We start from the raw sequence: 172,508 nt of genomic DNA, 5'->3' as shown, positions 1-172,508 counted from the left end.
GCTCATAGGTTAAATGGCTCATAATTGGCAACTTTGGTCGGTAGTCAATTTAAGCTTTTTATCTCGGGGAAAGAGAATCACTTCTCTTTCCCTTGATTTAACTTAACAACTACCGTAGTTGCATTTATCAATTGAATCTAAGTATCGCTGTTTTGTTATTCCTTGATTTCGGATTCCGTGCATTCGGATTCAGTCACTTATCTCCCTTGAAATTCATTGCTCAAAAAACGGTCACTCATTTTCAATTGGGATACAAGGCAACAAATGAAGCTCCGAAGAAATTCGCAGCTACTGTCGGCTTCTTCGTGGTAGGGATCTTTGTTCTTTCATTATTCCTGGAATATTTCCTTTTCGCAAGCATTATGGGTGGATTTTTGCTGCTTTTTGCAAGTTTGGAGTCCTTTTTCGGTATTTGCGTCGGTTGTGTGATCTATCAGCAACTAACGCGATTTCGTTGGTTCAATTCATTTTGAACAGCAGTTCGGTTATAAATTAGTTACGTAGGAAAAGGTTCACCCTTAAGTGAGCCTTTTTTTGTGCGTGATTTACCAGCTGGGTCAGGTAAGATTTGTGGTGATCGAATAAAAACGGAACGGAAACACTATAAAACACGTAGAGCCGCGATTAATCGCGGCTCTACGTGTTTATCAATATAAATCAAATTACAATTTTCTTGCAACTTCCACTTCTTCGTAAGCTTCAACTAAGTCTCCGATTTTGATGTCATTGAATTTATCAATGTTCAAACCACATTCGTAGTTGTTTTTCACTTCTTTCACATCGTCCTTGAAACGTTTCAATGATCCAAGAAGTCCGGTGTGGATTACAATTCCATCACGGATAACACGGATTTTAGATGTACGTTTGATCAAACCATCCGTTACATAACATCCTGCAATTGTACCCACTTTGGTAATTTCGAATGTTTCGCGAATTTCCGCAGTACCCAATACTTTCTCTTCGATATCCGGAGATAACATTCCCTCCATCGCAGCTTTCAACTCGTCGATTGCTTTGTAGATTACTGAGTAAAGACGGATATCAATCTGTTCCTGTTCTGCCAATTTACGCGCAGCTACCGATGGTCTTACCTGGAATCCGATAACGATCGCATCAGACGCAGAAGCTAAATTCACATCGGCTTCAGTAATCGCTCCAACTCCTTTGTGTACGATATTCACTTGAATTTCTTCCGTAGAAAGTCTCAACAATGAATCGGATAATGCTTCGATAGATCCATCCACGTCACCTTTTACAATCAAGTTCAATTCCTTGAAATCACCAATCGCCAAACGACGACCGATCTCATCCAATGTAATGTGTTTGTTTGTACGAAGACCTTGTTCACGATACAATTGCTCACGTTTCGTAGCAATGGTTTTCGCTTCACGCTCATCATCCATAATATGGAAGGTATCTCCTGCAGATGGCGCACCATTGATCCCCAGAACAGATACCGGTTGTGCCGGACCTGCTTCTTTCAAAGCAACACCATGCTCATCGTGCATTGCACGAACACGACCGTAGTTACGTCCTACCAATACCACATCACCAATTTTCATTGTTCCGGCGTGTACCAGCATGTTTGTAACGTATCCTTTTCCTTTATCCAAGGAAGATTCAATTACGGTACCAACTGCATTTTTATTCGGATTTGCGCGTAGATTCAAGATTTCTGCCTCTAACAACACTTTATCCAATAAGGAGTCTATATTCAAATTCTGTTTTGCAGAAATTTCCTGACATTGGTATTTTCCACCCCACTCTTCTACCAGAATATTCATAGCAGAAAGTTGTTCGCGGATCTTATCCGGGTTTGCACCTGGTTTATCAATTTTATTGATCGCAAATACCATTGGTACGTTTGCTGCCTGAGCGTGAGAGATTGCTTCTTTTGTTTGAGGCATCACGTCATCATCCGCTGCTACAATGATAATTGCAACGTCCGTTACCTGAGCACCACGTGCACGCATCGCTGTAAAGGCTTCGTGACCTGGTGTATCCAGGAAAGTCATCTTACGACCATCTTTCAAAGTAACCGAGTATGCACCGATATGCTGTGTAATTCCTCCGGCCTCACCAGCGGTTACGTTTGCATTACGGATTTTATCCAGTAAGGAAGTCTTACCGTGGTCAACGTGTCCCATCACCGTAATGATTGGCGGACGGTCGATCAAATCTTCTTCTTTATCTTCTACTTCCTGAATCGCTTCCTGAACATCGGCAGAAACAAATTCTGTCTCGAATCCGAATTCTTCAGCTACTATCTGAATGGTTTCAGCATCCAAACGCTGGTTGATGGAAACAAAGATTCCCAAAGACATACAAGCCGAAATAACCTGAGTTGGAGAAATGCTCATCATCGATGCCAATTCCGACACGGTAACGAACTCCGTCAACTTCAAGATTTTTTCTTGTAGTTCTGCTTCTAATTGTTCGATTTCACGACGTTGTGCACGGTCATCCCGTTTCGCACGACGGTTTTTGGAACCTTTTGATTTACCTCCCTGAGAAGATAAACGAGCCAATGTATCCTTAATTTCTTTTTGGATATCCTGTTCAGAAACTGCCGGTTTATCAACCGGACCTCCTTTTCGGAAGTTACTTCCTCCTCCGCGGTTAAAGTTTCCTGGTCCACCAGGACGATTTCCACCCGGTCCACTATGTTGACCCGGAGGGCGATTTCCGCCTGGTGCGCCTGGTCCTCCCTGACCTCCACCTTGTGGATTTGTACCAGGAGTTTTAGGAACCTCTTTCTTAATGCGTTTGCGTTTCTTGCGATCATCACCCGGACGAGAAGAACCAACGGATTTCGGTCTTTCAACAGGTAATTCAATTTTACCCAATACCGTAGGTCCGGATAATTTGGTGCGTTCTACGCGAATTGTTTCTATTTCTTTCGGAGCATCAGGAGCCGGAGTTGGCGTTTCCTTTGCTTTTACTTCTTCTTTTTCAGGCGCTAATGCAGATTTAGGATAATCGCTTTTGTCGATTGGTCCATCTTCCTTTTTGCGCTTGTCCGGTCTTGTTTTCGTATTCAACTTATCCAAGTCGATTCTACCAATAACCTGAATTCCACCATCAACTGATTGAGCTGCCGGTTCTTCTTCTATTTTTGGTTTTGGCTCTTCAGCCACTTTCTCAACAACAGGTTCAGGAGCTTCTATTTTCTCCTCCACTTTCGGAGTTTCAACAGGTGGGGCAACAACGGGTGCAGGAGCAGCTTTTACTGGTTCTGCAGGTTTGTTATCATTACGATAATCATCCGAATCATCCTCGTCATCTTGAGCTTTTGGTTCGTCTTTGATATCTCGTAAGGTAATTGTCTCACGCTTTTCTCTCTTAACCGCCGTCATTTTGGATTGCTCCTTTAAATTTTGGTCTGCGGCAAATTGAGTACGCAACATGTCATACTGCTCCGGATCCAACTTCGTATTTGGATTGGAGTCAATAGCTTGTCCCTTCGACGCCAAAAACTCGACAATCGTAGTGACTCCTACATTCAACTCTCCTGCTGCTTTTCCTAAACGCTGTGTTTTACCAGACATATATTATTTGCTTCTTTTTAATTAATGCTCACCCGATAGTTATCGGAATGAACAGTTTTGCTGTGTAAAGATAGTTAGTGTTAATCAGATTTAGGTGAAAATCGGTCAGGTATTTTTTACCTGACCGAAATCTCAACCTGTTTTATTCTTGTGAAACTCTGTTTTTTGCAACCCGCTTTCGCTTGTTACATTTTAAAAATTTCGCCTTTTTTACTATTCGAATTCTGAGCGAAGGATACGCAATACCTCTTGGATTGTTTCCTCTTCCAGGTCTGTACGTTGAACTAAATCAGCAACCGTCAATTCCAATACAGATTTCGCTGTATCACAACCAACCGCTTTCAATTCATCCAAGATCCAGCTATCGATTTCATCTGCAAATTCTTCCAAATCAACATCTTCGTTGTCAGACTCACCATCACGGAACACATCAATTTCGTATCCTGATAATTTTCCTGCCAAACGGATATTGTATCCTCCTTTTCCAATTGCCAAAGAAACCTGATCCGGTTTCAAATAAACACTTGCACGTTTTTCTTCCTCGTCAATTTCGATATTGGTGATTTTTGCCGGAGACAATGCACGTTGAATAAACAATTTCGGATTGTTCGTGAAATTGATTACGTCGATATTCTCATTGCGCAACTCACGAACGATTCCGTGAATACGTGACCCTTTCATACCAACACAAGCTCCAACCGGATCAATACGGTCATCGTATGACTCAACTGCCACTTTTGCTCTTTCTCCCGGTTCACGAACGATTCGTTTGATGGTAATCAATCCATCAAATACCTCAGGAACTTCCAATTCGAACAAACGCTCCAGGAATTCCGGTGCGATACGGGAAAGGATAATTACCGGTGAACTGTTTCGCATATCCACTTTCGATACAACTGCGCGGATAGATTCACCTTTCTTGAAGTAATCAGAAGGAATTTGTTCTGATTTCGGAAGAATCAACTCATTGTTCTCATCATCCAAAACCATAATCTCTTTCTTCCAAACCTGGTAAACCTCACCAGTGATGATTTCACCGATACGTTCTTTGTATTTCTTGTACAAATGGTCTTTCTCCAATTCCAAAATACGGGAAATCAAATTCTGACGAAGAGACAAGATATTTCTACGACCGAAGTCATTGAAACGGAATTCCTCAGAAACTTCCTCACCGATTTCGAAATCCGGTTCGATTTTGATTGCATCCGAATAAGCGATCTCGGTATTCTGATCTTCTACTTCACCGTCTGCAACAATTTCCTTGTTCACGAAAATCTGAACGTCTCCTTTATCAATGTTTACAATCACATCGATGTGCTCATCAGTGTTGAATTTTTTCTTCAACATCGCACGAAACACGTCTTCCAATACGTGTTGCATCGTTTGTTTATCGATACTTTTGAGTTCTTTGAACTCTGAAAACGATTCTACTAATTCCAAGCTGTTCATAGCTTCTTATTTAAATGAAATAACAATTTTTGCTTCGTTTATATCTGAAAATGCGATCTTGTTCTCGATCACAACCAGTTCTTTTTTCTTTTTACCTTCAATCGCTTGCTTTTCTTCGCGTTGCAATACAAATCCGGCTTCATCAACAGAAATCAACGTTCCCGTCACTTTCTCTTTTGTTTTCAGTTTTACATCCAGATCACGACCAATATTTTTCACATACTGGGCATGAACACGTAAAGGCTTGTCTAAGCCAGCGGAAGAAACACTCAACTCAAAATCAGCATCTTCGCGATCCAGATTGTGTTCAATGTTTCTCGAAACCGACATGCAGTCTTCGATGGAAACATTTCCTTCCGTTTTATCCAACTCCAAGCGAATTACATTCGTTGAACTAATCGTCAATTCCACAATAAACAAACGTTCATCGCGGTCCTTGATTCGCTCTTCTGCCAGTTCTTTTACTTTTTGTTTTGAAATCATATGAGATAAAAAGAGGGGACTTGCGTCCCCTCATTTGCGTTTTTAACCTTAAATGTGATGCAAATATACGTATTTTTTATTGAAAACCAAGTAATAGGAATGAATTTCTTTCTCAAGCTAGTTTGCATTTTTAAATTTAATTAACTTTCAAGTCTCATGGAAACACGTATCAAACTTCAAAATCAATCGCTGGTTGCTGAAATAGATTTATTAGGCGCCGAACTCCTATTTCTTGGAAACGAAAGCAGTGGAAATATCCTTTGGTCGAAACAAACCGATCACTGGAATCGGGTGGCTCCAAACCTGTTTCCGATAGTAGGTAAATTGATGAATGATTCGTTTACTGTTCAGGAGAGATCTTATTCAATGACTCAACACGGCTTCGCTCGTGACAAGGAATTCGAAGTGATTGAACAAACAGAAAGCAGTGTCCGCTTGCGCCTGGTTTCAACACCTGAATCGATGGATGTTTATCCGTATTCTTTTGTTTTCGATGTGTGCTTTTCACTTTCGGAATCCGGGATCACCATTGCCTACGAAACAACGAATAAAGGGAAAGAACCCATGTATTATTCCGTAGGTGGACATCCGGCTTTTCAATTGGATGAACCTTTGGAAAACTACTTCCTGGAATTTGATGAAGCAATCCAACTCGAACGCGAAGATCTGGCGGGAGGTTATTTTACGGGGGAAACTCAGTATTATGGTGTTTCAACTCACTTGAATCTAAGCGACGAATTGTTTGAATCGGATGCATTCGTATTGAAAAGTCCTCATTTCAGATCTGTCTGTCTGAAACACGTGGACGGAAAAACACTCGTGCAAATGAACTGCGATTCCTGGACTGCGATTGGTTTCTGGACAAAAAAAGATGCCCCATTTATCTGTATTGAGCCTTGGTGGGGTTGGGCAGATGATGTGAATTCGACCGGAAAACTGGAAGAAAAAGCAGGAATCAGAATATTAGAGCCGGAATCAAAAGAACTTCTTACCTATTCCATTCACTTGAGGGGTTCTCAAAATTAGAATTCTTCGATTCTCCGAACTGAGCCTCACACCTTACTCCTGCTAGCCAAATAGACACATGTCTATCTGTCTTTTGTAAGGGGTCTAGCAATGGCTGGGCAGATCAAGTATATTCGACCGGAAAACTGAATAGAAAGCAGGAATCAGAGGTTTAAATCCGGGAGAAAGTGAACGGCTGGTGTATGAATTGATTTTGTGACTTCGACTCCGCTCAGTCACCAGCTCTAGAAAAGAACAATTGAACTTCGGATTGAAAAGGTCATTGAGCGCAGTCGAAGTCAGTCTTTTGTCAGTCGAATAACCTCAATTCGTCTGTCGGTCACTTCCTCGACCTCCAATGTCCATTTTCCGATTTCTATTTCTTCACCTCCGAGCGGAATGGCTTCCAAATAACTAATCACTAAGCCACCGATGGTTTCATACGAATCGGATTCAGGTAATTTCAACCCATAAGTCCTGTTCAGGTATGAGATCTCGGCTCTTCCGGAAAACCGGTAAGTTGTTTCGTCAATCTGTTCTTCCAGCCAGGTTTCATCGTCGTGCTCGTCTTCAATTTCTCCGAAGATCTGTTCAATGACATCTTCAATCGTCACCACACCGGAAGTTCCACCGTATTCGTCCACCACCACGGCAATGGATTGGTTTTTCTTTGTAAACACCTCCAATAATTCCTTCCCCGGCATCGCCTCCGGAACAAAAGAAATGGGTCTCAGAATCTGAGTAATTGTAGCCGGTTTTTTGAATAACTCATAGGAATGCGCATACCCGATGATGTTGTCGACGGTATCCCGATATAACAGCAATTTAGACAAGCGTGTTTCAACAAATTTAGCCAGTAAATTTTCAATGCTTTCTTCCACATCAATGGCTTGAATCTCCATTCTCGGAACCATACAATCACGCGCCCGTATTTTGGAAAAATCCAATGCGTTCTGAAGTATTTGAATTTCATTTCCCAAATCAGCTTCGTCTTCCATCCGCTCATTCACGTCCTGAACAAAGTGCTGTAAATCGGTCTTTGAAAACACTTTTTCCGATTGTTCAATGCGAATTCCAAAAAGACGCAACAAGCCATTACTCATCCAGACTATGAGTTTTGTAGGGATGTACAAAACCCAATAAACCAGCCACATAGGAGCAGATCCCAAGCGGAAAATTCCATTCGGATTGATCTGAAAAAGCACTTTGGGGAAAAATTCCGCGAAAGTCAAGACAATCAAGGTGGAAATAACCGTTTGCAACAAAACGACCAGGTATTCCTTTTCGATTCCCCACGAGGAGATCAATGGGTCGAGGGTTTCAGCCATGTACATTCCGAAGATGACAATCCCCACATTATTGGCTATCAGAAGTGTTGCTAAAAAGTGCCCGTCATTCCCATAGAAAACATTCAACAGTTTGCTATACCAGGAGTTTTTTCCGCGATCCAGCTCCACTTTTAACCGGTTGGAAGACACAAAGGCAATCTCCATTCCTGAAGAATATGCAGAAAATAGTAGTGATGCAAGAATAATAATGACGGAAGAATCCATTCAACTACTTAAAGTAGAAAATTAGTAAATTTTACTCAGACCACATCAAATCCGATGTCCTTTCTAAAATATGCGTTGTCGTAAGAAATTTTCTCAATACTTGAATAAGAGCGTTCCAATGCTGCTTCCAGGTTTCGTCCATAAGAAGTCACTGCTAAAACGCGACCTCCGTTGGATAAGACTACCGGTCCGTCGCTTGAAGTTCCTGCATGGAAAACCAAACTATCGGTCACGCTATTGATTCCATTGATGACTTTTCCCTTTTCATAAGCATCCGGATAACCTCCGGAAACCATCATTACGGTACAAGCACTTCTCTCTTCAAATTGAATATCACATTCAGAAAGTGTATTCGTAGCAACACCTTCCAACAGATCAATCAAATCTGATCTCAAACGCGGCATAACCACTTCTGTTTCAGGATCTCCCATTCGGCAATTGTATTCAATCACATACGGTTCACCTTTCACGTTGATGATTCCAAAGAAGATAAATCCTTTGTAGACGATTCCGTCAGCTTTCAAGCCTTTTACGGTTGGAATGATGATCTGATTCTCAATTTTATCCATGAACGTTTTGTCACAGAAAGGAACCGGTGAAACAGCACCCATTCCTCCGGTATTCAAGCCGGTATCACCTTCGCCAATGCGTTTGTAATCCTTTGCTTCCGGAAGTATTTTATACGAATCCCCGTCTGTCAAAACAAAAACGGAACATTCGATTCCTTTTAAAAATTGTTCGATAACCACTCTTGAAGATGCATCCCCGAATTTTGCATCGGCAAGCATACTTTTCAATTCAGCTTTGGCTTCAGTAAGTGTTTCAGGAATCAAAACTCCTTTTCCTGCAGCCAATCCATCCGCTTTCAATACGTAAGGAGCTTTCATTCCGTCCAGGAATTTATATCCCTGTTCCAAAGTATCTTTCGTGAATGTCGCGTATTTGGCCGTAGGAATATTGTGGCGCATCATGAATGCTTTCGCAAAATCTTTACTTCCTTCCAGTTGGGCAGCTTCTTTGTTTGGCCCGATAACCGGAACACTTTTCAATTGAGCATCTGCCAGGAAGAAATCATGGATTCCTTTCACCAATGGATCTTCAGGCCCAACGATTACCATATTAATATTTTCAGCAAGAACAAAGGCCTTGATTGCCGGAAAGTCTATTGCAGACATATCCACATTTGTTCCATGTAGTCGAGTTCCAGCATTCCCTGGAGCGATAAACAACTGCTCTAAATGGGAGCTTTGTGCAATTTTCCAAGCGATTGCATGCTCTCTTCCACCTGAACCCAACAATAATATGCGCATATTAACAGAATTTCAATATTGATTCAAAGAAACGTTTTCCATCTTCATTTGCCAAAGCTGCATCCGCAGCTCTTTCCGGATGTGGCATCATTCCAAACACGTTTCTTCCCGGGTTGCAAATTCCCGCGATGTGGTGCAGTGATCCGTTCGGATTACTTACATCTGAAACTTGTGCTTCTTCATTCACATAATGAAACAATACCTGATCATTATCCAAAATGGATTTCATTGTGTCATCTGCCGCGTAGAATCTTCCCTCTCCATGTGCAATCGGAATCTTATATGCTTTTGCTGCATCCAATCCTTTTGTAATGGCACTGTTGGAAGTTGCCGGTTTCAGATATACGTTCTTGCAAATGAACTTTTGATTGTTGTTGTGCAATAAAGCTCCTTGTAATAACCCGCTTTCCGTTAAGATCTGGAATCCATTACAAATACCCATCACGTAACCACCTTTGTCTGCATGGTTCATAATCTCACCCATAATCGGAGAAAGTTTTGCAATTGCTCCTGAACGCAGATAATCTCCGTAAGAGAATCCACCGGGAAGAACTACAAAATCCACCCCTTTCAAGCTGGTATCTTTATGCCATAAACGTTCTACTTGTTGGCCCATGATTGTTTCAAGGACATATACCATGTCTTCATCACAATTGGAACCTGGAAAGGTAACAACACCAAATTTCATTGATCTATTTTTGCGACGGAAGCCCGCCAATTCATGAATGGCAACAAAGTTAGTCAATCTAGTTAGACAACCATGTATGAAATGAGGAAAAATTTAGCAACAGCTATAATTAGAGTCAGGTAGAAAAAGATACTCGCCACCTTTTGCCAGATCCGATGAATAAAGGCGAAAGTGAAGAAGAAGCTCAAGGGGATAAAGAGCATGCTCACCCATTCGGACTGTTGATAAATAATGATTTCTGCAACTCCTAAAAGCAGGGTTCCAACCAAAATCCACACCAATGCACGATTCAATTTCTTAAAGCGGATATTACTTACACGCACCCGGATCTGAATCCCGATAATACTCAGTAAGAATAGAATGACGATGGTCGCCGTCGTTCCATAGAAAAATACATCTTCATATTTGATGAGGGAAGAATGGCGCAAAATCCGGGTGGAAATAGTGTGTCCAGAAATCCACCAATAGGTCAGACCATTTCCGATGGGAATCAAAAATCCGATGATCATCAGAAGCCACTGTCTGAAACTGAATGGATGCAAAGCCCAGGCTGAAAACCAAAACGGGATGATCAATGCCGCACTCGGCGGAAGGAATGAAGCCGATAACCCAATGAAAAATGCACTATTGAAAGCTGAAGTGAAATTTGTCTCATTGCTTTTTAATTGGAACAGCAAACGCACCGATTGAAGCAAAAACAAATGACAAATCAACACCGCATCGACTTGGTAAAAGGAATGGGAAAAACTCATCAGGACCACATAGAATAAGGAAGGTCCGTAATTGTTCTTGTCCAGAAATTCGTGTTGATTGAATAGAAAGTTCAACTGGATCGCGTTGATCATCACAATTGCAGAAGCGAAGATGGACGTCCACCAGGAACTAAGAAAATCTGTTTTCCCCCAAAGACCCAGGTCGACATGTTCGATCAGGGTATGGAAATGAAACTGTGCATTCAGGAGTTGAAATCCAACAATGATTGGAACCAATAGTAACAAGACTAATGGGCGATTACTCAAAAAAGGGCGCAATATCATGTGGCGAATTTAATTCTAAAATTTAGAATCAAAAAAATAAACGACCATTCACCCATTCAGGATCTAAAATAGCTTGGTGTTTTCTGTAAAACTCGATGGCCGGTTCATTCCAATCCAGGACTTGCCAATCCATTCGTTTTGCATCCCATTTTTTCGCAATTTCAACAACTTGAGTAAACAATCTGGAACCTATTCCACCCCTGCGAAACTCCGGTTTCACATAGAAGTCTTCCAGGTAAAGGCATCTTCCTTTCCAAGTGGAATAGGATTGATAATACAAAGCAAATCCAACCACTTCCTGTGAATCGTTTTCCACAACCAAAGCCTCACATACCCGGTCAACAAATAAATCAACCCTTAATCTTTCAACCGTATTTGTGACCTCGTCGGGAGCTTTCTCATAAAGTGCCAGTTCGGAAATCAACCCATGAATCGCTTCTTCGTCGCCTATTTTCGCCGCACGGATGTTCATCTTACAAACCTCCAAGGTTAAAGCGGAATCGAATACCCGTACTCATGTTACCAGTTGGATAAGATGTCGCGATTTTAGGATTCGTAATTACCTGATCGTAATAGAACTGAACCATCAGATTCGCTCCGATGTTGTAATCAATCGATGACTTGATTGAAATCACTTTCTGCCCGGCAGTTGCTTGTTCTGTAGATTCAACAATCTTACGGATCACAGTCAGGTTATCGCGGAATGTAAAGTCGAAGCGGATGTTTAATGGATTCTCAGGTTTGTTCTTACCGATTCTGAATGGCAATCTTACCTTAGGGAATTTGTACCCTGCACCAATGACAATCTCATTTCCTAATACTTCAGTCACCTGGTTATTGTTCAATGAAAGTGTCGACGAACGGTCTTTCTTAATCTCGAACTTCGTGATCAATCCTTGTTTCTTGATGTTCCATGTCGCATCAAACCCAATCAATGGAGAGAAACGTTCTGAAATCGTCACTGTTTGAATATTTCTTTCCGCAATAAAGTTGTTGTTCAAATCACGTGCAGTTGCCCCGCCGTTTTGGTCGAATGTCGCATTCAGATTTGACTGTACCTGTCCTAATGTCACAGTGGAAGAATAAGCATGGCGAATGACAAAGTTTTTCGTCAACTTCTTCATTTTTTCAAATTTAGCCAAGCCATTGTAATTCACTGTCCAGTTTGGTAAAGGCATGGAGTTAAAAGGATTAACAGAACGCTTGTTCACTTTTCCATTTGTATAAGATGATAGGAAAGCGCCAATCACGACCTCTTGCTGAGAAATATTATATCCATCCCGGTAACCACCTGTAGTTCCGGAAGAATTTGCATTCCCGCTAGCCAACAATTCGGAAACCTGCTTAGTGGTTTCTCTCATCTGCTTGAAGTTCGCCGATTCATAACCTGCTGACAATTTCTCAAATGAACTTCCAATGGAAATCGTAGAGTACGAAAGCGTGGATGTTTGGAAACGGCTTTGTGATTCAAATTGAAAAGTTTGATCATTGTAACGGAAGAAGTCATTGGTGTTCTCTGACATCGTTCTGTTCATTGACAAATCGATAGTAAAATCTTTCATCGGTTCAAGCGTCGCACGACCGGTAAACGTTTGATTGTGCGTCAGTGTGTGTTGGCGGTTCAATGCCGGATTCTCCACTAACCAATTTCTGTCTGCAGCTGACTGAGCAAAATTATAACCTGTTTCCTTACCTGTAACCGAATACGACTGTTGCCCGAAAATGAAGCCGGCCATTCCGGAACTGAACGCAGGATTAAATCCTAGCATTCTGGCTTGCTGGTTGTATCCAGGCAACAATGTACCATCCGTTTGATTATAAGTTGCTGAAACGTTTCGGACACTCATCAACAAACGGGCTCCAAATCCTACTACCGGATTCACCTTGTTTTCTTTTTTGCGCTTCTGCTGACGTTCGTGTTTGCGTTTCTTGCGTTCCCATTGGCGACGTTCCTTTTTGGTCATCTCTTCCAACGGTTTTGGCGGTTTTAATTCCACCACAGGTTCCTTGCCTTTATCCTCAGGTTTTGCATTTTCATCCGCACCACCTGCTTTTTGTCGCGTTATAGTTCTTGGAGCACCATTGCCACCGGTATTCACTTTCTTAAAGAATGGGATCTTGTTATATAAATTGGTCATGTTTGCCTGAAGCGTTGCATTGACCGTTCTACTGTTCTGAACAATATTTCCGTAATTCTCCTGTCCTAATGGTGAACGTTGCCAGTTATATGTTCCTGTATACTTCATATTACCTGTCAACCAATCCAAAGCAGGAATCAGGTTGAATGGCACGTTGTAGGAGAAGGTATAATCATGGGTGTAATCCATGGTTTTTCCAAATGTTCCCAACTGCTTGCGGATCGTGTCTTTGAACTGACGGTACAAGGTGTCATTTCCTTTGCGATTCACTTCTCCATCCTGCTCATCGAAAATTGCACGGTTGTTTGCATTGAATGTAAGCTTCAGGTTTTTAGTCAAATCCCAACCTAAACGATACCCTCTATTCCATTGGAAATTCTTGACATAAACCGGTTTATACTGGAATGCGGTCGCAGAGGTGTCAATCGTATTACGGATCTGGCGTTCATTGTAATTTCGTTGGATATCGTTTGTAAATCCAAGTGTTTTTGGCAAATACCCGATACTGGTCTCTTTCAACAATCCCCACCACTTGGACTTTTGCATGAACTTGGTTTTCTTGAACGGTTCAAACGGCTTGTTTTCAAACGAATAAGCGTAAGCTAAGCTCCCTTTCCATTGTTTCGTTCGATCATAATTGGTATTGAAATCCCGGTGGAAACTTTCACTGTATCCATATCCAAGCGTCCAGTTGGAAACATCGTAGAAATGTGCTGTTTTACCTGCAGCTCTTTCCTTACGGACACCCTGGAAGTTATATGATTTGCGTTCGGTAAAATCCTGCGCAACTTTAGCAATACTTTTTCTTTGCCCTGCTTCATAAGAACTCAATTTGATATCCGGATTGAACGGATCGTATTCCGGGTTGATAATTCCTAATGAATACCCATAGAAAAACGGAACAGAAAGTTTGATTCTATTTCCAAGGAATTGACCCAACTGCATGTTTGTCTGGAAATCCATTCCGATCTTTTGATTTCTTTGTCTTTCCTGAACACGTGAATCAACTGCTCCCCAATTGACACCGGAGTAATTACCGGATAAGGAGAAACTACCGAAATCTGCTGCCTGAACAGTCATTTGGGCAATTGCTGCCGATCCGCCATCATCCACGAAATCCGTTAAGCGTAACTCGTTGACCCAAACCTGGACACACTTGGCAAGTCCATCATCCGACCAAGGAGACGGTTGATTTTTAGCCGGATTGCGAACACCGATCATGATGGTCTTGATCCCTTGTAAGTTCGGACTTCCTTTTACTTTAATTCGTCGATCACCATTCTGTGGATCCTGAATTATATATTCCACATTGGCCGCAACTCCTCCGCCTCCAAGTAAATCATTTCTGCGTTTTTTCAAGTCCAATAGATCCTGGAACACAATTTCCATATTGTTGGATTCCGGCCAAATATCATCTGCATTATTCGTATACCAGGCAGTCAGGTTCAATGGAAGTTCGTATTCGTAATAGTTGTCCACGAAATCGGTTCCTAAACGAACAAATAAGGTTACATCCTTATCGTGCAATGAATTCGCAGTAATTTCTTCGGCGTGAACATACATTTTCAATTTCTTGTATGTACGAACGTCAAACTGAACATTCTTATAAGCAGCTCTTGCATCACCGTCTTGCAGATTACAAACATCCAATGTTAGGGCTTGTTCGTTCATCTGGCGTTGTTGTGGCTGAGACGGGTCAATTTCACGCTGAATTCCCGGAGGAATCTGATATCCGATTGGAGATTTCTCATTGTTCTCCTCAAAGTTCAATGCTCCGATGTTGAATGTTGTAAGGTTTGGATCGACCTGGATGATTTCTCCCGGTTGCATCAGATCCAACAGGTATTTTCTCCATTCCCCACGAACCAATTCCAATTTTGCAAAACGAACAATCACTTCATCGTCAAAATCCTTCATGAACATGCGGAAAAAACGAATCGATCTGAAATCACGGATCCCGTTAATGATTTTCTCCGGCTCCTTGATTGGAACTTTGAATTGGTACCATCTTTCTACTTTATTCGGGTTTGAAGCCGGTGTGTAAGTAACGACACTTGTGATGTGATTCTTACCAACAACCATATCAGCTGGTCGCAAGCTCACCTTATATTGAAAATATGCTTCCGATTCAGATAAGTTATTATCCTGATTGATATCTTCCAGATCCGGTGTGTTTCTCGCCTGAGTCGGATAACCTCCTCCGTTAGGATTCATTCCACTCGACATCTCTGTAGTAGCGGAATTCCCTTCCATTCCGTTATACTTTTTATAACGTTGAAGTATGTTCAATTGCTGCTGGTCATAAAGATCATCTCTGTAGAAGTTATAATCATCCGTCGACGGGTCGGCAATCATTCTGGCTTGTACATCCGGATCCAATCCTGAGTTTTGAACCCAATTCACATATCCTGAATAGGATGCAACCTCTTCCGTTGATTTGTATCCATCAATTCCGACATCCTGATTGACTCTTGAATTCGGATCGTTGTCAAATGCATTCACAACAACTTGTTGGGTGGACACTTTTGCCCAAGGAGTGATAACAACCGGGTAATTCGCACCGGCATATGGTGGGATTCCGTTCTCGAAACTTTTTCTGGAATCCGCCAATACATCTTCTGAAACATTTCCTAAGTTGAAATACAAGTCCCCACCCGTTAAATTAGGCGTTGCCAGCATTGCATCGTCATTGAACGGATCCAAAATCCAAAACTGGATGTATTCCACATTTGCCTGCTCAAAATCGTTGGTAGTCAGCGAACGCATAATTCCTCCCCAATGATCTTCCGGATTTGTAAAGGTTCCATCCGGGTTAATTGGCTGCAAGGTATCGTAATTATACATTCCACGTTCTTTCGGATAGTAACCCAATTCCAAAATCTGGATTGTTGGAATGGATCCGTAAGTTAACTGTTGATTCGGGAAAATATCGGTTTGAAGGACCTGACGCATACGACTGTCAAAAAGTGAACTTGGGTCGTCTTTTAAGTGCTGAGGAGTCAAATTATTTGAAGCATAAAAAAGCGGATCGATCAGGTACCAGGCAATTTTTGATCTCTTAAATCCATTGGACAGGTTTTTTGAAGAACCTTCCGGGAACAAATTATTCTGTCCTTGCGGAGTCGATGCAATTCTCCATGCACTTTGTGTTCTAAGGTCAATCGTACTCTGGCTGCCTTCGAAGTCGTCCACGTATGAAATCCCGGCTTTTGAAATCGCTTTAGGCGTTCCCGGAATCAAGTGGGCAAATTCTCCCTTGAAAGTCATGAATGATTTCTCCTTTGTGGACAGAACGGGCAACAAATCAATGAACTTGGTCAGGAATGGTAATTCTGTTCTATAGTTGATATCAAAACCAATCACGTTATTCTTGTACGGCTCACTTCCAAAATCCACTTTCTGAGTTACCGGACGCTCCATCATCCTCAACCAGGTCGCTCCGATATTGAAATCCTTATTGAACCGGTAATTGAGATGGGTCCCGACCATCGACTTGGATTGGAAGCCAAAGACCGAATTACTTTCGATTGAAATCTTGATGGGCGTATTTGACTCCAAAACACCTGTGTTCAGAATTTTTACACGACCTAAGTTGTAGTCCACCGTATAATCTTGTCCTTCCACCATCGGAATTCCACCGGCAGTTACTTTAACTGCTCCTTCCGGAACGTTCAATGCATTCAGTGAAATGTCTGATGTAACAGAAGATTGGTATTCTCCCTTAAATGTGAAGCGGTTTTTACTTGGAATCTGCTGTGCCGCGGTTTTTGTCGAATCATACAATTCGGTATAAGCAATGGTATTTGCAATCGCTTCAGACATTGGAGGATTGCTGCTCATCAGCTTTTGCTTCAACACCTGACCAAAAGGTTCATTAGTGGAGAACATCACCCGTCCATTCTTGGTATTGATCGTACCACCCGTTTCCGCTTTCTGACCATTGTACATGATTGGTACAAAGTCGAATAATCCATCCGAGAATTGTTGATTATTGACGTTCAAACGATCCATCTCAACCAAGGTGATGATTTGTTTGTCATTCAATCCAGGATAAGGTAAAATAGGCGCCAAAACGGATGTTTCCGGATTATTATAGAAGATATTCAACTTGAAACCTGTCTGATCCACTTGGTAGGCACCGATTGAATAGATGTTTTTCATCATCAAGTCCCAAATCTTCAATGTCGGGTTAGTAATGGTTGGCTTCAACAATTTCAATATCAAGGCATTCTGACCAGCAACACCGTCTGTGGAGAATTCCCCTACCTGTTTTGTTTCTCCTCGGTAGGTATATTCGTAAGCAACAGCCAATACCTCATCGTTATTCAACGGTTGGCTCAAGGAAATGAATCCCAATAATGCATTATAGGTATATTCCGATTCGCTTAGTTTTCTTGCATTTTCTACTTTTTCATATTCAACCGCTTGTTGGAATGGTCCGGGAGTAGAAGTCTGAGATGACAATTCTGCAACAGCCCCGTTGAATCCACGGATAGCTTGATTCCCTGAAACGTAGGCATACAAATTACTTGATCCATTGCTCGGCATCGGAGATCCGGATATGATAGTAGGACCCGGACCAGGCGTAGCGCCCACCAAATTCTGCGTTTGAGATTCCCCCAAATCCGAGAACGCCAAAATGTTTCTCGAGTTTTCCGTATTGTTTATCTTGTTGGTTACCCAAACCTCCATTCTAGTAACATACGTTTCAGAAGCCACGTTCGGCATCTGAGCCATCGCAGCATCGTATTGGTCATGGAAAAATAAATTCAGGAAATAGTGTCGGTTTGCTTCGTAATTATCAGCAGTTACTTCAAAAGGTTGAATTTGTGCTTTCCCGGTGATATTGATTTCTGTTCTCTTCCCTTTTGAAGATGCACCGATTGCATCAACAGTCAAATCCCCAAAGCGCAATTTTGCATACGCCCCAAATAAAGTTTGTGATCCCGGGATCAATGCACCGAACGAAGGAAAACTGACATTCCCCAACTCGATTCGCTGAATGATCTGATCCTCATCCCCTGAGTAACCCAATTTCGTTACGTTATCAAAGTCAAAAGCCGCTTGGGTATTATAGCTTGCGCTCAATTTCAATTTCGTTCCAATTTGTCCAACCAAGTTCATCTGAATCTGTTGCTGGAAATCGAAGCGGGTAATTTTTCGTTGCTTTACAGGTAAAATCGGGTTGTCGTAACGCGATGTATTGACACCGAATGCCAATTCGATCGATCCTTGCGGACGAATCGTGATTTCATCGGATCCGAAGAAACTGGTAAATACTTTTGATGGAATCTTGATTGGAAACTCAAGTGCTCTGTCTTCCTCTGTTTGCTGATCGATCTTATCTTTCCAATTTTCTTTCAATGATTTTTGACGCTCGTATTCGAGATACTCTTCAAGTGTCATCATGGATGGATTCCGATAATTCAGATTGGAATTACCCATCGTTTCAGAAAAGATGTATTTCCCTGTGACCGGATCAAAAACGATACTTTTCTTTACTCCGGTCGGATCACCCAAATCAAAGGTTTGAGTATTGTTTTGAGTCGGATCCAATGGGTTATTGATAGGAAATGGCAATTGATTCGAAGTATCCGGTTGGGCCCAGAATACAAGCGATACAAAACAGAAAACAACCGTAGAAAACAGTTGCATCACTCTTGTGTAGTTAGCGTTCAAAATTTTTTCCAAGTGTTTATAATATTTTCAGTGCCCCTTTAATTAATTCTTCCACAGATTCATCTCCGGTGGCAATTTTTTCAATTGCTTTTTCAGCAGATTTTTTATCAAAACCTAAAGAAATCAATGCAGTTAACGCATCAAATCGATTTGTATTGTTTCCAACAAAAATATTTGTTGCATCACTCCATTCCACCTTCAACATCTTATCTTTCAAATCGATAATAACTCGTTGGGCTGTTTTTGCCCCAATTCCTTTTATCGCTTGTATAGAACGTACATCTTCCGTTTGTATTGCATTCGCAATCTCATTTGGTGACATGGAAGAAAGCATCAGAATGGCAGTGTTCGGTCCGATTCCGGAAACCGATAGCAAGAAATTGAACACATCCCGTTCTTCAGGAGTGGCAAATCCGAACAGCAAATGTGCATCTTCCCTGATAATTTGTTGTGTCAATACCTTTACATTTTCGGTACTTCCGATCGCTGAAAAAGTATTCAAAGATATTTTCACAAAATACCCGACACCACCACACTCAATAATCAAGTTGGTAGGATTTTTCTCTATTAAACGTCCGTTAAGGTGTGCTATCATGAATTACTTTGTTTGTGCATCAACGACTGCAACTTTTACCATATTTACGATTTCGCGAACCGAGGATCCCATCTGCAACACATGAATGGATTTTTTCAGTCCAACCAATACTGGTCCGATTGCATCTCCTTCTGTGATTTCCTGCAACAATTTGTATGCAATATTTCCGGAAGAAAGATTTGGGAAAATCAAGGTGTTCACCTCTTTATTAGCCAATTGGGAAAAAGAAAACTTCTCATTCATCAATTCGTTATTCAAGGCGAAGTTTGCCTGAACTTCTCCATCAACAATCAATGTCGGATGATTTTCATGCAAAATTTTCACTGCTTCAGCCATTTTTTCGGAATCGTCGCCAGGTGCAGAACCAAAATTGGAATAACTCAACAAGGCAATTTTCGGTGTCACTTTCAGTTTTCGCAGTGTTCGTGCAACATTGAATGTGATTTCCGCAATCTGTTCTGCAGTTGGGTTCATATTGATGGTCGTATCTGCAAGGAACATCGGACCTCTTTTGGTGTTTAGGATATAAACTCCGGCAACGGTCTTCACATCTTTTTGCAAACCGATGACCTGAATAGCAGGACGAACAACATCTCTGTAATTTCTTGTCAAACCGGAAATCATTGCATCTGCGTCACCCATTTCCACCATCATGGCGCCAAAATGATTTCGCTCACGCATCAATTGAATGGCTTCGTATTCCGTTACTCCTTTGCGTTTGCGTTTTTCGAAGAATGCTTTTCCATAGATCTGTCGGCGCATTTTCTCCGTATCGGATTTCGGGTCGATGATGATCATATCCGGAATTTCGATCGAATATTCCGCAACCAGCGATTCGATCAATTTTCTTCTTCCCAATAAGATCGGAATACATATTCCTTCTTCAGAAGTATTCTGAGCAGCTTTTAAGATCTTTACATTATCCGCTTCAGCAAAAACAACACGTTTCGGATTGCTTTGTGCTTTTGTCGTGAGGTTACGGACCAATTTATTATCGAGTCCCAATCTCTTTTTGAGAATCATTTCATACTCATTCCAATCCGTGATCGGATTTTTTGCAATTCCGGATTCCATTGCTGCACGCGCAACCGCTGGTGCAACATGATAAATCAAACGGGGATCCAATGGTTTTGGAATGATTTGATCGCGTCCGAAGGAAATGTGTTTTTCGCCGTAAGCTTCAATGACTTCTTCCGGGATTGTCTCCTTTGCAAGGTTAGCAATTGCCTTTACCGCAGCCAATTTCATCTCTTCGTTGATTCCCGTAGCTCGAACATCCAAAGCTCCTCTAAAAATGAACGGGAATCCAAGTACATTATTCACCTGATTAGGATGATCGGAACGCCCGGTCGCCATGATAATATCATTGCGTGTTGCCATGGCATCCTTGTAGGAAATTTCCGGATCAGGATTAGCCAAGGCAAAAACAATCGGGTTCTTAGCCATTGCCGCAATCATTTCTTTCGAAACGATATTTCCCTTTGATAAACCTATAAATACATCCGCTCCTTTGAAGGATTCTTCTAAAGTTTCGTCTTTTTTGTGTGTAGCAAATAACTGCTTCATCTCATCCAAATCAGATCTTTCAGCATGGATCAATCCCTTGCTGTCGAACATGAAGATATTGTTCACCGATGCACCCAAAGCCATGTACAATTTGGCACATGAAATTGCAGCAGCTCCGGCTCCTGAGATAACAATCTTAACTTTTCCTATTCTCTTTTTGGCAAGCTCCAGGGCATTCAATAAAGCTGCAGCAGAAATAATTGCAGTTCCGTGTTGATCGTCATGCATCAAAGGAATATCCAATTCTTCCTTTAATCGGCGTTCTATTTCAAAAGCCTCCGGGGCTTTGATGTCTTCCAGGTTAATTCCTCCAAAAGTGGGAGCAATTGCTTTTACCGTTTGAATGAACAATTCCGGATCCTTTGCATCAATTTCAATATCAAACACATCGATATCTGCAAAAATCTTGAAGAGTAACCCTTTCCCTTCCATTACGGGTTTTGAAGCCAATGGACCAATGTCTCCCAATCCAAGAACAGCTGTTCCATTAGAGATTACGGCAACAAGGTTTGCCTTACTGGTGTACTTATAAACGTCTGCCGGATTTTCAGCAATCTTCAGGCATGGCTCAGCCACTCCGGGAGAATATGCCAAAGACAGGTCACGTTGGGACGCGTAAGGTTTTGTTGGGACAACCTCAATTTTTCCCGGTCTACCGGAAGCATGATAATCTAACGCGTCTTGTTTGCGAACTTTTGCCATATAAATAAGATTGTAAGGGGCGATAAAGTTAATAAATCTTACTACAAGAGCACCAAAAGTTCGGATAAAAAGAAAGCCCGGACAATAAATGCCCGGGCTTTCCCAAATTATTATCTGTGAATTACTTCACCATCAATTTTTGAGTGTAAGATGAACCTCCGTTAGCAACAGAAACAAAGTAGTTTCCAGCTTGTAGGTTATTGATCGGCATCTCAACAGTAGTTGAACCAGATGCAGTAACAACTTGTGTTGCAACAGTACGTCCGGATACATCCAAGATTGAGATTGAATAATCACCTTTTCCTTCGAAGCTAACATTTACCAATCCTGAAGCAGGGTTAGGGTAAACAGCCATCGCGATTTCAGCAGAAGCTTCGCTAATAGATGCCGTAGCGCTTACTTTCATTGCATCTTCGATAGAAGCACCAGAAGAGAATGTCGGGATAGTAGCAACAGAAACTCCATTTACCTGGATTTTAAAGTCCCCGTTTCCAGTTCCAGCATCAAATCCATCTCCATAAGAATCGTAAACAACCGCTTTATAACACTCATTAGAGACCAATGTTACATTAACATCCGGTTGAGGAAAAGTTCCACTTGCAGTTGCATTTGTATAAGGTCCACCTTGTGCTACAACTACGTTAGAAGAATTGAATAATTTCCATGTACTTTCAGCTCCATAACGATCCGTTGTCATTTTAACAACTGCATTCAATCCATCTGCAACAGATGCAATTGTGATTGGTTTTGTCACAACAGAAACTGAACCAATGTTACCAGCTCCACCATTTACAGAAGTGATTGTTACTTGAACGTTGTTTGTTCCAATAGCGTTCACAACCATTGCAGGCAATGTGATTTCTTGAGAACCAAATGCAGGAATGTTTCCGTTGTATGTGAAAGGTACAGCTGTACCACCATTAACAGAAGTTGAGAAGTTGATAGATGTAATTGCAGAACCAGAGTTGTCTACTTTTACAATTGGAGTGATTGATTGTCCGTCACATACATTGAATGTGTTCACGATGCTGTTAGCACTTGCTGTAGCATTTGGAACATTCGTATATGTTGGAGAAATCTCAGCAGCTGTAACAACTGTACTTGTATTGTAAGCATTGTGTCCTGTATGCAAGATTGCAAAGAACTGCAATTTTCCGATGTTCAAATCAACTGCATTGATGCTTGCAGGCAAAGTATACGTAACTGTTTTAGTGATTACACCTGTTTGAGAAGCATCGATTGTTTCTCCCCAAGTTCCACCTACGTTAAGGTATCCACGGAACATGTGTTGGTGCAAGTACTTACCATTTGGCAAAATTGCCGTTGGGTTGTAGTTACCGTAATTCGTTTGAATTGCTTCAAAGTCATTTTGCAACATCCCGATATTCAGGTAATGGTTTGTCCCCGAAGCTTGCGGAGTTGTGTAGTAAATCTCTACATGCAATGTCAATTGACGAGTTGTAGCATCAATTGTAGCATCCATAGCAACATTCGCTGGAGAAGCTTCTGCTAATGTAGAGTTTACTTGAGTTTGCCAGTTTGCACGGCTAGTCGCTAAAAAAGTTTCTGCACCAAACGGTTTTCTTTGAACCGTTCCTGCAGGATATCCTTCAGGATTAAAAAATCCGTCCAAAGCTGTTCCATCCGTAGTTCTTAGATCCGGCTCACCTGCACCTGGAGTAGCATAGCCACCAGCATGTACGTTAACCAAAACTACACGTCCCGGGTTAGCAGTAGCGATATCATTCGCACGTTTGTGTCCATCCGGACAATATCCACAATGGATACCAGTTAGTTCTTCAAGAACTGCATTTTTGTTCAAAGGTGTTTGGGAAACCGGAGTTTGTTGTGCAAACATTGTTAAAGAGCTTGCAAACACTCCTCCCATTAAAAGTAATGACTGTTTCATGTTTTATTGATTTATTACGAAACCAAATATAATTTTTTTCGCGACTTTAATCCAATGATAAAATGATGTAAATGAATCATTAAATTGGAATGCTAAAAGAAGGCTTTTTTTGTAATTTAGGATGATGAAAAAGAAAATTGTGGTCTTAAGCGGAGCGGGAATTTCTGCAGAAAGTGGTATTTCAACTTTTAGGGATTCGAATGGTCTTTGGGAGAATTACCGCATAGAAGAGGTCGCAACGCCTGAGGCTTGGAACACCAATCCGGAACTAGTTCAACGTTTTTACAATCAACGCAGAAAACAAGTAATCGAGTCTCTTCCAAATCCGGCACACCAGTTTTTTCACGAACTTGAATCGGGCTATGAAGTGGTCATAGTGACCCAAAACATTGACGATCTACATGAACGGGGTGGCTCCAAACATGTGATTCATTTACATGGAAATATCCGTTATTCAAAAAGTTCCGGACCAAACCAGGAGCGAAAATACTATCCGATAAACGGTTGGGAGTTGAGTTTGAATGACTTGTGTGATGAGGGTTACACCTTGCGCCCCCATGTGGTTTGGTTTGGGGAAGCTGTTCCGGAAATGGACAAGGCTATTAATCACTTGATTGATGCAGATTACTTAATCGTTATAGGTACATCATTGAACGTCTACCCCGCAGCTGGATTAATCCATTATGTGTCAAATTCTTGCAAAAAAATTATTGTTGATCCCAAAGCTTCGGAGTTGAAAGTCGATTCCAGTTTTATTGTCCTTTCAAAAAGTGCTGTTGAAAGTGTTTCGGAGTTGAAAAAGATCTTTGGTTTAGAATAATTAAGGCTCGGCGAGCTTTTATTATTATCGTTTTATTTAAAAAACAACAAGGTATTACAAACAAAAAAGACCGGAACGATTCCAGCCTTTTAAATATCTATTAAGGTTAATCCTAATGCTTGACTACTATTCTTCGTGTTTGGATAGCTGTCCCTTTTTCAGTGATTGTAACCAAGTAAACTCCATTTTTAAAATCACTTACATCTACTTTCTTAGATGAACCAACAACCGTTTCATTGTAAACCACTTTACCTAATACGTCTGTCATTTTCATATCGTAATTCCCATCCAATCCTTGAGCAGAAATGTTCAACACAGAAGTTGCAGGGTTTGGATAGATCGACATGGAAATCTCTTCTGACTTTTTATCTTTAAGTCCCAACGTTGTTGTTAAGTAAACGTCCACCGAATCTATTTTTGTAGATGCTTCCATCACATAAAAACGGTAATGGATTGTTCCAGGACCAGTTGTGTGAATATCAAATTTCAAGTTAGCCAATCCATTAGCATACAAAATAAAATCATTTGGAGTTGTCCACGGATCAGAATCCGGATTCATGCAAATCCCCTCAAACAGCGTGTCTGGAGTTGGTCCCCAGCAAATTTGTTCAGCAGGAATTCCTTGAGATATATTTCCATTCGACCATACTGGAACATCAATTATCTTATCTCGCATAACAGACAATGTTTTATCAGAACCAAATTTATTGATTATGCCTAAGTCAACGATTACTAACTCATCATCGCTAACTACTCTTGAGATTATGGTCCCATTCAAATTATTTCCGATTGCACTGCCTTGGCTATATTCTTTAATGTCAACTTGTGCAGTCGAAACTGAAGCTGTTAATAAGGCAATACTTAATAGAGAGTATATTTTTTTCATAACAATTAGGAATTTATATGATCCGATTTAGGATGGATGTGATTAAATAAAAAAGACTGGAATTAAATTATTCCAGCCTTCCTATTACAATTCAGTAATAATATTAATGTTTAACTACGATTCTTCGTGTCTGGATAGCTGTTCCTTTCTCAGTGATTGTAACCAGGTAAACTCCGTTTTTGAAATCACTTACGTCTACTTTCTTAGATGTACCAACAACTGATTCGTTGTAAACTACTTTTCCCAGTACGTCTGTCATTCTCACATCGTAGTTTCCGTCCAATCCTTGAGCAGAAATGTTCAATACAGAACTTGCAGGGTTAGGATAAATCGACATGGAAATTTCTTCATTCTTTTTCGTATCCTTAATACCCAATGTTGTTGTAACCATAACATCCACTGAATCCACTTTAGTTGATCCATCCATTACATAAAAACGGTAGTGGATTGATCCTGCACTATTTGTATGGATATCGAATTTTAAATAAGTCAACCCATTATTAGGAACAGTAAAGTCGTTTGGTGTAGTCCAAGGATTACTATTCGGAATCAAACAAACTCCATCAAAATTCGGATCTGGAGTTGGAGCCCAACAAATTTGTTCAGGAGGACTTCCAGCAGACCAAGCAGGCATATCTACGATTTTCAATCGGGTGATGTCCAAATTCTTGTCAGAACCGGATTTATTCGTAATTCCTATATCCAATACAACTAATTCGTCCTCACTTACTGTTTTCGTAATGGTTGTTCCATTCAAATTAGGGCCAGTCGGAGCCCCACCGTTATAGTCTTGGATATCAACCTGTGCAGTGGAGACTGTTGCAGTTAATAAGGCAATGCTTAATAGAGAGTATATTTTTTTCATATTATGAGTTTCTAGTTTTCACAAATATATAACAGCTATACGATACAAACAAGGTGCACCATCAAGCTATTAATTCGTAAGAATACAATTTATTTCCTAAAAAAGCAATACGAAAGGAGTGAATAAGGGTTGATTTTTGAGTTAAGTGCACCTTTTCGGAAGTAAACGGTTCTATTCTAACAAATTTGGAGATCGTTAGGAATACAATTTTTTGGCTCAGCTTAACATTTTTTAGGAATACAAGAGTATCCGATAACACATGTTTAAAATTGTGTTAAGGAAAAGGTATCTTTGGGATTCGGCACGAAACTTGAACTGTGCATGCTAAAATTTAAACTATGAAAAAAATTGCGTTCTTATTATTAGGACTTGTTGTTTCTACTTTATCAATGGCTCAAGACCACGAACCTTTAATCGTTAAACAACTTCCTTCTGTAAAGTTGGTGGATATGAATGGTAAAGCGGTTAATACTGCTGAATTGGGCTTCAAAGGTCCGGTTGTCATTTCTTTCTGGGCAACGTGGTGCTCACCGTGCAAGCGTGAGCTGAATACCATTCACGAATTATATCCGGATTGGCAAGAAGAAACTGGAGTTAATCTGGTTGCCGTTACAATCGATGACGAAAAAACAAAGGCTCAGGTTCCGGTATATGTAGACGGAAAAGGATGGGAATACCTGGTATTGATGGATCCGAACGGAGATTTCAAACGTGCAATGGGTGTGAACAATGTTCCACATACATTCCTGGTGGATCAAAAAGGTAATATCGTTTATTCTCATAACAACTACGCTCCCGGAGACGAAGAGAAGTTGTATGAAGAAATCAAAAAATTAGTCAATAAATAAGTCACTACTTTATAGATGAAAAACTGGATTTTAGGAATCTGCGCATTGTCCGGGTCGCTTACTGCACTCGGACAATCGAATTTATTAGGGAACATCACCGGAAACATGGAAGCCACCTTCCAATACTTAAATGCCGACCCGTTAATTGGAGCAACGCAACCTGCAGAAAGAGGTTTGTTGAATTCATACATGAATGTCTTCTATTCCGGGTCTCATTTTAAAGCCGGTGCCCGATTTGAATCTTACTTGCCAAGAATCAACGGATATCCGAATCGTTTCGATGGAACTGGTATCGGAATGCGCTATGTTGGTTGGTCCAATAATTACATCGATGTAACCCTTGGTAACTTTTATGAGCAATTCGGTTCCGGAACGATTTTCAGAGCTTATGAAGATCGGAATTTAGGTTACGACAATGCCATGGATGGTGCCCGGGTGATCCTAAGACCTTATAAGGGAGTTCAGTTAAAAGGAGTATACGGGAATCAACGCTATGCTTTCCAAGGTGGAAGGGTAGAAAAATCAAGTGGTGTAACTCGTGGTGTTGATTTACAATTGCATATCAATGAATTGATCCCACGATTGGATTCAAGTGGCTTGGATGTGACCATTGGTGGTGCATTCATGAGTAAATACCAAAAGGACGATAATGACCTGTATATCCTTCCTGAAAATGTAGCTGCATACAGCGGACGAATCGGTTTGCGTTACAAGAAGTTCACTCTGAATGGAGAATATACGCACAAAGACAATGACCCTAGTGAGGACAACGGATACATTTACAATCCGGGACATTCTGCTTTAATCAATTTGGGTTATTCCCGCAAAGGATTGGGGATCTCATTGGCAGCAAAATCGGTTGATAACATGAGTTATCGTTCGGATAGAACAAAAGGATTGGCGGATTTGTTCATCAATTACCTTCCTGCAATGAATAAAACGCATACCTATAACCTGGTTGCAACGCTTTATCCTTATGCTACACAACCTTTAGGAGAAGTTGCATTTCAGGCAGAAGTTCTTTATACCATTCCTAAAGGAAAAGGTGGAGGAAAATATGGAATTCCAATCAATGTGAATTATTCCACTGCCTACTTACCAATGAGACACTATTCGGGGTATGGACTACCCGGTGATTCAACACGCGTCATGTATAAAGGAAATCCTTACGACCTATCTGATAGCTTGTTATGGCAGGACATCAATGCGAATGTTACTTTCAAGCTGAACAAAAATTTCTATTTAATTGCCTCTTATTTCAATATTATCATCAACAATGATGTCTCCAAAATCACGGAGGATGCAAATGGTATGATTAGCTCTCACATCGGGGTTTTGGAAGCAGGATGGAAAATCAATAAAAAACACAGTATTCGTGCTGAAGTGCAAGCTTTGTTTACTGCCAACAAAAAAATGGCAGGTTTCAACTACCGTACTTCAGAGGACAAAGGAGATTGGGTGACAGTTGTTTTAGAATACAACATTTCACCTAATTGGTTCCTGGGATTCATGGATCAATACAATTATGGAAATCCACATAAAGACTTGCGCGTACATTATGCTATCGGATCATTTGGTTGGATAAAAGATGCTACTCGCATAACGGTGAATTATGGTAGACAACGAGCAGGGTTATTCTGTGTAGGTGGTGTGTGTCGTTTTGTACCGGCATCGAATGGTTTGACCGTTTCGTTAACTCAAAGTTTCTAATTAACAACTTTAGAACATGAAAAAGATTTTAATTCTTACAGCAGTCCTGGCAACCGTAATTGCTTCTTGCGACAAGGTCAAAAATGCCTATCCAAGCAATCCCGTTTCAAGTACTTTGGACTGGAGTTTATATCCGGATGGAGATTCCGCTTATTATGTTGCTCAAGGTTTGTGGCCGACATTTGCGGCTAACACCAACACTCAGCGCAATGTGTTGATTGAGGATTTCACCGGTCACCAATGTGTGAATTGTCCAGCTTCAACGGCAAATATGGAACAATTGATTGCAACGAATCCGGATCATATTTACGGTTTGGCTATTCATGCCGGTCCAACAGGTCTTACCGGATTTCAAGTAACTTCTAATGAATACCCAACAGTACTTTATTGTGATGCAGGAATCGAAATCGGGAAGCACTTCGGGCAGGATATTCCCGGATCTACCTTTTTAGGGAACCCGGCATTTTGTGTGAACAGAACGAAAGCAAGTAATCAATTTACATCGAATGCAGGTACTGCCATTGCAAATAAGACGGCTACTTGTCTTGCAAGCCCAATTCGCATCAATATTCAAGCGGTAACAAATTATTTCCCTTCTACACGTGGATTGTTCCTGCATACTGAAGTGGATAAGGTGGACGCTTCCATTACTTCCGATTTGGCTGTTATTGTTTGCTTAGTAGAAGATTCTTTGGTCGCTCCTCAATTGGTTCCAACGAGCATGGATCCCGATGGAAAAGATGATGTCTATGTGCACCGTGATATCTTAAGAGGATGTATCGATGGGAGAACTTTTGGAAGGGTTTTAACCGCAAGTGACCTGGGAACAAATGGAAAATACTTTGTGAGTTATTCTTACAAATTACCAGCCCAGTACAGTGCAGATAACATGAAATTGTACATTTATGTGATTGACAAAACCACAGAGGAAATCTACCAGGTAATCGAAAAACACCTCCTGTAAAAATTTAATATTGGCTAATACCGGTTAGAAGATGAAAAAGCTTTTAATTCTTACAGCAGTCTTAGCAACCGTAATTGCTTCTTGTGATAAGGTGAAAAATACTGTTCCAGCAAGTCCTATGTCAGGTACATTGGATTGGAGTCTATACCCTGATGGTGATTCTGCTCACTACGTTGCTCAAGGATTATGGCCAACATTTACAGCTAATACGAACACTCAACGCAATGTGTTGATTGAGGATTTTACAGGTCACCGATGTCCGAATTCTCCTTCCCCAACGAGTTTAATGCAGCAATTGATTGCAACAAACCCAACTCGTATATACGGTATAGGGATTCATACGGGGCCAAGTGGATTGACCGCGTTTCAAGAAACTTCAGCAGCATTCCCAACTATTCTTTACTGCGATGCCGGCTTAGAAATGGGGAAACATTTCGGACAAGATATTCCTAATTCCACCTTTGTGGGAAATTCTGCCTTTTGTGTGAACCGCACGTTAGCAAACGGTCAGTTTACTTCCAATGCAGGTTCTGCCATTACAAATAAGACAAATACATGTCTTGCAAGCACCTTAAAAATCAACATTCAAGCAGTAACCAATTATTTTCCTTCTACACGTGGATTATTCTTACATACCGAAGTCGATAAGATTGATGCTTCCGTCACTTTAGATTTAGCTCTTGTTGTTTGCCTAGTCGAAGATTCATTGATTGCCCGACAAACGGTTCCGTCGAATCCAACTTGGGATCCGGATGGAACCCCCGGAGATCCGGATTTGTCTCACAGTGATGGAATAAATGAAACATATACTCACCGTAATATCTTAAGAGGATGTATCGATGGAAATGCTTTCGGACGAGATTTAACAGCTGCTTATTTGGGAACGAATGGAAAATACTATATCAATTACACCTATCAATTACCTGCTCAATACGATGCAGCTAACATGCACCTCGTAATCTATGTATACGACAAAATTACACAGGAAATCTATCAAGTAATCGAAAAACACCTCCTCTGAAAATTTAACATTGGCTATAAAGTAGCGTGTGTCTGATTGTTACGGACACACGTTTTTTTTGTAAATAACTTTTAACATTTCCGACATACCAAATAAGAAAAGGGTTCGTTATATTAGTTGAAATTATTAAACAAAGCCCCATGTTTGAACTGACGAAAAAAATCCTGGTTCGGGTAAGTTTTGACCCACTGTTGTTCCAAAAAGAATTGTCTAAAGCAATTAAATGGATGTCCGACTCCGAGGAAATCCAACGTTTGAGGGAATGGTGTATGAAAGAATTTGGAGCGGTTTATCCTTCCATTATTCAAAAGGCATTTACACCACAAAGAAATTAAAAAGACATATATCAATACGACTAACGGCTCCTCTCGGAGCCGTTTTTACTTTAGTCAAATTATTTTCGTAAAAGGTTTACGGACTACTCGAATTCAATCAACAATCCTCCTTTGTCTACTACATCTTGTGCATTGATGGCAATGGCCTTAACAACTCCAACACCTTCTGCTTTGAGAACGTTTTCCATTTTCATAGCTTCTAAAGTGAGCAATGGATCACCCACCTCGATGGATTGACCGATTGTAACGGCAACACTGACAACTCTTCCCGGCATCGGAGCTTTCAATTGCTTCAACTTGCGCAATTTCGGCTTATCCATTCCAAGAGAAGCGATCAGTTCATCCAATGGACCACCCTTCTTCACTTCAAAGACACGGTGATTCAATTTCAGGGTCAACAAGCCTTCTTCCATTCGGTTTGACATGACTTCTCCCCGAAACTTTTTCCCTTTATATGTAATTGTAAAAAACTGCTGGTCTTCCCAACGAATATGAACTCCATCTCTGTTAGCATGAAGGACTTCTCCGTCCGATGTCCAATTTGCTGTTTCCATCTGTAAGAATTTTGCGACAATAATACGAACTATTTGTCCATTCATCTAGAAAAACATTGCAAAAAAAGCATAGTTTCCTATATTTGCTCTTCTAAATATTTACGAATCATATTCGCCCCAGAAATGAAGAAAATATACTACGCGGTTGCTCTTGTCTTGGTAGCATGTCAACCTAAACATTCTGACACTGAACACGCAGCAAGCCAAAGTAACGACTCAAAGTCAACTACAACTGCTGTAATTGACGAGTCAAAACAGGATGAACCTACCGTTTATCATGCTTCCAGAACCGTATTGACGGATTTGATCAATACAAAGCTGGAGGTTTCTTTCGATTGGACGAAATCATGGTTGATCGGTAAAGAGACACTTCAGGCAAAGCCGCATTACTATGCATCCAATGAACTAATCCTTGATGCTAAGGGAATGGAGATCAAAAGTGTTTCCATGACCGGTAAAACAGTTCAGTATGTCTACAAAGACGATGTATTGAAGATCCAACTGGATAAAAAATATACCCGTGATGAAACCTTTACGGTGGTCATTGATTACATCGCGAAACCGGATGAGCGCAAAACGGGTGGTTCAAATGCAATCACAAGTGATAAAGGTCTTTACTTCATTAATCCACGTGGAGAAGAACCGAATAAAATGCCTCAGATTTGGACACAAGGTGAAACGGAATCCAATTCTGTTTGGTTCCCAACCATCGATTCACCAAATTCCAAAACAAAAGAAGAAATCTACATTACTGTTGAAGACAAGTATGCAACACTTTCAAATGGTAAATTGATCAGTTCCACCAAAAATTCCAACGGTACAAGAACCGACTACTGGAAACAGGAATTGCCTCATGCTCCTTATCTATTCATGATGGGCGTAGGTGAATTCAAAGTAGTGAAAGACACTTACAAGCGACCGGATGGTGCAAACATGGAGGTGAATTACTATGTGGAGCCACAATGGGAAAAAGATGCAAAAGCTATTTTTGGCGAAACACCGGCTATGATCGGTTTCTTCTCCCAATTACTTGGAGTTGAGTATCCTTGGGACAAATACTCTCAAATCATTGTACGGGATTATGTTTCCGGAGCAATGGAAAATACAGGAGCCGTTATTTTTGGGGAATATGCTTACAAAACTGAACGGGAGTTATTGGACGAGAATGACAATTCAACGATTGCACATGAGTTATTCCACCACTGGTTTGGTGATTTGGTGACGTGCGAATCCTGGTCAAACTTAACGTTGAACGAATCTTTCGCAAATTATTCTCAATTCCTATGGGATGAACACCGTCACGGTCTGGACGAAGCGGAATACCAAGCCTTGCAAGAAGCCTCAGGTTATTTTGCATCTGCAGATCAAGGTGGTTACCACGACTTGGTTTGGTTCGATTACAAATCTCGGGAAGACATGTTTGACGGACACTCTTACAACAAAGGAGGTCGTATCTTACACATGCTTCGCAAATACATCGGGGATGATGCATTCTTCCTGGGTTTGAAGAACTACTTGAAACAAAATCAATTCAAGGCGGCAGAATTCCATCAATTAAGACTTGCTTTTGAAGAAGTGAGTGGAGAAGATCTGAACTGGTTCTTCAATCAGTGGTATCAAGGAAAAGGACACCCTATATTGGATGTTTCTTACACTACAGATGCAACAGCAAACACCGTTTCTATTACCGTTAACCAAAAACAAAAGAAAGAGTTCGGCTTATTCAAATTGCCTGTTGATGTGACTGTTTACGATGACCGCGGAGCAACAACTTCCCGTCAGTGGTTCAACGATGAATCAACAACAGTAACTATTCCGACACAAGGAACGGTGAAGAATGTGATCTTTGATGCTGAAGCAGCTTTATTATGCAAGTTGGAAGAGAAAAAAGAGGCATCCTGGTATGCTTTCCAATGGAATAACTCGAAGCATTTCATTCATCGGAAAAACGCATTGCAAAAAATTCCATCCTCTTCTCCTGAAGCGAGTAGAATCGCACAAGAAGCATTGAAAGATTCGTTCTGGGATATCCGTTCAACTGCAATTGAGAAAATTGGAAAAATGAGTGGTGACAGCAAAACTGCGTCTATCAGTCGTTTGAAACAACTAGCAAGTTCCGATTCGGTATCTGCTGTTCGTGTTGCTGCGATCACTGCATTGGCCGGAATGATTTCAGGACCTGAATTGGAGCAATTGTGTACTGAAAGTATCCAAAAGGATCAATCGTATTCTGTAATAAATGCTGCTTTACTTCAACTTTCGAAAGTGAACAGCAAGGCTGCATTGGAAGCTTCTAAAAAATTAGAGGATGAGCCTTCTGGTAAAATACAAGCCGGTATTTCCATGATCTACGCAAAATATGGAGATGCAGATCAAATTGCTTATTATGAGCGAATCTTTAAATCGAATTCATTACAAGGATTTGACAAAATAGGAGTGATGAATTCCATGACGTTCTTTGCTTCCCGTCAGGAAACAAAAATTCAAAGACGCGCACTGCCGATCTTCGAAAGTGAATACAAAAAAGGTGGAATGTACACAGAAATGTTTATGCCTCAATACATCAAATACTTGAAAGATAATTTGCAGAATTCAATTGAGAAGTATAAAGCAGAGGAAGAGAAAGCAAAGAAAGACGGAAATACAAATGCGGCTGATATTGCACATGGAAAACTCACGGATGCAGAAGCATTAATGGGTGACTATGATAAAATGATTGCTGGTTTCCCGAAAGAGGAAGAAGGAGGACATTAATATTGATTATTATAAAATCTGGTGGGGACGTGAAGTATCGCGTCCCCACTCTTTTTTTAAAAGAATGCCTTCACCTCCATTCCACCGGCATGAATGACTTTATTCCCTTCACTCTTGCGCCCGTTGTATTGAATGGAAATCTGAAGGTTTTTAGATAAGGAGCGCTGATAACCCAGATTCCAAACATAGTTTACACCGGGTTTCAATGCTTCCAATAACTCAAACCCTAAGGGAGTGTTTGAGTCTCCCCGGAATGCAATCCGAATGACATTGAACTGACCTTGTAAACTTCCCTTTTGCGTTTGGTTAAACTTTCCGGTCATCCCGATATCATAAATATCCGCTTGCTCACCTCCCAGGTTTGCCTCATTTCTTTTCTGGATGACACGTCCATCCAAACTGAAACGGAAAGAAGTTGTCGGTTGATAAATCAAAGATGGTTTCACTTGCCAATAATGCAGACGGTAATTGCGTCCTGTAGTATAATCTACGGAAGATGTCTTTAATCCTGTCTCAAACTGCGATTGGATGCTGAATTTCTTCAGGATGGTGATTCGACCGTTAAATTCATGAGATTCCTTTGTTCTTCCATCAAATCCGGTTGCAAGTAAGGTTTTGGTCTTTGAACTTTCATAACTGTAGTCACCACCACCCACATTGTTTGTCCGATTGAAGTACAAGGTGTTTTTAATGACATTTGCCGTACTGATCAATGAATTATCGTTGATGCTCCCTACGAAAGGATTATAGGCTCTGGCTCCATCAAACACATTGGTTTTTCGTTGTAACCTAAAGCGGGTCTGGGTGGAAAACCGAGCCAATAATTTTCTCACTCCTGTGCTATTCGACCAGACACGTTCCGGACGCAAAGTCAACGATTGATTGTATTCATTGGAATAAGTCTTGATGTAATCATTGGATGGTGTGAATACACGGATATAACTTGCCTGATCGGCGTATGCAGCAATCTCAAACTCATTCAGATCCTTGATCCCATCTGCATTGTAATCATTCCAGGTGTACACTCCTTGTCCGTCATTCACTTTGATGTAAATGAATTCCTTCTTCTGTTCCAATCCGGCACCGACTTCATAAAAGGTGGTCAGATTCACAGCACCTTTCCAAAATTTGATATCGTGATCGATTCGTCCGTTCGTTGTGTTTTCAGGTGCTTGTGTAATCAAGGTGGTATCCAAAATTTTTAATTCACGGTAGTTTGCAACAATATATAAACGCTGATTCTTCCAATTATTCTTGGTCCATTCAGCACGAAGAGTTCGGGCCTTTGCTGCATTGCGCAATCGTGTGCTATCCGATCTTCCATCAACACGTTCCCGATAACTCAGCAATAATTCTCCGGAAGAAGTGTCTCCTAAAGCAATATAACCTTGATAGTCGAAAAAACTATAAGATTGAAGGCTCAACAAGGAATCACCCTGCACAAAACGGTTCAACTCCTGATCATCCTTAAAACCAATCCGAACCTTCTTGATCTGCTTGGAGATGTCTGCCCTATGACGCAAGAATTGATTGGTATTCTCATTCTTTGCATTCAAAAAACTGGCATCGATGTTGATATTGAATCCGCGTTGTTTCCAGGAAGTGATCAGTTGCGTTCTTAGCCCGGAAAAGTCCGATCCGATTTTATACTGCTGGGCATTGATCCCGATTTTTCCGTAATTCTTGTTTTCTATGCTTGTTCCCAAGGAAGTCAATACCTGATTTCCGGTGTAACCCCTGCTTCTTGTATTCCAATCACGATCAAATTCCACAGTCCTATATTGTTCTATCGGTTTGAAATAAGGATCCAGCATCTCGATTTCGGCTTGTTTTTTCCAACTCCAAACGGGAATTGAATCTTTTCCAAAAGGATTCGTATGCTCCACTTTTGTACGCATGGAATAGCCTCGGTCATCAAATCTGTCCTCTGAAGAAAAGGTGTTCAAATCATAGCCGCTCATCCCGAGTTCGGAGGTGACTTTGAGCTTCTCATTGAAACGGTAAGTTGCTCCAGCTGTAAACAATTGTTGTTTTTTCGGAGTGATCAAGAGGGAAACCGGGGCGTAATCACCAACAGAAACACCACCAACCGGTTGCACCCATTTGTATACCCGACCAATCGCATTGAATTTTTCAAATACATAATCTCCCTTTCCCGGTCCGACATAGGAAAATTGTGCTTTGTAATAAGCCAAACTTTGATTTACCGACGCCACCAAAACACTGTCATAACCTAATGAATCGACCATTTGGTACATCACCAGGTTTTCAGAGTACCCTACAGAATCTATGACTGAATAACGTGCCAATTCGAGGCTGTCACCAATTTTCGACAAGAGCAATTTTTGTGGGTTTGTGAGGTTTTGCTGCAAGGGCTGATTCTTTGCATCCTGTTCGGAATAGGCATTGACCCACCAATCCAATTTCTTGCTTTGGGCTGTGGTTGAAAATTGAAAGAGCGATCGCGCATAGTTTTGGTCGGAATACTGAAATTCTACCACGATACGTATATCTTTCGTAATCAGGTTTTTAGCCGTGAACGTCAGCTCTGAAGTATTGTAGTCGATGACATAATCGTATTCCTGACCACGACTCAATTGTCTTCCATCAACATATACCCTTTCCGTACCGGAAAGAATGATAATATAAGGTTCATTTTCATTCCCTCTCAGACGATACGGTCCTTGATTTCCTTCCACTCCCTGAATAATTTGCCGGTTGAATTTCCCTTTTGACAATGCTCCGCTGGCCTGGGTCTTGATTGTTCCCGTTTTATCTTTCTTCCAGAAATATTCTCCCGTAAGACCTTGACCTCTCTTCTTATAAGTTAGAAAGTATCCATCCGGTTTACTGATCCAAAAATCTCCTGCTGTGAGCTTGAATTGATCGTTAAAAAGCTGAATAAACACCTGATCGAATTCCTGCAGCTTATTCGTGTTTCCTTCGGGTTGAATTGGCAAATTATCATCTGTCACGGAAGCAAGCACTTGCAGGTTGGGGGCAATGTATCCGGACAATTCCAAATTCAGGGACGAGTTTACGGACAAATCCTGTCGGTTTCCAAAAGTGATTCCTCTTGAAATACTTCCGGATTTTCGAAGACCGTTTGCCCCCATCAGATCCAAAGGTTCCACCGTTGGTGTGATCAGGTATTTTTCCCGGTCTCCTTTATTTTGGGTGTAAATGATATTTGTATCTCTTAACTGATAGCTTTTACCAAAGGAAAACGGCAAAACACGGTAGGAAACGGTTAACTCATCTGAGCACGGTTGAAACAACTTGAATGTTCCTTTTGCATAGTCAATGATGTATTGATACGGCAAAATGATCTGACCTCCACAGCGCACTATGAGCGAGTTTGGTGCGATACTTAAGGAATCCAGCTGGATTTCATTCGTGGTTGCGGCAAAGGTCTTTTGACGGTACGCGTTTTCCTGTGTCCAACCATGAACCCAACAAAATATACTGCTTAGCAATAGAAGTCCAACCCGTACAGCGTGCATCATGCTAAAGTACTAACGTTTTAAGTGCTACGCTAGTATATAAAGTCGAATTTTACTTCATGAAAAAACAGAATGAGAGGGAGAATGAGGATCAGGACATCATTATGATTCTTTTTACACCACCGATTTGCGTTCCAGGAAAGATTTTCCCGCCGTTGGAAGTTCTTCGAGTTTTTTGGCAATTTCCACTCTTCCTTCACTCCCATTTGCATTGATATAATCCAATTCCTCCTTGGTCAATAGGGTCACATTTACCAAACGAATGGTTTCCAATGTCAACTCTAACTGAGCTGGGATTTGTTTCGAACTCAATCCTAACAATACACCCACTCGTTCGTGTTCATTCAAAAAGGAAGCTGGAACGGTGCAATGGTATAATTCTGTAGAAACATACATATTCTCTTCGATGATAGAAGCTATATTCGGGTTCCCAGCAGCCAATTGAGCAGCCTGATACACCACCGTAAATTGCCAGGAAGATTTGATTTGATCAAACGAACCCAAGTTTTCGTTGCATTCGATGTAGAATTCACATCCTACGCCATTATAGGCTTGGTTATCGGGATTCTCATCGAAATCATTGTATGGATCGCTCAATCCATCGGAAGCTATGATTGTTCCGGAAGGTGTATCCACAATCACAAAAGCTTGTCGGGTAGACGGCCATTCTGGCCCTCCCATGAAAACAGGATTGATCAGATGAGTGATAACATCCTGGTGTAGATTTCCAATCGAATTCCAATGATTGGAACGAATTTGAGCGGATTGATCAAAGTGTTCTTCGTAGTTCATTTTGGGTTGTCAATTTAAGTTTCCTAAAAATACCCATTTTATTAAATTAAGTCGTACTCGAGCCAGTCGGTCAAAAACAAAAAATCCCGCAAAATTTGCGGGATTCTGTGTGTGATATCATAAAACGGCACAATTATTAACATCACAACACGTTCGTAAACAAGTCGGGGCGAAAAATTTTTCGCCCCGACTTGTTTATTTCTTTCAAGTTCTATCCTGAACACATTTCACAGTTGTCCGGATTGTCCAAAGAACATGCGATTGCAGCTTGTTGTTCTTCCAATTCAGCGGCAGATATTGCTGCCGGTTCTTCTGTTACTGCTTTATCTACTGTAAACTTAATTGCATCTGTTGCAGCTTTCGTTCTCAAGTAGTACATTCCTGTTTTTAATCCTTTTTTCCAACCATAGAAGTGCATGGAAGTCAGTTTCCCGAAGTTTGCATTTTCCATGAAAATGTTCAACGATTGAGATTGACAAATATATGCTCCACGATCAGCAGCTTGCTCGATAATTGCTTTTTGAGAAATTTCCCAAGCTGTTTTGTAAAGATCCTTGATGTATTGAGGAATCTCATGGATGTTTTGAACAGAACCATTTGCTGCCATCAATTTCTGACGCATATCTTTCGTCCATAAACCTTCTTTCACCAAGTCTTTCAACAAGTGCTTATTCACGATGATAAACTCACCGGACAACACACGACGTGTATAAATATTGGATGTGTAAGGCTCAAAACATTCGTTGTTTCCAAGAATTTGTGCTGTTGAAGCTGTTGGCATCGGAGCAACTAACAAGGAGTTACGCACACCATGTTTCATCACTTCTTCTTTCAACAAATCCCATTCCCAACGGTTTGTCGGAGTAACACCCCACATATCGTATTGGAAAACACCTTTTGAAACAGGAGAACCAGCGTATGTTTCGTAAGGACCTTCAGCAATAGCCAAGTCTTTAGAAGCTGTCATTGCCGCGTAATAGATTGTTTCAAAAATCTCACGGTTCAATGCTTTTGCTTCTTCCGATTCGAATGGATAACGCATTAGGATGAATGCATCTGCCAATCCTTGAACTCCCAATCCGATTGGACGGTGACGCATATTTGACTTGCGAGCCTCTTCTACCGGGTAAAAGTTTCCATCAATGATACGGTTCAAGTTCACTGTTGCCTGGTAAGTTACCTCGAACAATTTATCGTGATCGAATTTCCCGTCTTCCGTAACATATTTTGGTAATGCCAAAGAAGCCAGGTTACATACAGCGATTTCATCCGGTGCAGTATATTCGATAATCTCCGTACACAAGTTAGAAGATTTGATCACTCCTAAATTCTGTTGATTCGATTTCGAGTTAGCTGCATCCTTGTACAACATGTATGGCGTACCAGTCTCAATTTGAGATTCCAATACTTTGAACCACAAATCTTGTGCTTTGATTGTCTTACGACCTTTTCCTTCTGCTTCGTATTGTGTATACAATGCTTCGAATTCAGCACCAAACGTATCGGAAAGTCCCGGACACTCGTGAGGACACATCAATGTCCAATCTCCGTTTTCTTCCACACGTTTCATGAATAAATCCGGAATCCACAAAGCATAGAACAAATCACGAGCACGCATTTCCTCTTTTCCTGTATTCTTTTTCAAGTCCAGGAAATCGAACACATCTGCATGCCAAGGCTCGATATACATTGCGAAAGAACCTTTACGTTTTCCTCCACCTTGATCTACGTAGCGAGCTGTATCATTGAATACACGTAACATCGGAACGATTCCGTTAGATGTACCGTTTGTTCCTTTGATGTATGATCCTGTTGCACGAATATCATGAAGAGCCAATCCGATACCACCAGCCGATTGAGAAATCTGAGCGCAAGATTTCAATGTCTCGTAAATACCTTCAATACTGTCTTCTTTCATGGTTAACAAGAAACAAGAAGACATTTGAGGTTTTGGTGTACCTGAATTAAATAATGTCGGCGTAGCATGTGTAAACCATCCTTCGGACATCAAGTTGTACGTCTTGATAGCCTGTGCCAAATCATGTTTGTGAATACCGACAGCAACACGCATCAACATTTGTTGTGGTCTTTCTGCGATTTCACCATTTGTTCTCAACAAGTAACTTCTTGTCAATGTTTTGAATCCAAAGTAATCATAGCGGAAGTCACGATCGTAAATAATACTTGAATCCAATACTTCTCTATTACTTTGAATCACTTCAAACACATCATCAGCGATCAATGATGCGCGTTGACCTGTTTTAGGATCTACATATTTGTATAGATCTTCCATTACTTCAGAGAACGATTTTTTCGTCTCCTTATGTAAGTTAGACACCGCGATTCGTGATGCCAACAAAGCATAGTCCGGGTGATCAATTGTCTTAGCTGCTGCAACCTCAGCGGCCAGATTATCTAAAACTGTTGTTGTCACACCATCGTAGATTCCTTCGATGACCTTCATGGCAACAGCCTCGGGGGAAACTAGTGGGTCAAGCCCGTAACACATCTTGATGATGCGCGCAGTGATTTTGTCAAATTTCACCGCCTCTTTTCTTCCGTCTCTTTTAATTACGTACATATAGCGCTCTATTTTGGGTTGTTGTTATTGGTATTATTAATATAATCAATTAAAATTCTTCGTCCAAACTAAATGTTTGGTCTTCCTTGTTCGACATAACACCTGACTTTTGATACTCAGCCACACGTTTTTCGAAGAAATTGGTTTTCCCTTGGATCGAAATCATATCCATGAAATCGAACGGATTTGTTGTGTTGAACACTTTTGGATTCCCCAATTCTGTCAATAAACGGTCTGCAACAAACTCGATGTACTGAGCCATCAATTCTGCGTTCATACCTATTAACTTCACCGGTAATGCATCCGTTACAAACTCTTTCTCAATCTCAACAGCATCCAGGATGATTTCCTGTACCTGCTCCTTTGAAAGCTGGTGAATCAAGTGTTTCGTGTACAACAAACAAGCGAAATCACAGTGTAGACCTTCATCGCGAGAGATCAACTCATTGGAGAACGACAATCCTGGCATCAAGCCGCGTTTTTTCAACCAGAAAATCGAACAAAATGAACCGGAGAAAAAGATTCCTTCCACAGCAGCGAATGCAACTAAGCGCTCTGCAAAAGAACCGTTATCGATCCAACGCAATGCCCAATCTGCTTTCTTGCGAACGCAATCGATCGTATCCAATGCATTGAATAAATGATTTTTCTCTTTTTGATCCTTGATGTAAGTATCAATTAACAACGAATAAGTCTCTGAATGGATGTTTTCCATTGCGACCTGGAAACCGTAAAAGAACTTTGCCTCGGTATATTGCACTTCAGCCAAAAAGTGCTCTGCCAGGTTTTCGTTTACAATTCCATCGGACGCTGCAAAAAACGCCAAAACGTGTTTTACAAAATGGCGCTCATCGTCATTCAATTTTGTTTCCCAATCAATTAAATCCGGCGATAAATCAATTTCTTCTGCAGTCCAAAAACTTGCTTCTGCTTTCTTATAAAAAGACCAAATGTCTTCATGCTGGATTGGGAACAACACGAATCTGTTTTTGTTTTCCGATAAGATTGGTTCTGCGTTTGCCATTTTTAATTGTGTTTTTTTTAGTCAATAATTCCTATGCCATGATTAGTGAAAATCATAGATTTTTTGTTTTTGGTATTCAAATTTCAGTTAGTTTCCCCTTCAATTTTGTTGCGTGTGCCCAACAAATTTTTTCGCTCAAAGGGGATTACAAAAATTGTCATAATTCTTTCCTTTCGCAATTAAAGAAATCCACAATTGTTTGAGGTTTTCAACACCGCTACTTTGAAAGCCTTTAACATGAACACTTAGCGAGTTTATCAACATGACTACTAAAGATATTCACAGTACAGAATCTGCAATTCATCGAAGAATTAGACAGATTCATCCAACTTCAAGTGTATTAAGACTTTCGGTCCTCTTTCCTATAAAATTAGGTGAAAGTTGAATATGTTTTTTTGCTATATTTAGTATGCTATTAACACCTGGTTGTTCATAGATAAGCAAAGCCAAATAAACACTGCTATGTTACTGAATTTCTCATCGAATTTTAACAAATGGATGCGCGATTTGCTCCATGTTCTTTACCCTCAAAATTGCCTCATCTGCAAAAATGAATTCAATCAATCCAAATTGGCAATTTGTCCGATTTGTTCGAGCGAGTTGGCTTACACTCATTTTGAAGATTATAGCCAAGCGACCAACCTGGACAGGTTGTTTTGGGGAAGAATCCAATTGGAAGGGACTTATGCTCTTTTGCGATTCAAGCAGCAAAATTCAACCCAACAGATTCTTCACGAACTCAAATACAGGAACAATCCGGAAATCGGAAAACATTTCGGGAAAGAAATGGGACTGAAAATAAAGGTACTTAGCCGGTTTTCGGATGCAGATGCTTTGATCCCCGTACCTCTTCACCCGAAAAAGGAGTTTATCCGGGGTTATAACCAAGCTGAAATAATCTGTAAGGGAATTGCTGAAAGTAGCGGCATCGCCCTTCGAAAAGATTTGCTCAAACGGGTTTCCTTTACGGAAAGTCAAACTAAAAAAGGAAGGTCATCCCGCTGGGACAATATGCAAAACCGATTCAAGTTACAAGGGGCAAGAAACACCAAGCTGAAGCATCTGGTAGTCGTAGACGATGTCGTAACAACAGGCTCTACCCTTGAAACCTGCGTCCGGATCCTTAGACAGGAGTTTCCAAAAGCAAAAATCAGTATAGCGGTTCTGGCGGTTGCGGAATGACTTCGACTACGCTCAGTCACCCCAAATTAGTTTCATCCGATTTATTCGGAAAGAGTAATTGAATGCTTGCGCTGGAGTTACAACATTGGCGCAGTGGTGTCAAAATTCCTTTTCACTTTCAAAATTTTACATTTTTCGGCTTTCATTTTGAATTTCGAATTCATCATTTTGAATTAAATGCTAACTTTCGGTCATGTTGATTACTATACTTATTCTAATATTGACCTTGGTGGTCGTTCCGCTGGTGTCGTTTTATTTTGGAACTCCTTTGAATGTACTTCAATCGGAAGTGCTTACCGACATGGGAATTGTTCTTGCAATTGTAACAGGAGTTTGCTTTTTGCTCGGAGAGATTACCAGAAATAATTCACAAATCGATAAGATCTGGAGCATTATTCCAATCTACTATGTCTGGCATATTGCCTATGTAGGGGATTTTGCACCACGTTTGGTTTTAATGGCCGTAGTTGTAACCATTTGGGGAGTACGGCTCACTTACAACTTTGCCAGAAGAGGAGCTTATCAATGGAAGTTCTGGACTGGAGAGGAAGATTATCGTTGGGAGGTACTGCGCAAAAGACCGGGCTTCAACAACCGGTTTGTTTGGATGCTGTTCAACTTATTCTTCATCTGCTCTTACCAAAATACCCTTATTTTCTTGTTTACACTTCCGGCGTTGACTGGATTGGGAGATTCCGTACCGGATACCATTCAAATTTGGGATTGGGTCATTGCCCTTGCAATCATTGCTGCAATTGTCATCGAGTATATTGCGGATCAGCAACAATACGATTTTCAAACTGAAAAATACCGCCGAATCAATAATGGCGAAGAATTAGGTCCTTATTCAAAAGGATTCGTTGATACCGGTTTATGGAAATTGGTCCGCCACCCGAATTATGCCATGGAACAAACTATCTGGTTGTTATTCTATGGTTTCAGTGTGGTTTCAACAGGAGAATGGATCAACTGGTCAATGGCTGGATGTCTGTTATTAGTGGTCTTGTTTAAAGGAAGCTCTGACTTCTCGGAAGAACTTACGGCTGCAAAATACCCGGATTACACGAATTATCAGCGAAAAACTCCGCGATTCATTCCATTTACGAAGTTTGGAAAGTGACTTCGACTGCGCTCAGTCACCTTCCCCCCACTAAATTTAAGTACACTGAGCGTAGTCGAAGTGTGAACTTTTTCAACACCTTTGTATCATGAAAATTTTGGTTGTAGGATGTGGGGTTGCAGGAATTTGCCTGACGCATGAATTTCTTCAAGCTGATTGCGAAGTGTACGTTATTGACAACGGAAAAAATGTTTCTTCTGCTGTTGCCGCCGGAATAATCAATCCGTTAGTCTTCAGGAGAATGACTTTGAGTTGGCGGGTTTCCGAATTCATTCCTTTTGCTTACGGTAAATACCGTGAAATAGAGCAAACAATTGGCGTTTCCTTTTTCCGACCTTTGGTGATTCGTCGCTTATTCCCTTCCGAACAGGAACTGGAATTTTGGAAAAAAAAGCAACTGCTTCCGGAGTATTCCGATTATATGGAGGAGTTGACGAAAGAAGATCTGGAATTTCCTTTGGAACAAAACACATTTGGTACCGGTCGCGTAAAACAAGCTTCATACATTGAGGCGAAAAGTTTCATTGAGGCAAATCAGAAGCATTTCCGTTCGCGGGGAATCCTTTTGGAAGAAACCTTCAATCACGACGAACTGGATGCTGAAAATTCCATTTATAAAGGAACGGAGTACGAATTCATTGTTTTCGCAGAAGGAAAAGATTCAACCTACAATCCGCTTTTCGGGTATTTACCTTTGCAGCAGACAAAAGGCGAAGTATTGACCATTCAATCTGAGACAATGTATTCCAATGAATCATTGAATCGCAAATGTTTCCTGCTTCCATTGGGGAACCATCAGTTTAAAGTCGGTTCCACCTATGTTTGGGATACGGACAACACGATACCTACCGAAGAAGGATTGAATACAATTACTGAAAATTTGAAATCACTTACCAGCGAACCGTACACTGTTTTGGAACACCATGCCGGCGTTCGTCCAACCGTTTTGGACCGAAGACCTTTGTTGGGAAGGCATCCGAATTTTCCGAAAATGGTTATTGCAAATGGGTTAGGTGCAAAAGGGTACATGCTTGCTCCGCTTCTGATGAATGAATTGGTAAACCACCTGCTTCACGGTCAGGAAATTCCGAAGGATTCACATATCAGCCGCTTTGGAGACCCTACTCATTCTTGAGAAGATCCCGCAAATAAATCTGGATTCGTTTATTCGACCCGACAATCCAGATCACATCATCCGCCTCAAAAGTGATATCCGGATCCGGATTTACCATTCGGTTATCGTCTCGTTCCAATCCAACAACGATTCCTTTACACATTTCACGCATCCTGGAATGACGCATCGTTTGTCCGATCAGATTCGAATCTTCCGGAATGGAGAATGAATGTAATCCAACCTGAGAGGAATCTGCTTTCGATTCAATTTGTGTTTCCGAAACGGTAATGTAATTCGTGAATAAAGTCAATTGTTCGTCTGTTCCAATGACTGAAATCACATCATTCGGGTAAAGGACGCTTTCTTGTCTTGGGATGTTGATCGTGGTATCTCCGCGCTCTATGATCACGATGTTGATTCCAAAATTCTCGCGCAATTTCATCGTACTTAAAGGCAACCCGATGATGGGCGAGCGCGCATCCAATGTGAAAGTTGTAAGATGAGAATCCCAAGGAGCAAGGTAATTCTTTTCCTTTTGAGCCCGTTCTCGTTCGTGCAGGTTCAATAGGAACCTGGATTCAATCCGACCATAGAATCGCTTGATCCGATGTCTTAGTGTGATGAAGAACAATGCGCTTACAAGAACCCCGATAAGTGCCACCAGCGGGGAATAGTATTTCGCAAATACAAATCCGACAAAGAAGATAGCCAATGCAATGCGCGAGATAATCAATCCTAAAAGCGGACCGCGGTAAAGTGGTTTCAACCAAATACTTGCATAAATATGGGAAGGACCGCGTCTGAATGCCAGGGCATACAAAAACGGTGCGATCATCAATAAGGTGATGACGACGACCAGTAAATCTTTCCATTCACTCTCATCGAAAAAGGGAGCAAGGAAACGATCAGACAACAAGATGATGCTGATGATTACCACTGAAAAAACGAGGGTATTTATCAGGTAAAAGCGAATGAGTTTTTTCCAATCACTTGCTTCGTTCACCTGTTGTGTTCCCAAACTATACTTGTACAGACGATTCTTCCATTTCAACGGCATTTTCAAGGTCACCCAATCCGACATGCTTCCTGAGAACTTGATCATGTATGGTGTCGTAAATGTCGTTATTACTGAAACGGCTACTGCAACCGGATACAAAAAATCGCTTGTCACTTTCAATGTGACACCCAATGTCGCGATGATAAATGAGAACTCTCCGATTTGGGACAAACTCATTCCGGTTTGGACAGCCACTTTAATCGGTTGGCCGGCAAGAAGTGCCCCAATTGTAGCAAAGATGGGTTTCCCAATTAAAAGCACCACGGTTGAAATTGCAATGGGTAAAGCATAGTCTACCAACATTTTTGGGTCGAGTAACATGCCAACTGAAACGAAGAAAATGGCTCCGAACAAATTTTTTACTGACTGCACCAAATGCTCAATTCTCTCCACTTTTGGTGTTTCCGCCAAGATCGAACCCATGATGAATGCGCCCAATGCAGGTGAAAATCCGGCTTGAGAAGACAGGACCACCATTAAAAAACACAAGGCCAGTGAAAGTACAAGAAGCGTTTCATCGTTCAGGTATTTTTTCAATTGTTTGAAAATGGTTGGCAGAAAGAAAATTCCGGAAACGAACCACAATACCAGGAAGAAGATGAGTTTTATAATGGAGTAGATCATTTCTATCCCTTGAAACGAGCGACTAATGGAGACGGTAGACAGAATTACCATCAGGACAACTGCCACCAAGTCTTCGATAATCAGCGCACCCAATACAATTCCCGCAAATTTTTGACTTTTCACTCCCAATTCATCGAACGCGCGGAAAATGATAGTGGTGGAAGCAATACTGAGAATCCCCCCCATAAATAAGCTATCCATCATGTTCCAGCCGAGGATGATCCCCACGTTGTATCCGATCAGAAAAGTCATCCCGACACCCATGAGTGAAGTGATAACCGCCACGTTCCCGACTTTCAACAATTTTTTGAAACTGAACTCAAGTCCCAACCCGAATAAGAGGAAGATCACCCCGATTTCTGCCCAGGTTTTAATCCCATCGGATTCAACGACCGTCGGGAAAAAGTTGAAATACGGTCCGACAAGTACTCCCGCAATGATATATCCTAGGACAACCGGCTGACGTAACATCTTAAAAATGATCGTCATTATAGCAGCTGCACCTAAGATTAATGCCAAATCGATAATTAACTCCGGAACATGTCCCATGAAAATGGATTTGCGGTTCTAACTAAAAAACCTATTTGTGATGATTCTTAAAATTAGGAAAAATGGGCTGATTTTGTATTAAAACGAGATTAAAATGCCCAAAACAAGTTAAAATTGAGGGAATAATGTGGGAATAATTGCGAATTTCTATCATTCGACTTTTTCACTTTTCGCCTGATAGGTTCTCGTGGTAACCTTCGGTTTTATAATTCCAACTTTTGATCAGATACCAGGTAATTATTTTACGATTATCCATTACCTCCTCTTTTCCGCGAATAAGTTCAAATCTTTTCCGGTTTCCTAATAATGTTACTTGCAACATCTTTTCCCAGCTAAAGTTTTTCACATCGGTAAATACGGTGTAATGAATTTTCTTTTTAGAATTGATTGTCAATACCGTATCATTTCCGGGAAACGCATAATCTAACAATACATCATGTTCCAATCTGGTTTTGTTTACAATCAGGAAATCAATTCGCTCTTCTTTTGGTTGGTCCAACACTTGATTGATCTCCACAACAGGTCTGCGGGGTTTAGCCGTATCCCGAACAGGAACCAAAATCTCTAATTCATAGGGATACTTATCTTCATCGAAAGATAGTTGATTTCCAACCTCATCAAATCGAGTTGTAGAATTGTAATATTGAATTCCACCATCCGGTGCATCGCTGTAGTAGATGCTGTTAACCTGTCCGTTCGGAAAGTAAGTTATTTGAGCCGAAGCATGACCTCCAATTGTTCTCAAACCATGAGAAAACAATTCTTTGCCTTGATTATTGAAGCTTTTGAGATTCCCGAAGCGCTTGTCTTTGTCCCACGTTTCAATGGTGGAAATTGTTCCGTTCTTATGAAAGCACTTTTTCACTGTCGAGCCATCGCTTTGTGCCACCATTTTACAATCCAACTGAGCGAAAAGAGCCGGGGTTTGAACAAGCAGGAATAAAAGAAGGTAGATTGTTTTCATAAATCGGGAAAGACAATTTTAATGCCAAAATTAAAAAAACGCGTGCACCCACTTCACCATTTTCAGCGTCCTATTATCACATGAATCACACATTTCTTCTCTTTTTCAAAAAAAGTTTCACTTTCCGTGCAGCGAAAAGAGGTTTTTGTTCTCTACTAAGAAGAACACCTTAAAATACGCATTATGAAAAGAAAACTTTTAATCCCGATTTTTACCTCTGCTGCGGTAATCTTCTTAGCTATTGCCTGTAAAAAGCAAAATCCAACAGAACCCGTTAATAAGTGCGCAGAAGAAACACCTTGCTCCTTCTGTTTCGGAGAAACACTTGAAATGGGGACAGACAACCTCATCATTGCGACTCCTTACTCACAACAGGTTCCCTTCCTTATAGACGGTCAACAAGTGGGGCCGAGTCCCATTCTAGGCGAAACTCCAACCGGTTTTTACGGGTATCAGGGGGGCGTTTCAATAGCATTCAACAGTGAAAATACACTTGCCTGTGTTTCCAACAAAATCACTTTTGCACACGCCCGTTTTGCAAGCAATACTAACCCTTTCCCATCGTTGGTGAATGTACAGTTTCCCGGAACACCACTGATCTCTACGACTCCCGATTCCTTGAGTTACTTCTTAAGTCCTTACGGGTACACCGTGGAGCACTACTTCCAACCGGGCACGGTCTTCATGTCTCAAATCCCCGGGGAAAGTTTTGCAGGAGTAGTCGATTCGATTATCATCCGCGGACCTGAATTTGAAACCGTAACGATCGGAGCAAACTTGTTTGAATCCGAATTGCGCAGTATGTGTGTTGCACACGAATAAACACCCTAAAAACCCTTAAAGGAAGGGGAATTCACCCTTTCCTTTTTTACCATTCCTTTTGAAATTCAGTTCTATCCATAAGGCCATTGATGTGTTTCGGGATTCTCGTGATCCTGAAGCATTCAATGCTATTTATAAAGCTTTTTCACCTAAACTATATTATGTCTGTCTGCGCTATCTAAAAAACGATGCCGATGCCCAGGATGTGTTACAGGAAACTTTTGTAACTGCTTATCGGAAAATAGAATCATTCAACGGGCAAGGAAGTTTTGAGGGCTGGGTTCGGAGAATTGCAGTGAATAACTGCCTGGCCAAACTTCGAATCGATCAAAAACAATTTGAATCGGAAATATCAGTGGACCAAACACAGATCATTTCCGAAGAGTCTGATTATTTGCAAAAGGAAGAAACAGAAGCCAACCTGTTGCGCGCATTAAAAGAACTTCCGGACGGATACCGCACTATTATCAACCTTTCTATTCTAGAGGATTATTCTCATCGCGAGATAAGTGAACTATTGAATATTACAGAGAGTACTTCCCGATCTCAGCTTGCCAGAGCAAAAGCAGCATTGAAACTTAAACTGGAACAATGATGAAAAACAACGAACATAAACAGTTGAACCAAGTTCTGAAAGATCAATTGTCAGAGGGAACGGCACATGTTCCGGATTTTGTTTGGGACAGAATTGAGGAAGAACTTTTTCCTGAAAAGAAACGCCGCGGATTCTTCTGGTGGCTTTTTGGTGGAATCTGTATGCTATTAATTGCTCTTTTGCTTGGTCTTGCGTTCTCAGGAGAAAAAGCACATTCACAAAATTCCTCTTTTTCGCAACATGCTGCTATAAGTGCGTCAAGAAAAGAAGTGACGATAAAGGTTGAAAACGATGGAGTTGTGGCACTAAAATTCTTTAAAACAAAGGAGGATTCGCAATATAACGTTCCAATAACCAACGGGATTGGAGCTGAAAGGATCGAAAATGGCCGTTTCGTCATCTCAAATCAACCATTTAATCCCAATAACACGCATCGAAAAAACAGAAAATACAATCACACTATACCTCCGAATTCCAACCCTTTAATCCTTCTTTCTACCGGGAATTTGCCTTCTGAAAAAGCAGCGATTGAACATGCGATCACTGGTGCGAATCAACCGATTTTGCCAGTAACTGAAGACCCGATCATTCAGTTAACTCCGGAAAAACAGCAGCAACTGTCGAATAGTGAAGTTGAAACAAAGATGGATCCGATTCTGAAAAAAGATCTGAGCTACGACGAAATTCTGGCAATCATCCAAAGGGACTTTCCGGAAAGTTCACACGAATTGAACGAATCCAAACGGAATTCTCCATTCTCGCTTGGGATTTATGGCGGTCCTTCTTTATATAACGCTGCGGTTTTGAAGGATTATTTCACTTCCGGACAATTAAGTAACCGTTCGTTTGCTTCTTCCGGGTTTGAGCTTGGATTGCAAGGTCGTTTTAAAATTGGCAACCGATTCCAAATTTATGCCGGATTTGCTTTCAACCAAAAGCAAACACAATTCAATTACAACCTGGCGATTACGGAGATGGATTATTTCACCTATGTGGCAAATGGTGAAAAGGTTCCTTTTGAACATATTCGTGACGACGGTGCCAATAGTTGTTTCCTGGCAAAAGATGTACATGTCCACTATCAAACACGATCCATGCTGATCTCGCTGGGAACCAATTTCGAATTCCTGAAAATCGGAAAATTTTCTGCCGCGGCGGATCTTCGTTTGTCCTGCAACGTTTATTCGTCCCTTAGTCTTAAAGAGATTCGTGTGCTCGATATCCAACAGCCCAAATCGGAGAACTTCAGTTATTTCCAACCCGGTGCAGGACTCATTTTTAATTACAAATTAAACGACCGGATTTCTGTAGGATTATCCCCTTTCTTCAGTAAACAATTCTACACAAAAAAATCATTTTTACATCGAATGGATGAATTGGTAATCCCTATAACTTGTTCTTTCCGATTATGAATTGAAGATTAGGGCACTCACGAATGATTTTCAATTCATTGAAAAAATTTTCATTTGTTTTTTGTATCTGCTTTTAATTATCTTTATTCTGCATCGAATAGAACAAATTCGGTGCACCCATTATTCACTGTAAAATAAACCCTATGAATTTCACTGAACGTCTGAGCAGTCTGGCGAAACCGGACATTATTTTGATCATTACCGATCAAGAACGAGCAACCCAACATTTCCCGATAGGTTGGGAACAAGAACATTTAAAAAGTTTAACCTTCTTAAAACAACGCGGATTTAGTTTTGATCGCGCATATTGCAATAGCTGTATGTGTTCTCCAAGTCGTGCTACTTTGTTTACCGGAACTTATCCCGCTCAACACCAAGTCACACAAACATTAACTTTTGGAGGAAACCTTTCTCCTGCAGAAGTGCAATTGGACAATTCGTTACCCAACATGGCTCGCATGCTGATTTCCGATGGATACGATGTGCAATACCGTGGAAAATGGCACATGAGCAAAGGAGAGGGAGAAAATGGATTAACAGCATCCGATGTTGCTCTTTACGGCTTCAAAGGCTGGTTACCCCCTGATGCAGGAGAAGATACAAAACCGGAGAATTTCGGTGGTGGATTTGCGAATCATGACAAGGAATATGTCCAGCAAAGCATTGAGTTTTTGGAACAAGTCAGATACCGACGCTCGAAGGGAGATAATCAACCTTATTGTTTGGTTGTTTCGCTGGTAAATCCGCACGATGTATTGTGTTATCCAAGTGGTTTTGACTACGGTTACAACGACTACTTTCTGGAGGGAGATATTGGGCTACCCAAATCTGTTAGCGAAGATTTATTACTCAATAAAAAACCGATGGCACAAGCCCAAACGGTAGTAACTGCCGCAAGTTTACTTGGACCTTTGCCAACCGATTCGGACAAGACAAAATACATCAATTTCTACGGTAACATGTTAAAATGGGTAGACAAAGAAATTGGTTTTTTCCTGAAAGCACTTTATCTGGAAGACGAACAAGGTTATTCTCTTGCGAATCAAGCCATTGTTATTCGCACTGCAGATCACGGAGAAATGGGAATGGCTCATGGAGGTATGCGTCAAAAAGCCTTTGTTGCTTATGAAGAAGCTTTGCGCGTCCCACTGATCATTTCCAATCCTATCTTATTTCCTGCTGACGAATCGGAATCCCATAAAAACACCTTTCATCTGGCTTCATTGATTGATCTTATGCCTACCATTGCACAATTGACAGGAGCTACTCCACCTTCCGGATTAAAAGGAGTTGATCTCACGCCATTACTTCAGGAAAATGCGCCGGTACAAGAAGCGATTCTCTTTACATACGATGATACCAAAGCGGGATCCAATAGTATTCCTTCCGCTGTAAAGGCAGCAAATCGCCTACGAAGTATCCGAACCGAAGAGTGGAAGTTCAATCACTATTTTGATGCTTTGGGTGCTTATCCCGACGAATACGAATTGTACAATATGAAAACCGATTTAGAGGAAATCACCAATTTGGCTTACGATTCGGAATATGCAGGTATTCGGGCTCAACTGGAAGCTGAACTAAAAGCTTTGGAATATCAAAAATTACTGATCAATCCGAAACAAGCAGCTTTTGGAAAAGTTTATGATCACTTGGGAAACAAGTAAAGAAGAAATATTCATAATGAAAGCAGAAAACCGAGCTCTTTCTAAGGGCCCGGTTTGAATAAATACAAACATTAAATATTTCCTACTACAAATGATTTACAGAAAATCCAAATCTATCAATGCATGGGGGACACAAATGTGAACGATTAGCATGTTTCCCATAAAAATCTCCACCACCGCCCATTTTAGGAGGAGATGATAAGAACATGGAGTGTTTGAAGAAAACACTGGGATTTTTTCTAAACTCGGACATACAATTTGTAAAAACAATCTCATCATTATTATTGTCTCGCATTAATGCATAAATTAATTGAAATGGAAAGAGTTGACTTTCCGAGTCTATACTAGAAATAAACGGCGAAAATGGTTGTGTTATGTCAATAGCACGCTTTATAGTTGTATGATTACTTCTATAATTGTTTCTCCATTCCATTTCTTCATCATGTTCATCCTCTTTTCTGCATTCTACAAATCGTGCACCTGAAAAATAATAAACTTTTCCTTGATCTTTCAATGAATAAATATCAGTTAAAGATATTGGATCATAATCATAAAACTGTAATAAAATCGGTTGAAACAAAGGAATAAACTCAAAAACTCCTGCATTATTCTTACAGGCAAAATGAACCAATAATCCTGCAACACATTCGATATTGGCTAAATGGTTTACTTTACTATATAGAACATCAATTTCTGATTTTGGTATTCTGGCAGCTTCTGGAGGTACTACACTCCCGTCTATTAAAAGCCTGTCTTTAAAAGAAACCTGTCTTCTTTTAGATTCTGGACTACTAACATCATCAGCCTCAAGATTTAAAGAATCTTCATTCAATGCCAGATCTTCTAAATTAATTTGGATATAATTTGCCATACTTAAAAATTTAATTATTTCTTCAAATCTACAAAAACAAAGTTTTGATTATCAGAGTTTTAAATATGGATTAACCCCGTTTATCCCCCCCTGAAAAATCACCCCTTACTTCGTGAAAAATCACCTTTTCTATCTCCCCAATAAAAAAGATGTTTGTGCTATGGGAAGAAGCTGAAAATCCAATAAAAGAGTAGGCATTTATAACAAAAAAGTCATTATCATGTATTCAATTTTAATTATTGAGAAAAACCATTCTAATTGGTTTACAGCAACTGTAGATGGTAAACAAATCTATGATGCGGGAGGGTACGCCCCATGTACTAATGTTTTCGCAGCATTACCCTTACCAAATCCACTAAAAAATGAAATCAACTTTCGGATGGGACCGAATGCAGGTGCGGGTTTTGGACATTGGAAAATTAGTTTCAAACTAGTTGGAGAGCATGGCGATATTTCTCCAATTTTTGATCATTCTGGGATTGATTACCAAATTGGAGCCATGTTGTTTGTTGTTGACAAATCAGCTCCGGATTGGAAAAATTACTGTACCAATCATTTCCTTCTATGGAAATACGAAAACCCAACGCTTTCAGATATTGATTATCCTGGTTGCAATATTTCCAGTAATGAAGATTTAAAGGGATTGATTTAATTCTCCAGAAAAATGAAGAGTATAAATCCTCCTGATTTATACTCTTTTATTCAAGTTTTAGTTAAAACCAAGTAAAAATACCTGCATCCCAGTTCAAATTTTATTCTAACTTAGTTCCAACTTAAAACAACACTATTCATGAAAAAGAACACTTTAACCCTAAGCTTGGGAGGGCTAGCTATTATTGGTTTAGCCATTCTCACCAATTGCACTTCCGGAACGGATGAAAAGGTCGAGAATATCGGCTATTCGAACGGAAGTGACTCGCCAGATTCTCTTTGCTTGGTAAATCCAAGTTGGTTCCCACATGCTCAAACACCTGCTCCTGAAGAAGGAATCGGAAGTCCATTTGACGCCTCCAGTACAACGAATCAAATTTTTCACCAATGGTCCTGGAACAAATTCTTGTGGCTCACCAAACCGGATAAAGGTGGAAATCCCTTATTCCTGAATCAAGGGAAGGTGAGACAAGTCACTTCTCACATGGGATCGATTTCCGTTCCTGGTGGAACATCTGTTGTGCTCCAGGATACGGCACAAGCAGGATTTGCAAGCGCCGTACTACAGACCAATCCGAATTACAACAATGGAACGGGTGCAATGGTTTACTATTCGATTCACATGAATCAAACCATGTATGCTGCGGGACTCCGTTTTGCTTCAAAGCTTAAAAGCGGGAAACTACCGGCAAAGAATGTTGCTTCATTCCCGGTTGGTTCGTTTGAATTGAAAGTAGCCTGGGTTCCCCTTTCAGCAATCCCGGCTTCCAAGCAATCGGATTATTACACGACCACTGCATCGCTTTCCACGAACAACGGAGTTTCTTTTACAAACACGGAAGTTGCCTTAATTGGAATGCATGTGGTTGGAGTAGTTCAAAATCATCCTGAATTCATTTGGGCAACGTTTGAGCACGATGATCTGTCACCTGATTATGATTGGAAGGCCAATTCCGCAAGTTCGGATTCGGAACAACTCTTGTTCAAAAAAGGTACTGTCAGCGGAATTAACGGGGTTGTTTACAATTCTTCCACGATGTTGGGACAAACTCCAAATCAAGTGTTCGACCTTTTCCAATACGGAATTCCCCGCAATCCGAATGGTTCGTTTATGAACACTTCGCAACAGGAACCGGCTGATTTCCAAAATGTCGATGGAATCAACCAATGTGTGAAATCACAATTAAAAGATGTGTGGGCAAATTACTTCTACAACGGATCTATTTGGTTGAACACAGACGGGAAGACTCCATTGCAACAAGCTCAGCTGATCGATAGTTTGTCGGGAGGTATCGGAAACGCATCGCCCGGCAGTTATGCACGCGGTAGTTTGAATTGTGCCAATGTCACGATGGAAACCTTCACTCAGACCTTTGAAACTAATATCAGTCAAATCAATGTAGGAACCCTGGCGAATTGTTTCTCCTGTCACAGTTCCCAGTCGTTCACTGATACGAACAATGTTTCTCCGATTTATCTGAGTCACAGTTTCCAGGGATATCTGCTTGATTCGCAAGGAAACACCTTCAAGAAAACTGAAGCGATCAAATCCAAAGCAGAACAACGTTTGTTGAAAGTCATGCAGAAGAAATAGCTAGACAAAAACAGTAGAGGTGAAAAATTTTTCACCTCTACTGTTTCTAGATTAATCCGTTTTTAAATCACTTAACAATTCCGTTTCCGGGAGCTACTTTCTTGAAGCTCACTTTCTGCACTCCGGAAGTATTACTCACTTTCTCGAAACGGAATACCTCATTGCTCACAACACGTTGGATACAAATATCGATCATGGTTGTTGAATTGGGTTGTAATGCCTTTTCAAAAAGCTCTTTTGAAGCGATTATTTCACACGGAAGGTATCGGATAAATCCATCATCCGGTCTTGGCCGAATAATCAATCCAAGCTTGCTGATCCCCTTCAATTCATCCAGTTTGTATCCATTTACGGTCATCGATTTTCTTCCATGAAGTACATCGTAGTTGAAGAAATAAGTAACGGTGGATTTATTGACCCCATTGCACTGTCTGTCTGCGAAAAAACCGGAGGGTAATCCATTCGGATCGTGGTTTTCTCCAGTGAGGATCAGGTCGAAATCGGTTACTGCATGTCCTTCAGAATCCACCAATCGGAATAAGATCATGGAGTAACGGTCGTGCACAAAGTATTTCTTCCCGAAAAGTCGTTTGTCTTCTTCTACCAACCCTTTTTCCTGAACATTACTGGTCTCTTTTGCAAAATCTGCCGTCACTTTTTTATAATCTGTATCCGTCGCGACTGCTATACAACGGAAGATCGCATTGACAACTTCAGTGCCTAATGGATCTTTTGGATCCTTTTTTGGACTTCGCATAATTCCCATTTCTTCTCCTGAATGCGATTTGTAAGTCACGACTCTGAAAGGAGTTGATGGCGCTTCGGTGAATTCTGAGATTTCCAAATTAGCAGCTTGCCACTTCCCGCCTACCAATTTGGGTGTTTCCTGGGTCAATTTAACATACCGGCTATTCTGATTCGCTGCTGCGACACGCACAACTCCATCGCTTCCAAGTTCTCCTGTGTAGGAATTCAGGTGATCGTACAATTTGCGGTCGATATCTTGCCCGATCAATGAAAATGGGAAAATCCCATTCGGACCGATGTATTTTTGGCCGTTCTGGATCCAATCCTTGTTCAATTTCCATGCTTCACCACTTCCCAGTTCCAGCCAATTGAGCACACGTTGTCCGGGTTCTACCCCATCAAACCACGATTTGATGCGACTCAAACGACTTTTCCCTAATTGAGCAAGTGCCGATCCATGATTTGCAGGAGCAAGCATCACCAAGTGGCTCATCGGACAAGTCTTCTTTTGATCTTTGTAGTAATTATTCCACCAAGTTCTTACAAGCGGTCCACCGGTAGAATGCGTGATACAAGCAAAGCGCTCTCCAGCCGCCAAAGTCGGGATCATTTGTTCCTGTACGGCTTGTTCCATCGCACGGGCGATATCTTCCAAACGCACTTCGTCATTGAAACTGATGTAACGCCCCAGGAAAATGTGTTCGATTTTGAGTTGGTAGCCATAAGTGCCGGCTTCCTGCATGAGACGTAAAGGCATTTCTCCGTAAGTGTCCAGATTCGTGACACTGTATCCATGCACAAATGCAAGAGTTAATGTTTTCATTGTAAATAGTTTAAGGTACTGGTTGAAATTAATGGTTTTTTTTGATTCATTTTATTTGAATACAAAAATAGTGATGGGGGTCGTAAGGGATTTACGATGAAGTGAGATGGCTTCGAAAGGAAAATTCAAGTTTATAAAAACAAATAATCTACTAGAATGCAAATGCCCACTCATTTCTTCACGCAGATTTCGCGGATAACATGAAACATCTTCGAATGTTTAGTTAAGAATCAATCTGACCTGACTTCAAAATCGCTACAACTCATCAAACAACTGATGCTTTAAGACAAATAACACCAATCCTGTTTTTGATTTGATGGCAAACTTATCAAAGATTGTTTCGCGGTAACCATCAACCGTCCGTTCACTTACTTGCATTTGTTCAGCAATCTGTTTGTAGGCATATTCTTCTTCATGACAAACCCATTTGAGGAATTCGCGCTCGCGTGGCGTTAATTGCATCAGGATTTGATCTCGTTCTGAAGGTTTAGCTGCTTGTGTATCCAGTCTCAAGGAAAGGGCTAAAAATTCATTGTGGTAGTAACCGGTTGCCATGATGGAATCCAATGCGCTCTTTAAGCTTTCAGCACTGCAATTTTTCTTTAAAAATCCACGGACTCCATTTCTGAATAGGCGAATAATGGTCTGTTCGTCGCTATCCAAAGTTAAAATGAGAATTACTTGCTCATTTTCCGAATTTTTGATTTTTTCAACCAGTTCGAATCCGCTCATTCCCGGCATGTTCAAATCCACAATTACCAAATCCGGTTTTGGTTGGATGGGTAAGGCATCTAGAAATGCATTTCCTGAATCAAATTGCGCTGTTACAGAGTAAGGACCTAATTTCTCAATGAGTTCTTTCAGTCCATTCCGGACAATTACGTGGTCGTCAATTAGAACAATGTTTCGGTTTTCCATGAATAGTAGCTCGCTATAATGACTACTAATTTGGTGATTTTTTTAGAATATAACTTGTCCCCTCTCCTACTTTTGTTTGAATTTTACATTCCAGTTGAGCCAGGGAAGCTCGTTTTAATATATTCCGAAGTCCGGAAGCTTTATTTTGCTTGAAAACTTCCACATAATCAAATCCTTTCCCATCGTCTTTTACTCGCAATTCAAATCCTTCTGAATTCGATCTCAATCGGATAAATACATTTTTTGCTGCGGAGTGCTTCATCACATTTTGAAGGATTTCCTGAAAGATCCGAAACACCATCAATTCTTCCTCTTTCTTTAGAACAGAAATGGTAGAATCAGCATCCAGATGAACAATAAATGAGTCCCTTCCTCTGTGATTCATACGATTGACTTCCACTTGAATCGAAGAATGCAAACCACTATAAGCCACAAATTCATTGTTTAGCGTTTTACTCAACAATTTCAGTTGCTGAGTCGCCTCATCGAGATAAATTTCCAATGGTTTGTATTCGTCCTTATTATGCGGTCGATCCAATTTTAGACTTTCAATCTCAAAATGAATGGCCGTGAGCTTTTGACCGATGTTATCATGCAATTCATTTGCAAACTGACCCATTACGTGTTCACTGACCTCGGTTTCTACCTGGCGCAATTCCCGCTCAAAAGCCAACTTTGTTTCTATCAGGATTTGTTCCTGGCGCATCCGTTGTCGGCTTGATATGAAAAAAGTGATTGCAATTCCGGCAATCAAGAGCAAAATGAGCAGTGTAGCAGCAACAATACTTAAAATAATATCGTTCATGAGTTTGATTTTTGTTTTTTAGCATTTCGATAAATCATCCCATACGCAAGAGCCAATAAAAGGTATCTGACATTTGCCAGCACACCACTGATTAAGTAGTACAAAAAGGTATTTACCTCCGGGTTTTTTATTTCCAGATAGTGCATCATGGAAACATAGGGTACACTGCAGGCAAAATAAAGCAGGATGCCTAAACATGCCCATTTTTCAGGGGAAGTCCAAAATGGAACATTTCCTCGTTGACCAAATGTGAACAACACCATGGAGAAAACCAAGGTAATGGCTATGCATGCAGCAACATCTGCATAATTGAGATAATCCTCAAATCCCTGATTCCAAACCTGAATTCCAAAAACAATCAAAAAAAAAGAAAATGCTCCGATTGGTAGAACCGTTCGGAGCATTTTCGGGAGTATGAACCATGCTGCAATGAGCAATAATCCTGTTTCAACCATCAAATGTATGTTCATCAGCCACTGATTGTCTATGGGCAACTGATGTGCTTGCTGGTAACTTGTAATCACATGGGAAAATGTATAAAACAAACTCCAGACAATTACTTGAAGCAAGAGAATCTGAAAAAAGCGATCCAACCTGCGAAAGGCAAGAAGTCCAAAAAAAATGGCCAATGAGATACATGAGATTTCCGTAAATAGTGTAAGCATGTCGGTTTCAATGTGATGTGGTGACATGCTAAAGGTAAATTAATTATTGAATCGATCTGAGACTTATATCAATGTAAAACCAAATCTTCCACATGGTGGACATAAGTGAGAACGATTCGCATATTTATTGAAGAAAGGTCCGTTGTTGTTAATTGCAGGTGAAGACATCAACAAGGAGTGCTTCAGCTCGATAGAAGGATCATGCACAAATTCGGTCATGCAATTCTTAAATATAACTTGATCTGCTTGGTTATCATCCATAAGCGTATAGATCAACTGGAACGGAAACAACTGGCTTTCCGTATCAACATTTGTAATAACCGATGAGAATGGTTTGCTCGTATCTTTATTATGGTTAATTGTCGTATACTTTCCATAATCCAATAACCACTGTTGCTCCTCACCATCTATACAAAGTACCAACTCCGATCCCGAAAAGTGATAGTATTTATCACTATGTGTTGTTTCGTATACATACGTCATAGAACATGCATCATATTGTTTCAATGAAAGAAAGACCGGTTGAAACACTGGATGAAAAGTGTGAACTCCGCCATTAATCTTATCGGCAAAGTGGACCAATACACCAGTTATACATTTCTTATTAGTAGCGAGCGGACCTACTTTATCATATAAAAAATCTACATTATCACGTGATAAAATAGCAGCTGTATCCATAACTGTTTTTTTGTTCAGTAATAAATTGGTCTGGAAGTAATTTAATCTGCGAATAGCTTCGACACTATCAACATCATCTGTTTCCAGATTTAATGCATCTTCCTTCATAAAATTCGGACTAACTCGTTTCATTAACGTTTCTAAATCAATTGGTAATACTTTGTACATAATATAAAGTTTAAAGTTTCGAATCAAAACTCCATATTAAATCACTGAAAAACAATTTTTTAAGTCGTGATTTCACACAAAACGGGCACGGGAAAAATCCCCGGGTTATTTGGGGAAAGGGCTCTTTTATTAGAACAAATAAACCAAGAGATTTGAAACGGAGGAACCCAAAAATCCATGAAAAGAGTCGGGAGAATTAATAGCTACTATTTATGAAAAAACCAATGACCCCTCGTAGGGAACACGAATTGATCATTAATTACATGTCATTTCGGAAAATGCTCGGATTTATGGGAATCGGGCTTCCAATCGTATTAATTATATGTTCCATTGTATGGAATAACGGACATATTGAATCATCCATCAGCAACTATTATTACACCCGTTTAAGAGATGTGTTTGTTGTGACACTCTGTGCAATGTCCTTGTTCCTCTTAACTTACAAAGGAAGCGACGAAACAGATCGGTGGATCACTAATTTGGCAGGAATTTTCGGTTTGATCACGGCCTTTATTCCAACAAGCTTTAAACACGATATTGTTTTACCCAATTATCAAATTGTGTCAAAAACACCTCCGTATCCGGGTTTGACTATGGAAGCGCTTGATAAGTTTGAACTCCTAAAAGGAACCTCCCCACACAAAATTATTCCCGGTGACAGCACAGATTTAATGGGTATGGTTCATTTGGTAAGCGCCGCTTTATTTTTCCTGTTTCTTGGTTACATGTCTTATTTTCAATTTTCCAAACCCAAAACAACTCCCCGAAAATTGAAACAGAACTTGTTTAAAGCATGCGGTCTTATCATTTTTATCACAATCCTCGCTTTAATTCCTTGTTCCCTGAACCGATTTGAACCTTTTTACGCTAAATACAAACTCATATTTATAGGTGAAACTATTTGCTTATTTGCTTTCGGATTATCCTGGTTAATCAAGGGTCAATTGATTTTGAAAGATCGGCCTATAAACCAATTAGTAGATCAATCTGGTAATTAGATTAGCATAACTCGGTTAAATTTAGTAACTTATTTTCATGGAATACATTTTGAAAAACATTCTAAATCCGGCATTCCGGGCAAAATTGAAACGCGTGATCACACGGCTGGGAATTGCTCTCTTACTCCTTCTAATACTAGGAGGAGCTTAGAGAAGCAGAATCCGATTTAATGAAAGACCGCCAAATCTTGACGGTCTTTCTGATACTCTCCCATTCAAAAAAGGTGCTGGTTGTACTTTTTTTGAAAAAACTGACAAAATATACGGTGTTTTCTTTTTAAAAATTAAATTTAGTCGTTACTGGAAAACAAACTATTCACTAAACTAAAACGTTATGTCACAATCAATTAAAGATTTGTGTTTGAAAATCGCTACCACTTATAAGTTGGATGGTCATCAAAACCTGGAAATGTATTTCGATTTTATACCGGATGACATTCGATCAATTGATGAACTTGAAGCATTTAAAGGGTATAATGAGTTCAGCAGTTCCGATGTAAAAAACATTGTAGAATCATTTGCTTTACTGCTAGGATCGATCACTACTTTTTTCACACTAAAACAAGCATTGAAAAAAAAGGAAACAAATGTTCATTCTGATATGATAAAAAGTTCATGGAAAAACAGGTTATTAGCGGAAGGAATGAGTGCTGATAAAGCAGAAGCGATTGTTTCATCATTTTCAGAAGACTTACAAAAATTGCTTGGCCATGATTGATGAAAAGAAGTACCTGGCTTCTATTCTGAAACATCAAAGACAAGCCAAAGCACCAAAAAGATGGCTATGGGTCATTTTCCTTTTTTATTTTGTATCGATCGCATTATCTGGCATTAGCATTTTCTTTTTGCATATGGCAATGAGTGAGCTTACATATTCTCCCGAGCCCTTAGATCCATATTACAATCAATTATCTGCGTTATATTTCAATCTTTTTCTATTGATCGGGCTTGGTCTGTTCGTAATCGTCAGATATAGACAAATTGTGGATTATGCGCGATATTTCATTTCGAGACATGAACATCTTCTTAAAGAAGCTAAAAATGTACTCTCTATATATCCGATTTTAGTTGAATTAGCTTCAAAATTAAATGTGTCGCCGGATATTTTAATCTTACCAACCCCCAGCAAGACTATTTTTCCAAGTCTTGAGAGGTATCGTCAAAAGGAAGTATTGATTCTGCCTGTAGGTTTTGTATATTTCCAATTTAAGAATCCGGAGCAGGGACGTTTTATTTTGGCACATGAATTATCACACATCCGCCAAAAGGATCTTCAGCTATTTCGGCAGGCTGAAGCTTATGGAAAGATTCTTCTGCCTTTGATCTTAGCCATCCAGGTTTTGTCTCTTATTCTTAAGGCCTTTTTTCTTGGCAATGATCTTATGATAATACACAAAGCTTCCGATCTATTAATTTCTTTTGGCAGTGAAGCGCTAACAATTATATGTGTTCTTGTAGCCGCTATAGAAGTCCGTAGAGTAAGATTAAATTCTGAAGAACTGGCAGATCGGGGTGCAGCTCTTGCTGTTGGTGCGGAACCAGGAATATCTTTGTTTGAGTATCTGGGGGAAAGTAATCCCTCTGATGACAAAACACATCCCTCGCCTGATGAAAGAATAAAACTACTTTCTAAATTTTTGATAGGTAATTGAATGTAATACCTAGTGTGTTACCAAGCATTACATTCAATGAAAAGTAAATGTGACTAATTACTACAACGACTGAACAGTTTCCACCGCTTCACACATAGGCGTCACCTGCTCAATAGTCAAAGGACTAACACGCTTGTCGTAAAAACGGTAAAGCTGTCCGCCGATCTCAATATATGTTTCGAAATGCACCATCTCACGACCCATCATTGTTTCCTTGAAAATTACGGAATGAGCTTTCGTTGAAAGAAGCTTTTTATCCGGATTTGCAGCAATCTCTGCTTTGGCTTTTTCCAGGGTCATGTCGTATGCCGACTCTACAGAGATGACGAAATTGGTTCCGTTGGAAATGTAGTAACTGTACGTTTCTTCGATGGCTTTCACACCTGTTGGAACGATCATCGTGGCGTTGATCTCAATAGCAGCAAGGCTAATACGTTCCTTTCCGGCAGGAACAGCCGTTGTTGAAGTTGTTGTTCCGTTCTGTGCCGAAACGAAGGTGGTGCAACCCAAAGTTGCAACGATTGCTAATGCAATGGCATTGTTCATGGTTCTGTGATTTTAGTATACAAAGATAAGCTCTGGGAGTTAATACCGTGTTAAGCCGGAAAATAGTTTTGTTTTAAAGGAGGAATATCCGATATAGATTTTGTTGCAAGTGGCAGAGTATAAAATGTAAATGACAAAAACGAATAGGGATTTCCATAAAAGCAAAATCATTTTGAACTCAAACTTACTTGCTATTTTCTGATCCGGCAAACTCCCGAAAAATAAAACGGCACAGAGGCGGGAACCCAACCTCTATGCCATTTTCCACTACATTTTCACCACTTAAAAATCCATGTCATATCTCATAATTAATGAATTTCACACTACACAGGGGGGTGATTTTCCCTGTTCTACGCAAGAGCTGTAGTAGATTATAAAAACGAATATCATTAATCATTATTTGCTCTCAAATATATAAATTAAACCATTAGGTTGCAAACCCAATGGTTGTTTACTTAATGGTTGTTTGCTTTTTGGTTGGTTTACTGTTGCTTTGTAACTATATGGACAAAATAAAAGTGATAACTAATAGTCAATTAATTATTGATCAGGAACTTACAGAGCTAGGTCGGAGAATAAGAGCTCTTCGGATTTCCAAGGGTTATAAGAGCGCGGAGAAGTTTGCCTTGGACCATAACTTGTCACGTGTTCATTACGGTCGATGGGAAGCAGGAAAAAAAAACATTACATACAAAAGCTTACTAATATTGGCTCGGGCACACGGAATGACTTTATCGGAATTTTTAGCTGCTGAAATCTAAACGAATTTACGGAATATTTTATTCTGAAAAAAAGTATTTGTTTCACTAACCTGCTAAAAACCATTTGGATAAACCTAGTTTTTTGATAAAGCTTCTTAATCCGGAATGCTTTACTGGTTTTCCACGTCCAAACGTTTGAATAGCAATTTCTAAAAAAGGTTGCCAAAACACGCTATCGTTCTCCATTCTCGCTCTGAGAAAAAGCGTTGCAGGAATGCCTGTGAGAGCGAGACTAGCCGGAAAGAAAAAAGCGTAACCACTTTCGTAATGACGCTTTTTTCTTTGTAGTGGGGAAATGACCGTTATCGAACAATCAACTAGCCGAAGACACCAATATAAATTTACTTTAGCATCGCAATCAGCATGTCTCAACCAGAAATTACGTTACTATCATGATCTATAGAGTTTATACGAATGAATCCCCGGGAGTCTCTGTGCTCGAATAAGTGTGCTGAGTATTGCAGAGAATGTGCTATAGAATACTTCCCTCTGCTGCTGATTTATTTTACAACATTGATAAGGCTTGTTTTTGTTATTTTTCCTGAGGTGATCTTAAAGGTATAGATACCCTCACTCATGTCTGTTGTTGATACCTGTATCATATGCTCACCTTTAGATATAAGCTCGTTAGTACAAAATGTTTTAATTAGTTTACCTGCTGCATCAAAAACAGTGATCGTATAGGTATTATCACTCGCACTGATAAGTTTTATATTTACTTCCGTATTAGCTGGGTTAGGATACAGTACGACAAAATCTTCTTCAAGCTGTTCCGTAATAGAAACATCTTGAGATGGTCTTTGATTAATCGCGTCTACATATAAATACGTCCAATTACTCGAACTGCTGCATGGATTGCTTAAAGTTACGGTTAGTTTGTAGTATTTTCCAGATGAGAACATCGCATTGGTGTACGAGAAATATCCGCTATAACCAATGTAAGAAAGTGGATTGGAAACGCTACAACTTCCAAATCCAGGATTTATACCCCATACAGAAGAAGGCACACAATAATTATTCAGATTTTCGTAAGTAAAAGTAGAGATGTTGTTCACTGTTTTGGTTTGCTCAAATACCGTGCTCACGGGGCTGCCACTACTGGTGTATTCTTCCACTTTAACTTTCATTTCCGTAATGTTCCCACTGCTACCGCTTACCCTGAATCCTAGGGAAGATGAACCAACGTTGCGGGGCGAAGATATGTTTTGAGATGTAGATAAATATGTTTGAGGATTTGTGTAATCATATACCTGTAGGTTAATAGCCGGTGAAACTCCCTGTAGCACATTAAAAATTCCATAGGTCGATGTAATCGTGCCGCACGCATTTTTTACGTAAACAAATACCTTGTAAACCCCGGTAGTATTACCCAAATTCTTCCCGGCCGCATCGGTCAATGTTCTTAAATCGAGATTCGCGGGCACCGATCCCGCAGTCCAGGCACCATAATAGAGAACATAGTCAGAGTAAGGATAATTGTTTATATAATAAGCGTCACAATCGCTATCCACATACAAAATATCGATCTTATATTGCGTTGGATTGCTATTATTATAAGTTGCGTTAAGAGAAATGGGAAGGCAATTGTAATAACTGTTTGGTATTCCTGATTCGTTACAAAACTGCATGGTATTCCCATTTACCGTTATTTGATTAATGGTAGCATAGGCCTCAATATTGAGATTACTATAATCCTGTCCGTCCAGTTGATCTGGTAAAGTGTAAACGCCTAAATAAGTATGTCTGGAATCAAAATTAACGGTTTGTGATGTGATCACACCTGAACCAAGGTCCAACTCGGCCAATTTATGTGTATTCGAGGACCCCGGAACCATTCCATAAATCTTGCCGTTTTTTGCATATTCCAAAAAGGTCGAGCTCCAATCCAAGGTACTTGAAATGGATGTTTGGATTGGGCTAGTACTGGCAATATCAATTTTCTTAAATACATTTGAAACACTTGTGCCACCGGCAACATATAATACTGGATTAGATATGGAATTATCAAATTCAAGACCTTTAACAGCTGTCAGTGAATAGGTTTGTAACGAGGAAGAAACATAGGTTTGAAAATTGGAGCCTGTAAGTTTTAACACAAATACTTTGTTACTGGATGGTCTGCTCCATGCTAAATAATCTCCTCCGTGGGACAATTCCAATTCAGTAGCTTCAGTATCATAGCTGCTCAAGGGTAAACTTCCAATTGATGTTCCAGCTGAAATCCCCGATGAGCTAATGACATAGTGGTTTATAATACTATTTCCTGATACCGGATCATAGCCTGCTGCATATAAATAGTAAGTCGCTGTTGCACCGCTTCCATTCATTTTTCCACAGGCCAGTGTCATGATATCCGATGCGGAGATACCGCCAAGATTAAAAGGTGAACCTGCATTATAAATTACTACCGGATTTGTTCCGCTGCAATCTACCTTTACGTATGCTCCTATTGCATTACCAATTGGGTTATCTATACTATAAATAACATAGTATTTTTTGCACTCGCCCGGAATAGGAACTATGACAACTTCACCTCCAATATGACCATAGTAACTTGTGAAAAGATCGCCAATACTCGTTCCGTTTTTTTTGTATACCCGTTCATCTTGTACATAAAACAATAGATTCCCTATTGGATCATAAGCACCATTGGCAACCTTGAATGTTCCGCTTGAGGGAGCCCCTGAATACAATGCAGATCCAAAGGGTGTCCCAGACATACTGTATTTGTAAGGAGGAGTTGTCCAATAATTCATTTGCGAAAAGGCCTGTATTGTCATAAACACAGATGCAATTAATAGAAATGTTAGGTTTTTGGTTTTCATAACTTTTTAAGTTTTAAGTTGTATTTAAGTTGAATTTTAATTCTGGGTTGGAGGTCTTTCGATCATTTTATCTTTTTAATTTCCAATGAACAGGTGATGCTTCCCACTTTGAATCATAAATTCCGGATGCTTTACTCATCTAAACTTAAAGTATTTAATTTATCAACATATTATGCTATAATTAAGTTTGTGTACACGATGTTTTGCTACGTATAAACTCCTTCTTCAATAGGCCTTTAATCGGTTATCGGAATGAAATCTATCGATTAAATCGGAGGTATATCCGATATAGATTTTGTTGTAAGTGGCAGAGTATAAAACGTAGGTAACAAACATGAAAAGCTATTTTCTACAAAACAAAAAAGGTTGCCAAAACACGCTCTCATTCTCTTCTCTCGCTCTGAGAAAAAGCGTTGCAGAATGCCTGTGAGAGCGAGACTAGCCGGAAAGAAAAAAGCGTAACCACTTTCGTAATGACGCTTTTTTCTTTGTAGCGGGTACACGTTCCGATTTCTATCGGGACGAACATCCGTCCGGCAGCTAACGGTTATGAGCCCACGAATAAAAATGTATTTATCTGTTTTTCAAAGGCTTGTGTTTTGAAATTGACGGCATTTGAGCGCAAAATGAGGCATTTTGGTACAAGGGGTTTTGATCTATCTTCGTAATAGTCAAATTACCTGACAATTCATTTGGATATAATATAACCAGATGAAAAAGAGTCTTGTTTCCCCAGATTCTTTAATAATCGTATGTTTTTAACACTTTACGAAATTTCGTAGTGCTTTTCTAAGAAAGTTTTAGACCTAGCTGGGCTGGATTACATTTTGTTTATTGTCCAAATCAAACAACGGAACTCAAAAGATTCTGATTCAGCTGAGAAATGGTTTAAAACAAGGTTCTCAATAAAGCTGTAAAACAAGTTAAGAGTACTCACAGTTATTTGGGCTGAACTTGCAACAAAAAACCGGACAAAAAGTTAAGCTACATTTTTGAATTGCCAATCAACTGCATTTCCATAAGTTAGATTTAGTTGAGAACTAATTATTCAAACTTTTTTATTTAACAATAATAAACTCTGTACGTCGATTTAATTGATGCAACTTCTCTTTTTCTTCCCAAGAAACTTTTGCTTCTATCTCCTTATTTGATATTTTCAATTTAGTCTCACCAAAACCTCTTCCAGTTATACGGCTTCTATCAATCCCCTGAGAAATGATATAGTTAACCGATGATTGCGCTCTTTTTTCTGAAAGTGATAAATTTTCAGCATTCTTTCCTCGCGCATCTGTGTGTGAACCTAAAGCAATCTTAATCTCTGGATTATCCTTCATGATTTTGACTATTTTATCTAATTCAATTGCTGCATCTGGACGAATGTTCCACCTTCTATAATCAAAATAAATTGGATTGATTTGTTTCCCCAAATCTGTTACTCCAATCACAATTTTTTCCAAACCAATTTCAACAGGAATTACACTTAACTTATCCAACGTATCCTCTCTTATATATGTTTGAGCTATGTATCCGTTTTTTCTTATTCTAAAAGAATAGGATATTACATCCTTGAATTTATTAGGAACAACATCACTCAGATAGGTCGTATTCATTGAATTAAAATTCACATTTAAAACAGATTTACTTTTCATTTCTATGAGATTAATATCTACTTCAGATATCAATTCATCTGTTTTTTGGTCTTTTACTTTAATTAGATAACGGTAATCTAATATTGGCATTAGAGCAAAGTTTTTTGTATACTCTTTGACATCTTCCGTTATTGATAAAGAATCTAATGTTTCGTAAAAACCATTTCTTTGCACTCTATAATAAATCTTATTCAAAGTAGTTGGTACTTGAAATTCATAGGTGCCATCAAACCTTGTAATTATCGAGTCTAATTCCTCGTTTTCAGAATTCAAAATATAAACAGTTGCACTATCCAACTCTTTTAATGTTACTAAATCAGTAATTAGACCTTTCAACACAATATGATCCAGCAATGGTTCATCCATACGAAAACCGTAAAAATCATCTCCACCTTTTCCATTTAATCGATTAGAAGAAAAAAATCCATAATTGAGCATTTCATCCATCACTACTGAAAAATCATCTCTTTCACTATTTATTGAGTTACCAACATTCTTTATTCCCGAAATACTATAATTTTCATCAAACTGACAATAGTAAATATCCAAACCTCCAAAGCCTCCTAAACCTTCTGATGAAAAAAATAACAACTTATTTTTTTCATCAAAATAAGGAAATACTTCATCTTTTGTAGTATTAATAGACTTACCTAAATTCTCTGGTTCCCCGATTGGATTTCCATTCTGATCCATTCTTACAAAATACAAATCCATCCCTCCAAATCCGCCTGAACGATCTGAACTAAAATACAAACGAGAACCGTCTCGTGAGATGGTAGGATGGGCATTTGAATAATCATTTGAGTTAAACGATAATTCCTCTATTTCCTGAAATTTATTATCAATGACTTTAGCCTTATATATCTTAAGTCTCATCGTTTTATTCGTATCATATCCCTTTTTACCATTTATATAATTGTTTCTTGTAAAATAGATATAATTGGTAGTAGAATTGTATGAAACAGGACCATCGTGGTATTTACTCTGGATTCGGTTTTTCATACGTTTATCCGGTGATAAAAATAAATTGCTGGTATCAATCGTTGAATAATAAATATCATAAAAATACTCGTTCGTTCGAGCGTCTACCTTATTTGCCAACAATTTGCTTCGTTTTGAACTGGAATAAAAGGCATTACCGGCATCTATAAACGACAAACCTATTTCAGAATACTCAGAATTGATGCTTTGTTGTGTTTGAATCGTTGCTTTTTTATTGATTGCTTTATTATCAAAATTCAAAATATTTTCTACAACATCGCAGCTACCATGCTTATTAATATATTCTTGAGCTAGTAACTTAGAAAGGTCATACCTACCAAATTTCCTTTCCAGGAGCATCAATTCTATCAGGTCCTTCTGACTAATCTTTGAATGATAATAAAGCGACCGATACCAATCTAAGGCCTTCGAATCATTTGATGACTTTAAATATGAATGAGCAATTTTCTCCGCAATATCCATGGAATCAACTCCCCTTGCCAATACATCTTCATATGCTTCAAATGCATCAAAATAGGCACCTTGCTCATATAACTTATCGGCATATTCCAATCTCCTTGATTGTCCTAGCGCTTTGCTAAAATTAATAACTAAAACTAGTACAATTAGCAATTTTAAAATTTTCATATTTGGGTTCTTAAATATCTGTTTGATTAAAAAATTGAGAGGTTAGGATCTAAATAATCAGCAACATCTATTTCAATATTGAATTATGGGATGTCTAAAAATATCTAGGGTTCGAAATAGTTGCCTTTCTTAGGTTCAAATCGTAACTTAACATTAGTTCATGTGTCCCTGCACTGTGTTTTCTTATAATTGACGTAGAAAGATCAAAAGAATATCCAAATTTAAGTTGGTTCGATAGCTGATATTGGAAAAGTAATCCGGCACTCTCTTCCAAACGGTAATTAGCCCCCAACCACAACTTGTCATAAAAAATAACCGCCAATGAGACTTCCAAGGCCATTGGTGCTCCTTCGGTAATTTTCAACATGGTGGAAGGTCTCAATTTTAGCATTCTACTCAGTGTTGCATAACCTCCTGCACACAAATAATAGTGTCTTTGATTTTGAAAATAAATTAATCCGTTTGAAAGATTCGTTTCCAGTATTTTTGGACTTGCAGCTCCAACGAACCATTTTTCAGAATAATAATATATGCCAAATCCAACATTAGGATCTAATCTATTTTCATAAACACCTGTAAGTTCTTCATCGGTTATGTCTTGCTTCGTTAAAGCCGCTAAATCATAATTTAATAAATTAATCCCAGCCTTAACACCAAATGAAAGCTTTGCCTTATTTTTTTTAAATTTTAATGAATAAGATAAATCAGCATTGATCCAATTTGATCTTACGGGTCCGACAACGTCATTTAAAACACTTACCCCAATACCTAAGCTTTTGTATATCAAAGGTGTGTTGAAGCTAAAACTGGAAGTCATTGGAGCATTGCTCATTCCAAACCACTGTTGTCTATGTAGACCCACCATATTTAGCATTCCACGACTACCGGCATAAGCAGGATTGTAATACTGCATATTATCCATATACTGGGTAAATTGCGCCTCTTGTTGAGACCATATAACTTTACTCTGAAGTAAAATAATAAGTATAATATATTTTCTCATATTGGTAGGAATTAACGTTTTAAGTATACAAATCCATTATAGGTATTATCAATTGAAGCGTTGCTATTACCTAATTCCAAAATGTAATAATAGACTCCGTCAGGTAAAAGATCTCCTCCAACATTATAGCTGCTTTGACTTCTTCCATCCCATTCATTCAAATAATTATCTGACTCAAACACCGCCTCTCCCCAGCGATTGAAAATAATCAACTTAGAATTCGGGAATCGCTCTATTCCTTCGATTACGAAATAATCGTTCTTGCCATCCTTGTCTCCAGGAGAGAATGATTCATAAAAAATCAGTTCACAATCGATCGGATTAACTGTAAAAGAACAAGAATCAACATTCCCCCAATTATCGGCTGCTATTAACCAAACAACGATCTGCTTTGAAAGCAGTGTTCCCGGTGCCGGCTTTTGACTAATTGTTATATTCGACCCTGTCGTAGAGCAATTGTCGGTTACAACAATCCCAAACGAAGTATAATCAGGAAGTGCAAATTCACAATGATCATCAACAGCTATTTCCTGGTCACCTATACAATTAATTTGAGGTGCAATCGTGTCTAAAACAATTACATTAAATGAGCATGAATCAACGTTTCCAGCGGCATCACTTGCATAAATCCAAATAACAGTGTTGGCTGTTATTAAAGTTCCGGCTGATATTGATTGTGTAATTGTGATATCAATGCCTTGTTGCGAGCAATTGTCTGTGACTATTAATTGTGAGCTTCCTGTGAAATCTGGTAAGATCACATCACAATTCTGACCCAAAAACAACGTAGTGTCCGAAATACAATTCACAATGATTGGATTTGTTTGATCTTCAATGGACATCAAAAAGGAACAGGAATCAACATTACCTGAACCATCCGCAGCATAGATCCACACAATAGTGTTAGCAGTTACCACCGATCCGGCTAAAGGAACCTGAGAAATGGTGATATCAACATTCTGCGTTGAACAATTATCCGTTACAACCAATTGGGAATTCGAAGTAAAATCCGGTACAATTGCATCACACAATCCACCTATGGTAGCCACCGTAGTATCACTAATACAATTTATTATTTGTGGATTCAGGTTGTCTTCAACAGTGACAGTTGATGTACAAGTAGCTATATTTCCATTCACATCTATCACCGTCATTGTTACGGTGTTTGCTCCTAAGTTGGAGCAATTGAAGCTGTTTGGTGAAACCGTAATAGTTGATACCCCGCAAATATCTGTCGATCCATTGTTGATGTTGGAGGGGGTTATGGAAGCATTACCGGATGCATCTAATGCAACGGTAAAGTTTTGACAAATTGCAATTGGCGGAATGTTATCTACGACAGTTACCATAGCATTACACGTTGATACATTCCCGCTACCATCGGTAACCGTTAATGTCACTGTATTGGCACCAACATTGGAGCAATCAAAAGTGTTTGGAGATACAGATATTGACGCTATAGCACAATTGTCTGTTGAACCATTATCAATGTCCGCGGTTGTTATGGAAGCATTGCCCGAAGCATCTAAGTTCACAGTAAAATTTTGACAAACCGCCGTTGGGGGAACAACATCAATTACAGTTACTGTAGATGTACAGGTGGATACATTTCCACTACCATCGGTGACTGTTAATGTTACGGTGTTGTTCCCCAGGTTGGCGCACGTAAATAAATTTGGTGAGACAGTCATGGAAGCAATGGTGCAGTTATCCATAGATCCGTTATTGATAGTTGCTCCTGTTATGGATGCTGTACCTGCAGCATTTAAATTCGCAGTATAGTTTTGGCAAAGCACAGTTGGTGCAATAGTATCAATGACTGTTACAGTCGACGTACAACTGGATGAATTTCCATTCACATCTGTTACAGTCAACGTTACCGTGTTTGCTCCTAAGTTTGAACAATTGAAATTATTAGGGAAAACCGTCATTGACGCTATTCCACATGCATCATTAGATCCGTTATGGATAGTTGCTGGAGTTATTGTAAGTGTTCCTGATGTATTTAACGCACCTGTAAAGTTTTGACAAATCACCGTAGGAGGTAAATTATCTAACAAACTCATATTGAAACTGCACGAGTCAATATTTCCATAGGCATCCTCCGCATACAGCTTTACAATGGTATTACCCTGTCCTGTTAGAATAGTACCTGCAGCAGGAATTTGCGAATAATCTATATTCATAGAAGCACTGCAGTCATCTGTAATTGAAACCGTGCTTTTAAAATCAGGGACAACATACTGACAGCTGTTGTTTAAGTAAAAGGTTGTGTCGTTGCAACCGCTTATGGTTGGCGCCACCGTATCTAATACGATTGCTGTTATGGTGTTATTAATAGTACATCCCGATTCGAACGTTGTACTTAAGGTGTATGTACCGGATTGGAAAACAGGAAAAGTTGTTCCGGTTGAACCATCAGACCATAAATAAGAGGCGTTTGAGGTTCCTAAATTGCCGGTTGTCAGTACATATGGTGCTCCGGTACAATAAAAGGTAGTATCCGATCCTAATCCTGAGATAGAAGCATATGGAAGAAATGTCCAGTTACTGTTTCCACCGTTATCACTACCATAAACTAAATAATCTGAAGCATTACAACCTGATGCTAAATTGGCATTTATATCTTTAATCGCACCATATTTGATTTCTGTATTACAACCATTGTTGGTAAAAGAAACAGGTGTTCCTGCAACACTTGATTCAATTCTAAGTGGATTACACGGCGAGCCGAACGCTATCAATGTATCGTTTACAATGTAAGAATATCCGGCAGAGAGTATATTGACAGATGATGGGGCATAAATTAAGGTATCTATTGTATAATTGCTGTTTAACACACTATTTGTACCTTGCATCTCGACTTTATTGAATCTTACCAGGTTAGAGCCATTAAATTGTGTTATTCTGCAATTAGAAGTCGCTGTACAAATAACATTGTGAAAGTCAACAGGTGTTGATGTATAATTTGAAAGGATTAGATTCCCTGTAGTACAAATAATGGTACTATTCGTAGCAACAAAACCAGCAGAATTAAGATGTGAAGAAGACCAACTTCCTGATCCTACACTGTTTTGTGAATATCCGGCTACATAAACTTCAATAATAGAATTCGAGATATCTGCAAAGTTTGTTCCCAAAGAACCTAAATTAACCGCTCCAATTCTAATATCGTATCCATTTGTATATAAACTACCGGCAGTTAAGTCTAATCTTGAACTCGTTCCGGTTGACGAGATTTTATGTCTTATATCATATCTCCCACCACCCAGCAGTCGAATTGCTGTTTGTATCAGTACGTCATCCGTATTGATAATTTGTCCGTTTACGGAGGTTGATACACCATAAAAAAGTGTTTTTCCAGTATGATTATGCACCATACCTGTACTTAACAGATATGATCCGTAAACGGATAAATCAAGGGTTCCTGAAAATACCGGTGCGAATGCTGTAGCAGAAGCATCCCATGTCATATTCTTACAATCACCGTTAACGTTTAAAGTTACCGTTTGCCCCATTCCGGAAAAAGATCCGCCATCAAAAAACACATTGTCATTGGATGTGGGAATACATCCACCCGGATTAGTTATTGAAGGATTCCCGCCTGAGACGCCTATACTCCAATGACCTATCCCATCACTCCAGTTGCCCGTACCATTCACCCAATAAAAATTTCTTGTAACTCCGGGATTGACGATTACATTCATCAAATTCCCCAAACTGACACCATTATTGACGGTTAAAGTAGCTCCTGTGGCTCTAACATCTTTTATAACAGCATTCGTTATGGTAAAAGGTAAACTCGCTTTAAAGAATCTGGTTTGCGTACCGCTTAAAACTGATTTAATCAACATCAATTCACCACAAACTCCTCCTATTGTGTTTATACCGTTTAAAATGGTATACAAACCTTGATGACTGAAATTATACGTTTTTCCTGAAGTTAAATTCAAGTTATTTACAGTAAACCCCCATATCCCTAAAAAATCAGTGTTATCATTACAAGTAATGTTATTAAAACGAAAATCTATAATGTAAGATGGACCACTAAACGTTGGAGTTGCTAGAGTCCTCATTGTCATTAAACCATTAAAAACAACATCGTTAAATTGTACAATTGGAAGAATGGTATTCGGTGCAGGAATAGTAGTAGGTCCACCCAGAAAAGTTGCAGTTACTGTGGGTCCACCGGTATAAGTAACCAATGAATTAATGGCAGAAAAACCGGTTAAATTAACATTACTAATGATTGAACTGTTTAGTACATTAATATTGGAATTATCAATATTGACAGATCGATTTAAAATACCATCAACATACCAATTAAATGTAGTTATCACTTTTCCATTGGCATTAAAGTTTCCACTCAAAACACTAAAATTGAGTCCGCATGTAAGATTATCTACCAACGAAAAATTACCAGAACCTTGAAAAGTTACACTCCCCGAATAGGTCGTTGTTCCAGATTGCAAAGTATGTACTCCCTTTCCTATCATCATAATTGAATTTACTGCATTCGCACCTGCGAAATTGGCATTTCCCGCTATGGTAATTGTCCCATTAAAATTTCCTTCTTTGGCAGGATCAGTTACTGTTATATTTCGACACAAAGCAAAACCTGAACCTAGTCCAACCAAGGTGTTTACGGTTTGACCCACAGCAGTAAATGAATTTGCGTCAAACACAACATCATCCAAAATCGAAGGAACGCAACCCGTTGCTGCTTGAGGCGCCCCACCGGAACCACTAACCGACCATTGAGTGGGATCGAGCCAATCACCAACGCCACCGACCCACCAAAAGGTTTGACTTGCAGGGCTTGGCAATGTCCAGGAAACGGCTGTCCCTGTATTTCCAACTATGTTATTCTCAATAGTACCGGTATAACCAACTCCTGTAAAATTAACTGCATTAAAATTGATGGTAGAATTACTTACCGCGGATAAGGTATTAACGGTACTCGCGTTTATTGTCGAAAATCCTAAGCAGTTTGTTGGGGTAATGAGATTTGAAAAGCTGATGGTACCATTTAAACTCAAATTACTTGTTCTTGCAAATTTCAGGGTGTTGACAATCCAATTTCCACCGCTATTTTGAAAATTATTGACTTCCTTCGAATCAATGATCAAGGTATCAAGGTTCATATTATATAATCCTCCAAACCCGGTCGCACCTCGCTCAATTTCTTGTGTTGAATTTCCTCCTGCGAAGGTTATTGATTGCATGCTTACAGCCGGACCGGTACCTCTCAATACGAAAACATCAGGATTTCCACCCCCACCTACAGTACCAACCCCCCATACACTTAATCGAGTACCAGTGTAGATACCGGTAAAACCAGTTGTGTTATTGTAAACAAAGATGCGTGTACTAATAAAAGAGTTGCTCAAATTGATGGTATTACCAGAGGATGCATTTAGTGTAATACTCCCGAAACCAGATGAAATTAGTTTGCGACCATTTGAATTAAAATTCGCACTCATCGACAAGACCAACACATTCAAATCGTGGGTTAAATTCACGGTTCCTTGGTTACAATTCAATGTCCCAAAATAGGTTGCTGTCGTATTGACGTTCGGGTCGCAATTGATGGTTTTCGTGGTAGAGCCAACCAAGTTAACTGTTGCACCGGTAAAAAAAGCATTTGTATTTGCAGTAATATTGCCACTGAAGCTACCTGTACCTGTGAAATTGTATGATCCGGGAGAGGAAACGGTTATGCTCCCTGCTGAAATACCGCCTAAATCCACAGTCATTATAGTTGAATTTACCGGAAAGAATAGATCATTACTTGCGGAAAGGGCAGAACCCGGCGCTGTCGCATTTCCGGGAGCGGTCTCCCAGTTCCCGATATTACTTGCCAGATTATTGGATGCATTGGCCCTCCAGTACAAATTTTGAGAAAAACTGTTCAATTTCACCAAGAAAGTTAGAAGGACCAATACTAATCCCCGATTAAAACCTCTAAATCGTAAAATCCGTTCAATAGTTTCCATAGCTAAATTCGTTATAAGGTTTGAATGATTTGCACAAAAAATGGTACAAAATCACCACAACATTACAACGAACAACGCTTTTAGCGGATCTCAGTAAACAAACGGTTAAATAAAGGAATAGATGGTGTTTTTAAGGAATAATCAGCTAGGCATGTTGCTGAAAAAGTCCAATCTTTGTTCCCTGATTTTAGTTACGAATTCAAATGGGCTTGTGTATTCTCAATAAAAACTACAAATTGAAGCGCTGTTGTAATTCATTCTTTTTCCTTCTCGAGATCGGAATTTTAATTCCCTTATTCATTTCAAAAAAGAACCCATTGACTTTATCGATGGATTTTACGAAATTTAGATTAACGATAAATGAATTGTGGCACCTAAAAAAAATGGAAGAATCAAGGTAGGATTCGTATTCTCCAAGATTACGCGAAGAAACAATAAAACTGTTATTGATCGTGTGAAACTCAGAATACTTACCGTCAGATTTAATAAATAGTATATCCTTACTTTTTATAAACTCAATTTTATCGCCAGTAGGTATCGCAATCAATTCAGTATTGCTACTGGCATGTAATTTTTGTAGAGCATTTATTCTGGAGTAATAACTCTCATCAACAATTCTTTTACGCACTCGTTCAATAGCATCTAGCAGCGCGTCAATCTGGATTGGCTTTAACAAATAGTCTATAGCATTGTACTTGAAAGCTTTTATAGCAAAGTCATCATGGGCTGTTGTAAAAACGACCTGATAATCGGATATCGTAAGTTTATCCAGCACGTCGAAAGCTGTGCCATTTTCAAGCATAATATCTAAAATCAAAAGATCAGGAGAGTGTTTATTAATAAAGTCAATAGCATCATTAACGTTTTCCAAAATAGTGAGAATCTCTATATCCGGGCAATATTTTAATAGGAAGTGTTTTAATAAAAAAACATTATCTGCCTCGTCTTCCAAAATTACAGTTTTAAGTTTCATTTGACACAGGTATAATTAATTTGGCTCTTGTACCGATTGAACTATTTTCATTTTTTATTTCTTCAATAGATAACACTATTTTCTTCGAATACAGTTGATTATAAGTTTCTATTCTTTCTTTTAATATTGTTGAACCCCAAGACTTATGATTCGCTTTTTTTCTGATCATATATGAAGCCTCAATGCCTATTCCATTGTCTTCAATTAGGATAATGACTGAATCGTTATTCTCACTAAATCGAACTAATAATGTTCGTTCACTTTTTAAAGGAACCAACCCATGTAAAATAGCATTTTCAACAAGCGGCTGTACTAGCATCGTTGGTATCAAAAGTCCTTTGATGTTATCATTAAATTCAACATTATAATTAAGCAATCCATTTAATCGTTGCTTTTCCAATTCAATGTAAGAGATTAAATACTCAATTTCATCTGCCAATTTTATTTTTTCATACCTACTGTTATCAAGAGTTTTTCGTATGAACGAAGAAAAATTTGTCACAAATCGATTGGCTTCTTTTTCACCTTTTAAAATCATCGCACTTTGCATGGAATTCAAAGCATTAAAAACCAAATGAGGATTCATCTGAGAACGCAAAGCTTGTAACCTTAAAATTGAATTTTTACTTTCAAGCTTCATGCGAATGGACCTTTTTTTAATGATCCAATGAGACATAAAACCGATAATACTTGAAAACAGCAAAAAGACTAAAATTTTAAATAAAATTCCATCAGTAAATTTTGCTTTAATTTGAAAAGAGTATTTTATGTAATTCGTATTGTTCTTGGCACCACCATCTTGCGCATAGACCATTAAGGTGTACTTTCCTGCGTTCAACCCATCATATCGAATCTTCCCATCTGTTGTATAATGGAATTTATAATCATGCCCAACTAGTTTATATTTATATTGGACATTACCAAAGCTTTCATACAACAAACCACAAAAAGAAAATTCAAAATTATTTTCTTCACTATTAAATGAATGTTTATTAATTACCTTTTTCTCGTTACATTCAATATCAGTAAAAAATAAATTTATTTTCCTCGGTTTCGCTTTCAACGCAAGTTTCTTGTCTAAAACAAAAAAATCACGCACACCGCATAAAAATATTTTTTTTTCATCACACGAAACAAATAACAACTCTTTATTCGTATGAAATCCACCAATGTAGAGTTTCTGCATTTTGCTGAAGGTGTTATTTCTTATTTGAGTAGTATACACACCTTTGTTAGTAGCAATAAAAACAACATTCTTATCTACAAAGATGGAATTGATGGAAAGTCCCATTAACGATGAATCTAAAACAGTTAATTTCTGATCCATTAATCTCATCCCGTTTCCACTTGTCCCGAATAGTATTTTGTTTTCAAATTGCGCAACTGTGCTAATAGGACCAATTTTCCTTTGATTTATGATTCTCTTTGATATCCTGTTAATCTCATAACTCATATCGTTAGAAAATAAAAACACTTTATTTCCCAGAATCAAACTATTTCGGACTCTTATAGGATTATTGATCGAATCAGCCTTTATTATTTTTTTAGGATGGATCAATTTGTAGGTTTCAAATCCAGAAATAAATGATAAGCTATCAAACCAGGAAAAGCTATAAAAAGAATTTAAATGATTTTGAGCTCCTTTCCGTGTATTGGCTAATGTCCATTTTCTATTGTTCTTGTCAAGAACCAGTACACTATCCAATTTTAAAACATAAATGTAACTTCCTACGGAATTGATGGATTGAATATTTGTTACACCGGGGACAAAAAAAACAGAATTGCTGTAATCCGATTTTGAATACTTAATCAGAGTTGAATTTCTATTTGCAACAAAAATATTCTGGTTATCAAAGGTGAAAAATTTTGCCACCAAATCTGAGTTTGGGAAATTATACTGTTGCACATTTAAAACATGTTTAAATCGTGGAATTATTGTTACCGAACCAGAACGATTGATCACCCATAAATTTTGTTTCGAATCAATATAAATCCATTTGATCGACTTAGTGTGTTTTAAATAACTATCCAGTTTCGATTCAATCCACTTTACTCTTTTACTTAAATCAAAACCTCTATATACTCTTGACTTACCATTTTTTATTATTACAAAATCACTTGTCGGATTAATAAAAAACACGTTTTGATTGATGAAAGTCTTACCTCCTATTTCTTTTTTTAAAATTTGTTTAAATGCTTTTAAATTCTGTAGAATTATTTCATCTAAGTTTCGAGTCGTTTTTACATCGTATATAGAAAATAAGTCATTTTTATCTTGCTTCAGTTTTACTAACTTTTGCCCGTCATAAGTAACTTTGAATTTTCCATCAGCACTGATAAACGAGAGTGTTTTTCCCTTTTCACTTTTAAAAAGCATCGTAAAATCTTTACACACTGTTTCTGATGATTTGATTTTTTTAACACGATCGTTTTCTATGTAATAGATCCCAGAAAAATAGCCTCCGAGCCAGATTCGATTTTTACTATCAACATTGATATGCCATATATCGTTTATTGGCAGCCCATCTTCCGTATTAAAAACTTTGAACTTTTTGCCATCAAATTTCGCTACCCCGTTCAATGTGGCAAACCACATTAAACCTTGTTTATCCTCTATACAACGATAAATTTCATAGCTTGGTAAGCCATTATTTTGGTTATAGGTTTTTGAAAGATATCCCTGCGAAAAACCGATGAATGAGAACGAAAGTAAAATCTGAATTAGAAGATATTTAATCATAAAAGTTTAGAATAACAACTCAAAAAAAAGATTTTCACAATAAAACAATTGGCACAAACCAAGGATTCAGATGTTCTTATCAAGATCACTCGGTATTCAAAGCTAATAATAGCTAATGAAATCATACACTTCAAATGACCTATTTTAATTAAGGCATTTTAACTTAGAATAAGAATGAAAACAAAAAAAGGTTGCCAAAACTTGACAACCTTTTTCTTTGTAGCGGGAAGGCTACCGGTATCGAACAATGAACTCGCTGAAGATGCAGACATTATTACCTGCTTTTAACAGGAGACCCTATGTTTAATCACACTAGTCCTATTCTTTTATCAGTTTCAAAACGGTCTGCTGACTGTCGGTTTTCACTTCCAGGAAATAAATTCCGGCTTCGCCTGCAATCGAGCAATCTGTTTTTCCGGATGAACCAATTGATTGGGAGCAAACAACCTGACCGATCGCATTTTTAATCACAACCGTTGCATCAGCGTACGCAGCTCCAAGGTCAATGGTAACAGAACCCTTCGTTGGATTCGGGTAAGCCCGGAAGTTGGAATTAGCAGTAAGGTCAGTTAAACCAACCGTTGTAATGTTCACGCAGGCAGAAGTATCGCTACAGTTGCCATTGGAAACAATAACAGCATAAGATCCGTTGGCTGTTGCTGTAAAACTTTGAGCTGTTTCTCCTGAAATAGCAGCGTTAGTAGCACAATTGATCCATTGGTAAGTTCCGGTTCCCAGAGCAGAAATCGTCAAACTGTCCACTGTTACTCCGGTATTCACATCCGGATGAATGGTCAGAGTTGTAATGATGGTACTATCGCATGAATGGGCATCTGTAAAAACATCCGTATAAACTCCGGTAGTGGTGTAGGTATTGGTTCCTACAGTAACAGATCCGCTTCCACAGAACTCAAACGTTTGATTGGTAATGTTTTCAGGTCGAACCACAACTGTAAATGCTAAACGAAACGGATTGATACATGTTCCGTTATCTGCCTGAGCGTAGTAAATTGTTGTATCTGTTAGATTTGGTGTAGTGAACGGACTACTGGATGATACTAAATTACCGGCAGTAATACTGTCATGCCAAGTGACATTGTACCAGGACATTGCATGTATATTAGCAGACTCATTGTAACAAATAGTTGTTGAATCCAAAACATTCCCGTTAATTGAGCCAAATGTTAGATCCGGATATACTTCACTGGCCTGCCAGCTAAAAACCGGGTAACCGTTGTTTTTACATTCCCCCATTTTCCAGATGTCGTCGGTTCCGTTGGCAGATTCATTGATGAAATCCCAGGTAGCAGTTGTAAACGTGCTTTGTGATCTCATTTCCAGGGTGGATTTCGGAGTTCCGCCGCTGCTGACCAATTGTCCGGTTGTTTCCACATCCCAAAAAGAATTATTAACCGTATTACCGCTGGTTAAAGTACCAATTAAACCGCCCACAAATGAAGTACCACTTACTGCTCCTGCGGCGTAGCAATTGGTAATGACTATTGAACCCAAACCAAAATTACCCACCAAACCACCCACATAATTAGTTCCGCTAACGGCTGCAAGGGAATAGCAATTGGTAATGAAGGAGTCATGTATAGTAGCAACAAGTCCTCCTACTTGTTCCTGACCGGTTAAATTTCCGGAAGTCGAACAATTGCTGATGGTTACCTCAGAAGCATAAGCAATCAATCCGGCAACGAGATCGCCTCCGTTCACGTTTACACGGGTGAAGCAGTTGTTAACGGTGGCTAAGTCAACCTCTCCGATCAACCCACCAATGGTTGTTTGTCCTGAAATGGTTCCGGTAACCGAACAATTTAAAATAGAAGCCCCAGAACTTACTATTCCTGAAATCACCCCAATATAACTCTGTCCGGTAATCGTTACGTTTCTTAAATCCACAGCACGTACTTCAGCATTGGGATGATTAACAGATGCGAAAAATCCGATACCGTCCTCGTTTGGTCTGTTGATATACAAGCTATCAATAAAGAAATGGTTACCGTCATACGTCCCGATAAAGTACTGGTTGATGTTTCCTCCGATCGGATCAAACCCGGATCCACCATTGTAAAAGTCACCACCCGGAGCAAAATCAGCGGATGTGAATACGATATTTGCTGTTTGTTTGAAGTGGTAACCTACTTCACTCACATTTTCGCTTAAGTATTTTAAATCGGCTTTGTTGGCAATCAAATACGGGTCAGCTACCGTACCGGAACCACCGGAATAGCTTTGTGCAATACCTGCACTGCTGATAACCAAAAAGAGGAGTGTAAAGAATTGTTTCATTTTTTAAATAACTGATTATGTGATTGAAACAGGAAGAGGATGCGTCTAGACACATCCTCTTTGTTTGTTAATTATTGTTTGATGATTCGGTCGGTGATGATCTGACCTCTTTCGTTGCTCATACGAATCAGGTAAATCCCCGCATCGAATTCCGATAGGTTACACGAAGTAATTCCGGAATCTGTTCGTTTTTCAAAGACTTTCACACCCAGTGCATTGTAAATTTCAATGTTCAGCTGATTGAAACTGGAACTGATCTGTACCAAACCGTTGGTTGGGTTCGGTGAAATCTTATAGTTAAAGATGTTTCCATTCGGATCAATTCCGGTGGTTCCACCAATCTCCTGAATGTACGCACAAACCGAAGTGTCTGCACAAACGGTGTTTGTAATGATACAAGCATAGCTTCCGGTATCCGCTGCGAAGAAAAGACTGTCAGTTGCTCCTGGAATAATTGCATAGTTGTTATCACAATTTACCCACTGGTAAGTTGTTCCGCTGGCCGTATTCAATGCTTTCAGGGTGTCTGAGCCGATCATGGTAATTTCGGAGTTGTTATCCAGGAACACGATTAAGTGCACAATACTGTCACAACCGTATTGGTTTTGGTAATTCAGCGTATACTCTCCGTCTACGGTGTAGCTAACTCCGTTGTATTCGGCAGAGGTACAGCCGAAAGCAAATTCCGTGGATTCGGTGCTTTCACATTCAAACGTAGTCAAAGCATCCGGTGTGGTGGCCATGAAGGTACTGAACTTGGTTACCGGGAAATTCGCTGCCCACACTTGTTTGGAAGTGTTCCACGTTGCGGTTGTATTATGTGTAATAGGTTGGGTATTTCCGCTTGAAGCCGTATGCAATTGCAGGATACTCATTGCCATGGTGCCTGCAGTGGTGTCGTTCGAGAAATCGGTTTGAGTTCCGTTGTTGGCATTGTAATGCACAATATCCGCGTGTGTGAAATACAACTCGATGCGTACGTTCGCGGAATCCATTTTCTGAGAATTGACTTCCGTTGTACGACGTACAAATTTGGTATCTCCTGCGCTGGTAGTGAAGAACGGAAGGTTGGTTGCTACTGTTTGCTTCACTTGCGTGCTTCCTGTTGGATTTCCGTCCGTGATGTCCGTGATGGTAGCCAAAGGCTCACAACCGGAATTGTCGTAGAAATTCACTGCCAATCCATCACCCGTGTTGATGATTGCAGAGGTTTTATTCCCGATATTGTTGGAAACCAGGCTCGAAGGGTCTACAGAGAATGCAAGATTTGTCATCGTGCTATCTGTTGGTCCATACGCAGTAATGGTGTAAGTGGTGTATGGCGCAACCTGTAGTGGAGTTCCGTGAATGGTTCCGGTGTTAGGATCGAAGAATAAGCCTTTCGGCAATCTCGGAGCAATTTTCATCATAAAGTAGGCGAGTTTTCTCATCTCACCGCTTGCTTTATTGGGAATTAGGAGTACACCCGCATTATTCGAACTCATAGCGATGACGTTGATCGGTTCATCCAGAGAGAAACCCGTACTGAATTCGGTCGTATTCGAAAATTTTCTTCCGACAACTGTGGTATCATAGGCTGCATTCGCACCCAATTCATACACCACATTTCGGGCAGAGGAAGACAAGTACATGTATCCGGATTCGGAGTGTGCAATGCTGATTCCGTCGATCTTCAGCGTATCGTTCTCCAATCCCGGGAATACCGGGTAGTAATTGTTGTCTGCTTTGCTGCGTTTCAGGATTTGGTTTCCGCCGATATCTGCCAGGTACATGTCCCCGAAGACGTCAAAGGCCATGCTCACCGGTTTGAAATAACTCAATTGCAGGTTCCCGGGAGCAGGTAAGTTGGTGATGGCAGCAGTTACCGGATTAATGGATGAAATATAGCTCGTTGAGGTATCGGCCACATAAATCAATCCGTCGTCACTACCCATGGCAATGGCAGATACATTGTTCAGAACTCCTGACGTCGTGGGACCCCATGAAAGATCGATGTTACCGCTAGGCTGTAGGCGATAAACAGCAGTTAAGGAAGGAAGTGAATTATCCTGTGCAACGGCATAAATCTGGTTAACGGAATCTGCAGCTATACCGGTAATATTCGTCAGCATGGCAGGCAGGGTTTCGACCAGATTCCCGTTAAAATCGTATTTTTTGATTTCATCATTTGACGTTGCTACAAATGCAAAATTCTGGTTGCGGCAAGCGGCCTTAATCCCACTGGAAACAGGAACAGTTTCATTCGTTATTTGAAGACTCATCTCAGCCCCTGTGATGGTTGCCGGTTGGTCTACCGTACTTCCCAAACAAATAGAAGGAGTAGCATTTACATAAGTAGGTGTGGGAGCTGGAGCTGGAGGTACAAATGTGATCTTGCGGATCAAGTTCTTCATATCATCCAAGATAAATAAATCTCCGGAAGAGTTCTTTACCATTCCGCATGGACCATAGAAACGGGCATTTAATCCTACACCATTTGCATCACCTATTTCTCCTCCTGCAATATCGGTAACCACATTCGTATTGGAAATTTTCGTGATATAACAATAGTTTTTAGCATATTTATAATCATTCGAAAACGCACTCGAAAAGCTCCTGATTACCCTGGGAACACACTCCAAGACGTAGATATCGTTGTTTACCACTTTAATATCAGCGATAGAGCGAAAACGAGCAGCAGTGCCGGGGCCGCTAATATGATTACTTTCTGTTGGATGTCCGGCAACTACCGTTTTTACCATTGTTTGTGGATTTAGTTTCACAACCGAAAACCCTTCTCCAAAAACAAAATTTCCGTTTGCATCGAAACATAAACCGTAAATCGGTTTTTGGCTCGTAAACAGTGTTTCAACTTTTTGATTAAACGGATTGATCCGTCTGATTCTAAAACGTTCAGTTGAAGCTATTTCTCCTATTTCAGAAATATACAGATTCCCAAAGATATCCGATGTCATGGAGTTTAGGAACGAAAAGCGTGCATTTTGACCTTGACCGGCGATGTTGTTGTTTGTATACCCTACTTCTGTAAGAGAACCTGCAATGATCTGGAATGTGTGCTGACCGGTTATTTTTGCAATTGTGTACCCTCTGGACACATAGATATTGGAGAATGCATCCACGTGGATTGCGGCGGATAGTCCACCTGAACCGAAAAAGTTTTGATTCAGATCGCTATAAATAGTTGTGACGATTCCCGATGGGGTAATTTTTCGGATCTTACCATTAACTATCTCAAGTACATACAAGTTGTTATTTCCATCGCTACAAATACTGGTTACGTCTTTAAATCCCGCCTGTGTTAAAGTTCCATCCTGGCTTTCATTCAACCCACTTCCCACATAGTCACTTACCTGAGCAATCAGTTGAGCAGAGGCATTCTGGAAGGTTAAGAGAAAAATAAGAGCGGCGATGATCCGTGAAAAGAATCCTTTCCGGTTCCATTGTACGGAGTTTAGCGACCAATGGCCAGTGCGTAGTTTTTTCATTATTGAATAAGTTGTAATCCGGTTCGAAATTAAGGTGGAATCGGAAAGGGAGCATGCTCCAAAAAGACATTTGTTTTTTCAAAAAGGAGAACGGAAGTCTTCGAAAAACGAAATCCTTGAAGTATCTTTCGCCCATGGAAGGAACGTTTTCGAACATCTTGGCCGCCTGGTATAAAAAGTTTCAGCGTTATAAAGTCGGTTATAAGGATGGAAGTTATCAGTTGAATAATTTGTTTCAGTCGCCTGAAACCATGATTGAGAGTTTTGATCAAATGCCTTTCACCAAGCATGATCCGATCCGAAAATCACTGTCATCTGCCAGTATTTTCCTGAAATCGATGATGTACTATTGCAACCCGGAAACCGAACTCTGGGTCATGATTTCTAACCTGCATTTCCAAAAAAACCTCCTCATGCGCAACTTGTATGACGAGAAACTTCCTCTGGAATATCACTTTATCAATTTACACGTCAAAACAACCACACTCGTCAATAAATCCATGGTCAACGGATTGGTGACCAAAGGAAATACCTGGTCCCTGTTTAAAGCCGGATGTTCACAAACCGAGTACCACTTTAAGAATTCGGAAGAAAAGAATATCACCGTTTTTTTTACCAGCAGGTGGTTGGAGCAACAAAAAGAGGCGAACCAGGTGTCCCGGAACAGCAAGCTAGCTGATTTCTTTGAATCACCGAATACCTTTTTGATTTTAGACGAAACAGACCCGGTCTATGAATCCATCTGGCATGAAATGATGGAGTTGGCACAGAAGGGTGTCGATCAAAATAAGGAAGTCATTCAGCAGTTGACCTATCGGATCTTGTTTGAGTTCATCGAAAAGCTCAATACAGAGATCATTTCGGAGAATCACTTCAAACTCAACGATAATGACCGCAAGAACATTCAGCGTGCAGAACAGTTCTTAAATGATCACTTGTTCGGTGATTTCCCCGGGATTGAAAAAATAGCCCGGAAAGTAGGTGTTTCTCCAACCAAACTCAAAAATGATTTTAAGGGAATGCATGGTACAAGTGTGTATCAGTTTTTTAGTAAAAAACAAATGATGGCTGCCAGAGAGCTCCTTTTACAGAGGAAATACGCTATCAAAGAGGTTGCCGGCTTATTCGGTTACGAAAATGCGAGTAAGTTTTCGGCGGTTTTTAAGAAGGTCTTCGACACAAATCCTTCGGATATCTAATGCATGAAATAACGAAGGGCATCTTTCTGATACCCTGTCGTTCGGTGTAGAGGGGACATACGCCACCGCGAAAACGTGCGACCTTCAAAAATCTTAGACATAAAAAAACGGTAACCAAAAATTGATTACCGTTTCACTAGTCGCGGATAAACGACCGGTATCGAACAAGGAAGTGGCTGAGGACATAAACAATATAAGTTTACTTTAGCGAGATAACTTTTAATAAAAAGAGGGAAACCATTCACTGCATTGAATCCTTTCGGACCTTCTTCCAAATCGAAGTTTACCTGGTCATTTTCCTTTTGATTTGAATTTTAACAATTCGTAGATTCAAAAAGTTCAACATAATAACTAATAATAGCTTTGAAGCCGGAAATTGAATTAATTAACTGATTTATATCATTGTAAACTTGATTTATTCTGGATATCCTTGTTTATTAAATCCCTTTTCCTAATTTAAAACTTCATGTTAGGAATCAGCTAAATATAGCTAAGGAAGATATCGAGTAACCCCATCACTGATGAATTTGTAGAAACTATGAAAAAGAAATCTGAATTACTGACAATTGACAACTATTTGGATAATCACTTTATTCATCGCAGTAATTGGTTAAGAGCAACTGTTTTGGGTGCAAATGATGGGATTATTTCATTATCCAGTCTTGCAATAGGAATTGCAACAGCAAGTGATTCAAGAGAACCTATAGTTTTGGCGACTGTAGCCGGTTTGGTAGCCGGAGCTTTATCTATGGCTGCCGGCGAATATGTTTCTGTAAGTTCTCAAACCGATACCGAAAAGGCAGATATTGAACGGGAAATTGAAGAACTGAAGGAAATGCCTGAACAGGAATTGAATATTTTAGCTCAGATTTATGAAAAGAGAGGGTTGAAAAAGGAAACTGCTATGCAGGTTGCTATGGAGTTGACGGAGCACAATGCGCTGGATGCTCATGTAAGAGATGAATTAGGAATAAATGAGGTAAGTCAAGCGAAACCAATACAGGCAGCTATGGCATCGTGTGGAGCATTTACAATCGGAGGAGCTTTACCGTTATTGGTTGTTTTGTTTGCTCCAGTTCAAGTTATGGAATATTGGCTATATGGTTTTACCATCTTGTTCCTGGCTACCTTGGGAATAATTTCGGCAAGAACAGGTGGTTCAAAAGTACCAAAGGCCGTTTTGAGAATTACTATTTGGGGAACGCTGGCAATGGGCTTATCCGCATTGGTCGGTTATCTCTTTGGAGTGAATGTTTAATAAAATAAAATTGTATTATTATGAATGATGCTCATTTTCATTTGGTGGTAAATCATCTGCCGCTGATCTTTCCGCTGGTCGGAGCAATTGTGTTGGTAACAGATTAGTCGCATATACACTCGCTAATCCTAAATTCATTGAACCGATGAAGGCTATCCTGTTAGAATCTTTCGACGAATTGAGCGAAGAAAGTAAAAAGCGAATTCAAAAAATGCTATTTCCTGAGGGTTTGGTGTATGACTTCAAAAAAGGCGAGTATCGAACATTGAGAGTGAATGTCTTTTTTTAGAGAATCTCAGCAATGGCAAGGGTTTCGGAAGATGCAAAAATAACGAAGGGCATCAGAAATGATGCCCTTCGTTCGGTGTAGCGGGGACATCCGCCGCGGCGGAAACGTGCATCCTTCGGGTTATGCGTTCCCGCCGCAAAACGTATATATTGGTTTTTCAAAGGGCAAGCTTTTTCAAACGACTGCATTTGGGCGCAAAATGATATATTTAGACTCTTAAACTATTCACATGAACCAACAAAGCAATACAAAAGGTTTTTCCAAATACCCTATCTCAGCAACAGACCCAAGATTTCCCAGTTTTTTACAAGGTTTTAACCAACGTTGGCAGGCAGGTTTCTGCGAAGTCGTTTATGTATGCTATTCTCCTCAAGGAGTAGCTGTTGCTTTGGAAGAAGCGATTTCCCTGTATGGGAAAAACGTTAAAATCAAAAGCGGAGGGCATTGTTATGAAAACTTTGTTTTCAGTGCTAAAACCAAGGCGATTATTGATGTTTCCGCAATGAGTGATTGCGGATATGATCCGGAAAAAGGATATTATCTGGATTCGGGCGGAACAAATTGGAGTGCTTTCAATAGCCTTTTCCGGGATTACGGAAAAGTACTTCCTGCCGGATCATGTTATTCTGTCGGTTTGGGTGGACATATTTGCGGTGGTGGTTACGGATTGCTATCGCGCCTGAACGGATTAACTGTTGATTGGTTGACGGGAGTAGAAGTGGTGGTTAAGCCAAATCCGGAAGAACCCGCGTCTGTGATCTATGTTTCAAAGGAATCTGAAGATCCCGATGAACAAAACCTTTTTTGGGGACATCAAGGCGGTGGAGGTGGAAATTTCGGAGTTATTACCCGATATTATTTCAAAGACTTACCAGACAGTCCCGTTTCTGCTTTTATCACGCAACTAAGTATCGATTGGAGTGAGCTCACACCAGAAATTTTAGATGCAGTTTTGACTCGTTTTACTGCAATTGCAGAAGGGTCTGATAACTGGAGGCAATTTGGAATTTTAGCACTGCATCATCAGGCTCAAGGAGCAATTGTCATGACGATTCAAACGGCAGTTTTAAAATCCGAAAACCCGGAAATAATCAGGCAACGTTACATCAACAATATACTTGAGGACTTAAGCGGATTGGTAACCTACCAACTCAACACAAGGCCTTCTGCAACTCACCTGGGCGGATTTGCTCAGCCGGTAGCTCATACCTTGAGTTATACATTTTATGAGGCAGTTCAAACGTTAAACGGTTCAGGAGCCAATCAACGCGGAAAATACAAATCCGCTTATATGCGGAAAGGATTCCCGATGTATCAGATCGAAGCAATTTACAAATATCTTACGCTTGTTCCTCAATCGCTCACACCGCAAGACATGACGCAGTGTTTGCTGCAAGTGGATACTTACGGAGGGGAAATAAATACGGTTTCTCCTACAGAAACAGCAATTCCTCAACGCTCATCAATCCTCAAATTGCAATATCAGGCTTATTGGACAGAAGAAAAAGATGATCATGCTTTTCTGGATTGGATGAATGAATTCTATACGACTGTTTACATAGAGACAGGCGGAACCCCCAATCCTCAACTCGATCCGACAGATAACGTGGATGGCTGCTATTACAATTATCCCGATTCTGATCTGAATGCCTTCGGTGGATTGGAAGGTGCTCTACAACTGTATTTTGGCGAAAATCTTCCGCGTCTGAAAGAGGTTAAAAAATGTTGGGACCCGACCGATTACTTCAATAGTTTTCAATCGATTCCGGCAGTGTGATTCGGATGTCTTAGTCCTATTCTTTTTGTGTATCGCTATTTTAGGACTAGACACCTTCCGCGTTCCCTGAAAATCATGTCGGCATAAACTTCTCGTCGTTTCAAAAAATTGCGCATAAAAAAAGGCTAATCTTGCGATTAACCTTTTTTCCTTGTAGCGGGGACATCCGCCGCGGCGGAAACGTGCGTCCGTCAGCTGACGGATATGAGCCCGACGAGCTATTCTAAAATCTTATTTTTTATAAAATCCCTTCCTCTGGAAGATTTTAGTTCTTTCTCACGCTTCATGGCTTCTTCCTTTGAGTCAAAAAATTCAACATAGATTACTTCCCACGGGCGAAATTTAACCGTGTAACCTTTTGATGCAAATTGGTTGTGAGAATGAAAGCGGTCAATCAGATCCGATGTATAACCAACATAGATTTTGTTGTAAGTGGCAGAGTATAAAACATAGGTGACAAACATGAATAGTGATTTCTATAAAAACAAAAAAGGTTGCCAAAACTTGACAACCTTTTCTTTGTAGCGGGGACACGACTCGAACGTGCGACCTTCGGGTTATGAGCCCGACGAGCTACCAACTGCTCCACCCCGCAATATATCGTTATAACTATTGCTATTTCTTCTTTATTCCTAACAGACGTTTCCGCTATTGGACTGCAAAGATACACGCTTTTTATTGAAATGCAAGCATCCACTCAAAAAATAATGTATTGTCGCTTTTGTTTCAGATTTAACCTTTTCGTTTTCAACTTATTTTTTCACTTTTTTCAATGAAAAAACAGGAGAAACTAACATCATCCATCCGAAAGTTTCATACCTTCGTTGTGCTTTAGAAAAAGCGCGGAACACATATGAATTCAAGGTTTATGAACGTCTTTTCATTTTATTAAATGTACTCGAAAGGACTGATATTAATTGTTGAAGATGAGCTGCTTATAGCAGAGCATATTTCCAGGGTCTTAACGAGTGTTGGTTATACATCTACGATCTGCGTCACCAATGTAGAAGATGCCATTTCCGTTATCGAAAACGAAAACCCTCAAATGGTATTAACCGACATCATGCTGTTAGGGAAGCAAACGGGAATCGATTTGGGAAACTTATTGCACCAAAAGTATCAGATCCCTTTTATTTACATCACTTCTCATTCTGGTATCGATGTGATCACGAAGGCAAAATTCACGCATCCGAATGCTTACTTGGTAAAACCTTTTAAAAGGGAAGATTTGCTGATAGCCATGGAATTGGCTCTGTTCAATTCAAGCACTGAATCGAGGCTTGCAGATCAATACTTACTGGTGAAAGACGGACGAGCTACGGCTCAAGTTCCGTATGAAGAAATTTTATGGCTAGAGGCCGATGGAAATTACACCCTGTTACATACCGAAACACAAAAAAAACGTCTGCTGAGATTCGTAATCACTGATTTACACCAACAATTACCCGAAAACGATTTTATCCGCATTCATCGGTCATTTGTTGTGAATCGAAAAAAAATAATGGAATTTGCTTCCGGGCATGTTGTAATCAAAAACATCAAATTACCAGTCGGAAGAACCTACCGGGAAAACCTGATGGAACTCATCAAATAAAGAACAGCAATGGTTAAATCTGGTAGGATACATACAAAATCAAGCAGTTCATCCCATTCTTTTGTACAAATGCATTAAAATTTGTTGCTTGCACCCCAAATACAAAAATAACGTACGCTTCTACACCAGAAACAGAATGAACAATCGATCATTAGCTTCTTTTCTTCTTACTTCATTGATTGTTGTAATCTCCTGTTTATCTGCTTGTTTCGGGCAAAATGCCAAGCAACAAAAGCTGTTGAGCGAGTTGAAAGTCGCTAAATTAGACAGCAATCAAGTTAATTTGTTGAATCATTTGTGCACAGATCTTGTAGATGAAGGCGATGTTTACAATTCTCTAAAATACGGTTGGAAAGCACTGACTTTATCAAAAAAAATTGATGATAAAAATGGCATTATCATCTCTTATTCAAATCTGGGGTTTACCTATGGATACGACGGGAAATATGATAAAGCTCTAAAAATGTATCGCCGTTCTCTGGAATATAGCAGAAAGTATAAGCAAGAACTTTCTTTTGTGAATGCTTTGGTGAATATTGGAACAATCTATGATATCAACAGCGATTATAAAAATTCATTGCGCTGCTACTTTTACGCACTTAAATATGGTAAACGCACAAAAAACACGGATCTACTTGCGGATGTCTATCAGAATTTGGGCGTTACCTACTATGCCTTAGGGAATCTTCCGGAATCGCTGAAAATGCATTTCAAATCCTTAAGAAACTATGACAAGTTGAGGGACGATAGCGGAAAGGTGGACGAATACAATTCGATTGGCAATGTTTATGCTGATCTGGGCAACGAAGAATCAGCTCTAGGAATGTACCAAAAATCCTTGAAACTCGCTCTTCGCTTACAAGATAAAGATGGAATAGGAAATGCCTATGTAAACATCGGAATCGTTTACAAGGATCTGAAAAGGTATCCGGAAGCCCTGAAAATGTATGATAAGGCAATTCGTGTTTATTCATCCATCGATGATCGACTTGGTTTATCCATCGCTTACAACGACAAAGCAAAATTGTATTACAACACCGGTAAATATCAGGAAGCGATTGCGATTTGTGAGACCTCTTTGAAAAACAGCGTGTATGTTAACGAGGTTAGTGAAACAACGAATTCCTATTTGACTATGTCCAAAGTTTACATCAAACTTGGAGAATTGAAAAAAGCAAAATCACTGATTGATTTATCACTCCGGCAAAGTTTTGATATCCGTGAGAAGCAAAATATTAGAGACTCATACGCGGCATTGATACAATTGGATAGTGCATCAAACGATTTTAAATCTGCCTTCCAACATCAAAAACAGTGGCTTTCTTATAGAGACAGTATTATTAATCAGGAGGCAGAAGAAAAAAGTTACCAGACGGTTCTCCAATATTCATTTGACAAGAAAGCTGATCTGGAGCAACGCAAACACGATAAAGCAATCTCCCAACTCAATCAGCAAAACAAACTGAGCAGCCAGCAAAAAAGGTACCTCATCCTTATTTTGATTGTTTTTTCACTATCGGGACTTGTTATTTGGTACTTTGCCCGACGTTCGATTAACAACCGAAAGAAATTAGCCGCCTTCCTTGCCAATGAAAACCAACACAAAGAAATGTTGCTTCAAGAAGTCCATCATCGGGTCAATAATAGTCTACAGATGATTTCCTCTTTATTGTCTATTCAGGCCGATTCAACGGAAAATAATGAGATCCGTGATTACCTGTTGAAAAGTGAAAATCGCATCCAATCTATGTCCGTAATGCACCAGCTGCTGCATCTTGGAGAGTCGAAACTGGAAGTCAATATGCAAGATTATTTCAACGGAGTGATCGATTTTTACTCATCGTTGTTGGAGTCCAAACCTCAAGTAAAATTGAAGGTCTTCGTTCCATCTGTCTCTTTTCACACGAAACTAGCCATGCCTTTGGCCATCATCCTGAATGAATTAATTACCAACTCCTTGAAATATGCCTTCCCCAATGGAGAAGGTGAAATACAAGTTTCACTGTCTCCCGAAACCGATTCGGGCAGCTGGATTTTCAGCGTGAAAGACAACGGAGTAGGATTGCAAACAAAAAACACCCCTGTGGATCAATCCAGCCTCGGACTTACCTTGGTTCAATTGATGGTGAAACAAATTGCAGGTACCATAACTATCCATAGCGATCAGCAAATGGCCGTTATCATCGTCTTTAAGGACAAGGTTTAACCTTCGCATTCCGCACCTCATCAACACCGTTCTTTTCCCCAACAGGAAGTTCATGTACAGCACTTGGTCGTTCGTACCATATTTTTTATCGCGGCAAATCCTTTCAATACTTTCGTGAACAAGTATGATTTATAACATTTTCATGAAACGATTTTCCTTTTTAGTTGCGTTAGCAGTGAGCAGTCAACTGACAGCTCAAAATAATTTTCAAAAGATCGGACCTCCGCCTCCGGCAATTCAAACCATTGATGAATTGGAAGGATTGAACGGTAGTACTCATGCATCTGCGGATGTTGATAATGACGGGGATGCCGATTTACTCATTGCCGGTCAAAATGCGCAAGGCGCGATGAAATGTAACCTGTATTTGAATAACGGTTCGGGTGCATTCCAATTAGATCCTACGACTCCATTTACAGGCGTTTTCGACGGATCTATTGTCTTTTTAGATGTGGAAGATGATGGCGATCAGGATGCAATTGTTAGTGGACAAAGCAGTTCGAACTGGACAGCCGTTTTATATACGAATGACGGTTCGGGAGGATTTACTGTTGCCAGCACTCCTTTTGATGGTGTCGGATACAGTTCAATTTCTACAGCTGATGTAGATGGCGATACCGATATGGATGTGCTGATTTGCGGACAAGCAAGCAGTGGTGTAAAAGCAAATTTGTACCTGAATGATGGATCCGGGAACTTCACTTTGGATCCGATCGCAAGCGCTACTTTTACAGGAATATACCTTGGTACCTCAGAATTCGGTGATGTGGACGGTGACGGTGATGCGGATTTAGTCTTGATGGGTTATGCGGATTCAGGTACTTTTTCCGGGATGTACCTCAATGACGGAAATGGTGTTTTCACCGTTACGGCGAGTAGTTTCCCTCAACTAAACGGTTCAGACATTGCATTTTCGGATATTGATGATGATACCGATATGGATATGGTAATTGCAGGTAACGATCCGAATACAGGTGGAACAACAAAATTGTATTTCAATGACGGTACTGGTGCATTTACATTGGATAATACGAGTTCTTTTTCTGATTTCGGAAGTGCCTGGCTCGATTTTAATGATGTAGATAGCGACGGTGACGAAGACCTTGTTATTTGCGGAAGTGTACCAGGGTTAGGGAATAATACGATCTTGTATTCCAACGATGGAAGTGGATTGTTTACACCAGTTACAGGAACGCCATTTACAGGCGTTTATAATGGCTGTGTTTCGTTTGAAGACATAGATGGTGATGCAGATGACGACCTGGTTGTTACCGGTTCTTCAACAGCAAAATTGTATCAAAATGACGGAAACGGCGTTTTTGCAGCAATCAGCACATCTCCGTTTACAGGACTTAGTTATGGTGCAGTAGAATTGGCAGATGTGGATAACGACGGTGATTTGGATGCGTTTATGAATGGTCAGGGTGCATCAGGTTTCCACTCGCTTATTTACCTCAACGATGGTAACGGGGGATTCACAGTTGATCCGGCGAATATATTCCCGGGTCTTGCCAATGCTGCAGCCGATTTTGCCGATATTGATAATGATGGAGATGATGATTTAATGATGTCAGGATATGGTACTGGTCAGGTGGTCAAGTTGTTTACAAATGATGGAACCGGATTGTTTACAGAAGTTGCCAATACTCCATTCCCACCCGTTTCTTCCGGAGCGATCCAGTTTAACGATGTGGACAGTGATGGAGATCAAGATGTCTTTATTAACGGATTTACCATTTTCGTTGGAAATGTTGGTCAACTTTGGTTAAACGATGGTTCAGGATCATTTACTTTATCCGCTTCCAATACATTTGAGGGTTCAAATAACGGAAATATTGCTTTTGCAGATATCGACGGTGATAATGACGATGATTTGTTGTTGACAGGTTATGGTGATCTTGGTCGCATCGCACATTTATACACCAATGACGGATCCGGAACATTCACCTTGATTCCTTCTCCATTTCCAGGGATACAGCAAGGTTCGATTGCCTTTGCAGATATTGATAATGATCAGGACATGGATTTAGCCATTGCCGGTGAAATCGGATCTCCAAGCACCTATGCAGCACAATTGTATACAAACGATGGAACAGGAACCTTCACACTAGTTGCAGGAACGCCTTTCGAACCGACCATTACAAGCGGGCTTTTGTTTGCAGATATCGATAATGATTTAGATTCGGATTTATTGACCATCGGACACAGTAGTTTAGGTGGATCGATTGCGAAAATGTTTGCCAATGATGGCTCAGGTATATTCACTGAGATTACCGGGACACCTTTCATTGGAGCTTCTTATGGGATGGCTGCCTTCGGAGATATTGACGGCGACATTGATCCGGATGTAATTATTTGCGGAAATGATGAAGTAACAGGTCTTCAATCAAATGTCTACAGAAACAACAACTGCCAGCAATCGAATGTTATCGATGTACAGTATGCTTGTGGACCATATACTTGGATTGATGGAAATATATATACTCAAAGCACTTCTACAGCTACGATGGTTTACCCCATGCCAAATAGTGAAGGATGTGATTCAGTAGCAATTCTTCACCTAACGATCGGTGATGCGATTGCTGTACCTACGGTTGCAAATCTTGCGAATGTTCTATCAGAATGTGAAGTTGTAAGTCTTACAGCACCAACAGCCACGATGAATTGTACGGGTTTAACAACAGGTACGACTACTCAGGTATTCCCAATAACACTGCAGGATACTACGGAAGTAGTTTGGACATACACAAGTCCTAATGGATTTGTAACCACCCAAACACAATTGGTGATTATCCAAGATATTACTGCACCAACTCCAAGTGCAAGCTTGCCAACTATTACAGATAATTGCCCGATTATTTCGGTGAGTGTCATTCCGACAGCACTAGATAATTGTAGTGGTGTAATAACCGGAACTACTTCAGATTTGCCAATCACAACTCCTGGTACAACCAACATCACCTGGACTTTTACGGACGCATCCGGAAACAGTTCTACACAAACGCAAACGGTCATTTATACTCCACTGAGCGACCAAATCACCTTTGATGGTACTACGTTCATGGCTACCCAAGCAAATGCTACTTACGAATGGTTTGATTGCGATTCGGAAAATACAATCCCCGGAGCGACAAGTCAAACGTATGTTCCTACTGCAAATGGAAATTATGGTGTTACTATCAGCAATGGATCTTGTTCGGTTTCTTCGAGTTGTTTTCTATTGACAAATCTTGCTGTCAACGAATTGGAAGCAAATGCATTCAGCGTCTATCCCAACCCAACTGCCGGTACAATCTACATTGAAACTGTTAATCCGCTTTCAGTTGTTATCACCAATGCAGCGGGTCAATTGATTCACACCGAAGCATTACAATCAGGAAAAACAATGCTGGAACTTGACGGTATTGAAAGTGGGGTCTATTTTGCAACTTTTACGGATAGTAACGGGAAGCAATCTGCGCAAAAAATAATTCTTACGAGATAATTCCCAATACTGCTACTTTACTTAAGACCGTCAGAAACTGCTGGCGGTCTTTTTTTATTGTATTTATCGCAAGCTTCGCTGTTTGGTAACCGCACTAACGTTTGTTACATTATCGCCAGCCGCGGCTGGCTCTTGTACGGAAAATCGCAACTCACTCTTCTCAAGTATTACTAAACCGTTTTACTAAATAATTAGCAAGATGCATCTTTGTCAAAACTTTTAAACTTAAAGGGATGACTCAGAAACCTTCATTTGCATTTATTGCTGCCAGTTGGGTAGCATTTGGAACAGGAATAATCGGATACTTCTCCGGTATTTTCGGAAACCAGGAACTTCAATTATCCGATAAGGGATATTATTTCACTGTGATCATGTTCGCGTTGTTTTCTGTAATCAGTGTTCAAAAAAGTGTGCGCGACCGATTGGAAGGAATTCCGGTGACCGATCTGTATTATGGGATCAGCTGGTTTTGTACCATCTTATCTATCGCGCTACTGGTTGTTGGTTTGTGGAATGCCAACATGTGGGGAAGCGAGAAAGGATTCTTCGCCTTTTCATTTGTACTTGCCCTGTTTGGAGCAATAGCCGTCCAGAAAAATACCCGCGACTCGATTTCCAAAGAGAAACCATTCTAGCCTAAATCAACAATAGAATGAAAAGAAACCTGTTTGTTGGAGGCGACTGCATGCTTACGCTGAAGCTTTAGCATAAGAGTAGCTAAGTCGAAGTCTGATAAACAGGTTTTTATGTTTTATTGAAATCCGAATTAAAAGTCTCGAAATTTGGGATTATTAACGCAGGAATTCACCCGTTTCGGCTATTTTTTAGAATAAGAAGCGTACCTTTGCACCAAATTTCTAGTATATGTCTCACAAATCAGCTTTCGTAAATATTGTTGGTAGCCCAAATGTTGGTAAATCGACCCTTATGAATGGATTGGTTGGTGAAAAGCTTTCCATCGTCACTTCCAAGGCACAAACGACACGTCACCGTATTCACGGATTAGTGAATGGGGATGATCATCAAATCGTTTTTTCAGATACTCCCGGAGTTGTCAACGCTTCTTACAAGTTACATGAAGCCATGATGAGTTACGTGGAAAATTCGTTCAAGGATGCCGATATTTTGTTGTTCATCACAGATATGACCGAAAACGAAATGAATCACAAGGAAACGCTTGAGCGAATTGTGAAATTGAAAATTCCGGTTTTATTAATCTTGAATAAGATTGATTTGGCTGACCAAACGAAATTGGAAGAGCGTGTGCAATATTGGAAAGAAAAAGTTCCCAATGCGGAAATCATTCCAACTTCTGCCTTGCATAAATTCAATATCGATGTAATTTGGGATCGAATTCTACAATTGGCTCCTGAAGGTCCTGCTTACTTTGACAAGGATGAATTGTCAGATCGTCCGGTTCGTTTCTTTATTTCTGAAATGATCCGTGAAAAGATCTTCTTGCATTGTGATAAAGAAGTTCCATATGCTTGTCAGGTGGAAATCGAATCCTATCAGGAAGCAGAGAACATCACGCACATTCGCGCATTGATTATCGTGGAACGGGATTCCCAAAAAGGAATTCTAATCGGTAAGGGAGGAGATATGTTGAAACGCATTGGTCGCGAATCCCGCCTGGATATGGAAGCTTTCCTGGGTCAAAAAGTATTTTTGGAAACCTTTGTGAAAGTGGACAAAGACTGGAGAGCCAGTGAACAAAAATTGAAAAAGTACGGGTATTAGTACCCGGGATTATCTATAACGCAGTGCTGTGAAGTACGTCTAAAAAACAAAAAATGGGAAATATTATTGCCATCGTAGGACGCCCAAATGTAGGAAAGTCCACCCTATTCAACCGCTTAACTGAAAGTAATCATGCCATCGTAAAGGAAATCAGTGGGGTGACACGCGATCGCATCTATGGTCGTGGTGAATGGAACGGAATTCCATTTTCAGTGATTGACACTGGGGGTTACGTAAAAGGTTCAGAAGATATTTTTGAAGGAGAAATCCGCAAACAAGTTGAAATTGCGATCGAAGAAGCAAACGTCATTTTATTTGTAGTGGATGCTACAACAGGAATCGTCGATTTGGATGAAACTGTTGCTAGAATTCTACGCAAATCCAAAAAGAAAGTATTGGTAATTGCCAATAAAGTGGACAACAACGACCGTGTCGGAATGTCTGCTGAATTCTGGTCTTTCGGATTGGGAGAAGTCTTCGATCTATCTGCTGCAAATGGTTCCGGTACGGGAGAAATTCTGGACGAAGTGGTCAAATACTTTGACAAGGAAGACCCTCGTGGAGAAGAAGAAGCGAATTTACCGCGCATTGCTGTCGTTGGAAAACCAAATGTTGGGAAATCCTCCATGATCAATGCCTTTACCGGTGAAGAAAGAAATATTGTAACAGATATCTCCGGAACAACCAGAGATTCTATCGATACACGCTACAAAGCTTTTGGTTTTGATTTCATGTTGATTGATACGGCAGGAATCAGAAAGAAAGCGAAAGTAACGGAAGACATTGAGTACTATTCGGTCTTGCGTTCGGTTCGTACTATTGAAGATTCAGATATCTGTATCTTTATGATCGATGCTACTGAAGGAATCCAAAAACAGGATCTGACTATCTATTATATGATTGAGAAGAATCACAAAGGAGTGGTTGTTTTGGTCAATAAATGGGATTTGGTAGAGAAAGATACGATGACTGCTGTTGAATATGAAAAGAATTTGAGAAATGATTTGGCTCCATACAACGATGTTCCGATCATCTTTACTTCTGCGCTTACCAAACAACGGATCCATAAAGCTTTGGAAAAAGCAATGGATGTTTTCGCAAATCGTACACGCAAAATCTCAACTTCCGAATTGAATGACCGGTTACTTCCGATTATCGATAGCAATCCACCGCCATCATTAAAAGGAAAATACGTGAAGATCAAATACGTGCAACAGTTGCCAACACATGCTCCTGCATTTGCATTCTTCTGTAATTTACCACAGTATATTCCGGATTCTTATAAGCGTTTCCTAGAGAATCGTTTACGTGAAATGTACGATTTTGAAGGGGTTCCTGTTCGGATCTACTTCCGTAAGAAATAATTACGATACCAATAAACAACAAGTCGGGGCGAAAAAATTTTCGCCCCGACTTGTTTCCTACTCTCACTGTTTAACAATCAGCTGCTGCTCATCACCAATGACTAATAGATAAGATCCTTTAGCCAAATTGCTCAAATCAATCGTGTTAGCATCTGTTATCATTAACCTATTTCCCAATAGATCAAAAATTTCTTTGCTGTGCGAAGCATCGGCTACCTCCACATTCAAAACATCTGAAACTGGATTTGGAAACACCTTAATTTGCGATTGAGCAACTTCTTGCACGTTCAATGTTCCAACAATTCCACTTCTTGGATAATTGGTTACAACATCCCAAACCATATTTTGGATGTAAGTTGCCAAATTCGGATCGATCGTCACACTAGCGTGAAGATTATTTGAAATCCCAACGGGTGATTGTCCAAAAATACAGGCATAATGTATCATTGAAATCATGTAAGCTCCAATATCATTTGTATGAACACCATCCGTGAAAATTTGATTCACATGGGTAATGGTAGGTACCAAATTTGCCTGTACATCATCATAAAAACGCGCCATCATTCGATTACCCGGAATAATATAAACAGGCGGGCAACCACTCGTTCTATTATCATTCGCATAGTCCTGCATTGCTTGCCAACCGTTTGTTCCTCCCATGCCACCAACTTCTAGAAAATCGAGCATTTGTCTCCATCCGGCAGCACTTCCATCTGTTGATTCAGGTATTCCATAACCGTCAAAAAAGTAAGCAGAACCATCTATTCCTGGCCAATTGGTCCAAAGCATCGTTGGTGCTCCTGCTCCACTAGCTCCATTCTGCCAAGAATTATTTACAAAGTTCAGTAAGTTCTCTCTTGAAAGGTTCAAACTGTTATTCGCTGGACCTTCAAAATTCTCTGTGACCACCAATAACTCCCAATTGGAAATTTCCGCTGCGGGATTACTATTCGGTTCGTAACAATTTGGCCAACAGGGTGAGGTGGTATAATTCCAATGCATCGTTAACCAAGCACCTGGCAAATCTGCCTTTCCAACCATCGACCCCAAAATCTGCCAACCTGCCAATCCATTTTCATCAGCAACTAACTCGGTATACTGACCGGGCCAGGGTCCAAACAGCGGAGAGGTTAAACTATGACCACAATGCAGCTGTTTTACATTAAAAGCACTCGGTACTCTCGGAGGAAGACTTTGCGCTCCAGCAAGAATGCTTATCACTAAAAAACAAGTGAGCGTCAGTGTGTTTTTCATCGTAACTTTCATAACGGTATCATTTAATAAAATTTAAAAGACTTACTTTTCAAGCTGTCGCTTCTATTCTTTCACAACCTTGATTACCTCCTGGAACGTATCCGAAACAATCGTTATCAAATAAACCCCACTCGCTGTGTTTTCCAAATCAATTTTAAAATTTGGATTGTCTAAACCGGTTGTTGTTTGAATCACTTCACCTCTCAAATTTGTAATAGTCATTTGGGCATTTTCTAGCTGAACATCTGAATTAAGGCTAAAAAGTCCTGTACTTGGATTTGGACTTACCGATAAGTGAGAAAGCGATTGATAATCATTCAAACTAGTTGTTCCCAATCCCAATTTTTGACACCAACTATCTGAACCAGCAACTGCTGTAATGCTGTTAGTACTTGGAGAAGCGTTAAAATCAACAGTGCCTGTAAAGGATCCGGTGATGTAAACATTGCTTGACTCGTCTGCATAAATTCCATATCCTCTTGTATATGCAGCAACGTCTGCAGTTCCATAACTTGTTGCCCAATCAAACGTTCCATCTGAATTTAACGCAATGATATAAGCGTCCTCAGCACCAAGTTTTGTTAATGTAGTAGTAGTCGCTAAATCCGGATTTGCATCCATATTATTGGCCATTTCGCCGGTGATGTAAATATCCCCCGAATTGGTGACATCCATGTCCATAAAATCTTCTGTTCCTATACTTCCAACCGTTTTTACCCAATTCAAAGATCCATTTGGTGCTAACTGCACCACAAAAACATCATCACTTCCATTGGATGTTACATTGGTCGTTCCACCATTCGGGTCAAAATTACAGGTTGAGATAAATGAGCCGTGTATATAAATAAACCCATTGTTATCGATATCAATACTTCTGCCCTCATCCACGGCAATGCCACCCATTTTTTTGGCAAATACAAAGTCATTAGACGAATCCAATTTTAAGACAAAAATATCATTGGCACCGGTTAACTCAACAACCGGAATGCCCGGATTAAAATCAGTATCTCCGCCAAACATTCCTGTCATAAATTGATCTCCGGATGAAGCATCAACTACAATATCTCTACCCCGGTCTGCACTAATACTTCCAACCGTTTTGGAAGTAACATAATTGCCCGCTGCAGATAGTTTTAACATGAAAATATCTGAACTTCCGTTACTTGTTCCATTTTGAATACCTGCTCCCGGATCAAAATCTACGGTCGCTCTAAAAGTCCCAAAAACAAAAACAGATCCGTCAAAATCATCAATGTCAATCGCATTACCTTCGTCGCTATCTGTTCCTCCAACACTTTTCGCCCAATCCAATTGACCAGATGAATTTACCTTTATCACAAAAACATCCTCCATACCTGCCGATGTCAAGTTGGTTACGCCAGCATCCGGATTAAAATCAGCAGTTCCAGCAAAAATTCCTGTGATGTATACATTTCCTGCCTGGTCCAACACCATTTCTGAGGGAATATCAGCATCAGAACCGCCAAAATTTTTCGCCCACAAAAAGTTTCCTTCCGGACTCATTTTTACCAAAAAAACATCATTCCCGCCATTCGATGTGAGGTTGCTAACTGCTGGAGAATTGTCAAAATCTGACGTAGATCCGAATACACCTGCCGTGTAAACATTTCCGGCAGCATCAACTGCCATGCATTTTCCCATTGCCGAAGCGCCTCCGTCTACAGTCCTGGTCCAATGATGGTTTTGCATTTGTGCGATAAGTGACTGTGATGCACAAATCAGTGCTAGTGATGAGATTATTTTCTTCATTTTTTAAAGTTTATTCGTTGACAACTATGCTAACTCAATCGTGCATTTTAATGATCGTTGAATAATGAGCTATTATTCATTTTCCGACCAAAAAATCAGAACCTACTACTCGATTCTAAAGATTGAAGTATCATGCAAAGCTACACCTACTTAAGAAAATGATTCAGGGGGGAATTCTCCTTTTTCAAACTAGGGAATACCCTTGTTTACTCGTGTAACAAGCCCAATAAAAGAGTCTTTTTCACCAAGCCAGTTAAATTAGTTACCTCTAATTTTAACATCAAACTTGACCGGTAATTTTCAATTGTTTTTTCTGAAAGAAATAATTCTTCTGCAATTTTTTTGGTAGTGTATTCCGCCATTATTAACGTCAACACCTGTTTTTCGCGCGAAGTAAGCTGAATATGAGCCTTCCTTTTTGCATCATTAAAAAGAGCTTGATTAGTATACGATGCTTTCGTTTGTTGACTCAAATAAAAGGTATCAAACGACATTTTTTCGATCCAATCCACCAATTCAGTGATGTCATCCGATTTTAAGAAAAATGCTTTAAATCCTGCGTTAACAGTAGTTTGAATGGTTTCTGGATCATCAAAACTAGTCAGTGCAGCAAGTATCAGATGAGCTTGTGTCTTCAACAATTGGGACGCAATTTCCCTTCCATCGGCATTGCCAAAATGAATGTCCAAAAAAACGATGTCATAGTTGCTTTGTTTTGCGGCTTCTAACAAGTCTGCTCCGTTATTAGCGCAATCCACATTTGAAACAGCTGGAACTTTAAGCAGTGCTTCTTTCAACCCATTAAGAATCAACTGATGATCGTCTCCCAATAAAATGTTCAATTGCTTCATGCTTCTAGTTGAATTTTAACCGTTGTACCCCTGTTTTCTGAAGATTGAACGGTGACTTTACCTCGTAAGTCTGAGATACGTTCCTTCACGCTCTTCAAGCCTGATTCAATTTGAGATTTGGTCATTCCTAAACCGTCGTCTTCAACTTGAATGATCAACTCATTATTTAGCAATTCAAATTTCACAAAAATAGAATTACAGCGAGCATGCTTAAGCGCATTTCCTATTAGTTCTTGCAATACCCTATAAATCAAATGACTTTTGGTAGTGCTAAATTTCAAATTCATTGGATGACTTAGAATGATGATTTCAGTAAGTGGCGTAGACATTTTTTTTGAAAAGAGCTCAACGGCTTCTATTAAACCAACCTTATCAAAATCAATTGGCATCAAATTATGGGCGATTTTGCGACTATCTTCTTGTAATCCCTTCAACAATTCAATGACCTCTTTTTTATCCCCATCAGCACCTAGTTTATAACTGATTCCAGCAACTGTTGCCGCAATTCCATCATGAATTTCAAAAGCAATTCGGGTACGTTCCTTCTCTTCACCTTGAATCATGGATTCTGCTATCTTTTGATTCGCTTGCAATACTAAAATAGCTTGTTTATTTCGTGCTAATTTGCGTACAAAAAACAGTACCAATAAAGCAATCAGCAAAAGCAGTAGTAACATTCCAATGAATGTTTGTTTTTCACCAATTTCCTTTTGTTGTTTCGCTAATTGGTAACGTTGTTTCAAGATCTTTTTCGCCTTTTTTTCTGACTCATATTTTAAACGCAGCTCATTGATGTTTTTTTGGTTTTCAACCCCAGCGGTTTCGCTGTACAAATTATATGATTCATTCAAGAATATGAACCCCTTTTTATAATCCCCTTTTTCTGCATATGCCCGCCCAATAATTCGCTTGGAAGTATGTGCTACATCCAGATTGTTTAATTCCTTTGCAAGTAGGAGAATGGTATCACTATTTGCAATAATTTTCTGAAAGTCATTTTGCTCATCATAAATACTCAATAAGCCCATTTGTCCCATCAGCTCAAAATGCTTCACTCCGGACTTCCTGCTTAATCGAATGCATTGATTGTAGTACAACTTGGCACTGTCAAATTGTTTGTCTGTTTTATAAATCTCCGCATATCCGATTGTTGCCGCTAATTTGGCCAATACGTCATCTGTTGAATTTGCAATGCTATCTGCCTTGGCTTCAATGACCAATGCTTTTTTTGGTTGTTTGGTCTTATTAAGCGTGATGGCGTAGGTTGACAAAATATTAGCTTTTATTCGATCTTCCTGAACATTACCGAGCAATTGGTATGCTTTGGACGCATATTCTAATGCTGTATTATAATCCTTCAGACTGAAATAGTTATTTGCAATGTTGTTATAAATCCCCGCAAGAGAACTCAAATCATTCACCGATCTAAAAATCCGTTCAGCTTTCACATAATATTCTAATGAAGCATAAAGATTCCGTCTATAACCATTTGTATTTCCTTTCAGATTGTAAAATTTACCCCGAAATCCTTTTTCATTTGCCTGATAATGAAGATTTAAACCCTCATTTGCAATGGAATCAACAGAATCCAATTTTCCTACGTACAAATAGGCTTTTCCCTCCAAAAACAACCTGGTTGCTTTGCAATTGGTAGATCCATTTTTAATTGCAAGCTCCAATGCCTTCTCTCTGTAATATTGATTGGAATCTGCAAATAACGTGGCACGAGTATAATATTCGACTATTTGAGCAGAATCGATACTATTTCGTGATGAAATTGGTTTTTCATTCACGTGATTTGTCGTACAAGAAGTTAGCACAATTAATACCGCGAATAGTGCCTGAATTTTCATGTATTCATTGGATTAAATTAAGCGAAATTCAACAAGCTGAAAATTCAACATTTTTATTTGTTATTCACTACTAAATGTAAGCAAGATTATGAATTTCTCACAATATTGAAGCGAAATATATCAAATAACTAGATTCTAAGTTAAACTATAAAACATGGTTTGGGTGTTTTTACAGGTGTGATTGTAAAAGGGGTTAAAAACAAAAGTCGGGGCGAAAAATTTTTCGCCCCGACTTGTTTCAATTAATTATATATTTTCTAAAACTGCAATATATAATTCGTTCGCTTTTCCTCTCCAACAGTAGTCGTTGGTCCATGTCCCGGATAAACAACCGTATTGTCCGGCAAAGTGAATATGCGCTCCAGAATCGTCTTCTTCAATACTTCCATCGATCCTCCCGGTAAATCAACCCTGCCAAAACTTCCTTTGAACAGGATATCGCCACCGATAAGCAACTGATCCGCTTCACTGTAAAAAGCGACATGTCCAACTGCATGTCCGGGTCCGAAAATTACTTTCAATTCCAGATCACCGAACTTCAAAACCTGATTATCCGTTAAATAATCTGTTGGTTCAGGAGATGGAACATAAGCAGATAATCCGTACATCTGTGCCGAACGATCCGCAAAACTCAATGTAAACAACTCTTCTTTGTGCGCCATCAAAGGAATCCCAAAATGATTTACAAAAAAGGCATTCCCGGTAATGTGATCAATGTGACAATGCGTATTCAACACGGCGTGAACCTTCAGGTTGTTTTCCTGAATGAAATCAATCCATTCCTGCTGCTCATATCGCTCATAACAACTCGGATCGATGATTACCGCGTCACCTTGTCCGTTATAAACAATCGAACCGTTTTGCTGAATGGGATTACCTGTAAAAATCTCAACTTTCATTTAGCGAATTACATTGATATGTCCATTAAAGGTATACTTTTTATCGCTTGTAAGCTCTCTTGTTTCCAAAGTCCAGGTATATCCACCATAAGGAACGATTTTCCCTTGGTAAGTTCCGTCCCATGAACCTTTCGGATCGTTACTTTCCCAAACCACTTCTCCCCAACGGTTAAATACTTTCAGGTTAAATTGGAAAATATCAATTCCATCAATGTGTAAGAACCAGGTTTGGTTAAACTCATCCCCATCCGGAGTAAATGTGTTCGGTGCATATAAAATCACATCACTCACTACCTGTGCAATCTTAGTCACGGAATCAATACATCCGTTCGCATTGGTAACGATCAAGGTGACATTGTAATTTCCAACAACTCCTTCCGGAAAATCAACACTTACATCCTCAAAGAACGATTGATTTGGAGTAGCACCGGGTATTGACCAACTATACCCCACCACATCTGTCGAACTATTATTGTTCAGCATAACCTGGGTTTCAAAAATCGTTGTCGGATTAGGGGAAATATTGAAATCAGCAAGCGGTTTGTCAAATACCGTAATCATATTTGTAAATGTGTTCGAATAGGTACATCCTGTATCCGAAACAGACACCATGCTTACGGTATAAACTCCCGGATGCTCGTAGGTATGTGAACACGTATCCAATGCATTTGTTGTGATAGTTGGTGTTCCATCACCAAAATCAATGGTACTAAGCAAAGGTGCTCCGGGACCTGGAGTATTATTGGAAAAAATCACATGATGAGGATAACAGCCATCCGCATCATCCGGTGTAAGCACCAAATCGAGTGGTTGAGGAACTGTTACAATCATACAAGCACTATCAGGCATTGACCCGCACGCTTCTGTCAATACCACACAATATTGCGTTGTTGAAACGGTATTAACTGTTATCGTGGAACCGACACCTTGAATTCCGGTATTGGTGATCCATGTAAAAGTATAAGCTGTTGAACCTCCTGTTCCCGCAGTGGTCAATGTTGCAGCATCACCTGAACAAGTTACCAAATCCGGAGTAATCGATGCAATGGATAAAGCGGGTGGTTCATTGATTACGAAATCTACCGTATCCGTACATCCTCCAACATTGTAAACAATAGCTTGGTAATTTCCGGCCGCAAGTCCGTTCACTACATCTGGTGACAGAATTGGTGTATTCGGTCCTCCGTTCAAAGAGTATTCGGAAGCATTGGTACTTGTTAAAACTGCTGATCCATTTGGCATTCCATGACAGTTGGAAGCAGTTGGAACCGCTGTAACCGTAGGATTGATTTCAGTAACTGTAATCGTTGCAGAAGAAACACATCCATTCGAATCCACAGTATAGGTATAAATCCCCGGGTTCATTGTAATCGGATCATAAGGCATGGTAACTGCAGCTCCGGCAGGATTTTGCCAAGTTCCGTTTGGAGAAGCTCCTGGTCCCAAAAGCGGGAATAAATCCGTCGGTGTTCCTTGCGCACAAGTTGTCAAGGTATTATTTGTTCCCGGATTTGCAGAAGCTGAAATATTTACGTTCACCTGGTCTGTAGTTACACACAAAGGATGTCCAGTCGGATAAACGGACAAAGTCAATGTGGTGTTTCCGTTTACAGTAGCTATCGGATCTAAAATAGCCGGATTTGAAACCGACCCGGCAGGAGTCCATGCATAAGTCAAGTTACCCAGGCAATTTCCGGTCAAATTGTGCACTGTTGTTGAAGCATTTCCATTGGTTCCATCAGACAATACCACTGCCCCTGCAGCATCCAACACTTCATATGAACACTCATTGATAAATGATCCTGCACCATCAAACTGAACAGTAAACGCAGCGCCATTTGGAATAGATAAGGTGAATGTTGAAGTCAGACCTCCCGGAATTGTGAATGTTGAAGTTACGCCATTGACAACCACAATCAAACTATTCCCATTCCATCCATCACCCCAGGAATCCTCCAAATTGAAGGTGTAATCACAACTATTATTTCCTCCGATGATATTTCCGTCCAATTGAATCGGTGTTCCGTTACAAATGGTGGCATCCGGTCCTGCATCTGCTTGCGGATTTGCATTTACCGTAACCGTTACACTGGAATCATTCTGACAACCGTAGTTGTCCATAACCACATACGTATAAGTAAACGTTCCTGCAGCTGTCGGATTAACTGACAACACATCACCGTCAGCAGAAACCGTTGCAAAGGTTGCGGGCATCACCCAATAAGATGAATCACTTCCCAATCCAATTTGTGGCTCGAAAACCGTTACAGGCGGGTATAATGAAGGATCTAAATTGATATCAAAAGAAAATAAAGTACCGTCATCAGCAGCCCAGTTATCAATAACTGTAAGTGTCCAGATTCCATTCAAAGGACAACCTATCAAATTCGTAAATGGTTGAATTGGTTCATAATTTCCCGCTGGAATTGTTCCTCCAAAACCATTATTATTGGCCCATTCTACCCAGGTTTCTGTTGCTGTTGGCGTGAAACAATAAGTATATGGAATACCTTGAGTTGCTGGGTCACTGCAATCCACATCATCTGCAGGATTCGGTTCTCCGATTTGGGTACCACCTCCACCTTGTTGGTGTAAAATCTGATTTTGACCATTCGGACATTCGACAATGAGTACTAAATCTCCCATGAATGAATGCTCTAAGTCCAGACACAAACTTTGAATATCGCTCAACTGAGTAATTGTCGACCCGGCTGCAAATCCTGTTTGCATGATTTCGATATCTTGTGATACTCCAAGTAAGGTATCAGGTAAACACCCGTCATCAATGGTTTGAGAACCCGGGAATCCATTCCACAGTACTTCATAAAAATCAGGATCTGCTGTCAATGTTGCATTTTCACCTAAACAAAGGGTAGTATCTCCGGGGAATCCAATAAATGTTGGAATTGTAGCCACGAAAACCTGAAGGTCAATCAAATTGGTGTTTCCACAGCCATTATTATCTGTAAGGAATAACTGCACCAGATATTGTCCGGGAGTATCAAAGGCATGAGAAACCGTTGCTCCGGTTGCCGTACCTCCGTCCATAAAATCCCATTCGTAATTTGTTATCGTAAATCCAGGTGCTGCAAATGAAGCAATCCCTGAAAAATCAACCAAATCTCCAACGCAAACACGGGTACTATCCACTGTTTCACCACCGACAATTATACCTGCAGCAGTTGGTGTCGCACAAGGTGTCGTACAAGTAGCACTTGCTGTGAACATTCCTGTCCCCACGGTATTTGATCTGAATCTTAGAGTGATACAACCTGTCGGATTCAATGCTGTTGCCATTATGATGACACCTTGCAATTGAGTACCTGAATAAGTTCCCAAAGTTGGTGCCGCAGTAGAGTTTCCATCATATACATCCATGTAATCTACATTGGTGATGTTGGGTGCAGGATTGTCATCCGTATTACTCAACTGGAACAAATTAAACACGATGGAAATAATATCTCCGGGAGTATCCGGGCAAATCGTTACAACAACTGTTTCATTATTTCCATATCCAGGACCACCTTGTCCTCCTGAATCGATAACAAATCCATTACACGTATTAAACGTCTGGTTATTGCTTGCCGCCGAAATCGGAATGGTTGTCTGCTGGGAGAATGCGTTATTAGCTACTAATGCTAGTAGCACAAAAAGAAAATTCTTCATAAGGATCAGGTCTATTTAGTATTGGAAGGGCTTGCGATAAAAGCCTTGGTGATTTCAGGAATGGCGTAAAAAACCAATACGCGTTCTTTATCAAGCTGGACGTATTGTCTTTCCGATTTGGATAATTTAATACCGAAATCATAAAAGTTAAAATTGGAAGTTCCAATATTAACCAACGCTGCATCCGTAAAATGAATGTCTTTCTTTATCGAAATCCGTTGTTCCTTTGAAAGTCCGTTTTTGGAGACAATCTCATAAGAATGATCCAATTCGAATAAGAGATAATTGTATGAATTCTTGTTGTATTCATACATCTTTTCGGCTTCTTTGCCTTTGTTCTTGAGGATCCTTGGATCAATCTCTTGGGAGAAAGAGAAAGTTGCGGAAATAAGGAATCCCGTTAGGATAACTAGTTTTTTCAACACGGTTTGTTTTAAGTTCTGTACATGCTAGACAACAAAATGTTGGAGAGGTTGTCATCAAGTGAAACAAATTTAACAAAAAAGACTATTTTTTGTCATCGAACTTAACAACAATAGCAAAGATTCTTTAAATCCTAATAATAAGCAAAGAAGAATTTGATTCCCAAGACAAGACCTGTAAATCCGATTGCAAAACCCACTACCAGTTGAGTTAAGGTATGGAGTTTCAGATACATTCTGGCAGACATGACTATTCCACTGGCGATGAATGCAAGAATCAGGATCCACAATGGGAAAATGAGCATTTTGCTATAGTACATGTATAGGAATCCGGTCAAAATACCCATTCCTGTGGCGTGAAGGGAAACTTTCCAACGAAAGGTAAGAATGGTACAAACAATGACTGAAATCAATGATCCCAGGGATAATCCGAATATGAATCGCGCTCCGGGAAGAAACTCCGGAACCTTAAAAAGGAGAATCGTCAATAACGAAATTCCGAATAGCACGACCATGATTGATGGAACAATGCGTTCTGTTCTTTTTTCCATCATAACGGAACTCACAGAACCCCTGGTTTGAAGAAAGAGAACAGTTAATGCCGGAGCAAGAAATGAAAAGGAAGTGAAGAGATACATGAAAAATTCCTTCGCCCTCGGATCCAGTGAAAACAGACTTTCACCTTGGTAAAAATCAGCTTCCCAACTTTCAACATACATGGCTATAGCCACCGCATAAACCGGAGTAAGAAGTGGTAAGAAAATCCATGAAAGAACCTTGGAGAAAATCTTCATTACAATTCTTTTCGTAAGCGTGCAACCGGTACATTCAATTGCTCCCTGTATTTTGCAATGGTTCTTCTGGCAATATTGTATCCCTTATCGTTGAGCAGCTTTGCCAAATGTTCATCCGTTAAGGGTTTCTTTTTGTTTTCTGCTTCAATGGCATCTGTTAAGATCTTCTTTACTTCTCTTGTAGAAACCTCTTCACCTGAATCGGTTGAAAGGGACTCGGAGAAAAAGTATTTCAATGAATACACCCCAAAAGCCGTTTGAACATATTTTGAATTTGCAACGCGGGAAACAGTAGAAATATCAAGACCTACGATTTCTGCAATGTCTTTCAAAATCATTGGTTTCATATTCGTTTCATCTCCTGTTAAGAAGAATTGATACTGATACATCATGATCGCATGCATGGTCGTAAACAAGGTCTGCTGACGTTGACGAATTGCATCAATGAACCATTTTGCACCTTCCAACTTCGTTTTCACGAACAAGAGTGCATCTTTATCTGATTTGGATGTTTTTGCACCTTCTCCGTAACTTCTGAGTAATTGTTCATATTCCTTCGAAACTTTCAAGTCCGGAGTATTTCTGCCATTGATTGACAACTCTAATTTCCCATCAAATTCCGCAATCATAAAATCCGGAATGACTTGTTGGATACTTTTTGAATTGTCTTTCAACGAACCTCCTGGTTTGGGATTCAATCGAATGATCGCATCAATTGCTTCTTTCAGATCTTCATCCTCAATTTCCAATTTCTTCTGAATCTTGTCGTAGTGCTTTTTCGTAAACTCTTCGAAATGATCTTCCAAGATTTTTCGCGCAGTAAACAACGTGATGTTTCCTTCCTGAATCCGCTCAATCTGTAGCAACAAACATTCTCTCAAATCACGCGCACCAATTCCAGCCGGATCTAATTCCTGAACAATTTTAAGCACATGCTCTATCTCGGATTCGGTGACCATTAGATTCGAAGAGAATGCTAAATCATCCACAATCGCATCCAATTCGCGATTCAAATACCCTGATTCATCCAAATTCCCAATAATGGTATCTGCAATTTGAAATTGGGTATCATCCAAATCCAATAAGTGCAATTGTTCCGTCAATTTATCCTGAAAAGATGAGTCTACAGAAAGTGGAACTCCTCGCTCTTCATCATCCTTACTCTTATTGTTTACCTGTGTTTTGTAATCCGGAGTATCGTCGTCGAAGTAATCACTGATATCGAAATCGGTATCAAATTCGTTTTCATCATCCTTGTAATCGTCTTCCGGATCGTTATCATATTCATCGACTTCTTCAGCTCCTTCATCCAACGCAGGATTTTCCTCCAACTCTTGTTTGATGCGTTGATCCAATTCCATAGTCGGAACCTGCAACAACTTCATCAATTGAATTTGCTGAGGAGAAAGTCTTTGTTCCAGTTTCTGGGTGAGCTGCTGTCGTAATGCCATAGTTGCCCTAAATATTTATCCAAATATAAGCTAAATAGGCGGATTTAATTTTTAAAACACAGGAAAGTTAACGGATTATTTATCGAATTCAACTCATTAACTCTTCTGCAAGAAAGAGGAAGCTTTGCATTGAAATCCACCAAAACATCTAGTAAAATAGTTTACTTTTGTCGAATACATTTGATTTTAAACTGCCATGAAAATCGTTCTTCTCCTTTGTTCAGCAATCTTTTCATTCAGCAATCTATTTAGTCAGATTTCGACGTTTCCTTATTCGAATCAATTTGAAACCGCCTCAGAAATGACTTCGTGGAGTGCAGTTGCTGTTTCGGGAGCAAATCAGTGGCAGATTGGACAACCGAATTTCGGTGCTTTTTCAAGTGCGCATTCTCCGATAAACGCTTGGGTAACGAACCTAACAGGTGATATGGCGCCCAATACTACCTGCTATATTCAAACTCCTGAATTTGATTTGTCGGATGTAACACACCCTAAAATTCTTAGTTTTTACCATGCTATGCAAGGAGGGAATATCATGCGCAAACTGGAATATTCTTTAGACGGAGGGACGACATGGAATTTATTGATCAATGCCGGATCACCATCCTATAATTGGCAAACAGCTGCAGCCGGTTTTTATTCTTCTAGTTCCGCTTTTCAATATTCGGTCATCTCACTGGCATTTTTACAAGGATCTCCTTCCGTAACATTCCGTTTTCTGGCACAAAACAATATGGCAAGCCTTCGCGGATGGATGATCGATGATTTTGTTATCCGTGACCAGCAAATCGATCTAACTGCTACTCCGGATCTACCCATATTGGGTCTAAGTCCGAATTTTACAGAATTCACGGTAAAATACAACCGCATTTATACTGGTGAATACAATCAGGGCATCAACTTCCAGACTGCTTATTATTGGTCGAATGACACCATTTTAGATGCCGGAGATATTTCACTTGGACATGAAGGACAATTTGTGCTCACTACGAATACGATTTTATTGACAAAGATTTTGCCTTTACCACAAGGATTAAATCCCGGAACTTATTACGTGTTTTATGTGCTCGATACTTCCAACGTCGTTCAGGAATACAATGAATTGAACAATGCTAATTTTACCCGGGTGGAGGTTGATCCCATTTTCCAGGTTTTGGATGATGATTTCGAAGGAGGCAGTTTTTGGAAAATTCAATCAGTCGGCTCACCCGAACCATGGCACTTAGGCGATCCGAATGGAAGTTATAGCGAAAATGCACATTCAGGAGATAGTTGCTGGTTTCAGGATTTGAATCCGAATCTGGCAATAAATGCATTGACCATAGAAAGTCCATATGTGGATCTCACAGGAAGCCCTTCCAATTCGATCTGTTTTTGGTATAAATCTTATCATTACAACCTTGCAGTTGTCATGCCCGGAATTCAAGGCCCAACAGTGAGTTATCCTATTTTCGGAAGTAGTATCTCTACTACTCCATTGCCACGTCTTGATGGTTGGGAATGTCATTGTACGGATCTGGCTGCTTATTCTACACAAGCCAGTACTAAAATCCGGATACAGGGATTGAATGCCCAATCTTGGTATAACACAGCCATGATAGACCGTTCGGCAATTGATGATATTTATATAGGCCCTACAAAATGTGATGCTTCAATTGAAAAGGAACTACTGCATCGTTTTATGCCTAATTCATTGACCATTGACACTTTGCATTATCACCTATTCAACTCTGGGTTGGCTGACCTGCCACCGACAGAAACACATTTTTACTGGTCTAATGATTCTATTTTGGATTCGGGCGATACCGATTTGGGATCCAATTTCGAACCACAAGTCGGAGATACGACATTTGTTTCAAGAACATTCACCTTTACGAAACCGACAACAGTACCGGGTAATTATTACATTTTTTTTAAAACGGATGCAAACCAGGTAGCAGATGAGATGCGCGAATGGAATAACGAAGGTTATTTTGAATTTGCAATGGATTCGCTTAGAAGTTTACCCTATGAGAACGATTTTGAAAATAACATCTCCGGTTGGAGCAGTACCTCATCTTTGTTTGAAAATGATTGGAATTGGGGAGCTGCTAATGGAAATGGAAACACTTTGGACACCTGTTTTTCCGGAAATAAGGCTTTTATCACCAACTCGAACGGAAACAAATTAAGCAGTTTCTCCAGATCGCATTTATTTTCGCCTGTTTACAACTTGGCAGAATTGGCTAATCCCGTTCTGGAGTTTGATCTTTTAGCTGATATGCACAATAGTACATCCAACCAATCCCTAGCAACAATTCTCTATTCAGTTGATGGCGGAATGAATTGGAAAGCGTTATTACCTCTGAATGAATCCTATAAAGAAATGATGCGCCAGACTACTTATGACCCATTAGTTGGAGTGGATGGGAATAATCTAACTTATTCAATCATTCAATCTGCTCCCGGTTATATCGGGTTTACGAATCATGAAATGGCATTCATTGCTGATAATGATGAATACCAGTCGCGTTTATATGACGATCACACTCATTATGCGATGGATTTAAAACCTCTTGGAGATCAATTTATTCAGTTCATGTTCGCCACGAATGTATTGGTCAATACAGATTCTCTGGAACTTGAAGGATTACTGCTTGATAACTTTAAGATTACGGAGAAGAAAATTGATTTAATGATCCCCACACAGAAAAAAATAATGGCATCCGGAACCGATAAATACTTAGGTTTCTATTTCCATGTAAAGAATAATGAAAATTACATCAGTAACCCATCCCAATTAAAAGTTTACCTGAGTGTTGACACCATACTAAATGCGGCAGATAATTTGGTAGCCACCAAGAGCCTTAACGCAATTAAGCCTTTCGAAAAGAAGATTGTCGGTATTAGAAAACAGATGCCTGCCAGTTATTCCAGTTATAATTATGTGATTTGTCAGATTGACCCATTGAATGCCAACACAGAATCTAATGAGACAAATAATTTCCATGTATTTGATCTCGCAATGGACTCAAACGTGAATTATCACTATCCGCTCCATTATCAATTTGAGGAAACTTATATTGATGGGTGGAATCAGTACAACGATTCAACGGGTTATTCAGATGGAACATTCAGAACACAGCTTGTAACCGGTGATTATGTCACTGATGCTGCATCCGGCGAATGGTTTATGGATTATATGAACGTTTGGGGAAGCGGATGGCAAAATCTGTATTCCATTTATTACTTAGAATCTCCTTCTTATAATTTCAGTCATGTCGATCAGTTGAAGATTGAATTCGACTTCCGAAGTTTTGGAACTCAAGCCAATTCTCCAAGCGAAAACGGATCGAACTTATCTTATTCGATTGATGGTGGAAACACTTGGAGTGTACTTACTGCTAACCAACTTACTCAGGCTCTGAATTGGTACAATTCTCCCAATATTCCAAATCTGGACCAACAGCCAGGTTGGGGACTCATTCCTAATTGGACACATGCTTCCGCAGAAATGAGTTTTCTAGAAGGGCAGCAAAATGTGAAATTTCGCTTTGCACAACGCGCAAATTATAATAATGGAGGTATGCTAACCGGCTTTAGAATGGACAACTTTAAAATTAACGGAAGAACCTTTGACCTGGAAGCATACAATGAGCCTGAGATCTACATTCCTATGATTCCATCTTCGTTCAATACACAATACTCCATTGCAAATTTGGGGAATTCGAATCTTCCGTCCGCCGTTACAACATTCTTCTGGTCGACAGATTCCATTTTTGATACCGGAGATTCTTATGCGAATCAATTTACAGACGGACCTTTACCGGTTGGAGATACAGCCACATTTTCCCGGTTCGTAAGCTTGCCAAATCCGATTCAACAGGCTACCTATTACCTTTTTCACCGAGTTGACGGGGTTTGGGCATATAATGAAACCAATGAGTTAAATAATGAAGGTAGAATGAAAGTGATCATTGATACAACCGGTTTGGGTTTAAAAAATCCTGAAAACTCCTTTGTGAAAATATATCCGAATCCGGCGGAAAACCTCTTGTTTGTCGAAACCAATAAAGAATCATCGGTCGAATTAATCGGGTTGGACGGAACTCTCATTTATCAGGATGAAATTTCCGCTCATCATCAGATTGATGTATCGCATTTGCAGAGTGGAATCTATTTTGTGCGAATAGGAGGTTCGAATTACAAATGGACAAAACTATAATAAACTAAAAAGGCTCAGAAATTCTGAGCCTTTTTCACTAATATATTTCCTGCTTAAAATTCCGCATTTTGTGGCGTTCTTGGGAATGGAATTACATCGCGGATATTTGTCATACCCGTAACGAACATCACCATGCGTTCAAAACCTAATCCGAAGCCTGCATGTGGAACCGATCCGAAGCGACGTGTATCCAAATACCACCACAAATCTTCTTCGTGAATTCCGAAATCGGCACATTTTTTCTTCAACACATCTAAACGTTCTTCGCGTTGGGATCCGCCAACCATTTCACCGATTCCCGGGAATAAAATATCCATTGCGGCAACAGTTTCCTTACCTGGTTCACATCCGTCGTTTGCACGCATGTAGAATGCTTTGAATGATGCAGGATAATCCGTAATGATCACCGGGCGTTTGAACTCTTTTTCTACCAAATAACGTTCATGCTCCGATTGCAAATCAGTTCCCCAATTCACATCGTATTTAAATTTTTTCTTTTTGTAATGGTTCGAGTTCATCAAAACATCAATCGCTTCCGTATACGTGATTCGTTTGAAATCATTCGTGGTAACAAACTGAAGTCGCTCGATCAATCCCAATTCATTGCGTTCGTTTTGCGGTTTGGATTGTTGCTCCTGCGCTTCACGCTCATTCAGGAATTTCAAATCATCCGCACAATGCTTCATCACGTAATCACAAATGTATTTCAGCATGTTTTCTGCCAAATCCATGTTGTCGTGAATATCATTGAAAGCTACTTCCGGCTCAATCATCCAAAACTCAGCCAAGTGACGAGACGTATTTGAATTCTCTGCACGGAAAGTTGGTCCGAATGTATAGATCTGACCCAAAGCCAAAGCTGCCAATTCGCCTTCCAACTGACCGGAAACGGTTAAATTCACCTGTTTACCAAAAAAGTCTTCTGTATAATTTACCGACCCGTCTTCATTCAACGGCGGATTCTTTGCATCCAGGTTTGTTACACGGAACATTTCTCCTGCTCCTTCCGCATCCGAACCTGTGATGATCGGCGTGTGGATGTAATAGAATCCCTGGTCGTTAAAGAATTGGTGAATGGCATAACTTACCGCATGGCGCACTCTGAAAACCGCTCCGAACAAGTTTGTTCTGAAACGCAAATGTGCTTGCTCACGCAAAACTTCCAAACTGTGTTTTTTCGGCTGTAAAATGGTTTTCTGAACATCGTCCGGATGAGCTTCACCGATGATCTCAATTTCAGTAACCTGCAATTCAACAGCTTGTCCACTTCCTTGCGACTCAATTACAACACCCGTCAATCCAACAGACGCAGCCGTTGTGATTTTCTTTAAAATTGCCTCGTCAAAATTCTCAAAGTCAACTACCGCTTGTAAATTATTGATGGTAGAACCGTCATTCAATTGAATAAATCGGTTGCTGCGAAATGCACGCACCCAACCTTTCACAAGATACTTTTCCCCGACTTTCGGTTGACTTAATAAATCAGCAATTTTTGTTCGTTTCATGTTGTTTTTCTATGAATGCAAAAATAGGAAGAAATTTGAAAGAGGAAAGGATTGATTTTGGTGACGATTTGGGCTTCTTCAGTTCACGCAGATTTCGCTGAAAACGCAGATTTAATAGCTTATTACTTAGACAAGTATATCATGAATCTGCAAAAAGAAGCTAATGTCCGTTTTATTAAACAATTGTTTCCAGAACCAAATACCAAACTCCACTCGTAATAAACGAAAGCAGAATCGTCATAAACACAATCAAGTTACTCAATCGTGGATTCAATCCGAATTGATCATTCAGAATTCCGGCGCTGATCATCGTTCCCATTGAAGCCTCAAAAACAGAAATTTTTGTATTCATTTCACCGGTTTGAAAAGCGAAAGCCAATCCAAGAATAATCAACGGTGAAAGAATCAGTTTATAGATTGAAGCGGCCAAAATGGGTTTCAGTACGTCGCGCATTTTACCCAATTCAAACTGCAATCCAACTGAGAAAATAGCCAAGGGAGAAAGTGTTGCCGCCAAAGTGGTCACCAATGGATTAATGGGTTCAAAAGAAACAAAATGAGGTAAGATCAATGCAACAATAATAACTAAGAAAGGCGGAAATTTAAGTAGTTTCAAACTGATTGTCCTGAAATCCGCTTTTGCTGTTCCTGAAGCCCGCATGGCAACAATAGATGCAAATACTGCTAACACGAAAAAAGACATTTGATCCGTTACTGCAGCTATCGACAGGTATTTTTCGCCATAATAAGCTGAAATTAACGGAAAACCTATGAAGGAAGTGTTTCCCAACCCGGTTACAATCCAAAAAGCCGCTTTTGTTTTACGGTCGAAATGAAAGCGTTTGGAAAGCAATTCAGTAAGTAACCAGGCTCCAAACCAGCAAATCAAAGGTGTTAGAAGTGGAATCAACAGATCGCTCGACCAGGTGATATTCGGAAGGTACTTGAGGGTAGCAGCCGGTAGAGCTACATAAATAATCCAAACATTGATTCCCTGATGACTTCCTTTTGCAAGGATGCTTGTTTTACGAAGTAAAAAACCGGCAAGAAAACAGACAGCTATCAGGACAAAATTTGACATATTACCCCAAAATTAGGGCTTATCAGCGAATTGAAAGAGAAATAAATTGCTAAAAAGCTATAGCTGGTTTCTAACCCACCTCACTCTTAGGAGTTTGCTCTTCAGAAGAAGATATCTGGAGGATTTCTTTCACTTTCAGGGCAATTGCATTCGCATCAAAACCACAATCCGCATGCAGTTCTTCAGGAGTTCCATGATGAACGTATTTATCCGGAATCCCTAAGCGAACCACTTTTGAGTGATAGTTGTGATCGACCATAAACTCAATGATTGCCGAACCAAATCCACCCATGACACAACCATCTTCAATGGTGATCACTTTATCAAATTTGGAGAATACTTCATGCAATAAGGTTTCATCCAATGGTTTTACGAAACGCATGTCGTAATGCGCAACAGAAGCTCCGGTTTCCTTCAATGATTGAATCGCATCCTGGGCAAAATTCCCTACATGACCAATTGTAACTAATGCAATATCTTCGCCATTGGTCACTTTTCGACCCTGTCCGATCGGAATGGCTTTCATCGGAGTTTTCCATTCCGTCATCACCCCATTTCCACGTGGATAACGAATAGAGAACGGTCCATGGTTTTCTGCCTGAGCCGTAAACATCAAATTACGCAACTCTGCTTCATTCATCGGTGCAGAAACGATCATATTCGGAATGCTGCGCATATAGGCAATGTCATAAGCTCCATGATGTGTTGCTCCGTCAGCTCCAACCAATCCACCGCGATCCAAACAGAAAACAACGGGAAGGTTTTGCAAAGCCACATCATGCAATACTTGATCATAAGCACGCTGCATGAATGAAGAGTAAATATTACAAAACGGAATCAATCCCTGCGTGGCTAAACCTGCTGAAAAAGTGACGGCATGTTGCTCCGCAATTCCCACATCAAATGCGCGATCCGGCATTGCTTCCATCATGAAAGTCAATGAACAACCCGTTGGCATTGCAGGAGTTACTCCCATTACATTCTCATTTTGCTCGGCCAATTCCACAATCGTATGTCCGAATACATCCTGGTATTTCGGAGGTTGTGGTGATTTTGGAACAATCTTCACAATTTCTCCTGTTTCCTTATTGAAAACACCGGGTGCATGCCATTTGGTCGGATTTCCTTCTTCGGAAAACTTATATCCGGCACCTTTTCTAGTGATACAATGCAAAATTTTAGGTCCCGGAATATCTTTCAAATCTTCCAATACTTTCGCCAAACTGATAACGTCGTGCCCATCTACCGGTCCAAAATAACGGAATTTGAGTGATTCAAATAAATTACTTTGTTTCAGGATGGATCCTTTTAAAGCTGTTGAGATCTTTGAAACGACAGATTGTGCATCGGGTCCGAATTTGCTCACTTTTCCAAGCAATTTCCACACCTCATCTTTTACCTTATTGTAAGTATGTGAAGTGGTGATATCTGTCAGGTATTCTTTCAATGCTCCCACATTCGGGTCGATGGACATGCAATTGTCATTCAGAATAACCAATAGATTGGCATCCTTTTCAAATCCTGCATGATTCATTCCTTCGAATGCCATTCCTGCTGTCATCGCCCCATCCCCGATTACGGCAATGTGCTGCCGATTTTTTTCTCCTTTGTAACGACTTGCAACAGCCATTCCCAAAGCAGCAGAAATAGAGGTGGACGAGTGACCGACACCAAAGGTATCGTATTCGCTCTCGGAACGTTTTGGAAATCCGGAGATTCCTCCTTTTGTTCTATTTGTATGAAAAACTTCTCTGCGACCGGTCAGGATCTTATGTCCGTAAGCCTGATGACCGACATCCCAAACCAACTGGTCATCCGGTGTATTGAACACATAATGCAAAGCAACCGTCAATTCCACAACCCCCAAACTTGCGCCAAAGTGAGAATTTCCAATTTCAGAAATAACGTCTATGATGTATTGGCGCAATTCATCGGCAACTTGTGGCAATTGTTCCACACTCATTTTATCCCTTAAATCCTGAGGGATAACGATTTGTTCCAACAAGGGTCCTGCTTTATATGGATGCATAAAATCAGAGTTCAATATTCAAAGTTACGTCTTCGTTCTTTGGTTAACAAACAAACGAGGGCTTTATTTTGTCCGGATTTGAATTTAACTATTTTTCGGAAATAATAGCGTAGAAAGTATAAACCAAAACAAATGTCATTTACCGCAAATGCACAAATTATTGGCTCGGCTAATGCTTACGCTGAAGCTTCAGCATAGGCGCACCGCACTCGCTTTTGAGCATAAGGATTAAATAATAAATCCATACATAAAGTAAGGAGGTGACTGGTAAGTGCCTCAAATATTTGGCATTTGTGGTGAAACAAAAATGAATGTAAATTGCAGTTTTCTTGCCTACACCATATCCCAACCAGCCACAAAAATTGGCTTCGATCGCAATTCATCCATCTTCAAGGGGTTCTTTCGTAAAACAACCACATCCACAATAGGTTGCGGTGTCATTTTATGAAACAATCCCCAATCAACGTATTGGCGACTTTCTCTCCAAAGTGACTCCCGTCTGTCAACAAACCACAGCATCATATTCACTTTTTCCGCAGCTAAGATTCCTTCCAGTAAAGCTGATAGTACGCCCGGATCATTGTCCTTGATCCAAAGTGATTCCGGAACCAGAAAACTGTGACTTTTGGGTTTTACGATACGACGTATTCCCGGGGTGATAGTGATCAACTTGGTGAAAATTCCACCTAAAAGACCTGGTAAACGTTCAATCACCCAATTGGCTTTGGTCACTTTAACAAATCCTGTTATTTCACCTGCATGGTTAAAATACCCGTAGAACGGACCTTTCTTTGCATGATGTTCCACGAAATAAGCGTGTGAATGCGATACTTTAGCCAAACATTCATTGATCTCATCTTCCGATTCAATTTGTTTGACATGTGCAACGCTGCGTGGTTTGGTACGACTGAATGACTGCGAGATCAATTGTGCTTCTGTGTGGAAACCGAATTGTTCAGACATCCATTTACTGCGGTCATTTGCCGGGTCGATATAGGCGTAAAAAGCATCTGGTGCTTCGCCTAGTTTTCCATCGAAAATTTCATCAAAAAAACTCGCCATTTCCATTTTCAGGCGGGAATTGCTTTTAGGAACACGATTCACATTCTTGGATGCCTGTTTCTGATTGGCAAATGCAAAATAACGCACATACCATTGTTTCCCGCGATCACATAAGGTCAGATTTCCTTGCACTTTTCCATCCCTTTCCAAAGAGATAAACAGGGGATTATCCGCATCATGTATGCGTGTTGGTGTGTCCAGATGCTTATAACGCGCACCATTTGTACCCAAAGTTGTTTGAGTCAATAAATCCAACAAAGCAGGAGTTGCTTCCCTACGAATGGTGTATCTGTCTGAAAGTCCCATCAAATAGCTTGATTAACAATGTATTCTGCTTCCTTCGGGGTTAAATCCTTATTCTCCCCAAGTCCTAACCAGCCTCGCTGAACAAATCGGTCATGCACCATTTTAGCCGTGTCATGATAATCGTTCGTATATTCCGAAATACGTGTCTTCACACTCAACTTATGAAAAAACGCTTCCGTTTTTGCAATTGCTTTTCTGGCAATCTGATCATCCGAACCTTCCAGGTTCCAAACGCGTTTTCCGTATTGTGTCAGTTTTGCTTTTTTGCTTTCAAATTTCACCTCATACAACCTCGGAGCAATGATCGCTAATGATTGTGCGTGGTCGATTCCATGTAAAGCAGTCAGTTCGTGACCGATCATGTGCGTAGCCCAATCCGTGGTGACCCCACAGCGCAAAACACCATTCAATGCCTGATTGGCGCACCACATCAGGTTTGCAGCCAAATCATAATCAGCCGGGTTTTCCAAAACCTTTTCCCCGATTTCAATCAAAGTGGAAAGAATTCCTTCCGCATACCGTTCCTGCAAGAGATTCTCTCCTTTAAAAGTCAGGTATTGCTCCATCGTATGTGTATATGCATCAATTACTCCGTTGGCAATCTGGCGTTTTGGCAAGGTCGCAACGAAAGTCGGGTCCAATAATGCAAACTTCGGGAAGAACAATGGTCCGCCCATCGTTCGTTTCTCTTTCAATTCGGAACGACTGATCACCGCCCCTGAATTCGATTCGGATCCTGTTGCCGGGATAGTCAGAATGCATCCGAAAGGAACGGCAGATGTAAAAACAGATCCTGGAACTTGAGTTAATACTTCCCATGGATCACCGGCATAATTTACCGCTCCGGAAATAAATTTCGCACCATCAATTACAGATCCGCCACCAACAGCCAGCATATAACCAATCTGATGCTCACGGATATATTCCACCGCTTTCATTAAGGTGGTGAATTCTGGATTTGCTTCAATTCCTTTAAAAAAGTGCAATTCCAAATCGCTCAATTCAGCTTTCAACTTGTCTAAAAAGCCCGATTTTTCAATGGATCCTCCACCCGTTAAAACAATCACTTTTCCATCAACCGCCTGTGTTTTGAGCAACTGAGAAATACGTGGTAATTGATCTTTACCAAAAACGACCGTCGTTGGAGTTGTTATTTCAAAATTGTTCATACACTTCTTTGATTTCTAAAATTAAAAGGATTGTAAAGATACAAAAACAAGCTGTTATTTTAAATGAAAATGACATTTTAGCATGTTTCATTTTAGCTCGATTTTAAAATTGATACTTCGAATAACACGTTTTCTGTTTCAACTAACTATTTATTTTCAATTGTTTTGATTATCAATCATATAGAATTAAAAATTTACAAAAAAATAATTTAAAAATCGAACTCACGTTATCGATTATTTTATATTTTTGGTTCAACTTATTTATGGAATTTAATTTTCAAACCACTCACTTGGTTCTAACCTTCAATTATTCACTGCTATGGATTTTGCCAATAACAACATTCTCCTCATTTTAATTTCGCTGGCATTTATTTATGCCGTTTTGAGTATTCTCGTATCCATTTTGACAGAATGGTGGAATTCTTATTCAAAAGAACGCGGAATTTTCCTAAAGGACGCTATTTATAAATTATTGAAAGATCCCCTAAATAAAGATTACGGCTATCTGTTCTATAATCATGTCACCATTGCCGGATTAAAAAGTGCGAAAGATAAAAATCCTCAATACATTTCTTCCCGCATGTTTGCTGAGGTTTTGATTGATGTTATTGCTCAGCAGGCTATTCATGAACGAAAAGTTCAAGTTGTAATCGGTCCGGAGGGAGCAAAACAATATCAAATAGACAGCACTGAAATTCCTGCTGATATACTTAAACGCTTTCAACTGGGAATCAACAACATGAACACCAGCCAGTTTTCCGATTTAATGCAATCGTTTTTAGATAAGTCCCTAAATGACAAATCCGAACTTGATTACTCCAAATTAAAAACACATATAGAACAATGGTTCAATGATTACATGGATCGTGTTTCGGGTTGGTATAAAACCAAACAGCGCAAAAAATTTCTCTTTGTAGGATTCGTTGTTGCCATTTCGCTCAATGTAGATAGTTTACACCTAATAAAGGTCTTGAGTCTGGACGACAATCTGAGAAATAGATTGGTCGCAAGTGCGGAACAAACAGCAGATAACCTGAAAAAAGATTCCCTGGCACGAAACAATTTGAGTTTAATCCTGAAATCTGTTGAAATAGTCAGATCCTCTAAAGACACCGCCAATAATTCGGATGATTCAATTAAACGCGTTAAAATTAGCAATCTGATAAAATCAATTGACAGCTCGAACCTGGAAGCTAAAAGAAACCTGTATCAATTGGACAGTGCAATCAATCTGGTTTCAGAACTCAATATTCCTATCGGCTGGTCTTCTGCAACCGCTCCCCTATCCTGGTTAAAATGTAATAAAACCAAAACAGCTACAGACAGTCTTTCTAAACCTCAAGCCGGCAGCAAATCCGGATTGGTAGCTTACTTGAAAAACCGGAACAGTACTTCCGGAGGCGGGAATTTTTGGAGGTATCTTATCGGAATCATTATTTCCGGAGTTTCATTAAGCTTTGGTGCGCCATTCTGGTTCGAAATACTTGTCAAATTCGTCAATATCAGAAGATCAGGCAAGGTTCCTGAAGAAAATAAAAAATAAACAGGCAAAACCTTAAAATAACACATGATGAAACAGTACCCGTTTTCAAATATTCATGCACATGTTTTTAACAGTGAATGTGTTCCTGATAACTTCTTGCGTATTCTGCCATTTAAAGTGGTGCGCCGCATGCCAAAAGCGATTAAAGTAATTTTGGATAGTAAATGGGCACGGAAACTGATTGTCGGATTCTCAAAAATTGCCTCCAAAAAAGACAGTAATAAGCGAAACAGCTTTGATAAATACATTGCCTTCCTGAATGTTGCCACTCAACGCAAACAACTCGATGTCTTTGAATTGGAATTTGAAGTGGGGAAGCAGTACGATTCTCAGGTTCGAATTGTCGGATTAACGATGAACATGGATTTTATGGACAATCGATTCTCCAGCCGTCAAATCTCATTTGAAACCCAATTGGAAGCAGTTAAAGACATCAAAAGATATTACCCAAAAAATTTCTTCCCGTTCTTAGGAATTGATCCGCGCCATAAATCAGGAATGGATTTGGTGAATTGGTCCAAATCGTATTTTGAAATGGGACTTCAAAAGGATGGAATGGTTTTTCCGTATTTTTCAGGCATCAAATTGTACCCGGCTTTAGGATTTTTTGCCTTTGATCCGCGATTGGATGAGCTATATGCTTATTCCGAAGCAAATCAATTACCTATAGTGACCCATGTAACACGCGTCGGATCACAATATATCGGAAGTAAAATCACAGAATTGATTCCTTTGAAACCATCCATGATCTTACCCGAAAATCCATCACAAGAAGTTTTAACTGCACGGGACAATATTTACACCCGGATTCAAATCTACTATGACCAAAAGTGGGTCATTGACAATAAACAGGGAGACAACGATAAAGCTTGTGACCTATTCACTCATCCGGAAAACTACATTCCGCTTTTGGAAAAATTTCCCCGGCTGAAAATCTGTCTAGCCCATATGGGTGGTTCCAATGAACTAATTGACAAAAGTGATAAAGATCCGGATTTGAAACAAATTCGTCGCTTTGACAGCCAATTGTGGTGCGATAGGATCCTGGAAATGATGGTGCATTATCCGAATCTGTATACAGATATCTCATATACATTGAGTGATTTGGATGACAAAGATATCCGAGCAGCAATTGTTCGGTTCCTGAATACCTCAGATAATCAAGGGCAGCCTTTGGCAAAACGCGTATTGTTCGGAACAGATTTCTTTATGACTGAACAGGAAAAATGCGAAAGTGATCTATACAAACTTGCAAAAGAAGAACTCGCTGATTTCCATGATTTGCTGACACGGGAAAATCCACAGGAATTTTTACGTCAACCCGTTTAGTTTACATCCCAAACTAAAATATCTGATTTACAGATTGTTAAATCTTATTAAGTAATTTTTTTCAATTCAAGTAGCGTGAAATAAAATTAAGTACGTAGTTTTGCAAAACAGTTTAACCATATGGTTAAACTTAATAATTAAACTATGGGATTAAAAGATTCAACAACGGAAGAAAAAATCTTGGAGGCTGCCAAAGAGGTTTTTATGAAGTATGGTCTTTACGGTGCACGCATGCAGGATATTGCTGACACAGCGGGAATAAACAAAGCATTACTTCACTATTACTTCCGAAGCAAAGAGAAATTATTTGACGCTGTTTTTGACGGAGCATTGGAAAAATATTTCTCTCAAATGACTGTTATCGGAGAGAAGTCCATTCCGATCAAAGAGCGTTTGATGCTTTATGTGGACAACATGTTCGAGTTCTTTACCGAATACCCTCAAATGTCGATGTTCATCATCAAGGAGATTTCCATCAACCCGGAGATGTTTCATGAAAAGGTGAAACACATCAAACAACAAAAAGCTTCCTTGATTCCATCCCTGGAAGAAGCATTTGAAAAGGGCGAGCTGAAGCCTTTCGATCCCGTAATTTTCATGGTTAATCTGCATTCTCTTTGCGCTTATCCATTTTTGGCGTCTCCGCTTTACAAGGTAATCCTGAAAAAACACGGATACAACTGGGATATTGAGGCAAAAGACCAAATCAAACAATCCGTCAAAGAGTTCATTTCCTTCAAACTTCAATAACACAAACAATTATGCGCAAATTACTTACAGTACTAAGCATTGCTACAGCAGGGATTGGGTTTTCGCAAAACTCCATTTCACTGGACTCGTGCATTTCTTGGTCCAAGAAAAACTACCCATTAATCAAGCAGAACGAAATTACCCTACAACAGACAGAACAAAATGAAAAAGGAATCCGTGAAAACTGGCTACCTAAACTTTCATTCTTAGGACAGGCAACTTACAATACAGAGGTCGTTCAATTCGATTTCCCGGGAATGGATTTGAAGTTTCCTCACGATGCTTATTTGACCTCCTTAAGCTTAGAGCAAACAATCATCGATGGTGGACTCACAAAATCGCAACACAGCGTAGAACAATTGAGTTCTGAATTGACCATTCAACAAAATGAGGTGGAGCTTTATAAATTGGTTGAACGGGTAAATCAATTGTATGTCAATGTACTATTAGGTCGCGAGAATTTGCGAATCCTGGAACTCTACAAAGAAGACTTGTCGAACAGAGCTAAAAACATGAAGGCCGGGGTTGACAATGGATTGGTACTATCCAGTTCATTGGATGAGTTAGAAGCAGAAATCCTGAAGACTGAGCAGAACATCATCGAATCCAAGTTTCAATTGGAAGGACTTTACAAGACAATGACACTCTACATCGGCAAACCGGTTGATGAAAACACGGTTCTTGCAGAAACTCCAATTGGAGGAACAGCCGCACGAATTGAAATTCAACGTCCGGAAATGAAAATTTTCGATCTTCAAGCGAAGTTGTTGGACGCACGTTTCAAACAGATCAATGTCAATGCAATTCCAAGAGTAACTGTTGGAGCTGCAGGAAACTACGGTCGCCCGGGTCCAAACTTCATTAACCAGGAATTGCGTTTCTTCGGAAGTGCAAACCTGACCGTTCGTTGGAACATCAGTTCTTTGTACGGATTGAAAAGAGAGAAAACGAAAGTTGAACTGAACAAAAGCCTGATCGACATTCAAAAAGAAGCTTTCTTATTCAACATCGAGTCTTCTCTGAATACACAAACGGCTCAATTAAGTGCGCTTGCCCAGATGATCGAAAAAGACGATGTGATCATTGAAAAAAGACACAGCGTCACAACCACTGCAACATCACAAATGGAAAATGGCAAGATCACCGTCGTAAACTATTTGTCTCAATTGAATGCTGAACTTCAAGCAAAACTCAACAAGAAAGTTCACGAAATCAGACGAATGAATGCCATTTCAACAATCAACGCAACATCAGGTTCAATCAAATTTTAATTCAAAACACTCATGGAAAAGGAAAACAAAAAAGAAAAAAAGGGAAAAGGCTCTAAAATGAAATTCGTTGTTGGAGGTATCGTAATAGCAGTTGTCGTGGGAATCGTGATTTTCATGATGGGCGGAAACACGCAATCAACGGATAATGCACAGTTAGACGCAAACATCATTCCTGTTCGCACATCTATTTCAGGATATGTCAAAGAGGTCTTGTTTGAAGACAACCAGGAAGTGAAAAAAGGTCAGTTATTAGTAGTTATTGACGACACGGAATACAAGGCAAAAGTAGCTCAGGCGGAAGCAGCTTTGGAAAATGCAAAAGCAAACTTAGGTGCAATGAAAAGCAATGCAATGGCTTCCAACCAAAGTGCAAGTGCTGCCATGTTCTCCACTGAGTCAACACAAGAGACTATCAACTCGGCGAAAGCAAAATTGAATAAAGCAAAAGAAGACAACAAGCGTACAAAAAACATGTTCGCGGCAAAAGCAGCAACACAATCGGAACTGGATAACAGCAACGCGGAATTGGAAGTTGCCCAGGCTACATACGACTCCGCATTGAAACAATTGAAAGTGTCGCAATCGCAATCTGCAGGAGTCAGATCTCAGGCAATGGGTCAGGTATCGATGATCTCTTTGGCTGAAGCAATGATCCGTCAACGTGAAGCAGAATTGAAATTGGCTGTTACACAATTGGATTACGCTACCATTGAAGCTCCTTGTGACGGAATCGTTTCAAAAAGAAGCATTGAAGTGGGACAATATGTTTCAACAGGTCAGTCGGTTTGTTCTGCAATTGACAACACCAGCCTTTGGGTAAGTGCAAACTTCAAGGAAACACAATTGGAAAACATGCGAATCGGTCAACCGGTTGAAATCAAAGTTGATGCATATCCGCACATCAAGTTATCCGGTAAATTGAATTCATTCGTAGGTGCAACAGGAGCAAAATTTTCCTTATTGCCTCCTGATAATGCAACCGGAAACTTCGTGAAAATTGTACAGCGTGTTCCGGTAAAAATTACGATTGATCATTTGACGAAAGAGGAATTGAAAATCCTTTTCCCCGGATTAAGCGCGTATGTATCTGTAAAAGTTAACTAATGACAGGAGCTCCAGCTTTAAAAACCCCTATCGTTTATCCGACGGGAGCAGAAAAGTGGATCTTGGTCATCACGGCAATCAGTTGTGCCATTCTCGAGTTACTCGATACAACCATTGTAAACGTTTCATTACGTGAAATCAGTGGGAATGTAGGTGCAACAACAACGGAAATTGCTTGGGTCGTAACGGCTTATGCTATTTCAAACGTGATCATCATCCCACTGACGAGTATGCTCAGCGACTTCTTCGGTCGTCGAAATTACTTTACCGGCTCCGTTGTGATCTTTACGATAGCGTCTCTGATGTGTGGTCTTTCCACCAATCTTTGGACACTTGTTTTCTGGCGATTCGTGCAAGGTTTAGGTGGTGGTGGTTTGCTTTCAACAGCACAATCCATTATCATCGGAGCCTTCCCTCCGGAAAAAATCTCTACAGCGAATGCTATTTTCGGGATGGGACTAATCCTTGGACCAACCTTCGGGCCAACTCTAGGTGGTTACATCACGGATAATTTCTCCTGGCATTGGATTTTCTTCGTGAATATTCCAATCGGAATTACTGCAACTATCTTAAGTTTCCGCTATGTGACCAATCGACCCGGGGCCGTCAAGCCCAGGAAGATCGACTGGTGGGGAATCTTGTTCCTGGTCATGTCGGTCGGTTCGATCCAATACGTTCTGGAGGAAGGAACCGCTGAAGACTGGTTTGAAAGTCATGAAATCACTGCAATGACCATTATTGCGGTGGCGAGTTTGGCTGCTTTCATCATTCGGGAATTAAAGATTGATTACCCTGCAGTGAACATCCGACTGTACAAGAACTACAACATGATCATGGGTTCCATTATGAACTTCTTACTCGGGTTGATGCTTTTTGGGACGGTGTTTATCTTCCCCTTGTTCGTACAAATCTCACTGGGTTGGACAGCTACTCAAACGGGTATGTTTATGATTCCTGGGGCACTTTGTACAGCCGTCGCCATGCCATTGGTCGGTCGATTGCTCGGAGGTGGAATGAATCCGAAAACGGTTATCCTCTTCGGAGTTGGAATGACTTTCACTTTCGTGATGATGCTGGCATTCTCTTCACCCGACTCTTCGGAAAGTAATTTCTATTTACCATTCGTATTGCGTGGTTTCGGAATGGCCTTTATGATGTCTCCGATTCTTTCCCTGGCAGTTCAAGGATTGAATCCGAAGGATATGCCACAGGCTATCGGTTTGGCAAACATGATCCGTCAGCTGGGTGGATCGGTTGGGATTGCTTTGATCAATGTGTATCTGACAAACACCAACGCCTTGGTTCGCGGAAACATGATCGGTTACATCAATCAATACAGCGATGCCGTTTCCGAACGCATTCAATTGCTTACTCAAAATTTCCTTTCAAAAGGATTCGATTCGGTTCAAGCTACTGAAATGGCCAATCGCCAAATGGAAGGACTGATGACCAGACAACAGATGTTGATAAGTTACAACCACGGATTCTTCATGGTTGCCTGCCTGATCCTGATCTGTATTCCTGTCGTATTCCTGATCCGCTACAAAAAAGGTGCGAAAGCAGTTGTGGCAGATCACTAAGTTTGAGTTACACCCCAATAATAAAAAGGAACCTTCCTTTCGATGTGAATAGGCATTGGAAAGAAGGTTTTTTTATGTCCTACCACTTTTGAAATTAGACCATTTCAAAAAAATCGCTATCCCAATAGGGGTAAATTGATTCTCGGTTGTCTTAAAATAAAAGATGATAACTTTGCCCTAGTGAAATACACCGGGGTGGAAGAAAAACAAGTGATAACACAAGTTGTGACAGGAGATTTAAACACATTTGAAATGGTATTTCGCGATTATTATAAACCGCTGGTTCGCTATGGCAGCACCTTTCTGAAAGATTCAGATGAAGCGGAGGACGTTGTTCAGCAGGTTTTCGTTTCTCTTTGGGAAAAGCGGACGCAATTAGATATTCATACCTCTATCCGGGCAGTTTTATACAAGTCTGTTCAGAATGCCTGTTTGAATAAGATCAAACATTTGAAAATTCGCGCTGGTTATGCAGAAGACTTAAAAGCGACAGTTGTTCAACATGATTCTTCTGATCCGGTCCAGGTGAATGAACTCAATGAACGGATTCAAGTGGCAGTGGAAAATATGCCCGAACAATGCGGACGCATCTTTAAAATGAGCCGTTTTGAACAACTGCGTTATCAGGAAATTGCAGACCAATTAGGCTTGTCGGTGAAAACCATAGAAAATCAAATGGGGAAAGCCCTCAAAATTGTACGCGAAGAGTTGAAAGACTATTTGCCATTACTCATCCTTTTTTTCATTCAAACTTTATGAAAATAGTACATGACATGGATGCGCTGATTGGCAAATTCCTCACAGGCGAAGCGAGCCCCGAAGAAGCAATGTTCCTGGAAGACTGTGTTGCTGAATCAAGTGACAATAAAACGTATTTCGAACAAAGTGCCTTAGCTTTCGGTTTGGTAGAGCAAGCCGTTTCAACAGATACTGCCTGGACAAAAGTTCAGGGGCAACTAGCACAAGCTCCGGTTCGAAAACTTGCTGTCGGATGGATCTCTGCCGTTGCTGCCATACTGATCCTCTCTTTCGGAGCGGTTATCTATCTGATGAACTCAGGCGGGGAAACGACTGTTTTTATTGCCGGAAAGGGAAAAAAGAATATTGAACTGAATGACGGAACGGATATTCAGCTGGCAGCCCATTCCAGTGTGGAATTGTCGGCGGGTTATGGAAAGAAAGACCGTTCGGTAACACTGAAAGGTTCCGGTTATTTCTCTGTAAAACACAGCGAGAAGCTTCCGTTCATCATTGATGCCGGACCGATTCATATCAAAGATCTCGGAACAAAGTTCGATGTGAAAACAGCCGACGACACCATTTATGTCCGCGTGGATGAAGGGATTGTGGTCATCTATGACAACAAAGGGATGCAACTCACGCTTCATGCCAATGAAAGTGCTCATTATGTTATTTCCAGCGGGGAGCTGAAACTGGATATTCTGACAGAGGACCTGAAAGCAAAGTATAAAACGATCATATTGGATGATCAGCGATTGGAGGACGTGGTTCTCATTCTCAACAAAACCTATAAGGTGAACATTCGAATTGATAATCCGGAGTTGAATAATTGCCGGATCACGACGGAATTTTTGAATGAAGAATTGGAGACCGTTTTAACAGTGATCTCTCAAACACTCGAAGTCACCATCATCAGGGAAAAGAATAATGGATATCTGATTAAAGGAATGGCATGCAACCAATGATCCGTTTTTTAAGTATTGTTTCCCTTTGCTGTTTTGCCGTTTTTCAATCAAACGCGCAAACTCCTTATTTGGAGAAGGATGTTATTATCCGATCTGGAACCTATGCATACGAAGAATTATTCAAACTGATCTCGAACCAAACCGGAGTAGTGTTCTCGTATACCGGTTTCGACGACAAGCAACGAATATCGGTAAAGTTTGATAGACAGCCTCTTCGGATAGTTTTGAATACCCTTTTCAATAATGGAAATTGTACCTGGAAACTGAAAGGGAAATACGTGATCGTGAATTGCAAATCGGTGACCAAACCGAAGCCGGAGAATGCGGTTGCAAGTAAATCAACGATCGTTGTGAACGGCTACATCCTGAATGCGGAGGATTCAACGGAAATTGTCGAATCCAGTGTCTATCTGAGGCAGCCTAAGCAATCGGCTATCACTAATGAATATGGCTATTTCAACATGTCGTTCCCGAAAACTGCCGATGTACTTTCGATTTCGGTAGCAAAGGAAGATTTTAAAGATACCACCGTTGTGATCGTATCGAAACAGCAGAATACACTTGTCATTTACCTGCAGCCAAAATCGGCGCCCATAAGTGTCCTAATGAATGATTCTATCCGGGTAACGCTTTCTATTGACTCTGTGAAACCGGCAGAAACTTTGATTAAGGACACGACTCCGGTTATAAGCCCGTTTTGGAAACGATTCGGAGAGCGTCGTGCAAACCTGAGAAACATTTCTGACACCTTATTCACCAATGTTTCGTTTTCATTGTTCCCACCGATCAGTACCAACCGCCTGCTTTCGGTGAATACCGTGAATAAATTTTCATTTAATCTACTGGTTGGTTCATCCAAGGGAATTGACGTTTTTGAATTGGGTGGTTTGGTCAATTTCGATTACGGAAACGTGAAATATGTGCAGATTGGCGGCTTGGCTAACCTGGTTTCAGGAACATCGACCGGAGTGCAGGTAGGAGGTTTGATCAATACTGTTGGAAAAGAGGTGAACGGGGTTCAGGTTGCTGGTTTAGTCAATCTTGATCGTGGGAAAGTGAAGTCCGTTCAGGTTGCCGGAATTGCCAATTTGGTGAAGGACACAGTAACTGCCGTTCAGATTGGTGGAATTGCGAATTTGAACCATTCCTATACGAAAGGAGTTCAGGTAGCAGGGATTTACAATCATTCAAAAAATGTATTTGGAGGTCAGATTGCCGGAATTGCCAATGTTGGCGATACGGTTTCCGGAGCTCAGATCTCCGGATTGGTCAATTCTGCCCGTGTGATCCATGGTTTCCAGCTTTCGGGGTTACTCAACAGAGCAGGAAAGGTCAAAGGGTCACAGCTTGGATTCCTCAATGTGGCCGATTCAATCACCGGAATACCGGTCGGATTTTTAAGTTTTGTAAAAACCGGATACCACAAAGTGGAGCTTGCCTCGGATGAGAATCTACTGACCACTCTCAGTTTCCGGACCGGTGTGGATGCGTTCCACAATATACTCCTGGGTGGAGTACAAATTGCCGGAGGACGTTCCTTGTGGACCTTTGGTTACGGAGTGGGATCCGCCGTTCGACTAGGAAAGAAATGGTATTTGGATCTGGACCTGACGGCGCAGCAACTGTATTTAAATAACACCACCTTTAGCTACAACCTACTGACGAAAAGTTTCATAGGGATTGAATACCGCTTTGGAAAGAACTTCAGTATTGCCGCCGGACCAACTTTGAACTGGTACAGCAGCGAAACTACCGACCCGGAAATGGATCCCATCTGGAGTAAGATCAGTCAGAAAACCCTTGAGAATTCCGTTGCTGGTAATTATTCCAATCAGTTGTGGATTGGTGCAAAACTTGCTTTGCGGTTTTTTTAGATTTGAACCACCTAGATTTTATTTTTGTTTCCTTGGAGGGAAATTAAAGTTTCCTCCCTTGAGAAGAGTCCGTCGCGGCGGATGAAGGCGTAACAACGACAAACGTCAGTGCGAAAGTTGTAAGGAGGACTAAGGAGGGTGGCTTACCTATCATCAATCCCTCCACCCCTCTTGATCTCCCCTCAAGGGGAGAAACCTAAAATTCGTTTTTTTTCAAAAAACACACCATCAAATAGGGGTAAACCTTCCTTCAGTTGTCATAGAGATAACTAACAAAATAAAAGTCTTTATGAAAAATTTAAAATGGATGATCCTGGTGGTTTTGGTTCTGGCAGTTTCAATTACATCTTGTAAAAAACACCTGTTTAATTCAATTAAGGGAAAAGGAGCAACTGTTACCGAAACACGTAATTTGAGTGGTTTTGATAAAATTTCATTGTCTATCAATGCAGACGTAACTTATACGCAGGACTCGGTTTATTTCGTAGAGATTTCGGCACAGCAAAATGTATTGGATGTGATTACAACTGAAATCGAGGGAGGAGAATTGAAGATTGATTCCCGTAAATGGATTCGCAAGCACAATGGAATTAAAATCATTATCCATTCCCCTGATCTACGTAAAATTGATTTGGATGGAAGCGGGAATTTTGAATCTACAGGAATGCTTACAACTACCGGTCTCGAATTGGAAATAAGTGGTTCTGGCGATATCCGGATTACCGGTCTCACGGCAGGCAATTTGGATGCCGACATCAGCGGTTCAGGGAACATCTCCATTTCTGGCGGAGCGGTAACCAATGAAGAAGCGGAAATAAGCGGATCCGGAGACATTGAAATGGACAATTTGACTGCGAACATTTCAAAAGTGAAGATCAGTGGGTCAGGATCTGTTTCCGTTTGGGTCTTAAATCAGTTAAATGCGACCATTTCCGGAAGCGGTGATATCAAATACAGGGGGAATCCTGCTGTGAATACAACCATCAGTGGTTCGGGGTCGGTAATCCACATATAAAAATTCAGGAACCTCTTGGGCAGGCGATTAATCGCGCGCATACGGGTGATGACCAAAGGATTCATAATTACAAAAAATAAAAATCATGTTTCAAAAAACATTAACGAAATTCTTCGTATCAGGATTGCTATGCCTTATTGTCAATACCTGTTTCTCCCAAACACAAACGGTTCGAGGCACAGTTGTCGACAATATTTCCCAGTCTTCCATTCCGGGAGCGGTCATTCAAATAACCGGATTAGATTCTGTTATTCATGCCGTAACAGACGAGAACGGTCGGTTCAACCTGTCGCGTGTTCCGGTGGGAAGCAGAACCATTGAAATCACTGCTTTCGATTACAAACCGGTTGTGATGCAGAATGTCACGGTGAATGCCGGAAAAGAATTGGTTCTCACTATCAACATGGAAGAAGACCTAAAAAAAATAAATGAAGTGGTGATTACTGCCAAAACAGATAAAAACAAACCCTTGAACGAACTTTCCACTGTCAGTACCCGAACGTTTTCCGTGGAAGAGACACAGAAGTTCGCAGCTGCGGTCAACGACCCGGCTCGCATGGCAACCTCTTTTGCAGGCGTGGTAGTTGCGGGTGACGGTAACAATCATATTTCGATTCGTGGAAATTCACCAAACGGTCTTTTGTGGCGCATGGAAGGTGTGGAAATTCCGAACCCGAACCATTTTTCGAATGTGGGAACTGCCGGCGGCGGAATCTCTATTTTAAGTGCACAGCTTTTGAGTAATTCAGACTTTTCGACCGGGGCTTTTGCCGCAGAATATGGAAATGCACTTTCCGGTGTATTCGACCTGCGTTTGAGAAAGGGGAATAATGAAAAGCGGGAATACACCGTTCAACTCGGAATTCTGGGAATGGATGTGGCTGCCGAAGGTCCGTTCAAAAAAGGATATGAAGGGTCATACCTCATTAATTACCGCTATTCGACATTAAACATACTCGGAAAAATAGGGATTCCGATTGGAGATGCAAATACCAATTTCCAGGACCTGTCATTCAATTTTTATCTCCCGACCAGGAAGCTGGGGAAGTTCACCCTATTTGGTTTTGGTGGATTGAGCTACCAGACAACCACTGCAGAAAAGGATTCTGTGCGCTGGCAGGAAGACGATTTTCTCCGGTTAAATACCAATTTTTACAGTAATACCGGAGCGGTCGGAGTTACCAATACCAAACTTTTCAAAAACAAATCATACTTAAAAACGGCTTTGGTATTTTCCGGAACTGAAAATGGCTATAAACAGGACAGATTGGGGCTTGATTATTCTTCCCTTACGCGCGAATACGAGCAGCGATTTGTGCAGAACAAACTGACACTTTCAAGTACATACACTCAAAAGATAAACGCAAAAAACAACATCCGAACCGGGTTTATCCTGAACCATCTTGGCTATAGCTTAAAACAAAGCGACATGGGCGACTCAACCGTTCTATTGGAACAGATCAATGAGAAAGGCGGAACTGAAACCATGCAAGTGTTTTTTCAATGGAATACCCACATCACTGAAAAGCTGACAGCGAATGTCGGAGTTCATTACTTTCAGCTATTCCTGAACAACAGTAATTCGCTTGAACCACGGGCATCCATGCGTTATGACATTCATCCGAAACACCATCTTACTCTGGGTTATGGTTTGCACAGCCAGCTGCAGCCAATAGGTGTTTACTTTGTGGAGAATACGGACAATGGAGTAAGGACGCTTCCGAACCGGGATTTGAAGCTGAGCAAAGCACATCATGCTGTTTTCGGCTATGATTTTGTCCTGAACGAACACGAACACATCAAAACGGAAGTGTATTACCAGCATTTATTTGGTATCCCTATCAGTAAAGATCCCACAAGTACCTATTCGATCTTAAATTCTACGGATGGTTTTCCCTCTGAATCACTCAGTAATTCGGGACTTGGGAGAAATTATGGTGTGGAATTGACTTATGAGCGGTTCCTGTTCAAAAATCTCTATTATTTACTGTCTGCTTCACTTTATGAATCCAAATACAAAGGGGCTGATGGAGCTTGGTATGATACACGGTTCAATACCAATTACGCTACTTCCTTAACTATTGGGAAAGAATGGAATTTGAAAAACAAGGAAAAGAAGCGAACCATTGGTTGCAATATTAAATCCATATACGTCGGAGGCTTCCGTTATACACCGATAGATCTGAACGCATCAATCGCAGCCGGCGAAACAAAATACGTCACAGCGCAAACCTATCAAAAAAGAATGCCCGATTATTACAGATTGGATATCCGCTTAAGTCTGAAACGCAACTACAAACGGATTACTAGTACCGTTGCGCTTGACATTCAGAATACAACGAATCGGAAAAATGTCGGAGGGCAATATTTCAATGACAAAACCGGAGAAGTAAAGTACTGGTACCAAACATCGTTGATCCCGATATTGAGCTATCGTTTGGAGTTCTGATAAGTTTTTTTTTCGATACGAGACCTATACCGGGCAGGGACAATTATAAAGTGTCCCTGCCCTATTGTTTCCCAACTTTTTATTACTTTTGCATCTCCTGTTGAAATAACAATTCAGACGCCAAATTTTTTCAATAAACATTCATTCTTCAGGAAAAAACATCAATTTTAGATTTCTATGAAAATACTCGTATCCTATTTAAAACGTTACAAGGTACTCGTTTTCCTTTCCATGATACTAGCCAGTATCAACATGATTTTCTCCTTATTAGATCCTTACATCTTCGGGAGACTTCTAGATAAATATGCCTTACACAAAGAAAGATTCACTCAAAATGAATTTCTGATTGGAGTTGGTTCTCTAATCGCTCTGGCAATTGGTGCTGCAATGGTCAGCCGCATTGCAAAAGCATTCCAGGATTATACTGTGAATCTCGTTATTCAGAAAGTGGGTGCAGATATTTATACCGATGGGTTGAAACACACCCTTCAGGTTCCATTCAGTGAATTCGAAGACAAGCGAAGTGGTGAAACATTAAACATTCTGCAAAAAGTTCGGGGCGACAATGAGAAGTTCATCATGAATTTTGTAAATATCCTGTTTACTTCTTTGGTCGGTTTGGTCTTTGTAATCGTCTACGCTTCAAGCGTTCATCCCGGATTGATCCCCGTTTATCTTGGATCTGCATTGCTTCTAAGTTTCATTACCAATAAACTATCCAAACGCATTAAGAAAGTACAAACCACCATTGTGAAGGAAACCAATCAATTGGCAGGAAGTACGACGGAAAGTTTGCGCAATATCGAGTTAGTAAAGAGTTTAGGATTGGCAACACAAGAGACAGAACGTCTGAACGATACAACACGTAAAATTCTGTTATTGGAATTGAAAAAGGTGCGTCAAATCCGAAGTATTTCTTTCATACAGGGAACTTTTGTGAATTTCATGCGCCAATCCATCATGTTCTTCCTGATGTATCTCGTATTCGGAGATGTCTTGTCACCCGGGCAGATCATTTCATTGAATTTCTATTCCTTCTTTGTTTTCGGACCTTTACAGGAAGTTGGAAACGTGATTATCTCCTACCGTGAAGCAGAAGCATCTTTGAACAACTTTGAGCAAATCATCAATACTCCTATTGAGGAAAAACCAGTAAGTCCAACCAAATTGAATGCGATTGAAAAATTGGCTTTCCAAAATGTAGGATTCCGTCACAAAACTGCTTCTTACGACGCTTTAAGTAACATTTCATTTGAAGTAAATAAAGGAGAAACCATCGCTTTCGTCGGCCCAAGTGGATCCGGTAAAAGTACCTTGGTGAAATTATTGGTTGGTTTGTACAGTGCTCCAAACGGTGATATTACCTATAACGGAGTCAGCAGTAAAGAAATCGACAAAGAAGAATTGCAGCAGCAACTAGGATTTGTAACACAAGACACCCAGTTGTTCTCCGGAACGATCAGAGAAAACTTGTTGTTCGTGAAACCGGATGCAACGGAGGAAGATATCACTGAAGCATTGCGCAAAGCATCTTGTACCAACCTCATCGCGCGCAGCGAAAACGGATTGGATACCGTGATCGGAGAAGGTGGAATGAAATTGAGTGGTGGTGAAAAACAACGTTTGTCGATTGCAAGAGCATTGTTACGTCAACCGAGATTGATGGTTTTCGACGAAGCAACCTCGGCTTTGGATTCCTTGACGGAAGAAGCGATTTCGAACACCATCCGTGAGATTACGGACAAAAAAGAGCACATTACGGTTCTGATCGCACACCGTTTGTCGACTATCATGCATGCGGACCGTATTTTCGTTTTAGAAAAGGGAGTCATTATCGAAACCGGAAAACACAGCGAATTGTTAGACGAAAAAGGCTTGTACTATGCGATGTGGAGACAACAAATCGGTGAAAGACGGGATGATGTGATCTTAGCGGCAAATTAACAACTGCAGGAATCTTTTAAAAGACCAACATTTTTTATTTCCCACAAATGTAAATTTTTAGGGCGCTTACCAGTAGCCCTAACTCTTGAACGAGAAAATTTATATAGTCGTATTAATTTGAATATACACAGTAGGGGCGCGATTAATCGCGCCCCTACTGTTTTTAAAATGAATAATATTTATCGCGCACCTCAACTAGCAACTCTTCCAATCTATCCAAATTTGGTTCTTGCGGAAGTGTACTTTTTTCAAACAGGGATTCAATTAATTCTACCTTTTCTTCAGCCTTGAGAAGTAAATCTTCGTATTCAAATTTCCCTTCCCGGATATTCATTAAGAAATCACGATCAGTTCTGCGTACAAAGATTTTTCCTTCTTTGGCAATTTCTTCAGCCATATGAAGTAATCTAAAAGTATGCATCATGTTTTTTGCATCGTAATTTTTACCGTGAGAAACTGTACTTTGATAACGGCTTTCATTGCGTTTTTCAATCCATTCCCAATATTGCGCATATTCTTTACAATGAATCGAATAGGCATCTTTATTGAAACTCATCAGGCTCAACGGTTGAATTCCCTTTGGAATAGAACTAAGCAATACATCATTTGAATCTGTCCCCGAATAAATCCCCTTCAAAGAGATCTCATTGACCTGAGAATTGTGGAACAAAGCATACACATCTCTCATATGAGGAATTTTCACCAAGCCACAATCGGTTTCATTCAAATTCCTTGTACCAAGCCACTGTGTTAATGGAATCACATTCATTCCATCAATTACGAAACAGAAATCTGGAATTTCCTTTCTTACAGTCTCTATAGGATTGCTGATTTTCTTGTTTAAACCACGTGCTTTCTTTATTTGGGATTGTGCATAACCGGCAAAAGTTTGACAACACAATTTGGATAAAAATTCGGAAGCATCCAATGATTCAATCAACGGGTGTTTATATAAAACGGAATCTGACGGAGTTGCCAATAATTCGAGGATCGTGGGATTGTTTTTCCCTAGCAGGTCAACGAATTTCCTCCACTCATAATAAACAATATCATTCGTTTCATTGGCAACCTGATCTTGGAAATCAGAACCATAGAATTCCTTTTTGGGAGAGAGAAATATCCCCTTGTAGTCTGTGTCAGATTGAGGCGTATCCAATCCATAAGCACGGCTTCCACTGATACATTTAAGCAGTAAATACTGATTCTCCTCGTGTAAAGTGTGAATACTCAGCATTCCTTTTCTCCCAACAATTGTAAAAACAAAGTGTCCAAATCAATTCGCTTTTCTACACGAGCTTTTAACGAATTTGCTTCCTGTTCGGCTCTCGTAAACTGTTCTTCGATAAAGCCATTCAATTGAGATTCTTTTGGATGAATATAACTTTCATTCTTTCCTGATTTCAATTGAATCAATTCTTCGATATGTTTTTTAAGCGAATCGTCTATTTCCAATTCTTCCAACATTTTTTGGAACACAATCGGTGGAGTTGTTCCTTTATCCAAAATCCACTTACAGGCAAATGCAGCGCGCAAAGCATAGAACAGTTTTTTAAGTTTTATCTGTTCTTCGTCTTTGATATCATCAAAACTATTCTTACCCATATGTAAGTAATGGTAAATCGTAGCAATCGGGGAAAAGCATAAATCAGCAACCGGCCGAATTAATTCCAAAAATCCGGGTTCTGCATAATACACAATCGGTGATTGTAATCTTTCCAAAAGTGCCCCATTCGATTTCCACAAAAGGCGCAAACACTTGCGAATATCCCAACCGGTAATGTCTAAATCACCATCATTCAGCATGGTTTCAATACTGTCTTTTTTCTCAGAAATACTCAAGTACCAATTGCGTTCGTGTTTATAAATTAAACGAACATCATAGTCACTATCCGGTGAGGGGAATCCCCAAGCCCGCGAGCCAGTTTCACATGCAAAAAGAACTTTGATGTTTTTCTCCTGTTCAATTTTTGCAATGGTTTCGATGATTGTAGATCTCATAAATCAGATTAAAAATCAAAGATGCAAATAGTTTTGGAGATTTAAGACTCCATCAGATTCAGGACATAAAAGTTAAAATGCTTTGCACAGTTTTTTGCGGTTTCTCCGGTGATTTATATCATCTTTTCCGGCTTGCATCCTACTGCCAGAATCCGTAACTTAACTCCATAAGGCTAACTCGTATGGACTACATTGATTATTACAAAATTTTAGGCGTCGACAAGCATGCAACTGCGGACGAAATCAAAAAAGCGTATCGGAAATTAGCCCGCAAGCATCATCCCGATCTGAACCCGAACAACGCGGAAGCTGGAAAACTTTTTCAGCAGATTAATGAGGCAAATGAAGTCTTGAGTGATCCTGAAAGCAGAAAGAAATACGATCAGTATGGAAAAGACTGGAAGCATGCGGAGCAATTCGAACAAGCCAAAAAGCAGCAAAGATCATCCGGTGGATCCCAACAAGGCAATCCATTCGGAGGAGGCGAATACTTTTCAGGTGATGATGGCGACTACTCCGATTTCTTTTCATCGATGTTCGGTAATCGCGGGGGAAGCAGACAGGCAAAATTCAAAGGTCAGGACTTTCGTGCATCCGTTCAGTTGAATCTCACCGATGCTTACAAAACCCAGAAGCAAACCTTTACAGTCAATGGAAAGAACATCCGCATCACCGTACCCGCTGGAATTGAAAACGGTCAGGAGATAAAATTGACCGGACACGGTGCTCCCGGTGCAAACGGCGGACCTAACGGGGATTTGTATATCACCTTTGAAATAAAAAACGACACTGCATTTACCCGTAAGGGAAATGATCTGTATGCAACTGTTCCCCTGGATCTCTATAAATCGCTGTTGGGTGGAGAAGAAATCATTGATACACTGGCCGGAAAAGTGAAGATGCCCGTAGCTCCTGAGACTCAAAACGGCACGAAAGTCCGATTGAAAGGAAAAGGATTCCCGGTGTATAAAAAGGACGGTGAATTCGGTGATCTGTATGTGACTTACCAGATTCGGATACCAACAGGTCTGACAGCGAAGGAAAAGGAATTGGTCGAACAACTTTCGAAAGAACGTAAAAACAACTGAACATGGAAACAGCAAATAAGATATCCATTGAACAATGTTGCGTTTATTACAACATTGAAACTTCATTCGTGTACAAGTTGGATGAACATGGCTTAATTGAGTTGATCCGCTCCGAGGAAGCGGTTTTTATCACCTTCGAACAACTCTCCGATCTCGAAAAATATAGGCACCTGCATTACGAACTGGAGATCAACCTGGAAGGTTTGGAAACCATCAAACATCTGTTAGACCAGGTTCATGAGCTTCAGAAAGAAGTGAACAAGTTGAAGGGGGAAGTGGGGTGAAATCCCAAGCGCTATAAAAGCAAAAATCCCAGACTTTGTGAAGCCTGGGATCAATTCTTGCAGAGAGGAAGAGATTCGAACTCTCGATACAGTTACCCGTATACTACCTTTCCAGGGTAGCTCCTTCAACCACTCGGACACCTCTCTATGGTTATTTCGAATATCAAAAAAAGTTGAGTTTCTTTGATCTTCTATTTAGTGGAGTGCAAAAATACACTTTTTCCTGAATAAATAATTTGTATTTGCTTTAAATCCTAAATTTGAGGTATGAGAATTTTAATCTTTATTCTTTTTATACTTGGATGTGTACTAACCGGAATCATGACTGGGTGGAATATTCAATTGATTAAAGCGTTCACATGGAGTCCGGAAAGAACCGCATCATCAACCTGGTTTTTAGACCTCTCTTTTTTCTTATGTGCAGTACTTTTTTTCGTCCCACCTATTTTAGTTTTCTTTAAATCGAGGTTGGCAGGAATCACTGCTTTCATCCTAACATTGATATTATCCATCTGGCAATTAGGATTAATTCAATCTATTGCATTTATGTTTGTATACGGAACAATTGATCTTACTAATTTATTCTATCTGTTTTGTCTTCTGATGTACTTCTTTGTTCTAATAGTATCAGGAATTATGACTTTCGGTGGATTGAAAGACAAGATTGACTAGTAAGCCATCTATTTTTAAACCGTCTGCTCCCCGCAAACATATCTCTGCAAAATTTGATGGTAAAATACAAATAGACATCCATCTATTTACCCAATTACACCGCACTTCTACCTTTATTCTCTGAATTATTCCGATTTCAAACACACACTGAATAATCAAAGATCTTAATCCGTACATTCGAATCTCACAAATGAAGAGATTACATGTTTATTCATCAGGGTAAAACAAGGACAGCAAAACACAACCTGCAAATTGCATCCTTGCTGTCTTTTGTCGCTGGTATTGTCAATGTCGCCGGTTTTTTAGCAGTTGCCAAACTAACTACCAATGTGACAGGGCACTTTGCTTTTTTTGTAGATGAAGTTTTCAAATTGAAATTTTGGGAAGGCTTCATTTACTTTTTATACATCTTCTTCTTTTTCCTGGGTTCCTTTTCTTCCAGTTTTCTGGTGGAAGTCATTTCCAGGAAAAATGAAAACTATGTCTACATTATTCCTACGTCCATAGAATGCTTGATATTGATATTGATCGCTGTATTTGGGGGAGGTTTAGTCATTGAGAATCCAAATCTCATCGCCTTCAGCCTGCTTTTTGCAATGGGTTTACAAAATTCTCTGGTTACCCGAATTTCCAATGCGACGGTAAGAACAACACATCTCACAGGACTTTTTACAGACTTGGGAATAGAACTCTCTCAATTGTTTTTCTACCGGGAAGATGAAACGCGGAAAAAATTGATCACTTCGGTTAAATTGCGCTTAACCATCATCAGTTTCTTTTTTATCGGCGGGATCATCGGTGGAATTTTCTATTCAGGAATTGGTTTGCATGTTTTGTTGATCGGCTCAGCGTCATTGATCCTTGGGATTATTTACGACAATATCAAGTTGAAGATCAACTTGCTCCGGAAGAAATACCGGCATTAATAGTTAAAAAAGGGTGAATCGTTTTGTTAAAGGATTACAGCTTCGAAATGGAGTGAAATCTACTTTCCAATACACATAGACATCCATCTATTTGCCCAGCTATACCGTCACTTCCCCGCAAATCGATTGCTGCAAAATTTCTTTTGCCGCCTCCACATTCCCGGCACTTTTGCCCAAAGCATACATCATTTTAGTCACTGCTGCTTCGGTTGTCAGATCAAAGCCGGAAAGCACTCCATTCTTCTCAAAGAAGGAACTCGTTTCGTATTTCCCTTGCTCCACTCTTCCGGTGGAACATTGCGTGATATTCAGTACGATTCCTCCTGCCTGCAGGTAATTCAATAACAAGGAATGGAATTGCTTATCGGAAGGGGCATTTCCGGAACCGTAAGTTTCCAGGATGATCGCCTTGGTTTTTTGGGCGTCGAAAAGGGACTCGTAAATGTTCCAATTGATCCCGGGAAAGAATTTAATCAAAGCTACCGAAGAATCGAAAGCGGTAAATAACTCGAGTTCTTTGGAAGACGCAAATGTTCCGCCTGTGTAATCGATATGAACTCCTGCAACAGCCAAGGGGCGCAAATTCGGTGAGCGGAATGCCTCAAAGGAAGAGGCAGACACTTTGGAGGTACGGTTTCCGCGATACAGGGAATATTCAAAATAAATCGCCACTTCCTGAATGCGGGAAGTTCCGTCGTCATTTTTGGCTGCGGCAATTTCAATGGCAGTAACCAGGTTCTCTTTCCCGTCTGTCCGGATCGTTCCGATGGGTAATTGAGATCCTGTGAAAATCACCGGTTTCGTCAACCCTTGCAACATGAAACTCAAAGCAGATGCCGAAAAAGCCATCGTATCCGAACCGTGAAGAATCACAAATCCGTCAAAGTCATTGTATTTCGCGAACACCAATTCCGCCATTTCTTTCCACCAAAGCGGGTTCATTTCTGAAGAATCGATAGGATGGGGAAAAGCATGGGTAGTCAGCTGCACATTCAAACGCGCCAACTCGGGAATATGTTTGTATACATCACCAAAGTCAAAGGCAGTCAGGGAACCCGTTAATGGATCATTCACCATTCCAATCGTTCCTCCTGTATAAATAACCAGTACTTGTGGCGTTGTCTTCATGCGCATCTAATTGTGTGCGACAAAGTTCACTGAAAATACCGAAAAAGCAAGTTTCAGGGAAGAACTTTATTCCGTTGCTTTGGGATTGGCAAGCTTTGGTGCTTTCCAAAACGTCTCCGGGTTATTGGTTATATAATTTGTCACGGTGCAATTCACTTCCTTGTTCAAGTAGTCTTGCTTCTGTGGAGTCTGATTGATTCCATCAAGCGGCAACAATTGAATGTAAGCCGTATTCTTCCCCGGAAGTTTTGTTTCGTAATCGTATTGACTTGAAACCGGGCATTCGAGACGATACAGGTTCTTTGCCATGTAATTGTGGATGTAATCCTCCAACCAGACAAATTGTTCATTATTCCAATTCGCGTCCGGGTTCACAATGAGGGTCCGACCGTCAATCAATCGTTGTCTCACCTCTTCAATGCTTAAGAGCATTCCCTTTTCATCCATTACGTATGCGTTATTGGTCGGATCCATATAAACCCATTTTCCCAGCCATTCCGAATAAACCATGTTGATCACATGACAATCGTCAAACTCCAATTCTTTGGGCATGCAAGTCACATAGCGCGATTTGAAACCCATGGCCAGGTAGCATTCATTGAGTGAAATTGCCAATCCCCGACAGTTCAATCCCCGCGAACCGTCACTGCACGCTTTGATGAGTTCATCCGCATTCTTGATCTCAGGATTCCCATGCTGACCATCGTGTCTCACCAGGTTGTGGATCCAATGCATCAGGTTGATGATTTGATTAAAATCGCCTGCATCTCCTGCAATGGAATCAAGGTTGTATTTTTTTCGCAGTGCCTGCAAATGTGCATTACTCAAATCCTGGTAAGTGAATTCGGGTACGGCTCTCAAATCGGAAGGATTGTATTTAGCTGCTCTCTTTAGTGTGTCTCTGTAATCAGGAACCTCTTCATACCGAACACGGGTCCAGCACGTGTCCTTGTGTTGGTAGATCACCAGGAAATCACGAACCGGATGTTTTTTGTCAACCTTGATGTAAATGGAATCCACATCTGTAATAAATTGGATCTTTTCATCCCAGACTACTGTGCTATCCGGTTTTAAATGCGGCGCAATGCTCCATGTATGCTTGGTTAATGGAGAATCACTGGGGAACTTCATCGGAAAGGACTTCACATTCGTATGAAGTACCTGTAGTTTTTTCTGAGCAAAGGAGGAAATTCCTGTAAGAAGGATGGTAAGGAGTAAAATTGAGCGCATAAAAATGGTTTAGATTCCGAATATAATGCGTTTCAATTAAATTGGTTACTGAGGATGAAACAAATTTACCGCATTTTGAGTAGTTGCTTCATAACAGCTTTAAATATCATTAATTTGACATTATAATATCAAATTAAGCCAAAAATTACATATATTTGATATTATAGTATCCTTTTATGAATTACGGAGTAGAAAAAACACCCAAAGAAATGATGTTATTGCTTGGCGAAAGAGTTCGGACATTACGCAAAGAACAGAAAATGAGCAGGCAGGATTTAGCAGATCGTTCAGGAGTTCCCGCTCCTACCTTACGTAAATTCGAACAAACAGGAATTATTTCATTAGAAAGTTTACTTAAATTGACTAAAACATTGGGAAGATTGGAAGAATTTGTCTCATTACTCCAACTCAACGACCTGGAAAGTAAACGCTATTTATTTGATGATTGATGGAAAGCAAGAAAAAATTGGATGTGTTTATCAAATTTTCGGGAAAGGAAATTCCAGTCGGGCAACTAGTGCAGGACGGAAAAAACACTCTATTTAAATATCGCTCAGAGTATTTAAATAATGGATTCAACATTTCTCCTAAAAAGCTCCTGTTCAACGATTCCATTCAAACAACATCCACTTTTCCTTTTCAGGGGCTATTCGGTGTTTTTGCAGATTCCCTTCCGGATGCTTGGGGGAACTTGCTTCTGCGGCGGTGGCTGAGTTCAAAACAATTACTTCCCGCACAATTGAATTCCCTGGATCGTCTTTCATTGGTGGGTGAAAACGGACCGGGAGCCTTGATATATAAACCTTGCGAAGAGTATCAAAGTTCGAATGATGCCGTTGATTTGGATCATCTGAATCATCAGGTAGAAGAAATTATCAGTGGGGAAAGTGAAGAAATTATCGATGAATTGTTTCAAAAAGGAGGAAGTCCTGGTGGTGCCAGACCAAAAATCTATGCCGGTTTTAACTCAGAAACAAACGAATTGATTTATGGAAGCAACAAGCTTCCGGAAGGGTTTGCCCACTGGATAGTGAAATTTGCTGCAACCGTTGATTCAGCAGATATTGCCAATTCCGAAATGGCTTACCATCAAATGGCTATTGCTGCCGGAATACAGATGTCCGAATCCAAATTGCTTTTGGGAAAATCAGGAAAAAAATACTTTACAACCAAACGTTTTGACAGATACCAGAACAATCGGTTACATCTAATCTCTGCTGCAGGAATGTTTCACGACGATTACGAGCACAGTCAATTGGATTATGGGGCATTGATCCATGAAACAAATTGGCTCATCAACGACTATCGGGCAACCGAGCAGCAATTCCGTAGAGCTGTCTTCAATGTTTTTGCTCATAACAGAGATGACCATTCTAAGAACTTTGCTTTCTTGATGGATGAAAAAGGAAATTGGTCATTGGCTCCTGCATTCGACCTAACTTTCTCATATTCTTCTCATGGAATGCATAGTACGACATGTGCAGGAAATGGTATCAATCCCGGAACAAAAGAATTAATGAGTTTGGCAGAGCATTTTTCTATACGAAACGGTGAGAAAATTATTCAAGAAGTAAAATCAGTTATTGAAGAATGGGAATATTTTGCCAATAAATCTGCTGTCACATCAGATACCACCAAAAGTATTTCCAATCGATTGAAGGAAATCAATCGTTAGCTAATTATGAAACAAATTTACCGCATTGTGAGTAGTTGCATCCTGAAGTTTACTCAAAGGTAAATCTAAAATCTCAGCAATCTTTTCAGCTGTATGAATAACATACGCACTTTCATTTCTTTTGCCACGGAAAGGAGTTGGCGCCAAATATGGAGCATCGGTTTCCAATAATAGTTTTTCCAGTGGAATGTGTTTCAATATTTCAGGTAGATCCGATTTCTTGTAGGTCACCACTCCACCGATTCCAAAAAGAAAGCCTTTGTAATCCAAGATCTTCTTGACGTCTTGTTCGTTTCCTGTGAAACAATGGAAGATTCCGCGCAAACGTTCGTCGTTTTCCTGATCAAGCACTTCGTAGATTTCCGGAAAGGAATCGCGCGCATGGATCACGATTGGAATTTGAAGTTCTTTTGCCCAATTGATCTGAGTTCTGAAAGCTTCCTTTTGTTCCGCAACGAATGTCTTATCCCAATACAGGTCAATCCCGATTTCCCCGATAGCTACATAGGGTCTTTTTTCGAGTAAGAGTCTCATTTTTGCCAGCACCAATTCCCAGTTTGCATCAACGGAACAGGGATGAAGTCCCATCATTGCAAAGCAATTCTCCGGAAACTGTTGCTCCAAAGCATGCATTCCTTCCACCGAATCCAGATCGATATTCGGCATATACATGCGCTCAACTCCCGCAGCAATTGCGCGGCGAATCATTTCCGTGCGATCTTCATTGAATTGTTCGGAGTAAAGATGGGTGTGGGTGTCTATATACATAAGATTGCTTCGCTATTAGACGAAAGACAAAAGACCAGAGACAAAATCTGTCTTTGGTCTTCAGTCTGATGTCTTTAAGTCTTAATTAACAAAATTCGTCGTAAGCTGCTTCTAAGTTCTCAGCGATCATAGCTGCAGTAACTCCTTCGATATTGTGTCTTTCTAAGAAATGAACCAATTTTCCGTCCTTGAACAAAGCCACGGATGGCGAAGACGGAGGGAATGGTAAGAAATACTTACGTGCTTGTTGTGTAGCTTCAGAATCCACACCTGCAAAAACAGTTAGCAAATGATCCGGTTTCTTTCCTGCTATCTCCAAAGATTTTTTTACCCCTGGTCTTAAGTTTCCTGCTGCACATCCGCAAACAGAGTTGACAACTACCAAGGCAACACCTTTGCTAGTTGGAATGGTTGCATCTACTTCTGATGCTGATACGAGTTGTTGAAAGCCCACACGTGTAAGGTCTTCCTTCATTGGTTGTACGAGTTCTGGTGGGTACATAATCTTAAATTTTATACTGCAAAGTTACAGTTTCTATCCCTTTGATTGTTCAAATAGGGGAATTGATTTATGAAATATTTGGACTTTTTGTATAGTGATAATCCAAGAAAGTCCTCCCCCTCCATCCCCCTCCAAAGGGGGAAGCAAATAATAATCACGAAAAATTGAATTTTTTTCACTGAAATCCGCACTTATCAACAAATTATTTATTTACTTTGTCACAATTAAAAAGAGAACAGATGAATGGTTTTTGGTTGACACTCGGAAAAATCCTAAATGGTGCATGGTTTTATGACAACATTGGTGATATCTTTAATTATTCAGTTATCGTTCTTGGATTCATTGGATTGTTTTACTGGTTGAACTGGCAACGCAAATTCAATAATCAGGCTGAAAAAGATCCGAATCAATTGAAATAATTGGTGATTTTACTATATTTAAAAGGTCTTCGTTTGGAGACCTTTTTTTGTATGGACGCGAAGCTTCGCGTCCCGACTTTCTTCCTATCTTTAAAGCTATGCTGACATTCATTATTACTGCCGGAGGAATTGGAAAACGAATGGGAGGTTCCATCCCAAAACAATTTCTGTTATTGAATGACAAACCCATCCTGATGCATACCATCGAACGGATTCATGCATTCGACACCGCCGCAGAATTGATTGTCACCCTTCCTGTTGATTACCTCAAAGATTGGGAGGAAATGTGTCAGAAATATGATTTTCTTATCAAACACGAAGTTGTTTCAGGGGGTGAAGAACGATTTGACTCCATCAAAAATGCATTGGAAAAAGCAAGCGGCGATTGGATTGCTGTTCACGATGGTGTCCGCCCTTTTGTAAGTAAATCCGTTTTAAATCAATTGCTTCTTGAGGTTAAAAGTCACCGTGCAGTGATTCCAACTATTCCGGTAAAAGAATCACTTCGACTTGTGGAAGGTGAAAATAGTGCCGCTGTACCCAGAAATCATTATCAAATTGTTCAAACTCCACAAGTATTTGAATCCAAGTTGATTAAAAAAGCTTACGAGCAAAAATATGCCACTGCCTTTACAGACGATGCAAGTGTTGTGGAAGCAATTGGCGCTCGAATTCATTTGGTTTCCGGAAATGAAGAAAATATAAAGATTACCAATCCGATTGATTTAAGTATTGCCGGATTGATTTTAAAGGATTGGGGCGCTAAATCGGATTAGTATTAATGCGAAGTGAATTTGATTTAACCAAATTGTTTTCGAATCAGTTCTTTTCTTCATTCAAATTTTAACTGGTTTACAATTACACAACCCAATCTTACCAAAAAAGTCATTCAACCCCCTATTTCTGATTACATGCTGAACGGAACTTTGTCGAAAGTTTATACAGCAATGAAAAAAACGTTACTATTTATCGGGACGGTTTTAATGAGCATCTCCAGTTTTGCTCAAAACCCGGGACTCGTAATCTCAGAATTCTACATCAATCCGCCTTCAAGTGACAATAATCTTGAATGGGTGGAATTGAAGGCCACGAAAAACATCGATTTTTCCCTTACTCCTTATACTGTGGTTGTTAACAACAATGGAACCGCAACCGCTAACGGGTGGATTGCCGGAGGAACCATTAGCTACGGCTTCCAAATCAGTACCGGAACGGTTACTGCAGGTGATGTGGTGTTTGTTGGAGGAAACGGAATGGTCGTAACCGGAACAAAAATCAGAATCATTGATGTAACCACAACTCCGGGAGACGGATTTGGAAACGCGGGAGGAACAGCAGGTGTTTTTGGTAACGGAGGTGGAAACGCTGACGGAATTGCAGTATTCAACGTTCCGGCAGCAAGCATTACCAACTCTACCGTACCAGTAGATGCTGTTTTCTATGGAACAGCTATCGGAAGTGCATTTGTAACAACTACAACGGGATATGAACTCCCGGTAAACGATTTGTACTCCGGAGGAAAATTGCAAACCACCAGCTTCGTTACGGGTGACCCGGGAGCTTCTACCGGAAAAGCAACAGGTACTTATAACACGCTAACCAATTCCTGGTCTACAGGTCGTACATGGACAACACAAACTTTTGTAGACGATAATGCAAGTAGTATTTCCTTGTCAACCGCTCCTCCTGCAGCAGGAACAGCAAGTATTGCACTCAACACGCAAACCGTAACTGAAAGCGCAGGAACGGCAACTGTAAACGTTAGCTTTGCAAGCGCCAATGCTTCTCCTGCAAAGGTGATTGTTGAAACATCCGTTTATTCCAACGCAACTCCTGTATCAGATTACTCCTGGACAAACGATACATTAACCATTCCTGCCAATAGCAACGGAATATTCCCATTCACAATCAACATTCTGGAAGATCTGATTGCGGAACGTACAGAACGCATTATTGTAAAATTGCGTAGTGTTTCCAATGCAACCATCGCTGCAGCCAACTTCCAGATCATTTACCTGAAAGACAACGATTACCAAGCTCCAACTCCAAACAACGAATTGAGTCTGAACTTGCTTTCAAGCTTTTCTAATGGTCCGGAAGGACCAACTTCAAATTCTGCTGAAATCGTAGCTTTTGATCCGACGACGGATAAATTATACATTGCAAACTCTATTGGTAAAAAAGTAGATATTGTAGATTTTTCGAATCCTGCAACTCCAATCTTGCTTAACTCAATTTCAGTTGTATCCTATGGAAATATCAATTCCTTAACGGTTCACAATGGGGTAGTTGCTTGTGCGATTGAAAACACAGATCCGCAAATGAACGGGAGTATTGTTTTCCTGGACCAGAATGGAGTCTTGATTTCACAAGTTCCGGTTGGTGCCATGCCCGACATGATTACATTCAACAATGATTATACGAAAGTATTGGTTGCTTGTGAAGGAGAACCGAAGTCAGATTATACGGTTGATCCGGAAGGTTCTGTCGGAATCATTGACATTACAGGTGGTTATCCAACTTTAACAGCTGCAAACGTAACCATGGTGAATTTCCAATCATTTAATGGGCAAGAAGCAGCTTTGCGTTCTCAGGGAATCCGCATATTCGGACCAGGAAGTTCAGCGGCACAGGATTTCGAACCGGAATACATTACACTTTCAGAAGATAACTCAACAGCTTATGTATCCTTACAGGAAAACAATGCAATGGCTGTAATCAATATCGCTGCCGGAACGGTGAGTGCAATTCGTCCGTTAGGAACAATGAACTACGCAAACGGAAACAACGGATTGGATGCTTCCGATCAAACTGCAGGTGTCTTCATTAGTTCTGTTCCTGTTAAAGGAATGTTCATGCCGGATGCTTTAGCGCATGCTACTATTGGCGGAGCAGAATACATTTTCTCAGCAAACGAAGGAGACGCACGCGAATACACTGCCATCACAGAAGTGGCACGTTTGTCTGCTACTTCATTGGACGCTTCCATTCCCGATCAAAACATCTTGAAAAACAACCAATTCCTGGGTCGTATCAATGTAACAAACGCAAGTGGTGACACAGATAACGATGGAGATATCGATGATATCCACGTTTTCGGAACACGTTCATTCTCTATCTGGAATGCCCAGACAGGAGCTTTGGTTTTCGATTCAAAAGACCTGATCGAGCAAATCACTGCAAATCACCCGACTTTGAGTGGTCTTTTCAATGCTAGTAATTCTTCGGGAACTGCAGTTTCAAAAAACCGTTCGGATGATAAAGGTCCGGAACCGGAAGGTGTTGCTACGGCAATTATCAATGGAAATCACTACTTATTCGTTTCTTTGGAACGTGTTGGTGGTGTGATGCTGTTCAATGTGGATGTACCAAGTGCCCCGGTTTATGTTGGATATTATAATAATCGCACAGTTGGAGCAAACAGTGGTCCGGATCGTGGAGCTGAAGGAATTATCATCATCAAGAAAGAGGATTCGCCAACAGGACATGATATCGTAATCTTGGCAAATGAGATTAGTTCTACTCTTTCCATTTTTGACATCAATACTTGTGTCGATTTAGCAGGAGCTACTATCACCGTTCCAACAGATTCCATTTGTGCAGGTGATCAAGTTACCCTAACAATTCCCGGAAATGCTCAAAGCACTGTTCAATGGTTGAAAGATGATCAGATCATTTCAGGAGAAACAGGAAACTCTTTGGATGTAACATTGGCTGGAAATTACCGCGTTTATATTTCAAATACAACTCTTGCTTGTGCGGATACAACTCTTGCCGAAGCAATTCATATCCTGGCTTTACCAAGTATTGCAGCCGGATCGGACGTAACCGTTTGTTCAGGTGACACGGTGAATCTATCAGGAACATCTTCTGCAACTGTTACATGGAACAACAGTGTACAGGACGGAGTGGATTTCTTCCCGACTGCAACCATGGATTACATTGCAACAGCCACTGATGCATACGGATGTGAAGATTCGGATACATTGACTGTACTGGTAAATACCCTTCCAACTGTGAATGCAGGTTCTGATCAAACGGTTTGTACCGGAACTTCAATTACATTCACAGCAAGCGGTGCTCCCAATCTTGCCTGGAACAATGGAATCACAAACGGAACTGCATTCAATGCAACGACAGCTGGTTCTTACATTGTAACAGGAACGGACGCTTTTGGTTGTGTCGACATGGATACACTTACTTTGACATTGAATGCGCTTCCAACAGTAAACGCAGGTTCTAATCAAAGTGTTTGTACCGGAACTTCAATCACATTCACAGCGACAGGTGCTCCCAACCTTGTTTGGAACAATGGAATCACCAACGGAACAGCATTCAATGCAACAATAGCTGGTTCTTACATCGTGACCGGAACAGATGCGAATGGATGTGTTGATCTGGACACACTTACTTTGACCCTATTCGCCTTGCCTTCGATCAACCTGGGTGCTGACATGACGGTATGTGCGAATCATTTCCCGGTTAACTTGAATGGTCCTGGTGGATTTCCTGGTTATAGCTGGAGCAATGGAGCAACAACTCAAAATACAACTGGGGCACAGGCAGGAGCCTACATATTAACCGTTACCAATAACAATGGTTGCATCGATAAAGATACTGTTGTCATCATATCGGACCCATGTTTAGGTTTGGCTGAAAACGATGCGTTTGAATACATCATGTATCCCAATCCGGCTTCAAGTATTGTTTTTGTAGAAACGAACGTCATGAACTCAGAAGCGATTGTTTATTCAGCAAACGGACAAGTATTGTTTACTCAACAAAATACAAGCACAACCTTCACTTTGAATTTGGCTGATTTAGCTGATGGAATCTATTGGGTGAAGGTTCTTTCAACTGAAGGTGCTGTTACCAAGCAATTGATATTAAAGAAATAGAATAACCTACACGCTGCGAAACCCTCTCGAAATCACGGGAGGGTTTTTTGTTTTTATAACCTACTCCAAACTTTACTCCAAACTTAAAAGACGGATAGACATGTGTCTATTAGCCCTGTGAGATATGGCATCTTAGCAAGATCCACCCCTGCAATCTTCTCGTTCCGTTTCCAAAGTTACATGTCGGATATTTTGGTGCTCCAGGAGATGCCGCAACTCGTGTTTGATATCAGCTTCCTGTTCACCTTGCACTGTTTCTTCGAGGACCAAATGAGCGGTCATCGCATTCTCGATAGAGCTCAAAGGCCAGATATGCACATGATGCACTTCTTTCACCCCTTCCACTTTCTGAATGAGTGCAATGACTTCTTCGAAATGAATATCACTTGGAACTCCATCCAGGGATAGACGCAGGCTTTCTTTCATCAATTTCCAGGTACTGAACAAAATGATAGCGGCGATGCCCAAGCTGAAAATACTGTCAAGCCAATACAAATGCGTGTAATAAATGACGATTCCGCCAATAACCAATCCGGCCGAAACCAATGCATCTGCCAGCAAATGCAAGTAGGCACTTTTCACATTGATGTCTTTTTCCTTATTGCGGAGAAAAAAGAGCGCTGTAGAAAAATTGATGACGATTCCAATTCCTGCAATGATTGAAACCGTTAAACCAGGAATTATTTGTGGATGAAACAAGTGATCCACCGCCCCATAAACAATCATACCGATCGTAAGCAGGAGCAGCATGGAATTCAACAGGGCAACCAAAACGGACGTTTTGCGATAACCGTATGTATACCGGTTTGTCGACTTGACTTTCATGAGCTTGAATGCCAAAAGCGAAAGTGCCAATGTCCCTACATCGGATAAATTATGCCCTGCATCGGATAGAACGGAAAGCGAATCGATGGCAATCCCTACAACGGCTTCTATGACCACAAACAGGAGATTGAGAATGATTGCAATTACGAATGCACTGTTGACTTTCGTCAATGCTTCCCGATAGCTATCGGGATCATGATGATGTGCGTGATCGTGTCCCATAATTGACTTACATTATTCATCCTTCTGTATTAAAGTTAAGAAATTCATTGAATTCAGATTGCCCGAAACATCGTATAAAAAGTAAGGGGGCGATTAATCGCCCCCTTACTTTTATTTTCATCCGGAAGAATTTAGGCTCTTCCCAATTGTTTCAGTAATCTCAAATGATTGAAGATCGCCCCACCGAAAGTTCGATGATAATTGTATTGGATACCATATTCCTTGGCTGTCTTCTTCACAATTTTCGAAATCTTCGGATAATGGATATGTGAAATGTCCGGGAACAAATGATGTTCAATCTGATAATTCAATCCGCCAACATACCAAGTCAACAAGGGATTCCAATTCTCAAAATTTGCTGTTGTCATCAATTGATGTTTTGCCCAGGATACATCATCATTCTTTTCTGCATAACCCTCTTTTGTCATGAACTCCGTTTCAGGCATCACGTGTGCTACCTGGAATACAAATGCCAGGATGATCCCACAGATGAAATGCATCACCACAAATCCGATCACTACTTGCCACCAAGTCACATCCATCACCAATAAAGGAATTGCAATGATGTATATGTAGTAGAGCAATTTTGAAAAGATCAACTGGATCATGGCTTTTCGGAATGTCGTATTTTGAGCTTCCAGTAAGCCTTCCTTACTGTAGCGACTCAACTGCATGAAATCCTTGTTAGTCATCCAGGATAAAGTCATCAACCCGTAAAAGAACCAGGCATAATACACCTGAAAACGATGTACCTTCTTATGTGGCATATTTGGAGAAAAACGAAGCAATCCGATTGAATCGATGTCTTCATCCATGTCGTGTACATTTGTAAAACTGTGATGAAGCACATTGTGCTGTATGCGCCAGTTCAAATTGAATCCACCCAGAATCTCCATCGAGAAACTCATGATCTTATTGAGCCATTTGTATTTTGAGAATGCACCATGATTTGCATCATGCATAATGGAAAGTCCGATTCCTGCCATTCCCACACCCATGATCATCGTCATGAAGAACATCAGCCAATGGTTCTCAATTACTCCGAAAACCATTAAAAAATAAGGAAGTAAGAACAGGGAAAACATCAACGGAACTTTTAATAGAATCCGCCAATTACCGTAACGCTTTAGATTGTTTCTTTTCAGATATTCATCTACTTGTTGGGAGAGTTTTTTTGTGAATTCATCACTCCTTGTGAGTCGTATGTATTGCATAATTGTATTCTGCAAATGGTATTTATTTGCACTTACAAATGTATTGATAGTTTCAATTCAAAATTCCCAAAAAACACGAAATCGAAAGATTTAATATTGGAACTTGAGTTAATCTGCTGATTATCAAAATCTATTTACCATTCCAATTTGTCATTGTTAATTGAATTCCTATTGAAGCATAACTTTTCAAAAACTCCGTGGCAACAGCGATACGTTCGCTCAGGGTCTCACGTTCTTCCGTGCTCCATTCGCCCAATACGTAATCCACTTGCTGTCCTTTGTGAAAATCAGCACCTACACCAAAACGCAAACGACAATATTCGGTCGTATTCAATGTTGCCTGAATATCTTTCAGTCCGTTATGTCCACCATCGGAACCTTTCCCTTTCATGCGTAATTTTCCAAAAGGGAGAGCCAAATCATCCGTAACTACCACCAGGTTTTCCCTAGAAATTTTTTCCTGTTGCAGGTAATAGTTCACCGCCTTACCGGAAAGATTCATGTAAGTGGTCGGTTTCACTAAAATCAGAGTTCTTCCCTTGAATTTTACTTCTGCCACTTCAGCCGTTTTTTGCAAGGAAAAAGTTCCTCCCAATTCCTTTGCCAACGCTTCAACTACTTTGAAACCGATGTTATGGCGTGTTTCTTCGTACTTCGAACCTGGATTTCCTAAACCAACAAATAGATATTTCATAACACAAATATATAAAGGCGTTTCAGTTATTTCGAGTAAAGAGTTTACTACTTACTTTCTTCACTTTCTCCTTGGAGTCTGAAACAATCGCTGTCTGACTGGATTCAACACTTTCCATCCAACCATCGGATAAATGGATCACCAATCGTTCCGTATTCTCAAAATCTATACTCATTTGATCCACGGGAATCTTTCCTTTACTATCAGGGAAAAGTTGATCGAAAAAGAGTTTCATGTACTTTTTTAATTCTTCCTTATCCGGTTTGGAAACCATCGAGAATGTAGCAATGTCTTTTGCCTTGTTAATGGCCGACAAAGTAATTTTCCCGGTTCCCGGAACATTGATATTCGCAAAACACGGAAATTCAAGATCTGTTTCCATCGGTTTATTCAAAACCAGTTCGATTCCATAATAAGCATGAATCGCCAGAATATCGCTCATATAAAGGACTGCAATATTTTCAGGTTTGGAAAATTGGGCGGATAGTGCATCTATCGTTGCTGTCACTTCTTTTGCTTCCTCCGGTTTCCGGGTACTTACCACTTGTTTTTTGAATTCATTACACGTTTTTTGGAAATCCTTTTGCAACTCGATTAAGTTGAGAATTTTTACAAAAGACCCAAACTCATCTGTTTGGTAACGTATAACCGCCGTTGTTTGGATTGAATTCATTATCTCCTGTAACTGCGGCTCCAAACCCTCTCCCGATCCTTTCAAGTATTTCATTGCCAAAATATACGCATGCTCCGTGCTATCAACCACCGTTATTTCCAAATCATAAGTATCCGACGATTTCTTTACAGGTTCTGTTGAACCTGACTTCGTTGTGGTCTTCGAGTTTATGACATGATAGCTCACCTTGTCGCCTTTATTCCAGTATCCGATTGTTGTTACTTTCGTAGAAGATAGTAGGTTTGGCTGATCCTGAGCAACCAATTTTGAAGATAGCGCCAGAATTACAAAAAAGGCGAAAAATTTATTCATCCGGCAAAATTAGTAAAAAGCAGTAGGTGCGAAAAATTTTTCGCACCTACTGCTAACGTTTGTCCTACATTACTTTAACTTTGAAAGAAAAAACATGCGCATTCTCGGCATCATTCCCGCTCGTTACGGTTCTTCCCGCTTTCCCGGAAAACCACTCATCGATTTGAAAGGCAAAACCATGATTCAACGCGTAGCGGAAGGTGCTTCGAAATCTTCCTTGTTAACGGATCTGATCGTTGCCACAGATGATTCACGGATTGTGGATGCGGTGAAAGGTTTTGGTGGAAAGGTAATGATGACGGATTCCAAACATCCTACCGGAACGGACCGCTGTGCAGAAATTGTCAGAAGTCTTTCCGTACAATACGATGTCGTGATCAATATTCAGGGAGATGAACCTTTGGTGGATGCTCGACAATTGGATCAGCTCCTCCAAGCATTCACCGATCCGGATGTTCAAATCGCTACACTTGCATCCAGGAAAATCGAAATGACGGATATTCTCAATCCCAATCGCATCAAAGTGGTGATTGACAAAAATCAAAGCGCACTTTACTTTTCACGGAGTCCGATTCCGAATTTTGCCAATGCAAAGGGGGAACCTCTGGAGATCTATCCTTTTTTAAGACATATCGGATTGTATGCTTACCGGTCGGAAGTATTGCTTCAACTGAGCGAATTGGAAGAAACACAACTGGAGCAAATCGAATCGCTGGAGCAATTGCGCTGGCTTTACAACGGGTATTCCATTCATGTGGTAGAAACGGAAATTGAAACACCAAACATTGATGCTCCTGAAGATGTGGAGAAGGTGTTGAGGCTTTTGTGATTATAATAAACATGTAGGGGCGCGATTAATCGCGCCCCTACATGTTTATTTCTATTTATTACCCATCAGGAATCCGTTGTGACGAGTTTCCTGCTTACCCTTTATTCCGCAATCAGACCAAATTCCAGATCCTTCCAAATGATTGAATCATAAATCACTTTTCTTTCTTTGGATTCTTTCTGTTGTCCCAAAAGGTAACCAGGGTGATTGTTGTTTTATTGCTGATTCGATAATATAAGGTGCTATGAGGATGGATTACAGCCTTTCTTGTGGATTTATATTTTTTGATTTTAGAAAGTGGATAAAGCTTGGGATGAGACTTAATTACTTTTAAAACTTCATAGGTTTTTAGAACAAAATCATCAACTTCTTTTTGAGTGAACTTTTTTAAAATATAAGCATTGATCTGATCGAATGTCTCATCAGCTTTATCTGTCCAAACAATTTGCATTATAATTTCAAATGGGGAAATTGTTTGCGATGTTTCGCTAAAATTTGGTCATGAGATTTTACTTTTCCCTCCGATTCCTGTTTCAATCCTTCCAATATTTCAGCGTCTTCTTCTTTACTCAAATTGTCAGCCCAATCACTTTCAGGAAGTTCTTTACTACCAGAAAGAAAAGCATAAACAGCACTTAAGGTTGCCTGATCGGTAATCCCTTCAATCATTTTGTGTAAGTCCAATCTTAATTCAGCCGTACTCATAAACTCAAAGGTATGAAAAACACATTTGGTTACAAAACCAAAAAAGCGAAAGATTCCTCTTCCGCTTTTTCACTATTTCTTTATTCCTGAATCCTAACGTGGTTGTGCTTTTAACCCTTGTTTGTCTTTCGGGAAGTATTTTCGTTGTCTGAAGATAATCATGATTACTCCAATGCTGATCGCACCATCTGCCACATTCCAGATAGCCGGGAAAATCTGATTGTCTCCGTTTTTATCATACCATGGAACCCAAGAAGGCCACTCCACGGTAAATTGGAACATATCCACTACATTACCCATCAGGAATCCGGTGTGACGAGTTTCCTGCTTACCCATGATTCCGCAATCAGACCAAATTCCGGATCCTTCCAAATGATTGAATCCGATACATGGATCGTAGTCAAAAATGAAATCATAGAACATGGAATCAATCAGGTTTCCTGTTGCACCTGCGAATACCAATCCGATTGCAAGAAGGAATTCCGTTCTGGCTCCTTTACGCCATTGTTTGATGAAATAATAAGCAATAGCTCCACTGGCAAATATGCGAAAAATACTTAGACCCAATTTGGCCCAGATACTTGCACCAAAAGTGGTTCCAAATGCCATTCCCTGATTTTCGATATACAATAATCGAAACCAAGATCCAAAAACCGGCATTGTACTATTTTCTCCAGTATAATCAAACGTGGTTTTAACCCAAATTTTCATGATCTGATCCAGGAGCAATATGCAGAATACCGTAATTAAAACGATATAGAGTTGTTTCTTCAACTTATTTGTTTTGCATGTTTTTAGCTTCGATGCTCAAAGTGGCATGAGGTACTAACATCAAACGCTCCTTTTGAATCAATTTACCTGTTACACGGCAGATTCCATAGGTTTTGTTCTCAATACGGATCAACGCGTTTTTCAGGTTTTCGATAAACTTCTCTTGACGAGCCGCTAACTGAGCCACTTCTTCACGAGATAACGTCTCTGATCCATCCTCCATCATATTGAAAGTTCTACCCGTATCATCCGTACCATGATTGTTATTAGACAAGGATGCCTTCAACATATCATAGTCATCATAAGCTTCTTTCAGCTTGTCGTTGATCAATTGACGGAATTCTTCCAATTCACTATCTGAGTATCTTGTTTTCTCTTGTGACATTGCAAAATAATTTTTGAAATTCGCACAAAAATAATCGAATTTTCAGAGGAGTAAAGAGAAAAGGTTGAATGGTAACAATTACTTATTCACAGTATCACCTGTTTAACGGTGTGTCTTGTTAGTAAACCATTGAAAACAGTGAGAAAACGAGCATTCAACTGGAAATGTTAAATAGATTTAATCTTCTTCGTTTTCTTTTTTATGATAGTCAATCTGATTCAACATCCATTTCCCATTGTACTGCAAAAAGCAAAGGACTGCAGCTTCGTATTGTGCATCCAATCCTTTTCGGCAAACGATCATGTAGGTTTGTGTCAGGTCGTCACCCATTTTCCAAGCATCGATGGATTCGATGTCTTTTGTACTTAGTTCTCTTCGCAATTCCGGATTGAAGTGTTTATCCATAACCACCCTGAACTGGTCTTTCGTCAGTTTTTTATCACCAACCTTCAAGGGGAAATGAATCTGAGCCAAAACGTCTTCCTTATTGTATTCAACAATGTTCCGGATGTTATCTGTCCAGAAGTTCTTCGCTTCAACTTTATCTGTCAATTGAGAAAATCCCGTGAAGGAACACGCAATAAAAAGGATCAAAATAAATCTGCTCATAAGTCAGTAGGTAACTAGATGAATGTTAAACGTTCGTGCGGTGTTTTTCCACCCAATTGGTCAACTCGATAAATTCTTCCACACCCAATCTTTCCGGTCTTAACTGAAGCATCGGATTCTCTTCATAGGTTTCCGGAAGCAGGGCTTTGATCGAATTACGGATGGTTTTACGTCGCTGATTAAACGACATCTTCACCACTTGCTTGAATAATTTTTCATCACAAGGCAATTTCTCCCTGCTGTTTCTGGTACAACGGATCACTCCAGATTTCACTTTGGGTGGCGGATCGAAAACGTGCTCATCCACCGTGAAACAGTATTCAATATCGTAATAGGCTTGTAATAAAACGCTCAAGATTCCATAGGTTTTTGTTCCTGGTTTTTCAGCCACACGTTGTGCTACTTCTTTCTGGAACATTCCCATGATCTCAGGGATCGAATCCTTGAAATCAATGCATTTGAACAAGATCTGAGACGAGATGTTGTATGGGAAATTTCCCACTACTGCAAAAGGTTTGTCTCCCACAATCGTTGTCGGATCCATTTTCAGGAAATCCCCGAAAGTGATGCGCCCGTCCAATTGCGGATAATGTATTTTCAGGTATTCGATAGAGTCTGCATCCACATCCATCACGTACAGGTCAGTTTCTTTGTCCTGCAACAGATATTCCGTCAAGGCGCCCATTCCCGGACCAATTTCAATGGCTGTTTTCACTCCCTGATGGTGCTTGAACTGCTCTGCAATTTTTTTACAGATTCCTTTGTCTTTTAGGAAATGTTGTCCTAAATGTTTTTTAGCTCTAACGTTCATGTGTGAAGTGTTGAATGACGTTTAATGTGCTTCTGAAAGCAGCAAAACGACCTTCGTACTTGCTTTTATGATCCACTTGCAAACGTGCAGCGTGATTTTTCTGATAATCCTCCAGATGATCCTGACTATATGCTACATACGTCATCGCATAGGTGCAAGCTCCCTCTTCTTCATTGTTCATTTTGGACATGCGGCTTTCCAAAAAGCAACCGGTTGCCATTACTTCCGGGATGTGCACTGTCCGCATCCAGTTCACCCAATCCTGCTCAATTGCCGGATCAAGACTTACCGTGACATTATAAATGATGTGTTCCATTGCTGCAAAGGTACTGAAAGGGAATTCAAAAGGCAAAATGCATACTGCAAATTGTCATTTTAACCGATTTGAATTCTTTTTGAACTTTTAAAACGGCTCGTTGGTAAATAAAAAAAGTCGGGGCGAAAAATTTTTCACCCCGACTTTCTTGTAATAAATCTTTAGTCTTAGTTCTTCACCCAACGAACCAAAGCAGTTCCTGCCTCGGAAGTCAATCGAATGAAATATACTCCTGAAACCAAGCTGTTTGTATTGAATTCCAATTCGTTTGCAGAGACTTGAGTGGAAGTCAAAGCGATTTCTTTTCCATCAACACCAACAAATGTAACTTGGAAACCAGCCCATCCTTCTGTCATGTTCAATACCACAGAACTTGTTCCCGGGTTTGGATACACATTCAGGTGAGCGAGGATTGATTCTTCGATTCCCAAGACACCATCCACTCCATCACAGTTTTCATCCACACTGTTTCCGGTGTTGTCTGTAGCTCCGGGATGGATCGCTGCGTTTGTATCATCACAGTCAGTACTATTAGTAACATATCCAACTGGTTGTGTACAATCTGTTACTGTAGAATTTACATCTCCGTAAGTGTCGTTATCTGCATCTTCGTAGAAGATAACCTGCAACAATCCTTCATCAATATTTCCGTCACAATTGTTGTCAAATCCATCACATACTTCAACAGCACTTGGATTGACCTGATCATCCGTATCGTCACAATCATCTGCATTCGTCACAGATCCTACAATCGGAGTACATGAATTCGTTCCCAAATCAGTTGCATCACCGAATCCGTCTCCATCTGCATCAACGTAATACATTACAATACTTCCGATTTGATTATCGGTATCATCACAGTCTGTGCTATCGGAAACATAACCAACCGGTTGTGTACAAGAAACCTGAGAAGTCCCATTGTCTCCTAATCCATCATTATCTGTATCTGCAAACCAAACTGCTCCAGGGAATTCTTCCGCATTGGTGTCATCGCAATCGGTATTGTCAGTAACATAACCGACTGGAGCAGAACAAGCAGTAATTGTAGCTGCAGGATTTCCAAATCCATCAGTATCTGTATCCGCATAATAAGTTTGAGTTGTTAAAGCATTTATGTTACCGAATATTGATACGTTATCATGACGGTAGGTAGCCCCCATAGACCCGATATCAGTAATGTACCATCTGAATTCAATTGCTGAAGTAACATTGTCAAAAGCAGTACCCAAATTGATTGTATCGGTCTTGTAGTTGCTGTTCGGCAATTGTTTGGTAGCAATATCAGCTGCAAAGTTATCCAGGCTTGAACGCAAGTGAACAATTGGTGTTCCACCGCTACCACTTGTTTTATGCGTAAAGATGATGCGGTTCAAATCCATTCCATAGCAAGATGCCGGAGTAATTGTGAAATTGAAATACTTCGTCAAATTAACTGTGCTTACTGTATCGAATCCTAAAAAGTTAACCACATTTGCTGCCTGTGAACAGGTTAATACCGTTGTATCTTGTACTCCATACAATCCAAAAGTTGCATTTGCAGGCTGAGCCGTTACGTTCCATACCGGAATTGCACATGTATTTCCTTCAAACTGATAAATCCCCAAACTAGTTCCAATCGTATTCAAATCAGATCCGTTACAATCCTCATCAATTCCGTTGTTTGGAATTTCAGTTGCTCCGGGATAAGCTGCATTGTTATTATCATTACAGTCTGTATTGTCTAGCACGTAATTCGCAGGAGGTGTACAAATTGTCTGCGAAACTGCAGCATTTCCATAACCATCACCATCCAAATCCTGGTAATAAGTCATTGCTATACCAATTGCTATATTCGAATCATCACAATCTGTGTTGTTTGCAACATAACCTCCAGGCATCGTACAAGCAACCTGAGAAACAGCAGGATTTCCAAATCCATCTCCGTCTGCATCTGCATAGAATGTAGATCCAATCGTAATCGCATTGTTTGTGTCATCACAATCCGTATTGTTGGTAACATATCCAGGGATTGGCGCGCAACCTGTTTGAGAAACGGCAGCATTACCAAAACCATCCGTATCCAAATCCTGATAGTAAGTAATTGAACCTGCAATTGTCAGGTTAATCGTCAAAATACTGTCACACCCTGCCGCATTTGGAATCGTATCCATATATGTTCCGGACATCGTGTACATTTCATCTCCTGATGGAACGGTGTATGATCCACAAGCTGTAGGAGAAATCGTATTCGTTGTATTTTGCTTAATTGTCAAGTTGATTGTAATGATACTATCACACAACGCCGCGTTTGGAATCGTATCCATGTATGTTCCGGAAGTGGTATAAGTCTCGTCACCAGAAGGAACCGTATAGGTTTCACAAGTTGAAATGTTGATTGTATTTGTTGTATTGCATGTTACTGCACTAGCCCAAGAAACTGTTACATCATCAATTGAGAGACCATGATCTGATCCGGTTTGATCCGGATCATCCCATTTAATCATCAAGTACTCTCCATTGGCAAGAGTCAAACCTGGAATTACGATATTTGAAAGAGATACCTTATTCGCTGGAAGATTCCCATCTAACGCAACACCTCCGGCAGGAGCAACAAAAATTGGGCTGGTTCCTGTCAACGCAGTTACCTGAGTCCAACCAGTATTCACATTTGGATTTAAACTCGTAATTGCTGATGAACTAACCTTATACCAAAATGTCATTGATTGAGCAGCTGGAGTTGCAGCTCCGCCATCTCTCCATTGTTCCAATGTATAACTTACATTAACCGTACCTAATCCTCCTCCAGATGTATTATGCAATAATAATCCATGAGCAAAATTTCCAGCCGCAGCATTACCAGAACCAATAGATCCTAAAGATCGTTCTGTTGCCGCAGTAGTCCCATAACTATTGAGTGCTCCAGCATTACTTCCACCATTATCTGCCTTATATACTGTACCTGTTCCAGTACGTTGAGCAAACCAATTTGGAATAGTACTGTTATCTGTCCACGCGATGTTTGTACCTGTTGACGCAAGTCCATCAAAATTTTGAGTGTAGCTGCCTGCTCCGGTCATTGCAACCTGACTCATGGAAACTCCACTCAAAAGTAAAATAGGTATTAGTAAAAGTCTTTTCATTTTTGAAATTTTTTCCAAAGGTATGAAAAGAGGGAGCTATGTTCCTAAAATTTTTCTAATTGAAACGGGTGAGGCTAAGTTTTTGTGAAAAATCAATCAACTGTTAATCAATTAATTATTAAGTGCTAAATCGATTTTGATTGACGGTGTTATTAAATCATTAAGCTTTTTGCTGCTCCATTAAGCGAGCAACATATTTGCCAATAATATCGAATTCCAAATTGACTTTCGTGCCCACCTTGAATGCGTGGAAATTGGTGTGTTCCTGTGTGTAAGGGATAATGCAAACTGAAAACAATCCTTTTTCCGAATCCACAACAGTTAAACTAACACCATTCACAGTTATGGAACCTTTAGCCACAGTCGGCTGGTCAAAATCATAGCGGAACGTGTATTTCCAACTTCCATTCAAATCTTCAACAGAAATACATGTTGCGGTAGTGTCCACGTGTCCTTGAACAATATGTCCGTCCAAACGTGCACCAAGCAGCATGCAACGTTCCAGATTCACTTTCGAGCCAACTTCCCAATCACCCAGATTTGTTTTGTCCAGAGTTTCCTGAATTGCAGTGACCACATACGAATCTCCATCCAATTTCACTACGGTCAGACAACAGCCATTGTGGGCAACACTCTGATCTATTTTCAATTCGTGGGTAATGGTGGATTCTACCGTAAAATGAACATTGCTTTGATCTTTTTCAATGGCAACAACGGTTCCAAGAGTTTCGATAATACCTGTAAACATCTGTTTATTCTGTTAAATTGCGCTGCATGTGATTCAAGCGCGCTCTTAAGGCTATAAAGATAGCACACATTGCCCAAATAGGAACTGCTGCTTTATCTGTATCGAGAAAATTATTGAGGAATCCGTGAATGAAATAGGTCGACAAGGAAATGATGAATCCCATTAACAAGGTCTTTATTTCCCGGTCTTCCTCCGGCCAATCATTGTAAAGCGTAATTCCTTCATAAAAGATCGCTATCACAATTGCCAGCATACTCAACATTCCGATCCAGCCCATTTCAGCCAAAGGACCCAGGTATTCGCTGTGTGCATTTCCCATATTTCCAAAATTCGTAGAAATAATTGTGAGATTTTCCGGGCGTTGAAAGCGGGCATATTCAAAAGAGTACATTCCCGGACCAAAACCAACCCAAGGTCTTTCCCGGAACATGTCAATAGCACAATTCCAGCGATTGATCCGTTCCAGATTGGAAGCATCTGTCGTTACGTTTGTTGCACTTTGCAGGCGTTCCCCAAATTCTTCGGTGGTGTGTTCGTACTTGTTACGCGCCAAATCCTGTTGGATCGAATCCCAGGAAGCCCAGATATAGATTCCAATCACCAAACTGATTCCCGCAAGCCATGAAAATTTGACTTTGAATCGGATTAAGAGCCAAATCACCATTCCCAAAAAAACACTCAACCAAGCTGCACGCGTATAGCTGAAGTACAGTCCCAACAAGGTGATTACCATGAAGCCAATAAGAATGAATTGTAATAAGGGTGTGTGTTTTCGCGAAAAGTAAAAAGAGAAGATCAAAGGAACAACCAGGGCAACCAATGCCCCATAAATCGTGTGATCCTTAAAGAATGGCCACATTACCCAGTGACTTTCTTTTTCCCCGAAACGATACGTTGCATGAACCAGAATCGTATAAGTAATGGCAACGACCATCGTGGAAAGGAACAACCAAAGGAACCATCGGATCTTTTTCGGTTCATAGAAGATCGAACTTCCATAG

General features: G+C 40.1%; 124 protein-coding genes and 2 tRNA genes (1 of these 126 only partly in view). 53 read left to right on the top strand and 73 right to left on the bottom strand.

Annotated elements, in window-relative coordinates:
• Positions 1 to 131 precede the first annotated feature (131 nt).
• Positions 132 to 473 (top strand): DUF4395 domain-containing protein, encoded by a 342-nt coding sequence (locus AAG807_RS11920; RefSeq protein WP_341904057.1) that lies wholly within the window; start codon positions 132 to 134, stop codon positions 471 to 473.
• 189 nt (positions 474 to 662) lie between these two features.
• On the opposite strand, the gene infB is transcribed toward AAG807_RS11920, so the two are convergent.
• The 3 genes from infB to rimP form a co-directional block, all read right to left on the bottom strand.
• Complete coding sequence (gene infB, locus AAG807_RS11915) at positions 663 to 3,548, bottom strand: translation initiation factor IF-2 (RefSeq protein WP_341904055.1); 2,886 nt, start codon at positions 3,546 to 3,548, stop codon at positions 663 to 665.
• 213 nt (positions 3,549 to 3,761) lie between these two features.
• On the bottom strand, positions 3,762 to 4,997 hold the full coding sequence (gene nusA / locus AAG807_RS11910; RefSeq protein WP_341904052.1) for a transcription termination factor NusA: 1,236 nt from the start codon (positions 4,995 to 4,997) through the stop codon (positions 3,762 to 3,764).
• A 6-nt stretch (positions 4,998 to 5,003) separates the two neighbouring features.
• The gene (gene rimP / locus AAG807_RS11905) at positions 5,004 to 5,480 is read right to left on the bottom strand and encodes a ribosome assembly cofactor RimP (RefSeq protein WP_341904050.1); all 477 of its coding nucleotides are present in this window, start codon (positions 5,478 to 5,480) and stop codon (positions 5,004 to 5,006) included.
• 156 nt (positions 5,481 to 5,636) lie between these two features.
• On the opposite strand from rimP, the gene AAG807_RS11900 reads away from it, so the two are divergent.
• On the top strand, positions 5,637 to 6,506 hold the full coding sequence (locus tag AAG807_RS11900; RefSeq protein WP_341904047.1) for an aldose 1-epimerase family protein: 870 nt from the start codon (positions 5,637 to 5,639) through the stop codon (positions 6,504 to 6,506).
• A 278-nt stretch (positions 6,507 to 6,784) separates the two neighbouring features.
• Here AAG807_RS11900 and AAG807_RS11895 read toward each other — a convergent pair whose 3' ends face one another.
• The 9 genes from AAG807_RS11895 to AAG807_RS11855 form a co-directional block, all read right to left on the bottom strand.
• On the bottom strand, positions 6,785 to 8,038 hold the full coding sequence (locus AAG807_RS11895) for a hemolysin family protein (RefSeq protein WP_341904045.1): 1,254 nt from the start codon (positions 8,036 to 8,038) through the stop codon (positions 6,785 to 6,787).
• A 35-nt stretch (positions 8,039 to 8,073) separates the two neighbouring features.
• The gene (purD, locus tag AAG807_RS11890) at positions 8,074 to 9,348 is read right to left on the bottom strand and encodes a phosphoribosylamine--glycine ligase (RefSeq protein ID WP_341904041.1); all 1,275 of its coding nucleotides are present in this window, start codon (positions 9,346 to 9,348) and stop codon (positions 8,074 to 8,076) included.
• Between the two features lies 1 nt (position 9,349).
• A complete protein-coding gene (gene purQ / locus AAG807_RS11885) occupies positions 9,350 to 10,036 on the bottom strand; it encodes a phosphoribosylformylglycinamidine synthase subunit PurQ (protein WP_341904039.1) in 687 nt (228 codons plus the stop codon).
• A gap of 62 nt (positions 10,037 to 10,098) precedes the next feature.
• The gene (locus tag AAG807_RS11880; RefSeq protein ID WP_341904037.1) at positions 10,099 to 11,073 is read right to left on the bottom strand and encodes a hypothetical protein; all 975 of its coding nucleotides are present in this window, start codon (positions 11,071 to 11,073) and stop codon (positions 10,099 to 10,101) included.
• A 28-nt stretch (positions 11,074 to 11,101) separates the two neighbouring features.
• Positions 11,102 to 11,545: a GNAT family N-acetyltransferase gene (locus AAG807_RS11875; RefSeq protein ID WP_341904033.1), complete on the bottom strand. Its 444-nt coding sequence runs from the start codon at positions 11,543 to 11,545 to the stop codon at positions 11,102 to 11,104.
• Position 11,546: 1 nt separating this feature from the next.
• Complete coding sequence (gene sprA / locus AAG807_RS11870; protein ID WP_341904030.1) at positions 11,547 to 18,866, bottom strand: cell surface protein SprA; 7,320 nt, start codon at positions 18,864 to 18,866, stop codon at positions 11,547 to 11,549.
• A gap of 40 nt (positions 18,867 to 18,906) precedes the next feature.
• On the bottom strand, positions 18,907 to 19,485 hold the full coding sequence (ruvA, locus tag AAG807_RS11865) for a Holliday junction branch migration protein RuvA (protein WP_341904027.1): 579 nt from the start codon (positions 19,483 to 19,485) through the stop codon (positions 18,907 to 18,909).
• A 3-nt stretch (positions 19,486 to 19,488) separates the two neighbouring features.
• Positions 19,489 to 21,753 carry an NADP-dependent malic enzyme gene (locus AAG807_RS11860; protein WP_341904023.1) on the bottom strand — a complete coding sequence of 755 codons (2,265 nt, stop codon included), beginning with the start codon at positions 21,751 to 21,753 and terminating at the stop codon, positions 19,489 to 19,491.
• Positions 21,754 to 21,874: 121 nt separating this feature from the next.
• Positions 21,875 to 23,662, bottom strand: a complete 1,788-nt coding sequence (locus tag AAG807_RS11855) for a T9SS type A sorting domain-containing protein (RefSeq protein ID WP_341904021.1) — start codon at positions 23,660 to 23,662, stop codon at positions 21,875 to 21,877.
• 124 nt (positions 23,663 to 23,786) lie between these two features.
• Here AAG807_RS11855 and AAG807_RS11850 point away from each other — a divergent pair, with 124 nt between their 5' ends.
• Positions 23,787 to 24,482 (top strand): NAD-dependent deacylase, encoded by a 696-nt coding sequence (locus tag AAG807_RS11850; RefSeq protein WP_341904018.1) that lies wholly within the window; start codon positions 23,787 to 23,789, stop codon positions 24,480 to 24,482.
• A 112-nt stretch (positions 24,483 to 24,594) separates the two neighbouring features.
• Here the strand turns inward: AAG807_RS11850 and AAG807_RS11845 are convergent, their stop codons facing one another.
• Positions 24,595 to 25,368 (bottom strand): T9SS type A sorting domain-containing protein, encoded by a 774-nt coding sequence (locus AAG807_RS11845; protein WP_341904015.1) that lies wholly within the window; start codon positions 25,366 to 25,368, stop codon positions 24,595 to 24,597.
• Positions 25,369 to 25,471: 103 nt separating this feature from the next.
• Positions 25,472 to 26,233, bottom strand: coding sequence for a T9SS type A sorting domain-containing protein (locus AAG807_RS11840; RefSeq protein WP_341904013.1), 762 nt, complete (start codon positions 26,231 to 26,233; stop codon positions 25,472 to 25,474).
• 338 nt (positions 26,234 to 26,571) lie between these two features.
• Here AAG807_RS11840 and AAG807_RS11835 point away from each other — a divergent pair, with 338 nt between their 5' ends.
• The 5 genes from AAG807_RS11835 (at position 26,572) to AAG807_RS11815 (ending at position 31,111) form a co-directional block, all read left to right on the top strand.
• Positions 26,572 to 27,081, top strand: a complete 510-nt coding sequence (locus tag AAG807_RS11835; protein WP_341904009.1) for a TlpA disulfide reductase family protein — start codon at positions 26,572 to 26,574, stop codon at positions 27,079 to 27,081.
• Positions 27,082 to 27,096: 15 nt separating this feature from the next.
• Positions 27,097 to 28,791 (top strand): DUF6029 family protein, encoded by a 1,695-nt coding sequence (locus AAG807_RS11830; protein ID WP_341904008.1) that lies wholly within the window; start codon positions 27,097 to 27,099, stop codon positions 28,789 to 28,791.
• Between the two features lie 16 nt (positions 28,792 to 28,807).
• Positions 28,808 to 29,755 carry an Omp28-related outer membrane protein gene (locus AAG807_RS11825; protein ID WP_341904005.1) on the top strand — a complete coding sequence of 316 codons (948 nt, stop codon included), beginning with the start codon at positions 28,808 to 28,810 and terminating at the stop codon, positions 29,753 to 29,755.
• Positions 29,756 to 29,786: 31 nt separating this feature from the next.
• Complete coding sequence (locus AAG807_RS11820; RefSeq protein WP_341904002.1) at positions 29,787 to 30,776, top strand: Omp28-related outer membrane protein; 990 nt, start codon at positions 29,787 to 29,789, stop codon at positions 30,774 to 30,776.
• A gap of 140 nt (positions 30,777 to 30,916) precedes the next feature.
• Positions 30,917 to 31,111 (top strand): hypothetical protein, encoded by a 195-nt coding sequence (locus AAG807_RS11815; protein ID WP_341903999.1) that lies wholly within the window; start codon positions 30,917 to 30,919, stop codon positions 31,109 to 31,111.
• Positions 31,112 to 31,194: 83 nt separating this feature from the next.
• Here the strand turns inward: AAG807_RS11815 and AAG807_RS11810 are convergent, their stop codons facing one another.
• On the bottom strand, positions 31,195 to 31,665 hold the full coding sequence (locus AAG807_RS11810) for a biotin/lipoyl-containing protein (RefSeq protein ID WP_341903996.1): 471 nt from the start codon (positions 31,663 to 31,665) through the stop codon (positions 31,195 to 31,197).
• Between the two features lie 123 nt (positions 31,666 to 31,788).
• Here AAG807_RS11810 and AAG807_RS11805 point away from each other — a divergent pair, with 123 nt between their 5' ends.
• Positions 31,789 to 34,419 (top strand): M1 family metallopeptidase, encoded by a 2,631-nt coding sequence (locus tag AAG807_RS11805; protein WP_341903992.1) that lies wholly within the window; start codon positions 31,789 to 31,791, stop codon positions 34,417 to 34,419.
• Positions 34,420 to 34,475: 56 nt separating this feature from the next.
• Here the strand turns inward: AAG807_RS11805 and AAG807_RS11800 are convergent, their stop codons facing one another.
• The 4 genes from AAG807_RS11800 to AAG807_RS11785 all read right to left on the bottom strand — a co-directional run bounded on the left by AAG807_RS11800 (position 34,476) and on the right by AAG807_RS11785 (position 42,319).
• A complete protein-coding gene (locus AAG807_RS11800; RefSeq protein WP_341903990.1) occupies positions 34,476 to 37,925 on the bottom strand; it encodes a hypothetical protein in 3,450 nt (1,149 codons plus the stop codon).
• Between the two features lie 111 nt (positions 37,926 to 38,036).
• Positions 38,037 to 38,714, bottom strand: coding sequence for a hypothetical protein (locus tag AAG807_RS11795; RefSeq protein ID WP_341903988.1), 678 nt, complete (start codon positions 38,712 to 38,714; stop codon positions 38,037 to 38,039).
• A gap of 211 nt (positions 38,715 to 38,925) precedes the next feature.
• Entirely contained in the window at positions 38,926 to 41,295 is a 2,370-nt protein-coding gene (locus tag AAG807_RS11790) for a ribonucleoside-diphosphate reductase subunit alpha (RefSeq protein WP_341903986.1), read from the bottom strand.
• A gap of 49 nt (positions 41,296 to 41,344) precedes the next feature.
• Positions 41,345 to 42,319, bottom strand: coding sequence for a ribonucleotide-diphosphate reductase subunit beta (locus AAG807_RS11785; protein WP_341903984.1), 975 nt, complete (start codon positions 42,317 to 42,319; stop codon positions 41,345 to 41,347).
• A gap of 462 nt (positions 42,320 to 42,781) precedes the next feature.
• Between AAG807_RS11785 and AAG807_RS11780 the strand changes: the two genes are divergently transcribed.
• From AAG807_RS11780 to AAG807_RS11770, 3 genes are all read left to right on the top strand, one after another.
• A complete protein-coding gene (locus tag AAG807_RS11780) occupies positions 42,782 to 43,501 on the top strand; it encodes a phosphoribosyltransferase family protein (RefSeq protein ID WP_341903982.1) in 720 nt (239 codons plus the stop codon).
• Positions 43,502 to 43,694: 193 nt separating this feature from the next.
• On the top strand, positions 43,695 to 44,621 hold the full coding sequence (locus AAG807_RS11775; protein ID WP_341903981.1) for a DUF1295 domain-containing protein: 927 nt from the start codon (positions 43,695 to 43,697) through the stop codon (positions 44,619 to 44,621).
• Positions 44,622 to 44,709: 88 nt separating this feature from the next.
• Positions 44,710 to 45,756, top strand: a complete 1,047-nt coding sequence (locus tag AAG807_RS11770) for an FAD-dependent oxidoreductase (protein ID WP_341903977.1) — start codon at positions 44,710 to 44,712, stop codon at positions 45,754 to 45,756.
• Here AAG807_RS11770 and AAG807_RS11765 read toward each other — a convergent pair.
• Positions 45,743 to 47,965 carry a cation:proton antiporter gene (locus AAG807_RS11765; RefSeq protein WP_341903975.1) on the bottom strand — a complete coding sequence of 741 codons (2,223 nt, stop codon included), beginning with the start codon at positions 47,963 to 47,965 and terminating at the stop codon, positions 45,743 to 45,745. The two genes, AAG807_RS11770 and AAG807_RS11765, sit on opposite strands and share 14 nt — an antisense overlap.
• 163 nt (positions 47,966 to 48,128) lie before the next feature.
• Positions 48,129 to 48,929, bottom strand: a complete 801-nt coding sequence (locus AAG807_RS11760) for a hypothetical protein (protein WP_341903973.1) — start codon at positions 48,927 to 48,929, stop codon at positions 48,129 to 48,131.
• A 183-nt stretch (positions 48,930 to 49,112) separates the two neighbouring features.
• Between AAG807_RS11760 and AAG807_RS11755 the strand changes: the two genes are divergently transcribed.
• From AAG807_RS11755 to AAG807_RS11740, 4 genes are all read left to right on the top strand, one after another.
• On the top strand, positions 49,113 to 49,751 hold the full coding sequence (locus AAG807_RS11755) for a hypothetical protein (protein ID WP_341903971.1): 639 nt from the start codon (positions 49,113 to 49,115) through the stop codon (positions 49,749 to 49,751).
• 58 nt (positions 49,752 to 49,809) lie between these two features.
• A complete protein-coding gene (locus AAG807_RS11750; RefSeq protein ID WP_341903968.1) occupies positions 49,810 to 50,346 on the top strand; it encodes an RNA polymerase sigma factor in 537 nt (178 codons plus the stop codon).
• Positions 50,343 to 51,758 (top strand): outer membrane beta-barrel protein, encoded by a 1,416-nt coding sequence (locus AAG807_RS11745; protein ID WP_341903967.1) that lies wholly within the window; start codon positions 50,343 to 50,345, stop codon positions 51,756 to 51,758. The genes AAG807_RS11750 and AAG807_RS11745 overlap by 4 nt, the downstream gene beginning before the upstream one ends.
• Positions 51,759 to 51,901: 143 nt before the next feature.
• The gene (locus tag AAG807_RS11740) at positions 51,902 to 53,422 is read left to right on the top strand and encodes a sulfatase-like hydrolase/transferase (protein WP_341903964.1); all 1,521 of its coding nucleotides are present in this window, start codon (positions 51,902 to 51,904) and stop codon (positions 53,420 to 53,422) included.
• An 85-nt stretch (positions 53,423 to 53,507) separates the two neighbouring features.
• On the opposite strand, the gene AAG807_RS11735 is transcribed toward AAG807_RS11740, so the two are convergent.
• Positions 53,508 to 54,293, bottom strand: coding sequence for a hypothetical protein (locus AAG807_RS11735; RefSeq protein WP_341903962.1), 786 nt, complete (start codon positions 54,291 to 54,293; stop codon positions 53,508 to 53,510).
• A gap of 220 nt (positions 54,294 to 54,513) precedes the next feature.
• On the opposite strand from AAG807_RS11735, the gene AAG807_RS11730 reads away from it, so the two are divergent.
• Both AAG807_RS11730 and AAG807_RS11725 read left to right on the top strand, forming a co-directional pair.
• On the top strand, positions 54,514 to 54,945 hold the full coding sequence (locus tag AAG807_RS11730; protein WP_341903960.1) for a hypothetical protein: 432 nt from the start codon (positions 54,514 to 54,516) through the stop codon (positions 54,943 to 54,945).
• A gap of 138 nt (positions 54,946 to 55,083) precedes the next feature.
• Entirely contained in the window at positions 55,084 to 56,538 is a 1,455-nt protein-coding gene (locus AAG807_RS11725) for a hypothetical protein (protein ID WP_341903957.1), read from the top strand.
• A 67-nt stretch (positions 56,539 to 56,605) separates the two neighbouring features.
• Here AAG807_RS11725 and AAG807_RS11720 read toward each other — a convergent pair whose 3' ends face one another.
• From AAG807_RS11720 to AAG807_RS11700, 5 genes are all read right to left on the bottom strand, one after another.
• Entirely contained in the window at positions 56,606 to 58,108 is a 1,503-nt protein-coding gene (locus AAG807_RS11720) for a hypothetical protein (protein WP_341903955.1), read from the bottom strand.
• 255 nt (positions 58,109 to 58,363) lie between these two features.
• A complete protein-coding gene (locus AAG807_RS11715; protein WP_341903952.1) occupies positions 58,364 to 59,026 on the bottom strand; it encodes a response regulator transcription factor in 663 nt (220 codons plus the stop codon).
• Between the two features lie 25 nt (positions 59,027 to 59,051).
• Positions 59,052 to 59,831 carry an ATP-binding protein gene (locus tag AAG807_RS11710; RefSeq protein WP_341903949.1) on the bottom strand — a complete coding sequence of 260 codons (780 nt, stop codon included), beginning with the start codon at positions 59,829 to 59,831 and terminating at the stop codon, positions 59,052 to 59,054.
• Positions 59,828 to 60,523 carry a hypothetical protein gene (locus AAG807_RS11705; protein ID WP_341903946.1) on the bottom strand — a complete coding sequence of 232 codons (696 nt, stop codon included), beginning with the start codon at positions 60,521 to 60,523 and terminating at the stop codon, positions 59,828 to 59,830. The genes AAG807_RS11710 and AAG807_RS11705 overlap by 4 nt, the downstream gene beginning before the upstream one ends.
• Positions 60,524 to 60,559: 36 nt before the next feature.
• Positions 60,560 to 61,342, bottom strand: a complete 783-nt coding sequence (locus AAG807_RS11700; RefSeq protein ID WP_341903944.1) for a hypothetical protein — start codon at positions 61,340 to 61,342, stop codon at positions 60,560 to 60,562.
• A 212-nt stretch (positions 61,343 to 61,554) separates the two neighbouring features.
• Here AAG807_RS11700 and AAG807_RS11695 point away from each other — a divergent pair, with 212 nt between their 5' ends.
• The 3 genes from AAG807_RS11695 (at position 61,555) to AAG807_RS11685 (ending at position 63,992) form a co-directional block, all read left to right on the top strand.
• Positions 61,555 to 62,340, top strand: a complete 786-nt coding sequence (locus AAG807_RS11695; RefSeq protein WP_341903941.1) for a hypothetical protein — start codon at positions 61,555 to 61,557, stop codon at positions 62,338 to 62,340.
• 334 nt (positions 62,341 to 62,674) lie between these two features.
• Complete coding sequence (locus tag AAG807_RS11690; RefSeq protein WP_341903939.1) at positions 62,675 to 63,058, top strand: hypothetical protein; 384 nt, start codon at positions 62,675 to 62,677, stop codon at positions 63,056 to 63,058.
• A complete protein-coding gene (locus AAG807_RS11685) occupies positions 63,051 to 63,992 on the top strand; it encodes a M48 family metalloprotease (RefSeq protein ID WP_341903937.1) in 942 nt (313 codons plus the stop codon). The genes AAG807_RS11690 and AAG807_RS11685 overlap by 8 nt, the downstream gene beginning before the upstream one ends.
• Positions 63,993 to 64,052: 60 nt before the next feature.
• Here AAG807_RS11685 and AAG807_RS11680 read toward each other — a convergent pair whose 3' ends face one another.
• From AAG807_RS11680 to AAG807_RS11640, 9 genes are all read right to left on the bottom strand, one after another.
• Complete coding sequence (locus tag AAG807_RS11680; RefSeq protein WP_341903934.1) at positions 64,053 to 64,538, bottom strand: hypothetical protein; 486 nt, start codon at positions 64,536 to 64,538, stop codon at positions 64,053 to 64,055.
• Positions 64,539 to 65,799: 1,261 nt separating this feature from the next.
• Complete coding sequence (locus AAG807_RS11675) at positions 65,800 to 68,124, bottom strand: T9SS type A sorting domain-containing protein (RefSeq protein ID WP_341903933.1); 2,325 nt, start codon at positions 68,122 to 68,124, stop codon at positions 65,800 to 65,802.
• Between the two features lie 1,058 nt (positions 68,125 to 69,182).
• A complete protein-coding gene (locus AAG807_RS11670) occupies positions 69,183 to 71,402 on the bottom strand; it encodes an OmpA family protein (RefSeq protein ID WP_341903931.1) in 2,220 nt (739 codons plus the stop codon).
• Between the two features lie 94 nt (positions 71,403 to 71,496).
• Positions 71,497 to 72,405 carry a type IX secretion system membrane protein PorP/SprF gene (locus AAG807_RS11665; RefSeq protein WP_341903929.1) on the bottom strand — a complete coding sequence of 303 codons (909 nt, stop codon included), beginning with the start codon at positions 72,403 to 72,405 and terminating at the stop codon, positions 71,497 to 71,499.
• Between the two features lie 11 nt (positions 72,406 to 72,416).
• Positions 72,417 to 78,401 (bottom strand): gliding motility-associated C-terminal domain-containing protein, encoded by a 5,985-nt coding sequence (locus AAG807_RS11660; RefSeq protein WP_341903927.1) that lies wholly within the window; start codon positions 78,399 to 78,401, stop codon positions 72,417 to 72,419.
• Positions 78,402 to 78,630: 229 nt separating this feature from the next.
• Positions 78,631 to 79,374 (bottom strand): LytTR family DNA-binding domain-containing protein, encoded by a 744-nt coding sequence (locus tag AAG807_RS11655; RefSeq protein WP_341903925.1) that lies wholly within the window; start codon positions 79,372 to 79,374, stop codon positions 78,631 to 78,633.
• The gene (locus tag AAG807_RS11650) at positions 79,364 to 82,114 is read right to left on the bottom strand and encodes a histidine kinase (RefSeq protein ID WP_341903923.1); all 2,751 of its coding nucleotides are present in this window, start codon (positions 82,112 to 82,114) and stop codon (positions 79,364 to 79,366) included. Before AAG807_RS11650 ends, AAG807_RS11655 begins: the two co-directional genes overlap by 11 nt.
• 318 nt (positions 82,115 to 82,432) lie before the next feature.
• Complete coding sequence (locus AAG807_RS11645; protein ID WP_341903921.1) at positions 82,433 to 84,409, bottom strand: T9SS type A sorting domain-containing protein; 1,977 nt, start codon at positions 84,407 to 84,409, stop codon at positions 82,433 to 82,435.
• Positions 84,410 to 84,480: 71 nt separating this feature from the next.
• Complete coding sequence (locus AAG807_RS11640; protein ID WP_341903918.1) at positions 84,481 to 87,894, bottom strand: T9SS type A sorting domain-containing protein; 3,414 nt, start codon at positions 87,892 to 87,894, stop codon at positions 84,481 to 84,483.
• Positions 87,895 to 88,010: 116 nt separating this feature from the next.
• On the opposite strand from AAG807_RS11640, the gene AAG807_RS11635 reads away from it, so the two are divergent.
• The 3 genes from AAG807_RS11635 to AAG807_RS11625 all read left to right on the top strand — a co-directional run bounded on the left by AAG807_RS11635 (position 88,011) and on the right by AAG807_RS11625 (position 92,417).
• Positions 88,011 to 89,093: an AraC family transcriptional regulator gene (locus AAG807_RS11635; RefSeq protein ID WP_341903916.1), complete on the top strand. Its 1,083-nt coding sequence runs from the start codon at positions 88,011 to 88,013 to the stop codon at positions 89,091 to 89,093.
• 538 nt (positions 89,094 to 89,631) lie between these two features.
• The gene (locus tag AAG807_RS11630) at positions 89,632 to 90,351 is read left to right on the top strand and encodes a VIT family protein (protein ID WP_341903914.1); all 720 of its coding nucleotides are present in this window, start codon (positions 89,632 to 89,634) and stop codon (positions 90,349 to 90,351) included.
• 518 nt (positions 90,352 to 90,869) lie between these two features.
• Positions 90,870 to 92,417 carry a BBE domain-containing protein gene (locus AAG807_RS11625; RefSeq protein ID WP_341903912.1) on the top strand — a complete coding sequence of 516 codons (1,548 nt, stop codon included), beginning with the start codon at positions 90,870 to 90,872 and terminating at the stop codon, positions 92,415 to 92,417.
• A gap of 218 nt (positions 92,418 to 92,635) precedes the next feature.
• On the opposite strand, the gene AAG807_RS11620 is transcribed toward AAG807_RS11625, so the two are convergent.
• Positions 92,636 to 92,881, bottom strand: coding sequence for a GIY-YIG nuclease family protein (locus AAG807_RS11620; protein ID WP_341903909.1), 246 nt, complete (start codon positions 92,879 to 92,881; stop codon positions 92,636 to 92,638).
• 58 nt (positions 92,882 to 92,939) lie between these two features.
• A tRNA-Met gene (locus AAG807_RS11615) sits at positions 92,940 to 93,012 on the bottom strand.
• Positions 93,013 to 93,309: 297 nt separating this feature from the next.
• On the opposite strand from AAG807_RS11615, the gene AAG807_RS11610 reads away from it, so the two are divergent.
• From AAG807_RS11610 to der, 6 genes are all read left to right on the top strand, one after another.
• The gene (locus tag AAG807_RS11610; RefSeq protein WP_341903907.1) at positions 93,310 to 94,011 is read left to right on the top strand and encodes a LytTR family transcriptional regulator DNA-binding domain-containing protein; all 702 of its coding nucleotides are present in this window, start codon (positions 93,310 to 93,312) and stop codon (positions 94,009 to 94,011) included.
• A 136-nt stretch (positions 94,012 to 94,147) separates the two neighbouring features.
• Positions 94,148 to 96,217: a tetratricopeptide repeat protein gene (locus tag AAG807_RS11605; RefSeq protein WP_341903904.1), complete on the top strand. Its 2,070-nt coding sequence runs from the start codon at positions 94,148 to 94,150 to the stop codon at positions 96,215 to 96,217.
• 142 nt (positions 96,218 to 96,359) lie between these two features.
• Positions 96,360 to 99,701, top strand: coding sequence for an FG-GAP-like repeat-containing protein (locus AAG807_RS11600; protein ID WP_341903901.1), 3,342 nt, complete (start codon positions 96,360 to 96,362; stop codon positions 99,699 to 99,701).
• Positions 99,702 to 99,934: 233 nt separating this feature from the next.
• On the top strand, positions 99,935 to 100,336 hold the full coding sequence (gene yiaA / locus AAG807_RS11595) for an inner membrane protein YiaA (protein ID WP_341903899.1): 402 nt from the start codon (positions 99,935 to 99,937) through the stop codon (positions 100,334 to 100,336).
• A 229-nt stretch (positions 100,337 to 100,565) separates the two neighbouring features.
• Positions 100,566 to 101,441, top strand: a complete 876-nt coding sequence (gene era / locus AAG807_RS11590; protein WP_341903896.1) for a GTPase Era — start codon at positions 100,566 to 100,568, stop codon at positions 101,439 to 101,441.
• A gap of 53 nt (positions 101,442 to 101,494) precedes the next feature.
• Positions 101,495 to 102,805 carry a ribosome biogenesis GTPase Der gene (gene der, locus AAG807_RS11585; protein WP_341903894.1) on the top strand — a complete coding sequence of 437 codons (1,311 nt, stop codon included), beginning with the start codon at positions 101,495 to 101,497 and terminating at the stop codon, positions 102,803 to 102,805.
• A 63-nt stretch (positions 102,806 to 102,868) separates the two neighbouring features.
• Here der and AAG807_RS11580 read toward each other — a convergent pair whose 3' ends face one another.
• The 9 genes from AAG807_RS11580 to rpoN all read right to left on the bottom strand — a co-directional run bounded on the left by AAG807_RS11580 (position 102,869) and on the right by rpoN (position 115,765).
• Complete coding sequence (locus AAG807_RS11580) at positions 102,869 to 104,071, bottom strand: T9SS type A sorting domain-containing protein (RefSeq protein ID WP_341903889.1); 1,203 nt, start codon at positions 104,069 to 104,071, stop codon at positions 102,869 to 102,871.
• Between the two features lie 51 nt (positions 104,072 to 104,122).
• Positions 104,123 to 105,829: a T9SS type A sorting domain-containing protein gene (locus AAG807_RS11575; protein WP_341903886.1), complete on the bottom strand. Its 1,707-nt coding sequence runs from the start codon at positions 105,827 to 105,829 to the stop codon at positions 104,123 to 104,125.
• Positions 105,830 to 106,035: 206 nt separating this feature from the next.
• The gene (locus tag AAG807_RS11570; RefSeq protein ID WP_341903883.1) at positions 106,036 to 106,680 is read right to left on the bottom strand and encodes a response regulator transcription factor; all 645 of its coding nucleotides are present in this window, start codon (positions 106,678 to 106,680) and stop codon (positions 106,036 to 106,038) included.
• On the bottom strand, positions 106,677 to 108,533 hold the full coding sequence (locus tag AAG807_RS11565; protein ID WP_341903880.1) for an ATP-binding protein: 1,857 nt from the start codon (positions 108,531 to 108,533) through the stop codon (positions 106,677 to 106,679). Before AAG807_RS11565 ends, AAG807_RS11570 begins: the two co-directional genes overlap by 4 nt.
• A gap of 257 nt (positions 108,534 to 108,790) precedes the next feature.
• Entirely contained in the window at positions 108,791 to 109,432 is a 642-nt protein-coding gene (locus AAG807_RS11560) for an MBL fold metallo-hydrolase (protein WP_341903877.1), read from the bottom strand.
• Positions 109,433 to 113,098 carry a PKD domain-containing protein gene (locus AAG807_RS11555; RefSeq protein WP_341903874.1) on the bottom strand — a complete coding sequence of 1,222 codons (3,666 nt, stop codon included), beginning with the start codon at positions 113,096 to 113,098 and terminating at the stop codon, positions 109,433 to 109,435. It abuts the gene before it with no gap.
• An 11-nt stretch (positions 113,099 to 113,109) separates the two neighbouring features.
• Positions 113,110 to 113,520 (bottom strand): hypothetical protein, encoded by a 411-nt coding sequence (locus AAG807_RS11550; RefSeq protein WP_341903871.1) that lies wholly within the window; start codon positions 113,518 to 113,520, stop codon positions 113,110 to 113,112.
• Positions 113,521 to 113,654: 134 nt separating this feature from the next.
• Positions 113,655 to 114,314, bottom strand: a complete 660-nt coding sequence (locus AAG807_RS11545) for a hypothetical protein (protein ID WP_341903869.1) — start codon at positions 114,312 to 114,314, stop codon at positions 113,655 to 113,657.
• A complete protein-coding gene (rpoN, locus tag AAG807_RS11540; RefSeq protein ID WP_341903867.1) occupies positions 114,314 to 115,765 on the bottom strand; it encodes an RNA polymerase factor sigma-54 in 1,452 nt (483 codons plus the stop codon). Before rpoN ends, AAG807_RS11545 begins: the two co-directional genes overlap by 1 nt.
• Positions 115,766 to 115,961: 196 nt before the next feature.
• Here rpoN and AAG807_RS11535 point away from each other — a divergent pair, with 196 nt between their 5' ends.
• Positions 115,962 to 119,969, top strand: a complete 4,008-nt coding sequence (locus AAG807_RS11535; RefSeq protein WP_341903865.1) for a T9SS type A sorting domain-containing protein — start codon at positions 115,962 to 115,964, stop codon at positions 119,967 to 119,969.
• A 53-nt stretch (positions 119,970 to 120,022) separates the two neighbouring features.
• On the opposite strand, the gene asnS is transcribed toward AAG807_RS11535, so the two are convergent.
• The 5 genes from asnS to AAG807_RS11510 all read right to left on the bottom strand — a co-directional run bounded on the left by asnS (position 120,023) and on the right by AAG807_RS11510 (position 127,121).
• Entirely contained in the window at positions 120,023 to 121,474 is a 1,452-nt protein-coding gene (asnS, locus tag AAG807_RS11530) for an asparagine--tRNA ligase (protein WP_341903863.1), read from the bottom strand.
• Between the two features lie 175 nt (positions 121,475 to 121,649).
• Positions 121,650 to 122,555, bottom strand: a complete 906-nt coding sequence (locus AAG807_RS11525) for an AEC family transporter (protein ID WP_341903861.1) — start codon at positions 122,553 to 122,555, stop codon at positions 121,650 to 121,652.
• Between the two features lie 70 nt (positions 122,556 to 122,625).
• Complete coding sequence (dxs, locus tag AAG807_RS11520; protein WP_341903858.1) at positions 122,626 to 124,584, bottom strand: 1-deoxy-D-xylulose-5-phosphate synthase; 1,959 nt, start codon at positions 124,582 to 124,584, stop codon at positions 122,626 to 122,628.
• Between the two features lie 333 nt (positions 124,585 to 124,917).
• A complete protein-coding gene (locus tag AAG807_RS11515) occupies positions 124,918 to 125,952 on the bottom strand; it encodes a hypothetical protein (protein ID WP_341903856.1) in 1,035 nt (344 codons plus the stop codon).
• Positions 125,952 to 127,121, bottom strand: a complete 1,170-nt coding sequence (locus tag AAG807_RS11510; protein ID WP_341903853.1) for an iron-containing alcohol dehydrogenase — start codon at positions 127,119 to 127,121, stop codon at positions 125,952 to 125,954. Before AAG807_RS11510 ends, AAG807_RS11515 begins: the two co-directional genes overlap by 1 nt.
• Positions 127,122 to 127,440: 319 nt before the next feature.
• On the opposite strand from AAG807_RS11510, the gene AAG807_RS11505 reads away from it, so the two are divergent.
• The 12 genes from AAG807_RS11505 (at position 127,441) to AAG807_RS11450 (ending at position 143,686) form a co-directional block, all read left to right on the top strand.
• On the top strand, positions 127,441 to 128,664 hold the full coding sequence (locus tag AAG807_RS11505) for a hypothetical protein (RefSeq protein ID WP_341903850.1): 1,224 nt from the start codon (positions 127,441 to 127,443) through the stop codon (positions 128,662 to 128,664).
• Between the two features lie 24 nt (positions 128,665 to 128,688).
• On the top strand, positions 128,689 to 129,993 hold the full coding sequence (locus AAG807_RS11500) for an amidohydrolase family protein (RefSeq protein WP_341903847.1): 1,305 nt from the start codon (positions 128,689 to 128,691) through the stop codon (positions 129,991 to 129,993).
• Between the two features lie 144 nt (positions 129,994 to 130,137).
• Positions 130,138 to 130,743: a TetR/AcrR family transcriptional regulator gene (locus tag AAG807_RS11495; RefSeq protein ID WP_341903844.1), complete on the top strand. Its 606-nt coding sequence runs from the start codon at positions 130,138 to 130,140 to the stop codon at positions 130,741 to 130,743.
• Between the two features lie 11 nt (positions 130,744 to 130,754).
• The gene (locus tag AAG807_RS11490; protein WP_341903841.1) at positions 130,755 to 132,014 is read left to right on the top strand and encodes a TolC family protein; all 1,260 of its coding nucleotides are present in this window, start codon (positions 130,755 to 130,757) and stop codon (positions 132,012 to 132,014) included.
• A 12-nt stretch (positions 132,015 to 132,026) separates the two neighbouring features.
• Positions 132,027 to 133,118 carry an HlyD family secretion protein gene (locus tag AAG807_RS11485; protein ID WP_341903840.1) on the top strand — a complete coding sequence of 364 codons (1,092 nt, stop codon included), beginning with the start codon at positions 132,027 to 132,029 and terminating at the stop codon, positions 133,116 to 133,118.
• Complete coding sequence (locus AAG807_RS11480) at positions 133,118 to 134,698, top strand: DHA2 family efflux MFS transporter permease subunit (protein WP_341903837.1); 1,581 nt, start codon at positions 133,118 to 133,120, stop codon at positions 134,696 to 134,698. The genes AAG807_RS11485 and AAG807_RS11480 overlap by 1 nt, the downstream gene beginning before the upstream one ends.
• Before the next feature lie 180 nt (positions 134,699 to 134,878).
• Positions 134,879 to 135,457, top strand: a complete 579-nt coding sequence (locus AAG807_RS11475) for an RNA polymerase sigma-70 factor (protein WP_341903835.1) — start codon at positions 134,879 to 134,881, stop codon at positions 135,455 to 135,457.
• Positions 135,454 to 136,404: a FecR domain-containing protein gene (locus AAG807_RS11470; RefSeq protein ID WP_341903833.1), complete on the top strand. Its 951-nt coding sequence runs from the start codon at positions 135,454 to 135,456 to the stop codon at positions 136,402 to 136,404. Before AAG807_RS11475 ends, AAG807_RS11470 begins: the two co-directional genes overlap by 4 nt.
• Positions 136,392 to 138,278: a hypothetical protein gene (locus AAG807_RS11465; protein WP_341903830.1), complete on the top strand. Its 1,887-nt coding sequence runs from the start codon at positions 136,392 to 136,394 to the stop codon at positions 138,276 to 138,278. Before AAG807_RS11470 ends, AAG807_RS11465 begins: the two co-directional genes overlap by 13 nt.
• 289 nt (positions 138,279 to 138,567) lie before the next feature.
• The gene (locus tag AAG807_RS11460; protein WP_341903828.1) at positions 138,568 to 139,293 is read left to right on the top strand and encodes a head GIN domain-containing protein; all 726 of its coding nucleotides are present in this window, start codon (positions 138,568 to 138,570) and stop codon (positions 139,291 to 139,293) included.
• Positions 139,294 to 139,378: 85 nt separating this feature from the next.
• Positions 139,379 to 141,742 carry a TonB-dependent receptor gene (locus AAG807_RS11455; protein ID WP_341903825.1) on the top strand — a complete coding sequence of 788 codons (2,364 nt, stop codon included), beginning with the start codon at positions 139,379 to 139,381 and terminating at the stop codon, positions 141,740 to 141,742.
• Positions 141,743 to 141,919: 177 nt separating this feature from the next.
• Positions 141,920 to 143,686, top strand: a complete 1,767-nt coding sequence (locus AAG807_RS11450; RefSeq protein WP_341903823.1) for an ABC transporter ATP-binding protein — start codon at positions 141,920 to 141,922, stop codon at positions 143,684 to 143,686.
• Between the two features lie 163 nt (positions 143,687 to 143,849).
• Here AAG807_RS11450 and AAG807_RS11445 read toward each other — a convergent pair whose 3' ends face one another.
• Entirely contained in the window at positions 143,850 to 144,920 is a 1,071-nt protein-coding gene (locus AAG807_RS11445; RefSeq protein ID WP_341903820.1) for a nucleotidyltransferase domain-containing protein, read from the bottom strand.
• A complete protein-coding gene (locus AAG807_RS11440; protein WP_341903818.1) occupies positions 144,914 to 145,684 on the bottom strand; it encodes a nucleotidyltransferase domain-containing protein in 771 nt (256 codons plus the stop codon). The genes AAG807_RS11445 and AAG807_RS11440 overlap by 7 nt, the downstream gene beginning before the upstream one ends.
• 182 nt (positions 145,685 to 145,866) lie before the next feature.
• Between AAG807_RS11440 and AAG807_RS11435 the strand changes: the two genes are divergently transcribed.
• A complete protein-coding gene (locus AAG807_RS11435) occupies positions 145,867 to 146,772 on the top strand; it encodes a J domain-containing protein (RefSeq protein WP_341903815.1) in 906 nt (301 codons plus the stop codon).
• Positions 146,773 to 146,774: 2 nt separating this feature from the next.
• Entirely contained in the window at positions 146,775 to 147,056 is a 282-nt protein-coding gene (locus tag AAG807_RS11430; RefSeq protein WP_341903813.1) for a chaperone modulator CbpM, read from the top strand.
• Positions 147,057 to 147,116: 60 nt separating this feature from the next.
• Here AAG807_RS11430 and AAG807_RS11425 read toward each other — a convergent pair.
• Positions 147,117 to 147,203 (bottom strand) — tRNA-Ser (locus AAG807_RS11425).
• Between the two features lie 120 nt (positions 147,204 to 147,323).
• On the opposite strand from AAG807_RS11425, the gene AAG807_RS11420 reads away from it, so the two are divergent.
• Positions 147,324 to 147,728 (top strand): hypothetical protein, encoded by a 405-nt coding sequence (locus AAG807_RS11420; protein ID WP_341903811.1) that lies wholly within the window; start codon positions 147,324 to 147,326, stop codon positions 147,726 to 147,728.
• Positions 147,729 to 147,931: 203 nt separating this feature from the next.
• Complete coding sequence (locus AAG807_RS11415) at positions 147,932 to 148,654, top strand: YoaK family protein (protein WP_341903808.1); 723 nt, start codon at positions 147,932 to 147,934, stop codon at positions 148,652 to 148,654.
• Positions 148,655 to 148,753: 99 nt separating this feature from the next.
• Here AAG807_RS11415 and AAG807_RS11410 read toward each other — a convergent pair whose 3' ends face one another.
• The gene (locus AAG807_RS11410; protein ID WP_341903807.1) at positions 148,754 to 149,782 is read right to left on the bottom strand and encodes a type I asparaginase; all 1,029 of its coding nucleotides are present in this window, start codon (positions 149,780 to 149,782) and stop codon (positions 148,754 to 148,756) included.
• Between the two features lie 66 nt (positions 149,783 to 149,848).
• Entirely contained in the window at positions 149,849 to 151,012 is a 1,164-nt protein-coding gene (locus AAG807_RS11405) for a transglutaminase domain-containing protein (protein WP_341903805.1), read from the bottom strand.
• A gap of 176 nt (positions 151,013 to 151,188) precedes the next feature.
• Between AAG807_RS11405 and AAG807_RS11400 the strand changes: the two genes are divergently transcribed.
• Positions 151,189 to 151,461 carry a helix-turn-helix transcriptional regulator gene (locus AAG807_RS11400; protein WP_341903803.1) on the top strand — a complete coding sequence of 91 codons (273 nt, stop codon included), beginning with the start codon at positions 151,189 to 151,191 and terminating at the stop codon, positions 151,459 to 151,461.
• Entirely contained in the window at positions 151,461 to 152,687 is a 1,227-nt protein-coding gene (locus tag AAG807_RS11395; RefSeq protein ID WP_341903801.1) for a type II toxin-antitoxin system HipA family toxin, read from the top strand. The genes AAG807_RS11400 and AAG807_RS11395 overlap by 1 nt, the downstream gene beginning before the upstream one ends.
• Here AAG807_RS11395 and AAG807_RS11390 read toward each other — a convergent pair whose 3' ends face one another.
• Both AAG807_RS11390 and AAG807_RS11385 read right to left on the bottom strand, forming a co-directional pair.
• The gene (locus AAG807_RS11390) at positions 152,688 to 153,455 is read right to left on the bottom strand and encodes a TatD family hydrolase (RefSeq protein WP_341903799.1); all 768 of its coding nucleotides are present in this window, start codon (positions 153,453 to 153,455) and stop codon (positions 152,688 to 152,690) included.
• Between the two features lie 85 nt (positions 153,456 to 153,540).
• Positions 153,541 to 153,957 (bottom strand): BrxA/BrxB family bacilliredoxin, encoded by a 417-nt coding sequence (locus tag AAG807_RS11385; protein ID WP_341903796.1) that lies wholly within the window; start codon positions 153,955 to 153,957, stop codon positions 153,541 to 153,543.
• Positions 153,958 to 154,196: 239 nt separating this feature from the next.
• Between AAG807_RS11385 and AAG807_RS11380 the strand changes: the two genes are divergently transcribed.
• The 3 genes from AAG807_RS11380 (at position 154,197) to AAG807_RS11370 (ending at position 159,274) form a co-directional block, all read left to right on the top strand.
• Positions 154,197 to 154,376, top strand: coding sequence for a hypothetical protein (locus AAG807_RS11380; protein WP_341903794.1), 180 nt, complete (start codon positions 154,197 to 154,199; stop codon positions 154,374 to 154,376).
• Positions 154,377 to 154,474: 98 nt separating this feature from the next.
• Positions 154,475 to 155,152 (top strand): 2-C-methyl-D-erythritol 4-phosphate cytidylyltransferase, encoded by a 678-nt coding sequence (locus AAG807_RS11375; protein WP_341903792.1) that lies wholly within the window; start codon positions 154,475 to 154,477, stop codon positions 155,150 to 155,152.
• 171 nt (positions 155,153 to 155,323) lie between these two features.
• Entirely contained in the window at positions 155,324 to 159,274 is a 3,951-nt protein-coding gene (locus tag AAG807_RS11370; RefSeq protein ID WP_341903789.1) for a choice-of-anchor I family protein, read from the top strand.
• Positions 159,275 to 159,406: 132 nt separating this feature from the next.
• On the opposite strand, the gene AAG807_RS11365 is transcribed toward AAG807_RS11370, so the two are convergent.
• The 4 genes from AAG807_RS11365 to AAG807_RS11350 all read right to left on the bottom strand — a co-directional run bounded on the left by AAG807_RS11365 (position 159,407) and on the right by AAG807_RS11350 (position 163,214).
• The gene (locus tag AAG807_RS11365; RefSeq protein WP_341903787.1) at positions 159,407 to 160,321 is read right to left on the bottom strand and encodes a cation diffusion facilitator family transporter; all 915 of its coding nucleotides are present in this window, start codon (positions 160,319 to 160,321) and stop codon (positions 159,407 to 159,409) included.
• Positions 160,322 to 160,452: 131 nt separating this feature from the next.
• Positions 160,453 to 161,535 (bottom strand): acyl-CoA desaturase, encoded by a 1,083-nt coding sequence (locus AAG807_RS11360; protein ID WP_341903784.1) that lies wholly within the window; start codon positions 161,533 to 161,535, stop codon positions 160,453 to 160,455.
• A gap of 130 nt (positions 161,536 to 161,665) precedes the next feature.
• On the bottom strand, positions 161,666 to 162,229 hold the full coding sequence (pth, locus tag AAG807_RS11355) for an aminoacyl-tRNA hydrolase (protein WP_341903782.1): 564 nt from the start codon (positions 162,227 to 162,229) through the stop codon (positions 161,666 to 161,668).
• A gap of 22 nt (positions 162,230 to 162,251) precedes the next feature.
• Complete coding sequence (locus tag AAG807_RS11350) at positions 162,252 to 163,214, bottom strand: hypothetical protein (protein ID WP_341903780.1); 963 nt, start codon at positions 163,212 to 163,214, stop codon at positions 162,252 to 162,254.
• Positions 163,215 to 163,308: 94 nt separating this feature from the next.
• On the opposite strand from AAG807_RS11350, the gene kdsB reads away from it, so the two are divergent.
• Positions 163,309 to 164,043: a 3-deoxy-manno-octulosonate cytidylyltransferase gene (gene kdsB, locus AAG807_RS11345; protein ID WP_341903778.1), complete on the top strand. Its 735-nt coding sequence runs from the start codon at positions 163,309 to 163,311 to the stop codon at positions 164,041 to 164,043.
• A gap of 154 nt (positions 164,044 to 164,197) precedes the next feature.
• Here the strand turns inward: kdsB and AAG807_RS11340 are convergent, their stop codons facing one another.
• The 10 genes from AAG807_RS11340 to AAG807_RS11295 all read right to left on the bottom strand — a co-directional run.
• Entirely contained in the window at positions 164,198 to 164,494 is a 297-nt protein-coding gene (locus tag AAG807_RS11340) for a type II toxin-antitoxin system RelE/ParE family toxin (protein ID WP_341903775.1), read from the bottom strand.
• Complete coding sequence (locus AAG807_RS11335; protein WP_341903772.1) at positions 164,494 to 164,748, bottom strand: hypothetical protein; 255 nt, start codon at positions 164,746 to 164,748, stop codon at positions 164,494 to 164,496. Before AAG807_RS11335 ends, AAG807_RS11340 begins: the two co-directional genes overlap by 1 nt.
• A 93-nt stretch (positions 164,749 to 164,841) precedes the next feature.
• A complete protein-coding gene (locus AAG807_RS11330) occupies positions 164,842 to 165,522 on the bottom strand; it encodes a signal peptidase II (RefSeq protein WP_341903767.1) in 681 nt (226 codons plus the stop codon).
• A gap of 1 nt (position 165,523) precedes the next feature.
• Positions 165,524 to 165,904 carry a TraR/DksA C4-type zinc finger protein gene (locus AAG807_RS11325; RefSeq protein ID WP_294860107.1) on the bottom strand — a complete coding sequence of 127 codons (381 nt, stop codon included), beginning with the start codon at positions 165,902 to 165,904 and terminating at the stop codon, positions 165,524 to 165,526.
• A gap of 177 nt (positions 165,905 to 166,081) precedes the next feature.
• Positions 166,082 to 166,513, bottom strand: a complete 432-nt coding sequence (locus AAG807_RS11320) for a hypothetical protein (RefSeq protein ID WP_341903764.1) — start codon at positions 166,511 to 166,513, stop codon at positions 166,082 to 166,084.
• Positions 166,514 to 166,538: 25 nt separating this feature from the next.
• Complete coding sequence (rsmA, locus tag AAG807_RS11315; protein WP_341903761.1) at positions 166,539 to 167,324, bottom strand: 16S rRNA (adenine(1518)-N(6)/adenine(1519)-N(6))-dimethyltransferase RsmA; 786 nt, start codon at positions 167,322 to 167,324, stop codon at positions 166,539 to 166,541.
• Complete coding sequence (locus tag AAG807_RS11310; RefSeq protein ID WP_341903759.1) at positions 167,314 to 167,640, bottom strand: DUF4286 family protein; 327 nt, start codon at positions 167,638 to 167,640, stop codon at positions 167,314 to 167,316. Before AAG807_RS11310 ends, rsmA begins: the two co-directional genes overlap by 11 nt.
• Positions 167,641 to 167,807: 167 nt before the next feature.
• The gene (locus AAG807_RS11305; protein ID WP_341903755.1) at positions 167,808 to 170,759 is read right to left on the bottom strand and encodes a MopE-related protein; all 2,952 of its coding nucleotides are present in this window, start codon (positions 170,757 to 170,759) and stop codon (positions 167,808 to 167,810) included.
• A gap of 160 nt (positions 170,760 to 170,919) precedes the next feature.
• Positions 170,920 to 171,507, bottom strand: a complete 588-nt coding sequence (locus tag AAG807_RS11300) for a riboflavin synthase (RefSeq protein WP_341903753.1) — start codon at positions 171,505 to 171,507, stop codon at positions 170,920 to 170,922.
• Between the two features lie 4 nt (positions 171,508 to 171,511).
• Positions 171,512 to 172,508: the 3' portion of an O-antigen ligase family protein gene (locus AAG807_RS11295; RefSeq protein ID WP_341903750.1), read on the bottom strand. It continues 446 nt past the right edge of the window; only the last 997 of its 1,443 coding nucleotides appear in the window; the start codon falls outside the window, past its right edge — the gene reads right to left on this strand; its stop codon occupies positions 171,512 to 171,514.

The sequence above is a fragment of the Fluviicola taffensis DSM 16823 genome, from assembly GCF_943372375.1.
GTDB lineage: Bacteria > Bacteroidota > Bacteroidia > Flavobacteriales_D > Crocinitomicaceae > Fluviicola > Fluviicola taffensis_A.
This window is presented reverse-complemented; position numbering and strand designations above follow the sequence as displayed.

What these genes read in the sequence shown, in the direction of transcription:
- AAG807_RS11495 (WP_341903844.1), top strand. Translation starts at nt 130,138, where the DNA reads ATGGGATTAAAAGATTCAACAACGGAAGAAAAAATCTTGGAGGCTGCC.
- AAG807_RS11325 (WP_294860107.1), bottom strand. Translation starts at nt 165,904, where the DNA reads ATGTCACAAGAGAAAACAAGATACTCAGATAGTGAATTGGAAGAATTC.
- yiaA (WP_341903899.1), top strand. Translation starts at nt 99,935, where the DNA reads ATGACTCAGAAACCTTCATTTGCATTTATTGCTGCCAGTTGGGTAGCA.
- AAG807_RS11665 (WP_341903929.1), bottom strand. Translation starts at nt 72,405, where the DNA reads ATGAGAAAATATATTATACTTATTATTTTACTTCAGAGTAAAGTTATA.
- infB (WP_341904055.1), bottom strand. Translation starts at nt 3,548, where the DNA reads ATGTCTGGTAAAACACAGCGTTTAGGAAAAGCAGCAGGAGAGTTGAAT.
- AAG807_RS11600 (WP_341903901.1), top strand. Translation starts at nt 96,360, where the DNA reads ATGAAACGATTTTCCTTTTTAGTTGCGTTAGCAGTGAGCAGTCAACTG.
- AAG807_RS11660 (WP_341903927.1), bottom strand. Translation starts at nt 78,401, where the DNA reads ATGGAAACTATTGAACGGATTTTACGATTTAGAGGTTTTAATCGGGGA.
- AAG807_RS11380 (WP_341903794.1), top strand. Translation starts at nt 154,197, where the DNA reads ATGAATGGTTTTTGGTTGACACTCGGAAAAATCCTAAATGGTGCATGG.
- AAG807_RS11575 (WP_341903886.1), bottom strand. Translation starts at nt 105,829, where the DNA reads ATGAAGAAAATAATCTCATCACTAGCACTGATTTGTGCATCACAGTCA.
- AAG807_RS11845 (WP_341904015.1), bottom strand. Translation starts at nt 25,368, where the DNA reads ATGAAAAAAATATACTCTCTATTAAGTATTGCCTTATTAACAGCTTCA.
- AAG807_RS11440 (WP_341903818.1), bottom strand. Translation starts at nt 145,684, where the DNA reads ATGAGATCTACAATCATCGAAACCATTGCAAAAATTGAACAGGAGAAA.
- AAG807_RS11780 (WP_341903982.1), top strand. Translation starts at nt 42,782, where the DNA reads ATGTTACTGAATTTCTCATCGAATTTTAACAAATGGATGCGCGATTTG.
- AAG807_RS11435 (WP_341903815.1), top strand. Translation starts at nt 145,867, where the DNA reads ATGGACTACATTGATTATTACAAAATTTTAGGCGTCGACAAGCATGCA.
- AAG807_RS11450 (WP_341903823.1), top strand. Translation starts at nt 141,920, where the DNA reads ATGAAAATACTCGTATCCTATTTAAAACGTTACAAGGTACTCGTTTTC.
- AAG807_RS11505 (WP_341903850.1), top strand. Translation starts at nt 127,441, where the DNA reads ATGGATTTTGCCAATAACAACATTCTCCTCATTTTAATTTCGCTGGCA.
- AAG807_RS11805 (WP_341903992.1), top strand. Translation starts at nt 31,789, where the DNA reads ATGAAGAAAATATACTACGCGGTTGCTCTTGTCTTGGTAGCATGTCAA.
- AAG807_RS11850 (WP_341904018.1), top strand. Translation starts at nt 23,787, where the DNA reads ATGAAAAAGAAAATTGTGGTCTTAAGCGGAGCGGGAATTTCTGCAGAA.
- AAG807_RS11740 (WP_341903964.1), top strand. Translation starts at nt 51,902, where the DNA reads ATGAATTTCACTGAACGTCTGAGCAGTCTGGCGAAACCGGACATTATT.
- AAG807_RS11370 (WP_341903789.1), top strand. Translation starts at nt 155,324, where the DNA reads ATGAAAAAAACGTTACTATTTATCGGGACGGTTTTAATGAGCATCTCC.
- AAG807_RS11545 (WP_341903869.1), bottom strand. Translation starts at nt 114,314, where the DNA reads ATGAAGATTTTCTCCAAGGTTCTTTCATGGATTTTCTTACCACTTCTT.
- AAG807_RS11490 (WP_341903841.1), top strand. Translation starts at nt 130,755, where the DNA reads ATGCGCAAATTACTTACAGTACTAAGCATTGCTACAGCAGGGATTGGG.
- AAG807_RS11770 (WP_341903977.1), top strand. Translation starts at nt 44,710, where the DNA reads ATGAAAATTTTGGTTGTAGGATGTGGGGTTGCAGGAATTTGCCTGACG.
- AAG807_RS11365 (WP_341903787.1), bottom strand. Translation starts at nt 160,321, where the DNA reads ATGGGACACGATCACGCACATCATCATGATCCCGATAGCTATCGGGAA.
- AAG807_RS11860 (WP_341904023.1), bottom strand. Translation starts at nt 21,753, where the DNA reads ATGGCAAAAGTTCGCAAACAAGACGCGTTAGATTATCATGCTTCCGGT.
- AAG807_RS11735 (WP_341903962.1), bottom strand. Translation starts at nt 54,293, where the DNA reads ATGGCAAATTATATCCAAATTAATTTAGAAGATCTGGCATTGAATGAA.
- AAG807_RS11825 (WP_341904005.1), top strand. Translation starts at nt 28,808, where the DNA reads ATGAAAAAGATTTTAATTCTTACAGCAGTCCTGGCAACCGTAATTGCT.
- AAG807_RS11755 (WP_341903971.1), top strand. Translation starts at nt 49,113, where the DNA reads ATGAAAAGAAAACTTTTAATCCCGATTTTTACCTCTGCTGCGGTAATC.
- AAG807_RS11700 (WP_341903944.1), bottom strand. Translation starts at nt 61,342, where the DNA reads ATGTACAAAGTATTACCAATTGATTTAGAAACGTTAATGAAACGAGTT.
- AAG807_RS11560 (WP_341903877.1), bottom strand. Translation starts at nt 109,432, where the DNA reads ATGAAAGTTGAGATTTTTACAGGTAATCCCATTCAGCAAAACGGTTCG.
- AAG807_RS11405 (WP_341903805.1), bottom strand. Translation starts at nt 151,012, where the DNA reads ATGCGCTCAATTTTACTCCTTACCATCCTTCTTACAGGAATTTCCTCC.
- AAG807_RS11790 (WP_341903986.1), bottom strand. Translation starts at nt 41,295, where the DNA reads ATGTACGTAATTAAAAGAGACGGAAGAAAAGAGGCGGTGAAATTTGAC.
- AAG807_RS11460 (WP_341903828.1), top strand. Translation starts at nt 138,568, where the DNA reads ATGAAAAATTTAAAATGGATGATCCTGGTGGTTTTGGTTCTGGCAGTT.
- AAG807_RS11455 (WP_341903825.1), top strand. Translation starts at nt 139,379, where the DNA reads ATGTTTCAAAAAACATTAACGAAATTCTTCGTATCAGGATTGCTATGC.
- AAG807_RS11395 (WP_341903801.1), top strand. Translation starts at nt 151,461, where the DNA reads ATGGAAAGCAAGAAAAAATTGGATGTGTTTATCAAATTTTCGGGAAAG.
- era (WP_341903896.1), top strand. Translation starts at nt 100,566, where the DNA reads ATGTCTCACAAATCAGCTTTCGTAAATATTGTTGGTAGCCCAAATGTT.
- AAG807_RS11480 (WP_341903837.1), top strand. Translation starts at nt 133,118, where the DNA reads ATGACAGGAGCTCCAGCTTTAAAAACCCCTATCGTTTATCCGACGGGA.
- AAG807_RS11830 (WP_341904008.1), top strand. Translation starts at nt 27,097, where the DNA reads ATGAAAAACTGGATTTTAGGAATCTGCGCATTGTCCGGGTCGCTTACT.
- AAG807_RS11400 (WP_341903803.1), top strand. Translation starts at nt 151,189, where the DNA reads ATGAATTACGGAGTAGAAAAAACACCCAAAGAAATGATGTTATTGCTT.
- AAG807_RS11695 (WP_341903941.1), top strand. Translation starts at nt 61,555, where the DNA reads ATGAAAAAACCAATGACCCCTCGTAGGGAACACGAATTGATCATTAAT.
- ruvA (WP_341904027.1), bottom strand. Translation starts at nt 19,485, where the DNA reads ATGATAGCACACCTTAACGGACGTTTAATAGAGAAAAATCCTACCAAC.
- AAG807_RS11650 (WP_341903923.1), bottom strand. Translation starts at nt 82,114, where the DNA reads ATGATTAAATATCTTCTAATTCAGATTTTACTTTCGTTCTCATTCATC.
- AAG807_RS11815 (WP_341903999.1), top strand. Translation starts at nt 30,917, where the DNA reads ATGTTTGAACTGACGAAAAAAATCCTGGTTCGGGTAAGTTTTGACCCA.
- AAG807_RS11820 (WP_341904002.1), top strand. Translation starts at nt 29,787, where the DNA reads ATGAAAAAGCTTTTAATTCTTACAGCAGTCTTAGCAACCGTAATTGCT.
- AAG807_RS11875 (WP_341904033.1), bottom strand. Translation starts at nt 11,545, where the DNA reads ATGAACATCCGTGCGGCGAAAATAGGCGACGAAGAAGCGATTCATGGG.
- rsmA (WP_341903761.1), bottom strand. Translation starts at nt 167,324, where the DNA reads ATGAACGTTAGAGCTAAAAAACATTTAGGACAACATTTCCTAAAAGAC.
- nusA (WP_341904052.1), bottom strand. Translation starts at nt 4,997, where the DNA reads ATGAACAGCTTGGAATTAGTAGAATCGTTTTCAGAGTTCAAAGAACTC.
- AAG807_RS11725 (WP_341903957.1), top strand. Translation starts at nt 55,084, where the DNA reads ATGAAAAAGAACACTTTAACCCTAAGCTTGGGAGGGCTAGCTATTATT.
- AAG807_RS11485 (WP_341903840.1), top strand. Translation starts at nt 132,027, where the DNA reads ATGGAAAAGGAAAACAAAAAAGAAAAAAAGGGAAAAGGCTCTAAAATG.
- AAG807_RS11675 (WP_341903933.1), bottom strand. Translation starts at nt 68,124, where the DNA reads ATGAAAACCAAAAACCTAACATTTCTATTAATTGCATCTGTGTTTATG.
- AAG807_RS11605 (WP_341903904.1), top strand. Translation starts at nt 94,148, where the DNA reads ATGAACAATCGATCATTAGCTTCTTTTCTTCTTACTTCATTGATTGTT.
- AAG807_RS11685 (WP_341903937.1), top strand. Translation starts at nt 63,051, where the DNA reads ATGATTGATGAAAAGAAGTACCTGGCTTCTATTCTGAAACATCAAAGA.
- AAG807_RS11385 (WP_341903796.1), bottom strand. Translation starts at nt 153,957, where the DNA reads ATGTACCCACCAGAACTCGTACAACCAATGAAGGAAGACCTTACACGT.
- AAG807_RS11855 (WP_341904021.1), bottom strand. Translation starts at nt 23,662, where the DNA reads ATGAAACAGTCATTACTTTTAATGGGAGGAGTGTTTGCAAGCTCTTTA.
- AAG807_RS11445 (WP_341903820.1), bottom strand. Translation starts at nt 144,920, where the DNA reads ATGCTGAGTATTCACACTTTACACGAGGAGAATCAGTATTTACTGCTT.
- AAG807_RS11670 (WP_341903931.1), bottom strand. Translation starts at nt 71,402, where the DNA reads ATGAAAATTTTAAAATTGCTAATTGTACTAGTTTTAGTTATTAATTTT.
- AAG807_RS11610 (WP_341903907.1), top strand. Translation starts at nt 93,310, where the DNA reads ATGTACTCGAAAGGACTGATATTAATTGTTGAAGATGAGCTGCTTATA.
- AAG807_RS11900 (WP_341904047.1), top strand. Translation starts at nt 5,637, where the DNA reads ATGGAAACACGTATCAAACTTCAAAATCAATCGCTGGTTGCTGAAATA.
- AAG807_RS11720 (WP_341903955.1), bottom strand. Translation starts at nt 58,108, where the DNA reads ATGAAAACATTAACTCTTGCATTTGTGCATGGATACAGTGTCACGAAT.
- AAG807_RS11525 (WP_341903861.1), bottom strand. Translation starts at nt 122,555, where the DNA reads ATGTCAAATTTTGTCCTGATAGCTGTCTGTTTTCTTGCCGGTTTTTTA.
- dxs (WP_341903858.1), bottom strand. Translation starts at nt 124,584, where the DNA reads ATGCATCCATATAAAGCAGGACCCTTGTTGGAACAAATCGTTATCCCT.
- AAG807_RS11415 (WP_341903808.1), top strand. Translation starts at nt 147,932, where the DNA reads ATGTTTATTCATCAGGGTAAAACAAGGACAGCAAAACACAACCTGCAA.
- AAG807_RS11795 (WP_341903988.1), bottom strand. Translation starts at nt 38,714, where the DNA reads ATGAACTACGAAGAACACTTTGATCAATCCGCTCAAATTCGTTCCAAT.
- AAG807_RS11710 (WP_341903949.1), bottom strand. Translation starts at nt 59,831, where the DNA reads ATGAACGATATTATTTTAAGTATTGTTGCTGCTACACTGCTCATTTTG.
- AAG807_RS11350 (WP_341903780.1), bottom strand. Translation starts at nt 163,214, where the DNA reads ATGAATAAATTTTTCGCCTTTTTTGTAATTCTGGCGCTATCTTCAAAA.
- sprA (WP_341904030.1), bottom strand. Translation starts at nt 18,866, where the DNA reads ATGCAACTGTTTTCTACGGTTGTTTTCTGTTTTGTATCGCTTGTATTC.
- kdsB (WP_341903778.1), top strand. Translation starts at nt 163,309, where the DNA reads ATGCGCATTCTCGGCATCATTCCCGCTCGTTACGGTTCTTCCCGCTTT.
- AAG807_RS11880 (WP_341904037.1), bottom strand. Translation starts at nt 11,073, where the DNA reads ATGATATTGCGCCCTTTTTTGAGTAATCGCCCATTAGTCTTGTTACTA.
- AAG807_RS11690 (WP_341903939.1), top strand. Translation starts at nt 62,675, where the DNA reads ATGTCACAATCAATTAAAGATTTGTGTTTGAAAATCGCTACCACTTAT.
- AAG807_RS11785 (WP_341903984.1), bottom strand. Translation starts at nt 42,319, where the DNA reads ATGGCAAACGCAGAACCAATCTTATCGGAAAACAAAAACAGATTCGTG.
- AAG807_RS11630 (WP_341903914.1), top strand. Translation starts at nt 89,632, where the DNA reads ATGAAAAAGAAATCTGAATTACTGACAATTGACAACTATTTGGATAAT.
- AAG807_RS11470 (WP_341903833.1), top strand. Translation starts at nt 135,454, where the DNA reads ATGAAAATAGTACATGACATGGATGCGCTGATTGGCAAATTCCTCACA.
- AAG807_RS11565 (WP_341903880.1), bottom strand. Translation starts at nt 108,533, where the DNA reads ATGAAAATTCAGGCACTATTCGCGGTATTAATTGTGCTAACTTCTTGT.
- AAG807_RS11430 (WP_341903813.1), top strand. Translation starts at nt 146,775, where the DNA reads ATGGAAACAGCAAATAAGATATCCATTGAACAATGTTGCGTTTATTAC.
- AAG807_RS11320 (WP_341903764.1), bottom strand. Translation starts at nt 166,513, where the DNA reads ATGAGCAGATTTATTTTGATCCTTTTTATTGCGTGTTCCTTCACGGGA.
- AAG807_RS11745 (WP_341903967.1), top strand. Translation starts at nt 50,343, where the DNA reads ATGATGAAAAACAACGAACATAAACAGTTGAACCAAGTTCTGAAAGAT.
- AAG807_RS11510 (WP_341903853.1), bottom strand. Translation starts at nt 127,121, where the DNA reads ATGAACAATTTTGAAATAACAACTCCAACGACGGTCGTTTTTGGTAAA.
- der (WP_341903894.1), top strand. Translation starts at nt 101,495, where the DNA reads ATGGGAAATATTATTGCCATCGTAGGACGCCCAAATGTAGGAAAGTCC.
- AAG807_RS11390 (WP_341903799.1), bottom strand. Translation starts at nt 153,455, where the DNA reads ATGTATATAGACACCCACACCCATCTTTACTCCGAACAATTCAATGAA.
- AAG807_RS11715 (WP_341903952.1), bottom strand. Translation starts at nt 59,026, where the DNA reads ATGGAAAACCGAAACATTGTTCTAATTGACGACCACGTAATTGTCCGG.
- AAG807_RS11420 (WP_341903811.1), top strand. Translation starts at nt 147,324, where the DNA reads ATGAGAATTTTAATCTTTATTCTTTTTATACTTGGATGTGTACTAACC.
- AAG807_RS11640 (WP_341903918.1), bottom strand. Translation starts at nt 87,894, where the DNA reads ATGAAAAAACTACGCACTGGCCATTGGTCGCTAAACTCCGTACAATGG.
- AAG807_RS11305 (WP_341903755.1), bottom strand. Translation starts at nt 170,759, where the DNA reads ATGAAAAGACTTTTACTAATACCTATTTTACTTTTGAGTGGAGTTTCC.
- AAG807_RS11800 (WP_341903990.1), bottom strand. Translation starts at nt 37,925, where the DNA reads ATGATGCACGCTGTACGGGTTGGACTTCTATTGCTAAGCAGTATATTT.
- AAG807_RS11515 (WP_341903856.1), bottom strand. Translation starts at nt 125,952, where the DNA reads ATGGGACTTTCAGACAGATACACCATTCGTAGGGAAGCAACTCCTGCT.
- AAG807_RS11775 (WP_341903981.1), top strand. Translation starts at nt 43,695, where the DNA reads ATGTTGATTACTATACTTATTCTAATATTGACCTTGGTGGTCGTTCCG.
- AAG807_RS11645 (WP_341903921.1), bottom strand. Translation starts at nt 84,409, where the DNA reads ATGAAACAATTCTTTACACTCCTCTTTTTGGTTATCAGCAGTGCAGGT.
- purD (WP_341904041.1), bottom strand. Translation starts at nt 9,348, where the DNA reads ATGCGCATATTATTGTTGGGTTCAGGTGGAAGAGAGCATGCAATCGCT.
- AAG807_RS11835 (WP_341904009.1), top strand. Translation starts at nt 26,572, where the DNA reads ATGAAAAAAATTGCGTTCTTATTATTAGGACTTGTTGTTTCTACTTTA.
- AAG807_RS11730 (WP_341903960.1), top strand. Translation starts at nt 54,514, where the DNA reads ATGTATTCAATTTTAATTATTGAGAAAAACCATTCTAATTGGTTTACA.
- AAG807_RS11375 (WP_341903792.1), top strand. Translation starts at nt 154,475, where the DNA reads ATGCTGACATTCATTATTACTGCCGGAGGAATTGGAAAACGAATGGGA.
- rpoN (WP_341903867.1), bottom strand. Translation starts at nt 115,765, where the DNA reads ATGGCATTACGACAGCAGCTCACCCAGAAACTGGAACAAAGACTTTCT.
- AAG807_RS11625 (WP_341903912.1), top strand. Translation starts at nt 90,870, where the DNA reads ATGAACCAACAAAGCAATACAAAAGGTTTTTCCAAATACCCTATCTCA.
- AAG807_RS11840 (WP_341904013.1), bottom strand. Translation starts at nt 26,233, where the DNA reads ATGAAAAAAATATACTCTCTATTAAGCATTGCCTTATTAACTGCAACA.
- AAG807_RS11300 (WP_341903753.1), bottom strand. Translation starts at nt 171,507, where the DNA reads ATGTTTACAGGTATTATCGAAACTCTTGGAACCGTTGTTGCCATTGAA.
- AAG807_RS11340 (WP_341903775.1), bottom strand. Translation starts at nt 164,494, where the DNA reads ATGCAAATTGTTTGGACAGATAAAGCTGATGAGACATTCGATCAGATC.
- AAG807_RS11680 (WP_341903934.1), bottom strand. Translation starts at nt 64,538, where the DNA reads ATGAACAATGCCATTGCATTAGCAATCGTTGCAACTTTGGGTTGCACC.
- AAG807_RS11705 (WP_341903946.1), bottom strand. Translation starts at nt 60,523, where the DNA reads ATGTCACCACATCACATTGAAACCGACATGCTTACACTATTTACGGAA.
- AAG807_RS11335 (WP_341903772.1), bottom strand. Translation starts at nt 164,748, where the DNA reads ATGAGTACGGCTGAATTAAGATTGGACTTACACAAAATGATTGAAGGG.
- AAG807_RS11895 (WP_341904045.1), bottom strand. Translation starts at nt 8,038, where the DNA reads ATGGATTCTTCCGTCATTATTATTCTTGCATCACTACTATTTTCTGCA.
- AAG807_RS11410 (WP_341903807.1), bottom strand. Translation starts at nt 149,782, where the DNA reads ATGAAGACAACGCCACAAGTACTGGTTATTTATACAGGAGGAACGATT.
- AAG807_RS11535 (WP_341903865.1), top strand. Translation starts at nt 115,962, where the DNA reads ATGAAAATCGTTCTTCTCCTTTGTTCAGCAATCTTTTCATTCAGCAAT.
- pth (WP_341903782.1), bottom strand. Translation starts at nt 162,229, where the DNA reads ATGAAATATCTATTTGTTGGTTTAGGAAATCCAGGTTCGAAGTACGAA.
- AAG807_RS11310 (WP_341903759.1), bottom strand. Translation starts at nt 167,640, where the DNA reads ATGGAACACATCATTTATAATGTCACGGTAAGTCTTGATCCGGCAATT.
- AAG807_RS11580 (WP_341903889.1), bottom strand. Translation starts at nt 104,071, where the DNA reads ATGAAAGTTACGATGAAAAACACACTGACGCTCACTTGTTTTTTAGTG.
- purQ (WP_341904039.1), bottom strand. Translation starts at nt 10,036, where the DNA reads ATGAAATTTGGTGTTGTTACCTTTCCAGGTTCCAATTGTGATGAAGAC.
- AAG807_RS11765 (WP_341903975.1), bottom strand. Translation starts at nt 47,965, where the DNA reads ATGGGACATGTTCCGGAGTTAATTATCGATTTGGCATTAATCTTAGGT.
- AAG807_RS11570 (WP_341903883.1), bottom strand. Translation starts at nt 106,680, where the DNA reads ATGAAGCAATTGAACATTTTATTGGGAGACGATCATCAGTTGATTCTT.
- AAG807_RS11465 (WP_341903830.1), top strand. Translation starts at nt 136,392, where the DNA reads ATGCAACCAATGATCCGTTTTTTAAGTATTGTTTCCCTTTGCTGTTTT.
- AAG807_RS11360 (WP_341903784.1), bottom strand. Translation starts at nt 161,535, where the DNA reads ATGCAATACATACGACTCACAAGGAGTGATGAATTCACAAAAAAACTC.
- AAG807_RS11655 (WP_341903925.1), bottom strand. Translation starts at nt 79,374, where the DNA reads ATGAAACTTAAAACTGTAATTTTGGAAGACGAGGCAGATAATGTTTTT.
- asnS (WP_341903863.1), bottom strand. Translation starts at nt 121,474, where the DNA reads ATGAAACGAACAAAAATTGCTGATTTATTAAGTCAACCGAAAGTCGGG.
- AAG807_RS11620 (WP_341903909.1), bottom strand. Translation starts at nt 92,881, where the DNA reads ATGTTTGTCACCTATGTTTTATACTCTGCCACTTACAACAAAATCTAT.
- AAG807_RS11555 (WP_341903874.1), bottom strand. Translation starts at nt 113,098, where the DNA reads ATGAAGAATTTTCTTTTTGTGCTACTAGCATTAGTAGCTAATAACGCA.
- rimP (WP_341904050.1), bottom strand. Translation starts at nt 5,480, where the DNA reads ATGATTTCAAAACAAAAAGTAAAAGAACTGGCAGAAGAGCGAATCAAG.
- AAG807_RS11810 (WP_341903996.1), bottom strand. Translation starts at nt 31,665, where the DNA reads ATGGAAACAGCAAATTGGACATCGGACGGAGAAGTCCTTCATGCTAAC.
- AAG807_RS11500 (WP_341903847.1), top strand. Translation starts at nt 128,689, where the DNA reads ATGATGAAACAGTACCCGTTTTCAAATATTCATGCACATGTTTTTAAC.
- AAG807_RS11760 (WP_341903973.1), bottom strand. Translation starts at nt 48,929, where the DNA reads ATGAAAACAATCTACCTTCTTTTATTCCTGCTTGTTCAAACCCCGGCT.